Source organism: Streptococcus sp. 1643 (assembly GCF_006228325.1).
Taxonomy (GTDB): domain Bacteria; phylum Bacillota; class Bacilli; order Lactobacillales; family Streptococcaceae; genus Streptococcus.
The window spans coordinates 308,015-538,700 of the sequence record NZ_CP040231.1 but is presented as its reverse complement, the minus strand read 5'-3'; the positions used below and the strand labels follow the sequence as shown (position 1 = coordinate 538,700).

Sequence of the window (230,686 nt, the reverse complement as noted above, 5' to 3'; positions counted from 1 at the left end):
CTTTAAGAGCTGCGTCGTCGTTTGCTTCAACGTTAACGATGTGGTAAAGTCCTTCACGGAAATCTTGGATTTCGTATGCAAGACGACGTTTTTCCCATGATTTTGATTCAACAACAGTTGCACCGTTGTCAGTCAAGATAGAGTCAAAACGTGCTACCAAAGCGTTTTTCGCTTCTTCTTCAATGTTTGGACGAATGATATAAAGAATTTCGTATTTAGCCATTGATATGTTCCTCCTTTTGGTCTAATGACCCCTAGTCTTTGCAAGGGGTAAGTGAGGTTTGCTCACAATAAACTATTATACTAGAAAAACTGATAGATAGCAAGAGAAAAAGATAAAAATGAAAAATAACTCTATTGCTTAGAAATAACATTCTCTTTCAGTTCTAAAGCTCTGGCCATCTCTTTCAAAATGAAGAATAGTGAAAAGCCGACTATTACTAAAAAGAATCCTAAGTAAATAAAGGCTTCTACAAAACCTAGAGCATCAATCAGCCATCCCGTCAGAGGAAAAATAACAATCATACTCAGGCTGAACATCATGGAGTAGACACTTAGCATGGTTGCACGTACCTCACTTGGGAGTCGCTTTTGTAAATCGTTGTCAAAAATCGGTTGAAAGAGAGCATATAAGGCGTTACTAATCAAATAAATCAAAATATAAATCAGTGGCGTACCAAAGTAGGAAAGTAAGTAGGCCACCCCCGTCAAGAGTACAAGAATAGGAAAGAGCTTTAAGGCTGCATACTTCTTTCCAATCTTACTCGCTAGATAAACTGCCCAGATATTCAAAACACTGCCGATTAACATGACCATCGAAATCTGCCATCCTTCTAAGTCTGACAGTTGATTTTGATAGTAAAAATAAAACATGCACATCAGAGTTCCGATGATTTGGGACAGAATCATCCAGCCAAAAAGACTGGGATTTCTCTGCAACTCCTCTTTGACAGTCCAAATAATTTTTTTCATGGTCAGACGCTCAGACTTTTGCGCTTTAACACTAGGCTCTTTTAGCATCCAAGTTAAGAATACGGCAATTATAGAAGTAGCAATCATGATATAGTAGGTCAAGTGCAATTGACCATGGACAAAAAATCCCGCTAAAACGGTCCCCAAAGACCGAGTTCCTTCTGCTACTCCTGACATAAAACTTGAAATAGACAAGTAGCGCTCTTTTAATCCAGCCTCCACGGCCGAATCATAAACCATGGCTGCACTCGTCCCCGAATCAAAATTATAAGACAAGGCACTCACCACCATCGCGAGTGCGTAAATCCAAAAATTACCTTGCCCTAGTAACATGAGAATAGACGACGCAATCCCAGCAATCCGACTGAGATAAAGATTGGTTTTATAGGAATAGCGGTCAGCTAACATTCCAGAGGGAATTTCACAAATGACACTGGTGGCATGAAAAATACTTTCCAACAAACCAATCTGCCAAAGTGACATCCCATTTTGACTGAGAAATAGAATCCAAAAGCTAGTAATGCCCAAAAAGGCAAAAAATTCTACCCCAGCCATGAGACCGATATTCTTCCGATAATTTGGTATAAACATCATTTCTCCTTTAACAAGTGTATATATCCTTTTGTCTGTCACTTGTTAATCCTGACTTTACATGTTCCTCACCTTTTCCTTCAAGTATTATGGTGTTTTGAAAAAACGCCTATTGTGGCGTTTTAATCTTTTTATGGTTTGATACGGTGTAACATACGTGGGAATGGAATGGCTTCACGGATATGTTTTGTACCTGCTGCGAAAGTGACCATACGTTCAATACCGATACCAAATCCACCATGTGGTACTGTACCATATTTACGAAGGTCAAGGTAAAATTCATATTCTGTACGATCCATGCCCAGTTCTTCCATTTTAGCTACAAGAGCATCGTAGTCTTCCTCACGCATAGATCCACCGATGATTTCTCCGTAACCTTCTGGTGCCAGCAAGTCTGCACAAAGCACGCGCTCTGGATTTCCAGGAACTGGTTTCATGTAGAAGGCCTTGATAGCTGCTGGGTAGTTCATGACAAATGTTGGCACACCAAAGTGGTTTGAAATCCATGTTTCGTGTGGTGAACCAAAGTCATCGCCATGCTCAAGATGCTCGTAGTCAGCATCTTCATCATTTTCATGCTCTTGCAAAAGGTCAATGGCTTGATCGTAAGTGATGCGTTTGAACGGCTCTGCAATGTAGCGTTTCAAGAGATCTGTATCACGTTCCAAGGTTTCCAAGGCTTGAGGCGCACGATCAAGAACACCTTGAAGAAGGGCTTTAACATAAGCTTCTTGCAAGTCAAGTGACTCATCGTGTGTCAAGTAGGAGTACTCCGCATCCATCATCCAGAACTCAGTCAAGTGACGACGCGTTTTTGATTTTTCAGCACGGAATACTGGACCAAAGTCAAATACACGACCAAGAGCCATAGCCCCTGCTTCTAGGTAAAGCTGACCTGATTGGCTCAAGTAGGCCGGCGTCCCAAAGTAGTCTGTTTCAAAGAGTTCTGTTGAATCTTCAGCTGCGTTTCCTGAAAGAATTGGACTATCAAATTTCAAGAAGCCATTCTTGTCAAAGAACTCATAAGTTGCATAAATGATAGCGTTACGGATTTGCATCACAGCCACTTGCTTACGAGAACGGAGCCACAAGTGACGGTTGTCCATCAAGAAGTCTGTTCCGTGTTCTTTTGGTGTGATTGGGTAGTCTTGAGATTCACCAATCACTTCGATGTCTGTAATATCCAACTCATAGCCAAACTTAGAACGTTCGTCTTCTTTGACAATTCCTGTCACATAAACAGAAGTTTCTTGGCTCAATCGTTTGATGACATCAAACTTCTCAAGTCCCACTTCTTCACCGAACTTTTCAATAAAGTTTGGTTTAAAGGCTACACCTTGGAAGAAGGCCGTTCCATCACGCAATTGCAAGAAGGCAATTTTCCCTTTTCCTGATTTGTTGGCAACCCAGGCTCCGATGGTCACTTCTTGACCAACGTAGTCTTTTACATCGATAATTGTTACACGTTTTGTCATAATCTATCTTCCTTTTTTCGTTTAACTTGTCCGAAGACATCATTACCCACTATTTTACCATAAATAGACTGTGATAGCTAGGTTCTACTAGAGAAAAATCGCGAGATTTTCGTTACAAAAAATCTTCGCTAAAAAGGCGAAGATTCTAAGTTTTATTTTTCCATAAACTGGTGCAAACGACGAATAGCTTCTTTTAATGTATCCAAGTCTGTAGCATAGCTGAGACGAACATTTTCTGGTGCTCCAAATCCAGCTCCTGTAATCAAGGCCAGTCCGACTTCTTCGAGAATAGCCGTTGTAAACTCTGTCACATCAGTATAACCCTTCATCTCCATCGCTTTTTTAACATTTGGGAAGAGATAGAAGGCTCCTTGGGGCTTGACAACTTCAAATCCTGGCACTTGGCACAAGAGTGGATAAATGGTATTCAAACGTTCTTCAAAGGCTTGACGCATGGTTTCAACAGAGTCTTGCGGTCCAGTCAGGGCTTCAATGGTAGCATATTGTGATACAGCAGTTAGGTTTGAGGTTGTTTGTCCTGTTAGCTTGCTCATAGCAGCAATAATCTCTGGATTTCCTACTGCATAACCTACCCGCCAACCAGTCATGGCATATGCCTTAGATACACCGTTGATAACAATGGTTTGCTTACGAATCGCTTCTGACAGACTAGAGATTGGAACAAATTCGTTCCCGTTATAAACCAAACGACCATAAATATCATCTGCTAGGATGAGAATATCATGTTCCACAGCCCAATTTCCGATAGCCAAGAGCTCCTCACGAGTATAAATCATACCGGTCGGATTCGATGGCGAATTGAGAACCAAGACCTTGGTCTTATCTGTTCGGGCTGCTTCTAGCTGCTCTACCGTTACTTTAAAGTGATTGTCTTCCTTGGCCTGGACAAAGACTGGCACTCCTTCTGCCATTTTGACTTGATCTCCATAGCTGACCCAGTATGGTGTAGGGATAATGACCTCATCACCTGGATTGACCATAGCCATAAAGAAGGTGTAGAGAGAAAACTTGGCACCTGTGGCAAAGGTAACCTCATTAGCTGCTACGGAATAGCCATAGTAGCGTTCAAAATAGGTATTAACCGCAGCCTTTAAGTCTGGTAGACCTGAAGCAACTGTATAAAAGGAAGCGCGTCCATCTCGAATCGCTTCCACCGCCGCATCCTGAATGTTTTCAGGAGTATGAAAATCAGGCTGTCCCAAGGTTAAGAAAAGAACATCTTTTCCCTGAGCTTTTAATGCTTTGGCTCTTGCATCACTAGCTAGAGTGACGCTTTCTTCCATTTCTAGTACACGTTTGGATAGTTTCATATGCCCTCCTTATTGGATCACTGCTCCTGTTTCAAAGTCCACCAGATAGTAGTGGTTTCCTGACTTGACTTCCCAAATCGGCTTGTCCTGATAGCGACCAAAGGTGACTTTGTCAATATCGCTAGCTCCTTTTTCCCTCGAAATCGTCGCTGCCTTGTCTTGAGAAATCCCCTTATCAAGCTGGTAAACATAAATCTTGTGATCATTCTTTTCAATCAGTACTGCAATGGCCTCTTGCTTTTTATTATGTCCTAAAACGCTATAATAACCTTCTAGTCCATTATAAAAATCAACCTGATCTGCCTCTTCCAATTCTGCATACTGCTTGGCCAGCTTTTCTCCCTCAACCCTAGCATCTTGATAGGGTTTCATGCTGAGTGATATCAGATAAAGGAAGGAAGTCGTCATGACTAGCAGTACCAGAGAAATACCGATTCCATATTGTATAAGTAGCTTGTTTTTTGCTTTTTTCTGTCTTAGTTTCACTCGTCTATTTTACCATCTCTCTTCCTTTATTACAAGTGAATATAGGAACTTTCTGAGATAATTCCCCTATGAAATCCATGCCTCTTGTATTTCTATTTATTTATTGATAGAATACCCTTATGAAACAATATTTGAAAGAAAAAATTTCTCAAAATCAATTAGACCTGAAGACGGCTATCGTTATCAATAAAGCGATACGAAGTTTTAAACCTTATGAAACCAAGGCTGCCAAAGAACACGGACTAACCCCTACTCAATTTTCCGTTCTGGAAACTCTCTATAGCAAGGGAGAACTGCGCATTCAGGATTTGATTGAAAAAATGTTGGCCACTTCTGGAAACATGACTGTTGTGATTCGAAACATGGTTCGAGATGGGTGGATTTCTAGAACTTGTGATCCAAAAGACCGTCGTTCTTTTTTCCTGAAATTAACACCTGCAGGACGCAAAAAAATTGAAGAGGTTCTTCCTGACCATATCGATTCTATCGTAGAAGCACTCAGCATCTTGGAAGATAGCGAAAAGGAAGACTTAATCCACATTTTAAAAAAATTTAAAAATTTGTGAGCAAAATTATTGCTAATTAGTGTTATTTGTTGTAACATAGATGGTAACAAAAGAGTTCGCTCTTTGAATTTTAAACTAAAGGAGACATATCATGTCTAAAAAAGTATTATTTATCGTCGGTTCACTTCGCCAAGGTTCTTTCAACCACCAAATGGCCCTCAAAGCTGAAAAAGCACTTGCTGGAAAAGCGGAAGTTAGCTATCTTGATTACTCAGCTGTTCCTCTCTTCAGCCAAGATTTAGAAGTTCCAACTCATCCAGCTGTAGCTGCTGCTCGCGAGGCTGTCCTTGCTGCGGATGCTATCTGGATCTTCTCTCCAGTCTACAACTTCTCTATCCCTGGAACAGTTAAGAACTTGATTGACTGGCTCTCTCGTGCCCTTGACTTGACAGATACACGTGGTGCTTCTGCCCTCCAAGACAAGTTTGTTACTGTCTCATCTGTTGCCAATGCAGGTCACGAGCAACTCTTTACGATTTACAAAGACCTCTTGCCATTTATCCGTACACAAGTCGTTGGTAATTTCACTGCTGCACGTGTCAATGACTCTGCTTGGGCAGACGGAAAATTGGTGTTAGAAGAAGCAACTGCTTCATCACTTGCTAAACAGGCAAATGACCTTCTTGCAGCCATCAACTAATCCAGCAAAAACCAGCTCGAATGAGCTGGTTTTATGCTTGTTTCACAAAGACGAGTTCTAAATCACTTGATAAATCAGGTCGATAATCAAAACCTGCAAAACTGAGTTTGCGAGCTTGTTCGACTGTTTGAACTTGCCCTTCTATCAAGGCGGTCAAAAAGGCCCCACGCGCTTTCTTGGAAATGGTTGAGTGGATTTTTAACTGATCTGCCTTGTCCTCCATAAATTTGAAGGTCACCATCTTTTCTCTGATTTCTTTCGAAAATACGGTTTCAAACTCTGATGATAGGAGTGAGAATATCAAGTCCTCGTCCTGAAGTGCCTCATCATAGGCTGATTTCCAATGACTCTTTAGGGTTTTTCCAGCCACTTTTAACTTCATCAAGAAGTCCAAACGGTGTGGAGCCATAGGCGACAAGGCTGGGACAACACCGTATAAAGCCGAGGTAATCAGGACATGATTTTCAAGATAGGTTTGTTCAGCCTCGGTTAACCCATCTCGTTTGATGTGACGATACATGAGACCATCGAAAAGTTTCAAGGCTGGATAATGTTTAGCCCTGTGATCTTTTAAAGCTTGAATATGAGCGTACTCTTCTTCTGCTTTCTCGGCAGATACCTTATAAAAAGTCTCTAATTCACTAGCTGAGTAATGCACCAGTGAGTCAAGGACTGCCTGACTTTCTTCCCTCAAGGGGAGCGCTTCAATACAAGGATGGTCTGTGTTCATTTCTTTTGCTGTTGGGATTAAAATTTTCATATTGTTAGTGTAGCATATTTTTCAATCACGACCAAGAATTTCATCTTAAAAACCTCAGTATGAACCGAGGTTTCTCTGTTTATTTTGTCCATCCTAACCAGATAGCCACGAGAACAAGGGCTGTGCCAGCTAAGCTTGTTAAGATAGATAAGAATTTATCTTTTTTCTCCTTGAACTGAGAAAACCTATTTTTATACTCAATGAAAATCAAAGAGCAAACTAGGAAGCTAGCCGCAGGCTGTACTTGAGTACGGCAAGGCGACGCTGACGTAGTTTGAATTTGATTTTCGAAGAGTATTATTGTACTTTAAAGGTCTTGAGATAGTTATCTTTTCCAACTTGACCTTCGAAGGATTGGCCATTTTCGAGGTAAGGAAGGTCGTCTGACACTGAGGCCTTGACCTTATAAATCTTGCCATCAACTTTGAAGAAGTAGACGGTGTCACCCTTGATAACAGCTGATTTAAGGTCTGAAACCACTCCCTTGATGTTTTCTACCGTTTCATTATCCAGCTCTAGGTCGTTTTTATTGGCATATTTGCTGAGGAGTTCATCTACTGTAGCTGCTACGATGACGTTTTGGTACTCTACTGCATCAACCAAAGCATACTCCTTGACCAAACCTGCATTGTCCTTCAATCCCATGATGTAGAGCGGTTTGTCATTGAGATTGACAAGGATAGGGAAGGTCGCCTTATAGGCTTTTTCCTGCACTGCTCCTTCTGCGGAAGCACGGGCTGATTCTTCGGTTGCTGAAGCTAGATTGTACTTGGTGATTTCACCAGTGCGCATATTTTCAAGGATAAATCCTAGATTACTTTCGTCAGCGTTGGCTGAAGTCACCCCTGTGTAGAGATAAATGTCATTTCCGATAGAAAGATAGTTATAGCCTTCTGTCGTTTGGGTAACGTTTTTCTTAGAAATCAAGGCATTCCAGAAACCGTCTTTATACTTACCGTTGTAGTTGATTTGCTGGATGGTTTCTTCTGCTGGATAGACACGATCCACCCATTCTGGTACTTCATCCAAGCTGTATTCCTTGGTTTCTCCATTGGTGGCGTCTAAGATAATAACAGACGAAGGACGAGGGACTCCTAGACCAAACTGTTTTTGATAAACGGTTGCTACATAGTAAGGATTGCCTTCATCATCCACCTCAAAGGAAGGCGTTTTAAAAATCTTGGTTGGGTACTTGATCCGAAGATGACGTTTGACGTCTCGGTTAAAATACTCAGAGTCTGAATACTTCATTGGCGTTTTTAAATCCACCAATTCCGCATTTCCTGTCACCATATCAACCTTGATATACTCGCCAATTCCCTTGGACTGATTATTAAACCATTTGATCGGGTCGGCATACTCCAAAGGAGTTACCCGATAGGGCTTGCCATCAACCGTCAACTGGGTATAAGTATCTGCTGCTACGTACTGGGAGACCTTATCCGTCAGAGAGCCTAGATAACGGTCTCCAATCTTTTCGGCGGTACTCCGATCTAAAATCGGAACCTTACTGGTATCACTCTTAGGAAAATCTTTAAAGTCTTTTTCTGTGATAGACACCACATTAGCATAATTTTTTGCTTGGAAAAAGCTAGAGGTCACTAGACTTACCAGACCAGCAAGGGCAAAGATGAGTCCTGCAGCCAGAAATAATCCTCTACTAAGTTTGGTAAAAAGGAATCCTTCTAGATTGAGATCTTTGGCAGCCTTGCCATGACGTACATGAACAGTTTTGAGGAGATTGGTATCCTTGCGGAAACTAAACAAAATCCCCATCACCACCAAATGCCCACAGAGAAAGAAGATGAATTCCCAACTAGTCAGATTGAAGGGTGGTAAAAAGATATACCAAGTCGTTGCGATAAAAACAAGTTCAAATAGTATGCGTTTCATCTGAATTCCTCCTAAATAATCCGTCCTTCCAAATGATCCAGTTCATGTTGGCAGATCTGAGCTGGAAAACCTGTTAACGTAATGGTCTGTTCCTGCCACTTGCTATCACGATAGGAAACCGTAATCGTTTCATAACGAGTTGTTGGTCGCACCCCAGTCAAGGACAAACAACCTTCCTCTGTCTCGTAAGGTCCTTTGTAGGAAAGGAGAATGGGGTTAAACATGACCATAGGAACTAAGCCAAGATTAAAGATAATGACACACTTCTGCACCCCAATCATATTAGCCGCCAGACCGACACAGGTCTCTCGATTAGCCAGCAGAGTATCCTGCAAATCCTTAGCCAGATAAAGGTCTTCCTGACTTGCAGCTTTCGAGACCTGCGACAAGAATAAGACATCTCGGACAATTTTCTTTTCCATTCTCTTTCACTCCTTGCTATTTTACTTTATTATAGCACAAAAGAGGATAACTTCTAACCATTCTCCTCAAATGCAAAAAAAGCCATCCGAAGATGACTTTCTTTTTAAATCGCGTTCTTATCAAGACCAAGTTTACGTTGAACAAACTTAACGATTTCGACGATAAGAATCATTGAGAAGCTTCCAGCTAGAACAATAGCCCATTGTGACAAGTCTAGTTTGGTTACGTGGAAGATACCTTCAAGGGGTTCTACAACGATGGTCGCCATCAGAAGAATGAAGGATACCAAGATAGACCAGTTGAAGGTCTTAGACTTGAATGGTCCAACTGTCAAGATGGATTGGTAAACAGACTTAACGTTGTAGGCATGGAAGAGCTGAATCAAACCGAGTGTTGCAAAGGCCATTGTAAGGGCATCTGCGTGAATAGCTTGGTTGTCTCCTACATGGACTGGATAGGCAAGAGCTAGACCATAAACGGTCAAAACCAGTGCCCCTTGGAGTACACCTTGATAGATGATAGAACTCAAGACACCACCTGAGAAGAAGCTAGACTTACGTCCACGTGGTTTGTGGGTCATAACACCTGGCTCAGCAGGTTCAACACCAAGAGCAATAGCTGGGAAGGTATCGGTTACCAAGTTGATCCACAAAAGATGAACTGGTTGCAAAACATCCCATCCAAAGAGGGTCGCTAAGAAGATGGTCAAAACCTCAGCTGTATTGGCAGAAAGAAGATATTGAATAGTCTTTTGAATGTTTGAGAAAACCTTACGTCCTTCTTCAACTGCGACGATAATAGTCGCAAAGTTATCATCCGCAAGAATCATATCAGAAGCTCCCTTAGAAACCTCTGTACCAGTGATTCCCATACCGATACCGATATCAGCTGTTTTCAGAGCAGGTGCATCATTAACACCGTCACCTGTCATGGCAACGACCTTACCTTGGTTTTGCCAAGCTTTGACGATACGAACCTTGTGTTCTGGAGATACACGCGCATAAACAGAGTATTGACCAACTACTTTTTCAAATTCTTCATCAGAGAGTTCGTTGAGCTCAGCACCTGTCAAGACATGGTCTTCCGAGTCATTTTCATCAATGATTCCCAAACGTTTAGCAATGGCTTCCGCTGTGTCTTGGTGGTCACCAGTGATCATGATTGGACGGATTCCTGCTTCCTTAGCGACACGAACCGCTTCTGCCGCTTCGGCACGCTCAGGGTCAATCATCCCAATCAATCCAGTAAAGATCAAGTTGTTTTCCAGTTCTTCAGAAGTCAAGTTTTCTGGAATGCTATCAATAATCTTATAAGCACCTGCAAGAACACGCAAGGCTTGGTGAGCCATTTCCGAGTTGTTTGTGTGAATTATGTCATTGACTTGATTATCAATCGGAGCGACATCTCCAGCTTTATCCCGAGCAACACAACGTTTCAAGAGTTGGTCAGGAGCTCCCTTAACCGCCACAAGGAATGTACCATCTGGCAATGGGTGAACTGTTGACATGAGCTTACGATCTGAGTCAAATGGTAACTCAGCTACACGAGGATATTTCTCTAAGAACCCTTTAACATCGTAGCCCTTGTCCAAGGCATACTGGATGAAGGCTGTTTCCGTTGGATCCCCGATCAGGTTACCTTCTGCATCAATCTTAGTATCGTTAGCCAAGACAACTGAACGAAGAAGAGGCATTTCAAGACCTAGTTCAATGTCATCAGCTGAATCATGTAGGACTGCATCATAGAAGACTTTTTCGACTGTCATCTTGTTCATGGTAAGCGTACCAGTCTTATCAGAAGCGATGATCTCAGTTGAACCAAGTGTTTCTACTGCTGGCAACTTACGAACGATAGAGTTTCGTTTTGCCAAAACTTGAGTACCAAGGGCAAGAACGATGGTCACGATAGCAGGAAGTCCTTCTGGGATGGCTGCAACAGCAAGCGCAACAGAGGTCATCAACTCACCAAGTGGATTTTTACCTTGAATGAAGACTCCGACTACAAAAGTAACAAGGGCAATGACCAAAATTGCATAGGTCAAGACCTTAGAAAGGTTGTTCAAGTTTTGTTTGAGTGGTGTATCCGTCTCATCCGCATCTTGGAGCATGCCAGCGATATGACCAACTTCCGTGTACATACCTGTATTGACAACAACACCAAGACCACGACCATAAGTCACATTTGAGTTTTGGAAGGCCATATTGACACGGTCACCAATACCAGCATCTGCAGAGAGCTCGACAGTCAAGTCTTTTTCGACTGGAACAGACTCACCTGTTAGGGCTGCTTCTTCGATTTTAAGAGAGTTGGCTTCTAGCAAACGTAGGTCTGCTGGTACAACGTCACCTGCTTCAAGGGCAACGATATCTCCAGGCACCAATTCTTTGGAATCAATCTCAGCCATATGCCCATCACGAAGAACGCGCGCAGCTGGACTAGACATCGATTTGAGGGCTTCGATGGCTTCTTCCGCTTTTCCTTCTTGGTAAACACCAAAGGCTGCGTTGATGATAACAACGGCTAGAATAATGATGGCATCTGCAATATCTTCCCCACCAGAAGTTATGACAGACAAGATGGCTGCAGCAACCAAAATAATAATCATCAAATCCTTAAACTGTTCGATGAATTTAACCAAGAGAGATTTTTTCTCACCCTCTTCGAGTTCATTGCGCCCATATTCAGCTAGGCGTTTCTGCGCTTCGCTTGACGAAAGGCCTTGCTCAGTTGCTTCAACCGACTTCAAGACTTCTTCGGGACTTTGAGTATAAAACGCTTGGCGTTTTTGTTCTTTTGACATATGTCTCCTCCTTGACTTTGTGTGCAAAACAAGCTCTCTTTTGGTTTTATGACAAACAAAAAGAGACCTGTTAATCATAACAAGTCTCGCTGTTTAAGATAGCGCCGGAAAGAATACTTTGCAGTATAAAATTCGGAATGACGACACTATCACAGGTTTCTGCCAGCTACTCCCTTGAGTAGTACTATTATATCAAAATTTGAATAATTTTCAAGAATTAAAATCCGATGAAACAAGACTAAATTTGAATTTTCCTTTGAAAACCAGTATAATGTAAGAATACTATATGACTAGAAAGGAAGCCCGATGAAGCAATCCATGTCAAATCTCAAATTGGCAGAACGTGGAGCCATTATCAGCATTTCGACTTACCTCCTCTTGTCTACGGCAAAATTAGCGACTGGTCACCTCCTGCATTCTTCCAGTTTGGTGGCAGATGGTTTCAACAACGTATCCGATATTATCGGAAATGTTGCTCTTCTGATCGGTATTCGTATGGCACGTCAGCCTGCAGACCGTGATCATCGTTTCGGTCACTGGAAGATTGAAGATTTGGCTAGTTTGATTACTTCCATCATCATGTTCTACGTTGGCTTTGATGTTCTTCGGGACACCATTCAAAAAATTCTCAGTCGGGAACAGACGGTTATCGACCCTCTGGGTGCAACTCTCGGAGTCGTCTCTGCGTCAGTCATGTTCGCAGTTTATCTCTATAATACTCGCCTCAGTAAGAAATCCAAGTCCAAGGCGCTCAAGGCTGCCGCCAAGGACAATCTTTCCGATGCTGTTACCTCACTTGGGACTTCCATTGCCATCCTAGCCAGCAGTTTTAATTATCCAATCGTGGATAAATTGGTCGCTATCATCATCACCTTCTTTATCTTAAAGACAGCCTATGATATCTTTATCGAGTCTTCCTTTAGTCTTTCAGATGGTTTTGACGACCGTCTGCTGGAAGATTATCAGAAGGCCATCATGGAGATTCCAAAGATTAGTAAGGTTAAGTCCCAAAGAGGGCGCACCTACGGTAGCAATATCTACCTTGATATCACGCTGGAGATGAATCCCGATCTATCAGTCTATGAAAGTCATGAAATTGCGGACCAGGTTGAGTCTATGCTAGAAGAACGATTTGGTGTTTTTGATACTGATATCCACATCGAACCTGCTCCTATACCTGAGGACGAAATTTTGGACAATGTCTATAAAAAACTACTCATGCGCGAGCAATTGATTGACCAAGGCAATCAATTAGAAGAACTCCTTGCTGAGGACTTTATCTATATCCGTCAAGATGGAGAGCAGATGGATAAAGAGGCTTATAAGTCTGAAAAAGAACTTAATGCTGCGATTAAGGACATTCAGATTACCTCCATCAGTCAGAAAACCAAGCTCATTTGCTATGAGCTAGATGGCATCGTCCACACCAGTATCTGGCGTCGCCATGAAACTTGGCAAAATATCTTCCACCAGGAAACAAAAAAAGAGGACAAAGAGTAACCCTATCCAGTGGATAGGGCTTTTTTGATTATTCTACTTTAAGTAAAGACAGACTATGACGGTTTGGAAGATTTGCTTTTCGAAGCTTGTTTTGCCTCTTTTCTTGCTTGACGATTTTGTTCGATACGCCATTCTCTTTCATAGTACTTCATGGCCTCATAGACCCTTTCAGGAAGTCCTACATCTAATAGAAAGATCGGGATGATCAAATCTGCTGACGGATGAAAAGGGAGACACCTTCTCTTCAGTAGAGTTAGAAACGATGGTTTTTTCACATTTTCCTTGTTCTTAAAACAGACTTCAATCCGATAGGAATCCCGATACTTCCCTCGAATTCGCGAGAAGAAAAAGTCCTCTACATCAGCCCAAGCATAGAAATGACTGGGTTTCTTTGGATTCGGTTTGTAGTAAAAACCTTGAACAGTACATCTCAAATATTCCTTATCCGAGCTTAATAGTCTGTAAGTCTGATAAACTACTACTCCAGCACAAAAAAGTACAAACAGCATTAACAAAAGACTTATCGTATGAAGTCTGGTCCCCTTTTGCGAATACGAATGGAGATAATAGAGAGGTAACAAGAAGAAAAGCACTGAAGCGAGGCCAAACAAGGCATTCCAAATGATTTTCTTGGGACTACGTTTAATGACTTTTTCTTCCATCATGCCAACTCACTTAAATATTCATAGCGTTCGTATTTTTCAAGGAGTGCTTCGTTTTTCTCATCCAGTTCTTTTTGGAGAGTAGCCAGCTTACCAAAGTCGGAGCCATTTGCCTGCATCTCCTCTTCAATAGTAGCGATACGATTTTCCAAGTCTTCAATATCGCCTTCAATGCTTGCCCACTCCTGCTTTTCTTGATAGGTCATACGCTTCTTGTCTTCACGGACTTTGACCACTTTCTCTTTTTCGGCCTTTTGAACTTGACTTGCTGTTTCTGCTTCAAAGGCTTTTTCGTCAAGGTAATCAGTGTAATGGCCAAAGAAAGGACGAATCTTACCATTCTCAAAGGCGAGAATCTTGGTCGCTACCTTATCCAAGAAATAACGATCGTGGCTAACTGTCAAGACAGGACCTGCAAAGCCCTGCAAGAAATTTTCCAAGACTGTCAAGGTCGCAATATCCAAGTCATTGGTTGGCTCGTCCAAGAGGAGAACATTTGGTCTTTCCAAGAGCAATTTGAGGAGATAAAGACGTTTTTTCTCGCCACCAGACAATTTCTCAATCAAGGTTCCATGCGTCGAACGTGGAAAGAGGAACTGCTCTAGCAACTCAGCGATGGAAGTTGTAGAACCACCACTGGTCTTAACCTCTTCTGCTACTTCCTGCAGGTAATTGATAACCCGTTTGCTTTCATCCAAACCTTCAATTTGTTGAGAAAAATAGGCGATGCGAACCGTCTCACCGATGATCACTTGGCCTTTAGTCGGCTCAAGACTCCCTGCGATGAGATTAAGCAGAGTTGACTTCCCGACACCGTTGTCCCCAACGATTCCGATACGGTCTTTGGCTTGCACCAATAGATTAAAATCTTGCAAAATGGGCTTGTTTTCATAGGAGAAGGAAACATTCTGAAACTCGATGACTTTTTTCCCAATCCGACTGGTTTCAAAGTTCATGGTCAAGTCTGTATCAGCAACGCCATCTGAAACTTCTTTTTTCAAATCGTGGAAACGATTGATACGAGCTTGCTGCTTGGTCGCACGCGCCTGCGGTTGTCTGCGCATCCAGGCCAGTTCTTGCTTATAAAGTTGTTCTTTTTTGTGGAGAAGGGCAGCGTCACGCTCATCTTGTTCCGCTTTTAGGCGGACATAGTCCTGGTAATTTCCCTGATACTCGGTCAAGCCTGCTCGGTCCAACTCGAAAATCCGTGTTGACAAAGCGTCTAGGAAATAACGATCATGTGTGATAAAGAGAACGGTCTTCTTGGAATTTTTCAAAAAAAGGGTCAGCCACTCAATGGTCGCAATGTCCAGGTGGTTAGTCGGCTCGTCCAGAAGCAGGAGGTCGTGGTTTCCTAGGAGAACTTGCGCCAACTGAACCCGTCTTCTTAGACCACCTGACAATTCACCAACTGGAGTCGACAAGTTCTGAATACCTAGCTTGCTGAGGACCGTCTTGACCTGGCTTTCAATTTCCCAGGCTTGGAGAGAATCCATCTCTGCCATGACCCGTTCCAAACGAGCCTGCTTGTCCTCACTGTAGTTGAGCATGATTAACTCATACTCACGAATCAACTGGATTTCCTTGAGGTCGCTGGACAGAACCGTGTCCAAAACTGTCTTGCTATCATCAAAATCTGGATTCTGAGTCAAGTAGCCAATCTTATAGTCATTCTTAGCTGAAAAAGGACTGACATCCCCGTCATAGCCAGAAACACCTGATAAAACATCTAAAAGGGTGGTCTTACCCGTTCCATTGACACCAATCAGACCGATTCTGTCCAAATCATGGATGATAAAAGAAATATCCTTAAAAACGGTCTTGTCACCAACGGATTTACTTAGTTTTTCAACGATAAAATCACTCATTTTTTCTCCCTCAGGTAAGTATGAATGGCATCACGGTCATTCTCCAAGTCACCATCGACAATGGCAAACTCAATCTCAGTTAAAATATCTCCCAAATCTGGACCTGGCTGGTAACCATATTCCTTGATTAAAATACCACCGTTAATCTGGATTTCTTTCTTGTCATGAATGGTCAAACTCTGGTAAGTTTCTGTGATAAGTTGGGGGTTGACCTCTTTTCCTTGGGCTTGACGAAGACGTTCAGCTTGTAGAAGGGAATCCAAGTCAAAACGGTAACAATCACGCTTGCTCAACTCTCCTTCTTCTCGTAGAGCCAAAATAGTCAGCAAATCCTGAACCTGCTTTACAAATTGACGTGAGGTTTTCCAATGCTTCAAAAATGGCTGTGCATCCTTAATCTCCAAAGCCCACAAGAGGGTCGCCCAGGCTTGTTCAGAAGACTCAAAGGTGAAATTCGCCTCTAAATCAAACAATTTTTGGAGCTTTTCTCGACTGTCTGCCATATCAGGGAGGTAATCATAAGCTTGACTCTCAATCATGGAAGCTAAGCCCCTTCTCCAAAACGGAGCCAGCAAGAGTTTATCAAACTCAACGAAGGTACGCTCCACAGAAATTTTCTCCAAAAGTGGCGTTAAGGCCTTCATAGCTTTAAACGTTTCTGACTCAAGTTCAAAGCCAAGACTGGCCTGAAAACGGAAACCACGCATAATCCGCAAAGCATCTTCGTTGAAACGTTCACTAGCCACTCCAACTGCTCGCAAGACTTGATTTTCCAGATCTTTGAGACCATGGAACAAATCAATAATTTCGCCTGTCTCATCCAAGGCAAAGGCATTAACTGTGAAATCACGACGTTTGAGGTCCTCTTTTAGCGAACGCACAAAGGAAACCGCACTGGGTCTGCGATAGTCTACATAGACATCCTCTGTCCGAAAGGTGGTTACCTCATACTCCTCGTCACCATCTAAAACCAAGACAGTTCCGTGCTCGATTCCGATATCAGCTGTTCGCGGAAAAATCTGCTTGGTCTCTTCTGGATAGGATGAAGTCGCAATATCCACATCGTGGATAGGACGATTGAGGAGGGCATCTCTGACGGAGCCCCCAACAAAATAGGCTTCAAATCCTGCTTCTTTAATTTTTTCTAATACTGGTAAAGCCTTCTGAAATTCAGAAGGCATTTGCGTTAATCTCATAATAAGTGTTCTAATCCATAGACAAGCTCATGACGCTTGACAACTTCTTTGATTCCCAAATTGACCCCTGTCATGAAGGAGCTGCGATCATAGGAGTCATGACGAAGGGTCAATCCTTCTCCCTGATTGCCAAAGATAACTTCTTGATGAGCTACTAAGCCTGGCAAACGAACTGAGTGGATCCGCATGCCATCAAAATCAGCACCACGGGCACCTGCAATCAATTCTTCCTCATCAGGCGCACCTTGTTGGATAGACTCTCGAACTTCTGCCATCAACTCAGCTGTTTTAATGGCTGTTCCACTCGGAGCATCTTTTTTCTTGTCATGATGGAGCTCGATAATCTCCACATTTGGGAAATATTTGGCAGCCTGGGACGCAAATTGCATAAGCAAGACAGCGCCCAAGGCAAAGTTAGGGGCGATCAAGCCACCCAAATCTTGTTCACGGGAAAATGCTTTTAGTTCTGTAATTTCTTCACTAGTGAATCCTGTTGTTCCAACTACTGGAGCAAAGCCATTTTCAAGAGCAAAGCGTGTATTTTCGTAGGCAACGGCTGGTGTAGTAAAATCCACCCAGACATCCGCTTCAACACCAGCCAAGTCAGCCTTATCATTGAAGACAGGAATTCCCTGCCATTCTGACTCAGACTCAAAAGGATCCAAAACTGCGACCAAGTCCAAGTCTGGATCAGCCAAGACCATCTGACAAGCAGCCTGACCCATCTTTCCCTTAAAACCGGCAATAATTACTCGAATACTCATCTCTACTCCTGTCTAAGATACAAAGCCTGTAAGAACACAAAGTGAAAATAGGAGTTCTAATCAAGGAGTGTCTACTCCTTGGAAGAACTATCTTTTTCACACAGGGTTCCAGGCGTGTTCAATTATCAAGATACAAAGGACGTTAGCTGCCCATGAAAAATAGGGAATGGCACTGACTTTCCATGAAAGGTAAGACAGGCATCTTTTTTCAAGAGGCAGGTAGGCCGTGTTCAATTGCTAAGATACAAAGCCTGTAAGAACAATTTAGACGATTGGTGTATAGCTCAAGGCGATACTACCTTCTCCAAGGTGGGTCCCAATGACACTACCAAAGGTTTCAATTGGAATTTCAGCAGTCACACCACTCTCCATCAAAAGCTGACGTAAATCCGCTGCCTTTTGAGGAGCGTTCCCATGAATGACTGTTATACGGTAGTCCCCATCTTTTGTCAACTCCTTGATGATTTCCACCAAACGTTTGATTGCTTTCTTTTCTGTACGAACTTTTTCGTAAACTTCAATCACCCCTTGGTCATTAAAGTAAAGGATAGGCTTGATACTGAGGAGATTTCCTAAGATAGCTGCCCCATTTGACAGACGTCCTCCCTTAACCAAGTGATCAAGGTCATCTACTATGATAAAGGCTGAATTATCAGCGATTTGGATAGCCAATTTCTCCTGAATCTGAGTAAAATCATCGCCTTGTTCTGCCCATTCAAAGGCACTCTCCACCATAAATCCTAGAGGGGAACTTGTGATATGGGTATCTGGAAAGGCAATGGTCAAGCCATCATACTCATCCAACATGTATTGGATGTTCTGATAAAAGCCTGAAATTCCTGACGAAAGAAAGAGTCCTAAGACATGGGTATAGCCCTCATCTTTCAAGGAACTTAGAATCTCATCCAGTTTAGCAATACTTGGTTGACTAGTTTTAGGCAATTCTGCAGACTGAGCCATTTTTTGATAAAATTCCTCAGCAGTCAGATTGACACCTTCAACATACTCCTCCCCATCGATATTGACAGGAATATCCAAGATAAATAGATTCTCTCTTTGCAGCGTCTTCTCCTCTAAATAGGCTGAAGAATCTGTAATGACAGCTAATTTCATGGCTAAAACTCCAAATTGATTCCTGGAAGATCCAAGGCAATTTCTGTTACTTCATACGTCAAACGGTTGAGCATGTTCAAGCATGGACGTGCCAAGGTTTCGACTTCTTCTTGGTTAAATTCGCTTGGTTCGTTGACAATACGACCTTCCACGTGGTTCACTTGAGAAATCGTTCCACTGATGACAAATTTGTCAAAAACAATCATAAAGCTCAAGATAACAACTAGCGAAGTTACTTGGTTTTCTTGGTCGTGTTGGAGTAACTGAAAGTTAACGTCTACCTTGGTTTCAGGAGCTCCATTTTCATTTTCCCATTCAAAGTTACGAGCATCAAAGTGATACTGGCTAACAAATTCTTGTTCTCTTTTAAGATTCATTTTTCTCTCCCATTGCTACAATTTACTATGCAATTGTACCACATTTTTATCATTTCATCTAGTTTTCTAGGCTTTAGTCAATACCGATTTCATCTTTAACCACAGCAGCAATAGTATCGACATAGTAGTTGACTTCTTCTGTTGTTGGCGCTTCTGCCATGACACGCAAGAGGGGTTCTGTTCCACTTGGGCGGACAAGGATACGGCCATTGCCAGCCATCTCTTCTTCCATCTTTTCGATGATTGCTTTGATAGCTGGTACTTCCATGGCTTTTTCTTTCATGGCATTTTCCACTCGGATATTGACCAGTTTTTGTGGGTAAATCGCCACTTCTGATGCTAGTTGAGACAAGCTCTTGCCTGTTTCTTTCATGATCTTAGTCAATTGAACAGCTGATAATTGACCATCACCAGTTGTATTGTAATCCATCAAGATAACGTGACCTGATTGTTCACCACCAAGATTGTAGCCTGATTTTCTCATTTCTTCAACGACATAGCGGTCACCAACAGCAGTCACTGCCTTGTTAATACCAGCACTCTCCAAGGCCTTATGGAAGCCAAGATTAGACATGACGGTTGTTACGATGGTGTTTTGAGCTAACTGGCCTTTTTCAGAAAGGTATTTCCCGATGATATACATGATCTTATCACCATCGACGATATCACCATTTTCATCAACGGCAATCAATCGGTCACTGTCTCCGTCAAAGGCCAAACCGATAGCTGACTGGCTTTCTTTGACCACTTCTTGAAGAGCTTCTGGATGTGTAGAACCCACATTCAAGTTGATGTTAAGACCATCTGGTGTCTCACCAATAACAGTTATTTGAGCCCCAAGGTCTGCAAAGATTTGACGAGCACTCGTAGACGCTGCACCGTTTGCTGTGTCCAAGGCCACTTTCATTCCTTCAAGAGGCGTTCCAGTTGAAACAAGGTAACCTTCATACTTACGCAAGCCTTCTGGATAATCTACCAAAGTTCCCAATCCTTCGGCACTTGGACGAGGAAGGGTGTCTTCTGTAGCATCTAGCAAGGCTTCGATTTCTGCTTCTTTTTCATCATCAAGTTTGAAGCCATCCCCACCAAAGAATTTAATTCCATTATCAAGGGCTGGGTTGTGACTTGCGGAAATCATGACACCTGCACTGGCTCCCTCCGTTTTAACCAAGTAAGCTACTGCTGGTGTTGCAAGGACACCGAGTTTGTAGACGTGAATCCCTACAGAGAGAAGACCTGCCACTAGGGCTGATTCTAACATTTCTCCTGAGATACGTGTATCACGTCCTACAAAAACTTTAGGGGCTTCTGTTTCGTGTTGGCTAAGAACATAACCACCAAAACGTCCCAGTTTAAAGGCCAATTCTGGCGTCAATTCTACGTTTGCTTCTCCACGGACTCCATCGGTCCCAAAATATTTACCCATTTTATTTATCATCCTTTTCTACTATTTTATTTAGTCCTGTTTAGACGAGTCTGGTTTCGTTTCTGAACTCGTTGAAGACGAACTGCTGGTTGAAGAGCCCGTTGACGAGGTCGTTGACGAAGAACTCGAGCTAGACGATACTGTTTTGGTTGTAATTTTCATTGTAGTATCAAATGGCATAATGACGCTTGGCAAGACATTTCCATTTTTATCAACTGCTTGTAGTGGAACAGAGGCTGAATAGTTACCTGTTATCCGTTCACTAGTCGGTAAGATGGCAATGACACGATCTACTCTAGAGAGAGTCTCCTCGTCACTAATAACCGTTACTTTTTCATCTGACACAGTTACTTTGTCGATTTTGACCCGAGAATCTATCTGACTAGGGCCAATCTCCGGCACAACGATTACATTGTCTCGTTTTGCTTTTTTACCGACCTTGACTGTTATCTTTTGCGGAGTTGCAACAGCTGTCAAACCGCTAGGCAGATTTTCAATGGTTAGAGGAACTTCGATGGTTCCTACACTGGCATTGGTTAAGTCAGCTTTGACCTTGAATTTCCGAGTGCTTTCCTGCATTTCACTCGCTAAAGCAACTCTGTTTGACCCTGTCAGAAAGACAGTCACTTCAGATGTAAAACCACTGATAAAGTACTGGTCGCTGTCATACTGAATATCGATTGGAACATTAAGGACCGTATTGGTGTAGGTTTCTGTCCGCACTTGTCTGGCACTATTGCTATTTTGGTAGTTTGTAGAAGTCGCGTAGATAAAGAGGATGCAGGCGAAAAAGAAGGAAGAAATAATATAAAGACTATTTTTTCTCATGTTTCAATCCTCCTAGCAAACGCTCTTTCAGACCTTGTTTCTCCTCTGATGCTGGAAGTAAGATTCTTCTCAATTCAGCTTCAAACTCTTCTAAGGTCAAATCATGCTTAAAGACTCCATTATAGGTGATTGAGATTCCACCTGTTTCCTCAGAAACCACAAAGGTAAGAGCATCCGATACTTCCGACAAACCAATCGCAGCCCTGTGACGTGTCCCAAACTCCTTGGAAATTCCAGTATTTTCAGTCAGGGGTAGGTAGGCTGAAGTTACGGCAATCCGATCTTCTCTGACAATGACTGCTCCATCGTGTAAGGGAGTATTGGGGATAAAGATATTAATCAATAACTCAGAAGAAATCTTAGCATCTAGAGGAATCCCAGTTGAGATATATTCCTGCAAGGTTCTCACGCGCTGAACTGCTACCAGAGCACCAATCTTACGGGGGCTCATGTACTCGACTGATTTGACAAAGGCACGAACCATTTGCTCTTCCGCACTAATAGGGGCATTGTAGAAGAAATCAGTAGCTCGACCCAATCGTTCCAAACCAGTCCGAATCTCTGGTGAAAAGATAACTACCGCTGCGATAACCCCATATGTGATGATCTGATTGATCAACCAGGAAATGGTCGTCAAACCAATCATATTGGACAGAATCTGACCTAAAATAAAGACCAGAACTCCCCGCACCAAAATCATGATTTTGGTCCCTGCAATCGCTTTGGTAAAATGATATAAAATATAAGTCACAATGAGAATATCAATCAGATTAGTGACTATTGTCCAAGGGCTTGAAAACAAACTCGTCCAGTATTGCAAATTGGATAATGGTTGAAAATTCATCCCTGGCCTCCTCCCTGTCAAAACACTTTCCGTACTATTATACCATTTTCTGCTCATTTTTTCCCCATCCTACTTCATTTTAAATTAAGCAAAATTATGATACAATAAACTGACTAGAAAAAACGAAGGAGAAATCATGTCTCAACTCTATGATATTACCATTGTAGGGGGCGGTCCTGTCGGCCTCTTTGCTGCCTTTTACGCCCACCTACGCCAAGCTAAAGTCCAAATCATCGACTCCCTTCCCCAGCTCGGTGGTCAGCCTGCCATCCTCTACCCTGAAAAGCAAATCCTTGATGTGCCAGGTTTTCCAAACTTAACTGGGGAAGAGCTGACCAATCGCTTGCTTGAGCAGCTAGATGGCTTTGACACACCTGTTCACCTCAACGAAACGGTTCTTGAGATTGAGAAACAAGATGAAGGATTTAGCATCACAACCAACAAGGGAAATCACCTGACTAAAACCGTCATCATTGCTATGGGGGGTGGTGCCTTTAAACCACGTCCACTCGAATTAGACGGTGTTGAGGACTATGAAAATATCCACTACCACGTTTCCAATATCCAGCAATACGCTGGTAAGAAAGTGACCATCCTTGGTGGAGGAGACTCAGCAGTTGACTGGGCATTGGCTTTTGAAAAAATTGCCCCAACTACTCTCGTTCACCGTCGAGATAACTTCCGCGCTTTGGAACACAGTGTCCAAGCCCTACAAGAATCATCTGTGACCATCAAGACACCGTTCGTCCCTAGCCAACTCCTTGGAGATGGTAAAACACTCGACAAACTAGAAATCACCAAAGTCAAAGCAGATGAAACCGAAACTATCGAAGTAGACCACCTCTTTGTCAACTATGGTTTCAAATCATCTGTTGGCAATCTTAAAAATTGGGGGCTGGGCCTCAACCGTCACAAGATTATCGTCAATAGCAAGCAAGAATCCAGCCAAGAGGGTATCTACGCCATTGGGGACTGCTGCTACTATGAAGGTAAGATTGATTTGATTGCGACAGGACTGGGAGAAGCACCAACTGCTGTCAATAATGCCATTAACTACATTGACCCAGAACAAAAAGTGCAACCAAAACACTCGACCAGTTTATAAGAAAAGAACCACGAATCAACTGATTCGTGGTTTTATAGTTCTTCCGCTAATTTATTTATCTTTCTGAGTCTGTGGTTGACACCACTTTTGGTTAGGGGATTGCTCAGGCTATCTGCCAACTGCTGGATAGAGTAGTCTGGATGCTGAATCCGCAACTGAGCCACCTCTTGCAAATCCACGGGTAAATTTTCCAAACCCATTCTATCTTTGATTTTACTGATATTATTGATGGTCTTCATACTAGCAGAAACCGTTCGAGCGATATTGGCTGTTTCAGCGTTATTAGCCCGATTGAGATCATTACGAGTTTCACGCAAAATCTTGACACGATCAAAATTATCACGCGCCTGCATGGCCCCAATCACGATCAAGAAATCCATGATGTCCTCTGCACGTTGAAGATAGGTAACTGCACCTTTCTTGCGCTCAATAACCTTGGCGTCCAGCAAAAACTGCTGAAGGAGAGAGGCCAATCCTTGAGCATGGTCCAGATAAACAGAACTAATCTCCAACTGGTACTTGCCAGACTCAGGATCTCGGATGCTACCATTTGCCAGAAAGGCCCCACATAAGTAAGCACGTCCAGCCTCCTCATCTGCTAAAATATCGGGATCAATACCCGTCTCCAAACCAAAGAAGGAATCCGCAAGTCGCAAATCAGCTAAAAGCTCCTGCACCCTCTCATCGGTATAGACCGTATAGACACGATTCTTACGAAGATTGCTTCTCTGATGGTGACGAATCTCAGACTTAATCTCATAAAAATGGAGAAAGGACTCATAGAGATGCCGAGCTAACTTAGCATTTTCAGTCACAACAGACAGAGTCAAGCCTGAAGTAGAGAGACCGATACTGCCAGACATCTTGATGATGGCAGACAATTCATGACGACTGAGATGGTGTTGACCAAGAATTTCCTCTTTTACTGCAACTGTAAAACTCATTTTCTCACCTGTATAATGCGCATCAATTCATCTACAATCAAATCGCCATCATGGAAGGCTCCTCCATTTTCCAAACGAAGGAAGTTGGATGAAATCACACGAGGAACCTGTTGGCAAAGACCAGCAAAATCATGCTCTACCTGAACCAAATATTCATCAAAACGGTTGGTATCCATGTATTCTCTAGGAACCTTTTCAATATTGACCAAGACTGTATCAATAAAAGGCCGACCTAGATGGCGATGGAGGACTTCCACATGGTCACTGTCTGAAAAGTGCTCTGTTTCCCCACGCTGGGTCATGATATTGCAGACGTAAGCTATCTCCGCCTTGGTCTCCAAGAGAGCCTGCCCAATTTCCTCGATGACAATATTCGGCAAAATCGATGTAAAGAGGGAACCAGGCCCCAAGACAATCATGTCACTCTCGAGAATGGTATTGACTACTCGACGGCTGGCTTGCGGTGTTTCATCATCCAAGGTATTGGTCACATAGACATGGTCAATCATGCCTGGATGATCTGCAATGTGGCTCTCACCTGCCACCTCAGAACCGTCTCTAAAGACTGCATGCAGTGTCAAAGGCTGATCACTTGAGGGGTAGATTTTTCCTGTTGTGTGGAAAAAGAGACTTAGCAGCTGCATGGCATTATAAGTGGACCCTTGCATTTCAGAGAGCCCTGCTATGATGATATTCCCCAGTGGATGACCCGCAAAAGCTCCAGCGTCTTCTGAAAAGCGGTACTGAAAAACCTTCTCATAAAACTTAGGCATATCCGACATAGCCACCAGAACATTACGAAGATCACCTGGTGGTGTCAGCTGTTGGATATTCTTTCTTAGCTCACCAGAAGAGCCACCATCATCAGCTACCGTTACGATAGCAGCAATATCAACATCCTTTTCTCGCAAGCTTTTCAAAATGACGGGGATACCTGTTCCTCCACCAATCACCGTTATCTTTGGTTTTCTCATGAACGGTTTACCGTTTCCTTTCTTCTGTCTTTGTCACGATGGCTTTCATTGACAGGCCAGTTTTTAGCAAGGTCCTCAGCGATTCGTTTGGCAAAGGCAACACTACGGTGCTGTCCACCTGTACATCCTACTGCGATGGTTAAAACAGACTTGCCTTCTTTTTTGTAGCTTGGCAAAATCGGTTCAATCAAGGCGAGTAAGTGCTGATAGAAACTTTCAGACTCTTCATGATTCATCACATAGTCATAAACTGCTTGATCCTCACCTGTCTGATTACGAAGCTCCGGAAGGTAGTATGGATTTGGCAAGAAACGGACATCAAAGACCAAATCTGCATCGATAGGAATACCATACTTGAATCCAAAAGACATGACCTCGATACGGAAAGACTGGGCTTGTTCTTGGTCTGAAAATTGCTCAGCAATGGTTTTACGAAGTTCACGCGGAGTAAGTTCTGTCGTATCTACCACATTTTGGCTCATGTTTTTCAAAGGTGCCAAAAGTTCACGTTCCAGCTTAATACCATCTAAAATTCGACCATCTGCAGCAAGTGGGTGACTCCGTCTCGTTTCCTTATAGCGTGCCACCAATTCCTTATCTGCTGCGTCTAAAAAGAGGATTTTGAAGTCCAAATCATCTTGGTTTTCCAATTCATCCAAAACAGCCTGAATCTCTGAAAAGAAGGAACGACTACGCATATCGACTACCAAGGCCAGTTTGTGGTCATCGTCCTTGGTCTCTACCAACTGCAAAAACTTTGGCAAGAGGGCTGGCGGCATATTGTCAATGGTAAAATATCCCAAATCCTCAAAGGACTGAATGGCTACTGTTTTCCCTGCGCCACTCATCCCTGTCACAATAACCAGGTGAAGTTGTTTCTTTGTCATCTATCTCTCCTTATATCAAAAAAAGTTTGGCAGAGCCAAACTTCAACTAGCTTATCCAATCTCTGCGATCACTTCAATTTCGACTTTTACATCACGAGGAAGACGTGCAACCTCTATAGCTGAACGAGCTGGGAACTCCTCTTTAAAGGCAGTCTGGTAAACCTCGTTAAAAGGAACAAAGTCATTCATATCGCTCAAGAAGCAAGTTGTTTTGACAACATGGTCAAAGTCTGTTCCTGCTTCAGCCAAAATAGCACCAATATTTTTCAAGACTTGTTCTGTCTGTTCTTGGATTGTTTTTCCTACAATTTCTCCAGTTTCAGGAGATAGGGGAACTTGACCGCTAGCAAACAAAAGATTGCCAACGATTTTCCCTTGAACATATGGTCCGATTGCCTTTGGAGCTTTGTCTGTATGAATTGTTTTTGCCATTTCTTTCCCTCACAATTTTTCTAATATTGCATCCCAAGCCTGATCCATCCCTGCCTTGCTGACAGATGAAAATAGAATGAAGTCGTCACTTGGGTCAAAGTTTAATTTCTTTTTGATTGCTGATTCATGCTTGTTCCACTTACCACGGGGAATCTTGTCCGCCTTAGTCGCAACGATGATAACCGGAATCTCATAATACTTGAGAAATTCGTACATCTGCACATCATCTGCTGACGGGTCGTGGCGGAGATCCACCAAACTGACAACCGCACGGAGATTTTCCCTAGTCGTCAGGTACTCCTCAATCATGCGCCCCCACTTTTCACGCTCCTTTTTGGAAACGCGGGCATAGCCGTAACCTGGTACATCCACAAAACGCATCTTGTCATCAATGTTAAAGAAGTTGAGCAACTGAGTTTTACCAGGTTTTCCTGATGTACGAGCAAGATTTTTGCGGTTCAACATGGTGTTGATAAAGCTAGACTTGCCAACATTTGAACGCCCTGCAAGGGCAATCTCTGGCAGTTCATCCTGCGGATAGTGGGACTTGTTTGCCGCACTGAGCAGGATTTCAGCATTGTGTGTATTGATTTCCATAGTCACCTCTAGGCTGTTTCTAGGATTGGTTTTTCCGTTCCATCGACAGCTTCTTTCGTGATGCGGACCAATTTCACATTTTCCTGACTTGGCACTTCAAACATAACATCTAGCATGGTTTCTTCGATGATTGAGCGAAGACCACGCGCACCAGTTTTGCGTTCAATAGCCTTATTGGCAATTTCTTGAAGGGCTTCGTCGTCAAATTCCAACTCAACGTCATCATAAGAAAGTAAGGTTTGGTATTGTTTGACCAAGGCATTTCTTGGTTCTTTCAGGATACGAACCAAGTCATCGACCGTCAATTGCTCAAGAGCAGCAAAGACAGGCAAGCGTCCAATCAACTCAGGGATAATACCGAATTTTTGAATGTCTTCTGCGATGATTTCTTGCATGTAGGAGCTGTTTTCATCAATCGCCTTGTTATTTTGGCCAAATCCGATGACTTTTTCACCCAGACGTTGTTTAACGATTTCTTCGATACCATCAAAGGCACCACCCACGATGAAGAGGATATTTTTGGTATCTACTTGAATCATCTCTTGTTGTGGATGTTTACGTCCACCTTGAGGCGGCACGCTAGCAACGGTTCCCTCGATAATCTTGAGAAGGGCTTGTTGCACCCCTTCACCCGAAACGTCACGTGTGATAGACACATTCTCGCTCTTCTTGGCAATCTTGTCAATTTCATCTACGTAGATAATCCCACGTTCTGCACGTTCGATGTTAAAGTCAGCAGCCTGCAAGAGTTTGAGGAGGATATTTTCCACGTCCTCACCCACATACCCAGCCTCAGTCAGAGCTGTCGCATCTGCAATAGCAAAAGGCACGTTCAAGCTCTTAGCCAAAGTCTGGGCCAAGAAAGTTTTCCCAGAACCAGTTGGACCAATCATCAAGATGTTTGACTTCTGCAAATCCACATCTTCAGACTCTTCTCGCGTATCGTGGAAATTGATGCGTTTATAGTGATTGTATACAGCCACTGCCAAGGCACGTTTGGCACGATCCTGACCAATCACATAGTGGTTCAAGATATTGAGGAGTTCGATTGGTTTTGGTACTTCAGACAAGTCTGCCAAGATTTCCTCGGCCAACTCCTCCCGAATGATTTCCTGGGCCAACTCCACACATTCATTACAGATAAAGGCGTTGTTCCCAGCGATTATTTTCTTTACTTCTTCTTGGCTTTTGCCACAAAATGAGCAATAAACCATCATATCATTTTTCCTATTTGTAGGCATGATTTCCTTCCATTCTAATTTATCATTCTATCTAAAATAAGGTCATATAAAAAGCGTGGACACTGTTGACCAGATTGGTAAAAGCATTCAACCAGAGTAAGGCAGACAGTCCATAGCGCTTCTTACGAAAAGCCTGTGCTCCAGTCAAAATACAGATCACACACAAAAAAGCTGTAAAAAATCCAAATATACTGCGCTCCATTAGACTTCCTTTCTATCTCGGTATTCGATGGTAAAATCATAGTCGTTTTTCTCATCTCGGGTATAAGATTTGCTTGCAACTGTCTCAAAATGAGACAAGTCAAACTCCTCAGGAAAATAGGTATCTCCCTCCACCTGAGCATGAATCTGTGTCACAATGATTTCATCTAAATATGGCTCAAAAGCCTGAAAAATCTGTTTTCCGCCAATGATATAGAGATTTTTTTCCTGACTCTGATACCACGCTAAAACAGACTCCACATCTTGAAATACGAGCGCCCCATCTATGATTTCTTCGCTATTTCGCGTTAAAATCAGGGTTTGCCGTTTTGGAAGCAGACGACGTCCCATTCCATCAAAGGTCACTCGTCCCATCAGTATAGCATGATTTAAAGTTGTTTCCTTAAAATGTTGCAACTCTGCTGGCAAATGCCAAGGGAGACGATCTTCCTTCCCAATCACACCTTTTTCATCTTGGGCCCAAATGGCTATGATTTTCTTTGTCATGCTTCCATCCTTTTTATTGATACTACTATTTTATCAAAATTCTCCCAAAAAGGCTGTTTTGAAACGCGCGCAAAAGAGAGAAAAGGAGCAGGCTTCATTTAGCTTGCTCCTCTCGTCCCTAGGACATATATTTTTTTGCTTCTGATTCGATTTTTTCGACCACTTCTTGGATACTTAGTCCAGTTGTGTCAAGATAAACTGCATCCTCAGCCTGTTTGAGAGGTGAGGTTTCACGATGACTGTCCTTGTAGTCACGCGCAGCAATCTCTTCTTTCAACGTTTCCAAATCTGTCTCAATGCCTTTGGCAATATTTTCCTTGTAACGACGCTCTGCTCTTTCTTCAACAGAAGCCACTAAGAAAATCTTGAGTTCAGCTTGTGGTAAAACAACTGTCCCGATATCACGCCCATCCATAACGATACCACCTTGCTGAGCAATCTCTTGCTGGAGAGAAACCAGTTTTTCACGCACTTCAGGAATAGCAGCGATGCTTGAAACCTTGTTGGTCACTTCATTTTCACGAATCGGATGCGTAATATCAACATCTCCTACAAAAACAAGTTGCTCACCTGTTTCTGAACGACCAAAACTAATGGGGTGTTGGTTAAGAAGCTCAAGAAGTTGGTCTACATTTCCTGCATTCAACTGGTGTTTGAGCGCTATATAAGTCGCAGCACGGTACATAGCACCTGTATCGAGATAAGTATAACCAAAATCCTTAGCGACAATCTTTGCGACCGTACTCTTACCACTCGAAGCTGGACCATCGATAGCAATTTGAATTGTCTTCATGACCGACTCCTATCTTGTCTTAATCACATCACCTGGGTTGGCAAACCAAGATCCAGATGACATGTGAGAAGGATTTAGGGCTTCTAGCTGGGCAATGGAAATCCCTGCACGTTGAGCAAGAGCTGCTTCTCCCTCTCCAGGATGTACTGTAAGTGTTCCTTCACCTTCTGTATGTTCTTCCGAACTGCTCTCTGAAGGTGTTGATTCAGAAGAAGCTGTTTCCTCTACCTTGCTACTTGAAGATGATGATGCTTCTACTTTAGAACTTGAACTTGTAGAAGGAGACGATGCATCATAGAAGTCCTTCAAAGATGAAGTACGATTGCTTCCTCCGGTTGATAGGTAAATCAATACAACTACCATTGCTACAACGATTACAAAGAAGAGGCTAGCTAGAACCGTCAAGACACGATTCGCAACAACGCCTTTCCCTTTTTGTTTCCGGTGTCGACGCTCTGATCTTGTTTCTTCCTCATTGTTTTCGTAAATATCTTCTTGCCACGGTTCTTTTTCCATACCTTACTCCTTGTTTTTTTTACATTTTCTTATTACAATATAAATATGAAAGTCACACTTATACCCGAACGGTGCATCGCCTGCGGGCTTTGCCAAACCTACTCTGAACTCTTTGATTATCACGATAATGGAATCGTTCGCTTTTACGATGATCCAGTTGAATTACAAAGAGAAATCACTGAGACCAGCGATGTTCTGGAGGCCATCAAAAATTGTCCTACAAGAGCACTTCTAAAAGATCCATCGTAGGAAGCAGGGAATAAATATAATTGATTTTTTCTCATTTTTCCCACACCTACTAGTTTAGCATATTTCTAGGTAAAATTATAGTCTTTTTTGGTTATTTTTTCCTTCAATAATAGAAAGGTCACTTTTTTCTTTGACGAGATAGAGTGGTCTTTTTTTGGTCTCTAGATAAATCTTACTGATATACTTACCGAGAATCCCAATCGTCAGGAGTTGAATCCCTCCAAGAAAGAGGATGACAGCCATCAAAGACGTCCAACCAGATGTCGGATTTCCCAAGATAAGAGTCCGAAACACTACAAAAAATGTCATCACAAACGAAAGAAAACAAGATAGGAGTCCCGCTACAAAGGCTATACTCAAGGGGAAATCTGAAAAATTGAGAATCCCTTCAATTGAGTAGAAAAAGAGCTGTCTAAAACTCCAACTGGTCTTGCCAGCCTGTCTTTCGACATTTGGATAGTCCAGATAGTGCGTTCGAAAACCAACCCAGGCAAAGAGTCCTTTAGAAAAACGATTGGACTCGGTCAGGGTCAAAATAGCATCTACCACAGATCGTCTCATCATGCGAAAATCACGGACACCTGAGGGCAGAGCTACTGGGCTAATTTTTTGCATGAGGCGGTAAAAGAGGTCAGCACAGAGACTGCGAAAGAAGGGTTCTCCCTCCCGACTAGTTCTCCGTGTCCCAACACAGTCCAAGTCTGCATTCTGGTCTAGTAAGGCTTTCATCTCAAGTAGCATACTAGGAGGATCCTGAAGGTCTGCATCCATCACGACCACCAAGTCTCCAGTTGCATGCTGCAAACCTGCGTATAAGGCTGCCTCTTTCCCAAAATTTCGTGAGAATGAGACATAACGGACCGCAGGATTTTGCTCCCGATAGGTCTTCAAAAGCTCTAAGGTCCCATCGCTTGAGCCATCGTCTACAAAGACATATTCGACTTCTGCTCCCAAGTCAGGAAGCAGAGCTTCCACAGACTGATAAAAAAGAGGAAGTACTTCCTCTTCGTTTAGACAAGGGACGATGATTGAAATCATCATCTTAGTCTTCAAATCCATTTGGATGCTTGCTTTGCCAACGCCATGCGTCTTCACACATTTGAGTAATGTCGAGTTCTGCTTCCCATCCGAGTTCTGCTTTGGCTTTTGCTGGGTCTGAGTAGCAGGCAGCGATATCACCTGGGCGGCGTTCTACGATGCGGTAAGGAATAGGACGTCCCACTGTTTTTTCCATATTTTGGATAATTTCAAGAACGGAGTAACCTTTACCAGTTCCAAGGTTATAAATGTTTAGACCTGAACCTTTTTGGAGTTTTTTCAAAGCTGCAACGTGACCTTTAGCTAGGTCTACGACGTGGATATAGTCACGAACACCGGTTCCATCTTCTGTATCGTAATCATCTCCAAACACTTGTACTTGTTCTAGTTTGCCCACTGCTACTTGTGAAACATAAGGTAAGAGATTGTTTGGAATTCCATTTGGATTTTCTCCTAGGTCTCCACTTTCATGCGCTCCGATTGGGTTGAAGTAACGAAGCAAGACCACATTCCATTCTAAGTCTGCCTTGTAGATATCGGTCAAAATCTCCTCTAACATGAGCTTAGTACGGCCGTACGGGTTGGTCACTGAAAGTGGGAAATCTTCCAAGATTGGAACAGTGTGAGGATCTCCGTAAACTGTCGCCGAAGAACTGAAGATGATGTTCTTACAATTATTTTCTTCCATAGCTTTCAAAAGGCTGACAGTTCCTGCGATATTGTTATCATAGTAGGCAAGAGGGATACGGGTTGATTCGCCAACAGCCTTCAAACCAGCAAAGTGAATCACACCAGTCGGTTCTTCCTGCTTGAAAATATCTCTGAGAGTATCAGTATCACGGATATCTGCCTCATAAAAAGGAATCTCAACTCCTGTGATTCTTTCAACAACTTCTAAACTTTTACGATTGCTATTGACAAGATTATCCACCACAACCACTTGATGACCTGCTTGGATCAACTCAATAACAGTGTGGGTTCCGATAAATCCAGCACCACCAGTTACCAAAATCTTTTCTTGCATCTTTTTTCCTCGATTCTCGGATTCTTTTTTCTTATTTTATCATTTTTGATAGGGAATGTCATTTGACATCCTAAACTACCTGCTAAAATTTCAGTAAAATACTTATTCGCTTTTTACTCGTTTGACATAGTTTGCAATTGGATAGTTTACTGGGTCCAAGGTCAACTCCTTGTCTTGGACCAGCTGGGCTAGATGGTAACCGATAATCGGACCAGTTGTGAGGCCTGATGAACCTAGTCCACTAGCCGCATAGACACCTGCCAATCCTGGTACCTGCCCAAAGAAAGGGGAGAAATCACTGGTATAGGCACGAATTCCCACACGCTCACCCGATGATTTCGCTTCTGCCAAGGCTGGATAGTGAGGCAAGGCCGCCTCCTCCATTTGTTGGAGCAAGGTTTCATCTACCGTCAAATCAAATCCCATATCATTTTCATGAGTAGCGCCTAAGGACAATTTCCCACCTGCTAAAGGGATCAAATCCCACTCCCCCTCTGGCATGACAACAGGGTAAGATTCCATGTCTTGGATAAGTTGATAATCTCGGAGTTGCCCTTTCTGAGGACGAACATCCACATCATAACCCAAGGGTTCTAATATGTACCCCAGCCAAGCTCCCGTCACCAAAATAACCTGATCAAACACCTCTTCATCAATCTGGTAACCTGATGCTAAAGGTGTCAGACTCACTTTTTCTTTGACCAGCTTGACTTGACTGGCTTCTAGCAGACGAGTCACTAAGAGTTGGCCATCTACTCTCGCCCCACCAGAAGCATAGAGCAGGTGGTCGAATCCCTGCAAGCCAGGGAATAATTCATTCGCAGACGTTTGGTCTAAAATGGCTAACTGACCTATCAAGGGAGATTCTTCTCTGCGCTGGAGAGCTAGTTCATAGAGTTCTTCCAACTTGGATTCATCCTTTTTCAAGAGAAAAACTCCCGAACGCTGGTAAAAGTCTATTTCCTGACCTGACTTTTCTAAATCGTCCAATAAATCCACATAAAAGTCAGCCCCCAAGCGCGCCATCTTATACCAGGCTTTATTGCGACGTTTGGAAAACCAAGGACTGATAATTCCCGCTGCTGCCTTGGTTGCCTGACCTTGGCCATGGTCAAAAACAGTCACCTCTAAATCTGCTTCTTTGGAGAGGTAGTAGGCAGCTGTCGCCCCCACAATCCCTGCTCCGATAATGGCAACTTTTTTCATTGTCTTCACTTTCTAACTAGATATGGTGGAAAGGATTGGTCGATGCTTGGCTAGGTATGATATCAATGGTCCAATCCTTTTCTGCCTTCCATTGATTAAGGAGGTCAGCAATTTTTTCGACAAAAAGAATTTCGATATAGTGGCCCGGGTCCAGCGCCAACAAGCCATCAGACAGCATATCCTGAGCTGTGTGGTAATAGATATCGCCAGTGATATAGACATCTGCTCCCTTAGCTAAAGCATCCTTATAGAAAGATTGACCACTACCGCCACAGATAGCCACTATTGAAATGGGCTTCTGCAAATCACTCTCTTGATAATGAACCATTCGAAGACTATCTAGATCAAAGACTTGCTTGACATGCTGGGCCAATTCCCCAAAGGTCTGAGGCTGAATATTTCCAATACGACCAATCCCACGTTCTGGACCTGTCTCCTGCAGATAGATTGTTTCCTCAATACCTAGCATCTGGCAGAACCAGTCATTGAGACCATTCTCTACAATGTCGATATTAGTATGACTGACATAAACGGCAATGTCATGCTTGATCAGGTCGATGTAAATCTGATTTTGCGGACGGCTGGCTACCAAGTCCTTGATGGGACGAAAGATTGGCGCGTGCTTAACGATAATCAAATCCACACCCTTTTCAATAGACTCTGCCACCGTGTCTTCACGAATATCGAGGGCAACCATAACCCTTTGGATCTCCTTGTCTAGAGTACCGATTTGCAGGCCACGACTGTCACCCTCCATTGAAAATTCCTGAGGGCAAAAGGCTTCATAAGCCCTGATTACTTCACTTGCTAGCATGGAGCACCTCCTTGATGGCTTGAATTTTATCTACTAAAACTTGACGTTCCTCCAGATTTTTTTCTGGGATTTGGCTAAGAGCAAATTCTAGCTTAACCGCTTCTTTTTGCCATTTTTGGACAAAGATTGGGCTGACTTCTTTGGACAAGAAGGGGCCAAAGCGAACATCACTGGTTGATAGCTTCATTTGTCCCGCTTCCACCACCAATATCTCATAGAACTTACCAGCTTCTTCTAGAATGCTTTCTGCTACAATCTGAAAATCGTGGTCTTGCAACCAGATACGCAAGTCGTCTTCACGATTATTAGGCTGTAGGATTAAACGTTGCACATTGCCAAGCTTGTCCAAGCCTTCTTCTAGTATGGTCGCAATCAAACGGCCACCCATACCAGCAATGGTGATAATAGAGACTTGGTCAGCCTCTTCAAATGCCGCTAAGCCATTGGCTAAACGGACTTGGATTTTCTCCTTTAGACCGTGAGCCTCAACATTTTTAACCGCAGACTGGTAAGGACCTTCCACCACTTCCCCTGCAATGGCGCTTTTGATTTGGCCTCTCTCAACTAACTCGATGGGCAGATAAGCATGGTCACTTCCCACATCTAGTAAAACGGCCCCCTGTGGCACAAAGGACGCCACCAATTCTAATCTCTTTGAAATCATCTTCTCTCACTTTCCAAAACTCTATTACCTCTTATTATACCATATTTCAGCTAGCAATCTTGCACCTAAAAAGACCGCAATCCACAGATTGCAGCCTTTCTTTATTTTCTGGCTTGGTAACGACTGGTTAGAATGAAAATCACCGTAAAGACCAGTATCATGGCCCCATAAACAGGCAACGTTTGTCCTGTAAGTGTCGAAATTTCAAGCAGTTTCTGGATTCTTGGGAAGAGAGCTGTGGCTAGGAAACCACCTACTGACCAGACAATCAAGAGGACACGCCAGAGGGTAAATGGCATGCAGGCTCTAAATACAGATAAGAAACCGATAGACCCAAGGAGATAATAGAGGAGGGTTGAGATTTCTAACTCAGACCAACCTTGACTCGCTCCAAAAATTTTCACAAAGAGAACGCTGAACACGACCATGAGTGCGCTTGGTAGAGCGCGAAGCATGGATCTTCTGAGGAAGTTTGGCTCAACAGGTTTGATATTTCGCTCAAAAGTCAGAACGAATGGTGGGAACCCTTCCACGAATTGGTCGATCATGGTAATCTGGATCGGAATGAAGGGGAAAATCAAGATCCACTCAGACCGTCCTAGAAGAGCACTGGCGATACAGATGACTGCGAGCAGGAAGGAATAGATGGTCTTTATCAAGAAAATCGGTGCAATATGGGCAATGTTATTGACCACACGACGACCTTCAAAGAGAATCTCAGGAACATCATTAAAGTCTGAGTTCAAGAGAACCAAATTGGCAATCTGACGCGTCGCCGGATCTCCCTCAGCCATCACGATAGAACAATCCGCCTCACGAAGGGCCAGGATATCATTGACTCCGTCCCCTGTCATCGCTGTTGTATGACCCGCTTTTTTCAGGGTTTGAATCAGTAGTTTCTTTTGATGAGGAGAAACACGTCCGAAAATCGCAGTCTCCTCCGCCATGGCAACCAATTCCTCATCTGTGATTTTTGAGCAATCAACATAGCTTTGATAGTCTGCAAATCCAGCTTTCTGGGCAATGCTGGATACAGTGACCGGATTATCCCCAGAAATGATTTTGAGCCCCACTTCCTGAGAACGGAGATAGTCTAGCGTCTCTGCTGCTCCCTCTCGAATCGGATCCAAGATCTCCAGCAGTGCCAAGGCTTGAATATCAGATGGTTTTTGTGGCTTGTGATGATTTAGTTTTTCATGACTGAGTGCCAAGACCAAGACACGTGACCCTCTCTCTAGAGCCTCTCTGGCTTCTGGTACTTCAGAGTCCAACAACATCTCAGGCGCCCCTAAGAAAACTGTCCCTAGCCCTTCCAACTCCATAGCTCCCCACTTGCGGTCGCTAGAGAAAGGAAGATTCGAAAGCATAGGGTAGGCAACCTTTCCTTGGAAACGCTGGCGAATAGCCTGGGCTGTTGGATTTTTATCCTCACTGTGAGCTATGTAGCTGGTCAAAATGCCGGCAATAGCCTCTTCACCATAAGTTTCCGTCAGAGGAAGAACAGCCTCCACCTGCATCTTTCCTTGGGTGATGGTGCCCGTCTTGTCCAGACAGAGCATATCCACGCGCGCCAAGGTCTCAACAGAGTACATCTCCTGCACTAAAACCTTTTTCAAGCCCAGCTTAATCACCGCAGTCAAGAGCGAAGTAATGGTCAAAAGGGCAATTCCCTTGGGCAACATACCCAAAAGGGCTGTCGACGAATTTACAACGGATGACTTGAGGGGCAAACCTTTTAACATCAAGGCTTCTAGCAAGAGAGCAAGACCAAAGGGAATGATAATCTTCCCCGTAAAACCAGCTAGCTTGTCTAGCGATTTCATGATACGGGAATTGATCGGTTTCACAGTCTTAGCTTCCAGCATGAGTTTGGCAGAATAGTTTTCTGCCCCGACATGGTGAACTTGAGCCAAAACTGCGCCACTGGCTAGGAAACTCCCTGATAAAAGCAAGGCATCCACTTCCTTTTGTACTAAATCACTCTCCCCCGTCAACATGGCTTCATTGACTTCCGCAAATCCTTCTAAAACCCGCGCATCACTAGGAATCTGCTCTCCAGCAGACAAACGAATGACATCTCCTAGGACCAATTCTTCCGGATCGAGAGCAACTTCTTGACCATCACGAATGGTTTTGACCTTTTCCTTAGTCATGAGATTGAGCTTGTCCACCATGTGTTTGGCCCGTAGCTCAGTCACAATCCCAGAAAAAGCGTTAAAGCAGATAACGGCAAAGAAAACCAGATTGCTCCAAGCCTGCACAAAGGCCAGCGCTAGGGCAATAACAAAGTTTAATGCGTTAAAAAGTGTAAAAACATTTCGTTTGATGATTTGCCAAGTACTGGTACTGGCTGAAGCGGTAAAGTCATTGACCAAACCTTGAGCCTGTCTTTCCTTGACTTCTCTTTGGGTTAATCCCATAATCTTATTTTTATCCATAAATTCTATCATATCATTTTTTTTAAAAGAATTCTAATCCCATCTAAAACTGTTGGCTGATAACTGAAAAAGTTTGCCAGCAGTCTTTTGATAAGGTATAATAATAAAAGCAATACAATCGAAGGAGATCTCATGTTTTATACTTATTTGCGTGGACTAGTCATGCTGATCTTGTGGTCCATCAATGGCAATGCCCACTATCACAATACTGATAAAATCCCTAGCCGAGACGAAAACTATATCCTCGTCGCACCTCACCGTACCTGGTGGGATCCTGTTTACATGGCCTTTGCGACCAAGCCAAAACAGTTCATCTTTATGGCCAAAAAAGAGCTGTTTAACAACCGTATCTTTGGCTGGTGGATCCGTATGTGTGGCGCCTTTCCTATCGACCGAGAAAAACCTAATGCCTCTGCCATCAAGTACCCTATCAACGTCCTCAAAAAAAGCGACCGCTCTCTCATCATGTTTCCAAGTGGGAGCCGTCACTCAAATGATGTCAAGGGTGGAGTAGCCTTGATTGCTAAAATGGCTAAGGTTCGTATCATGCCGGTTACCTACACCGGTCCCATGACCTTGAAAGGCTTGATTAGCCGTGAACGTGTGGATATGAACTTTGGAAATCCTATCGATATCTCAGACATTAAGAAAATGAATGATGAAGGGATTGAAATGGTTGCAGACCGTATCCAAGCAGAATTCCAACGTTTGGACGAAGAAACCAAGCAATGGCACAATGATCAAAAACCAAACCCACTCTGGTGGTTTGTCCGCATCCCTGCCCTTATCCTTGCAGTGTTTGTTGGTATCCTAACGATTATCTTTAGCTTTATCGCAAGCTTTATCTGGAATCCAGATAAGAAGAGAGAGACTCTTGGTTAAAAAATACAATTATCCCTTAGCTTTTGCCAAGGGATATTTCTTTTATTCGATTTTCCATTTTTGGGACAACCAGTTGGAAAAGGCTAGAAATCGCTCAGCCACTTGCTCATGATGCCCATAAGGATCAAAAACAAACTGCCCAGTCAGATAACGTTTCTGAAGACTGGTATGGATCTGCTCAGCATAGGCTGGTGCTTGACCCAAGCGATTGGTATGATGGGCTCCTTCTGTTTGGCCATTCTGTAAATACAGCAAACAATCTAAATTTTTCACCTTTTCTTCCCTGCAATAAGTCGTAAAATCAGGGTACCAAAAGGAACCACAGATAGAGAAGATACAGGAGACCTTATCAAAATGGAAAAGACTGTATACAGCCGCCAAACCACCTAGTGAGTAACCCCCATAAGCAAGGCGATTTTTGTCCAGACGATAAAGCGACTGCAGCTTGTCTAAAAGACTACCAAATAAATGATCATGATAGGCATTTGCCTGACCCCCAAAATCCAGAGCCCCATCTCTCAGAGCAGATGCCTTCCATGGAGTGTAGTCATCTAGGCGATTTTTAGAGGTCAAGCCCACTAAAATCACAGATTCTGAAAGGGAAGATAGAAAATCCAAGTTTCCATCATTCAAGAGAACAGCTGGATAGGTTTGGTTGGGATCATAAGTCGAAGGAAGGCTGACCTTGACTTGGATCCCTTCCCAGTCAAACTCATTATTTATTGATAAAGTCATTGATTTTCTCAAGGGAATCAATCACTGCTGGACCATAGTCCATTAACTCATCGTAAGAAATGGTCATGATTTTTTGATTCTTAATAGCAGGAACATTTTCCAAAACTTCATTTGCCTTCATCAACTCTACTGCGTTAGCATCCAATTTTTTATTGCGGTCGCTGGTTACATAGATAATCAACTCAGGATCCATTGACACGAGATTTTCCAAGGTCAAACCTGATGTTCCCGTTGCAACGTTGGTATAACCAAGTTGATTTAGAAGGCTCTCTTGCAAAGCAGACTTGTAAGCACCGAAGGTTTCGTCATTATAAGCAACCATAATCAAAGCCTTTTTCTTTTCACCTTGGCTTGTTGGATTTGCTTTCTTAACAGCGTCAATTTTAGCTTGTAATTGGGCTGCGTATTCATTGGCCTTGTCCTGAACATTGAAAATCATTCCAAGATTTTTGACATCTTCTACGATATTTCCTAAATCTTGCTGAATCGTTGAGAGAGAAGCTTTTTGCGTATAGACTGGGATTTTGTTTTCATTCCAAGTGCTAACTGTTCCCAAGGATTTTTCTGAAAACATCATGTTTCGACCCATCACCGCATCTGGCTCATAAGAAAGGACTGTCTCTTGAGAGACTGTTTTTTTATCACCGATTTGAGGAATGGTCGCAATCGCGTCCTTGTATTTGTCTGTTACAGCATTGTCAGGGTTGAGCATGCCAGCAATTTTATCCTTCAAGCCTAACTCCAATAAGATTTCAGTTGTTGAAAGATTGTTGGTGATAACTTTTTCAGGTGCCTTGTCAAAGACTTGTTCGACTTCATTTCCCTTAACATCATAGGTTTTAACCGTTAACGGATAAGTCGTCTCTGTGCTGGCCTTTTGACTTGTTTCTGTGCTAGACTGTGTGGTAGCTTTTTCTGTAGTAGTATTGCCACAAGCTGCCATAGTTAGGGTAGCTACTGTTACGAGTAAAATGCTTAGTGTTTTTTTCATCTTGTTTTCCTTTTCATTCTTATAAATAGTGAATCATAGCTTGCTGATCCTCGGTCCAAGTAACCTGACTTTGAACTCCGTATACAGTTTGCAATGACTCAGGGGTGATGGTCTCCTTTGGAGTTCCTTGGTAAAGGATTTCTCCCTCTTTCATCAGATAGAGATAATCCGAATAGCGACAAGCAAGTTGAATATCATGTAGGACAGCTAGAACATTGACCTTGAGATTCTTCACAATGGCCAACAAGTCTAACTGGTACTTGATATCCAGGTGATTGGTAGGTTCATCCAGGAGCAAGAGAGTCGGTTCTTGCGCCAAGGCGCGTGCTAATAAGACTCGCTGTTTCTCCCCACCTGAAAGAGACGAATAGAGACGAGTTTTCTTCTCAAGCATATCCACCTTGACGAGAGCATCTTGAACGAGGGCATAATCCCTTTCCTTTTCCTTCTGTAAAAAAGAGAGGTGGGGAGTTCTTCCCAGCAAGACGATTTCCTCAACTGTACAATCAAACTGCAATTGATTAAACTGGGTAACAACTGCCATCTGCTTAGCCGTTTCTTTGAGTGACCAATGCTCCAGTGGCTTTCCATCTAGTCTTATCAAACCTTTGTCCGCCTTTTCCTGACGATAGAGGAGTTTAAGCAGACTGGTTTTCCCACTTCCATTTGGCCCTAATATCGTGTGAAATTGATGCCCCTCAACCTTAAGAGAAACTCCTTTGAGGATTTTTTTCTCTCCTAGTCCAAAGTGGACATCCTGACAAATCAAGTCCATATCAGGCCCTCACCTCCCTTCGCCTTCCTCCAACAATGTAGATAAAGAAGGGAGCACCTACTAAGGCTGTGAAAATGCCAATCGGCAACTCAGCGTTTGGAATGATGATACGAGAGAGTACATCTGCCCAGATGACAAAGAGGGCACCCAGTAAGGTCGCAACGGGAAAAAGCCTCTTGTAATTCGTTCCTACTAACCCTCGAGCTAAATGTGGAGTAATCAGACCGACAAATCCAATAATCCCACAGGTTGCCACTAAGACAGCTGTCAGCACAGCCACCATTGTTACATAAAGATACCAATAAAAGCGTAAAGGAATCCCTAAAGTTAAAGCAGTCTCATCTCCCATCATCATCGCATTAAAAACACGATACTGGGTAGCGAAAAATAGAAAGGCCATTCCTACTACTATAGTTGGCAAGACTAAGTCAGACCAGGAAGTCCCAGCAAGCGAGCCCATGGTCCAAAACTTAATGGTCATCACACTGTCCGCATTAGCGCCAACTGAGATAATAAAGTTGGAAAATGCCAGAAAGAGAGCATTGACCACCGTTCCTGATAAGATCAGACTAGAAGTCGTCATCCTGCCCTGCATAGAGGCAATGATAAGGACAGCAATTGTTGCCAAGATAGCTCCAAGAAAAGCTCCAAGGCTAATCACCACTTTTAAACCAAGAATGATGCTCAAAGTTGCACCCAAAGTTGCACCCGCAGAGATTCCTAAGACATAAGGCTCTGCGATGGGGTTGTTCACTGTGGACTGCATCACGCTACCACACATAGAAAGACCAGCCCCTACTATCAGACCTAACAATACTCGGGGGAATCTCATGTTCCATACAATGGCAAGAGTGGACTTGGAAACCTCTCCTATCTCAAGAGGAAAACCCAACCTGCTCAAAATAATCCGATAGGTATCTCCTAGATCAATCGCAACGGATCCCATAGAAACTGCTAGAAAAAGGGAAATCCCTAAAACAGCTAGCAAAATACCTAAAAGTAACACAAATTGCAGGTCCCATCGGCTTCCAGAAAATTTGGAAAGCATGAAAACCTCCTTAGACAAAATTAAAAATTTAGAAAATTCTCATAAAAAGTATACCATATTTCTATTAAATGAACAAGGATAGGGACATATATAGAAAAATCCCTCTGATAACAGAGAGCTGATTTGAACTAGAGCCAGAATCCTAGTGAAAAAGATGAAACTCCTTGTGTTCATCGAACACTGTTTCCTTTCCCTATTTTCATACGGATTTTTAACGCCCTTAGCATCATGATTCTTGCCGGATAAACCGTTTATAGACTAGGCGATGAGCCGAAGATTGTATAAAAATTTTAGTGAAACAAAAAATCTCCCCGAAGGGAGATGATTTGGTTTATTTTACCTTACAGTGCTAGGAACCGTAACCGAAGATAATACTTGAGTATATCGAGGTAAGGTGACAAAAGTAAAAAAGCTACCCAATTTAGAGTAGCTTCATTATCAAGATATGCTCAATTGAACACGGCCTAAGCACTTGGCAAAAAAGATAAAATCTCCTAGAAACTGAAGTTTCTTCGTCAATTTTCCTATTTTTGCTTTGTGCTTTTGACGGCCTTTGTATCTTGAATTAGCGACGAAGTCCTAGAGAGTTGATTAACTCACGGTAACGGTTAACGTCGTTTTTACGCAAGTATGCAAGCAAGTTACGACGGCGACCGATTTTCTTCATCAATCCACGGTAAGTAGCGTGGTCTTTTTTGTGTTGTTTGATGTGTTCGTTAAGGTGGTTGATTTCCCAAGTAAGGACAGCAACTTGAACCTCTACTGAACCTGTATCACCTTCGTGACGTGCATATTGTGCGATGATTTCATTTTTTTTCTCTTTTGAGATTGCCATGATGTTTCTCCTTTTTATTTGGCTTCATCCGAGTGACAGGTTGGCATGCCTGTAACCAAGAAGAAGTTATTTGTCTTTACGACAGTTCTTATTCTACCAAGAAGCAGAGACTTTGTCAACTGATTTACTGTTTAAAACCTTGAATTACTCTACTGATTTCAGGGCTTCGAGCATATCTACTTTTCTTACAATCAAGTCACTCTTTACTATCATTATAAGGCTTTTTCAACTAGTTGAGAACTAGAAGCAAAAAACAAAAAAGCCTAGGAATTCCTAGGCTTTCTGTTTATAAATTATTTTCCAAGGTAGTATTCAGAAACTACGTTCAATTTTTCGTCGAATTCGAATACCAATGGTGGGAAGTTAGGGATTTCCACGTCCATGATTTCGTCATCTGACAAGCGTTTGATGTGTTTTACAAGGGCACGGATTGAGTTACCGTGAGCTCCTACGAATACGTTTTTACCATCTTTAAGTGCTGGAGCGATTTTGTCTTCCCAGAATGGAAGGGCACGTTCCAAAGTCACTTTCAAGTTTTCAGCATCTGGGATAACTGAGTCGTCAAGTGAAGCGTAACGACGGTCAGTGTGTGCTGAATGCTCATCATCACGATCCATGTTTGGAGGCAATACATCGTATGAACGACGCCAGATGTGAACTTGCTCATCACCAAATTGTTCCGCAGCTTCAGCCTTGTTTTTACCAGTCAAACCACCGTAGTGACGTTCGTTCAAGCGCCATGATTTTTCAACTGGAACCCACAATTGGTCAGAAGCTTCAAGAGCTAAGTTTGTTGTTTTGATCGCACGTTTCAATACTGAAGTGTAAGCTTGGTCAAATTCGATACCAGCTTCTTTGATCAATTTACCAGCGTCAATCGCTTGTTGTGTACCTTTTTCAGACAAATCAACATCAGCCCAACCAGTGAAAAGGTTAGCTTTGTTCCATTCAGACTCACCGTGGCGAGCAAAAACCAATTTTACCATTAGATGGATTCTCCTTTTATTTTTCGAGGTTTCCCTCGTTTATCTATTCTATTTTACACAATTTTTCATAAAAAAGCTAGTTAAAATCAACTAAAAAGAGAGAACAGTGTCCTCTCATCTAGTTATTATTATTTCGCGATATTCAATCAAGAAACAATTGCAATTATTTGTTATTTTAAGCATCAATTAAACGATTAGTATTCTTAGTTACATCATGTTTTCTTATAAAAAAAAGTATTTCTCTAACATATTCTTTCGCCAGATAATTCTTTAAATGAAAAAAACAACCCTCCAACGGATTGTTTCACTAAATTATCAGACAAGGCCACGGACTTCTTTTAAAAATTTAGAAAAAGTAACAGCACCTTTAATGATTAGAAATCCTCCTATCCACTCGGTCGCTGAAAGAAAGCCCAGCACGCCACCAATGATAAATAAAATAGATGGCAGCATTCGAAGTTGTTGGTCTTCTTCGAAATAGATTAACATAAAGGTACCTAATGCAATCATCAAAATCTTAAAAAATGTCAGGAGCAGGGAAAAGGCAACCGTGACAACCAGCATTTTTGAAGGATCTTTATAGATGATGGCCCCAGTATAGGATAGCAAAAATCGTAGAACAGGTCCCAAAAGCAAGGTTATACCTGCCAGCATGCCCAGTCTCCAATTGAGTCGAACCAATCTATCTCTCTCCATAAAAACCTCCTTCTCTCGTAGCTATCATTCTACCATATTTGCTCCAGAAACAAAAGACCTTCTCCGTCACAAACAAATCGCCTACCAGCTTTCAGACAGCCGAACATAAAAAGAGAAGATCTGTCGATCCTCCCTTTTCATTTTCCAACCCTTATTTCTTAAAAATAGAGGTTCTGAAGTCGTTTGTTTGGTCAAGATAAGCTTTAAAGATTGCTCTCTTCAACTTATGAACGGCACTGTCATACTCTGGATTATAGTTGCTCCAACGAGGACTTACAGCATCCTTGAGAACAGCTTGATCCATGAGGGCTTGCAATTCACTCACTTGATTGATGGTCTCTGTCGTATAGCTTGGCCATGGTTTTGTCGGATCTTTAAAGGTCACTTGTTTCAAGTTTTCAAACTGATCCACACGTTCTTTATACATGGCTTTCTTAAAGGCAGCCCAAGATGTATACTTGCCTTCAAACACCTTATTCAATACAAGATCATCTGTCACCAATCCGCGTTCTTTACCATAGAGATTGATGGTTTTACCTTTTTGTTTGGCAACTTCTTCGTATTGGTTGGAGATATAAGGTACCATTCCATCCTTAAAGCCTTTGGCAGCCAAAAGTTCGTAAGCGATCCGGCGTCCCATAAGGTCCCCTGGCGTGCCTTTCTCACTGCTGAGAGCAGAAAAGATTGGGGCAAAGAGTTTGATCGTATAGTATCCATTTCGTTCATAGTCACCAGACTGGTACTCACGAGATGACAAGATGTTATGGTCAATCAAACTTTCAAAACTATTCAGGTTTCGAGCCTCTGCTTCTGTCAATTCTTTGACTACGTTAGTGGCATAAACCTCATTTCCATCTGCTGGATCTTTCACATACTTGTTCTCAATCTTTCTGAGAGCCGCCATTTTCTGGTAAACATTCAGTTTGTTAACAATTGACTGCCCTTCGAGATATTCCAGCATGTAGATGAGGTCAAACATGTTATGGACATAGTTCTGAAGATCTGCTGCGTTTTGGAATCTTTCTGTCGGATCCAAGACTTGCAAACGGGAACCACCTGCACTATCTGATTTTGAGTGTCTCAAGATAGAATTGATGGTAAGGGTTGCGTCACTCGGTTGGTCAGGCGCTTGCAATAAGCCTTTTGCAAAGAACTCTGGTCCCAAGCCGCTTCTTCGACCATAGCCGCCAAGGTAAATATCCTGATCCGAATCATGGGTCATCTCATGGGTATATGTAACGGCTCCATCCTTGTCCAGCATACGGTAAGACATATAGTAGACGCCATCCCCTGTAGCGTAGGCTCCATGCTGGTTGTGTACTACCTTATTGCCAACTGGGCCAAAGAAGTTCTTCATGGCTGGATTGGAACTATCAAACTTAGCCTCCACTGTAGCTTTTCCAGAGGTTGTGTCATCGCCAAACTTATAAGCATCATAAAGCAAGATGGTACGATAGAGTTTTTCACGTGACTGTTCATCTAAAATGCGATACCAATAATCGTAGTGATCTCGCTGACGTTTGGCTGTTTCACGCGCATTTTCTTCAACAAAATCATTGAGAGCCTTGCCCGCTTGATACTCGCTATTGCGGTAGCGATCATAAGCTCCAAATCCTAGACTAGACATAGTTGAGATGACAAAGACTGATTTCTCTGGCAAGGTTAAGAGAGGCAAGACCATATTGCGGTATTTCCATGTGGCACTAGTAATGCGGTCATAAACACCGATAGAATACTTGGTGCCAGCTTGTCCTTGCTTCGTTTTCACCTCTTCGATAGTGGATTTTTCTTCGACAATGTAAGCCTTGGTCTCTGATTTAAACCAGTCATTGTTACTTGTATTTGGTAAAAAGACTTTTCGGTAATTTTCTAGCGTGCTAAACAAATCTGTCGTTCCATGATTGTTGGCAAGACTGATGCCATAAGTATCAACATTATTCTTAGCTAGAAGGTTGTTAAAGCCAGATTTACCTAACTCAATCAGAGTATCTAGTGGTGAAGCATTTCCCTTACCAAAGAAGTCCAGGTGGTACAAGACCAAGTCTTTAATATTCACCTGACCATAGCTGAAGTTGTACCAACGCTCCAGATATGTCAAACCAAGTAGCAAGGCTTCTTTGTTGCGCTTGATTTTATCTACAAGATAGCCTATGGTAACTGGGTTGTCACCAGCCAGTCCGGCATCTGCTGACAAGAGTTTCTTCAAACTGTCTTCCAGATGTTGTTTTGTTTTGGCGAACTGGTCTTCTAGATAGAGCTCAGTCTGCTTGACGTTTGGAGAAATACCAAGTGTCTTTCTAATTCCTTCTGAGTGGTAATCAACATTTTGTAAGTCAGGTAAGACTTGCTTGATGATAGAGCTTTGGTCATACAAGAATTGGTTTGGCGTATAGAGAAGACCCGTATTGCCTAAACTATATTCTGCTAATTTGGCAAAATCAGCCTGGTACTTGAGATCGATTTTCTCAGATGAATGGTCCTTGTAGTGAAGCAAGAGTTTGTTTGCAGTCTGTTTGTTTGAAACAATGTCTGTGATGACTTGGTTATCCTTCATCATAACTGCTGACAAGAGTTCTTTTTGATATAAGCTACTGCTTTCTTTTACTAGATTTCCATATTTGACGATGGTTGCCTTATTGTAGAAAGGTAACAATTTTTCAATGTTCTTATAAGCCAAAGCTCGCTTAGCTTGATAATGGGCCACCTTAGAAAAGTCACTGTCTTTTTTGCCACTTGTTGAGAGGGGCTCCACTGTTGGTAGAGTGAGAGGATTGATGGCTGCTTTCTTGCTTTCAATCTGGGAAGCATCTAGCATTGTTCCTCTTTCTTCAAAGGATTCCTTGTTGACGACCTCATCCTTGACTAAGGTGACATTGTAGACTCTGTTTGCCTTGCTGCTGAATGTGTCCTTCACCTTCATTCCATTATAGTGGTAACCGGTAATGGCATTTCCGTTGGTTACATTGACATCGCTGAGAACATTGGTCAAGCTTCCAGCATGCTTTTCTAGATTAGAAGTTCGGTCCCACAAATAGCCTGCTACTCCCGCGACTCTACCAAAGTGCTTGGCATTGTTAATATCGCCTTCAACATAGCTATCTTGGATTTGTGCATCCTGATCTACTAGACCTGCAAGACCCCCCACAGTCTGATCTGAACTATTTGTGTTGGATGAAATGACTACTGTCGCTTTTGACTTGGTAAGTAAAGCCTTGTTTCCTGTAAAATGTCCGACCAGACCACCGATATTGTAGGCAGCAGTCGTTTCATAAGTGTTGATAATTCTTCCCTTGAAACTGCTCTCTGTGATGCTTGATTGCTCAGCCTTTGCCAGCAAACCACCGATACCACGTTCACCGGCGAGAACACCATCAACGTGAACTTGTTTAATCTTTGTGCCATTCTGAGCTTTATATGCTAGTGAACCGATATCATCTTTCCCTGAAATAGAGACATTTTTCAGACTCAATTTTTCTACTGTGGCACTACTCAAGGTTTCGAACAGAGGCTTTTTCAAGTTGTAAATAGCATACTGCTTGCCATCTTTTTCACCGATCAACTGACCAGTAAAGGTGCCCTTGATGTAGGACTTTTCATCAGGACCCAACTCCACTTCGTTGGCGTTCAAGCTAGCTGCTAAATGATAGATTCCAGAAAGATTCTGGTTGATAGCTTTGACGAGGTTGCTAAAGGAAGTAAAGGTTGTCGTTTCCTCTGTAGCCTTCTTAGCTAGGTAGAAGCTGAAATTATCGACATATTTATTTTCTAGCTCTTGCTGGAGTTTCTCAGCCTTGGCTGTGATTTTATAAACTGGCTGCCCATCTTTCGTTTCAGCCGTTATTGAAGCGACTGGTAGATAGACATCTTTAAACAACGAAGATTTAACCTTGACAAAGTAAGTGTCTGGATTACTTGGAACACCGTCTAAAGAAATGTGTTGTTTGTAAGTGCCATTGGTCTGACTATACAACTCCAGATCCGAAACATTTCTTAATTCAAGTGTTTTTTCTGGATCTTTTTCTTTTGGTTTTTCTGTCGGAGCTTCCGGTTTTACTTGCCCGGTATTGCCAGTATATTCTGGAAGAGGAGCGACTTGTTCCGGTTCCACAATGGCTCCTGCTTGAGTGCCTGTATAGGCTGGTGTTTCAGTTGTCTCTGGGGCTACTATTGCACCTGATTGAGTGCCTGTATACTCTGGTTTTTCAGTTGTTTCAGGAGCTACAATCGCTCCTGCTTGAGTTCCTGTATATTCTGGTGTTGGTGGCACCTGTTCAGGCTCTACGATTGCTCCAGACTGCTCGCCTGTATAGGCTGGTTTCTCAGCTGTTTCTGGTTCCACCAAAGCTCCTGACTGGACACCCCCAACCTCTGGCTCAACTTGTTCCGGTTCAACGATGGCACCAGCTTGGGTTCCCTGATACTCAGGTAGCGGAGCGACTTGCTCGGGTTCAACAACTGCTCCTGCTTGGGTGCCTGTATATTCTGGTCTTTCAGCTGTCTCTGGGGCTACAACCGCTCCCGCTTGCTCTCCTGTATATTCTGGTAATGTAGCCTGAGTCTCAGGCTCTCCTTTTTTTGCAGGCTGAGGTGCTTCACTTGCAGCAACTGCCTTCTTAGTCCCTTTCTCTACTATACGTGGCAAGGCTTCTTCTACTTTAGTTGATAGAACTTCCCTAGAAATTTCTTGGTTTTCAACCGTGAAAATGCGAACAAGCTCAATCTTCTTCCCAGCACGACCTTCTTGTTTGACACGAATGGTTCCCTCTGTTAGTTCTGAATTTTCTTGAACCACTTCTGAAAAGCCTAGTTTGGTTACAATTTCTTGGTCCTTGTATAGGAGTTCTGGTTTATTCACGCGACCAGCCAAGACTTCATCCTGAGGATCCACACTAACAAGACCAGACGGTTTTAGATCGGATGAATCTTGAGAAGGGATTGTAGGAGACGGAGCTTTCTGCTCATCTCCTGCCCTTTGTCCACCTTCGTTGGCTTGGAAATGAGGTTGAACCGTGTAGTCAAGTTTCTGATCCCTAGCAGCAGTTTCTTGCTGATTAATCTCTTTGTCTTGCTTAATATAGCCTAGATAAGTATAACCTGATAAGGCACGTGGCAAAGGCAGACTATCTCCTTGGGATAATTGGTATTCCTGATTGTACTGGAGCAAAAGTTGATTTTCAATAGCCTGAACTGAAGAAGCCAAACCACTGCCCATCCCTGTTATCAAGACAACTTTCAAGATAGCTTTCTTTTTGCCTTTCTTTTTCGATACGACAAAAATAAGGAAACCAATCGAAGCCAGAACTCCACCTGATAAAACGCTAGTAAGGCTATTCTGCCCACCTGTATTGGGCAACTGACCCAGCTGGGCTTTCTCATCCATACGGTAGACTAGATAATAGGTGCTCTCACTATCTTCCGCAATTTTAGGAATATCCTTGACAATCAAGTCTTTTTCTTGCCCACTCAGCTCCGTATCCGTCACATATTTGTAGTGAACAGCTACATTTTCTTGGGCAAATACGGTTCCACTACTCGCAATGGACACAAAAAATAGACTTGAAATCGAAGCTGACACAAGTCCAATTGCTAATTTTCGTAAGGAGAAACGATGCTGTTTCTCTCCAAAAAACTTTTTCATTCTATATCCTCTCAACTTTTCAACCTCTATCAAGAAAATAACTAGCATTATATTTTGATATAGGTATTTTACATCCACCATTATACTATAAAAATACTTCCTTGTCTCAAATAAATGCTTTAGATTTTACGAATGTAAAAGCTTATTTATCCTGTAAAATTTATCTGTCGTTGATGACAAAAAGAAGGCTAAGCGCCTTCTCTTATTTGAAAATATTTCTAACAAAAAGTCATTATTCTTGAATCTCGAATTTTTTCAAAAGTCCAAAATAGAGGGATCCACCAATGATTGTCAGAATTCCTCCTACCCATCCCAAGAATGGGATCAATCCAACAGAACCACCTACGATAAACAAAACAGACGGTGCTGGCGTCACACGTTCATCGTCCTTGTAATAGACAATAGACACAATTCCTAAAACCAAGACAGCAATTTTTACCAATGCCAAAATGATTGAAAAAATCGTCAATATACCAACTGTTGCATCAGAGTCCTCCGTCGCCGCAGCAGCCCCAACAGCTATCATAAACATAACAAGAGGTGCCAACAGCAAGACGATACCTGAAATAAGACCAAAAATCGCATTTACGCGAGCAAGTGCTTTTGTTTTCATCCGAATCTCCTTAAAAAAATTTTACAACTATCATTTTATCATATTTTCATGAAAAACAAAAGAAATTTCAAAATGAGGATACTAGATGGTGAATGATTTCAAATTTCTCTCCAGACATTTAGAGTAAGAATTCTGTCATGTATCAATTTATTTGTAGGTTCATTCGTTTTTTGTACTGAGCAAGACGTTTCCCTAAAAAAAGAAGATCACTTGGATCTTCCTTTTTCGTGTCTATCTTTCAAAGATAGACTGTCTGAAGTCGTCTGTGGCACGTAGATAAGCATTGAAAATACGATACTTGAGTTGGGCGACACTGCTCTTAGAGCTGTCTGATAAGGCACGATCAATGTTCTTAGCTGAGGCATCCGCTAGTACTGCTAAGTACATATAATCTTGTAATTCCTCATAAGAAGAAATCGTAATTTGTCGTTTGCTATCTAGTTTTCCTGCTTCAAACTCGATGGTGATAGGGCGAAGGAAGTTTTGAGCCTTGTTGTATCGCTCATTCAACATAGCTTTCTTCAAATCCTTCCATGATTCATACTGACTACCGTAGAGGTTTCTAAGGATTAGATCATCTCCAATTACACCGACATCTCCTCTGTTCCAGATTGAGTAGGTCTTATTACCTTCTTTAAGCGCTTGGCCGGAGTATTGGCCAGATACATATGGGACAAATCCTTGTTGGTAGCCCTTGTCTCCGAGCAATTCATAGGCTCTACGACGGAACATAAGTCCACCAGGTGCACCAGTTGGATTGTCCAGAGCTGCATAGAAGGAAGCAAACATATTGACGATGTAGTAGCCATTTCGTCCAAAGCTAGCGGTATCCCAACCGTCCCGACGTCCAATGATATTATGATCAACCAGAGCATCGACAGATTTTAGTTTGGCTGCTTCTTCAGCTGTTATTGGAACAATGCGATCATCAGCATGGGCTTTCTTACCATAAGACGTATTCTCAAATTTATAATTTTCAGCCTTACGGTACCATTTCATTTTCTGTTGATCAGTTAGGACACCAGTAACAATATCCCCTTCTACATAATCCAGAAGGTTTAGCACATCAAAGACTCCATGCATGTATTCCCGCAAAGCATCTGCTGAGGAGAATCGAGCAACAGGATCATAGGTATGGTAACGAGAGGTCGAATCTTTATCTCCTTGATAGAAACTATTGAGAACGAGACCTTTTTCGCTAACATTGGTTACAGACTCTAACATTCCTGTAGCAAAGCTCTCAGGTCCTTCACCCTCACGACGACCATGTCCTTCAAAATAGATAGAACCATCCGAGTTGTGGGTCATTTCATGGGTATAGACCATGGTTCCAGAAGCTCCCAGCATCTGGTCATAGACGTAGAAGACTTCATAACCATTAGCAAAGGCCCCTAGTCCATTGTCTCCGTGATACTTCCCAGCAGGACCAAAGAAATTGTACATAGCAACAGAGGTCTTATCATTACGCGGAGCCCAATATTGATGGCCTTTATCATTGTAAACAAAGAAACCATCTGTAACGATCACCCGTCTGAATAGAGTGTCTTTCCTGTTTGGACTTAGAATGTTGTACCACATATCATAGTGGTTTCGTTGCCATTCAGCTGATTGATCCACAAGTTTTTCAACATGTCGATGGAGTTCCTCGCCTGAGAGAACTCTGCCACCTTCTTTCCTGTAGCTTCCAAAGCTACCAAAGGCAATGGTCGACATATTGCTGATGATAAAGACATCTCTTTCAGGTAAGGTCAGAAGTTGGAGGACCATTTGCTTGAAGCCCCAATCTCCCTGAGTCAGTCTGTCGTAGACCTTGATTGTATACTTACTCTTACGATCTGCATTGTCCTGCTTAGCCTGAATTTCTGACAGGCTTGAACGAGCCTCTACGATATAAGCCTTGGTATTTTCCTTAAACCATTCACTATTGGTTTTGTGTGGCAAGAAGAGTTCACGCAGACTTTCTAGGTAAGCAAAGAGATCCCCTTTGCCTTTTTCCTTGGCTAGAGATTGTCGGTAAGTATTGAAGTTATTTTGTGCTCGAAGATTGCCCATTCCAGAGTTACCGAGAGCAATGATGGTATCAAGTGTCGAAGCTGCTTGATTGCCGAAGAAATCAAACTTATAGGCATTAAGGTCCTTGGTGTTGAAAGTTCCATAGTTGACATTGTACCAACGATTGAGATAGGTCAGACCAAGCATAAAGGCCTCTTTGTTCTTCAGAATCTTTTGGCTAATCGCATCCGCTACAGCAGGGCCTAGGGTGTTGATCGACTTGTCAACTGAAAGCACCTTGAGGAGTTCCTGACCTAGTTCAGCCTTGGTTTGTTCAAAGGCTTTTTCCAGATAAAGATCATCCAAGGAAGCTGTTTCACCAATTCCAAGGACCTTACGAACAGTAGCTGAGTCATAGGTCACAGCTTTGAGTTCATCCAAGACACTCTCTTTAATGGATTGGTAGTCAGATAGGAAGGCTTCTGGTGTATAGAGTAAATTCTTATCAGCGATGCTATATTCAGCAATCTGGCCATTGGCAAAATCACCCTTGTAGGTCAGATCAAGATAAGCAATGGTCTTATCTGCATAATGCAGCATCAGTCTATTGATTTCACCCTTATGGCTGTTGACATCCGTTATCAGTGTCCCATCTTTCATCGGAACCACATCTAACAGGGCTACTTTGTTGAGTTTATCATCTTCAGCTAATTGGTTGGCTGTATGAACGATGAAGTCTTTGTTGTAGAATGGTAATAGTTTTTCTACATTTTCATAGGCTTGCTTTCTGGACTCCTGAGCTCCCCTCACTCGACTATAGTCTGTCTGATGCTGGTAAGCTTGCTGCAATGGCTCCTGGTCCGTCAAGTTTGAAGTGATTCCAAAGGACTGACGTTTGGCTTGCGCATCGGCCTCTGAAATAGAACGGACAAAACGTTCATCTTTTCGATTTGCTGTAGTTCCTTCAAGAACATAAGAGTCCCGAACAGAAGCCTCAGGATAAGGATCTCCTGTCATGGCATGCCCATTTTGAACTTTGACACCTGTCAAGACATTTCGGACCTGTCCATTGTTCCAAGTAGACCCGATCGCTCCACCGACTTGGCCAGAATGGCCTGAATTTTGGATAGAACCAGACACATAAGAAGTTTCTAATCTAGCTCCATTCTGCAAACGACCGATCAATCCTCCAACACGCTGGTCTCCATTTCGACCCGTTACTTGGATAGATACATCCGCCTGACTCTTCTGCGCCAGTGATTGGTTGCCATGGAAATTACCGACCAGGCCACCAATATTGTACTCCTGCCCCCCATCTTGGGTGCTGGTGATGGACCCTTTAAAGGCAACATTGGTTAGTTTTGTGTTTTGGGCAACTCCTACGAGTCCACCGATATGCTTGTTCCCAGATAGACTACCACTTACAGAAACATCCGTAATCGTTGCATTTTGAGCATTGCTAGCCAAGGACCCTATAGAATCCTTGCCTGTAACTGCAGCCGATTTCAAGGTCAGTTGCTGGATGGTGGCATTTTTCAAGGTTGCAAAGAGTGGTTTTTCCAAGTTGTAGATGGTATAATCTTTTCCATCCACTCGGCTAGTTAGGCTACCTGAAAATTCTTCTGGTACATAGCTTGTCGCAGACTGTTCCAACTGAATCTCATCTGCTGAAACATTCGCTCCTAGTTTGAAGTTTCCAGTCGGGTTTGACTTCATAGCCTCTATGAGCGTTTTGAAGGACGTATAGACTCCTTCTTGACTAAGAGGCGTTTTCGGCAGTTCAAAAGAGTAATCTGGACGATAACGGTCCCCTTCTCCCTCGACGAGTTGATTGGCTGATACTGTTACGGAGTAGGCATTGCCCTTGTCTGTAATCTTAGAAACAGGTAAGAGCATGTCCTTGAACTTGTCTGACTGAATGCGGACATAGTAGTTGTCCAAATCAGACGGCACTTCCGACAGAGATAGGTAACGTCGGTAGTGACTGCCATCTTTACCGTACAGCTCGATGCGATCGATGTCTTTGATTTCAACCTTCTTATAATCTAGCTGAACTGGGCGTTGATCCTCTATACTAGTTTGTTCCCCTTGACCCAGGTCATATTTCATGACAGTTTTGAGGGTATAAGGAGTATAGTAGTCCAAGTCACCAAGTGTCAATTTTTGAGCGAGGTCCACAAGGTCGACTTCCTTAATTAACGTTTCACCCTTGTATAGCTGCACTTTGGCTGATTGATAGCTAGCTGTAGCATCCGTCAAGTGATAGCTAAGAGAAACTTGGCGTTTGTCTTCTCCCTTCTCGACACGGACTAGAGAGAGGGTTGGTTTTCTCTTGACTCCATCCAGAGCTTGACGAGCTGCCTCGAGATCCGTCCGAACTTGATCGACCAAGGCTTGATTGGCGAAAGGATTGTCCAAAACGAGCTTGGCCTGATCTAGAGCACGACGATAGCGGAGTTTGGCTTGTTCATCAGCATACTGGTAAGCAACTGTAGACTGAGTCACATCCTTCATGTCAAATTCAACACCAAGAGTTTTCTTATCAACAGGTTGACCGTCTAGATTATTCTTAGCAGTTTCAAGGGCATTTTTCAAGGAATCAACCTGTTCTTGACTGGCATGAGATGCCTCAAAGAGAGCTTGGGCATTTGCGACTGCCTGTTTATAAGACTCTTGATCTGCAGTGGTATCATTGAAATACTGATGCGTTTTCTGGATGCTATCGGCCTCTTCCACTAATTGGTGCAAGGGTTCGAGGTCGAGGGTTCCTTTTTCTGGTTCCACAGGAGCGTGATCCGCATTTGTAGAAATTGGTTTTGTACCGACTTTGATAATCTGAGGAACTGCTTCTTTTGTGATAGTGTTAGAGATTTCCTCTGTATTTTCGACTTTTCCATCTACTAAATACTGACGAGTCACAATCGTACGCACGCCATCTTGACCAGCTTGGCTAACTTCCCTTTGTCCCAAAGGCAGGTCTGCACTTTCCACTTCCTTAGTTGGATAGGGTTCGGCCACTGTTGTGGTAACGTCCTTTTCTTCAACGTTTAAGCTTGGAACTTCATTTATTGGAGCGTCTGTTGGTTTCTCGCTAACAGGACCTGTTCCAACTGTTACGATTTCTGATACTGCAGGAGTTGTCACTTCGTTAGAGATTTCCTGGCTTCTCTCTACTTTTCCATCTACCATGTACTGACGGGTGACGATTGTACGCACTCCATCTTGACCAGCTTGGGTTATCTTGGTCTGGCCAACTGGCAAGCTATCACTCTCTACTCGTTCTCGAGTGTAGGGTTCTGCTACCGTCGTAGTAACGTCCTTTTCTTCAACGTTTAAGCTTGGAACTTCATTTATTGGAGCGTCTGTTGGTTTCTCGCTAACAGGACCTGTTCCAACTGTTACGATTTCTGATACTGCAGGAGTTGTCACTTCGTTAGAGATTTCCTGGCTTCTCTCTACTTTTCCATCTACCATGTACTGACGGGTGACGATTGTACGCACTCCATCTTGACCAGCTTGGGTTATCTTGGTCTGGCCAACTGGCAAGCTATCACTCTCTACTCGTTCTCGAGTGTAGGGTTCTGCTACCGTCGTGGTAACATCTTTTTCTTCAACTTTTAAGCTTGGAACTTCATTTACAGGAGCATCTGTTGGTTTTTCACTAACGGACTCCTCTGGGCTTGGTTTTGTAGGAGAAAGGACCTTGCTTCCGACTTTTCTAATCTCAGAAGTAGGCTCAGTCGTTACCTGATTGGAAACCTCCTCTGTATGGATCACCTGACCATTTAAAATGTAGCTGCGGGTCACAATGGTACGACTACCATTTTTCCCTGCCTGAATCACCTCAGTTTGACCTTGTGGCAAATCAGCTGCTTCTACTTCCTCTACTTGGAAAGGAATGATCTCTGTACGACTCGTATCTTTACTCTCAACCTTTAACTCTGGTTGTTCAAAGACAGGAGCTTCACTTGGTTTCTGAGCACGATACTCTTCCTGCGCTTGACTTCCGTTTGAAGTTTGAACTGGAGTATCAATAGGAGCCGAATGATTCAACTCTTTCTTGCCATCAAGTGGAGAGTTTACTTCTTTTTGAGATTTCAAATACCCTACATATTGGTAGCCTTCAATCGTAAGTGGGGATTGCAATGTTTCCCCGACCTGTACAGTCAATTCCTGATTATAGTCTGCCAGCATTTGATTTGTCAAAGCCAAGGAAGTTGGCGCGATCAGCTGACTTCCTAGACTGGTCAAGAGCATGAAAGAAGCTAGCTTTTTGCGATCATCTCTGCCCAGTTTAATCGCTACGACCAGTAGTACAATACCTGCCCCCGCTGCAATTGAGCTAATGAGTTGGCTGTGACCAGTTGCAGGTAACTGTCTCGTCGGACGATAAATCAAATAGTAAGTATCATCTGTTTCCTCAGCAAACTGTGGCAATTCTTTGACTACCAATTGCTTCTCTTGGTCCGTGAGCTCACTTTCTGTCACGTACTTATAGTGGATCTGTTTTGTGACGGATGGTGTCTGTTCACTAGCTGCTACATTTGCAAGAGAACCTCCTCCACTAAAAAGGTAGAAAACCCCTACCAGAGCAGAAACTAGACCAACCGAAACTTTTCTCAATGAAAAACGCTGGTGCTTTTCTCCTAAATAACTTCTTTTCATTTCTAATCTTTCCTTCATCATGATTTGAATCCCCTCTATTCTACCGAAATTTACTAGATTATTCAATTTATTTGCTATAAATAATAGCCACAAAAAACTGCTAATCTTTTCAGTTCATTTGCGCTTTCAAAATCCTTATCTTATCAGATCTAGAATGCACAAACAAGATCATGGAGAAACCAAAGAAAAAATTCCTAGGTAGCCTTAAACCTAGGAATTTTTCAAATTTTAATCAAACAAAATCGTTTCCTTATTTCTTGAAAATAGACTGTCTGAAGTCGTCTGTCTCACGAAGATAAGCATTGTAAATCTTCTTCTTGAGCAGGTTGACCCAGCTAGCTTCGACACGGCTAGTAGCATTGGTAATGTTGCGTACATCCTCTGCCACGGCTGCGTCCATCAACTGCTGCATCTCTGCATAAGAACGAATGGTTACTTTCTTGGTACTGTTTGGATTTTTAAGCTCGTACTCAATGGTAATTGGCTTCAGCTTGGTCAGCTGATCAATCCGCTCTTGGTACATAGCTTTCTTGAAGGCTACCCAGGAATCATATTCGCCTTTGAATACATTTTCCAAGACTTTCTGATCCGTCACTAGACCAACATCTCTTCCAGACCATCCGTCCCACGTTTTCTTCCCTTCATCGAAAGCTTCCTGAGAGTACTGACCAGAAACATAAGGGACAAATCCGTCATGATAGCCCTTGGCTGCCAGTAATTCATAGGCTGTGCGACGGAACATAACGTCACCTGGTGCTCCATTTGGATTGCTCAAGGCTGAGTAAATTGGTGAGAAGAGGCTGAGACTGAGGTAGCCATTTCGACCATATTTCCCACTTTCCTTATTCTCCCGACGAGTGATCACATCATTTTCAATCAGGGAGTCAAAGGTATTCAGCTGCTTGATTTCCTCAGCTGTGAAGCTTCGCGTCTGGTTACCTGCGTGGGTCTCCTTACCATACTTATCTGTAATATAGTAATTCTCCATCTTCCTGAACCACTGTAACTTGGCAGCATCACTCTGCTTCAACATAGAAGTACCTTCTAGATAGTCCAAGGTGTAGATCATGTCAAACATACCATGGACATAGTGTTGCAGGTCTGCTTCATTTTGAACACGTTCCTTGAAATTATAGGTATGCATACGTGTCTTCGAATCCTTGTCCACCTTGAAGAGAGTATTGAGCGTAATAGTTGGTTCATCTGCGCTCGGCGAAGATTGCAAGAGTCCGCGAGCATAGAGTTCCGCACCTAGTCCCTCACGACGACCATAACCTTCAAAGTAAATTGCACCGTCAGAGTTATGGGTCATTTCATGGGTGTAGACAGAGTTTCCATAGTCTTCCAACAATTTAGCAGCATCAAAGTGAGTTACACTACCCGTAGCATAGGCATTATATCCCTTGCTTGGATACCACTTGCCAGCTGGTCCAAAGAATTCCTGCATAGCCTGTGATTTTTTGTCATTAGCTGGAGCCCAGTATCTTTGACCATTCTTGTCAACCAATGAGAATCCATCATACACCAGAACCGAACGGAAGAGCTTGTCCTTGCTTTCTGGACTGAGAATCTTATACCAGAAATCATAGTGGTCGCGCTGGTATTCAGCTGTTTTTCTCACTCTGTCTTCGACATATTCAACTAGTTCTACGTCTGTGCGCACTCTGTTATTGGCATCCAGGCGGTAGCGATCATAAGCTCCCATAGAGAGGGTAGACATATTAGAGATAGCATAGACACCTTTCTCCGTCATGGTCAAGAGTGGCAGGAGCATGCCCTTGTGTTCCCAATTATCTGCTGTAATCTTGTCATAAACACCGACAGAGTACTTGCTCTTGCCCTCGGCTGCGTCCTGAAGCTGTCTCGCTTCTGCTACATCGGATTTAGCCTCAACGATGTAGGCTTTTGTATTGGTCTTGAGCCATTCATTATTGGTCTTGTATGGCAGGAAGAGCTGACGGTAGCCTTCAAGGTAATTGAAGAGTCCTCGCTTGCCAGTTGCTTCAGAGAGCGAATTATCATACGCTGTATAGTTGTTCTTAGCCTTGAGATTCTCAAGTCCTGATTTCCCTAAAGCAATGATTGTATCAAGAACCGAAACGTCATTCTTACCATAGAAATCCATCTTGTAAGCCGACAAGTCCTTAACATTAAAGTTGTCATAGTTGATATTGTACCAACGGTTAAGGTAAGTCAAACCCAATAGGAAAGCTTCTTTATCAGCAAGAATCTTCTTAACAAGATAATCCTTAACTACTTCACCTTCAGTATTGATAGCCTTATCCATAGCCAGCACTTTGCGAAGCTCACCTGATAGCTTACTTTTCACCTGCGTAAATGCGGTGTCTAAGTATAGTTCATTCAAAGAAGTATCTGCGGCTACTCCGAGAGCTGTTCGCATAGCTGGCGAATCAAGAACGACTTTGTTCAGCTCTGGCAACACTTGATTTAGAATACTTGTATAATCTGATACGAAGGCTTCTGGAGTATAAAGAAGGTCTAACCCCTTGATACTATACTCAGCAATGCCTCGATTTACGAAATCTCCCTGATAAGATATTTCTAGATAGTCAATGGTATTGTCCATGTAGTGAAGCATCAAACGATTGATTGCTGTTTTATTGCTATGGATATCAGTGATAATCTGGTCACCCTTCATCGGAACAACATCCAGTAGGTACTCTTTGTTCAACTTATGCTCTTTCGGAATCTTGTTCGCAAACGAAACAATGGTTTCTTTATTGTAGAAAGGAAGCAGTTTCTCCATATTTGCGTAAGAATATCCGCGGTCAAATTGAGCATTGTTTACTTCACCATAGTCGACAAAACTCATATTTAGATTCGTGTCATCTAGGCTAGTCGTGATGTCCATAGCAGTCAGTTTTTCTTCCATTTCTTCTTGAGTAATTGTAGAAGTAACAAACTGATCGTTCTTCAAGGTTTCACTTTTAGCAACTTTATATGCTTGCGTAATGCGGTCGTTTTTGTAGCCCTGATCCCCAGAAATACTGTAAACATTTGTACCGCTAACATTACTGATAACATTATCAACTAAACCATTAAAGTAGTTCGAGCCGACCACTCCACCGATTTGACCGTTAGTGGTTGAATTATATAATTTTCCTGTCACATACGATTTGGTAATTCGAGCGTTGTTTTCTAGACGTCCAACCAAACCACCGATACGTTGTTCATTTGATCGAGCACCACTAATAATCGTTACGTCTGCTTTACTTTGGCTAAGAAGAGATTCTCCTCCTTTAAGGTTTGCAACCAAACCACCTACGTTATAAGCTTTGATGTGTTGACTGTTAGATAGGATAGTCCCCGCAAAGGAACTATTTGTAATTTTCGTATTGGTTCCATTAACTACAAGACCTGCTACGTTAGAGGCGTTGCCTACTACCGATACTCTCCCCTGAACAGAAACATCTGTGATTCGCGCATTCTCCGCATTGCGTGCCAGCGCAGCCGAGTCATAGGTACCCACGATATTCACATCTTTAAAGTCAATATTTGAAATGGCAGACCCACTCTTCAGGTTTTCAAATAAAGGCTTGGCTAGATTGTAGATAGCGTATTGCTTGCCATTTTGACTACCTGTCAGACTACCTGTGAAGTTCCCTTTGAGATAGACATAATCCGCAGGAGCTAGGTTGACCTCACTCGCATCCAAATCAGCACCCAACACATAGTTTCCTGCCATATTTCGCTTCATAGCGTCTACTAATCCAGCAAAGCTGGTGTAGACATTTTGCTGACTAGGGACTGCCTTACTGATGTAGAAGTCGTGCCCAGACTTGTAGCCCGCTTCACTTTCTTGGACGAGCTCAGGAAGGGTTACATTAACCTTATAGACTGCCTTGCCATCTTTCTCTGCTTCAGAAATGCTGTGAACTGGTAGAAGAATTTCCTTGGATTCGCTTGATTTGATCTTGACGAAGTAAGTAGACAGATCCGTAGGCATAGAGCTCATCGACACAAAGCGCTTGTATTGGTCGTTTTCTTTATGATAAAACTCAACGGAATCAATATCACGGAAGGCAATCTTCTTGTATTCTAACTCAAAGTTACGACTGTCTGTTTCAAACTCAGTAAAGCTGCCATTATCCAGTTCATAAGTCAACTTGGTTTTTAGAGTGTAGCCTGTGTAGTAGTCTAGGTCGCCAATTTTTAAGCTGCCAGCAAAGTTGGTAATTGGAAGAGTGCGAATCAGCTGGTCTCCCTGGTACAATTCTGCAGTCGCTGAACGGAAGGACTGGGTCTGGTCTTCCAATCTATATTGGACCGTCACCGACTTATCATCAGCATTCTCAGTCAGACTTAGAATGGAAACAGTCGGCTTGACTTTAGGCACTCCATTTAGAGATTCTTTGGCTGCTGTCAGGCTAGCAAGAACTTGGTTGACCTGTACTTGTGTAGCAGTCTGATTGTTCAAAACTTTGTCTGCCTTGGTCAATTCGTCAGTATAAGCTGTCTGCTTTTCTGAATCCGCATTCTTATATTTAACCGAAGTTTTAACTCTTGGATTTAAATCGTACTCAGTCTGAAGAGCTGTTTTAACTACTTCAAGACCACTTAATTGAGCCTTGGCTTGATTGATTTGTTCCACCAGTTGGTTGACTTCTGCTTGGCTGACTTGGGATTGGCTCAGAATCGCTTGACCAGCCGTCAAAGCAGCATCATAGTTAGCTTGATGACTCTGACTATCGTTGAAATAACGGGCCTGAGCTTTAATCTGATCCGCTTCTGCCAAGAGATTATGCAGTGAAATTAAATCGAACTCCTCTAAAGCATCTGCTTTCGGTGCATCATTTGGTACCATGCTTGGTTTAGCAGTTCCGACTTTGACTACTTGCGTTACAGGAGCTAGAGTTTCCTCATTGGATAATTCTTGGCGGTCAACCTCTTGACTGTTAGAACTGTAGACACGAGTCTTAATCGTGCGCTCACCCTCAACACCTGGTGTTGTGATTTGACGAGCATCTCGAACAAGCTCATCGGTTTCTTCTTCACGAATGCTAAAGTTAATTTTCTCAACCCGAGTTTCGTCAGTATAAGTGAGTGGATACTCTGGCAAAGCGTCTGCTTTTGGCGCATCGCTTGGTACCATGTTTGGCTTAGCTGTGCCGACTTTGACAATTTGTGTTACAGGAGCCAAAGTTTCTTCATTAGACAACTCTTGGCGGTCGATTTCCTGACCGTTAGAACTGTAGACGCGAGTCTTAATGATGCGTTCGCCTTGAACACCCGGGGTTGTGATTTGACGAGCATCTTGAACAAGCTCATCCGTTTCTTCTTCACGAATGCTAAAGTTGATTTTTTCAACGCGCGTTTCGTCAGTATAAGTCAGCGGATACTCTGGCAAAGCGTCTGCTTTTGGCGCATCGCTTGGTACCATGTTTGGCTTAGCTGTGCCGACTTTGACAATTTGTGTTACAGGAGCCAAGGTTTCTTCATTCGAAAGTTCTTGACGGTCGATTTCCTGACCGTTAGAACTGTAAATGCGAGTCTTGATAGTTCGTTCACCTTGGACTCCCGGAGTTGTGATTTGGCGGGCATCTCGAACAAGATCATCCGTTTCTTCTTCACGAATTGTGAAATTAATTTTCTCAACCCGAGTTTCGTCGGTATAAGTGAGTGGATACTCTGGCAAAGCGACTGCTTTTGGCGCATCGCTTGGTACCATGTTTGGCTTAGTTGTGCCGACTTTGACAATTTGCGTTACAGGAGCCAAGGTTTCTTCATTAGACAATTCTTGACGGTCAACAACTTGATCGTTAGAACTGTAGACACGAGTCTTAATGGTCCGCTCACCCTCAACACCCGGAGTTGTGATTTGACGAGCATCTCGAACCAATTCATCGGTATATTGCTCCTCAATGTTGAAGGCTATTTTCTCAACGCGAGTTTCATCGGTATAAGTCAGTGGATATTCTGGCAGAGCATCTGCTTTCGGTGCTTCGTTCGGTACCATGGTTGGTTTAGCAGTTCCGACTTTGACGATTTGTGTTACTGGAGACAAGGTTTCTTCATTCGAAAGTTCTTGACGGTCAACAACTTGACCGTTGGAACTGTAGATTCGGGTCTTAATCGTACGCTCACCTTGAACTCCTGGAGTTGTGATTTGGCGGGCATCACGAACCAATTCATCGGTATATTGCTCCTCGATATTGAACGCAATCTTCTCAATGCGGGTTTCATCCGTATATGTCAACGGATACTCTGGAAGAGCGTCTGCTTTCGGAGCTTCATTCGGTACCATAGTTGGCTTAGCCGTGCCGACTTTGACAATTTGCGTTACGGGAGCCAAGGTTTCTTCATTCGAAAGTTCTTGACGGTCGATTTCCTGACCGTTAGAACTGTAGACACGAGTCTTAATCGTGCGCTCACCCTCAACACCCGGAGTTGTGATTTGACGAGCATCTCGAACAAGCTCATCCGTATATTGCTCCTCGATGTTAAAGGCTATTTTCTCTACGAGGGTTTCATCCGTATATGTCAACGGATACTCTGGAAGAGCGTCTGCTTTCGGAGCTTCATTCGGTACCATAGTTGGCTTAGCCGTTCCAACTTTGACCACTTGCGTTACGGGAGCTAGAGTTTCCTCATTAGACAACTCTTGGCGATCGATTTCCTGACCGTTGGAACTGTAGACACGGGTCTTGATAGTCCGTTCACCTTGGACTCCTGGAGTGGCGATTTGACGAGCATCTTGAACTAGCTCATCCGTATATTGCTCCTCGATATTGAAGGCTATTTTCTCTACGCGCGTTTCGTCGGTATAAGTCAACGGATACTCTGGCAGTGCGTCTGCTTTCGGTGGATCGTTCGGTACCATGTTTGGCTTAGCCGTGCCGACCTTGACGATTTGTGTTACGGGAGCTAGTGTTTCCTCGTTGGACAACTCTTGGCGGTCAACCTCTTGACCGTTAGAACTGTAGACACGAGTCTTGATGGTTCGTTTACCTTGGACTCCCGGAGTTGTGATTTGACGACTTCCTTCTGGAATCTCATCTGTATATTGCTCGTCAATAGAAAAATCAATCTTTTCTATTCTAACCTCATCATTTGTAGTCAATTCCAACTCAGAGTTCTCTTGAACAGGCGCTGTTTCTGGAGTTGTGCCATATTCCGTCAGTTCTGGAATCTCTTGAACTGGTGATGTCTCGGGACTGGTGCCATATTCTGTCAATTCTGGAACTTCGTGAACTGGAGATGTTTCAGGACTTGTGCCATATTCTGTCAGTTCTGGAGTCTCACGAACCGGAGACGTATCAGGACTAGTTCCGTATTCTGTCAATTCTGGTGCTTCATGAACAGGCGCTGTTTCAGGAGTTGTACCGTATTCCGTCAGTTCTGGAACTTTGTGAACTGGCGCTGTCTCAGGAGTTGTGCCATATTCTTCCAATTCTGGAACTTCATGAACTGGAGTTTCTTTGGGTATCGAGTTAGTTGGAGCTGTTCCAACTAAAATAATTTCAGAAACAGGTTCAAGCGTCACTTGATCAGAAATCATTTCGCTTTTCACGATTTCTTGATCCTTACGAAAATGACGAGTCACTACTGTACGTTGACCTCGAACACCTGATTGTATAACTTTTGATTGGCCTTGAGCCAATTCATCAGAATACTGGTATTTTGTCTGATAAGGAAGTTCTTGAACTGACTCCTGCTCGCTAATTTTTAGTTCTGGCAAGTCATAAACGGTGCTTAGACGAGCAGACTCTCTCTCCTTGGCAGCTATAGCTTCTCTTTCTTCCTCAGTTAAAGCATCCCCCTTATCTGAAACAATCTCTTTCATATCAAGATTTGTTTCACTCGGTTTAAGTTCACTTCCCTTCTCTTTCTCCCAGTCAAGTGTCGGATTTTCCTTCAGAGCAGAATGAGCTAAATGACTATCATTTTGTTCTTCATTCTTTAGATAACCGATATAGTCGTAACCGTCAATTTTCAATGGCGCTGGAAGTGCATCTCCAAGACCCAAGTTAAGACTTTGATTATATGCCGCAAGTTCGATATTCGTCACTGCTAAGACTGTTGGAGATAGCAGTATGGATCCCATTCCAGTTACCAACAAGATAGAAGATAAATACCTCTTCCCGTTCCTGCCTCTAACAACTACAAGCACTAGTAATGCAAGACCCATCGCTGTAAAAGTTGATTCCCAAAGACCGGAATGACCTGTCTTAGGGAATACTCCAGATGAATCCCCTTGAGTAGTCGGACGATAAACTAAGTAATAGGTCTCTGAAGCATCCTCAACATGCTTTGGAATCTCCCTGATCAAGGCACTCTTCTCTGCCTCCGTCAATTCAGACTCCACTACGTAGTGGTATTTGACCTGAGCAGACTGCTGACTTTGAATTTCTGCTGCCTTCACATAGGTCAAGTCCCCAGCTATTTGGCCACTCAAAAAGAAGCTTCCAATAGTCGCCGAAACGAGCCCAACGGACAACTTCCGGAAAGAAAAGCGCTGTCGTTTTTCTCCATAAAACTGATGTGTCATTCTAAAGATTTCCTTTTCAATATATTATTCAATCCTTTCTATTCTACCTGATTTCACTTGATTATTCAAATTATTTGTCGCGATTTTTAGAAGCAACACATGCTTTTTAAAATTACCGAAAAACGACTCCTCTTTTTAAAAAATCTCAAAAAATCAACTTAAAACTCTCCCTAAAAATGTTGAATTTCTATATCTTTGTCCTAAGCTTTTACCAGCAAAAAAAAAGAGAGAAATGACTTTCTCTCTTTTACCTTTCCTCTCATCTTAAACTATGAGAAGACATATTTCTAATCTGATTATTTCGCTTCAAATCCTTCTGCAACTGCATCCGCAAAGTTTTCTTCTACGATGCTTGCACAGTGGTCACAGATGACTGCATGGTAGCTACGTTCTGCAGTAGTTGGATCGATACGACGGCAACGGTCACATACTTCACCTGTAGCGCGTTCAACTGTGAAGGCGACATCTTCGAAGCTAACTGCACCTTCTGGAGCTGTACCTTCAGCGATGGTCAATTCTGACACGATCAAGAGTTGAGCCACATTGCTATCCACCGCTCCAAGAAGAGTTTTCACCACTTCATTTGGGTAAACTGTCAAGTGAGCCTCAAGTGATTTACCGATAACTTTTGCATTACGAGCTTCTTCCAAGGCTTTTTGAGCCTGTCCACGGAATTCCATGAAAGCTGCCCATGTATCCAAGATTTCTTCTTGGTTGGCAAAAGTTTGAGCCTCTGGCAATTCTGACAATTGAACGAATTCTTCAGCTTCAAACTCAAGATAGGACCAGATTTCCTCTGCTGTGTGAGGAAGGATTGGTGTCAAGAGTTTGGTGATTTTCACAAGAATGTCATAGAAGACAGTCTGCATTTGACGGCGTTCCAATGATTTGGCACCCTCGATGTAAACAACGTCTTTGGCAAAGTCAAGGTAGAAGGCTGACAAATCAACGTTGATAAAGTTCACCAAGGCCTTGTAAATTGTCAAGAATTCAAAGTTGGCATAGGCATCACGAATGGTCTTCACAAGCTGGTTAAAGCGAATGGTCATGTACTTGTCAACAGAACGAAGCTCATCGTAAGCTACTGCGTCTTGAGCTGGATTAAAGTCAGATGTGTTGGCAATCAAGAAACGAAGAGTGTTACGGATCTTACGGTAAGTTTCAGAGACTTGGCTCAAGATATCCATAGAGATACGCACGTCATTGCTTGAGTCCACACTTGTTACCCAGAGACGCAAGATTTCCGCACCAAATTGTTTTTCAACATCACTTGGAGCAATGGTATTTCCAAGAGATTTAGACATCTTCTCACCTTTACCATCAAGGGCAAATCCTTGTGACAAGATTTGTTTGTAAGGAGCAACGCCATGATTAGCAACAGATGTGATAAGTGATGAGTTGAACCAACCACGGTACTGGTCAGAACCTTCAAGGTAAAGATCTGCTGGGTATTTGAGTTCTGGACGGTTGACCACTACTCCATTCCATGATGAACCTGAGTCAAACCATACGTCCATGATATCTGTTTCTTTCTTGAACTCGCCATTTGGTGAACCTGGATGAGTAAATCCTTCTGGCAAGAGGTCCTTAGCATCACGTTCCCACCAGATGATAGAACCGTGTTCCTCAAAGAGTTGAGCCACGTGCTCAATCGTTTCAGCTGTCATGATTGGCGTTCCGTCTTCAGCATAGAAGATAGGAAGGGGAACTCCCCAAGCACGTTGACGAGAGATAACCCAGTCGCCACGGTCACGAATCATATTGTAGAGACGAACTTTCCCCCATTCTGAGTGGAACTTCACTTTTTCAATTTCATCCAAGATTTCTTGGCGGAATTTAGATACAGAAGCAAACCACTGTGGAACAGCACGCCAGATGATCGGTTTTTTCGTACGCCAGTCAAATGGGTATGAGTGAGAAATTTCTTCTTGAGCAAGGAGCAAATCACCCAGTTTTTCGATAACAGTCGGCACAACCTTGTCATAGAACTGACCCGCAAATTCAGGACCAGCATTTTCCATCATAATACCGCGTTCGTTAACTGTTACAGCAACTTCAAGGCCGTTGGCAACACCGACATTGTAGTCGTCCTCACCAAAACCAGGGGCTGTATGGACAATACCAGTACCAGAGTCAGTCGTAACGTGGTCACCAAGGATTACCAACTCATCTACAGCCGTATCCCATGGGTGGACTGTTACGATGTGATTCAATTCTTGACCACGGTAGGTCGCCAAGACTTGAACATCAGCCCAGCCGAATTTCTCAGACAGACTATTCAACAATTCTGAAGCAACTACAAACTTACGAGATTCACCAGCTGGTTGAACGACTACGTAGTCAATATCAGCTCCAACTGTCAAACCACGAGAAGCTGTGATAGTAAATGGAGTAGTTGTCCAAACTACGATGTAAGTGTCTGTATCTAGGACACCTTTTCCGTCTTTGACGCGGTTAGCATAGTAAAGGGAAGTTGAAAGCAAGTCATGGTATTCAATTTCTGCTTCTGCAAGGGCTGACTCAGATGACCATGACCAGTAAACTGGCTTGGCACCACGGTAGATGTAGCCTTTCTTAGCCATTTCTCCGAAGACACGGATCTGAGCCGCTTCATAGTCCGGAGTCAAAGTCACATAAGGATTTTCCCAGTCACCAGAAACACCCAATCGTTTAAAGTCTTCACGTTGTTTATCTACTTGAGAAAGAGCGTACTCGCGGCAAAGTTTCAAGTACTCAACCAAGTCCATTTCTTTGCGTTTAACGCCCTGTTTTGCCAAGACTTGCTCGATTGGCAATCCATGTGTATCCCAACCTGGAATATAAGGGGCGTAAAATCCTGACATAGACTTAGAACGAACAATAATATCTTTAGAAATCTTGTTCATGGAATGTCCAACGTGGATATTTCCGTTTGCATACGGAGGTCCATCATGCAAGGTGAAATGTGGTTTCCCTTGGTTCAATTCTTGACGACGTTGGTAAAGTTTTGCTTCTTCCCATTCTTTTTGCCAAACTGGTTCTTTGGTTGGAAGACCAGCACGCATAGGAAAGTCTGTTTTCCCTAGATTGAGGGTTTCTTTAAGTTTCATTGTTACTCCTTTAATTTAAAATGACAAAATAAAAACCACGATTCGCAAAAAGGACGAAAATCGTGGTACCACCTTTGTTCGAAAAAAGACAGCGTCTCTTTTCCTCTTTTCCCGTAACGTGGGGGACGTCCAGTCTTACTGCTTTCAGACTGGATTGCTTGAGAGGATAATCTAACCACTAGGGATTGCAGGACTCTCACCATCTCCCGCTCGCTGAAAATATAGTTGGTTGGATCTTGTTCTCACATTTTTTATAGGATAAGAACAGATTCTTTATTTGCATCGTTCTCAGTTGCCGCAGTAGCTTCTACTTCAACTGACTCTTCATGCTGGTCACTTTCTTCTGTCTGTTGATTTTGTTGAGCTTCAAACTCAGCTAATTCTTTGTTACCAGCCTCGATACGAGCTTGTAATTCAGCAACCTCTTCTGGTGTGAATTGACGAGTCATATCAATTGGTTCTTCCTCTGGTTGTAAAGATACGGATTCACCAAGAACTTCACCAACCACTTCTTTAAAGGCTTCATCACTTGTCTGAAGGTAAGTAGCTGTTGGGCGAAGAATATCTTCCCAATCAGATGATTCAACAATTGCTAACTGACTTTCAATCGTAGACTTGAGGCGTTGATGGAATACACGGCTCTTGTTCTTCAACTCTTCTGTCTCAACAGCCACTCTCTTCGCATTATCTGTAGCCTGACGGAGAATTTCATTTGCCTTGTATTTCGCTTCTTCAAGCAAACGCTGAGCATCTTGTTCAGCTTGTTGAATAATATTGTTTGAACGTTCTTGAGCAGCTTGTTTGACACGCTCAGCTGTATCTTGAGCAATCAAAACTGACTGACTCAAGGAATCCTTCATCTCATCAAAGTAAGACAAACGTTCTTCCAAACTTTTGATGTGTGTCTCTTTATCGTGATTACTACGAACCAAGTCTTCATAATCACGAACAACGATATCAAGAAACTCGTCTACTTCTTCTGGGTCAAAACCTCTAAATCTTGTGCCAAAGGTTTTATCTTTAATTTCTAACGATGTAATTGGCATACTTTTCCTCACTTACTTAATAAAAAATAGAATCATTAATTGCTTCTGGTTCTTGCTCGCTTGTTACTGTTCTCTTAGGAATATCATTCGTATAATAGGAAAGACGTTCTTCTAGTTTTTTGATATAGAGTTCAGTTTCATCTTTGTATCGAATCATCTCCTCTAATTCAAAGTAAATCTTATCAAGAAAGAGGTCAACTTCTTCCTGATTGTAGCCTCTGAATGTTCTTGAGAAAGCTTTATCACTTATTTCTTGTGGTGTAATCGACATATTTCTTCTCACTTGCTTAAAAGTAGCCGGACTGTTAGTTTTTTCTTATCCTTTTTGGTCTGACCATTGTCTTTGACAACTTTCAAACGACCAAACTTTCTCACACTGATCAAATCTCCAACTGTAACCTGGTAATCACTTTTTTCAACCACATGATAGTTTACCTGGACAGATTTTTTCTCTATCAGTTGACTAGCTTGGTTTCTAGATAATTTCAAGGCACTTGATAAGAGGGCATCCAATCGAAAACTCGAAACTAAAATTTCTCGTTCTCTATAATCAATTTTAGACAAAATCCTATCGGTAAAAGGACGTTCCTCCAGCGATACAGGAAGTCTGCCAATCTTTCTTATTCCATCCTGAAAAAGAGGAATGAAATCACGATTGACAAAAATCTGTGCTCTCTTTTCATCTACCAAGATATCACCAAATAATTTACGGTCAATTCCTAGCTGGTTGATGATTGTTCCCAATATTTTTCCATGACTCAGTTGTTCAAACTTACTCGGATAGCAGATTTCCAACAAGGCCATTTCAAAGTCTGATATCTCTGGTTCAAAGTAATCTGGATAGAGAAGAACTCGAACCGACTCTGTCGAAAGAAAATCACCACTACTTTGGCAACCCAGTCCATATGTCCCAGCTAACACCCTCAAGATCTGTTCCTGATGGGGATTGATAAATGGAGTAAGCACCGGTGCATATGTATCTTCTACCCGCTTGATCCACTCTAATCCCTTATCAATAAAAGGAATATCATCTTGGGAAAAATGCTGATAAATGGCTCGATTTACTGTCATAGTAATAGGACTAGTCGTGTTAAGATATTTCCAACAAACTGAATCAAAATCAGCGCCGCCCAAACCGTAAAATCAAGACCAGCAAATTGTAGATTGAGCTTACGAAGAGGCTCAATAACTGGGCGAGCAAGTCTGATAACTAAGCGACCTAGCTGGCTTTCATAGGCATTTGGAAACCATGAAAGAAGAGCAAATGCAACGAGAATGATCGAGTAAATGCTAACCGCATTTTGGATTAAACGAATTAAGAAAATCATTATCTTGCTCTATTTCGTTTAATATCAAAACCAAACTCAGCGCTTTGTGATTCATCTGGAAGTTTGATATCTTCAATATTCACGATAACGTTGACAGGAGTCAATAGATACATCGTACTCGCAACTTTTTTCATATTTCCAGCCAAGACATGACGGGCTCCGTCCAAGTAATCAAGGCAACGACGGGCTTGTACTTCTGTCATGTATTGGAAATCAATCAAAATACTTTCATTTCCAGCCAACAAATCTACAATTTCAGTTGCATCTTCATATTTTCTTGGATAGCGAACGTCAATTGTCACTTTCTCATCTGAACGATGGCTTTGCATTGCCAATTCTTGCTGACGCGCATGAAGACGAGTAATATTTGCATCTTTTGCTGATCCTGACTGAGCAGGTGCTGGTAATTCTTTAGAAGATGAGATGGCTGGGCTAACTGTTTCCTCTTGTTGAGTCTGGTAGTTAGTCGTTTCTTCTCCGTCTTCTGTAAAATAATCTATAAATTTATCGAATCTATCTTTTAAAGACATAGCTCTCTCCTATTTAAAAAATGCTGTACCGATTCGAACAAAGGTTGAGCCGAACTGAATCGCTTCTTTAAAATCACGACTCATTCCCATGCTTAGCTCCGTCATCGGCATATTAGGGATTTGTTTTTCTCTAATTTCTGCTTGCAGAGCCTGCGTATCCTTGAAAATTTCTTTCAATTCATCACTGTCTGCCTCAAAAGGAGCCATGGTCATTAAACCAACATACTCAATCTGATCTAACTTAGCCAATTCTGGCAAAAGTTCTAGCAATTCTTCTTTTGAAAATCCATGCTTGCTTTCTTCCCCAGAAATATTGACCTGCAAGAAACACTTGATAACATGATCTGTTCTCTTTTGAATTTCCTGGGCTAACTTTAGGGAGTCTAAAGCATGAAAGTAATCCACAAATGGGATTACTTCTTTCACTTTCCGTCTCTGTAGTGTTCCTATTAAATGCCAAGTAACTGGGTAATCTTTCAAGGCCTGATATTTTTCTAAAAATTTATCAACTCGATTTTCACCTATATGACGGACACCAAGCGGAAGCAAGGCTTCCGCTGTTTGTACATCTACATACTTTGTCACTGCGATTACTGAAACAGCATCTAGAGCACGGTTGGCTTCTTGACTAGCATCAGCTATTTGCTGAAAAACTAATTCAGTATTTTTTTTCAAATTCATTGATTAACGATTTTTGAAGAATGGAGGTGTATCCAATTCATCTTCATCTTGTGAAACTGGTGTTTCGAAGCGTTCTACTGGTGAAACAACGGGATCTGTTTGGCGAACAATAGACTCACGACGCAAGTCCCAGTCTCCAAAAGCAGACGCTTGGTTTGTTTCAAAACGACGTGGGCTTGATTTAGGCAATTCTGCTGTCTCTTCCAAGTCGAATTGACGGTCAAATGTGTGTGCTTGTGGCGCTTTAGTTGATGGACGTCCAACTGGTTGGTTGTTACGAGCTCCAACTACTTTTTCCACGCGCTCTTGACGAACACCTGTCGCTACAACTGTAACACGGATTTCATCCTTCATGCTTTCGTCAATTGATGTTCCAAGCCAGATGTTTACACCTTGGCCAGCTGCTTGGTTGACGATTTCTGAAGCTTCTTCTGCTTCAATCAAGGTCAAGTCAAGACCACCAGTAACGTTGACGATGACATCCTCTGCTCCATCGATAGTTGTTTCAAGAAGCGGAGAGTAAATTGCTTTACGAGCCGCTTCAACAACGCGTTCTTCACCACTACCGATACCGATACCCATAAGAGCATTTCCTTTATTTGCCATTACAGTTTTCACGTCAGCAAAGTCAAGGTTAATCAATCCTGGGTTCGTGATCAAGTCAGTGATCCCTTGAACACCTTGGCGAAGAACGTTATCTGCTTCGCTAAGAGCTTCAAGAAGTGGCGTTTTCTTATCAACAATTTCAAGCAAGTTGTTATTAGAGATAATCAACAAAGTATCAACATGCTCGCGAAGTTCGTTGATTCCTTCTACAGCGTACTGGCCACGTTTACTTCCTTCAAATCCGAAAGGACGTGTCACGACACCAACTGTAAGAGCACCAAGATCTTTAGCGATACGTGCAATAACAGGAGCTGCACCTGTACCAGATCCGCCACCCATACCAGCAGTGATAAAGACCATGTCTGCTCCAGTGATAGCTTCCGTCAAAGCTTCTTCACTTTCTTCTGCAGCTTTACGTCCTACTTCTGGACGACCTCCAGCACCCAAACCACGAGTCAATTTAGGACCAAGTTGGATAACTGTTTCTGCTTTCGTACTGCTAAGGGCTTGTACATCAGTGTTGGCTGCGATAAATTCTACACCAGCAACACCTTCGTCAACCATGCGGTTAATGGCATTACCACCACCACCACCGACACCAATTACCTTAATAACTGCGCCTTGAGCTGCTGCTGTATCAAATGAAAATGTCATAATTTCTTATCCTCTTTTATTCATCAAACATGCTTCCGATCAAACCACGGAAACGTTCTGTTAGCTTCGGTTTACTTTGAGAACTTGCTTGGAATTCTTCCTTGGGAGCAACTGGAGCTTCCTGCACAGTTTCAGCTGGAGCTGCTTGTGCTGGACTTGGTTGCGCTACTGGATTCAAACGTTGATTTGGAATGCCAAAGTTGATTGGTTTTTGACGAAGGAATTCATCTCCTTTAACTGCTTTTTGTGCAAGAAGATTGACTTCAGTCAATTTACCAGCAAACTCAGACAAGCTAATCACATGCGCAAATGCAGGGTTGCGAATTCCAACTTGATTTGGTACATAGAGTTTTACTCGAACACCAAATACTTCTTGGGCTAATTCAACAATTCCTGGCAAAATTGCATTTCCACCGATAAGGACAATACCTCCAGGCAAATCTAACAAGTGTCTTCTTTCCAACTCTTGTTTGATTTGGTCAAAGATATGTTTGATGCGTGCTGAGATAATTTCTGCCAAATAGCTTTCTGTTACTTCAACAGGTTCTACTTCACCAATTACTTCAACTTGGAAAGTTTCGTTACTTGCAAGTGGAACGTAAGCTTCACCATAGTTCAGTTTCAAACTTTCTGCAATTTTTTGAGATGTTTTCAAGACTTTAGAAATGTCTTTTGTAACGTAATCTCCACCTTCTTGGTAGATATTAGTGAACTGCAATTCCTGGTTACGGATAGTCGCTACAGTAGTCTGACCTCCACCCATATCGATGACAGTCGCACCAAATTCGCGTTCGCCTTCGTTGAGAACGGAGTTCACGATTGCCAAAGGTGAAATAATCACATTATCAACATGAATACCTACACGCTCAACTGTCTTACGAAGATTGTGTAGAATCGTACGAGGACCTGTGTAAAGCAGACCACGCATTTCCAAGCGAACACCCATCATACCACGAGGGTCACGAATTCCTTGGAAACCATCCACGATGAATTCTTCTGGAATAAAGGTAATCACTTCACGGTCAGGAGTCATGCTCTTTGTCAAAGCTGATTTGACAACATTTTCAACATCTTGATCTGTGATCTCTTTAGTATCTGATGTTACAGGAATCATTCCTTGTGTTGGTTCAACCTGCAAGAGGTTTGCTGGAAGGCCAACGTTAACAGACTTAATAGAAATACCCGCTTTCTCTTCTGCCTGTGTGATTGCAGATTTGATTGCTGAAGCAGCTGCTTCAATATCAACAATAATTCCGTCTTTTACACCTTTACTTTTGGCATTGCTAACACCAATTACATTTACTTCGCCATCTCTATGCTCAGCTACTAGCACTTTAATCGAGCTAGTTCCGATATCTAAGCCTGTAAAAAAACCATCTCTAGTCATTACATCGCATCCTCTCTGTCTTCCAAGTTTCTCACTTCTATTTAATAACTATGTTTGGGCATAGCTATTCAAAGAATATTATAACACAAAAAATCCAATCGTGCTTAGTTTTTGATAAAATTCCTAGTCATTTTTCACTTTTTATTTCTATTTTTTTATCTTAACAGCCTTACTTTAAAAAAGTATCGTTTTTTACAAAAAAAGAAAGCTTATACCTAAGCTTTCTTCACAAGTATTTTTTCTGCTTTCTGCTCTAAAAAAACTTCTAATACTTTCTTGGTCAAACTAATAGCTGTAGCTAATACCAACGACACAATCAGATAATTAGCAACTAAGCCATGATCACCAACCAATGGTGGCTTTGTCAAGAATCCATAATCTCCTCCAGTCACTAAATTAACCACAAAAATCAGAGCATTAAGTGAGAAGGTTAATAAAACAATCCGCTTAACATCCAATAATCTAGAGTCATACTGTCTAAATAAGTAAACCAAAGAATTTCCTAGAAGAGCTAGGTGACCAAAAATGAAAGACAGGATGGCTATGTGGGGAAAAGGATAGGCATCTGGTACTGGATAAACAAAAGCTGCCAGCGTTCCAAAAATTCCAAGTAGAGAAAAATATTGCTTGTATTTTGACTTACCAGGAAGTAATAGCACTACAAACATCGCCATACGACAATGATAAAATGGTAAACTTTCTGACAGCGGCATGTGATTTCCCCAGTACCAACTATAGAGAAGAATCAACTGGACAGCTTGTAAAATTTGGAAAAAACGTTGATAGACTTTTTTATCGTAATAGCGATAAGAAGCATAGAAGGTCAAAGCTAATAAAGTAAATAAACTTACATACCAGACAAGATCAAATTGGGGTGGTTCTGTGGCTTTCGTCGTAAAGAAAATATCCCATAAATTCATTTAATATTCCTCATTATTTCAAAATCTTCTCACATATTATACCATGTCAATCGAAAAAAATGAATTCAGAAATACGATAATAATCTTCTCAGTCAAGATATTGGTCTCTTTGTCCTTTATAAACCTGCCAAAGAATCTCCATTTGCTCCTTGGTGATGCGTTTTTCAGATAAGGCTGGCAATTGGTCAATGGCAAAAAATTGAAGGTCAGCAATTTCTTGATTTTCTTGAAATTGTCCGTCAAGAAGTTGGCATTCAAAGACAAACTTAGCATATTGTTTGCTCTGTAGTTGGAAACGATTGGTATCAAAAACTGCAAGTAACCTTTCAGTTTTTGCTGTAAAACCGGTTTCTTCTTCAATTTCTTTGAGAATATTTTCGGTTGGAGAGTAGCCGACTTCACCAAATCCACCTGGCAAAGCCCAACTATCCTCCCCTTTTCCTCTAACTAAACAGACTTTTTCATCCTCAACAATCCAAGCACGGACGTCCATCAGAGGAGTTGCATAAGCGGACGTTGGTTTCAAGACTTCTGCCACTTCTTCTGCATCGAGGTCTGATACCTGATTCAACATTTCAGATAACAGGATTCGCAAGTCCTCGTAGCGCTCACGGTCGAAAGGATCTTTTGTAAAGGTTAATCCAGTATCCGTAATAGCTAACATTCTTTGCAGATACTTGGTAAAATCATTTGCATTCATTTTCTAAACTTTCTACCAACTTGGCTAGATTCATGGAGTTCGAGCCTTTGAGCAGAATTTGGTCATTGGCTCCAAGGCTTTCCTTAACCTGCTTGACAAGGTCTTCAAATTGGTCCTCGTCAGCTGTTTTCTTGAAGTAGAAAACGTGACCGATTGGGAACATTTGACTGGCAAGTTGAGCCAATTCTGCAATATCTTCTCCATAGAAAATCACGGTATCCAGCACATCTGGCGATAGGCTCAAAATCATCTGGTTATGGAGTTGGACAGACTGGTCTCCGAGTTCCTTCATGTCTGCCAAGACAGCGATTTTCTTGCCTCCTTCGTTGGCTGGGATAGCAGAAAACGTCTCCAAAATCAACTTCATAGCAGTTGGATTGGCATTGTATACGTCAGACAGAATATCTGCTCCATTGGCTGCCTTCTTCCACTCAGTACGATTGCGGGTCAATTCTAGGTTCTGAAAGGCCTGATGAATTTGCTCCTCTGAAACTCCTTCTTGTAGAGCCACATAAGCAGCAATCATAGCATTGGTGGCATTGTACTTACCTGTCACTGGTAAATCGAGGGCTTGTACCAAGAAATTCGCCTTAAAGGTCAGACTATCCTTGCGCTCTACCAAGTCTGTGATTTCTAACTCAGCTCCTTGCCCAAAACGGACCACTTTTTTATCTGTAGGCAAGTAGTTCTCTACAATCGGGTCAGCTGGTGCCAAAAGCAAAGAACCTGGTGCCATACCATCAGCAATTTGCATCTTTCCTTTAGCGATTTCCGAACGGTCTTTGAAAAAGGCCAAATGAGCCTCTCCAACCAAGGTCACGATGGCTGTCTTAGGATGAGCCAATTCAGACAAGAGATGGATATCCCCCAAGTGATCCTGCCCCATCTCCAAGACCAACTTTTCTGTTCCTTCAGGCATGTGGAGAACTGTGTAAGGAAGGCCAATCTCGTTATTGTAATTGCCCTGAGTTTTGTAGGTCTTGTAGGTTGTTGACAGTAAATTCGCCAACATATCCTTGGTCGTCGTCTTGCCATTTGAACCCGTAACGGCAAAGACATCAACAGCCGTTTTCTCAAGATAGTAGGCTGCGAGGGTTTGAAAGGCAGTCAACACGTCGTCTACTAGAATGTAGGGATGATTTGCAACCTCTTTCTCAGACAAGGTTACTGCTGCACCATTTTCAAAAGCTGTTTCGATAAAGTCATGACCATCACGCGCACCTTTAAGTGGCACAAACAAATCACCTGTCCCAATCAAACGACTGTCAAACTCAGCCTTTTCTAACTGAACGTCCGCAAAAAGACTAACGTCATTTTTAGCTCCTACAACTTGGGCCACTTCATGGATTGTTAATTTCATTTCTACTCCTTTAAAAAGGGTTGAAGTCCAAGAACTCTAGTCACCATGCAGTGATCGTTCTGACTTCTACCCCTTCTTTCATTTTTATAGCAAATGCGCTTCGCGCTTGTCAAAACTTTGTTTAGCAAGGTCAACCAAATGCTCGATTAGTTCTGGGTAGCTGATTCCCATATTGTCCCAAAGTAGTGGATACATAGACCACTGGGTAAAACCTGGCATGGTATTAAGCTCGTTTAGGAAAATCTCGCCCTTATCTGTATAGAAGAAATCACAACGAGACAGACCGAGGCCACCGATCGCACGGAAGGCAGTTTCTGCATTATGACGCATGACAGCTACTACATCATCACTAATCTTGGCTGGGATGTCCATGGTAATCTTGTTGTCAATATACTTGGCATCATAGTCATAAAAGGCAACATCCTTGACCACTTCACCAGGAAGCGTGCTCTTCACATCGTAGTTGCCCAAGAGACCAACCTCGATTTCACGGGCATTCACCCCTTGCTCTACCAAGACACGGCTGTCATATTGGAAGGCAAGTTCCAAAGCTTGACGGAGTTCCTCTTGGTTTTCAGACTTAGAAATACCGACACTTGAACCCATGTTTGACGGCTTCGTGAAGACTGGATAAGTCAGTTTTTCTTCAACTTCAGCTATTTTAGCAGTCACATCATCACCTTCGACGATAGCCACATAAGGTACTTGGGCAATCCCAGCAGACTCCAAGACACGCTTGGTCGTGATTTTATCCATGGCAAGGCTGGATGACAAGATATTGCAGCCGACATAGGGCATTTTCAAAACTTCAAGGAATCCTTGAACAGAGCCATCTTCTCCCATCGGACCATGAAGAACTGGAAAGACCACTGCGCCTTCTTCGTAGATGGCACTTGGCGCTATTTTCTTATCCCAGTCAATAGTCGCATTGGTCATGAGACGATCTTCTTGACCTGGAGTCTGGCTAAATTCTTGCGTTTTAATAAAGTCACCTGACTGGCTGATGAAGAAAGTCTTGACTGTGAAACGGTCGTAGTTGACCGCACGCATAACACTTTCAGCTGAAAGGACAGAGACTTCACGCTCTGCACTACGCCCACCGTATAAAAGAATAATCGTTTGTTTCATATTGCTTGTCCTAATTCTAATAGAATACTCGTTCTTTAGTATATCATATTTGCTTCTTTTTTGAAACTTGAACATGGTACTAGAATTCAAGAAACATAAAAGAGACCTATAACATCAAAGTCGGTCTCCTTAATTTTCTTATGAATAAATTTAGTTCGTAAATTTGTCTACTCCTACAACTCTGTCCGATTTTCAATGGCTCGTAAGAGTGTGACCTCATCCGCATACTCGATATCTGCTCCCACGGCTAGTCCTCGTGCTAGGCGAGTGACCTTGATGCCAGCTGGCTTGAGGAGACGAGAGAGATACATAGATGTCGCTTCTCCATCCGCTGTCGCATTGGTTGCTACGATCACCTCTGAAACCTCACTATCCATGAGACGGGTCATGAGACTCTTGAGGTTGATATCGTCTGGGCTGATGCCATTCATCGGAGAAATAAGGCCATGCAAGACATGATAGAGTCCGTGGTATTCTTGGATATTTTCCATAGCAGCCACATCGCGACTATCCTCTAGCACCAAGATGGTTGTCTGGTCTCGAGTCGGATCCGTACAGATAGAGCAGGGGTCATCATCAGTCAAGCGACCACAGATGGAACAATAGGTCAATTCCCGTTTAGCAGACAGGAGATTTTTGGCAAATTCATTGACATCGTCATCAGACATTCCAATGGTATAGAAGGCTAGGCGGGTAGCCGTTTTGATTCCGATACCTGGTAACTTTGAATAGCTATCAATCAGCTTGGCAATAGGTGTTGGATACAGCATAAGTTCCTTTCTAATTCATTGGATGGTGTTGGTGATAAAGATTGATAATGTCGCGTGCAATAGAAGGTCCGACACCGTTTGTAAGATTGGTGTTATGAGGAAAGACGACTGCGACCGCGATTTGGGGATTTTCGGTCGGTGCGTAGGCGACTGCGTTGGTATTATTGGCTTCTTGACCGCCATTAACGTAACTTTCGGCAGTACCCGTTTTCCCACTGATGGAAACGGCTGCGCCATTTGAAAAGGCACGACCAGTTGTCAGAGCACTCGTTCCATGCGAAACTTGATAGAAACCTTGCTGCAAGATAGCCATATCTGATTCTGAAATATTGACCTTGTTTAGTTCCTTAGTGGCTGTTTCTTGAACCAGACTACCTAAGCCACCTTGGTCATTGTTTCCATAAACCCCTTCAACGATGTGAGGAGCCAAACGTACGCCATTGTTTGCAATGGTTGCGACATACTGGGCTAGCTGCATCGGTGTGTAGTTGTCAAACTGACCAAAGGAATTATTGATATAGTTCCCCAAATCAAATTCTTTTGGCGTAAATCCTGTAGATTCATCTGGGAGGTCAATCCCTGTTGAAGCTCCGAGTCCATATTCCCCAAAGGTTGATCGCAATTTGCCCATTGCAGTCTCTAACTGTCCCGTTGCGACTGTCATATTTGGTGTGTAGGTTTGTCCCATGATTCCTAGCGCAGTTTGAACCATGTAAGCATTAGAAGAGTATTCCAAAGCCTCAACTGCTGTGATAGGGAAAGAGCCATAGGACAAGGTATACCATGAATTGATAGGGGCCGAACCTTGGAAAACAATCGGCTGGTCTGTCAAGGTTTGATTGCCTGACAAGACTCCGTTTTCCCAACCAGAGCTGATGGTCGCCGCCTTAACAACAGATCCTGGTACAAAGACATTGGTTATCGTTCCAAGCGAATCTGAACTTAATTTCCCGGATTCGACATCATGCTTGACACCCGACATGGCCAGAACTGCACCGGTTTTAGGATTGAGGGCTACAGCGTAGACTCCTTCAGAATATTTGGCTCCACCGTTACCCAACTCTGAGTTGAAGTAGCTCTTGAGTAGGTCGTCCACACCATTCTGGAAAGCTAGGTCAACTGTTAACTTGATATTGTTTCCTTTGCTCCCTTCTTCGACATTTTCCACACTTTCCATATTTCCATGTTTGTCGAGGTGGATTTCCTTGACGGAACGTTTGCCTTGAAGAACATCTTCATATTGCTTTTCAAGATAGGAAGTCCCCACTCGGTCATTGAGAGAATAGCCTTTTTTGAGATAAGCATCAACTTCCTCTGCTGGAAGTCCTGACTTCTCATTTGAAACGCTACCGACAATTGTTGATAAAGAAGTGTCCAGTACTTTACGATCCCATGAGGTTGAAATACTGATACCTGGTAATTCCTTGGACGCTGATGCAACGAGAGCAACTTGGGTATCATCTAAAGCATCTGTAGAAATAGTGCCCGTCGCAAAATTTTCAACGGCATTGAGCTGACTAAAGAGATAGATTTCCTTTTTCTGGTCATCTGTATAATTGAGCTGACTCACGTCAATACTTTCAACCGCATTATTGTAGAGAGTCGCTTCAGATAGGCGATTCCCATCTGAATCCAGGCGTTTATCGCTTGGCAAGGATTCGACTGTTTTTTTGTAAACGTCCTGGTCCGCCAAGTAGTAGTCTGCAATCTGTCGATCTGTCAGATCAGGGGAAGTTACATTTACATATGTGAGGAGTTTCTTGGCTGTCTCCTTCAATTCAGCCGCCGTCATTTTATTGTTTCGTGTGAAAGAAACAACCTGCTTGACAGTATTTTCTACCAAGGGTTTCCCTGTTGCATCATAGATCTGTCCACGAGCTGAACTGGTTGTTACCCTTGTTTGGCTGGCTGAGGCCAATTTTGTTTCATAGAAATCTTTATTGAGCACCTGCATGTATAACAAACGACCAATAATGGCCATAAAAAGCAGGATGACAATCGCAAATAGTAAATTAAGCCGAATCGGAATCGAATGGCTATTAAATTTTCTCATACAACTAAGACTCTTTTCTAGAAAAATTCCCGATTTCCACCTTTATTTCCCCTAAAATAATAGAGCAAACAGGTAACGCTCAGTACATTTCATTGTACCATATTTTACGGAGAAACTCTTGGAAAAGTCGAAGCATTTTTTGACTTTTAACTGAAAATGCCTTTTTATTTGGTTATCCTATTTTCTATGATATAATGATAGTAATAGTTAGGAAAGCGTTAACTTTTAAGACTTTGACTCATAAAAAGGAGCCTCATGAACAAGCCAGATATTGCAACCATAATCGACCTCCATTTTGAAGAATTAACCGAGCTCGAGCAAGAAATCGCTCGCTATTTTTTGCAAGCTGAAACGATCCAAGATGATCTCTCTTCTCAGCAAGTTACCCAGAAATTACATATCTCCCAAGCAGCCTTGACCCGCTTTGCCAAAAAGTGTGGTTTTACAGGCTACCGAGAGTTCGTCTTTCAATACCAGCATCAGGCTAGTAAAACGGACACTCATTCGCACAAACACAGTCCTTTGACCAAACGTGTTTTACGAAGCTACAGTATCATGAGAGAACAAACACAGGATTTGATCGACGAAGAACAACTGGAACGTGTCGCCCAATTAATCGATGACGCTGAACGTGTTTACTTTTTTGGGACGGGAAGTTCTGGTCTGATTGCCCGTGAGATGAAACTGCGCTTTATGCGTCTAGGTGTTGTCTGTGAAGCTTTGACCGATCGGGATGGCTTTGCTTGGACGACCAGTATCATGGATGAAAACTGTTTGGTACTTGGCTTTTCTCTATCAGGCACTACCCAATCCGTCCTCGATAGTTTGTTGGATGCCAAGGAAATGGGGGCCAAGACCATTCTCTTTACCAGCGCTCCAAACAAAAACAGTCAGGCCTATACCGAAACAGTCCTTGTCGCAAGCCATAGTCAATCTTCTTACATCCAACGTATTTCCGCTCAACTTCCTATGCTCTTTTTAACAGATTTGATTTATGCCTACTTTTTAGAAATCAATCGTGAGAGCAAGGAAAAAATCTTTAATAGTTATTGGGAAAACAAAAAGCTCAACGGCTATCGTAGACAAAAACGCGCTAGAAAATCCTAGTTTGGTTGAACCAAACTAGGATTGTTTTGTTTTGAAATGATAATAGGCACATAGGTGGTCTTTCCCATCTTTCTCTTTGTGCTAATCCCTTTTTTATCTGCGTTTTTCAGTCCTTCCATAAATTCCCCTTTCCGTTTTTGAATTTTTGACAACAAAAAGGAAGTATCGGCTATCCGCTTTTACTTCCTCTCTATAATTTTATTTAGTTGCTTTACTTCGACAAACTGGGATTTAGATTTTAACCCTTACGGAAAATAAAACGGGCTATTCTCCTGAAGTATGTTCCATAACATTATAGTTTAATGCAAAGTGTAGCGATGTAGTCATTTCCATAACGTGATAATCGATGTCTTTTATCACATGATTCATAAAAATCGATCATAGCGAGACCGTTTTTTAGTTGTCCTCTAATCTGATTTTCTAAGGTATGGCTAAATTCATATCCATATTCTGGATTGATGGTTATCTTGCCTTCCTCTTCAAGCTCTCTTGAATTAAAAGGGATGGAGAATTTTAACAGTAATTCCTCATCGGGTTGATCCCATACAACGTCAGCATCATACATGTAGATCCAAGGATTCATAAATCCGACCATTAAGAGTCCACCCTTTTTCAATACGCGAGAGGCTTCTTTATACATGTTTTCTAAATCTTCTATATATACATTTGAAACTGGATTAAAAATAATATCAAAAGTTTCATTTTCAAATGGAAATGGTTTTGTCATATCGCTTTGAACCGTATTGATTTTTAAGCCTTCTCTTTTAGCAACCAACTCATCTCTTTCTAATTGTGATTTAGAAAAATCCATAATGGTGACATCATAACCTTTTGCAGCAAAAACGGGACCCTGCTGTCCACCACCACAAGCTAACCCTAATATCTTTTTCCCGTTTGCTTTTTCAAACCATTCTATCGGAACTTTTTTCCCAACAGTTAAGGCAACAGAAATTGGATGCTTTCTAACTTCTTCTAATTCTTCCTGTGTCAATGGCTCAGTATAGTCATTTTTTACATTATTCCATCTATCTTCATTTAATTTTATATAATTGTTCATCTTACAATCTCCTCGTAATTTTATATGATTTCGATTTCAGGTGAATCAGTTGCCATTACATTTTCTCACCTCTAGAAATTCTAATTTGTCAATTTTTCATCCATCTCATTATATCATTTTTCCACATTTTCCCATTTACTCAAGCTAAATATCAATTCAATGGATGATAGAATTGCTCTCGCCTTGTAGTTCTTTATCTCGGCCTAACCTTTCATTCAAGGTGGTTATTTTCTCCTAGTTTCTCACGATTACCTCCTTTGGCTTAAATTTTTCAATAAAAAAAGAATTAAGCAAAACAGTTTTCACTCGAGTAGTGATTCAGTGTTTTTCTTAATTCTATAGCTCCAAACTAGGATTGTTTTGTTTTGAAATGATAATAGGCTCCCAACATCCCTGCTGTGTTTTGGTGATGGGCAAATTCTAATCTCGTTTTTTCAGCTAGGCTTGGCACCAAGGCCGCCTTCAAGGCTGTGCGGATCTTCGGTTTGAGGATAGCCTCTTGCCCCATGATCCCGCCACCGAGAATGACCACTTCTGGATTGGCAACGTAGCAAATATTTGCCAGACCTTTTCCTAAATAGTCTACCATGCGGTCAATACCAGCCATACAGATCTTGTTTCCTTCAGTAGCTTCCTTGAAAATGCGTCGGCCATTCCACTGATCAACTGAGTCACCATGAGCTGCTGCTACATATTCTACCAGGGCTGTCGTAGAAGCAAGATCCTGAAAAGCTCCATCCTGCATGTGCATATAACCAACTTCGCAGGCTGAATTACTAAATCCATGGAAGACCTTCCCACCCATAATCAAGCAACCACCGATACCGGTTCCAATGGTCAAGCAAAGAGTGACACTCGCTCCCGTGCCTGAACCAGATACTGCCTCAGCCAGACCTGCACAATTGACGTCATTCTCAATCTCGCAAGGAATATTAAAACTCGTCTCGATTTCCTTCTTGAACTGGGTTCCTGCATAGTTGGGAATCTGAGGACCAGCGTAGAAAATTTCCCCCTTATCAGGATCCACCATTCCTGCAGAAGAAATGGCAACACCTGCTACTGGGCCTTTTTCTAAATAGCTGGCTACGATATCTTTTGTCTTTTGTAAGATATGAGGTCCACCCTTATGCGCCTCGGTTGGCATTTCATGCGATTCAACAAGTTGGCCTTCTTGGTCAATCAAACCATATTTGATGTTGGTTCCACCGATATCAATTGCAACGTAGTGTGTCATAAATACCTCCTTATGGATTAGAGGAAGCGCTCCTTGGTTTCACGAATCAAGGCTGCAGCTGCTTCTACAACTGGACGATCTTCTTCCGTCACTGGCGTCAATGGTGAACGAACTGATCCAATGTTAAGTCCTTCATTGATCTTCAAGACTTCTTTGATCACACCGTACATATTTCCATGTGCAGCAGTCAATTTACCAATGATCGCATTGATAGCGTACTGCAATTCACGCGCTGTTTCCAAATCTTTTTCAGCAATCAACTGATTGAGTTTCAAGAAGAGTTCTGGCATTGCACCATAAGTACCACCAATACCAGCTTTGGCACCCATGAGGCGACCACCTAGGAATTGTTCATCTGGGCCATTGAATACGATGTGGTCTTCTCCACCAAGGCTGACAAAGGTTTGGATATCTTGAACTGGCATAGAAGAGTTCTTAACACCGATAACACGAGGATTCTTCAACATTTCAGTGTAAAGGCTTGGAGTCAAAGCAACACCTGCTAATTGAGGAATGTTGTAGATAACATAGTCTGTGTTTGGAGCTGCAGAACTGATATCGTTCCAGTATTTAGCAACTGAGTATTCTGGCAAACGGAAGTAAATCGGTGGAATCGTTGCAATGGCATCTACACCCAAACTTTCTGCGTGGCGAGCAAGTTCCATACTATCTTTGGTATTGTTGCAGGCAACATGGGCGATGATAGTCAATTTTCCTTTGGCAACTGCCATGACTTCTTCCAAAATCAATTTGCGATCTGCCACACTTTGGTAGATACATTCACCAGAAGAACCATTGACATAAAGACCTTGAACTCCTTTATCAATGAAGTATTGAACCAAAGCACGTGTGCGCTCTGGGCTTACTTCTCCTTGATCATCGTAACATGCGTAGAAGGCTGGAATGACACCTTCGTATTTTTTCAAATCTGACATAGATTTTCTCCTAAGATTTCTTTTTTCTGCTGAGAGCAGTTCTATTTTTTACAAGTTTAGTATACACCTTGTGAAAATCGCTTTCAATATCTTGTATACACTTAGATTTTAGTTTCTACTTGTATTTTAGAAACTATAACGATTGAAAGTAGTTTCAGAAAGATCTCATCCTACTGGTATTTTGCGAAAATTTTCTCCATCAATCCTACTTGGAGAAAGACTAGCAAACCAAAACCAAAGAGGATAAAAGCTGACCCACCCAAAAGGAGAGTGAAGGCGGATAGATAAAGAACCATCACAATAAGAAAGAGAATGGCTAACATGAGGAAGAACCATGGAAAGTTAAAACTTGCCAAGATAAGCCCTTTTTGCAGCACTTCTTTCCAAGACAAATCATAGCGCGCAGCGATGGGATAGCTAGCCAGCATCACGAGAGTGAGGAAGATGAGAATCCCCAAACAAATTGCTTTCACAATCTGGAAAGGCAAAGCAGTCTGTCCCCAGAAGAGATAGAGGTCTAGAAGGCTTAATGACACAATGCCCAACTCTAACAGACCCAACTGAAGCCCCAGTTTCAGATTTTGCTTGAAGGCCCTTATATAAGTTCTAAAGACTGGTACCCGTCTGCTTCTCTTAATCTCGAACATAGTCTCATAGAGGCTGATTTTCGCCACTCCAATCGTCACGATGGGCAAACAAGAGACGACAAAAAGAAGATTGACTGCCACAATATCCAAGACCTTCTCACTGAAACGCATGAGAAAATTATCTGTATCAAATGCTGCCTTGATAAGGCTTACTCCTTTTTGTGCCATGTTTGCTCCTCCTGATTCTTTTAATCAATCAAAATTTTAAAGAGATACTTGCGAACCTTTTCTTCCATCCCTGCGTAGCCATTTGGCTGGTGTGGTTCTCCGGGGAAGAAAATCGCAAAATTGTGATAGCCCAACAAGATTGGGTAGCGTTCATGACAATGGACAAAACCAATGTCGCTCACTTCGTCGAATGCTACTGCCTCGTCTTTGATACGTGAACCGTAGCTCGAATATTCATGTCCTTCTACCAGCAAATGCAAGTCTGCATAGTTCTTATGGTGCTCAAATTGATCATTTTCAGCTTGATTGAGGACATTTTCCTGAACAACTAGAAAGACCTTGTCCCCGTCAATCTCATACTTACCGAGTTCGAAAGAATCCTTACGGTGCTGATAGAGATAGTCGATAGCCTTGTCTAGATTGGGATGGATTCCTTTATAAAAGGCGATGTTTTTCAAATCGTCAAAAATCATACTGTTTCCTTCGTTTCTGATAGTTACTATTTTTCAGTTTCGAATTATCCTTTCTCTATTTCCCTGTAATAGTGCGGACGGAAGCAAATTCCTTCGGAATTTCATTCCTAATTTTTGAGCCTTTCACTCCTTCATCGTCAGTCTCAAAAATTCCGTCTAAGATAAGCGTTAATTGCTTATCTTAGATACCACTAAAGCGGGAAATAGTTACCCTAAAACGAACCTACTCTAACTAGTATCATGAAAAGAGTTCATTTTTAAGTTTATAAGTGTCTGACAAAACTTCACGAAGTAACTGCATACTCTCCATTTTGTAGACACTTATAACTCTATATTTCCATGGCATGTCAAGACCACTTCTGCAATCTTGATACACTAATTTACTTTTCTTAACCTTTGACCGCTCCCATAGTGATCCCTTGAGTGAAGGATTTTTGGAAGACAAGGAAGACGGTTACGATTGGCACTGCTGCAAGAGCTGCACCTGCCATGATCAAACCATAGTTGGTTGCCATTTCGGCCTGCATGGTCGCAACCCCGAGTGAGATAGTCAAGTTTTGACGTGAAGTCAACATAACCAACTGCATGAAGTAGTCGTTCCAAGTATTGATGAAGGTAAAGATTGCAAGGGCTGCAAATCCTGGCTTCACGATAGGGAAGGCTACGCTCCAGAAGGTACGAATCTCACCACAACCGTCGATTTTAGCTGATTCAAGCAATTCTGTTGGGATGTTTTCGCTGAACTGTTTCATAAGGAATACCCCAAATGGCCATCCGATCAAAGGCAAGATAACTGCCCAAAGTGTATCGTGAATTCCCATGAAGTTGACGATACGTACCAATGGTACAAGGACAACTTGTTTTGGAAGCGCCATGGCAGCGATAAAGACTGCAAAGAGAATGCGCTGACCATAGAAACGTTTCTTAGCCAAGACATAACCTGCTAGAGAAGAGGTTGCACAGACTAGGAACATGGTTACTAGCGAGATAAATACAGAGTTCCACATCCACTGCATAGCAGGGTTTTGCACCATGAGTTGTTGGAAGTTTTCCATGGTTGGCATTTTAGGGAACCATTGTGGTGGAATCATAATGGTATCAGGCTGTGATTTGAAGGCCCCTGTCAAAATCCAGTAGAATGGAAAGATGAACAGCACGGTCAACAAGAGCAAGATAATCGTTGAAATAACAGTAAAAGCTGTTAAGGGTTTCTTTTGTGTAGGTTGCATAACTGTCTCCTTTCTTTAGTATTCTACGTCGTTTCCGAGGATCTTGAATTGAGCAAAGCTGACAATGGCAATCATCACTGCCAAGAAGACACCGATGGTATTTGCATAGCCGTATTCTGTCAATTGGAAGGCTTTTTCGTAAAGGTAGTACATCAAGGTACTTGTTGAATAGTTTGGACCACCAGAAGTCAACAACTGAATCAAGGCGAAACATTGGAAAGAGTTGATGGTTGTAATAATCGCGATGTAAAGAGTTGTTGGAAGAAGGCTAGGCCATTTGATCTTCCAGAAGACTTGAAACTCAGTCGCACCGTCTACACGCGCTGCTTCAACAAGTGAATTGTCAATATTCCCCATGGCAGCGATATAAAGGATAATCGGTTGACCAACAGATGTTGTCAAAAGGATGATCATAATCGCTAGCAAAGCCCAGTTTTTGTCACCCAGCCAAGAAATGTTTTGACTGATGATATGGCTTGACTTAAGGACAAAGTTTAGAATCCCTGATAGAGGGTCATAGATCCATTTCCATACAACCGTTACGGCAACACTACCTGTAACTACAGGAAGGAAGAAGACGAAACGATAGAAAGAACGGGCAATGGCATTTTGATGATAGGTTTGAGATGCTACAAAGAGCGAGAAGAGAACCACAATCGGAACAGATCCAATAACCAGAATAACGGTATTGATCAAAGACTTCATAAAGACAGGGTCTTTAAACATGCGAATGTAGTTGTCCAAGCCCACAAACTCAAATTTAGTCATGGAGTAGTTAAAGAAACTTGTAATGAATCCCATAATCATAGGAGCCAAGACAAAGATGACAAAGAAGAATAACACTGGTGCTAGGAAAGCGTAGGAAATCACTGTTTCCCGCATACGAATTTTATTGACTTTCACAGTCGGCACCTCTCTTTCAAATAGAATAGTTTTTGATTTTCTTGAACTGTTTTAAAACCAAAATGAAATTTTTTAAGATTCGCTTATGTAAGAACTTCATTTTAATTTCGTGACAGTTCCTACCATTTCAAACAAAAGTCCCCCTTTTCTTACACCATAGTGCACAGGGAAAAGGGGGGAATCAATCTGACTTAGTGCTTATTGTTTTGTAGCTTTTTTGATTGTTTCGTTAGCTTTTTCAGTGAAGGCTTTCAAAGCATCCGCTGGTTTTTCGTCACCATTTGATACAGATTGCAACATTGGGAACCAAAGTGTTCTCATTTCAGCAAATCCATCGATAGTATTGTAGTATGGTGAGTAGTATTTAGTCCAGCCACTGATTGTTTCCATACGTTTGTCTTCATAAAGTTTGCCAAATGAAGTACGAACTGGGAAGGCACCTGTACGAACTACGTCTTTAGGACCCCATTCTTTGTCATCTGCGATGAATTGAACGAATTTCTTAGCAGCTGCGACTTTCTTATCGTCTTTGTTGTTAAATACTGCAAATCCGTTTACAAGGTATTCAAGAGATGGTTTACCAGAATCTGATGGGAATGGTACTTCTACCACATCTACCTTACTTGCTTCCAAGAGTTTAGCTTGGATACCGTTTTGAGCTGGTGCCCAAAGGATTGTGTATGAAGTTTGACCGTTCGCAAAGTTTTGGATGTCTGCTCCACCGTCAAATTGTGAACCATTGTTCAACAAACCATCTTTGATCCAGCTAGCCGCTTTTTCAAGACCTTTGACGAATTTAGGATCGTCAGTTGTATATTTAGTTACATCTTTATCTGTTACAGAACCACCGTAAAGGTTTGCAATGAAGGCACGTGTTCCTTGGTCTCCCCCTTGACCAGCACTGAACAATGAACCTGGAGTGTAGCCTTTATCTTTAAGGGCTTTCAAAACTTTTTCAAAGTCATCAGTTGTCCAACCTTCTTTTACAAGGTTTGCAACTCCAGCATCTTCCAACATTTTCTTGTTCATAGCCATGTAGAATGGAGCTGAACTGATTGGATACATGTAAGCTTTGTCGCCAGCCTTACTTGCTTGTACGATGTTTTCGTTGTTAACATCTTTGACGAATTCGTCTGTGAAGAGGTCGTTCAACTCAGCCAATTTACCATTTTTACCGTATTGGATGATACGTCCTGGTGCGTCAAAGAGTACGTCTGGCGCTGTTCCAGCTTCGATAGCTGTTGTGATCTTTTCTGGACCTGACTTGAAGTCGATGGTTTCCAATTTCACTTTTACATCTGGATTTGCTTTTTCAAAAGCTTCGATGATCGATTTTTCATAAGTTCCAACACCGTCACCAGTTTTTTCTTGTGTGAAGACTGGGAATGCCCACCAAGTGATTTCTGTTTTTCCGCTATCGCTACCAGAATTTGCAGCATCTTTGCTTCCACCAGAGTTACCACAAGCAGCAAGGCCAAGAATTGCAGCACCCGCAAGTACTGTACAAGCTAGTTTTCTAAATTTCATTTGTATTCTCCTAATTGATAAGCGTATCCATATTGGATAATGAGCAAGTTTACATTTGTATACGTTTTCATTTTGTCCGACGCATCAACCACTCTCCTCTGTTTTGAGATTGTGTTATTTAAGACCGGCAACAAAGCGTTCCGTGATCTCTTTTGGTCTAGTAATCGCTCCACCAACAACGATGCCTCGAACCCCATATTCAAGGATTTGTTTGGCTTGTTCTGGTGTATGAATTTTCCCTTCAGCGATGACATCCACTCCTGCTTCACAAAGTTTTTTGATTAGTTCAAAGTCTGGACCATCCACTTTCGGACTATAAGAAGTGTAACCTGATAGGGTTGTTCCAACAAAATCAATTCCGGCTTCAACTGCTGCTATACCCTCTTCAAAAGTACTGGTATCAGCCATTAAGAGTTGATGCGGATATTTTTCTTTGACTTGTCGGATAAAGTCTTGGATTTCCAAACCGTCATATCGTTCACGTTTGGTACAATCCAGAGCAATGACCTCGATGTCTAGTTCAGCCAGTTCATCGACTTCTCTCATAGTAGCTGTAATGAATGGCTCCTGTGGCGGATAGTCACGTTTGATAATCCCGATAATCGGGAGTTTCGTAACCTCCTTAATCTCCTTGATATCGCGAACACTGTTTGCTCGGATACCGACTGCTCCACCTTGCTCAGCCGCTTTGACTAGCAAGGGAATGACTCCTCCCGCTTCTGTATAAAGCGGTTCGTGAGGAAGTGCCTGGCAAGAGACAATGATTCCATCTTTGATCTGTTCAATCAAGGCTTCTTTGCTGATCTGTGGCATCCTCTTTCCTCCCTTTCTTGTTCTTATGGGCTTATTATATATCATTTGTTAAGCGCTTTCAATAGCTTGTAGTAGAATAGATTTCAGTTTCAAAACTATTTTATAGAACAGACTATCCTGAAAGTAGTTTCAGACCTCTTACGATTTTGATTTTTTTGTAAAACGATTTAAGTGTTTTATATTTCCTTACAAAAATTATCCCAATTACAAATAGGTTACTCACTATTTTTAAATCAGATTTAATAAAAATTAAAAAAAAGATTTTATATTATTTCCAATAATCTAATATAAAAAGAGAGCTACTGCCCTCTCTCATTCATTATCTTACGTACTTAAAAGGAATCTCACTGCCACAGAGCCAGTTGTAGACTTGGTCATTGACAAAAACATTCATGGCTTCGTGAGCATACTCAGGCATGATGCGATAGGCCTTGTCGCAAGTTAGACGGTTGTAAATCGCAAACTGGGTAATAGGATAGCAGACATCGTCATCCAAGCCTGTAATCATCTTGACCTCACCTTGAATGCGATGGGCAAGATTTTTCACATCGATATAAGCAAGGGTCGCCATGATTTCCTCCTCTGTTTCATGGAAGGGATCATGGAACTTGAAATATCGGAAGAGTTCATCATAGGCTTCACTGGTATTGCCAATCTCAAGCACTCGTCTAAAGTCTGACAAGAAAGGATAGATGGCAACTGTTCGCTGAATCCGAGGATTGAGCGCTGCTGCAACCAAGGCTAAAGCACCGCCTTGTGAGGCACCATAGCTAGAAAGTCTTTCCTCATCTACCTGTGGCAGACTAGCAACAATTTCGATCAACTGGTAAATATCCAGATAGACATCCTTATAAAAGAGCTGGTCTCGACCTTCAACAGCACCACGGATGATATGTCCCTTAACGGTATTTCCCAAAGGAGAGCGCAAGCCATCTTGCGAATAACCTGACTGGCCTCGGACATCCATAGAAACAACACCGTAACCAGCCACAGTATAGGCTAGCATGTCAGCCCAATCCCAACCACGGCCCATGTACCCATGGAAATGGAAGATTAGCGGAACCTTCTCCTCAGTCTTTGGAAGGACGATTCGTGCATAGACCTTGCCTTCATTAGTTCCTTCAAAGGTCAGTTCATAACACTTGACTTGAGGAATATGAAAATCCCTTTCCTCCAACTGGTAGGCAGGAAGGACTGAAACTTTTTTGACCTCTTCATCCCAGAAAGCATCAAAGTCTTCTGGAATCTCATCCCGTCCTAGATAGGTCTTGATTTCTTCTAACAAAGCTGGATTTTTCATAGCATGCTCCTTTAGTTTTGTAATCGCTATCATAACTCTAGCATATCTAGGAAGGCAATGCAAGAAAGAATGCTAAATAGAAAGTGATTTTAGATTCTCTTTCCTCAAACCTATCGTCTGAAAGTAGTTTTAAAAATAAAAAGAGCGTTTCCGCTCTCTGTGTATCAATAGGTGCTAGCTCCTTTCTCTAGTTTGACGGTTTGGAATTTCTTTTGGTAGGTTACTTTAATAGTCATGTGAGAGCCCTCGTTTCTTTTTGATGACTCTAGTATAAGACCCAAACCTAAAAGCTAGCTTAAGTTTTCCTTAGAGAAAGCTTATACTCAATGAAAATCAAAGAGCAAACTAGGAAACTAGCCGCAGGTTGCTCAAAGCACTGCTTTGAGGTTGTAGATAAGACTGACGAAGTCAGTTACATATATAATCCAAGGCGACGTTGACGTGGTTTGAATTTGATTTTCGAAGAGTATTAATCCAGATGTTCTTTCTTTTCCAGATGGAGAGCAATCATGCGCCATTCTGGATCCTCTTGCCAACCTTCTATCGAACTAATGTAGCTGGCAACCTTTCTGGCTTCTTCTAAAATCGGAAAATCTTCGATAATATCAGCCACTTGAAACTCTGGAAGTCCTGACTGTCTGGTTCCAAAAATCTCACCAGAACCACGCATTTTCAAATCTTCCTCCGCAAGGACAAATCCATTGGTCGTCTCTGTCATGATACGCATGCGATCTTTCCCGGAATCCGTCTTGGGATTAGCTACGAGAACAGCATAAGACTGCTTGTCCCCCCGACCGACACGGCCTCTGAGCTGGTGAAGCTGGCTGAGACCGAACCGATCGGCATCCATGATAATCATGACGGTCGCATTGGGAACATTGACCCCAACCTCGATAACCGTTGTAGATACTAGAATATCTGTTTTTCTCTCTTTGAAATCCTGCATGATCTGGTCTTTTTCGTCACTCTTCATCTTACCATGTAGCAGAGCAACCTCAGCCTTGCCAGCAAAATGAGCTGTCAACTCCTCTGATAAGGCAATGGCATTTTTCAAATCCAGAGCTTCAGATTCTTCAATCAAGGGAGAGATGACATAGGCTTGCGAACCTTTTTGAATTTCTCCCTCTAACCAAGTCAAAACCTGAGGCAGCTGCTCATGTTTAATCCAGCGCGTCACAATCGGCTTCCGTCCTGCTGGCATCTGGTCGATAATGGAAACATCCATATCCCCAAAGGCTGTGATAGCCAGTGTTCGCGGAATGGGCGTCGCTGTCATCATGAGAACGTCAGGATTGTCCCCTTTTTCCCGTAAAATACGCCTTTGCCCCACACCAAAACGGTGCTGCTCATCAATGATAATCAAGCCAAGACGAGCATAATCCACCCCATCTTGTATCAGAGCGTGGGTTCCGATAATAAAGTCGGCCTCACCCTTTGCTATGGTCTCCAAGACTTCTCTTTTTTCTGCAGCTTTTAAGGATCCTGTCAAGAGAGCGAGTTTCAAGTCTGGAAAAAGGTTCTGTAAACTCTCAAAGTGTTGCTCTGCTAGGATTTCTGTCGGTACCATGAGAGCTGCCTGATAGCCAGCCGTCACTGCAGCAAACATGGCTAAGCCAGCAACCACTGTTTTTCCGCTCCCTACATCTCCTTGCAGGAGACGATTCATGTGGTGGTCCGACTTCATGTCTGTCAAAATTTCCTGCAAACTCTTTTCCTGAGCTGAGGTCAGAGCAAAAGGAAGATTTTCCTTAACAGCTGTCACCTTTTCCTTGGACCAATTCAGAACCAGACCGCTTCCCTGAACTCTATTTTCAGATTTGAGCGTCTGCAACTGCATTTGAAAATAAAAGAGTTCCTCAAACTTGATACGGCGAAGGGCCTGCTTGTATTCTGCCAAATCCTTTGGAAAATGCATAGCACGAACTGCATGACAACGGGACATGAGTTTGTATTTATCAAGTAAAGACTGGGGAAGATTTTCCTCTATCAAGAGGTCCAACCCCTGATCAAAGGCTGTCTTAATGACCTTAACCAGCCCTGCCTGACTGATTCCTTGAGCCAGACGATAGACAGGTTGGAGGTCATCTTCCACCTGAGCCAGAACCTTCATCCCAGTCAGACTAGCCTTGGCGCGGTCCCATTTTCCAAAGACAGCAAGTGTTGCTCCCAACTCTATCTTATCAGCCAGATAGGGCTGGTTAAAGAAGTTCACGGCAAAAACGACTTCTCCCTGCTTGAGGCTAAAACGCAGGCGATTACGCTTGAAACCATAATACTGGACACTAGCAGGAGTCACGACTTGACCAGACAGAACAGCCTTTTCGCCATCTTCCAACTCTAGCACCTGCTTGGTCTTGAAATCTTCATAACGGAAAGGAAAGTAGAGCAAGAGGTCTTGCAAGTTTTCAATTCCTAGTTTGGCGTATTTCTCTGCTGACTTTGGCCCCACACCAGGCAAGACATGCAAGGGTTGGTGTAGATTCATGCTCCACTCCTTTCATTTTAATAATATTCTCTCGGAATGCGGTCGCTGAGGAGGCAAACCACCTCATAGTTAATAGTTCCACGATAGGTCGCTACCTGAGTAGCTGTGATTTCCTTGCCACCGTTTGTGCCGATCAGGGTTACTTTTGTTCCTAGCGGATAAATCTTAGGCAGACGAATGGTGATTTGGTCCATAGATACTCGTCCGACGATTGGGCAAGCTTGACCATCTACCAAGACAGAGAAATTCTGCATGTCTCGTGTCCAACCATCCGCATAACCGATTGGCACCGTCGCAATGACTTGCTCACTATCCGCTTGATAGGTGGCTCCATAGCCCATGCAAGCTCCAGCTGGAACTGTCTTGACATGAACCAGGGCAGACTCCAAACTCAAGGCTGGTGTCAAATCATAGGGTAAGTCCAAGACCTCTCCACTTGGATTGAGACCATACATGGCATCTCCCATACGGACTGCATTGCAAATAGTCTCTGCATGCCAGAGGGTCGTTGCCGAGTTACTGGCATGAACCAGTTCTGGAACTTTCTTCATACTTGCCAAAATAGCTTTAAAGCATTCTAACTGAGCATTAAAATACTCATCTGATTCTTCATCTGCAGTAGCAAAGTGGGTAAAAATTCCCTCAATGCGAGCACCATGTTGCTTGAGCAAGGCTTGAGCCTGCTCTGCCTCACTGGAATCTCGGAAACCAATCCGTCCCATTCCTGAATCAATCTTGAGGTGAACCGTTAAGCCAGATAAATCTGTCTCCCTAGCTAACAGCGCTTGAATCCACTCCAGTCCAGCCACTGTCAATGTGATGTCGTATTCTTTAGCAAGAGAAACAGCTTCTAGCTCAGAAACTCCTAAAATGAGGATTTTCTTGCTAAGTCCAGCCAGACGAAGTTCAATAGCTTCATCAATATTGGAAACACAAAATCCATCAACATCATCTTGAATAGCTGTGGCAACAGCTACTGCCCCATGACCATAGGCATTGGCCTTGACCACTGCCCACTTGAGCGTTCTTTCAGGGATATGAGCCTCCATTTGCTGAATATTTTGTCGAATAGCTCCCAGATATATCAGAGCCTTGGTTGGTCTATGTGGACTAGCTTTCATGATTTTCCTCCAAAATGACACTGGCTGTCACAAACTGATCTGTATGGCTGATAGATAGCCAAATCTTTCCTGAAAATGGTGCCTGACTAAAATAGGGAGCCCCCCGTTCATTGTTCAAAACTTCCAAATCCTGAAAGGTCAGTTTGCCAATACCAGTTCCCATAGCCTTGGAAAAGGCCTCCTTAGCTGACCAGCGACCTGCCAAGTATTCGATCTGTCTGCGCCCTTTGAGACTGGTAAAGCGCTCCATTTCTTTAGGGGTCAGCACGCGCTTAGCAAAGCCTTCACGTCGTGTAACTGCGTTTTCTATCGAAGCCAATTCTTCGATGTCAATTCCGTGTCCAACTATCATACTCATAAAAGGAGCTGAGATTCCCCCAACTCCATCCTTTTCACTTATTTTGTTAAGGTAGTATAAATTTCTTCTACCAAAGCTACTGTATTTTCCCAACCTAGACAAGGGTCAGTTATGGAGCAACCAAAGACCTCTGGTTGATTCTGGCGCCCATCTGCTAGGTAAGATTCGATCATAAAGCCTCGAACCGTCTTTTTAATCTTTTCATTCCAGTCACGATTCAGCAAGGCTTGACGAACAATGCGAACTTGTTCCATATACTGCTTGCCTGAATTGTCATGATTGGTATCGATGATAATGAAGGGATTTTCAAGCCCCATGGTCTCATAACGATTGATGGCATTTAAGAGGGTTTCATAGTAGAAGTTGGGTTCATTTTTGCCGTATTCGTTCATGGCACCACGAAGGATAACGTGGGCCAAGGGATTTCCTGAAGTTTCCACTTCTTGACCGTGGTAAAGGAAGGTTTGCTTGTTTTGAGCCGCATAGATGGCATTAAACATGACCCCAAGATTTCCAGATGTTGGATTTTTCATCCCAACCGGAGCATCAATCCCAGAGGCTACAAAGCGGTGTTCCTGGTCTTCCACTGAACGAGCCCCTACAGCATGGTAGCTGACCAGATCATCAACCAAAACGAGATTTGACGGATAAAGCATCTCATCAGCTGTCGTCAAGCCCGTCTCGGTAATCACTCGGTAGTGTAGCTGACGAACAGCCTGCAAACCATTGATGAGACTAGGCGCTTCGCTGGTATTTGGTTGATGAATCATTCCCTTATAGCCATCTCCATTGGTACGAGGTTTAGCCGTATAGACACGCATCACGATAAAGATTTTATCCGCAACTTTTTTCTGCAAGTCTGCTAAGCGACGAGCATATTCGAGTACTGCTTCTTCATTGTCAGAAGAGCAAGGCCCCATCACCAAAAGGATTCGATCATCCTCACCCGAGATGATAGCTGCTAACTCTCTATCGCGGGCTTCTTTCTTTCGCAAGGCTTCAGGTGACAACTGGGTCACAGCCTTGATTGCTTCAATATCAATTTCTTGACCTTTTTCGATAAATGCCATCTTACTCTCCTAGCGTTTGGTAAATTTCGCGAACAAGTGCTTCTGTGTTGTCCCATCCTAGACAAGGATCCGTGATAGACTTGCCAAAAACTTCTGGCTCATTTTGACGTCCATCTTCCAGATAGGACTCAATCATAAAACCACGAACGTATTTCTTGATTTTCTCATTCCAGTCACGGTTAATCAAGGTCTGACGAACGATACGGATTTGATCCATGTACTGCTTGCCTGAATTGTCATGATTGGTATCGATGATGATAAATGGATTTTCCAAGCCCATCTTTTCATACTGATCAATGGTATCCATCAAATTGTCATAGTAGTAGTTGGGAATATTTTTCCCGTATTCATTCAAGGCACCGCGAAGAATGGCGTGGGATAATGGATTCCCTGTTGTTTCCACCTCTTTTCCGAGGAAAAGGAAACTCTGTTTATTTTGCGCTGCGTAAATCCCGTTAAACATAACATTGAGATTTCCAGATGTTGGATTTTTAAATCCTGTTGAAAAATCTGCCCCACTCGCTACAAAACGGTGCTGTTGATCCTCTACAGAACGAGCTCCAACAGCCATATAAGAAATCAAATCATCCACCAACGGAAGATTTTCAGGATAAAGCATCTCATCCGCTGTTGTCATACCCGTCTCGGTAATCACGCGGTAGTGGAGCTGGCGAACAGCCTTGATCCCATTGATCAGGCTAGGAGCTTCTGTCGCATTTGGTTGATGAATCAAGCCCTTATAGCCATCTCCATTGGTACGAGGTTTAGCTGTATAGACACGCATGACCATAAAAATACGGTCTTTGACCTCTTCTTGCAAAGCAGATAGACGCTTGGCATACTCGAGAACCGCCTCTTCATTATCAGATGAACATGGTCCAATCACCAAGAGAATACGCTGGTCTTCCCCACGGATGATGGCTTCCAATTCCTGATCACGTTGATTTTTTCTCGCAAGAGCCGCTCCCTCTAATTTAGACAAGGCGCGAACTTCTTCAATGTTAATTTTAGGACTTTTAGCTTTAAATACCATGATTCATCTCCTTATAAAGCAAACGGACACCAAGCAAAAAATGATTTTTACCAGGTATCCGCCTGTATCTTATCTCATATTATTGTCTCTTACCATGACAGTTCTTGAATTTCTTACCTGACCCACATGGGCATTGGTCGTTTCGTCCGATTTGGCTCAAGTCCAAATCTTCTGGAAGGCTTGCCTGCTGCGCTGCGATATTACGAGTCGCAGTTGTACTGATATTGTGTTCAGTTTGCGGACGTTCTTGTTCATGGATTTGTGCTTTCATCATCAAGCGGGTCACATCGAATTCAATCGATCCAATCATGTCGTTAAACATGCGGAAACCTTCTGCTTGATATTCTACAACAGGGTTGTTTTGAGCATATCCACGAAGACCAACAGCATTTCGCAACTGGTCAAGAGCATCGATATGGTCTGTCCACTTGTTGTCTACAACACGTAGAATCAAGACTTTTTGGAATTCTTTCACTGCATCTTCGTCACGAAGCTTAGCAACTTGGCTGTCATAGACTTTCAAGGCACGTTGGAAAAGTTCATCTTTGATAGCTTGGTCTGACAGACCTGCAAGGTCTGAACGGCTAATTGAATCTTCTGGAAGCAAGTTATACTTAGCAAAGTTCAAGATTGCTTCCAATTTTTCATCTTCCTTAGAACGTGCATGTGCATCCACGATACGTCCAATGGTACGACGAATCATAGCATGGATTTCTGGTGCCAAGTCACGATCTGCAGTAATGACATCATAACGTTGTGCATAGATGATTTCACGTTGTTCACGCATAACATCATCGTATTGAAGGACTTGTTTACGAGTGTCGTAGTTGTTTCCTTCGACACGTTTTTGAGCTGCTTCAACTTGACGCGTTAACATGCGAGATTCGATGGCTTCATCAGACATGTTGAGTCGTTCAAAGACACCTTTCAAACGTTCTGAACCGAAACGTTTCATCAAATCATCTTCAAGAGACAAGTAGAATTGTGACTCACCTGGGTCTCCTTGACGCCCTGAACGTCCACGAAGCTGATTATCAATACGTCGACTTTCGTGACGCTCTGTACCAATAACGCAAAGACCACCAAGTTCACGAACCCCTTCACCAAGCTTGATGTCGGTACCACGACCGGCCATGTTGGTTGCGATGGTAACGGCACCACGTTGACCAGCGTTCATGATGATTTGCGCTTCTCTATAGTGGTTCTTCGCATTCAAGACTTCGTGAGGAACACCTGCTGCTACCAATTTCTTAGAAAGAAAATCACTCGTTTCAACGGCAACTGTACCTACCAAGACCGGCTGACCTTTTTGGTAACGAGCTTTTACATCTTCAACAACAGCCTTAAATTTCGCATCAAGACTTGCATAGAGAAGGTCTGAGTGGTCGATACGTTGAATTGGACGGTTGGTTGGGATTGGAATAACACGAATGTTGTAAATTTCGCGGAATTCTTCTTCTTCTGTTTTACCAGTACCTGTCATCCCTGCCAATTTCTTATACATACGGAAGAGGTTTTGGTAGGTAATAGAAGCTGAAGTCTTTGTCTCGTCTTGGATTGGTACACCTTCTTTTGCTTCAATCGCTTGGTGCAAACCATCAGAGTAACGACGACCTTCCATGGTACGACCTGTAAATTGGTCGACGATCAAGATTTCCTGCTCTTCACTAACCACATAGTCGATATCGAGAATCATGATATAGTTGGCACGGAGGGCATTGTCGATAAAGTGAGTAAGAGCTACATTTTCAATGTCGTAGAGATTTTCTAGTTTGAAGTAGCTTTCAGCCTTGTCAATACCAGAATCTGACAAACCGATCGTCTTAGACTGAACGTCAATGATATAGTCGTCCTTGTCCAAAGATTTCACGAAGTGGTCCGCCATATGGTAGAGTTGGCTTGTTTCAACTGCATTGGCACCTGAAACGATCAATGGTGTACGAGCTTCGTCGATCAAAATTGAGTCAACCTCATCGACCAAGGCATAATTGAGTGGACGTTGCACCATGTTTTCTGCACGAACGACCATGTTATCACGCAAGTAGTCGAAACCAATCTCTGAGTTGGTTGAGTAGGTAATATCACAAAGGTAAGCCTCTTTTTTCTCCATTGGAGATTTAGCTGCCAAGTTGATCCCTACTGACAAACCGAGCCATGAGTACAACTCACCCATTTCAGTCGCGTCACGTTCTGTTAGGTATTCATTGACTGTAACTACGTGAACCCCTTTACCTGCAAGGGCATTGAGGTACACTGGCATAGTCGCTGTCAAGGTCTTCCCTTCACCGGTACGCATCTCTGGAACGTCACCATGGTGAAGAACAATCCCACCCATGACCTGAACCTTATAAGGGAAAAGCCCAAGGACACGTTTTGCAGCTTCACGAACTACCGCAAAAGCCTCATAGAGCAATGAATCAAGTGATTCACCCTTGTTGTATCGTTCTTTAAATTCGTCAGTTTTTGCTTTTAGTTCTTCGTCTGACATTGCAGCCATTTGGCTCTCATAGTTAAGAACCTTATCAGCCATCTTTTCCAGACGACGAAGTTCTCCTTTATCATTTTCAATAATCGTTTTTAAAATATTAGCCATGATTTTCCTTACTTTTTATTCTGAATATTTTAGAATGTTCTTTTAATTTTAGCATATTTACCATTATTTTTCAAGAAAGAATCCTTAATTTACAACGGAAAAGGCCAGCTGAAATTCAGCTTTTTTTGCATAAATCTTCTGCGGCTCTTTTTTTGTTTTTTGTTCGAGATGCATGCTTGATGATCCAAGCACAACTTGGACTTAGCTCCTCCTTTTGCCAAGTTTGAAGAATCCTTTCAAACTTATCAGGATCTTCCTTGTACAAATCATTTAGATTATTGGCTACACTTTTTTGAATAGACTTATCTCTATCATCCTTTAGATTGGTCAAAATAGTGGTGAAATCCTCAAGATAATCCAATACCACGGTTTGTCTCTTAGCCCAAGGCAGACGGATACGCATGCACTCGCTGGCAAGTCTACGAACGCGCAAGTTTTCATCCTGACTCCATTCTAACAGCAAAGTCATTGTAGCCTTAGGATAGCGAGCCAGCAAAGGTCTCATAGAAAATTCTCCAGTAAATCGCTTGGTTAGTTCCTTACTAAAGGCCGCGCTCAATTCAAATTCCTTATCCCCATATAGCTCTACATATTTTCCGATTGGCCAAAGCCAATATCCTTCTGAGAACATACCTAAACCACCCTCTAACTCGGGACCCAAAATTTTCTCAAAAACCTTGAGAGAGTCCTGATAAGATAGGGGAAGACAATCTTTGATACTTTTAGCCAAGAGTTCTTGACGCTGGCTAAACTCCAACTCTTCCAAGTCTTTTTCTAACAACAACCTAAACTTTCGCTCATCAAATGCAGGGGACGCTTCTTTCAACCGTCGACTCAAATCCCTAGCATAAGCCAAGTCATAATAATCTTTTACTTTTTTAGCCATTTTCAAATCCCTTAATCTTCTTTTTACGGGACTTATTATATCATACAGACAGCCCGTCAACAAAATTATTTTCATATCTCCAACTATTTTAACAAGAAAGAAAAAAGGACTAGAAGCTAGTCTAGTCCTTCATTTTTTAATGTTTAATTTCCCAAGAATATAGGCAATATCCCAAAATACCAAAAGAGATTGATCCAGAAGGCCAAGCAAAAGATGATGCCAAAGATGAGAAGACTGATTTTTTTAATCAGCACGGAGTATAGGATGGATAAAACTCCAAAAACCACAAAGAGTTTTTTCATAACGAAATAATATACTGAAACTCCTCCTATTTGCCAATCCCAAGGAAGGAAAAACATGAGGAACCAGAGAAGGCAAATCGTAAGAATATATCTCTTGTAGTGCGCTTCAAGAAAGGCTTTTGTTTTCTCCATAGCAAACCTCCATTTGAGTCACTGTCTCTTCCCTTTTATTATACCAAAAAAACCTGGAAAAAGCTTTCCAGGTTCGGGTTTGAAATCACTAGTCCTACTAGAGAAATTCCTTTATTCATAGGCTGATTCACTTTATTGACTTGATGAAGATGTTCCAAAATCGACCTTAGGAACTGTCTTGGCTTCTTCTGTTTCTTTAAAGGTTTCAGCTTCTTTGAAGTTCATCATATTCGCAAAAAGCACGGTTGGAAAACTTCTCAACTTTTGATTGTACTCAGCTGCAACCTTATTATAGTCCTTGCGTGCTACAAAAATACGATTTTCACTGCCTGAAAGTTCGACCATTAGTTGCTCAACATTTTGATTGCTCTTGAGTTCTGGATAATTCTCCGTTAAGGAAATCAAGCGGGAAAGAGCTGAGCTCAACTCTCCCTGAGCCTTTTGGTTTTCTTCCGAAGTTACTGAGCTACTACCGATTTTAGCTCTAGCATCCGCAATCTTGGTAAAGACTTCGGTTTCATGATTCATTTGTCCTTTAACGGACTCCACCAAGTTACCAATCAAGTCCGAACGACGTTGGAGGGCTGTCGAGACATCAGCCTGAGCCTGCTCCACCTTAGTCTGTTCACCAACCAGACCATTATAGGTCGTCACCGCGGAACAACTTCCCAGTACTAGTAGTCCAAAGAAAATCGCTACTATTGAGAGAATTACTTTATTTTGTTTCATATCAAAACCTTAACACTTTCTTTTATCAACTTTTCTGAGAAAATACTCAGACTTTAAATCAATTTCCCAAACTTTGCTTTTATTTTTAATTAAGGAGTGAACTCTTGCAAAGGAGTCACCTTACTGTATGGAAAAATCGGTTTGAGCAATATATGATTACTCACCAGTCATCAGACGAACCGCCACCATCGAAGCCACCGCCGTCCCAGCCTCCAGATGAGTCGGAGCCTGAGTCAGACCAAGAGGAGCCCGAATCAGACCAAGAGGAACCTGAGTCTGATGAGTCACCGCCCCACCAGCCACCGCCAGAACCATCTCCACGTGAACCACGACCACCAAATAGAAATCCGATAATCATCACGATGAAGTAAATGAGAACTCCAAATACGATAACTCCGTCGCTCGAACTGCTTTTTCGATGACGTCTCGAAGAACTACTCTCACCAGCATACCTTTCAAGTTCCCTTAAGCGACTAGAGTTGGTAGTATAGTCGTAACTACTTTTAGAACTTGAAGCAGTCGTACTCGATCCACTATAGAACATGTAGTTGAGATTGTTTGCTATAGAAAGAACTCCATTGCTGTAGTCTCCCTTTTGAAAGTAAGGTCGTGCTGTTTTCAAAAATCTATTGGTCTGATAGTCAGTGATCTTACTGGCCACATTATTACTGGTTTCAATCCGTGATTTTCTATCCTCAACAGCGACCACAATCAAGGCGCCGTTGTTGTCTCCCGAGTAGCCAATCTTCCAAGCTCTAGCTGTTTCGTTGGCGACAGTCTCGATTGTTTCTCCATCTAGGCTTTTCACAACGTAAACGCCCATCTGGAATTTTTCTGATTTTTTACTATTGACATTGTTCAATCCCCGAATCTGACTTATAGTCTCATCCGTTAGATAGTGATCCGGGTCATAGATCCCGTACTCAGGTTTTTCAGGTGCTGTGAATGCTGACAAGAAGAGAAAGACCATCAGCAACCCAAGCAAGCGAACCAACAAACTATGTTTAAATAATCTGCTTTTTTTCATAATATCCTCCCTGATAAAGGAAAATTGATTTAAGGAATTATAGCATTTTGATTTTTACAAAGAAAGTGCATTTTCATTACAAATAGATTACAAAATCTAGGAAAATGATTGAATTTTGATGACAGATTCTCCTCCAATTTGACAGCTTCTTTTATCCCCTCTTAGATAGAAAAAAAGAAGACTATGAAGTCTTCTTTCAATTTATTTTTATAGGAAAACAAGCAAGACTTACTTGCGTTTTCTCGCGATCAGGTGAATCGGTGTTCCCTCAAAAACAAAGGCTTTTCGGATTTGATTTTCGAAGAGTATAAATCAATGCCTTCCCGTTTTAGACTTCCCTAGTTCCCGTCTCAAGCGAAACATTTTTTTGAAAAAGATGTAGTCTAGCCAGTCACTGCCTAGAGATATGACTATCAACAGCAACCAAACACCGCAAACACTCGTATCTGATACATGTTTGAGAACAATAGGGAAAAATAAGAATGAAAAAATTGTCAGATTCAGGCTAAACAGAGCTAAAATAGAAAAATAAATCCAGTAGAAATAGTAGATGATGGAGAAAAACCTACTGTTTCTGTCAGCATTGTCTATCCAATAGAAAAAGCAAACGCAAGGAAATAAGACTATCAATTGGTTAAACGACAGTTTCATTATCGACACCTCTCTTTGACAGCGTTTTCTTCACCTTCATTCTATCAAAAAAATCTGGAAATGTCATTCCAGATTCTACTTTTTTATTTACGTTTTCTTGCAATGAGATGGATCGGTGTTCCCTCAAAGACAAAGGCCTTGCGGATTTGATTTTCCAAGAAACGCAAGTAAGAGAAATGCATGAGTTCTTCTTCATTGACAAAAATGACAAAGGTTGGTGGCTTGGTTGCCACTTGGGTAGCGTAGAAAATCTTGAGGCGTTTTCCTTTGTCTGTCGGTGTTGGGTTGATAGCAATGGCATCCATAATGACATCATTCAAGACAGCTGATGGAATCCGTGTGTTTTGACTCTCGCTAATTTGCTTGATCATCTCAGGCAGTTTATGGAGACGTTGCTTGGTCAAAGCGGATACAAAGACAATCGGTGCATAAGGCAGGTATTGGAACTGCTCACGGATGTCTTCTTCCCAGTTCTTCATGGTATGGTTGTCTTTCTCAAGAGTATCCCACTTGTTGACCACGATGATCATTCCTTTACCCGCTTCGTGGGCAAATCCTGCGATACGCTTATCGTACTCACGAATACCTTCCTCAGCATTGAGGACCATCAAGACCACGTCAGAACGGTCAATAGCACGCATAGCGCGCATGACAGAATATTTCTCCGTATTTTCATAGACTTTACCAGACTTACGCATACCAGCTGTATCAATCATGGTAAATTCTTGTCCATCCGTATCTGTAAAGTGGGTATCAATGGCGTCACGCGTTGTTCCAGCTACTGGACTAGCAATCACGCGGTCTTCTCCCAAAATGGCGTTGATCAAACTTGATTTTCCAACGTTAGGACGACCAATCAAGCTAAATTTAATCACGTCTGGATTTTCTTCTTCGACTTCGTGTGGTAGATTCTCCACAATGGCATCCAGCACATCACCCGTACCGATACCGTGGACAGACGAAATTGGCAACGGTTCGCCCAATCCTAGTGCATAGAAATCAAAGATATCATTTCGCATCTCAGGATTGTCAACCTTATTTACAGCAAGGATAACAGGTTTATGGGTTTTATAGAGTTTACGGGCTACGTACTCATCCGCATCCGTAATTCCTTCTTTCCCAGACACCACAAAGACGATGACATCGGCTTCTTCCATTGCAATTTCTGCCTGGTGCTTGATTTGCTCCATGAATGGAGCATCGACGTCGTCAATCCCTCCAGTATCAATCATACTAAAGGAACGATTGAGCCACTCACCCGTCGCATAGATACGGTCACGTGTCACACCCTCGACATCTTCTACGATTGAGATCCGCTCACCAGCGATTCGATTAAATAGGGTTGATTTCCCAACATTGGGACGTCCCACAATGGCAATAGTTGGTAAGGCCATGTTTTCTCACTTTCTACAATAACTTTTTCTGTTCTAGATTCTTCCGAGTTGAACGAGGTTCGGCTTGACCAAACTGCTCTGCCAAACGTTGACTCCAAGAGGTCGACGCACGCGCACCAGCATAGTCTGCCTGTACTTTGTCATAGTCCAAAATCGCCGCTACTGGCTGTTCTTGGTATTCTTCTTCAAATACCACTTGGTTCAAAGGCAGTCTTGGTTTGACCTCGTGTTGTTGATCTGGCACGCCAAGGGCAATCCCAAAAACAGGGTAGGTATAGTCAGGCAGGTTAAAAAGCGCTGCCACTTCTTCTGACTTGTAACGGACTAAACCGATGATAACACCACCATATCCCAGACTCTCCGCTGCAAGCAAGGTATTTTGACCAGCAAGCGCAGCGTCCACAGACGTGATAAGGAGACCTTCCACTCCTTGAGGTTGAAAAGTGTCCGTATGAAGGCTTGCTCCCTTTTCAGCTCGATTCAAGTCACCAACAAAGAGCAAAAAGGCTGCTGACTGGCGAATGGCTTCCTGGGGAACCAGTTCATAAAGAGCATCTTTCTTCTCTTGACTGCGCACAAGAATCACAGAGTAGGATTGGAAATTTTTCCAAGACGACGCCATTTGTCCAGCAGTCAAAATCTCTTCCAAGTCTGCCTGAGGAATCTCTTGCTCCTTAAAGCGACGAACTGAAGTATGAGCTTTCATCAGTTTAATGGTTTCTGTCATCGGCGATTTTCTCCTTCTAGTCTTGTCTCCTCAGCCAAATAACGGATTCGTTCCATAACCCGTCTAGCTTCCCAAGTCTCATCATTTCCATTCTTTCCTTTGGCAAAATGTTTTTCCAAATCTTGGAAATTAAAGTTGGAAGTAAAGAAGGTTGGCAAATCTTCCTGCATGCGGTACTGAAGAATGACTTGGAGAATCTCATCACGCACCCAAGGAGTCGACTGCTCTGCACCAATATCATCCAAGACCAGAACTTCTGCTAACTTGATGTCATCCACCAAGGTCTTCACAGAGCCTTCACCGATGGCATTTTTCACATCAATGACAAAACTTGGATAATGGAGAATAGTTGTTGATGCCCCACGTTTTTCAGATAGGTCATGAGCTAAGGCTGCCATCATGAAACTCTTTCCAACACCAAAATCTCCGTAAAGATAGAGGCCTTTTCGGATACTTGGGTAAAGGTCAACAAAGGAATAGAGTCTCTCAAAAATCGGCAAGCGTCCTAGATCATCCAGGTCAATCTGAGCCAATTTCGCTTTCTTGAGACTGGCTGGTAGATTGATCAACTTAAGACGATTCTTAATTGCAGCCTCTTTTTCTGCTGCGATTAGTTCTGGTGTTTCTTCATAAGACACATCCGCATAGCCGTGATTCATAACCAAGATAGGCTTGTAGCCACGCGCTATATAGTCCGCATCCCCACGAAGAAACTTATCCCGTTCTGTGATATATTGGTTGAACTTGGAGATGCTACGATTCAACTCCTCTGGACTGAGGGATTCTTTCTGGATAAAAGCCGCTACATCGGGGTCCTTCATGATCTGCTGGACCAAGTCCTGATACTGAAAACGACTTGTCTGACGTTTGATTACATCACCAACGCTTTCCATCTAGTCTCCTCCTTCTTCTAATCGGGCTAACATTTCTTGTTTTTTACGTTCTAGTTCCAGACGAGTTTCCTCACTGGTTTGATTCTTGTATTCGGGATTGCTCCACTTGGGAACATTTGTCTTAGTCGAGCTAGTTTTCGATTTTTGGTCTTCTTGGCCTTTTTGCTGACGTTCTCGAATCCGAAGCACAGCTTCTTCTGCTGTTCGAATTTTTTGATAAGCATAGTCATTTGCGACCTTCATGGCATATTTTTCATTGACATTAGCCGAATCAACCTTGTTAAAGGTTAGAAGCAAGACGATATTGATGACTTCGTCCAACAAGCCTAAAGACGCCATCTGGTGAAGGAGTTCTCTTTCACTTTGGGTGATGTTTCCCTTACGTGTTTGCTTGATTTCGGCTAAAAATTCTAGAGGAGTTTTATTTTTGGCTTCCCTGATAATGGTCATTTCTTTGGAGCTAAAGTCAGAAGATGCTGGTTTTTGTGCTATCTTTTCACGCATGCGTTTGACTGAAATAACCTGAGCCACCGCTGTCGCCTTAGCTAATTGATAGGTTTCAAACCAGGTCCATTTTTTTTCGTCTGCGATGGCAAACAATTCCAAAACATCTGCCTGCTCGTCTTCAAAACGCAAGCCATCTCGAGCCATCAGCCGCTGGAAATGTTCCAAATCAAAATCGTTTTTTAACTTGCTTTTAGACTCGCTTGGTGTCACTTCTTCAGTCAGGGTTGGAAATACTTGACTCAAAGAAACAGAGAAAGCTTCCCCCTCACTTGGAGCCTGCTTCATAGCAGAAACAGCTGTATCCCCAATCTTTTTCTCCAATAATCTACTATAGACAGAATGACTTAAAAAATCCTGACTGGAGAGGGGAGAATGAAGCTGCAATTCATAAGTTTCCCCCTTTTGATAAAGGGTCAATAAATCCAAAGCAGATAAGATTTTAAAGGATTGGAGCAAGGTCGGCATGCCAAAGTTTAAGTGGTTGAGGATGTGGGAAAAGAGGTGTTCCTTTTGTCCACCATCCCAAAAGGTAATGGCATATAGATAGAGGCTCAGTGCCTCCTGACCGATAATCGGGAGGTAGCACTGCACCAGAGAAGAGGTATCTTGCGACACCCGATTATTCTTTAGAAAAGAAAAACGGTCATTTGGCTTCATTTATTTTTCCTTTTTCTTTTTTGAGGACTGGGTGATTTGCTGGAGCAGACTCTCCAACTCACTCACATCCTTAAAGCTACGGTAAACACTGGCAAAACGAACATAGGTAATCTCATCAAGCTCTGCCAATTCTTCCATGACTAAAGACCCAATGTATTCGCTTTGGATCTCATTCTCACTGCGACTACGGAGTTTTTGCTCGATGCGATTGACCACCATGCCGATTTCATCACTCGAAACAGGGCGTTTCTGGGCTGAGCGAATAATCCCATTAAAGATTTTATCTCTCGAAAACTGCTCTCGTGTACCGTCTTTTTTGACGACAACCAGCGTTCTTTCTTCTACTCGTTCATAGGTTGTAAAACGATGCTGACACTCGTCGCACTCACGTCTTCGACGGATGGTATTTCCTTCTTCGGCTTGTCGACTATCAACAACACTAGACTTGGTAGCCCCACATTTTGGACAACGCATGCATTTCCCTCCTTGTCGTTTTCTTTTCATTATACCATTTTTTGAGCAATTCCCAAAACAATTCTTATTTTTACTTGACAAGTTTTTTGTTTTATTGTATTATTTAATTAGAACAAAGAAGACAAAGAAAGGAGACTATGATGTCCTGGTCATTTGATAATACAAAACCGATTTATTTACAGATTATGGAAAAAATCAAATTACAGATTGTTTCCCATGAACTGGAACCTAACCAACAGCTCCCAACCGTGAGAGATTTGGCGAGTGAGGCTGGGGTCAATCCCAATACCATTCAGCGCGCCTTGTCTGACCTCGAACGTGAAGGATTTGTATACAGCAAGCGGACAACTGGTCGATTTGTCACCGAGGATTTAGACCTCATCCTTCAGTCCCGCAAACAACTTTCCGAGGAGCAACTGCAACAATTCGTCTCTTGCATGCTTCAATTTGGCTACAAAAAAGAAGAACTGCCAAATGTATTAAGCGACTATATTAAAGGAGTTTAAGACTATGACACTACTAGCACTTGAAAATGTAACAAAATCATATGGAGCAACCGCGGCACTTGACAATATCTCACTAGAAATCTCAGCCGGAAAGATTGTCGGGCTCCTTGGACCAAACGGATCCGGGAAAACAACCCTAATCAAACTAATCAATGGCCTCCTTCAACCAAATAAAGGACGTGTCCTCATTAACGGACAGGATCCAAGTCCTGCTACCAAAGCGATCGTTTCCTATCTGCCAGACACAACCTACCTCAATGAAGAGATGAAGGTTAAGGATGCTCTAACCTATTTTAAAACCTTCTATCAGGATTTCAATCTCGAAAGAGCCCAACACCTTTTAGCCGATCTCGGTATTGATGAAAACAGTCGCCTCAAGAAACTATCAAAAGGAAACAAGGAAAAGGTCCAACTCATCTTGGTTATGAGCCGTGAAGCCCGCCTCTACGTTCTGGACGAACCAATCGGAGGCGTGGATCCGGCGGCCCGTGATTATATCCTCAATACCATCATCAATAACTACTCACCAACTTCTACGGTGCTGATTTCAACCCACTTGATTTCAGATATTGAGCCAATCTTGGATGAGATCATCTTCCTCAAAGACGGGAAAGTCGTCCGCCAAGGAAATGTTGATGATATTCGTTACGAGTCAGGTGAATCAATTGACCAGCTCTTCCGCCAGGAATTTAAAGCCTAAGCAAAGGAGATTATTATGTTTTGGAATCTAGTTCGTTATGAATTTAAAAATGTCAATAAATGGTATCTGGCACTATACGGTGCTGTACTTGCAATTTCAGTTTTGATTGGAGCTTTTATTAGCAGTCTTAGCCAGAGTTACAATCCTAACAATGCTGCTTATTTCATCTTCTTTTTAGTACTAGTTTTTGGAGGACTCAGCGTCACTCTTTGGATTGCAACAATCTTTTTAATCATCCGAAGATTCAAGGGTAGTGTTTATGACCGCCAAGGGTATTTAACCCTGACCTTGCCTGTCTCTGAGCACCAAATCATCATCGCAAAACTTTTAGGTGGTCTTGTCTGGTCTATCTTAAGTTATATTGTTTTTATCTTGAGTATATTGATTATCTTCTTCTTAACACCTATAGAAAAAGACTTCACTGCCCTCTATAACTTCATTTCCCCTTATCTCAGCTACGGCTGGCTGTATGCCCTATCACTGTTTGTCGGTTCAATCGCATGGATTTTATCCATTTACCTCTCCATTTCTATCGGGCAACTCTTTAACGAGTATCGAACAGCCATGGGAATTCTAGCCTATATCGTCATTGCCATCGTCATTGGTTATGTTTCTCTCTTCTTCAGAATTGAAAATGACTTTAACGTGATGGCTGGTACAGAAATCTTGCGCGATCTCTTTTTATCGGCTATCTACTATCTCGGAACCTACTATATCTTGAAAAACAAGGTTAATTTGCAATAAAAAATGCCCAGCTAGAAAGCTGGGTTTTTCTTTAACTCAATATCAAACTGGCTACGATGGGGCTGACAAAGACGTAGAGAATACCAGTGACACCGATAGCCAAGCCACCCATGGCTCCTGCTACCGATCCGTATCGAAAGGCGGTTCCCGTTCCGACAGCATGACCTGTTCCTCCAAGAGAAAGTCCCACAGCCACTGGGTCATCGATCTTCAACCATTTCAAAAGGGTTGGTCCGATTACACTAGTTAGAATCCCAGTTGCCACTACGACGACCAAGGTTACAGTTGTTAATCCTTGCAATTTTTCTGTGATTCCCACTGCCATGGCGGTTGTCACTGACTTGGGAAAGAGAGAAATGGCTAGGAAAAAGTCCATGCCAAATATTTTCGCTACTATGGCAGTGAAACAAGTATTGACAACTACTGCTAACAGACTACCAAAGAGAATACTCCGAGCATGATGCTTCATCAGGTGAAAACTCTTATAAAGCGGAATCCCTAAAGCCACGGTCGATGGGACAATCAAGTTGTTCAGATAAACCCCACCTTGGTAATAATCTTGATAAGAAATACCCGTCGCCTTAAGGAAAATAATGATAAAAATGGCTGACAAAAGCAGGGGCGTTGTCAATGGATGGGGAAAACGTCTGTAAATCAGCATTCCTACTAGATAGGCTAGGATAGATAATGCAATCCCAAATAGAGGATTGGAAACAAATTCGCTCATTTGGCATCTCCTTTCTCATAATCTCCCTCAAATCGTCTCTTGATAAACTGAACCACTAGAGCGATGAGGATAATATTGATGACAGCCGCAAAAAAGACAATCAAGACGATAGGCAAAAGATAAGGAGCAATCACATCAAACTTTTCCATGATACCCACTGCTGGTGGCAAAAAGAGAATGGTCATATTGGCCAGCAAGAAATTCCCGACCATATTGACATGTCTGGTTCTCAGCCACTTGAACTGTAAGGCTAGAAAGAGAATAATCAAGCCGATAATACTGCCTGGGATGGGCAGATGAAAGAAACTAGAAATTCCCTCTCCGATAAGAGAAATCACAAAGAGAATCATTAATTGAACATATAATTTCATCCTAAACTCCACGAAATAGACTTCTTGCATACCAGTTTACTCTTTTTTCAGAAAATTTCAAGGAAATATTGAAATTCTTCTCTCTTGCAAGGATTAGTTAAAAGTAGTATAATCATTGCATGCGCAATCATCTTGTATTGTAGAGACAATCAGTAATGACTTTGTGACTTTACTTTGAAAAGAAAGGAGAAAGCAATGACCTATTTGGAAAAGTGGTTTGACTACAACCGCCGTCAAAAGGAAATGGAAGCCTTGTTGGAAGAAACTATTGCCCAGCAGAGCGAACAAAGGTTGACCTTGAAAGAGTTTTACCTACTCTACTATCTGGACCTAGCCGATGAAAAATCTTTACGACAGATTGACCTGCCCGATAAACTCCATCTCAGTCCGAGCGCTGTTTCTCGAATGGTGGCTCGCCTGGAAGAGAAAAACTGTGGTTTGCTTAGTCGCAGATGTTGCGATCAGGATAGACGGGCTAGCTTTATCTGCCTGACTGACGAGGGACAGACAACCTTAGCTTACCTGCAAAAGGCTGTCGAAGAAAGACTGGAGACGAGTCTTGATTTCATTTCATAATCAGATTTTTTAAAAAAGTTGCGTGCGCAATCATTTTTCTTGACATTCCTCTTTTCAAGGAGTACAATAAAGTCAAGATCGAACAAAGGAGTTTTATATGATCGAAATTACTTATCTAGACGCCAGCAAGCAAGAGAGGACCATGACTTTCGAGTCTTACCAAGACTTTGAACGTTCTCAACATGCCTGCCTCATCGGCGTCGCAGACTACTACCCTGTCCAAAAATTAACTTACAACGGTCATGATTTGGACTACCATGGGACTTATGGAGATGTCTTCTTCTATCTCATGAAACAAGATTTAAGCCAATATAACTAAAAAAGGAGAAATACAATGGCAAAAGCAATTACAGATGCAACATTCGAACAAGAAACAAAAGACGGTTTGGTCTTGGTAGACTTCTGGGCAACTTGGTGTGGTCCATGTCGTATGCAAGGTCCAATCTTGGATAAATTGTCTGAAGAACTTTCAGAAGATGTCTTGAAAATTGTTAAAATGGATGTTGATGAAAATCCAAACACAGCTCGTGCCTTTGGAATCATGTCTATCCCAACCCTTCTCTTCAAAAAAGACGGCCAAGTGGTGAAACAAGTTGCAGGTGTTCATACTGCAGAACAAATCAAGGCCATCGTTGCTGAATTGAGCTAATCACGAAACACTCCCATTCCAAAAGGGAGTGCTTTTTTGTTTGCATAGAAAAAGCCCTGTTCCTCAAACTGAGAACAGGACTCTTTTTTCGTTTCTTATTCTTCTGTTCCAAGGAAGTTTTTCGCAACAAGAGCTGCAAGAACACCACCAACGATTGGAGCAAGGATGAAAATCCATACTTGTTGAAGGGCTGCGCCACCTACCAAGACAGCAGGTGCCAAGCTACGAGCTGGGTTTACTGAAAGGCCAGTAATGTTCAATCCCACAAGGATCATCGCCATCAATGACAAGCCGATTACCAAACCAGCGATTGCGCCATTTCCTTTGCTTGCTGATGTTACAGTCATGATAACCAAGACAAACAAGAAAGTTGCGATAACTTCAAACAAGAAACCTCCAAAGACAGTGACACCGTTTGCCAAGGCGTTTTCACCAAGGCTAGCAGTTGACATGCCTGAGTTAGACAAGAGGAAGAATACTGCAGCTGACGCAAGGAAAGCTCCAACTACTTGTCCAAGGATGTAGTTTACAAGTTCTGAAGATGACAAACGTTTGTTTACAAACATAGCGATCGAAACCGCTGGGTTCAAGTGAGCACCTGAAACAGTTCCGATTGAGAAAGCTGCAACCACAATTGCTAAACCAAAGGCAAAAGCAATTCCAAGGTGTCCAAGGCCATTAAGACCATTTCCAAAAACAACAGCTCCTGTTCCAATGAACACAAGCATAAATGTACCGATTAATTCAGCAACAAATTTTTTCATGATAAGTCTCCTTTTTTCAAACTATGTATTAGTCTATCAAAAGAAGGAAAGGGTTTCAAGAAAATTGACTGGAAAGTTCTTTGAAAATCATAAAACGACTCGCTTATCCTTAGTACTGAAAGGATTGAATGGCTTCTTTCAAGGCATCTTGTAAACTATTTTTCTGGTCAAGTTGGATATAGACTTCCAATAGACAGGATCTGAAGTTGGAAAATTTATGGAAATCATTTACTTCTTTCAAGGGAAATTCGACTGTTTGCAGCCAAGCAGTGAGGAGAGAAGGTTCGATTTTCCCTCGTAAGATTGGTTCATAAAACGCTCTGGCTAACCGCCAATCTTCATCATTTGTAAAACGAATCTCAACACGTTTAAAGATTTTCCCAATGATTTCAAATGCTTCGGCTATATCTGACTTTGGAAAGCTAGGGTGGCATATAACTTCCGTCAAGAGATCAGCTCCATGCGCAAAAGCGTGAACCCAACCATACTGACTTGAAAAACCTGTCGTATCCTTTTCTTTTTTTAGGTAATACAAACCTTGAGACAGCATAGCATTTCTTATATCAGCTTTTAAACCTTTATAGAAAAGAGAGTGCTCGTTACCATCTGCAGACAAAAGATTGGCATAAATAAGCGCCCTAAAAGAACGTTTAAGAGCCGAAACTCCTCTACTATCAATCTCTTTGTATAGACCTTCATCAGAGGAGACCTCTTCTGAGATAAACTGAAACTGCTCAAGGGAAAACAACTCTTCTTGAATCCCTCTAGCCAAACTCGTAAAAACAAGTTCGTCTCGAATTTCTGGAGAGGGATCTCCCAAATGCTCGATCAACCACTGAATTTCTTCTCGGCTATAGCTTGGTTTTTCTTCTGTCACTTTTCTTTGTAATTTTTTACGCATCTCAAGTACCTCTACATTTCTAGCAACTGTTCAAAAAACCAGCCCAAGATAACTTTCTGTCTTATTCTCTTTTAGATGGACGTTTTCCTGCTGCAATCGCATCTGCTTCTGTCATCTCAACAACGTTAGCTTTATTCGTTTTTGAAGGCATTCTATCCTTACTATACCAATAAACTTTTGATTTCCCATGGTCTGCAACATAGACAATTCTATCTTGCTGTTGAGCTTTGGTTTCAGCTTCACGCGCAGCTCTTTTTTCTTCTTCTTTTTGAGAAATTAACGACTCAACTGCACCTATTCTATCAAGCAACTCTGTCTTTTTATCATTATTTTCAATCTGATTAACTGTTTCTTTAGCAGACTTCACTTGACTCGCATCTTGACTGTCTTCCAATTGTTTGACTAAGGTTTCACCTTTTTCTTGCAACTCCTTTGCAGCTTTTTCTTTGGCAATTCTCTCTTCTTCTGCTTTTTCTTTAGCTTTTTTCTCTTCTTCGATTCGTTTTGCTTCCTCTATACTAGATGAAGTATCCGTGGTTGAAGCTGTCGAAGTAGTAGATGTCGCAGTCTGCATAGTTTCTGATTGAGAGGATGAAATTTTCTTTGTGACTGTTGGAGTTTGAAGAGCAACTGCAACAAAACTGACAATGAAAATCCCGATCATTAGATTTCTTTTTCGAATATCTGGTGCTTTCTTTACAAAATACCAAATACCAACTCCGCTCAAAACAAGATAGAGAGTAGGTAGAGCAATCAACAAAATGATTCCCAACAAAACTAGACCAATTTTGATAAAATGCATTCTTTGGGGATCTTGCTCTAGCCATTCTTTGATTCTATTCATATTATTCTCCTAAAATTTGCCCATTTCCCTACTCTCCCAACTGGGCACTGTAGGTCATAATCTGGTCAACTGTGTCAGACAGGAATTGGATGGTATCACGGAGTGGTTTGTCTGTTGAGATATCCGCTCCGATAATCATGGCTGATTCAAGTGGTGTCTTGCTACCACCTGACTTAAGAAGATTGAGCCAATCTTCAGCTCCAGTTTCTGAATGTTTCAAATGAAGGTAACCCGCAGTCGAGATAACAAGACCAGCAGAGTAAGTGTAACTATACAAGCCCATGTAGTAGTGGGCTTGTCGCATCCAAGTCAAGGCCGCATCGTCGTCAATTTCAATAGCATCTCCCCAGAAATCTGTCAAAACTTCCTTCATAATGCTGTTGAGCTTGCTTGCTCCAAAGGTTTCTCCCTCTTCAATCAATGTATAAACCTTACGCTGGAAGGCTGCTTCCAAGAGGTGAGTAATGAAGTTATGGAAGTAGGTATCTGTCAAGCGGTGAGCAAGGGCAAATCGTTTTTGACGTGGGTCATCAGACTGGTGCTCCAAATAATCACTTAAAAGCAATTCATTGAAGGTTGATGGAGCTTCGACATAGTAGGTCGACATGTGGGCGTTGAAATAGCTCTGGTGGTTGTCTGAAAAGATAAATTGACCAGAATGCCCGATTTCATGAATCAAGGTATAGACATCGCTCAAACGGCCTGTCCAGCTCATGAAGACATAAGGGTGCACGCGATATGGATCCGCCGCATAACCGCCAGAATCCTTGCCACTATTGGCAGCGAAGTCCACCCAACGTTCTTCTTGATAGCGAGCAACTTCCTGACAATATTCTTGTCCCAAAGGTTCTACTGAATTCATGACCAAATCATAGGCATCATCAATAGTCACTTCAGGATTAAGGGCGCTGTCCAAGTCCAATTTCCAGTCTGCAAAAGTCATCTTTTCAAGACCATTGACCTTGGCAACATGCTTGAGGTATCTCTGAGCGACTGGCGCAAAATCCTTCATGATAAGGTCAATCTGGCGGTCAAACATGGCACGATCTACTTCCTGCTCAGCTAGGAGATAATCAAAGACTGAGTCGTAGCCCTTCATATCTGCCAAGAGTTTTTCAGACTTGACTTGGGCTAAATAGGCTGCTGCTGCCGTATTTTGGTGCTTACGAAGTCCCTCTGAGAAGGAACGGAAGGATTTCTCACGAACCTCAGCGTCCTCGTGGTTTTGGTAGAAATTCTCATAAGTCACAAAGCTGTTTTTGTAGGTCTTACCATGGGCTTCAAAGTCAGCCATTTCGAAATCCCCAGCTCGCATCTTAGTATAGATGTCCTGTGGACTATAGAAAACTTCACCGAGATTGGTCAAGACCTTCTCAACATCTGCCCCGAGATAGTGGGCTTTTTTGATTTTAGCTTGACGAATGGCAGCTGTCAAATGTGGCAATTCACCCAAACGGTCCAAGACTTCCTCATCTGCAGCGACTAAGGCATCGTCAAAGAAGGTCAAGGCTACACTGGCATCTGTTTCAAATTCCATCCCAGCTTGGGCGATATTAGCGAACTCTTCATTGCTATAGTCTGTCGTCTGAGGCATAAAGGCATAATTGCCGATATGGCTCATCTGGATATAGATTTGTTCCAATTCTGCAAAGGCCTTTTCAAAATCCTCAAAAGTGTGAAGATTGCCCTTGTAGTCACGGCTAAATTGGTTAATATCTTCGCGAGCTTTCTCGATTGCACGCAAGAAATCCTCACGGTCTTGGTATAGGGCAGTTAAATCCCAAAGTTCCTTCTCTTGGAATTCTGAACGGTTTTTTTGTTCCATTTTCTTCCTCTTATTTCTCTAATTCTAATAAAACACTAAGAGCTGATAAAGCATAAAGTGGTGCTGTTTCTGCTCGCAAGATGCGAGGTCCTAGGCCTGCCAAGACGGCTCCTTTAGATTCAAAACTTTCAATTTCTGCAGGTGAGAGACCGCCTTCTGGGCCAAAGATAAAGAGCAATTTGGCTCCTTTTTCAAGACCAGTGACTGCTTGTAAGAGCGCAGCGGCTTCTCCCTCTTTTGCTGATTCTTCATAGGCCACTACAATAGAGTCAAACTGGTCCAGCTGGGCTAGAAAATCTGCTTTTTTCTCAAAAAGCTGAATACTTGGAACGATATTACGTTTACTTTGTTCTGCTGCTCCAAGGGCGATTTTTTCTAGTTTTTCAACCTTTTTGCCCAATTTCTTACCATCCCACTTGGCAACGGACCAGTCTGCAGGAAAGGCCCAGATTTGACTGGCTCCCAGTTCCGTCACTTTTTGAGTGATGAACTCTAGCTTGTCTCCCTTGGGAAATCCAGATGCAATGGTCACTTGGACTGGCAGTTCTACATTGTCAGCTAATTCTTCGAGCAATTCAAACTGACGGGCTTCCACATTTAGCACGCGCGCCAAACGCTTAATGCCATCCTCAAAGACCAAAATAACCTCATCATCTTCTTTCAAGCGCATGACCTGAAACATGTGCTTGCTGGTTTCCTTGTCCTCGATGGTGACTGGCGAGGTAGCATTACCCTTGACAAAATACTGCTGCATGCTAGCCTCCAATCACACCTGAAATATCCTTGGTCTTCTTAAAGACGCAGGCATTCCATTCCCCTTGAATCATGTGGGTTTCAAGGAAAAATCCAGCCGACTCAGCCGATTCGCGCACCATGTCCCACTTGTCCTTGATAATGCCACTCATGATGAGATAGCCTTCGTCCTTGACCAAGCGATAAGCATCATCCGTCAGATGAATGAGAATATCCGCCAAGATATTAGCTACGATGACATCTGCCTCGATCTCTACCCCCTTGAGCAAATCACCTGCCGCTACATGGATATTTTCCATGCCAGGGTTGAGCTCAATATTTTCCTGAGCCACACGAACCGCTACATCATCCAGGTCGTAGGCGAAGATTTCCTTGGCACCTAGAAGTGAGCTAGCAATGGAAAGTACTCCTGAACCAGAACCCACATCTAGCACCGTTTCGCCACCACGAAGGACCTGCTCCAAGGCAAAGAGGCTCATCTTGGTCGTTGGATGGGTTCCAGTCCCAAAGGCCATACCAGGATCCAGCTTGATAATCTTTTCTCCCGCAGTCGCCTCATAGTCCGTCCAAGACGGCACGATGGTCAAGTCATGAGTAATGCGAGCTGGTTCATAATATTTCTTCCAGTTGTCTGCCCAGTCTTCCTCAGCCAAGTCAGTCGTGCCCATCTTGACCTCTCCTAGATCCATAAAGTCTGTCAATTCTGCCAGGCGAGCCTGCAAGTCTGCCTCAACCACTGCCACATCAACCGTATCTGGATAGTAGGCTGTCACTATGATTTCTTCTTGTTGCTCAACCTCTGGGAAAATCTCACCAAAACGGTCGACATTCCCCACATAGTCCATACTGTCTTCAATCGCAACACCTTGCGCTCCCAGCTCAATCAAGAGATTAGAGACCAGCTCCTCTCCCTCACGCTTCACTGTAACTTTTAACTCTTGCCATGTTTCCATCATTAAGATACCAAGCCCGTAAAACACAAAGCCAAAATAGGAAACTCTCTGAAGACGCTTGTGTCTAAGAGAAGTTTATCTTTTTGGCACAGTGTTTAGGGCGGGTTCAGTTTAGAAATGTAACCGAACCATCCTTTCTATTTGTCAATCAATTTTTTCATGTAAACCATATCCATACCTTCTTTTTCAGGCTCGATATGGGTTTGACGGTAGCCATTTTTCTCATAAAAGGCGACCATGCCCGCATCCTGTAATACCGTACACAAATCCCACTGTTTAATCGTTGGAAATTCCTTTTCCAGTAATCTCAATCCCCCAGAACCATAACCTTTTCCTTGATACTGGGGCAAAATCGCTGCCGTTCCCAACCAAGCCTCCGTCAATTCCTCATTGGTCTGAACTCGTAAAAATCCGATATTTTCGTCCTTTTCTTTCACAAAGTAGTAATAGCTATTGGGACGCTCAACCAATTTCCACTTGATTCGTTCACGATTCTCTAGGTAGGGATCATACTCATCTTGATATTTCTCATAGACAGCCTTAAAGCTAGCTCTTTGAATTGCAATTACGGTTTCTAAATCCTCTGCTCCTGCTCGGATAATCTGAATCATACTAATACCTCCAAATTCACTCTCTCAACTCGCTTCCTACGCTCTTCCACACGCTGTTTTACTGACCCTTAAATTCCTCAATCACATCTGTATAGTGTTCTTTCATTGCGCTATGAATCTGCTGTTTAAAAATACCAAACGTAAGATAATAAACAAATAGAACAATTCCTGCAAGCAGTATCAAAAATAAAAAATATACTGAAAATGAAAGTGGTTGAGTATTCTCAACTTGTAAAGACAGAACATACAGTAACCCCCAGATAACAGCCATAGAAATTCCTGCTACTTTAATGCCACCTTCCCTTTGTTTTTTTAACTTTAAATATTCCATATAGATGAATGTAGCTTCTTCTCTAGAATATTGTCCAGTTTTTAGTTTGCGTTTAACTTCCTTGTTTAACGTCGTTGTTGCAATTGCAAAAATCATTTTACTTCCTCCAAATATTCCCTCAATCTTCCTTGCAACTGAGGTACTGCCTGTTTAGAATTTAGAAATTCCTCAATGCTCATCAGTTTATAGCCTTGTCCTTCATCACCAAAGACGATACTATCAAACTGTTCCTGCCTTAACTTGCCAACTAGAAAGACGGATTCTTTTCCCTCAAAAAGCATACTTGGGTAAACCTTACTCCAAAGCAGACAATCCTCAGTCAGATGAATTCCTAGTTCTTCGTAAACTTCACGCGCCGCGCACTCAAAAGGACTTTCATTCCCCTCACGGCCACCACCTGGTAACTCCCACATATTGGGCCAAGGAATGCTGGGCTTGTCATCGCGTAAGATAGTTAAAATCCTATCCTCACAAAAGAGGGCAATTTTGCAACCTGTGAAATCAGAAATTTCTATTTCCATATCAAACTCCTTCGGATAATTCTTTCTCCAACTCTGCTAACCAGCTTTCATAATAACGTTTCTCATCCCGCACCAAACGGCTGGTCACCTTGTTTTTTCTAGCAATTTTTATAGCCTTGTCAGTCTGTTCCATATCTTTCTTTACCAGAAATTGATACCAGGCTTGCATTATCTGCGTATCTGTCATTTTTAGAGACAAAAAGGATTTAACGCTTCGAATACTTGCATATTGCTCCGCTTTCTCATGATCTCCTTCAAGCAAGGCAATTTGAAGAAGGTATAATTGAGAAAGAGTTTTAGACATTGGATTATCAGTTCTATCTAATAAAGACTGAAAGTGTTTTTTGGCAGTCTCTATCTGACTATCGAATATGAAAACTAGTCCCTGAAAAATCTGAATGCTTTCTGCAAAACTCCCTTTCGCATCCTCAGCAACAGGCATGATAAAGTCTTTCAAATCATATTCTTGAGGAGCTAGCAAGGTCTGGGCAGAATGCCTCAACACCGAGTAGGCGTATTTGGTATTTTCAGGCTGTTGTAGCAATTCCCAAATTTTCGCTCCATCGGTAATCCCAACTGGCTTTGCATTGATGAGAAGAAAAGATAGATTTAGACAAATCCAAGTAGCTGCAAAATACCAGTTAGCTGTCAAAAATCCATACAATATCGCCAATAAAATCAAGCTAAGATGAACTATCAAGCCGCCTGCAAGCATCAGGATGATTCTTTGGTCGCTTTCATCTTCTTTCAATCCAATATACTGAGCGCCAACATTTTTCAGAACAGCTGTTCGGCTAAGAGAAAACTTGCCTAACTTTTTGGTCAAAAGAAAATTCCCTAATCCAAAAGCCACCAGTCGATAGCCTGTCAGGTAACCGCAAAATGCATGTCCCAGCTCATGAAGGATAAATATCAGATAGATGCTGAAAAAAGTAAATAGGTAGCCTGGAACAAAGACAAACGAAAAATCTAACTCTTTAAAGGCAATTGTCCCAAAAGCAAATCCTAGCATCAAAAAAACAAAGGACAGACCAGAGATAAAAGACAAACCTATTTTCTTCATATACTTCCTCGCTAGTTTCTAATACCTCGGATAAGGATAAAATTCTCCTTCTTCCAAGCCAACCTTTCCTTCTTCAAAGACTTCTTGGTTCCATTCCATGACAAACTCCTCTGCTTCTGGGTCTTCCAAAAAGTCCATGAGGGCATCCAGCCCAACCTCTGCAGTATCTTTGAGAAATAGCGCAAAATAAGCTAAAAATTCGCGAGAAAAACCTTTTTTAGGCAGGTAAGGAATAACAGTCAGATAGTCTTCCGCATTGACGGTTGACTTAGCAGGGTTGTAGAAAAGGACTGCTTCCTCGAAGAGAATGTCATCCGAAGAAACCTCTCCGTCTTCATCCACCATCTCCACACCTGCAGCATTTTGTGCTTCCAAGAGAAAACTCACTTCAACCGCGTGATTGCGCTTGTCCCAGCTAATCTCATAGTCAAATGGAAAGTTCTTGTCCAACTCTTCCTCTAAAACATCTAAAAATCCGTATGTTGCCATTTTGTCCTCTTTCTATGCGACTCTTAAATCGCCCCGATTACTCGGAATTATGCTAAAATAGATACTACCATCTTACCACATATACATCAGAAAATCCATGTTAGAAAGGACTGCTATGCCTGACAATCTCGCACTTCGCATGCGCCCTAAAACCATCGACCAGGTCATCGGTCAGGAACATCTGGTCGGACCAGGAAAAATCATCCGTCGCATGGTGGAGGCCAACCGCCTGTCCTCCATGATTCTCTACGGACCTCCAGGAATCGGCAAGACCAGTATCGCTTCAGCCATCGCTGGAACGACCAAGTATGCCTTTCGGACCTTTAACGCGACAGTGGATAGTAAAAAGCGACTCCAAGAAATCGCCGAAGAAGCTAAATTCTCTGGTGGATTGGTCCTACTACTGGATGAGATCCACCGTCTTGATAAGACCAAGCAAGACTTTCTTCTGCCACTTTTGGAAAGTGGTCTGGTTATCATGATTGGCGCAACGACTGAAAATCCCTTCTTTTCTGTCACTCCTGCCATTCGTAGCCGTGTTCAGATTTTTGAATTGGAACCCTTGTCCAATCAAGATGTTAAAAAAGCTCTTCAAACAGCTCTCAGCGAACCTGAGCGTGGTTTTGATTTCCCAGTAGAGCTAGATGAGGATGCGCTGGATTTCATCGCAACCTCTACAAACGGAGACCTACGTTCTGCCTTTAATTCACTAGATTTGGCTGTTCTCTCTACTCCTGAGAATGACAAGGGCACCCGCCATATCACTCTTGATATCATGGAAAATAGCCTGCAACGAAGCTACATCACTATGGACAAGGATGGGGACGGTCACTACGATGTCCTCTCAGCCCTGCAAAAATCTATCCGCGGCTCGGATGTGGATGCCAGTCTTCATTACGCTGCTCGCTTGATTGAAGCTGGGGATTTGCCTAGTCTAGCTCGTCGCTTGACTGTAATTGCCTATGAGGATATTGGTTTGGCCAATCCTGAGGCTCAAATTCATACCGTAACTGCTCTAGAGGCTGCACAAAGGATTGGTTTCCCAGAAGCCCGCATCCTCATTGGTAATGTCGTCATTGATCTGGCTCTTTCACCCAAGTCCAACTCAGCCTATGTGGCGATGGATAAGGCCCTTGCTGATCTCAAAACATCAGGGCATTTGCCTATCCCTCGGCACCTGCGTGATGGTCATTACAGTGGAAGCAAGGAACTAGGGAACGCCCAAGATTATCTCTATCCCCATAACTATTCTGGACACTGGGTCAAACAAGACTATTTGCCAGAAAAAATACGTGATCAGCACTACTTCACTCCGGAAGATACTGGCAAGTACGAACGGGCCTTGGCGCAACGCAAGGAAACCATTGATAAATTAAGGGACTTGTGAAATCCTTTTCAAATAATTGCATTTTCCTCTTGATTTTTTTTGAAAAAGTGGTATTATATAAACATAGAAACGCTGTGGTGTACGACTTCACACTTAAGTGTTGACCGACTATTTTTTGTATTATTAGGGAAACAAAAGTCTTCTAACAGCATGTAGGCCGTCTCACACGGAAACAGCTTCAGTTAGAGCGAGTTGCCCACCTGCTTAATTGCGCGGGTTCAATACAAACCGTGAAGTTTCGGCACCAATACAGCTTTTTTCTTTGCCTCCTTAGCTCAGCTGGCAGAGCAGCGGACTCTTAATCCGTGGGTCACAGGTTCGATCCCTGTAGGGGGCATCTAAATACAACAGGAAAAAGCCTTGTAAATCAAGGCTTTTTTTGCTTGTCTATAACTGATTTACCCCATCATTTGTCCCACATTTTAAATCTATCTTTTCTTTTTGAATCAAATTACATCTTTACAAATAGTGTAAAGCCAGTTACTTTTGCTTTGATTCCATACAATATTTTCATGTAGAGAAGACAAATTTTATCTTCTCTTTTTATTTTCAAAATAATAAAAACTGATTTTCTTTTCATAAATCAGACTGAAACTTCCAAATTTTCCATTTTGTTTATTGATATTTCCTCTAAAAAGGTGTATAATATTTTTATTATCAAACTATACTATATAACAGGATGGTATTGAAATGAAATTTTCTAATCGTTTATCGCTATTCCTTGCAGGAGTTATTTTTGTCCTTTTAGCACTCTTTCTATTTACAGACCCAGTAGCTAATCTTGTTGCTTACAGCTGGTGGATTGCATTTGGTTTACTGGTTGCTTCTATAGCAGCTATTTTAGGCTATTTCTCTGTACCAAAAGTGCTTCGCTCACCAGCTCATCTTTTCCAAGGGATTGTTAATCTTCTCTTAGCTCTTTACCTCGTTGCCTATGGCTTTGTGACGCTGCCAGTTGTCATTCCAACTATTTTAGGAATTTGGTTAATTGTAGAAGCCATTATAGCTTTCTTTAAAGGCAATCGTCTGGGATTGATTTTCCCTATTATTGGCAACCATATCATGTGGATAGCGTTGCTTGCATTTTTACTAGGTCTAGTGATTTTGTTCAATCCAGTAGCTACAAGTGTCTTTGTCGTTTATGTCGTTGCCTTTGCATTTTTAATTGTTGGTTTCACCTATATCCTTGATGCCTTTCGTAAATAATCTAGCTGCCATTTTGGGCATATTAAAATAGCTGGGAAGTTACATTCTCAGCTTTTTCTGTTGCCTCCTTAGCTCAGTTGGTAGAGCAGTAGACTCTTAAGCTATGGGGCGCAGGTTCGAGCCCTGCAGGGGGCACATCTAAATCAACAGAAATAAGCCTTGAAACCAAGGCTTTTTTTAACGTCTAATAGCTTTTTGTAGAAAAGTATTTAAAAATAAAAGAGAAGAGAATCTCTCACTCTCTTCTCAGTATATCTTATTAAATTTAGTTTTTCTTAATCTAGCTGATTTTCCTTTGCAACGACAAATTCCTTAACCAATCGATAGATAACAGCAAATATCGGTGTAAAGAATATCATCCCAAGTAAGCCAAAGAGATTGCCTCCAATACTAGCAGCCGCAAGCGTGAAAATAGCTGGCAAACCAATAGACTGACCTACAACTCTAGGATAAATAAGGTTTCCTTCAATCAGCTGTATAACTTGATATAGAAGAAGAGAAAGTAAGGCTTGAGTAGGACTCACTGTGAAGATAAAAATCGCTCCCACAACACAAGCAATCATAGGCCCTACATAAGGAATGAACGATAGCACTCCTGCAAAGATACCTGTCATTACTCCATAGGGTATCCCAAACACGCTGTAACCAACCGCTATCATAACTCCTATGATAACTGCTTCAATCAGCTGAATCATCAAAAATTGGTCATAAGTCTCTAGTGCTACTTGTCCAATGTAAGTCAACTTTATCACCACCTTCTCTGGAAGAAAAACTTTTAGAAGTCGACTCGTCATCGCTGCCAGATGTTCCTTACTGGATAAAAATGAAAAGGTGAAGACTATAATCAAAAAGGCATTCATCAAACTTGAAAAAATATTGCCGATATTACTAGTCAGACCTGATAAAAAACCTATCAAAGCTTGGCTAATAGAACTAGATTGTCCCTGTATGCCTGATACGATAGTTGACAACATGTCTTTGGTTACAAATTCCGAGCTGCCTAGCAATTTCCCAAGTTGAGTAAGGACTGTTGAAAGGACTGTTCCCAGCTGACTAATAGTCTGGGCTAGGGTTGGCAGCACCAAAACCAAAAGAGCAATCACGATTAAGATAAGAGCTAGGAAAACAAGTACCATGGCAATCGGACGACGCAACTCTGCCTTTACCTTCAATTTAACTAAGTACTGTTCAATTTTTTTCATAGGAACATTAAGCACAAAAGCAATAACAGCACCATAAATCAAGGTTGATATTACATCAAAGAGAGAGATTGCTCCTGATATAAAGCTCGATGCATTCAGAATTACAAGAGCAACCAGCCCTATAAAAAGTATTAACGGGGTGTATTTTTTTACTAAGTTCATAAATTCTCCTTAATAAACATGTTTAGATACGACTATACTATTTGGTTTTTCAAACTCTCGATTAAGGTAGGCTTGGTAAGTTCCTGGAGCGATAAATCCTTTGGGTGAGAGGATATCGGTGCCAGCCTGACCGACTATGGTATCAGCCAAGAGCACACAGTTTGTAGATAAGACAAAGTAGGATTTAAACTTAGATTTGATAAATTTATAAAGTTCCCCATCTGTCTCATGTCTGATTTTATAAGCGTAGGTGTAGTCTTCCTTACCATCACCTGTCATGATTTTATCTGCACTTGGCTCCCATGGAATCGTCAGTTGTTTCAATTCAGCCAACTTTTTCTGAACTGCTTTTTCCATTTCAGGCGTCAAATCTATCCCATAACCAAAAAGCGTTTTTTGACTCTCACGTTTACATAGGTCAATGTACTTGTCACGATCACAGAAATATAAGACACCATCTCCTACCATGCCAAATAAGGTCTCAGAAGACGGATCATAGTTGCCATAAGAAATAACACGGCCTTGATAGCAGATATCCACATGACCAATTGCCGAAAACAGAGAGGTCTCAGCTGTATGAACAAAAATTTCAAGCTCCGCTGTCTTACCAGACTTCACTATTCCAAGATGGATATCTTCTTCCTCATCAGCATTTTCCAGCATAAATTTGTTAACTTTTGCTAAAGTTCTTGCAGGGATGAGAGCGGCTAGGACAATAGGTAAGCTAATTCTAATACGACGTTTGAGATGGTTTTTCCCAATTTCCTCCTCAAACAAGAAACCATCACGGATATTGGACACACCATAAAGGAAAAAAAAAGCCCCTAATACAAAGAGTTGAAAGACAGAATTTCCTGTAGAGGACAAAAGACTAGTCCCACCAAGAAAAACTAGTACGAGTCCATCTAGTAAGAGACGAAAACGAGGTCGAATTTTGTTTTTGCGGTAGAGAACATAGGTGACAAGGTTAATACTAGCATGAAAAATCTGATAAACTCCAATCACAAGAGCCAAAATATAAATCGGCACATCCGTCGCAAGATTGGAGCCAAGCAAATATCCCAGCACTAACAATTTAACCAGTGCAACTCCCAAGGTGTCCGTTGACTGACTTTTTTTGAAAATACGTAATACTAAATCTAAGACCGTTGCTATCCAAGCTAAAAACAGAACCAGTCGAATAACCTTTACTGGCAACCAAGTCCCCGTGACCATCAAGATGAGACCTAGCAGAACAAACAAGAACCCCTGAGCAAGTAATTTCTTACCTGTCAGACCTAAAGATAGAATTTTCGCCATATAAAAACCTTTCAACAATAAAAATTAAACACTCCGATTAAACTGACTAGTAAATAGCCAACACTACAAACAGCCTGTGCCAGCAACATATGGTGACTAGAAATGACTGTAGTAATGTCACCATCTTGTCTTATGCACTTCTAAAATTTGTTATATTGATTAGAAACCAGAGCTTATAAAAACTAGCTAAACTCGAGAGATAGACACAATTGCGACGAAAAAATGTATAACCAATTCAACTTGTTAAGGTAAGAAAGCATTATTTCCAATCTATTAATTATTCATCTATTACCTATTATGACACAATATTCCCTATAGTTCAACTTTTTACTTGTTTTTATATTACACGGACTAAAAAGTTTTCAACAGTTGATTGCATTTGTTTTAATAAGTTTTAACCTTTCTTGGTTAGATAAAAAAAGAACCATACAGTTTAGAATCTGTATGGTTTTTGCCCCACTTTTGTCCCATTTTTAAATCATGACATTGAAAATACCTAAAATCACTTATATTTCAATATTTTTAATTGCTCTCAATATGAAAGTCCTTTCCAAATCCCTGTAGGGGGCATCTAAATACAACAGGAAAAAGCCTTGATTTACTAGGCTTTTTTGTGTATCTGTTCTACTTTTGGTCAACTAATGGATATCAACGGTATAATTTTATGAACACCCTTCCCAGACAGCTCTAATCTGATTGCACTCAAAATTTTTTAAAATTTAAAACAAAAGACTTGCTTTTCTTTTAATTTATGTTATACTTGTTCTTGTATCTTATACAAGTTTATTAAGAGAGGGATTCATATGGATACAAAATTCTCAGTTGCTTTGCATATCTTAACAATGATTAGTGAAAGCAAGGAAACCTTAAGTTCTCAAGCACTAGCTATTAGTGTTGGGACTAACGCTAGTTACATTCGAAAAGTGATTGCCTTATTGAAAAATGCAGATTTGATTCATTCCCAGCAAGGAAAAACAGGTTATCAACTCAGTAAGTCTCCAAAGAAAATGACTTTACTAGAGATCTACTATGCTACTCAAGAAATCAATCACATTAGTTTATTCCCTGTTCATCAAAATAGCAATCCTGATTGCCCTGTTGGAAAACATATCCAAGGAGCAGTTTCACCGCTTTTCGCTAGTGCCGAATCTCAATTAGAGAAGGAATTAGCAAATCAAACTTTAGAAGATGTCATTGACAATCTATATAAACAAGCTAAACAAGTCCGAAACTGATTTGATAACAAGTCAGTTTTTACTGGAAATAACATATACTTGTATCAGATACAGGTATAAAATCATATAGAAAAAGAAAAGAGAAATCACATGAAAGCCGCACAACACACTACTTATAACAAAAACAATATCACACTGAACATCACAGAAATCGCTAAACCAAGTATTACAGACAAACAAGTCTTGGTGAAAGTCACCGCAGCCGGTGTTAATCCTCTCGATAACATGATCTCTCGTGGTGAGGTCAAGATGATTGTTCCTTACAAACTTCCTCAAACTGCAGGTAACGAGGTCGGTGGGATCGTTGAAAGCATTGGCAAGCAAGTTGACAACTTTCAGATAGGAGACCGTGTCTTTGGCCGTCTGCCACTTGATCATATCGGCGCCTTTGCAGAATACGTAGCTGTCGATAGCCAAGCCTTAGCCAAGGTTCCAGACTATCTATCAGACGAGGAAGCCGCTGCTGTTCCTCTTACTGCCTTGACTATCATGCAGGCTCTTGACCTCATGGGCGCTCAAGCAGGCAAGACTATCTTTATCTCTGGTGGTACAGGCGGTGTCGGCGGTATGGCCATTCCGATTGCCAAGGCTAAAGGTTTGACAGTCATCACTAATGGGGCTGGAGATAGTGCTGAGCGTGTATTGAACCTAGGAGCAGACCGCTTTATCGATTACAAAACAGAGGATTATACAAAAACTGTTAGCCAGGTTGATTATGTCCTCGATACTCTTGGTGGCGCTGAAACTGAAAAACAAATGTCTATTATGAAAAAAGGTGGTCACCTTGTGTCCCTTCGTGCCATGCCAAACGGTGCCTTTGCCAAACGCATGAATCTACCAAAATGGAAACAGATGATTCTTGGCTTAGCAGGTCGCAAATTTGATAAGATGGCGGAAAAATATGGTGTCCACTACCATTTTATCTTTGTAGAAAGCAACGGCGCTCAATTACAAGAGGTAGCTGACCTCTTTAGTAAATTAGAAATCAAACCCTCTATCGATACAGTTTATCCATTTGAAGAAGTGAATAGCGCCTTAGACAAGGTCGCTAATGGTCGCTCGCGTGGAAAAACAGTCCTCAGCTTTAAGAAATAAAAAGGAAAACACAATGTCATATCTTACAACTAAAAATCAATACATCACTGTCCAAGGAAATCAAATTGCCTATCGCGAACTCAGTAAAGGCAAATCAAAACTACCTCTTCTGATGCTGGTCCATTTGGCAGCAACTCTAGATAACTGGGATCCAAGACTATTAGACTTGATTGCTGAAAAACATCATGTCATTGTAGTCGATCTTCCTGGTGTTGGAGCCAGTCAAGGCAAAGTTGCTTCGACGATTCCTGGAATGGCTGAGCAGACGATTTCCTTTATAGAAGCTCTTGGTTACGATAAAATCAACCTCCTCGGTCTTTCTATGGGGGGTATGATTGCCCAAGAAATGGTCAGAAGTAAGCCTGATTTGGTCAACCGTCTCATCTTGGCAGGAACAGGACCTCGAGGTGGAAAAGAGGTCGATAAGGTAACAGGGAAAACCTTTAACTATATGTTTAAAGCGAGACTCGAGCGCATCGATCCTAAACGCTATATCTTCTATAATCATGATGAACAAGGGAAAATCGAAGCTTTGAAAGTCCTAGGACGAATGGGTATGAGAACAAAGGAATTTGCGGATAAAGACATGAACCTAGCAGGATTCCTAACTCAACTCAAAGCTATTAAACGTTTGGGGAAAGCTCCTCAAGACGACCTAAGCTTTATCACTCAACCAACCTTAATCGTCAACGGGGACAAGGATATGCAAGTTCCAACGGAAAATTCCTATGACATGCATGAGAAAATCGAAAATAGTAAGCTGATTATCTATCCAAATGCTGGTCACGGTTCGATCTTCCAATATGCAGACGAATTTTCAAAAGAACTCATTGCTTTCTTGGAGGACTAATATGGTCAAAACGATTCTGATTACAGGTGCTACTGATGGTATCGGTAAGCATTTGGCAAAGAAACTGGCCAGCCAAGGGCATCAGGTCATCCTTCATGGTCGCAATCCTCAAAAACTTGAGCTGGCGCTTCAAGAGGTTCGAACAGTTTCCTTGAGAGGCAGAGTTTCTAGCTACCTTGCAGAGTTTTCAAAATTAGACGATGTTTATCGTTTTGCGGAGGTAATCAAGCAAGACTTTCAAAGTATCGATGTCTTATTTAACAATGCAGGACTTTATGGAGTAAAAGAACGGAAAGCAAGTGCTGAAAATATCGAATTGACTTTTATGTTATCCGTTCTCATTCCCTATATGTTAACAACTGAGCTAAGCCCCTTGTTAGAAAAAGCGCCTGACGGTCGTATCATTAATACCTCCTCCTATATGCATCATTTTGCCAAGGTCAAGGATTTGGACTTTGGATTTGAGAACAATTATAATCCCGGATTGGCCTATAATAATTCTAAACTTTACACTATTTGGATGACACGCTATCTAGCCAGAGAGTTCTTCTTAAGTGGTTCAAACATCACCATCAATTCTTACCATCCAGGTTTGATTTCAACCAATTTGGGGAACGATTCCAGTGATGAAAAAACGAAAAAGTCTCTCTTTGGCCGCTTGATGAAGTCTCTTTCAAAAGATCTAGACGAGGGAATCGAAACAGGCTACTATCTCACATTGTCAGAAGAGATTAGGGGATTGACTGGCTACTATTTTGATGAAAAGAAAGTGAAGTCAGCTTCTGAAAAAGGATATACTTTTGAGAAAGCACAAGCTTTAATAGCTTACTGTGACGATAAAATCAAATTGTTTCAAACCAAACGGTGAGTAGCCTGACTCTATTTTCCTTTAATGACTAAGTAAAGGTACTTCAAAACTAGTTGATTCTCAATGTAAAAGTTCGTGTAAGGAAAGAAACATCAACAGAAAAAGCCTTGGAATCAAGGCTTTTTTATTATTCTTAGTTACTCGTCTAATCGAATAAACATCATTGCGTTAAGCAAAGAGATGAGAGCGACTGTATTGACATTATTGGAATAGATCAGTCTCTTATTTTCAATCGGCGGAATAATAAAATTAGAAATAATGATGTCGTAAGGTGATTCTTTTAGAGCATCAAGGGATAACTCTAATTCACTCCAAACTTCCAGTTCAAAATTGTTACTGCAATAGTAAGCAAGTGTCTCAGCTACTGATTTTGCATGATACTGATCAAAATTACTCATGACCAAAACCTTTAATTTCGGTTGATTTTGTAAAAGATTTAGCACCAAGTGTTTGCTGTGAGTGATAAACGTATAGGTCAAATGATTGACCTTCATTGAATTACGATCCATATCCAAAGTCTCTAGATAATGTTCAATCCCTTCCTTCACCTCTGAAACGAATCGAGGGAAAATATTTTGAAAGTTCTTGATTGTATTGCCTTTTTGATCAAATAGGATAAACTCTGTCGATAATTCCTGGCGATGCAGATGTGCCGTATTATGCAGATGCCAAATCAGGTTGTCTCTATTGTCTACTTGAAGATTATACTCTCTTGATACCTGGTCTACTAGATCTCCCAATAACTGATACGATTTTTTTACATAGCTGTCTGTTTTTGCATGGTTCAGAAATACTTCTTCATCTATGAAGAACATTTTTTGAAAATAGGATACAAACAGTTGACCGATCACTTCTTTATTCAGAGAGATATGATATTCAGAGTCAAAGCTCGTTACAATCTCGTTGATTCCTTCTGCCTGCATGAAAGATTCTAACAATTGATTGTTAAAAGAGTCTCTCTCAACTTCCAAGAAATGACCAAACTTTATTCGGTATAAATTTGTTACGAGGAGTAACTTTAACATTCGTTGAGTGGCGAAATTGACTGGAAATGCAGTTTCTTTATAGACCCGTGCCAACAGCTTACACAAAGGTTCTACAGAAAAATCTTCAAAGGGCCATTCAAGGAAATAATATTTCTCTGAAAAATACTGGGCAAAAAAGTAACGGATATCGATTTCATTTCCAGTGATTCGAACTGGATTGAGGCTAATTTCAAAACGATATTGCTTCTTAATAATTTTATTAATATGACTGATGATACGGTAAAGAGAGGAAGAACTGATATAAAACTCTTTGCAAATATTCTCTTTATCACATCCTTCATTGAAGAAGAGAAATTCTAATATTGAAAAGTGAGTTGAATGCTTAAAAAAATGATGATAGACCATTTCAATATCACTATCGTCAGTATTTATGATACGGATACCATTTGTTGAGGAATGAAATAGCAAGTCAGGAAAAGAAGATCTAACATGGGACAAGTCATCTTTTACAGAACGTTCTGCACAGTGCAATAATTCTGCTAGTTCTGAAATATGAAACCAGCGCTTGTTTTCAAACAGTAATTCTAATAATTCTAATTGTCTGTGACTTTTTTTCGATAATAAATCTCTCATGAATAGCTTTTCTCTCTTTATAATAAACTAAAGGATTGTCTTTCAATCTTCATGCAATTATACCACATGGAGTGCATTTATCCTCTTACAACGACTTTTGCTTGTCATCAAAAGACTAGTCTAATCCCTTAGAAACCCAGTAGCATCAAGATTTTCTTATTTATTTGTACCTGTGGTGTGTTTTTATAATACGTAGTTTGAGACAAATTATTACCCTTCCATATTTAAATATTATATAATTAATTCAATCAAAGAAATTGGTTTTCTGAAATTGATTCTTTGATTTAGAAATAGAAAAGGAGGATACACTATGTTGTGGTCCATTATTGTAGGAGGTCTTATTGGTCTCATCGCAGGTGCAATCACTAAAAAAGGTGGTTCAATGGGATTGATTGCAAATATCTTTGCAGGTCTTATCGGTTCGTCTGTAGGGCAATCACTTCTAGGAAGCTGGGGACCTTCATTGGCTGGAATGGCTATTATTCCGTCAATCGTAGGTGCAGTGATTGTTGTTGCAGTCGTTTCATTTCTATTTGGTAAAAAATAAGCATTACCTAATAAGAAATTAAAAGTGATAAGCCATAATTTTGAATACTGTAGACGGGTAAAATTATGGTTTAAAGCTTTTCATTTGAAAGGATTTAATATGTCAAAATCAAAGAAAATATTGTTACTTATTTTCTGTATCTTAATCTTGACTATTTTCCTTCCTATTCTCATAGATTATCATCAGGTCAGTGATTTAGGAATCCACTTATTCAGTTGGAGAGAACTCTACGCTGAATTCCTGATTGCTAGATATGTCTTTTGGGGGACACTTGTCCTATCTGTTTTAGTTTTAATTTCAATATTAGTGATACTCTTTTATCCTAAACGATATCTAGAGATTCAATTAGAAACTCAAGAAGATACATTAAAACTAAAAAATTCAGCTATCGAAGGCTTTGTTCGATGTTTGGTCATTGATCATCAGTTGATGAAAGAACCAACGGTCCATGTAAATAGCCGCAAAAATAAATGTTTCGTTACTGTAGAAGGGAAAATTCTTCCTTCAGACAACATCTCAAATCGATGTCTAGTCATTCAGAATGAAATAACTCATGGATTAAAGCAGTTCTTTGGTATTGAACGTGAGGTAAAACTTGAAGTTAAAGTTAAAGAAGTTGAACCTCGAAAAACGACCAAAAAGACTGTTAGTCGTGTAAAGTAAGGAAGTAAAAATGGAATGGTTTAAAAAATATCAGTATCCAATTATTGCAGGTTTAGTAGGTGTCATTCTCGCTTGCTTTATCTTATCCTTTGGCTTTTTCAAAACACTATTTGTACTAATTTGTGGAGCCTTAGGAGCATTTGCTGGATACTATGTTAAGGAAAAATATTTAAATAAATAAAGGAGTCTCGTATGTCAAACGTAGATAAAAATGTAGAAAAAAAAGATGTTGCTGTTGTTTCTCAAGATGTTAAAGGGGAACTCACTTATGAAGACAAAGTCATCCAAAAAATCATTGGTCTTTCACTTGAAAAAGTACCTGGACTTTTGGATGTGGATGGAGGATTCTTCTCTAATCTAACAGAAAAAATTATCAATACAGATAATGTCACTCATGGTGTCAATGTTGAAGTTGGGAAAGAACAAGTTGCAGTTGACTTGAACATTGTTGTTGAATACCAAAAGAATGTCCCTGCTTTGTACAAAGAAATCAAAGATGTTGTGGTATCACAAGTTACAAAAATGACTGATCTAGAAGTTGTTGAAGTCAATGTGAATGTTGTTGATATCAAAACGAAGGAACAGCATGAAGCAGATTCAGTTAGCCTTCAAGACCGAGTAACTGACGTGGCTTCTTCAACAGGAGAATTTGCTTCAGAACAATTTGAAAAAGTGAAATCTGGTATCGGTTCAGGTGTTGCTGCTGTTCAAGAAAAAGTAGGCGAAGGTGTTGAAGCCGTTAAGGGCGAAGCAAAGGAAAATGCTCGCGTACACTAATTCATCTGGTCTAAATCAATCAATTTAAAGGAGGCAGAATCATGTCAACAGAAGAAAAATTAAATCAAGCAAAAGGTTCCATTAAAGAAGGTGTCGGCAAAATGATCGGCGATGAAAAAATGGAAAAAGAAGGAACAGCTGAAAAAGTTGTTTCTAAAGTAAAAGAAGTTGCTGAAGATGCTAAAGATGCTGTCGAAGGCGCTATTGAAGGTGTTAAAAACATGCTTCACAAAGACGAAAAATAAGACTAAACATTAATTGACCTTTTTATATATAGTAGTCAAAAAGAGGACCGCAAATGTCCTCTTTTTTTGTAGATCGGATTCTAAACACGTTTCCCAATTTTCGTTAAAAGGAATTGTCAACAGGAAGAGCCTTGGAATCAAGGCTTTTTGCTTGTTTAAAATAATATCTCCCTTTTTAAAGAAAGAAAATTTAAAAGCTTGCACACCACTAGACTGGCTTATTTATCCACCACCTGAGCCTCAAATTGGGCTGGTTGATTGTCTACGTTGGTAATGGTTATCGTGTAGGGTTTGTTATTGGTGGCATCAAACACTTTTTCACCTTGATAACTTACAACAACTCCATCTTTTTCTAAATAAATATCTGGTTGCTTGTTTGGAAGTTTTTCGTCCTCCTCGTCCAAACCATGGCTTTTTATAATTTTTTGTTCCTCTACTTCATAGTAAACATCGCTGTTTCTTTCACTCCAAACACCAGAGCCAGTTAATTTAATTCTGCTTGAATCGTTTTTCTTCAAGATGAAGATTGAATAGTATTCCAAATCTTGTGTTCTGGGATTTACTCTTAAGTTGACGGATTGACCTGGTTGAAGAGTGTATTTGCCATAGTTCAAAACTGAAATGACAAACCAGACTAGCAGCAAACTATACAAGACTCCTATAATCATTCGTGAGCGCCTACTTTTAAAAAAAACGTAAAAGTAAGACAAAAGAGACGATAAAAAGCAATTCTGTAAACTTTTTATCTCCCCTTTCTTGTCATCGTTGACATCCTGAACAAGGTCTCGTGTTCATTTCTCACTAGTAACCTCAACCATACAAAGTCTGATACATCTTATCTAGAAAAGCTTTCAACTCTTTTCGAACAATCTTTAACAGGCGTTCTTCTTCGGCTTGAGAGATGTTCACACTTTCTTTTTTTTGATTCCTAATATGAGAATAGTAACTACGTTTTAGTGTTAATTGATTGTCTAAAATATAGTAGACATTTATTTTTTCCTCATTTACCATTGTTTCAAATAAAACCGAGACTTCATCCCTACTAGGATTCAACATTTTCAAATCGATGTCTCCTTTTATCCCTATGGAGTCAATTCCTCCATCCAAGCGGATAGCACCGTCGGGAGGAACAATATAGCCTGCTTTCCGCATGTCAGACGCATATTTTCCTGACGTCGTTAAATGTTTTAAGACGGCTATAGTGTCCTTTTCTTCAAAGGAAGTCTTTAATTGGAACCGTTCTTGGTAGCTTTGATACTGAAAATAAAGAGTGATACCAACAACTAAGGCAAGTACAGAAGCGAGCAAGATTCGTATTTTTCTAGGTCTCGACATTTTTATCTCCTCTATCTAAGAAATCATAGAAGTCTTGTTTCTAACTTTGAAAGAGAACTTCCTTTTCCTTAAAAATCCTTGGGACTCTAGCCCCACCTGACTGTTATCTGCCCTTTTTCATGATGTATTTTCGTATAGGTACTTCAACCATTTGAACGGTTTCAAATCCTTCTTTTTGGTAAAGCTTGTAAGCTGTTTGATTTGCCTCGTAGACATTTAGAGAAATAGTGTCTATGTCTTCATTTTCAAAGGCCAAACTAACAAATTTCCTTAAAGCCTGGCTACCTAAGCCCTGCCCCTGTTTCTGGGGGTTGATAAAAAATCTCCCGATATGAAGATTCCTATCTTCTAGCCTGATTTTCTGGATAAGGCCAACAAACTCTCGCCCATCAAAGATTGAAAAGATTCCTTCCAAATCTTGCAAGACTTGATTTGTCAAGGGAAAAGGAATCATTGTTCCCATCCATTGTTCTTGAAAGGATTTGCCAAGGGAGTTGGACCATTGGCATACGAGCTGAGCGTTTTCTATGCTCACATTTTCTTCAAAACGAATCATCATCTTGACCTCACCACCTTATCTATGTTTCTCCATTATACTACTTCTCCTATTTTTTACGAATAGATAAGTATGATTGATCTTTATTTTTTTCTTGTTGGGAGCATTCTCGCTTCCTTTCTAGGTTTGGTCATTGACCGTTTTCCTGAGCAATCCATTATTCGACCGGCTAGTCACTGTGATTCCTGTCAGACTCGCTTGCGTCCCTCAGATTTGATTCCTATTCTCTCGCAGGTCTTCAATCGCTTTCGCTGTCGCTACTGCAAGATTCGCTATCCATTCTGGTATGCCCTTTTTGAATTCGGCTTAGGACTCATCTTTCTGACTTGGTCTTGGGGCTTTCTTTCCTTGGGGCAAGTCGTCCTTATCACTGCTGGTTTGACCTTGGGCATCTACGACTTTCGCCATCAGGAATATCCCTTACTAGTCTGGCTGACGTTCCACCTAATCCTCATGGCCTGCTCTGGCTGGAATCTGGTTATGATTTTCTTCCTTGTCCTCGGAATCATGGCCCATTTTATCGATATCCGCATGGGAGCAGGAGATTTTCTATTTCTGGCTTCTTGTGCGCTCGTTTTTAGTGTGACAGAATTACTCATCTTGATTCAGTTCTCTTCGGCAGCAGGGATTTTAGCCTTTCTTTCGCAAAAGAAAAAGAAAAGACTTCCTTTTGTACCTTTCCTCTTACTTGCTACTTGTGTGATTATTTTTGGTAAGCTACTGCTTGTTTGATAAAGTCCTCAATCGGCTCTCCTTGGTGGAGAGCTTTTACAATTTTCGAACCGACGATAACGCCATCTGACACCGCATTGAAGCGTTCCACATCATCCTGACTAGATACGCCAAAACCTGTCAAAACTGGGATATCGGCCACTTGATGCAATTGTGCCAAGTGCTTGTCCAAGTCTGCACGGTAATTGCCTGATTTTCCTGTCACCCCATTGATGGCAACGGCATAGACAAAGCCTTCCGCTCCCTTGATCAACTCTTTCTGACGCTCAATCCCTGTCGTCAAACTAACTAGGGGAATTAAAGCGATATCTGTGTCTGCCAAAAAAGGCTCCACAAAGTTGGCATGTTCATGAGGCAGGTCTGGGATAATCAATCCCTTAACGGCTGTATCTGTCAGATCTTTGACAAATTTCTCCACACCGTACTGAAAGAGGGGGTTAAAGTAGGTCATGATGACAAGTGGCACCTCAGTCTGAATGGTTTTCAAGGTTTCAACCAAAGTCTGGGTAGAAGTCCCGCGAGCTAGACTGCGCAAGCCTGCTTCTTCGATCACAGGTCCATCTGCAACTGGGTCTGAAAAGGGAATGCCCACTTCGATGGCAGAAACACCCAAATCTTCTAAAAAGTGGATTGTTTCTCCTAGACCATCCAAACCTTTCTCGTGGTCTCCAGCCATGATATAGGGAACGAAAATTCCTTTTCCAGCTGCTTTGATAGCATTCAATTTTTCTGTTAGAGTCTTAGGCATGACCTTCTCCCTTCTTTGCTGCATCAGCTTCCAAGCGGTCTTTGACTTGAACTACATCCTTGTCCCCACGACCAGATAGGCAGACAATCATGGACCTGTCTGGTCCGAGTTCTTTGGCCAATTTCACTGCAAAAGCGATAGCATGGCTAGATTCCAAGGCTGGGATAATCCCTTCCACACGAGACAAGAGTTGGAATCCTTCCAAGGCTTCCTCGTCTGTCACAGGGACATAACTGGCACGTTTGATATCGTGATAGTGAGAATGTTCTGGACCGATACCAGGATAGTCCAAACCTGCTGAGATAGAGAAGGCTTCAAGAATTTGACCATGAGCATCTTGGAGAACATCCATGAGGGAACCGTGAAGGACACCTGGACGACCCTTGGTCAAGGTAGCTGCGTGGTACTCTGTGTCCACACCAAGTCCTGCTGCTTCAGCCCCATACATAGCTACTGACTCATCTTCCACAAATGGATGGAAGAGTCCAATAGCATTAGAACCACCACCAACACAGGCTACTAGGGCATCTGGTAGATTTTCACCTGTCAAGTCGCGGTACTGTTGTTTGGCTTCTCGACCAATGACACTTTGGAAGTCACGAACGATTTCTGGGAAAGGATGTGGTCCCAAGGCAGAACCAAGGATATAGTGGGTATCATCGATGTTAGCTACCCATGAACGAAGGGCTGCATTAACTGCATCCTTGAGCACGCGCGAACCATCTGTCACGGCCTCAACCTTAGCTCCCAAAAGCTCCATACGGAAGACATTAAGGGCTTGGCGTTTGACATCTTCCTCACCCATGTAGATGGTACATTCCATGTTGAAGAGGGCTGCAGCTGTTGCAGTTGCCACACCGTGCTGACCAGCACCTGTCTCAGCAATAATTTTCTTTTTACCCATACGTTTAGCCAGAAGAACTTGTCCTAAGGCATTGTTAATCTTGTGGGCACCTGTGTGGTTGAGGTCTTCCCGTTTGAGGTAAATCTTGGCTCCACCGATATGCTGGGTCAGGTTTTTTGCATAGTAAAGAGGCGTTTCACGTCCTACATACTGGCGCAAGAGCTGGTTTAATTCCTCTTGGAAACTGGAGTCTGCCTGACTTTCACGGTAGGCTTTTTCCAATTCCAAAACTGCTGTCATCAATGTTTCTGGGACGAAACGTCCGCCGAATTTTCCGTAAAATCCATCTTTATTTGGTTCTTGATATGCCATGCTTTACACTCTCTATAAATCTTCTAATCTTTTCATGATCTTTTTGTCCATCTGTCTCCACTCCGCTTGATACATCTACTGCATAGGGAGTAAAGTGTTGAATTGCTTTTACTACATTATCTTCATTAAGCCCACCTGCGATAAAGAAGGGCTGAGCTAGTCCTGTCGTATCCAGTTGGCCCCAGTCAAAGATCTGGCCACTCCCAGCAACAGGGGCATCAAAGAGTAGATAATCTGCCTGAGAATTTGGCACATGACCATTTCTATCCACTTGCACCGCCTGAATGCTGGCACAAGGCAAATCCTCAAACAAATCATCTGCCACCTGACCATGAACTTGAATCAAGTCCAAGCCAACTTTGTCAATCGCTTTTAGCAGTTGAGCTCGACTTGGTGAAACAAATACACCAACCTTTTTAACGTTGACAGGAATGAGCTTTGCCAGCTCAGCAGCCTGTTCCAAGGTCACCTGCCTTTTACTAGGTGCGAAGACAAAACCGATGTAGTCTGCCCCTGCTGACACGGCTGTTTTCACCGCTTCTTTGGTCGATAGCCCACAAATCTTAACCTTTGTCAATCTGTAACTCCTTGATTCTCTGGGCCACATCTTCCGCCTGCATGAGAGCTGTCCCAACTAAAATTCCGTTAAAGTACGGTGCTACTCGTTCCGCATCCTGCCCTGTGAAAATAGCAGATTCAGATATGTACAAGCAATCATCTTTGAAGTGTTTAGCCAAGTCTACACTGGTCTGCAAGTCGACTTCAAAGGTGGTCAAATTGCGGTTATTAACCCCAATAATCTCAGCACCAAGTCTGTGGGCTACTTCTAGTTCAGCTAGATTGTGGGTTTCCACCAAGACTTCCAGTCCAAGCTCTGTCGCGTAGTCGTAAAGTTCCTTGAGACGTTCTTCTGACAAGGCAGCCACAATGAGCAAAATAACTGTCGCCCCTGCATTACGAGCGCGGATAATTTGCTTTTCATCGATGATAAAGTCCTTGTTTAGCGTCGGAATCTGCACCTGACTGGAAATCTCCCGTAGATAATCCAAATGTCCTTTAAAGAAAATCTCATCTGTCAAAACCGAAATCATCACTGCTCCATTTGCTTCATAAGTCTGGGCCTGTTGCACAATATCCACGTCTAGATTGATATCTCCCAGACTAGGGCTAGCTTTCTTGACCTCAGCGATTACCTGTAAACGGTCACGGTGATTCTTCAAAAATTCTGCCAAGCGATAGGTCTGGCGCAAGGGCTGGATTTCCTCCAACTCCATCTGCTCGACCTCACGCGCCTTCTGCTCTAAGATTCGTGCTAAAAATTCCTGACTCATTTTTGGTACTCCTGTAACAGTCTAAGTTTTTCAAGGGCCTTGCCACTAGCAATCACTTGACGGGCCAAGGCAACACCTTCTTTAATACTATCAACCTTACCATTAGCATAGAAACCAAGACCAGCATTCAAGACTGTCGTTTCCAAGAATGGACTTGGTTGGTTTTTGAGAACGCTGAGCAAAATTTCTGCATTTTCATGAGCATTTCCACCACGAATGTCTTCAATAGCAATGCGTTCCATTCCCAAATCCTCTGGAGTAAAGCTTGATAAGGTGATTTCGCCATTTTCAAGAAGAGCAATGTTAGTTGTTCCATTCAAGCCGGCTTCATCCAATCCTTCTGGCCCAGCAACCACGATGGCGCGTTTGCGACCCATATTTTTCAATACCTGAGCTGTACTTTCTAGCAGCTCTGGACGACTAATGCCAAGCAACTGTGTTTCCAAGGCCATTGGATGAATCAGTGGACCAGTCAAGTTCATGATCGTTGGAATTCCTAGTTCCAAACGAGCGGGCATGATGTACTTCATAGCTGGGTGCATATTTTTAGCAAAGAGAAAGACGATGCCAGTTTTATCAAAGACCTTACCTAGTTCAGCTGGTTTGAGGTCAAGATTGATGCCCAATGCTTGAAGGACATCTGCCGAACCCGATTTAGAAGAAATCGAACGGTTACCGTGCTTGGCCATATGAATGCCGCCGCCAGCCAAGACAAAGGCTGCAGTTGTTGAAATGTTAAAGCTGAAGGACTTGTCTCCACCTGTACCACAGTTGTCCATAGCATCATGGATTTCAGTTGGAATATGTTGGGCATGCCCTCTCATAACTTGTGCAATGGCTGTGCGTTCTTCCGGTGTTTCCCCCTTCATCTTAAGGGCCAAGAGGAGAGAAGCAATCTGCGCTTCGGTTACACGCCCAGTTACGATACGCTCGATGACATCCGTCATTTCCACACCTGATAAATGTTCAAATTTTGCTAATTTTTCAATAATCTCTTTCATCCTAGTTTCCTCACTTTACAACATTCTCGATAAAATTCCGAATAGAAGACAAGCCATCTGGCGTTCCGATACTCTCTGGATGGTACTGGAATCCATAAATTGGAAGGTTTTTGTGTTGAATTCCCATAATAGCTTGGTCATCAGTCGAACGAGCTGTCACTTCAAAGCCTTCTGGCATTTCTTCAATCAAAATGCTGTGATAACGCATGACTGGACGACCATCCTCAATGCCTTGATAGAGAACAGATGGCGCTTCAAAGCTGATATGGCTCTGTTTCCCATGCATGACTTTTGGAGCCAAGCCTAGCTTCCCACCAAAGACTTCTGCGATAGCTTGGTGACCCAAACAAATCCCTAGAATTGGCTTCTTACCTGCAAAATCACGAATCATGTCTTCCATCTTTCCAGCATCAATTGGCCATCCAGGACCAGGAGAAAAGACCAGGCCATCTGCTTTTTCAGCTTCTTCATACAGCTTGGGATCATCATTTCTCAATACCTGTACTTCTGCGAAATTCCCAATGTATTGAGCCAAGTTATAAGTAAAAGAATCATAGTTGTCAATCAATAAAATCATGGTCTTAGTTCTCCAATTCTAGTCATAGATTTTGCTTTGTTAATGGTTTCTTGGTATTCGTTTTGGGCGATGGAATCGTAGACAATCCCTGCTCCAGCCTGCACGTAGGCTGTTTGATTTTTAAGAATCATAGTTCGGATGGCAATGGCCAAATCCATATCACCCGTCGCAGACAAGTAGCCAATTGCTCCTGCGTATACGCCCCGTTTTTCTGTTTCCAGTTCATAGATACGTCTCATAGCTCGAATCTTTGGTGCTCCTGAAACTGTTCCAGCTGGAAGTGTTGATTTCAAAGCATCCATGGCAGTGAGTTCTGGAAGCAAACGCCCTTTCACCACGCTGGTCAAATGCATGACATAGCGGAAGAGCTCCACTTCCATATACTTGGTGACTTGAACACTTGCCGTTTCAGAGATGCGGCCAATATCGTTACGTCCCAAGTCTACTAACATTCGATGTTCTGCTGTTTCCTTCTCATCAGACAGGAGGTCTGTCGCCAAGGCCTTGTCCTCTTCATCCGTAGCTCCTCTTGGTCGCGTACCTGCAATCGGATTGGTAGTTACGATGCCATTTTTGACAGAAACCAAACTTTCTGGACTAGCACCGATGATTTGATAATCCCCAAAATCATAGAAATAAAGGTAATTAGATGGATTGGTCACGCGGAGATTTCTGTAGAAGTCAAATGGATTTCCAGTAACTTCTGCTGAGAAACGCTGGCTAAGCACGCATTGGAACATATCACCATTACGAATCAAGTCGCGAGCGGTTTCCACCATTTGCTCAAACTTCTGAGGAGCGATATGCGGTTTGAAGTTCAGCGGAGATAGATCCAAATCTTCAAATTCATTTGGAGCAGGAATTCGTAATTCCTCAAGCACTTGGTTCAAGGATTCTTCCAAATCTTCTTGACTGCGATCACTATAGAGAGCATCCTCGATGACATGGATTTTTTCCTTCTTATGGTCAAAGACCATGTAACTCTCATAGACAAAGAAATGCATGTCTGGCGTCCCAATGGTATCCTCAGGGATTTGGCAAATTTCTTCATAAAGAGAAATCATATCGTAACCAACAAAGCCAATAGCTCCCCCACCAAAGGGGAGGTCTGAATGGTGCTGGCTCTTATGCGTCACTTCATAAAGAAAATCCAAGGGATCCCGATCAATCACTTGCCCATTTTGATAGAGGACTCCATTTTCAAACTGAATCTCAAAAACTGGATTATAGGCTAGGATAGAAAAACGAGCTGTTTCCTTTTCTCGCGGAATACTCTCTAAGATTACCTTGTGTTGTCCCTTTAGGCGCATATAAGCCAAGATTGGTGATAAGACATCTCCATGAATGATTCGTTCCATTGTAATTTCCCTTTCAGTTCCTTATTTTTATTTTTTTATCTTTTTCTATTTCCCTTAAATAGTGCGGACGGGAGGTAAAATTATCCAGTGGATGATTTTAGAAATCCATGAAATGAAAGACCTAATTTTTGAGCTCCTCGCTCATTCATTTCTAGGCTCAGGCTAAAATAGTTCCCCAAACTATTTTACTCTCAAAAATTCCGTTCTAGAGAAGCATCTTTGCTTCTCTAGGATACCACTATGGCGGGAAACATCTTTTAGAAACTCACTTCGTTCGTAAATATTTTATAGAATTCTATCTATTGATGAAGCATAATTTAAAACTGATGACCATATCTACGATAAATATATAAAAATCCCCACGCAAAATAACTTGCGTGAGGACGAAATTCGCGGTGCCACCTCAATTATAGGATTTCTCCTATCTCTCATTCCTGTCTCAGAACTTTCCTATAACAGGCTGTGCGATAAAGGGCACTCCCTTGAGAATTATGTTTTCTTCTCTCGTTTCAGATGGACCCAACCTTACAGCTTTCTCTGCTTGTTTCCAGCAACCACAAGCTCTCTGGGAAAGAAAAGACTATAATTTTTCCATCTCTTATTTTTTAGCTTCTAGGTAGTCTGCAATAGCAGCTACGTCCTTGTCTCCACGACCAGAGACATTGATGATGATAATCTCATCTTTACTTAGTTTCGGTGCACGTTTAACTGCTTCTGCGATGGCATGCGAACTTTCAATCGCTGGGATAATCCCTTCTGTCTTACTAAGAAGGAGCATGGCTTGAACAGCTTCTTCATCTGTCGCTGCCACGTATTCTACGCGGCCAGAATCTTTAAAGTAGGCGTGTTCTGGACCAACCCCTGGATAGTCCAAACCAGCTGAGATAGAGTAAACTGGAGCCAGCTCTCCATCTTCCTTAAAGACTGCATAAGTCTTCATACCATCGACAATTCCGACACTACCTTTTGTCATAGTGGCTGCGTGCTTGTCTGTGTCAAGTCCGTGACCGGCAGCTTCGACCCCAACCAATTTGACTTCTTCATCAGCCACATACTGTGAAAAAGCACCGATGGCATTAGAACCACCACCTACACAGGCAATAACGTAGTCTGGTAAACGGTCTTCTTTTTCCAAGATTTGACGACGAGATTCCTCACTGATGACCTTTTGGAATTCATGAACAATGGTAGGATAAGGGTGAGGACCCACAGCAGATCCCAAAACGTAGAAGGCTTCAAGATCATTCATCCATGCTCCAAAGGCTGCATCAACCGCATCCTTGAGAGTTCGTGTCCCCGTTTCAACTGCGTGAACAGTCGCTCCCATCATCTCCATACGGAAGACATTGAGACGTTGACGCTCCACATCTTCTGCACCCATGTAGACATCACAAGCCATACCAAACTTGGCTGCAGCTGCTGCTGTCGCAACACCGTGCTGACCAGCTCCTGTTTCTGCGATCACTCGTTTTTTGCCCATACGTTTGGCAAGAAGAATTTGTCCTAAAACATTGTTAAGCTTGTGAGAACCAAGGTGGTTAAGGTCTTCACGTTTAAGATAAATCTTAGCTCCACCTAGGTGGTCTGTTAAACTTTCCGCAAAATAAAGCGGTGTTTCGCGACCAGAATAATCCTTCAAGTAATGGCGAAATTCTGCCAAAAATTCTGGATCATCCTTGTACTTGTCAAATGTCACTTCCAACTCATCCAACAAAGCCTGAATCGGCTCCGGTACAAAACTACCACCAAATTGTCCAAAATAACCTTTAGTTGTCATAAATTTTTCCTCTTTCAATATTTATTTCAAGATATGAAAAAACCCACACACAGAAAACAATCTGTGTGAGGGCGTTGGTAACGCGGTGCCACCTCAATTATAAAGGGACTATTCCCCTTTACATCTCTGCCTTGTCTAACAACAAGTTGCACTGTAAGGTGTGCGCACCGAATTTTCATTGTTTCAAATTCATTTTTAAAATCAGCCCACTTTCACTACTTCCAACCACCTGTTCACAATCACCACAGGCTCCCTGAAGATCAAAAATAGTTACTTTTCTGATTTGTTGAGAATATTATATGCTATTGTCCGCTTTTTGTCAAGATTTTTTATTATTTTTTTCCAGAACCGAGGATTTCTTCAGAAATTCTCACCAAAGTCTGAACGATGTAATCAACTTCTTCATCGCTTAATTTTGTATGAAGAGGAAGCGTAATTTCATTTTCAAAGAAGGCATAGGCTCTTGGATAATCTGCCATATCGAAACCAAGATTCTTATAGGCTGTCAGGAGAGGAAGCGGTTTATAGTGTACATTACTTGCAATTCCTGCTTTGGCCAATTCTTGGATGATGTGGTTGCGTTCTTCTAAACTTGCTCCTTCTACATGGGTGATGTAGAGGTGGCGTGAAGATTCGACACTATCAGTCTTGTGTGCCAATGGACGGATGCGAGAACCTGCAAAACCACGATCATAGCGGTCCACGATGTCCTTACGACGTTGTAGCAACCCAGAGTAACGGTCCAATTGTACCAAACCAATCGAAGCCATGATATCGGTCATATTGCACTTGTAGGCTGGTGTGACGATATCGTACTCCCATGAACCCAATTGCATCTTGGCAAGAGCATCCTTTGTTTGACCGTGAAGGGAAAGGATTTGGAACTCCTTGTACATCTCTTCGTCATCAATCGCTGGATTGGCTTTCCAAGTCGCACTTCCTCCCTCAGCCGTTGTAAAGTTCTTAACGGCGTGGAATGAGAAGGAAGTAAAGTCAGCGATAGATCCAGCTGGTTGTCCTTTATAAGTAGATCCCAAAGCATGGGCACTATCTGAGACAATTACGATACGGTTAAAGGCTTTTTGCCACTTGCTAGCAGCTGTAAAGAGGTCCCGTTTCTTCTCCACCACTTGGAGCAAACGATCATAGTCGCAAACAATCCCTGCAAGCTCAACCGGAATAATCACCTTAGTCTTTTCAGTGATGGCTTGCTCAAGCAAGTCATAGTCCATCTCAAACGTATCTGCTTGAATATCCACCATGACAGGTGTCGCTCCTACGTGAGTGATGACACTACATGAAGCTGTATAAGTCATAGCTGGAACGATAACTTCATCACCTGGTCCCACTTCCAAAACACGCAAAATCAACTCAAGAGCGGCTGTCGCAGAGTTGAGGCAGACAGTCTTAGGTGTCTGTGTGTATTGAGACAAGCGGCGCTCCAGTTCTTTTGTCTTCGGACCTGTTGTGATCCAACCAGAACGAAGGGTATCCGCTACTTCAGCAATTTCAGCTTCGGTAATATCGGGAGGTGAAAATGGAATATTGTAATTTGGCATTGATTTGCTCCTTTTATCTGTACTCATTTTCTCATGACTACTTTATTTTAGTACTTCAAACACGGTTTGAAACATGATTTTGATGTCTCCAAGGAAACTAAACTCTCGGAGATAGGCGAGATTATAGCGCATCTTTTCAGGAAGGACATGTTCGACATAGGCCTGGTCAACCGACAGACCTTTCTCTGTCATCTGACTGATGATGGTGTCCTCATCCTTGTAGTTGATACTGGCTGGAGAGGTGATTCCTGCTGGCAAGAGCAAGGTCGCCATCATTTCAGGACTATACTGCTCTGTGTAACGTGGCACTTCAGGACGGGTCCCTACAAAGGACATTTCGCCTTTAAGGACATTGACCAGCTGAGGTAGTTCGTCCAAACGCACACGGCGGATGAAATTTCCAACCTTGGTAATGCGACTATCGTTAGCAGAAGTCACCAGACTTCCTTTTTTATCCGCATCCGTCACCATAGTACGGAACTTCCAAATCTTGAACGGACGGTTGTACTGGGTCACGCGCTCTTGCTTGTAAATGACAGGTCCCTTGCTATCCAACTTGATCCAAATGCTCAAGATAAGAAAGACGGGAGAAGTCAAAAGTAGCAAGACCATGGCCAAAACCCAATCCAGGCAACGCTTGAAAATCAGCGAACCCTTCCTTTTAGAGACAAGCTGGTAGTAAGACTCAACCTCGCTTGATTGCATTTCCACGGGCAAGTCTTCCCATTTCAGCATGCTGTTTCTCCTTTGTTTTTATTATACTATTTGTCAACATTTTTCATTATACCACAAAATGGAAAAGGCGGTGCAAGAAATCTGTAATTTAAAGGAATTCTTCTTTAGGTAAGAGCCCCTGCCTGCAAGCTATACATCTTGTGATAGGTTCCTCCCAAGGCCAAGAGTTCCTCATGGGTTCCACTCTCGATGATGCGCCCCTTGTCCAAGACGTAGATGCAGTTAGCATCCTGGATGGTCGAAAGGCGATGAGCAATAGCAATGGTCGTCCGCCCCTGTCTCATCTTGGCTAGGGAATCTTGAACCAAACTTTCTGTTTCCGAGTCAATATTAGCTGTCGCTTCATCCAAAATCAAGATTTTAGGCTGACTAGCAACTGTTCTAGCAAAGGCAAGAAGCTGACGCTGACCAGTAGAAAAGCTCGAACCACGCTCGGAAACAGGGGCATCATAACCCAGCGGAAGGTCCTGAATAAAGGAATCTGCATCGACAAAGGCAGCTGCAGCCTGAACCTCTTCATCACTAAGTTCTTGATACATGGCAATATTGGACTTGATAGTCCCGTGATAGAGGAAGGGATCTTGCAAGACTAATCCGATATTCTTTCTCAGCTCTTCCTGACTGTAGTCTCTAATATCCACACCATCCAAGAGAACGCGGCCTGACTGAAATTCATAAAAACGCATGAGAACATTGATAATGGAAGATTTCCCAGAACCTGTATGTCCTACAAAGGCAATGGTTTCACCCTTCTTAACCGAAAAGGAAATATCATCCAGAATCTGATGTTTACCGTCATATGAGAAACACACATGTTCAAAACGGATATTGCCTTCTTTGACTTTAGCTTGCCCATCTTCTTGAAGAGGCTCATAGGTCGTCTCATCAATCAAGGCAAAGACACGGCCTGCAGATACCATGGATGTTTGAAGGGTTGAAAAGTTTTGCGTCACCTCAATCAGGGGATCAAAAAGGCGATTGATGTACTGGATAAAGGCATACATGGTTCCGGCCGTTATCCCGATAGAAAGACCACGGTAGCCAAAGTAGGCCATCAAGACGGCGTAGCCTAGGAGTTTCAGCAAACTCATGGCAGGACGCAAAAAGAGGGCGTCCAAGGCTACAGAACGGTTGGCATAGACCAAGTGTTCTTGGTTGATTTCATCAAATTCTGCTTGCAGGCGCTTCTCTTGATTAAAGGCCTGGATAATTCTGATTCCCTCGATATTCTCTGCCAGCTTACTATTGATATCTGACAAGAGACTTCTGGTTTTTTCGATAATCTTGACTGACTTTTTCCGATAGAGATTGACCAAAAGGAAAATCAAGGGTAGAAAGAGCAGGACTAAAGCTGTCAAACGAAAATCCAACACCAACATGGTATAGAGAGTTGTCAGAAAGATGAAAACTGCTGAAATAAAGCTGGATAAAATCCCTGAAAACATATCACTGATGGTCTCGGTATCATTGGTCAAACGAGAAACGATGGATCCTGCTGGCGTCTTGTCAAAATAAGACATACCCAGCTTCTCCATATTTGCAAAGGCATCGCGACGAATATCCCTAACAATACTGTAGGACACCCGCGCAAAGAGAAGATTCCCGACATACTGAACTAGAGTTTGTAGGAGATAAAGGCCATAGTAGGCCAGCAAAACGGTCACGGCCAGTTGATTAAGATTGCTGAGGTACTGGTCGATAAAGTGGGAAGCCACAAGGGGAATGACACTTTTAATGACCGTCGTCGCAAGGAGAAAACTGAGTGCCAAAAAGGTCAGGAGGCCATAGGGCTTGAGATAAGACATCAAGCGCTTCAATATAGCCCATTGTTCTTGCTTATTCTGCATCTTCTTCTCCTTTCATTTCCAACTGCTGAGACTGGTAGGTTTGTGCATACCAGCCATCCAGGGCTAGCAGTTCTTCGTGCGTGCCCCGTTCGATAATTTGACCATTTTGCAGAACCAAAATCAGATCTGCATGGACAACTGCACTGAGGCGATGTGCTGTAATAATAGTTGTCTTGTCCTTCCGCGTCTCCTTGAGATTGTCGATGATGGCATACTCTGTCTTGGCATCCACGGCGGACAAGGAATCATCTAAAATCAAAATATCAGGGTCTAAAATCATAGCCCTACTCATAGCCAGACGTTGCTTTTGACCACCAGATAGACTGACCCCTTTTTCACCGATAACTGTATCAAATCCTTGATGCATGTCTACAATATCTTGGTAAACTTGAGCTAGTTTAGTCGCTTCCTCGACCGCTAAAAGGGGCAAATTAGGTTTGCCGAAGCGGATATTGTCTAAGATAGAGGTCGCAAAGAGGAACTGGTCCTGAGGGACATAGCCCATGAGACCACGAAGGTCTGTCAGACGATAATCCCGAATATCGTGACCGTTTAGATAAATAGCTCCCTTATCCACATCGTATTCACGCAAGAGGAGCTTAATCAAGGACGTTTTCCCAGAGCCTGTCTGACCGACCAAGCCCAGAGTTTGCCCTTTTTCTAAACTAAAGTGAATATCCGTCAGTGTTTCCTCATTTTCAAAGGCAAAGATGTCAATGGCATACTCCAAACATCCATTTTCAATACCGTCCAGAGGAAACTCAGGGTCTTGTACAGGTGATTCCTGAGACAAAAGATCCTCAATCCGTTGGTAAGAAACCTTGCCTCGCTGAGTGATATTAAAGAGGAAACCGATAGCCATAAGAGGCCAGACCAGCATATCCAAATAGCTGATAAAAGTGACCAGATTCCCAACCGTGATTTGCCTCTCCTGCACCATCAAGGAACCGACCAAAAGGGTTAAAACATAAGATGAACCAACAAACAAGAGAACCATGGGGTCAAAGAGACTATCATATTTCATGGTTTGGAGGTTCTTCTGGAAGGTCAATTCATTGACTGCTTGAAAGGACTTCAACTCGTCCGCCTGATAACCGAAAGACTTGGTCACCTTAATACCTGATACAGACTCCTGCACCTTGTTATTGAGTTCGGAAAAGGCTGCCTGTGACTCGCCAAAGGCCTTGTGGGTCTTTCTCCCTAGACGACTAGTCGCATAAGCCATGAAAGGCAAGGGAAGAATGGCAACCAAGGTCATCTGCCAAGAAATGCTAAAGAGCATGGTCAGCAAAGTCACCAAAGCCGTGATAGAGGCATCCACTGCTGACATGACTCCACCACCCGCTAAACGGGTCAAGGCATTGATATCATTGGTGGCGTGTGCCATCAAGTCCCCCGTCCGATAGGTCTGATAAAAGGCTGGCGACATTTTTGTGAAATGCTCAAACAAGCGAGACCGCATAATCTGCCCCAAACGATAGGAAGTTCCAAGAATATACATGCGCCAAACATAGCGCAGATAGTACATCCCAAAGGCTGCCAGCAGTAGATAAAATAGATTAAGAAGGAGGGCCTGCTGGGTTAGTTGCCCCGACGTAATGGCGTCAATCACCCGCCCCATAACCATGGGAGGAATGAGATTGAGGACGGAAACCAAGACCAAGGCCACAATCCCGACTAGATAACGGCGTCTTTCTAACTTGAAAAACCACCAGAGTTTTTGAATAATGGACATAAAATCCCTTTCTGATTGCAAATGGAAACCTGAGGCCAAGACTCAATGAAAATCAAAGAGCAAACTAGGAAACTAGCCGCAGGCTGCTCAAAACACTGTTTTGAGGTTGTATATAGGACTGACGAAGTCAGTCACATATATACGGCAAGGCGACGTTGACGCAGTTTGAATTTGATTTTTGAAGAGTACAAGACCCCAGGTTTTTCTTATTCATAAGTTACGACTGAGACGACACCCTTGTCATACTCAGCGATAAAGATATTGGCCACATTGTCATACCCTTGTTTACTAAGGTTATCAAGCAGCCATTCTTCGCTCCGACCAATGGTCTCCAAAATTTCAACTTGGATCACACCGTCTGTGACAACAGGATACTTGGGATTCTCATCTCCCATTTGGACTACGATGAGTTGACCGTTTTGCTCCTGCATAGCTCGTTTGACTTGTTTCATTTGGAAAATTCCCTGACTACGGAGCTTAAGAGCTACGTCCGCTGCTGATAAACCAACCGAACGGCAGGCTTCTGGATCAATCTTCCCATTTTTGATAAGCAGGGTTGGCTTCCCATCAATCAAACGTTTCACAAAGTGAACATTATTATTGAGCCATTTGAGAGTCAAGACCAGAATGGTCCACATGATCAAGATGACTGCATACTGAAGGATACTGATGGCGCTATTGTAAATCACCCCACCGATGATCCCCCCGAGTACATAGTTCTGAATTTGATCTATCGCTGAGTTAGGCGCTAGATTGCCCTTTCCTGTCACATTAATTACGAAAACCAGAGAAAAGAGACCCAAGGCTAGTTTGATTAAAATTTCGATATAATTAAGTGTCATTTGTTCACCTCCACCAATTCGATCGCATCTGTTTTATACAATTCCACTTTCTCTAGCAGGTACTTGTCTGGCTCACTACCGTTCAGGGCACGGTAATAGTGATCACCTACCTTGATAAGTGCGCCATCCGTGTCCGCAGAAGTATTAACATAGACCTCTGACTTGTCTACTCCCAATTCTTTGGAAACAAGCTCGATGAAATGAAGTGAAGCTTGAAATTTATTATTAGAAACTTGATTGTTTTGATAAGTCGTGATGCTGACTAAAAGGAGAGCTAATAAGGTCAAAGCTGAAATCATGACCAACTCACGAAATTTAGTCCCCTTTTTATCATGATAAGCCTTGAAAGCTAAAAATCCTGTCACAGCTAATAAAACAATCCCTAAACCAATCATGATGCCATTTTGCTGACCGATTTGGCTGAGTACATAGTCATAAGAATAGAATTTCATGTATTTTCACTCCCTTTCATAAAATCATTCTTAATTATAAACGAAAGAGGGTGATTTTTCAAACCATACGTTGGGGAAATGCGCCTTTTTTTGGTATAATATAGTCTGTAATCTGAATGAAAAAGGTAACATTATGAAACTCATCTCATGGAATATCGATTCCCTCAATGCAGCCCTAACGAGCGACTCAGCTCGTGCAAAATTGTCCCAAGAAGTCCTACAAACCTTGGTAGCCGAAAATGCTGATATTATCGCTATTCAGGAAACCAAGCTTTCTGCAAAAGGGCCTACAAAAAAACACTTGGAAATTTTAGAAGAACTCTTCCCAGGTTATGAAAACACTTGGCGTTCTTCCCAAGAACCTGCTCGTAAAGGATATGCTGGAACCATGTTCCTTTATAAGAAAGAACTCACACCAACGATCAGCTTCCCAGAAATCGGTGCTCCTTCTACCATGGACTTGGAAGGCCGCATCATCACCTTGGAATTTGATACATTTTTCGTGACCCAAGTTTACACTCCAAACGCTGGCGATGGTCTCAAACGCTTGGAAGAGCGTCAAGTCTGGGACGTCAAATACGCTGAGTATTTGGCTCAACTAGACAAAGAAAAACCAGTCCTTGCAACCGGTGACTACAACGTAGCCCACAAGGAAATCGACCTTGCAAACCCTGCCAGCAACCGCCGTTCACCTGGATTTACCGACGAAGAACGTGCTGGCTTTACCAGCCTCTTAGCAACTGGATTTACTGACACCTTCCGCCACATTCATGGCGATGTCCCAGAGCGTTATACTTGGTGGGCGCAACGCAGCAAGACTTCTAAAATCAACAATACAGGATGGAGAATCGACTACTGGCTCACTAGCAACCGCGTGGCTGACAAGGTGACCAAGTCTGACATGATTGACTCGGGTGCGCGTCAAGACCATACGCCGATTGTATTGGAAATTGAACTCTAAGGAGAAAGCTAATGGACTATCAAGCTGTCATTCCTGAATTTGTAGTATCTGACCTCGAAAAGTCACGCCACTTCTACTGCGATTTGCTGGGATTTTCTGTCGAATACGAGCGTCCAGAGGAGAAATTTCTCTTCCTCTCGCTTGAAGACTGCCAACTTATGCTAGAAGAAGGCAGCACAGAAGAATTAGCCCAACTAACCTATCCTTTCGGGCGCGGTGTCAATATTTCCTTTGGTATTGAAGATGTCCCTCAGCTCCACCAAAAACTGCTGGAGGCCAACTATCCTATTTATCGTCCTTTGACTAAGAGAACATTTCGTGTTGGGGATCACTACATCTATCCTCACGAATTTGCAGTCTTGGATCCAGATGGCTATTTTTTAAGATTTAGCGAATAGAATAATAGAACCCTACAATACTGTATCTCGTTGTAGGTTTCTTTTTTTGTTCGTTTTTTTCATTAAAACACTAACAAAACATTTGATTTATAAAGTTATTTAGTGTAAAATAATGACATTAACGCTATTGCGTTTGATAATAGTACCATTTTACTTGTTTATGTCGTGAATTGGCACGACGTTTCTACAAGGTGCCGGAACACCTAACAATGAGTAAGTCTGTTGAGGGTATGTTTTTAGACATACCTATTTTGAGGGCTTGCTTATCTGTTAAGTAGGTCCTTTTTTAGTATTTTGCTAAGGCTAGCCTTCAAGGTTAAATATAATATTTTTAATATTTCCCTTATTTAGTGCGGACGGGAGGTGAAATTACCCTGTGAGTAATTTCAGGAATCCAGGGAATTTCATCCCTAATTTTTGAGCCCAAAGTCTCAAAAATCCCGTCATAGACAATAACAAGATTATTGTCTATGATACCACTACAGCGGGAAATATCTAGTAAAACTCGCTTCGCTGGCACTAGTATTATACATATACATTATTAGTAAACTAAATCACTATAGAAACATTTAAACAAGCAAATGAAGTATCTTTTAGACTTTAGGAGGTCTTATGAAATTATTAGAAGAGCGCATCCTCGAGGATGGGCATATCTTGGGGGACAACATCCTCAAGGTAGATTCCTTTTTAACCCACCAGGTTGACTATCGTTTGATGCGGGAGATTGGTAAAGTTTTTGCGGAAAAATTCGCATCTGCTGGCATTACCAAGGTTGTAACCATTGAAGCTTCAGGCATTGCCCCAGCTGTTTTTACAGCTGAAGCCTTAGACGTTCCCATGATTTTCGCCAAGAAAGCTAAAAACATCACCATGAACGAAGGCATCTTAACTGCAGAAGTCTACTCCTTTACCAAGCAGGTGACCAGCACCGTTTCCATCGCTGGAAAATTCCTCTCACCAGAGGACAAGGTCGTGATTATTGACGATTTCCTTGCTAATGGACAAGCTGCCAAAGGCTTGATCCAAATCATCGAACAAGCCGGAGCAAAAGTTGAAGCGATAGGTATCGTGATTGAAAAATCTTTCCAAGATGGTCGTGATTTGCTTGAAAAAGCAGGGTATCCAGTCCTATCACTGGCTCGCTTGGATCGTTTCGAAAATGGTCAGGTCGTATTTAAGGAGGCAGATTTCTAATGCAAAAACAAGAAAAACATTCACAAGCAGCCGTTCTTGGCTTGCAACACTTACTAGCCATGTACTCAGGTTCTATCCTGGTTCCTATCATGATTGCGACAGCTCTTGGCTATTCAGCTGAGCAGTTGACCTACCTGATCTCCACAGATATCTTCATGTGTGGGGTGGCCACCTTCCTCCAACTCCAACTCAACAAATACTTTGGGATTGGACTACCAGTCGTTCTCGGAGTTGCCTTCCAATCCGTCGCTCCCTTGATTATGATTGGGCAAAGTCACGGTAGCGGTGCTATGTTTGGTGCCCTTATCGTTTCAGGGATTTATGTAGTTCTGATTTCAGGAATTTTTTCAAAAGTAGCTAATCTTTTCCCTTCTATCGTAACAGGCTCTGTCATTACCACGATTGGATTGACCCTGATTCCTGTCGCTATTGGAAATATGGGAAATAACGTCCCAGAACCAACTGGTCAAAGTCTCTTGCTTGCTGCTATCACTGTTCTGATTATCCTCTTGATCAACATCTTTACCAAAGGATTTATCAAGTCTATCTCCATTTTGATTGGACTGGTTGTCGGAACTGCCATTGCTGCCACTATGGGCTTGGTTGACTTCTCTCCTGTGGCTGCAGCACCGCTTGTTCATGTCCCAACTCCACTCTACTTTGGAATGCCAACCTTTGAAATCTCATCTATTGTCATGATGTGTATCATCGCAACGGTTTCTATGGTTGAGTCCACTGGTGTTTACCTAGCCTTGTCTGATATCACCAATGACCCAATCGACAGCACGCGCCTGCGCAACGGTTATCGTGCAGAAGGTCTGGCCGTACTTCTCGGAGGAATTTTTAACACCTTCCCTTACACAGGATTTTCACAAAACGTTGGTTTGGTTAAATTATCAGGTATCAAAACCCGTCTACCAATCTACTACGCAGCTGGTTTCCTAGTCCTCCTTGGACTCCTTCCTAAGTTTGGCGCCCTCGCCCAAATCATTCCGAGCCCTGTTCTTGGAGGGGCCATGCTGGTGATGTTTGGTTTTGTTTCCCTTCAAGGGATGCAAATCCTCGCTCGCGTTGATTTTGCTAACAATGAACACAACTTCCTTATTGCAGCTGTCTCCATCGCTGCAGGTGTCGGACTCAACAATAGTAATCTCTTTGTCAGCATGCCGACAGCCTTCCAAATGTTCTTCTCAAACGGAATCGTCGTAGCCAGCCTACTGGCCATTGTCCTCAATGCAGTATTAAACCGGAAAAAGAAATAAGAAAAAGAGGTGTGAGCCTCTTTTTTGTTTATTTATATCCTCACCTGTCTGTCTTCTGACCGCTGGCCTGTCACAAACATGGTAAAGGTTGCCTTGCAGACATTTCTGCCTTCTTGATTGGTGATATCGACATCCACGACACAGGTTGTGCGACCTTGATGGACACATTCTCCTTTAATGGTCAGCACATCGTCGAGTTTTCCTGCCTTAAGGTAGTTGATAGAGGACTGGAGCGTCACTCCATCAAGCCCTAGCGAGATAACCACCAAACCACTAATCTGGTCACAAAGGGTGAAGAGATAGCCACCATGGGCATTGCCATAGTAGTTGAGTGACGAGTCCACCACTTTGGTCGTCACTACAACCTGACCATCTCTCATTTTTTCTATTTCGTAATTTTCAAAGGCAGATATAGCGTCAAAATGAAAATCTTTCATCGTTTCCTCCTGATAGTTCAAACGACACTATGATACTACTTTTTATAGGACTGCGCAAGGAGAAAGCTCCTAGTCTGGCAAAATTCCGACCTGTTCTACAAAGCGCATAAAGGCTACCTGTCCCTGCTCAGTCTGCTTGTAAACCCCTGCGTCCTCCAAAACACGCGCAAAAATAGTGCCCACAGAGTCCTTGACGATTTCAAGGGCTTTTTCTTTATCTGCTAGATCCGGATGTTGGGCTTTGAGCTGGTCTGCCCATTCCTGATGATAGTCGGCAACTATATCATCATCTCCCACGAGGTAGCTAGCAACCTGCTCCACTTCCGCTTTCAGACGAGGTGGTAAGATAGCCAAGCCCATGACCTCAATCAAGCCGATATTTTCCTTCTTGATATGTTGAACATCCTTGTGGGGATGATAGATACCATCAGGATGCTCTGGCGATGTCTGATTATCCCGCAAGACCAAGTCCAATTCAAACTGACCATCTCGTTTACGGGCAATGGGTGTAATGGTGTGATGCGGTGTCCCGTCTGTCCCTGCTAAAATCTGCACTGCAGGATCTGAATACTGGCGCCATTCTTGCAAAATCTTGTCAGCCAAGTTGATCAAATACTCTTTTGAATCCGAGGTCAAACGTAGCACTGACATAGGCCACTTGACAATCCCAGCCTTGACCTGCTCAAAACCAGCAAAACAGAAAGTCTTTTGTAAAGGAGCTAATTCCATAGGGAAAACATGTCGGCCTCCCTGATAGTGATCATGAGTCAGAATAGAGCCTCCCACGATTGGCAGGTCGGCATTAGAGCCCGCAAAATAGCCCGGAAACTGCTCTACGATAGCCAGCAGACGCTCAAAACTCTGACGACTAATAGCCATGGGACGATGCTGACCATCTAAGAAAATACAGTGCTCATTAAAATAAGCATAGGGCGAATACTGGAAGCCCCACTCCTGGCCCGCCATTTCGAAACGGATAATGCGGTGATTGCTGCGAGCTGGGTGGTTAACCCGACCATGGTAGCCTTCGTTCTCTAGACAGAGTTGACACTGTGGGTAATTGCTAGCTTGAACCAACTTAGCTGCCGCAATCTCTTTTGGATCCTTTTCAGGTTTAGACAGATTGATGGTAATCTCAAGTTCTCCGTAGTCAGATGGTACACGATAAGCAATATTCTTAGCAATGGCCTTGAGCTTGATGTAGTCATTTTTCTGGCTAAGTTGGTAGAAGTCCGCAATTGCCTGCTCGGGAGATTGGGCATAGGTTTTCCAAAAGTCACGATTGACCTGACTTGGACAAGGTGTCACCAAGTCCATCAATTCAGCACCGAGGATTTCACGCGCAGTCTGACTATCCTCAATCGTCTCTAATCGAACCGCCTCCTCAACCAACTGGTCCTTGAGGTCAATCAATTTATCCAGATCAGTCTCAACCTCCAAAACACCATCTCCCACTCGTGCCAAGACACGATTGGTTAGGTAGATTCGATCCATTTCCTCAAAAGCACTTTCAGCAATAACTTCCGTGATAAATGCATCTAGAACTCCTTGACTCATTGATTCTCCTTCTTACTTTCTAAATAGTCTCTGACAGCATCTAAATCCTGAAAAACTTGTTCTGTTTTATTTAAGAAAGACTGTGCTGGCATTTTCAAGTCTGGAATACAAATAACTGGTATCCCAGCTCTATACGCTGCTTCAATCCCTGCTTCACTATCCTCTAATACTAAGCAATTCTCTGGTAAAACATTCAAATCACTACAGGCCTTTAAAAATATATCAGGGTAAGGTTTGCTTCTCTTTACATCTTTTGCAAAAACTAGATGGTCAAATAAGGACAGTATACCATTGCTATCCAAAATCATTCTAGCTCTAGATTCAACACTTGAAGTTGCTAAAGCGATTGGAATACCTTCTCTTTGCAAAAAAGCAAGCAAATTTTTAGCACCTTTTTTTAAATTTACACCTTTGGCTAATATTCGAGCTTCCAGTTCATAAACTTTTTCCAAGGTTTGGTCAAAGTTCCAAGGTAAATCATAGGTATCTAAAAATCGTTGAACATTCTCCTCTTCCCTATGTCCACTGTATTCTCTAGAATATGTTTCTTCTGTGAAAGGAATTCCAAAATCTTTAAGCAATTCTTGATAAACTTTTAGAGAAATGATCTCAGTATCAGCTAATAAGCCATCTAAATCAAATATTACAGCGTCCATTTACTTCTCTCCTAGTCTAAAACGCGAGTGCCACCTGCAACTTCAGCGATATAGAAGCTTGGAGCATATCCAACGACTTCCTCGTAGTGCTTGCCTACAGCTTCCTTAAAGGCCTCAACAGCGTCTTTTTGAACCAAGGCAATGGCACATCCGCCAAATCCTGCCCCTGTCATACGAGCACCAAGAACACCTTCTTGGGCCCAAGCTGTGTGAACAAGGGTATCCAATTCCAAGCCAGTCACTTCATAGTCATGTTCTAGAGAAACGTGTGACGCATTCATCAAGCGACCAAATGTTTCCAAATCACCTGCTTGAAGTGCTGCTTGAGCTTTAAGAGTACGTTGGTTTTCAAGCACAGCATGGCGAGCACGTTTTAAGCGATTTTCATCTTTAATCAGATAGCTGTATTGGTCAAAGGCCCACTCATCCAATTCACCCAAGGTCTGAATATCCAAGGCAACTTGCAATTCTTCCACAGCTTTTTCACACTCAGCACGGCGTTCATTGTATTTAGAATCTGCCAATTCACGACGTTTGTTGGTGTTCATGATAACAACGACATTGTCCTTCAAATCAAGCGGCACCAAGTCGTATTCTAACGTATTGGTATCTAGGTAAATGGCACGTTGGTCAGCACCCATACCGATGGCAAACTGGTCCATGATACCAGAGTTTACTCCGATAAAGTTGTTTTCTGTTTGTTTTCCGATTTTAACCAAATCCAAACGATCTAGTTTTAAATCAAAGAGATGCTCTGCCACAACACCAGTCAAGAGTTCCAAAGATGCTGATGATGACAAGCCAGCTCCATTTGGGATATTCCCATAAACATAAAAATCAAACCCTTTGTCAATCACGTGTCCAGCTTCTTGCAAGAAATGAAGAACCCCTTTTGGATAGTTGGTCCAGCTGTGCTCTTTTTCAAATTTGAGGTCAGCAAGAGGCACTTCGATGATACCCTTGTCCTCAAAGTTGGCTGAGTAGAAACGCAAAACTTGGTCGTCACGTTTTCGAGCCGCCCCATAAGTTCCCAAGGAAATCGCAGCAGGAAAAACGTGACCGCCATTGTAGTCCGTGTGTTCACCAATTAAATTGATGCGGCCAGGTGAAAAGAAGGTTTGGTCTGCTTCTTGACCAAAAACGGCAAGAAAGTCTTTGCGAAGGGCTTGAGCAGTAAGATCTTGTGTCATATAAATTCTCCTTTGACTGTCCGTTAAGTCACCTTAACGTGTAATCGTTTTCTTCTATTGTATCCAAGGAATTTACCAAGGTCAATCCTTTTTACTAAACTTTTACTAAACTATCAGTAAAAAGCAGAAAAATATGATATACTAACCTAAAAGGAGGAGGATTTATGGCTACCTTAAAAGATATCGCACAGCTAGCCTCTGTCTCTATCGCGACCGTATCTCGTGTCCTCAATCGCGACCAGAGTCTATCTGTTACAGAAGAAACCAGACACCGTATTTTAACTGTCGCTGAAGAGCTGGGCTACACCAAGCATCTCAAGACAGGCGAATCCCACAAGCCCAAGCAAAAGATTGCCATTATCCAATGGGTCAGCGAACAAGGGGAGTTGGACGACCTCTACTATTATCAGATTCGTCTAGGTATTGAAAAAAGAGCCCAAGAGTTGGACTATGACATCTTGCGCTATTTTAATGACCATCCTTTTACACTGAGCGAGGAAGTGATTGGCATTCTCTGCATCGGAAAGTTCAGCCGAGCTCAGATTGCTGCCTTTGAAGAATACCAAAAACCTTTAGTCTTTATAGACAGCGATACCCTCTCACTAGGTCATACCTGTATTATTACTGACTTTTACACTGCTGTGAAACAAGTTGTAGACCATTTCCTCAGCCAAGGGATGAACCGTATCGGAATTCTCACAGGCCTTGAGGAAACAACCGACCAGGAAGAAATAATCCAGGATAAGCGACTAGAAAATTTCAAAGACATTACCCAAGCAAAGGGAATCTACCATGAAGAACTGGTCTTTCAGGGAAGCTTTACTGCCCAGTCTGGCTATGACTTGATGAAAGAGGCCATTCACAAGCTAGGAGAACAACTCCCACCAGCCTTTTTCGCAGCCAGCGATAGTTTAGCCATCGGTGCCCTTCGTGCCCTTCAAGAAGCTGGAATCAGCCTACCAGACCGTGTCAGTCTCATTTCTTTTAACGACACTAGCCTGACCAAGCAGGTCTATCCTCCCCTCTCCAGTATCACTGTCTATACCGAAGAAATGGGCCGAGCAGGCATGGATATTCTTAATAAGGAAGTTCTACACGGTCGCAAAATCCCCAGCTTGACTATGCTGGGAACCAGACTGACTTTGAGAGAAAGTACGAGGAATGAATAGGATAACAAAACGACCTCTAGCGAGATCGTTTTTCTAATGATGATGCCCATGCTTCTGCTCTAACTTTCTCACCCTCCGCTTATGTTGTGCATGATTGCTTTTACTGCTATCCACTTCAATAGTGATATTCAGCACGCCTCTTTCTTCTAAAAATTGACGCACCACTTCTTTGGTCTCCATCATCTGCTCCCAGTCCTCGATACAGATGTGGACAATAGCATTGTTCTCTAAACCGTCCATGGACCAAATGCTAAGTTGATTGACACTTTTGACATTGGGTAGAGCCTCTAAATCCTTCTCCAAATCATATGTCTCGACCCCTTCTGGCACAGAATCTAGGAAAATTTTCAGTGCGCTCCAAAAGCGAGGAATGGCTTTCGACAGAATAAAGATAGAAATAACCAGCGATAAAAGCGGATCAAGGATATACCAATCTGTAAATCGGAGGATAATCGCCATTAGGATGACAGCCAACCAACCAAGAGTGTCTTCCAAAAAATGCAGGCTAAGAATTGACTCGTTCTTTGTCTTTCCTTTACGGACTACTAGACTAGCTAGCACATTAATAGCCACTGCAATGATTCCCAGCCAGAGGATACCATTTTCATTAACGGGTTGCGGGTGAACGATCTTTGTGATATTTTCCAAGATCACTAGGACAGACCCTATCATAAGAATCACAGCCGTTAGCATGGCCCCTAAAAGGCTAAAACGTTTGTAACCCAAGGTGTACTGTCTATCTTCTTCACGGTTTGAAATTGTTTCTAGAAGGGCTGATATACCAATGGCTATAGCATCCCCCAGGTCATGAACAGAATCAGCAAGAACTGCACTCGAACCAAAGATTCCTCCTGCGATAAACTCAACAATCGCATAGCTTAAATTTAAGAAAAAAGCTAACCAGATAGATGTTTTAGAACTCATTTCTCTCCCTCCTTTGGTATAATGGGTATATACATACTTCTTTCATTTGTATTATCTAATAAAATCCAAAGAAAGGATAGAAGCAAACTGTCAGTCCTGTTCAGTTCTGAACAGTTTGTCTCAAGTGTCTATATGCAAAAAAGAGACCGTCGAGTCAGTAAGACGAAAAAAGCCATCTATCAAGCTTTTTTACAACTTTTGAACGACAAAGGCTATGATGCCACTACTGTTCAGGATATCATTGACCTAGCAGATATTGGACGTTCTACTTTTTACTGTCATTACGAAAGTAAGGAACTCCTTTTAGATGAGCTCTGTCGCTACCTCTTTCACCATCTCTTTGAAAGGGAAGAACACTTGACTACCGAGGACTACCTCGCACATATCTTTTTACATTTTCAGAAAAACCAGGACCATGTCACCAGTCTCCTTTTTTCCAAAAACGACTACTTCCTCCGCCAACTACACAAGGAACTCGAACACCACGTTTATCCCATGGTGGCGGATGACTTGCAAGAGGCCTATCCAAACATTCCGGACTCCTACCTCCAGCATTTTGTTGTGACGAACTTTATTGAGACCCTAACTTGGTGGCTAAAAAAAGGAAAATCCTATACCGAAGACCAAGTGGTGAGATTTTACCTTGATGTAATTGAGATAAACTCTACAACTCCACTTGATAACTAAGCCTGTAAATCAGAAAGGAACCAACTATGTTAACTTCGATGATTCTAGGAATACTAACAATTGTACTAGCTCTCGCCTTCTCATTGCTTCACCTTGCTGCTGCTTTTTCAGCTATGAAACAAAAGAACTACAGTCTAGGAAATAAGTGCATCTTGGTCGGCAGTTGCCTCACTTCTCTGGCTCTAGCCATCTTTTACTTCGTTCCAGTTGCAACCATTCTTCTATGGATTGTGGGTGCGAGTATTGTCTGCTATGGAGCCTACTGGAACGGCCAACAGACAGAAAGTCAACATATATCGCACCACATCATTCGTATAACGAGCGCTATCGTTATTACAGTGTTACTCATTTTGCTCTAACACAAAAAAAGGATCATCTGATCCTTTTTTACTTTTTAAACACTCTTTGCGGCCTTGCTCCACTGATACCACCCAACTAGACTATTGATCAAGTAAATCAGGTATTTCCCTTGGATTTGCAGGCTTTCTCCCCACCAGAGATAGATAAAAAAGACATTGGTAGCTGCCCAGAATATCCATTGCTCACGGTAAACAGCTGTCATGAGGATTTGCCCAACCCCATTGGTCGCATCAGTGATAGAATCACGATAAGGACGATTAGCTCCGATAGACTGATAAATAAACCCAAAGGCCAACCACCAAAGAACACTAATAGAAAGATACTTTGTCCAACCCTTGCCGTCTAGTTTACGTGCGATAAACTCTTGTTGTTCTTTCTTAAACTGGGCTTGATAAATCCAAACCAAGAGACCAATTGGCTGCATAATTGTAAAATAGAGAGTTGTTAAAACCTCACCATAGAAGCCTTTTTGAAGGGCAAGCACCAGATAAATGATGGAATTAATCAAATTAAATAGGTAGTTACTAGCACGACCTTCAGCTTCTCAAAGAGCAGAAAAAAGGTTAGTAAGGCTTGAGAGATGAATCATTTTAAAAGCAAACAATTCCAACAAGACGTCATCATTGTCGCTGTTGGTTATTACCTACGTTACAATCTGAGCTATCGTGAAGTTCAGGAATTGCTTTATGACCGTGGAATAAATGTTTGTCACACTACGATTTATCGGTGGGTTCAAGAATACAGTAAAATCCTCTATCATCTCTGGAAAAAGAAAAATAAACAGTCCTTCTATTCGTGGAAAATGGATGAAACCTATATCAAAATTAAGGGGCGTTGGCATTATCTCTATCGAGCGATTGATGCGGACGGTTTAACATTGGATATCTGGTTACGAAAGAAACGTCGAGCAGACGATAACAGCTATAAGTTAGAAGATACCGCCTATCAAGAAGATAAAGCACGCAAAGCAGAAACCGAAGATAAGCTAGCTATTGAAGCAAGTACACCACGCTATTGCTAGAAAATATGTTGCTAAGTCCGTTTGAAATGCAAGATACAAAAATCATGGCAGGATTGCAAGTCCATGTTTACCCCCTCTATGACGAACTGAAAGAATTAAGAGGGCTAAATAGTCTTAAAGACCACTTGTCTTATGTTGCCAGCAGACGTGAAGAATATTCTAAACATAATATCGCACGCTACCTCAAAAAAGCCATTGAACAATATCTACCAACGGTTAAAAGGCAGGACTTAAACCATGAGTGAAGACTTAAAAACGATCAAAGAGCTGGCGGATGAGTTGAGTGTTACAAAACAAAATATTCAATATCACTACCAAAGGTTACCAAAAGAATTACAGCTTAAAAGTTCCAATGGGTCTAATCTAATAAATTCTAAAGCAGAAAAAATAATTTTAGGTAAAGTAGAAAGTAGTAGCAAATCAAATACCAAAGACCAACAAATAAGTAGCAAAGACCAACAAATAGAAAAACTAACTAATTTGTTAGACCAGTAACAACGATTAGCCTTGCAAGATAAAAAGTTGCTAGAAGCATACAAGGCGGAAATGATAACTTAAAAGCCCTCAAAATGCCCTCACAGGAAACAGAATTCAAACACTTAGACAATCAATATAAAGATGAAGTGAACGCTCTTAAAGAGAAGTTGGAAAATTTACAGGAACAAATCAAAGATCAAAAAAGGATAGAAGAACAAGAAAAACCAATAAAATGGTGGGGACTATGGCGAAAATAGATGATTCAGTTAAAAAGAAAGTTCCAGAATTGCGATTTAAAGGATTCACGGATGAATGGGAACAGCGTAAGTTGGGAGACGAAGTTCGAATAGTGATGGGACAGTCTCCTAATTCAGAAAATTATACTGATGATCCTAATGGGCGCTAAAAATGCGAAGACCTATGAAGACCTATTTTGTATTAGTCAAACAAAAAATCCAAAAGAAATGGTATATGATTATGACCATGAAACAAAGTAAAATCAAACCGAGTGATCTGAGGAAGCACCCGATGATCATGAAACGTTATTAAACACAAAAGTCACCCATGTGAGTTCTTGCCAGAAGCTGAAGTTAATCCTTCAACCTGGAAAACCCGCAGAGGTGACTTTTTCTATACATCTCGATTTTTCTGGCAATAATCATTAACCGATAAATATGTCTGTGAATCACCCAGCGACTCCGCTATGTCCATAATCCGCGGTGGTAGTAATCCCACTCGCTGGACAAGTTCGTGATTGCTGAACAATTCCCGTGGACTGCCGGCGAAGCCAAACTTCCCGCGTTCCATAACATACACCGACTCAAACTCCGCGGCGACCCAATCCATGTCATGGGTGATGGTCACAACTTGGTGGCCCGAATCAGCCAACTGATGGAAAATTGCGGTCAACTTGCGCCGGCTTTCCCAATCAAGCGACATCATCGGCTCATCAAATAAATAAATCGCCGGATCCACTGCCAAAACTGTGGCAACGCTTAACAGCTTGCGTTCCGACAATGACAGGTCATATGGACTTTCAGCTGTTTTATCATCCAAGCCAACTCTTTTTAGAGCCGCTAAAGCCCGCCTCGTAATCGTGTCGTGGTCATCTATGACCTGCGCGACATTCCACTCCACCTCTCGTTGAACGGTCGGGTTGAAAAGCTGATCGTCAGGATTCTGAAAAGTAATCCCAACCTTCAGTAACTTTTCGACTGGTTTAAGATCATTAAAATTTTCTCCATCGATCTTAATCACACCGGTTTGTGGTGTCAGCAAACCCGTCAACAATTTGAAGAGCGTTGATTTGCCGGCACCATTTTGGCCGACAATCGCCACCATCGGATCGGCGAAGTGTTTGTCTTCAACATCCAAGCTAAAGGACCGTTCCGGATAAGTGAACGTCAGGTGGCTCAGTTCAATTGTGGACATAACGAACCTCCTTCAGATCAGCGTAATTCACCGGATACCGGCCATCAGCCAAGTGCCAATCCATTTTTTGAGCAAGTTGCTGGATTGTCGGGGCTGGAATCTGCCAGTCAGCTGCCAAATGATTAAACACCTCACCCGGCCTGCCCTGGGCTACCATTTGACCCTCGTGCAGCACCCACACAACGTCGGCGACTTCGCACAAATCGTCAATTTCACTGGTGACAATGAAGACAGTCGTCTCTTTGACTTGGGCCAGCCATTGGAAAAATTGCCGACGGCCAAGGGGATCCATCTCACTGGTCGGATCATCCATAATCAAAACAGCCGGATTAGCCACAATCGCCGTGGCAATTGCCAACCGCTGGATCTGACCACCGGAAAGGCTCTCGGGACGCAAATTCAGCTGTTCAATCAGCCCCATTTGCGTGGCAACTTCTTCGACCCGTTTTTGAATCAGTCCTTCAGCCATTCCCTGATTAATCAAGTCAAAGGCGATTTCATCGGCAACCGTGTCTGCCAACCCGCTTAGTTGGCCAGCTGGATTTTGCAGTACAACTCCATTCATGGCATTATAAACGGGCCAATTGTCAGACACTCGCTGGCCAAACATGTGCCAATCGCCCTCAATCTCAGCAGACACAATTTTGGGAATGACCCCTGCCAGCACACGGCACAAAGTCGATTTGCCGGAGTGGCTATTCCCGATAATCCCAACCACCTGGCCGGTATGAACCTCCGCGTTAATCTGACGCAGTTGTGGTTGCTCAGTACCCGGATAACGGGTGGTCAAATTTTCAATTACAATCCGTTTATCTTCGTCCATATCTTCCACCCAATCAATAAAATTGCCAATCCAGTCAGACCAATGTGCAGCGTCCGCGACAGGCGATACACGCGCTGGGAGGTTCTGACAGTCCGGTTGAGATTATCAAAACCTCTCAGTTGGAGAGAAATCGACCGCGTCATCGATTGATCCAAGGTCTTAATCACCAATGGAATTAGAACCGGCAGGACTGACTTTAATTTCTGAATCAACGTTTTTTGCGGATTGGTTCCGCGAACTTTTTGTGCCTGCTGGATTTTCCGCATATTGCGCATCATTTCCGGCAAAATATAACACACCGACATCAGAACGTAGACGGTTTTATAAGACAATCCGGACAGTTCCAAATAGGCCGCGTTTTCTGAAATACTCGTGGTCACTATAAAAAAGCCACTGGTCAAAATAATCACCAATACTCGACAACCCAGAGTGGTGGCGTAAATCAGGCCTTCTTTGTAGAACGACACCCCAAGCACAGAAAACAGCACAGTTTGATTCCGACTGTAAAATAACCCTTGGATGATCAGCATGGTGCAAATCAGAAACAGGCTGAATCCCAGCGCCTTAAAGGTGGTAGAACTCAATTTGGAAAATAACAATAGCAGTGTTGCGACAAGAATTAATCCGGCCTGAAGCAATAAATTCATACTGGCAAAGCTCAACAACGTCATGTCCAAGATGAACAAGAGCTTAGTAATCGGATCGATCACCTGGTACCACTTGAGCTTGACCCGTGACGCTCCAGAAATCAATGTTTTATCAGTCATCATTTATCATCGCTAAAGAAGTGCACCATCCGCTTCGGCAGCTGACGATAGATGAAGAATGCCAGGTAGGCCACGCAGACTTTATCCAAAATATCCAAGACAAACTCATCGGTAAATGAGGCCAGCCACACTGGTACATGATTGGCGACCATTACCGCAAACAATGAGTCACCCCAAGCGATACCGGTCTGACCACCCCAAAAGATGACGTTGAGTGGCGTTGAAATGACAGCTGAAACGATGGCAATAATAATAGCAGAAACAAATACTCGTCGCGCTGACGAGAACCACCCATTGGCGTGCAAAACTCCGACAGCAATCCCAATTCCGATGCTGGTAATCGCATACACGGTTGAAATTGGCGATAAGGTCAGCCCATAGATCACGTTGTTGATGAAACCACTAATGGCACCGGCAACCGGCCCAGCCAACATGCTGGTAAGAAAGGTTCCCAAAGACCCCAGCCAAACGGGCAACTTTAACCCCTCCGCCAAGGCTTTGGCAACATAGTTAATCCCCACGGCAGCGGGAATCAAAGTCATGGTGGCAGCACTTAACTTAAATTTCCACATACTGGTACGATGAATCGGTTCTGTTTTCATAATCTTCTCCTTTTGTTTTTAAAGAGCCGTGTCTGGATAGACTTTCGGACGCAACGCTCTATTATATATCTACTGAACTGTCTATACACAAGATTTCCATCCTCAGTCGACATGAGCTGGAAATCTTTATTTGTTAAGTAGTTCACAACACATTATACACCTATTTTGTGAATAGTCAAGTGTATTTACAGTAAAATTTTAGAAAATCCTAAAAATTTCCTCTTATTTTCCATTTAAAAATGATAATCATTAATTCTGACACCAAAAAAGCCCAGACAAGATTGTCTGAGCATTTTTCTATATGGTCGTTTAAGCAAGTTGAGTTTAGCATTTTCAAACTATTTCTTCAACAAACCTTGTTCTTGTAAAAACTCCTTGGCTACTTGTTCTGCTGACTTGCCTTCAACACCGACTTGATAGTTGAGCTGGCTCATCTGGCTTTCAGTAATTTTACCAGCTAGTTTATTGAGAACTGTCTCCAACTCAGGATGTTTCTTGAGAAGAGCTTCTTTCATGAGTGGCGCTCCTTGATAAGGTGGGAAGAGTTGCTTGTCATCTTCCAAGACCTGTAAATCATAACGTGCCAACTCTGCATCTGTCGAGTAGGCATCCGTGATTTGAATATCGCCTGACTGAATTGCCTGATAGCGAAGGGCTGGCTCCATGGTCGCTACATTGAGATTGAGACCATACATTGATTGCAAGCCCTTATTGCCATCTTCACGGTCATTAAATTCGAGTGTAAAACCTGCCTTCAGCTGCCCTTCCACTTTTTTCAAGTCCGAAATGGTCTTCAAGCCATATTCTTGAGCAATCTTTTTCGGAACAGCTACAGCGTAAGTATTTTGATAAGACATGGGTTTGAGATAGGCTAGATGATCCTGTTTGGCAATGCCATCACGCGCCACTTGATAAACCTGATCTGGCTCATGACCCACTTTAGGTGATGGCTGAAGCAAACTTTCAGTCACCGTACCGGTAAATTCAGGATAGATATCAATATCCCCTTTTTTCAGAGCTTCATAGAGGAAGCTTGTTTTCCCAAAATTCGGCTTCACAGTCGCAGTCATACTGGTATTTTCTTCAATCAGCAACTTATACATATTGGCCAAGATTTCTGGTTCAGGCCCCAATTTCCCAGCAATTACCAAGTTTTCTTTCTCTTTTTGAGCTAAGAGGGCTGGACTATAAGACAGACCCAGCAATATGGTCACCAAGGCAAAACCAGAGAAAATCGTTCTCAATTTTGCTTTTTCCATCACTTTTAGTAGGAAGTTAAAGGCAATGGCCAGCACTGCAGAAGAAAGTGCCCCAATCAAAATCAGACTGGTATTATTGCGGTCAATTCCCAAAAGGATAAAGGAACCCAGCCCCCCTGCCCCAATCAAGGCTGCCAAGGTTGCCGTACCGATAATCAAGACCGCTGCCGTCCGAATACCAGACATTATGACAGGCATGGCAAGTGGAATTTCAAACTTCTTGAGACGCTCCCACCTGGTCATCCCAAAGGCAATCCCAGCCTCTTGTAGACTTGGATCAATTCCCTTTAGCCCAGTGATGGTATTTTGCAAAATTGGGAAAATCGCATAAATCACCAGAGCAGTCAAAGCAGGCAAGGTCCCAATTCCCATCAAGGGAATAAAGAGTCCTAACAAGGCCAGAGACGGGATGGTCTGGAAAATTCCTGCAATCTGCAAGACCCAGTCCGCCAACTTCTCATGATAGCGAAGATAAACAGCCAAGGGAATCGCAATAAAAACAGCTAGTAATAAGGTCAAAAGCGACAACTGCAAATGTTGAGATAGAGCTGTTACCCAGTCACCAAAACGATCCTGAAAAGTTGATATCAAATTAGTCATGAACACTACCTCCAAACAAGTCTGCTACAAAGTCCGTTGCAGGGGCCTTTAAAATCGTCTCAGGATTCGCCACCTGACGAATCTCTCCATCCTGCAAAACAGCAATACGGTCACCTAATTTCAAAGCTTCATCCGTATCATGGGTCACAAAAATCGTTGTCATCCCAAATTCTTTATGCAATTCTTTCGTCAGAACCTGTAGCTGTTTTCTCGAAATAGCATCCAAGGCTGAAAAAGGCTCATCCATGAGGAGAATCTTAGGCTGACCAATCATGGCACGAACAATACCAACCCGTTGCTGTTCTCCACCAGATAATTCATTAGGTAAACGGTGCCCATAGTCAGCTACCGGTAAACCAACCTTAGCCAAAAGCTCTTCTGTTTTCGTCGCTATTTCTTCCTTACTCCACCCCTTCATCTCAGGAATGAGAGCAATATTTTCTGCCACTGTTAGATTGGGAAACAGAGCAATGGCCTGTAAAACATAACCAGTAGAAAGACGAAGTTCCCGCTCGTCATAGTCTTTGATGCGCTTGCCATCCATATAAATATTTCCATCAGTTGGTTCCAAGAGACGATTAATGATCTTAATCATGGTCGTCTTACCGGACCCAGAAGGTCCAACTAAAACCATAAATTCCCCATTCTCAATCCGTAAATTGACATCTCTCAAAACATCTTTTTCTGTATAGCGTAGCGCTACATTTTTATATTCAATCATTCTTTGTCCTCTATTTAAAACTTTCCTCGATTAGTCAAGTCTTCTACCTTAGGCATAACTTCCTTATTATCCCAATGCTCCACAATCAAGCCATTCTCCAAACGGAAAATATCGTACTGAGCATAGGCAACGCCATCAATCTGAGTCTGACCATAGCTAACTACGTAGTTTCCTTGTCCTAAGAGTTGGAAAACAAAGTCGAAAGTGACACCATGTTCAGCCACATAGTTTTTATATGCCTGACTTCCTTGGCCAATCTCATGATTATGCTGAATCAAATCTTCTGCCACAAAGTCACTCCACTGCTCCAGTTCCCCATTTTGGAAAATTTCTGTCAAGAAACGGCGAACTAACTTTTTATTTTCTGCTGTCTTATCCAAATCTGTGATTTCAAAATCACCAAAAATCTGATCTAATTGGCCGTTTTCAGGTGTTCGATAGTAGTCAATAACATCCCAATGTTCTACGATACGACCATTCTCATCCGCACGGAAAGTATCTGTCGTCACCCATTGAGCTTCCCCGCCATTGAGATATTGATGAACATGAACAAAGACAAGATTGCCATCCTCAATAGTACGGACAATCTTCATCTCACGCTCGGGATGGCGCTCAAAGAAATTTGCAAAGAAAACCGCAAACCCTTCTTTCCCATCTGGCACTCCTGTCGAGTGTTGAATGTAGGTATCTCCTACAGACTGGGCCTGAGCCTCAGCAACTCGTCCATCTTGAATAGCATGAATGTATAGGTTGTGAGCATTTTCAACTTGTTTTGACATGATTTATGCCTCATTTTCTTTTAAATTTTCTAAGATGCGTTCTTGATAACTTTCAAATTGACGAATTTCTTCCTCAGTGAATCCTTTATAAAAAATTGCATCCAATTTTTGACTGACACGCTGGCCAATTTCTTTCTGGGACAAACCTTGCTCCGTTAGCTTGACATACTTCTTTCTCTTATCTATTCCACATGGGCTAATGATGACCAGGTTTTGCTCCTCAAGTTTCTTTATCATGGTTGTGAGCGTATTGTTGGCTAGACCAGTCGCAAGCGCAATATCTGTGGCTGTAGCGCAACCTGTCTCACTATTCCATAAAACCGCTAAAATCTTGCCCTGTTCACTCCGATAAAGAGCCTCAGGATCCTGACTCAGTAACTTTTGAAAAATCCGCCCATTTAACAAACGAATATGATGGGCAACTAAATGACTATCTTTCATGATCTCTCCAATTTATTTCTATATCGAATTGTTTTTATTGTAACACCCGCCATTCCATCTGTCAACTATTTCGATTTAGAAATAGTTTTCACCAACAAAAAAGACCTCCTATCTAGAGTAGAAGATCTTCACTATTTATTAACTTAATCTGTCATTTCGGACACCAAGGTTCGATGTTCCAGTGGTAAACTGCACATAACCAGCAAGAAGATGAATCCTGACTGTACCCAGAAGAGAGCCAAGTCAAAAATTCCATGTACAGCGACTACTGTAAGGAAGGAGAGATAAAGACCGATAATTGGTCGTTTACCAGACTCCTGACTCATATCCATCATCATGTGAACCGGGATTACCGATGAAATGGATAGGAGAATGGTTCCAATCAAACCATAACTCAAAATAGTATCGATGTAAAGACTATGCGCGTGTTCGTGGTAAGGTGCATGGATTCTCGGGAAAGAATTCATATAGGTCAGTGGACCCTCACCCCAAATCGGATTTTGCTTGAACAAAGTCATACCCGCATTCCAGATTGAAACACGCTCCTCCATTGAAGAATCTAGCGTTCCCATACGGACACCCAAATCGCTTGAGAAGAGGAAACAAAGGCCAATCCCGAAAACTCCAATACTGAGCCAGAAGGCGCGCCAGTTTTTAATGGTTGTAAAGAGATAAATGATGGCACCAGCAATGATGGCAGGAAAGGCTGTTCTATTTTGCGTAAAATTCAAACCAAATAGATTCACAAAACCTGCTAGCACACAAAAGACTTTCAACCATCTTAACTTCGTCGTTGTAAAGAGGTAAAAGGCAATCATGATACAGAAGCAACAAATGATCCCATAGTAGTTAGGATTAAAGAAGGTGACCTCTGCACGGTTTTGGTGCCATACTTGCATATTAGGTGAAAGAAAGGCGTAGTTAAATTTCTTTACAATTTGGAAATGCTCCAAGGTAGCGAAAGCCGCAGAGAGCACACTACCAAACAAGATTGTCTGCAGTATCAGTCGAAAGAAAGCATGTGTCAGACGTTTCTGGTAAAAACTAAAGAAAATGAGGAAGAGAAACATCAGTAAAGATGCAACCAATCCAAGCCAGTTCTTTGCGACGATAGAGATAATACTACTGTAGGCAATAAAAAAGAGAAGCACAGGATGTTTGGCCAATCCTTTGATAATTCCCTTCATCTCCCCAGTAACAAGTAAACCTATCAAATATAAAGCAAAGAGGGCTAAGAACAAATAAAAAGGTAAAAAGATACTTATGATCATCAAATACAAAAAGAAATCTTTTTTCGAAAGCCCTCTTATCTTATCCAGTAATCCAATTGATTTCAAAACGGATCCTTTCTGTTCTGGATTTCTCCAGAAGATAAATGCTAAACTATCTTTATATTCTACCATTTTTTCCGTCATTTGGGAACAGTGAACACGCTACCAAAAAGAAAAAATCAGTGAATATTTAGAAAAATTTTTAAGGAGAGAAATTTTACAAAGCAATTATTGCTCCCCTACAACTATTCATTTCCCTAAATTAAAGAAAGCTGTGGTAGAATAAAAGAAAGCTATAAAAATCACTATAGAACAAATCTGTATAAAGGAAAATCAATGAAATCACACCAACTAGTCTACCAAATATTAGCTAGAGAAAACGATTATGTTAGCGGAGAAAAAATCGGAGAAGAACTGAATTTAAGCCGTACATCTATATGGAAAGCGATCCAACGTCTTCAACAAGAAGGCCTAGAAATTGACAGTATCAAAAATAGAGGCTACAAGCTTATTCAAGGCGATCTGATATTGCCTGATTTGATTCAAGAGAACACCAACTTAACCATTCGCTACAAACCTGAGACAAAATCAACACAAACAGATGCAAAAGAAGGGATTGAGGTTGGAAACCAAGGAAATACACTCTATCTTTCAACCTGTCAGACGGCAGGTCGTGGCCGCTTTCAGCGCCCCTACTATTCTCCATCTCAGGGGGGCATCTATATGTCTCTGCATATTCAACCAAACCTTCCCTATGAAAAACTCCCATCCTATACTCTTCTTGTGGCAGCTGCAGTCTGCAAAGCCATTAAAAATCTAACTATGATAGAAGTAGATATCAAATGGGTAAATGACATCTACTTTAAAAATAAAAAAATAGCAGGTATCCTCACTGAAGCGATGACATCAGTTGAGACAGGCTCGGTTACAAACGTCATTATCGGACTTGGTATAAATTTTTCTATAGCAGACTTCCCAGATGACCTAAAAGAAAAAGCAGGCAGCCTATTTATGCCACCTGCACCAATTAGTCGCAATAAGCTCATCAGCGAAATATGGAATTGTTTCTACAATACGGTTTCAGATGAGCTACTTTATATCTATAAAGAAAGATCAATAGTTCTTGGAAAAGAAGTTACCTTCCAGCTAGATGGAAAATTGCAAAAAGGTCTTGCAAAAGAAATCTCAGAATCCGGCCAACTTCAAGTCGAACTTGAAGATAAACATACTATCTGGCTAAATAGCGGAGAAATATCACTAACAAATTGGTAATAAACAAATCCCCCTTTTAACGATTTAGAAGGGGGATTTGCTTACAAAAAAAGAGCCCAACAGCTCTCTTAACGTACGGAGAATGGGGGATTCGAACCCCCGCGCCGGTTACCCGACCTAACGATTTAGCAAACCGTCCTCTTCAGCCTCTTGAGTAATTCTCCTATTAATGGGCACGAGTGGACTCGAACCACCGACCTCACGCTTATCAGGCGTGCGCTCTAACCACCTGAGCTACGCGCCCAAGTTTAAAAAACTTGGTAATTGAACAAAGTTCAAAGCGGGTGACGAGAATCGAACTCGCGACAACAGCTTGGAAGGCTGTAGTTTTACCACTAAACTACACCCGCTTAATAAAAGAAATATGGCGCGAGACGGAATCGAACCGCCGACACATGGAGCTTCAATCCATTGCTCTACCAACTGAGCTACCGAGCCAAATTGCGGGAGCAGGATTTGAACCTACGACCTTCGGGTTATGAGCCCGACGAGCTACCGAGCTGCTCCATCCCGCGTTAATATAAAAAGGAGGATGTGGGATTCGAACCCACGCACGCTTTTACACGCCTGACGGTTTTCAAGACCGTTCCCTTCAGCCGGACTTGGGTAATCCTCCATTATTTACAATGGACCTTGTAGGACTTGAACCTACGACCACTCGGTTATGAGCCGAGAGCTCTAACCAGCTGAGCTAAAGGTCCAACAAGATCAATATAGCGGCGAAGGGGATCGAACCCCCGACCTCCCGGGTATGAACCGGACGCTCTAGCCAGCTGAGCTACACCGCCATGAATCGGGAAGACAGGATTCGAACCTGCGACACCTTGGTCCCAAACCAAGTACTCTACCAAGCTGAGCTACTTCCCGCGTTAAATAAAAAAATGCACCCTAGAGGAGTCGAACCTCTAACCGCCTGATTCGTAGTCAGGTACTCTATCCAGTTGAGCTAAGGGTGCTCATCATTATATGCCGAGGACCGGAATCGAACCGGTACGATCGTTACCAATCGCAGGATTTTAAGTCCTGTGCGTCTGCCAGTTCCGCCACCCCGGCCTCTCTAAGCGAACGACGGGATTCGAACCCGCGACCCCCACCTTGGCAAGGTGGTGTTCTACCACTGAACTACGTTCGCATCGACCTCTTATTCTATATAAAAAAATGCCGGCTACATGACTTGAACACGCGACCCTCTGATTACAAATCAGATGCTCTACCAACTGAGCTAAGCCGGCTGATTTCTATTATGCGGGTTAAGGGACTTGAACCCCCACGCCGTTAAGCGCCAGATCCTAAATCTGGTGCGTCTGCCAATTCCGCCAAACCCGCAAATATGACCCGTACTGGGCTCGAACCAGTGACCCATTGATTAAAAGTCAATTGCTCTACCAACTGAGCTAACGAGTCTAAAATAACTTCCGTTATCTTAAACGGTCCCGACGGGAATCGAACCCGCGATCTTCGCCGTGACAGGGCGACGTGATAACCGCTACACTACGGGACCTATGGGAGTTAACGGGATCGAACCGCTGACCCTCTGCTTGTAAGGCAGATGCTCTCCCAGCTGAGCTAAACTCCCTCGAGCTAAGCGACTTCCATATCTCACAGGGGGCAACCCCCAACTACTTCCGGCGTTCTAGGGCTTAACTACTGTGTTCGGCATGGGTACAGGTGTATCTCCTAGGCTATCGTCACTTAACTCTGAGTAATACCTACTCAAAATTGAATATCTATCAAATACCAAGAAAACCTCACACTTCGTATTCTCAGTTACTTTGGATAAGTCCTCGAGCTATTAGTATTAGTCCGCTACATGTGTCGCCACACTTCCACTTCTAACCTATCTACCTGATCATCTCTCAGGGCTCTTACTGATATAAAATCATGGGAAATCTCATCTTGAGGTGGGTTTCACACTTAGATGCTTTCAGCGTTTATCCCTTCCCTACATAGCTACCCAGCGATGCCTTTGGCAAGACAACTGGTACACCAGCGGTAAGTCCACTCTGGTCCTCTCGTACTAGGAGCAGATCCTCTCAAATTTCCTACGCCCGCGACGGATAGGGACCGAACTGTCTCACGACGTTCTGAACCCAGCTCGCGTGCCGCTTTAATGGGCGAACAGCCCAACCCTTGGGACCGACTACAGCCCCAGGATGCGACGAGCCGACATCGAGGTGCCAAACCTCCCCGTCGATGTGAACTCTTGGGGGAGATAAGCCTGTTATCCCCAGGGTAGCTTTTATCCGTTGAGCGATGGCCCTTCCATACGGAACCACCGGATCACTAAGCCCGACTTTCGTCCCTGCTCGAGTTGTAGCTCTCGCAGTCAAGCTCCCTTATACCTTTACACTCTGCGAATGATTTCCAACCATTCTGAGGGAACCTTTGGGCGCCTCCGTTACCTTTTAGGAGGCGACCGCCCCAGTCAAACTGCCCGTCAGACACTGTCTCCGATAGGGATAACCTATCCGGGTTAGAGTGGCCATAACACAAGGGTAGTATCCCAACAACGTCTCCTTCGAAACTGGCGTCCCGATCTCATAGACTCCTACCTATCCTGTACATGTGGTACAGACACTCAATATCAAACTGCAGTAAAGCTCCATGGGGTCTTTCCGTCCTGTCGCGGGTAACCTGCATCTTCACAGGTACTAAAATTTCACCGAGTCTCTCGTTGAGACAGTGCCCAAATCATTACGCCTTTCGTGCGGGTCGGAACTTACCCGACAAGGAATTTCGCTACCTTAGGACCGTTATAGTTACGGCCGCCGTTTACTGGGGCTTCAATTCATACCTTCGGATTACTCCTAAGCACTCCTCTTAACCTTCCAGCACCGGGCAGGCGTCACCCCCTATACATCATCTTACGATTTAGCAGAGAGCTGTGTTTTTGATAAACAGTTGCTTGGGCCTATTCACTGCGGCTGACCTAAAGTCAGCACCCCTTCTCCCGAAGTTACGGGGTCATTTTGCCGAGTTCCTTAACGAGAGTTCTCTCGCTCACCTGAGGCTACTCGCCTCGACTACCTGTGTCGGTTTGCGGTACGGGTAGAGTATGTTTAAACGCTAGAAGCTTTTCTTGGCAGTGTGACGTCACTAACTTCGCTACTAAACTTCGCTCCCCATCACAGCTCAATGTTATAGATATAAGCATTTGACTCATATCACACCTCACTGCTTAGACAGACACTTCCATTCGTCTGCTTTAGTTAGCCTACTGCGTCCCTCCATCACTACATACTCTAGTACAGGAATATCAACCTGTTGTCCATCGGATACACCTTTCGGTCTCTCCTTAGGTCCCGACTAACCCAGGGCGGACGAGCCTTCCCCTGGAAACCTTAGTCTTACGGTGGACAGGATTCTCACCTGTCTTTCGCTACTCATACCGGCATTCTCACTTCTATGCGTTCCAGCACTCCTCACGGTATACCTTCATCACACATAGAACGCTCTCCTACCATACCTATAAAGGTATCCACAGCTTCGGTAAATTGTTTTAGCCCCGGTACATTTTCGGCGCAGGGTCACTCGACTAGTGAGCTATTACGCACTCTTTGAATGAATAGCTGCTTCTAAGCTAACATCCTAGTTGTCTGTGCAACCCCACATCCTTTTCCACTTAACAATTATTTTGGGACCTTAGCTGGTGGTCTGGGCTGTTTCCCTTTCGACTACGGATCTTAGCACTCGCAGTCTGACTGCCGACCATAATTCATTGGCATTCGGAGTTTATCTGAGATTGGTAATCCGGGATGGACCCCTCACCCAAACAGTGCTCTACCTCCAAGAATCTCTAATGTCGACGCTAGCCCTAAAGCTATTTCGGAGAGAACCAGCTATCTCCAAGTTCGTTTGGAATTTCTCCGCTACCCACAAGTCATCCAAGCACTTTTCAACGTGCCCTGGTTCGGTCCTCCAGTGCGTCTTACCGCACCTTCAACCTGCTCATGGGTAGGTCACATGGTTTCGGGTCTACGACATGATACTAATGCGCCCTATTCAGACTCGGTTTCCCTGCGGCTCCGTCTCTTCAACTTAACCTCGCATCATATCGTAACTCGCCGGTTCATTCTACAAAAGGCACGCTCTCACCCATTAACGGGCTCGAACTTGTTGTAGGCACACGGTTTCAGGTTCTATTTCACTCCCCTCCCGGGGTGCTTTTCACCTTTCCCTCACGGTACTGGTTCACTATCGGTCACTAGGGAGTATTTAGGGTTGGGAGATGGTCCTCCCAGATTCCGACGGGATTTCACGTGTCCCGCCGTACTCAGGATACTGCTAGGTACAAAGACTATTTTAAATACGAGGCTATTACTCTCTTTGGCTGATCTTCCCAAATCATTCTTCTATAATCTTTGAGTCCACATTGCAGTCCTACAACCCCGAAGAGTAAACTCTTCGGTTTGCCCTCCTGCCGTTTCGCTCGCCGCTACTAAGGCAATCGCTTTTGCTTTCTCTTCCTGCAGCTACTTAGATGTTTCAGTTCACTGCGTCTTCCTCCTCACATCCTTAACAGATGCGGGTAACAGGTAGTACCTGTTGGGTTCCCCCATTCGGAAATCCCTGGATCATCGCTTACTTACAGCTACCCAAGGCATATCGTCGTTTGTCACGTCCTTCTTCGGCTCCTAGTGCCAAGGCATCCACCGTGCGCCCTTATTAACTTAACCTTATTTTTTGACCTTTCAGTCATAAACTCTTTTAATACTACAGCGTTTCGGTTTATTTTCTTGTTACTATTTGATATAGATATTCAATTTTCAATGTGCATTACTTGGTGATCTCTCACCAATGGAGCCTAGCGGGATCGAACCGCTGACCTCCTGCGTGCAAAGCAGGCGCTCTCCCAGCTGAGCTAAGGCCCCACAAGACCTCTCAAGACTAAACAAGACCAATGTGCAGTTCCTTATCCTTAGAAAGGAGGTGATCCAGCCGCACCTTCCGATACGGCTACCTTGTTACGACTTCACCCCAATCATCTATCCCACCTTAGGCGGCTGGCTCCTAAAAGGTTACCTCACCGACTTCGGGTGTTACAAACTCTCGTGGTGTGACGGGCGGTGTGTACAAGGCCCGGGAACGTATTCACCGCGGCGTGCTGATCCGCGATTACTAGCGATTCCGACTTCATGTAGGCGAGTTGCAGCCTACAATCCGAACTGAGACTGGCTTTAAGAGATTAGCTTGCCGTCACCGGCTTGCGACTCGTTGTACCAGCCATTGTAGCACGTGTGTAGCCCAGGTCATAAGGGGCATGATGATTTGACGTCATCCCCACCTTCCTCCGGTTTATTACCGGCAGTCTCGCTAGAGTGCCCAACTGAATGATGGCAACTAACAATAGGGGTTGCGCTCGTTGCGGGACTTAACCCAACATCTCACGACACGAGCTGACGACAACCATGCACCACCTGTCACCTCTGTCCCGAAGGAAAACTCTATCTCTAGAGCGGTCAGAGGGATGTCAAGACCTGGTAAGGTTCTTCGCGTTGCTTCGAATTAAACCACATGCTCCACCGCTTGTGCGGGCCCCCGTCAATTCCTTTGAGTTTCAACCTTGCGGTCGTACTCCCCAGGCGGAGTGCTTAATGCGTTAGCTGCGGCACTAAACCCCGGAAAGGGTCTAACACCTAGCACTCATCGTTTACGGCGTGGACTACCAGGGTATCTAATCCTGTTTGCTCCCCACGCTTTCGAGCCTCAGCGTCAGTTACAAGCCAGAGAGCCGCTTTCGCCACCGGTGTTCCTCCATATATCTACGCATTTCACCGCTACACATGGAATTCCACTCTCCCCTCTTGCACTCAAGTTAAACAGTTTCCAAAGCGTACTATGGTTAAGCCACAGCCTTTAACTTCAGACTTATCTAACCGCCTGCGCTCGCTTTACGCCCAATAAATCCGGACAACGCTCGGGACCTACGTATTACCGCGGCTGCTGGCACGTAGTTAGCCGTCCCTTTCTGGTAAGATACCGTCACAGTGTGAACTTTCCACTCTCACACTCGTTCTTCTCTTACAACAGAGCTTTACGATCCGAAAACCTTCTTCACTCACGCGGCGTTGCTCGGTCAGACTTCCGTCCATTGCCGAAGATTCCCTACTGCTGCCTCCCGTAGGAGTCTGGGCCGTGTCTCAGTCCCAGTGTGGCCGATCACCCTCTCAGGTCGGCTATGTATCGTCGCCTTGGTGAGCCGTTACCTCACCAACTAGCTAATACAACGCAGGTCCATCTGGTAGTGATGCAATTGCACCTTTTAAGCAAATGTCATGCAACATCTACTCTTATGCGGTATTAGCTATCGTTTCCAATAGTTATCCCCCGCTACCAGGCAGGTTACCTACGCGTTACTCACCCGTTCGCAACTCATCCAGAGAAGCAAGCTCCTCCTTCAGCGTTCTACTTGCATGTATTAGGCACGCCGCCAGCGTTCGTCCTGAGCCAGGATCAAACTCTCATTAAAAGTTTGAGTTCTCACTCATTTCTGTCACTGACAGATTTATTGTTTTTTTCATTGTTCAGTACTATAACTTCAGTTATAGTGCCCTGCACATTGGTTCGTCTTGTTCAGTTTTCAAAGGTCTTTGTCACTCATTCTCTCTCGAGCGACAACTATATTAGTATATCACAGCTACCTGCCTCTGTCAACAGATTTTTTAAACTTTTTTCAAGTTTTTTTAGCCGCAATACACCATAGTCCGTACGGGATTCGAACCCGTGTTACCGCCGTGAAAAGGCGGTGTCTTAACCCCTTGACCAACGGACCTTGAGCTTTTCAACTCTTTCTATTATACCTACTTTTTTACCTTTGTCAAGAACTTTTTTCAGTGAAGTTGATTTTTTCTTTTCTTCACTAATTTAACCACTGCTTCTGTTCGTGCAGTGTGGGGAAACATATCAACTGACTGGATATACTGGAGGTCATAGACTTTTACTAGTTTAACCAAATCTCGCGCTAAGGTCGAAACATTGCAGGATACATAGACCATTTTTTCTGGAACATAGGTCAGAATGGTATCCAGTAGCTTATCATCTAAACCTGTACGAGGAGGGTCAACTATCAAGGCATCTGCTCGGTAGCCTTCTTTATACCAGCGTGGAATAATCTCTTCTGCTGTTCCCGCTTCGTAATGGGTATTGTCAAACCCCATTCTCTGAGCATTTCGCTTGGCATCTTCAATGGCTTCTGGAATAATATCCATTCCTCTGAGACTCTTGACCTTATTTGCGAAGGCAAATCCAATCGTCCCAACACCGCAATAGGCATCGATCAGATGATCCTCTTTGCTGACATCCAGAGCCTTAACTGCTTCACTATAGAGAATTTCTGTCTGCTCAGGATTAAGCTGATAAAAAGCTCGAGGGGAGAGAGAAAACTCATAGTCGAGTACTCCTTCTTGAATACTCTCTTGGCCCCAGATAATTTCCGTCTTTTCACCATAGATTTCACTTATTTTCGCTGTATTTGTATTGACTGCAACTGTGACGACTTCTGGAAAATCTTTAACTAAGTCTTTTACTAGCTGGGTTAAATTAAGCTGGCGATTTGTGACAATGATAATCTGGACTTGTCCCGTTTTTCTTGCTCGACGTACCATGATAGTACGAACGCCTAACGTTTTTCTCTCATCTGTAATTGGAATTTGGTGGTAAGTAAGAAGTTCAGCTAGGCGATTCGCAATCACTTGGGTTTCCTTATCTTGCACCAAACAGTCTTTCAACTCTACGAGATAATGAGAGTTTTGCGCATACAAACCTGCCTTGACCTGATTTTTAAATTTCCGAGTCTGAAATTGAAGCTTAGCACGGTAGTACTTTGGTTCCTGCATTCCGATAGTTGGACGGATTTCATAGTTTTCATATCCTGCAGGAGCAAATTTTTTCAGGGCTTGGTGGAGCAGATCCGTTTTGAACTCCAACTGTTTATCGTAGTGAAGGTGCATGATTTGGCAACCACCACATTCATTATAAATCGTACAAGCTGGTACGACTCGAAATTTAGACTTCTTATTAACCTTTAGTAATTTGGCTTCAACAAAGTTACGTTTAATAGAAGTAATCTGACAATAGATATCTTCTCCTTTGAGGGCGCCTGGTACAAAAACGAGGGTTTTCTGGTAGAAACCGATTCCCTCACCATTGATACCCATCCGCTTGATTTTTAAAGGTATTTTTTGTTTGACTTTCAGATTCATACCCCTATCTTATCACATTTTAGGGTATAATAGAACTATGAAAATCACAAAACTTGAAAAGAAAAAACGCCTCTACTTAATGGAACTAGATGGACAGCAAACCTCTTATATCACGGAAGATACCATTGTCCGTTTTATGTTGTCTAAAGATAAGGTGGTTAGCAAGGAAGAATTAATCGAGATACAGGGCTTTGCTCAGTTTTCTTATGGTAAGAATCTCGCCCTCTACCATCTATCATTTAAAGCTCGAACCGAAAAGGAAGTTCGTGAGTATCTGAAAAAGTATGATCTTGATGAAAAAATCACTAGTCAAGTTATTGCTAACCTTAAAGAAGATAACTGGATTAATGATCGTCAGTATGCCTACTCTATCATCAATGCCAATCAACTTTCTGGAGATAAGGGACCTTATGTGCTAGCTCAAAAACTGTCTCAAAAAGGGATTGCCAAATCAACTATTGAAGAGGTTTTAAAGGATTTTGACTATACAGAAGTTGCTCAACGTGTAGCTGAGAAACTGCTTAAAAAATACACCGGAAAGCTTCCTGCTCGCGCTTTGCAAGATAAGATTATCCAAAACTTGACTAACAAGGGCTTCTCCTATCCCGATGCTAAAAGTGCCTTTGATGACTTGGACAGTCAAGTCGACCAAGAAACGACTCAAGAACTCATTTTTAAAGAGCTAGACAAACAATATGCTAAGTATGCTCGAAAGTATGAAGGTTACGAACTAAAGCAACGTTTAACTCAAGTCCTAGCTAGAAAAGGCTATGATTTTTCGGATATAGCAAACGCTCTCAGAGAATATCTTTAACATTTTCATGTAAAATTCAAAAAGATTAGACCAATTTATGATATAATAGTAGACGATAAACTTATAAATTGTAGAAAGTTGGTTAGTTATGAAACTTCCAAAAGAAGGCGACTTTATTACAATTCAAAGTTATAAGCATGATGGGAGTCTTCACCGTACTTGGCGAGACACCATGGTACTAAAAACAACAGAGAACGCTATTATCGGCGTCAACGACCACACACTTGTTACCGAAAGTGACGGTCGTCGTTGGGTGACTCGAGAACCGGCTATTGTTTACTTTCACAAAAAATATTGGTTTAATATCATTGCCATGATTCGTGATAATGGGATTTCCTACTATTGCAATATGGCCAGCCCCTACTATCTAGATGAGGAAGCCCTGAAATACATTGATTATGATTTGGATGTCAAGGTTTTCACTGATGGTGAAAAGCGTCTCTTGGACGTTGAAGAGTACGAGCGCCATAAACGCAAAATGAAGTATTCTGATGATTTAGACTATATTTTGAAAGAGCATGTTAAAATCCTTGTTGATTGGATTAACAATGGACGCGGTCCTTTCTCAGAGGCCTATGTCAACATTTGGTACAAACGCTACATAGAACTAAAGAATCGGTAAAGTTGTCAAGCTGGGGTGAAAGCCCCGGTTTTTTTATTTGAAAAACTCAGCTTTTCAGCTGGGTTAATTGCTATATATCTAATTTAGTGACAGTAAACTTGATATGAGAATAGTCTTTTTCAACATCCTTATCCAGCAAAAAAGCTGTGGCATCCTTCTTAACCTGAACAAGATCAATGTTCTGAGCTTGAGCTGCATAGACGCATCCACAATAACATTGACGATAGATATCATACTCCTCGCACATCTCTACCGAGCGCTTGTAGCCTTGATTTTTCTTGAAATCACTTGGAAGATAGTGGGTGGTATAAATCTTTTGCACATCGATTCCGATGCTGTTGATGGTTTGAGAATTCTTATGAGGACTGATGGTCAAGGCTGAACCAAAGTAGTCAAAGCCCAAGTCCATAGCTACCTGTGCTGTTTTGTCCAAACGGTAGTCAAAACAAACCTTGCAACGGTCGCCACCTTCGGGTTCTTCTTCTAGTCCTCTAACTAACTTCCGGTATTCATTGGGTTCATATGGGGCTTCTAAATACTGGACCGTATTTCCTGTTCGCTCATTGAAATCACTGACAAATTTCTTGGTGACGTAAGCCCGCTTGTGGTATTCTGCCTTGGGATGGATATTGGAATTGGCAAAATAGATAGTCACATCAGCGTATTTTGTCAGGTATTCTAGGGTGTAGGTACTACAAGGAGCACAGCAAACATGCATGAGAATAGTTGGACGTTGCTCATTTTTCTCCCAAACCTGTACCATTTTCTGCATAACACGGTCATAATTAATCTTCTGATTGGGATTCATCTTGCTCAGAATTTCTTCTACATCGATCATGTTCTTCTCCTTTTTCTAGTTTTATTTTATCATATAAGTTAGGAGAGCTCAAATCTATTTAGAAGAGAAAACCTTAAAAGGAGGGATTGTGTTCCCTCCTTTTGTGTTTTTTATAAGTTGCTTTTACATCATCCCGCCCATCATGCTTGGATCCATTGCTGGAGCTGGGGCTACTGGTTCTGGTTTATTGGCTACGACTGCTTCTGTTGTTAAAATCAAGCTAGCTACAGAGGCTGCATTTTGAAGGGCAGAACGGCTCACTTTAACTGGGTCAATGATTCCTTCTTCAATCATGTTGACCCACTCGCCAGTCGCTGCGTTGAATCCTGTACCAACTTCAGCATTTTTCAAACGATCGATAACGATAGAACCTTCGAATCCTGCATTGTGGGCAATTTGACGAACAGGTTCTTCCAAGGCACGGAGAACAATATTGCGTCCTGTTGCTTCATCTCCTGTCAATTCCAAATCAGCTACGGCTGGGATGACATTTACAAGAGCTGTTCCACCACCTGCAACGATTCCTTCTTCAACGGCTGCACGAGTAGCGTTGAGGGCATCTTCAATGCGGAGTTTCATTTCTTTCAACTCAGTTTCAGTTGCAGCACCGACTTTGATCACCGCGACACCTCCTGACAATTTGGCCAAGCGTTCTTGCAATTTTTCACGGTCAAATTCAGAAGTTGTAGTTTCGATTTGAGACTTGATAACCGCAACACGGTGAGAAATAGCTTCAGGATTTCCAGCACCTTCTACGATAACAGTGCTGTCTTTGTCCACAGTTACTCTCGCTGCTTGACCAAGCGCTTCAATAGTAGCGTCTTTCAACTCAAGACCAAGATCTTCTGTGATGACTGTTCCGCCTGTCAAGATAGCGATATCTTCAAGCATCGCTTTACGACGATCACCAAAGCCAGGTGCCTTAACTGCTACAACGTTGAAGGTTCCACGAATCTTATTCAATACTAGAGTCGGAAGAGCTTCGCCATCTACATCATCCGCGATAATCAAGAGTGGACGATTGCTTTGAAGAATACTTTCTAGAAGCGGCAAGATTTCTTGGATATTGGAAATCTTCTTGTCAGTAATCAAAATGTATGGATTTTCAAGATCAGCCACCATTTTTTCGCTATCCGTCACCATGTACTGTGATAGATAACCGCGGTCAAACTGCATTCCTTCAACAACTTCAAGTTCTGTTTCCATACCACGTGATTCTTCAATAGTGATGACTCCATCTTTGCCAACTTTTTCCATGGCTTCAGAAATGTATTCACCGACTTTCTCAGAACGAGAAGATACGGCAGCAACCTGAGCGATGGCTTCTTTATTGGCAACTGGAATGGCATTGTTTTTCAAGGCTTCTACAGCTGCGGCAACTGCTGCTTCAATCCCACGACGAATACCGATTGGGTTGGCACCTGCAGTGACGTTTTTGATTCCTTCACGGACGATAGCTTGGGTCAAGACAGTTGCAGTTGTCGTTCCGTCACCTGCGATATCATTGGTTTTTGAAGCTACTTCTGATACCAATTTGGCACCCATATTTTCAAAATGGTCTTCCAACTCGATTTCTTTGGCAATGGTCACCCCGTCATTGGTGATGAGTGGTGAGCCAAATGATTTTTCCAACACAACGTTACGACCTTTTGGTCCCAAGGTTACTTTAACAGTATCTGCAAGGATATCGACACCGCGGACCATAGCTGAACGAGCATCAGATGAAAATTTAATTTCTTTTGACATACTTACTTTCTCCTTCTATTCTTCAACGATTGCCAAAATGTTAGCTTCGCCAACGATGATGTACTTTTCATCGCCATCTTTGACATCAATACCTGCATGGGCTTCAACTAAGACACGGTCTCCAGACTTAACGCTTGGAGCAACCAAGTCACCATTCAAGGTACGAACCCCTTGTCCTGTAGCCACTACAGTAGCTGTTTTCGTTCCTTCTTGGGCTGATTTTGCGAGGACAAAGCCTCCAACAGTTTGTTCTTTTTCTTCAATTTTCAAGACCACACGGTCTCCTAATGGTTTCAACATTTGTCTTCCTCCATGATAAACTACATATTATTAGCACTCTTTATATATGAGTGCTAATTCATAGTTCTATTGTATCACTTGGTCAGAAATAGTCAAGAAAAAAGTCTGACTTTGGCAAGATAAAAAGTCTGAGACCAACTCAGACTTTTCAATGTTTATACTCAATGAAAATCAAAGAGCAAACTAGGAAACTAGCCGCAGGTTGCTCAAAGCACTGCTTTGAGGTTGTAGATAAGACTGACCAAGTCAGTTACCTATACCAGCTGACGTGGTTTGAAGAGATTTTCGAAGAGTATTAAAATGGCAATTCCTCCTCTTCCAAAACCAAGTCTGCCAAATCCTGTCCTGCGTTATTTTCACGCATGGCACGTTGGGCACGGCTTTCTAAAAGTTGGAATCCTGTGGCAAGAACTTCAGTCACATAGTTCATCTGGCCATTTTTCTCAAAGCGACGGGTACGAAGTTCTCCATCCACAGAGATAAGACTACCTTTAGTTGCATAGCTTGCCAAGGTTTCAGCCAATTTGCCCCAAAGAACCAAATTGACAAAGTCAGCTTCACGTTCCCCGTTTTGGTCTTTGTAACGACGGTTCACAGCGATAGTTGCTCGCGCTACCGACTTGTCATTGTTGGTTTTGTGCAATTCTGGTGTAGACGTCAAGCGCCCGATCAAAATAACTTTATTATACATATTTTCTTCCTCCTACTTATCTATTCGCAAGGAATAAAAAAAGTTACAAAAATTTGTAACTTTTCGAGAAAATTTTTTATTTTTTATGAACCATGAAACCTGTCGCCTGTTGATTGGCCATAATAGTCATATCTGTAATCTGCACACGACGGGGTTGACTGGTCACATAGACAACAGTGTCTGCGATGTCTTGTGCCTGCAAGGCTTCGATCCCCTGATAAACCGTCGCAGCACGCTCTTTGTCACCGTGGAAACGTACCGCAGAAAAATCTGTTTCGACAATTCCTGGCTGAATAGTAGTTACCTTGATGTCCGTTGCGATCGTATCAATTCGCAAACCATCTGAAAAAGTCTTGACAGCAGCCTTGGTGGCTGAGTAAACAGCTGCCCCAGCATAGGCATAGATTCCTGCGGTTGACCCCATATTGATAATATGACCCTGATTCGCTTTTACCATTGCTGGCAAGAAACAGCGAGTAACTGCCATCAAACCCTTGACATTGGTATCCAACATGGTCAGCATATCCAACTCTTCGTAGTCTTGATAGGGAGCCAAGCCAAGAGCTAGTCCGGCATTATTGACCAAGATATCAATCTGCCCTATCGTTTCCAAAATATCGGAGCAGACAGTCTTGACCATGGTCATATCTGTGACATCCAGTGGAAAGGTCCAAACGGTTTGATTAGGAAAAATTTCTGCAAACTCTGACTTGAGGGCCTCTAGTCTGTCTGTCCGTCGCCCTGTTAGAACGACATTCTCCCCCTGCTCCAGATAAGCACGCGCAATCGCTTCACCGATTCCTGAAGTCGCTCCTGTAATCATTACATTTTTCGCCATCTTATCCCCCTCTATCTGGTCTATCAAATACCGACAATTTCCTAGGCAGTCCAGTGTTTGGCTGGGTCAAATGGAGTTCCGACAACTTGGTCTTCTGATAATTCAATAACCCCACGTTTTTGCGGAGCATTTGGCAGCTGCAATTCACGAGGGCTGCACATCATGCCAAAACTCTTTTCACCACGAAGTTCGCCTGGGAAAATGAGATTGCCTTTGGGCATCATCGCTCCAGGAAGAGCTACAATGGTTTTCAACCCAACACGCGCATTGGGAGCCCCTGCAACGATTTGCACTGCCTTGTCACTTGCGACGGCCACTTGACAGATGTTGAGGTGGTCACTATCAGGATGGGCTACCATCTCGACAATTTCACCGACAACAAACTTGGGGTCTTTGTCGTTGATAATCTCTTCCGTAAAGCCTTCCGCCTGTAATTCTTGGTTCAAACGAGCGACTTGCTCATCTGTCAAAAAGACTTGACCGCGCTCTACAATTTCAAACAAACTTGAAACTTCAAAAATATTCCAAGCTACTGTTTCTCCATTTTCTTTGAGAAAAACACGGGCTACCTTGCCTTTGCGCTCCACGTCCAACTTGGCATCGCCGCTATTTTTCACGATGACCATAAGGACATCGCCGACATGCTCTTTGTTATATGTAAAAATCATTCTTTTCTCCTATTTCAGTCCTACTAAAAAGTCGTTAATTTCTTCCTTGCTTTTACGGTCACGATTGACAAAACGACCGATTTCCTTGTCCTTTTCTAAAACAACAAGACTAGGAATGCCGTACACATCCCAGAGTTTGGCTAGATCCATGTACTGGTCACGGTCCACTCGAATAAAGGTGAACTCTGGATTTGTCTCCTCAATCTCTGGCAAGGCAGGATAGATATAACGACAATCGCCACACCAGTCCGCCACAAAAAGAAAGACCTTCTTGCCATCTTGCTCGACAAAACCTGCTAGTTCTTCTATACTATCGGGAGTAATCATAAGACTTCCTCCTCATAGACTAGGTCTTCATTCTCATAGACAAAGGTATAGTGACGACCATCCTCGAAAATGACTCCTCCGACAAGTCGCTCTAGGCTACTTTCGTAGACTTGAACATAGAGAGTCGCAATCTCACCCATATCTGAGAAAAGTTCGCGCACGATAGCGGTCAACTCTTCCTGAGTCTTCATGAGCTTGTGATTATCTGCTGCTTTTTTAGCCCCCAAAGCAAGGGCACTTAGACCAGCCACAGTCAAGCCAGTCATCCATAATTTCTTAGCTTTCATACCATTCATTGTAACACAAAAAGGGCTCTAGGACAAATAGGGAAGCCGTATAGGAGCAAGGCAATTAAAAAACCTCTGAGATTATTCTCAGAGGTTAGAAGATAACTAGTTACTATTTTCAACTGCTGCAGTCACAAAGGCAGTGTAGAGTTCTTCTGGACGGTTCGGACGACTTGAAAGTTCAGGGTGATACTGACAAGCCACAAAGAATTTATTTTCAGGAATTTCCACAATTTCTACCAAACGATTGTCTGGAGAAACTCCTGAAAAGACAAAACCTGCTGCCTCAAACTGTTCACGAAAGACGTTGTTAAACTCATATCGGTGACGGTGACGGCGTTGCACCACTTCTTGATTATGATAAGCAGCCGCTGCTTTAGAGCCACGTTTCAACTTAGATGGATAAAGTCCCAAACGAAGGGTGCCACCCATATCCTCAACATCAACCTGATCACGCATGATATCAATGATAGGATATTTTGTATCTGGTGCAAGTTCTGCAGAATTGGCACCTTCAAGACCTAAAACGTGACGAGCAAACTCGATACAAGTCAACTGCATTCCCAAGCAGACTCCCAACATTGGAACATCATTTTCACGCGCATAGCGAATGGCTTGGATTTTCCCTTCCGTACCACGTTGACCAAAACCTCCTGGTACGATGATTCCGTCCGCATCAGACAAGAGATCTGCTACATTCTCTGCTGTCACATCATTGGCATTGATCCAATTAATCTTCACTTCTGCGTCGTTGGCATACCCAGAGTGTTTCAAAGCTTCAACCACAGAGATGTAGGCATCTTGCAACTCCACATACTTACCAACGAGGGAGATCTTGACTTGTTTTTTCAGGTTCATGACCTTGTCCACCATGGCTGACCACTCTGTCATATCCGCTGCTGGTGCATCTAATTTCAAATGATCACAAACAATTTGGTCCATGCCTTGCGCCTGCAAGTTCAATGGAATTTGGTAAAGGTGTTCAACATCCAAAGATTCAATAACAGCTTCTGGTGCCACATCACAGAACTGAGCTAGTTTATTTTTAATGCCCTGACCAGCTGGTTTTTCTGTACGAATGACCAACATATTTGGCTGGATTCCCAAACCACGCAATTCTTTTACAGAATGCTGAGTTGGTTTGGTCTTCATCTCACCAGCAGCCTTGAGGTAAGGAAGCAAGGTTGTATGGATGTACATGACGTTATCTGCCCCCACATCTGCCTTCATCTGACGAAGGGCCTCTAGGAATGGCAAGGACTCGATATCTCCAACAGTTCCACCAACCTCTGTGATAATGACATCCGAGTCTGTCGTTACAGCAGCACGCTTGATTTTCTCTTTCAAAGCATCTGTGATATGAGGAATGACTTGGACAGTTGCCCCAAGGTATTCGCCACGGCGTTCCTTACGAAGAACTTCACTGTAGATTTTACCAGTTGTCACGTTGGAATATTTGTTGAGATTGATATCGATGAAACGTTCATAGTGGCCCAAGTCCAAATCGGTCTCAGCCCCATCATCTGTCACAAAGACTTCCCCGTGCTGGTAAGGACTCATAGTTCCCGGGTCGATATTGATATAAGGGTCAAACTTCTGAATAGTTACTTTGAGACCACGATTTTTCAAGAGGCGGCCCAGACTTGCTGCGACAATCCCTTTCCCAATAGACGATACCACACCACCAGTTACAAAAATATATTTCGTTGACATAGATTCCTCTTTCTAAAATGCTCAAGGTCTTGTTAACTACAAGGGGAGATAGAGAACAAGACCTTTATGGATAACGACTTTTCAAGAAAAACTTCCTGAAAAAACAAAAATAGCTCCCTAGTAACTAGAGAGCCCGACCTCTAAAAGAGGTGCCCGAACAATATAATACCTCAAAGCAGAACATTTGTCAATCCGAATCGGTAAAACCTGAAAATAAGAAGATTGCTTTCAGAAAACGAACTAAAGATCCACATCCAAACGGATGTATCACTCAACTACTTTGCCCAAGCGACAAAAAAGGAGATCAGGCGATCTCCTCTGTGAAGTCTTTTACTCTTCTTCACTCGTTTCAGCATCATCGTCAGAAAACTCGTCGTCTTCTTCGTTGAGATCCACGTCTTCGCCCAAGTCATCAGGAGCGATTTCGTTGATTTCTGCATCGTAAGCTTCCACTTCATTTTTCTCATCATCTGGATTTTCATCATCGTATGAAAGAGCTGGGTCTGCTTCGTACGCATCTTCGTCTTCTGGATCATCCGCATTGTAGTCAATAGCATCTGAATCGCCATCCATGAAGGCATTGACACGTTTTTTCTTAGCTTTTGGAGCTACTTCATCGTCGTCACTTTCTTCAAGAGCGATGATTTCTTCGTCAATTTCGTCTACACCATACCATGAACGAAGACCCCATTTGTTGTCTCCAAGAGAGATGAAGCTACCGTCAAAGTTCAACTCTGTGTAGAACAAAGGCAAAGCTTCGCGGATATCGCTGTTTGATGTTCCAAGGTAGTTTTGAATTTCATTTACAAGATCGCTAAAATGCATCTCATGATCGCGACCACGAAGTTCCAAGATAGCACGCGCTACCTCAATCATAGATAGTTCACTTTTTTCTTGCCCAGCAAATACTTCTAATTCCAAAGCGTTTCTCCTCATTTTTACTACTATCGCCAGAGCGAACAGACTCCGACCTCATTTTATCATGTACTCTTTATTGTACGATAATTTTGCGGAATAGTCAAAGGTTAAGGAAAAATAAAGGTGAAATATTTCAGCTAATTGAAAGACCTGTGTAACATGACCACAGGTATATTGATTTATTTATAACTCAAGGCTGCAACTCTAATACCAACCACAAACTGCAAGAGGATTCCTACAAAGATAAAGGATTATTTGTTGCATCAAATCAAGTAAAAAGATCATTTCAGGTCCTGCCAGTAACTTCGTTTTCTTTCCTTTATTTCATTTTCCCTAGAATAGTGAAAAATCCTTCTCTTGTTAATGAGTTTCATAAGAAAAAGGCTGGAGAATCCAACCTTCTCTATTTATTCAGCTAAGAGTACTTCTTTGATGGTTTGCTTTTGGAGTTTTCTGTTGGATAGATAAAAGAGGCTTTCATAAACCACAGCAAAACCGATCAAAGTCCAGAAGCAAACATTCCCATCAAAGTGATGCTCAATCTTTTCAGGAATCGTATCTTTGATCACACCAATCAAGATTTCCATGATAGTGTACTGATAAGCCGTCCCAAGAACAAATCCTAGATAGGCCCAGAAACGATAGGGAGATAGGATATGATCTTGGTATTCACGATCTGTGTAGCCAAAAGCCTTCATAAGAGCCAGGGTTTCGCGGCTTTCTGAGACGACAATCCCTAGTGACAAAAAGAGAATAGAGAAAGAAAGGATCAAGCCAATCATGATCATCATGGTTTGGATGATGTCATCTGTGTAGTCCCTTAGACCAAAGGACAATTGAACCATGGCCGCAAAACACATAGAGCCAAAGACTACAAAAAACAGGATCGATTTTCTCCCCCAAATCAGCGACGAAGACAGCTCTTTTTGGAAGGATTTTTCTTTCTTAGGAGCACTTTTTTTCCTTTTGGCCTTAATCGGTGTTGGGGATTTTTTCAATAGGCGAAGGGCCGGCGTTTGTAGTTGTCTTCTAGCATAGCCAATCGCAAGAACCATAAAGAAAGTCGTTGGCAGTATCACTAAAGCGATCAAGAGCTGCCAGTGAAAATGAATGGTAATTTCTGGCAAAATCCCCTTCTCATTGCGAAAGTCATAAAAATGTCCCATCATTAGAAAAGAAGCTAAATAGCCAAGAAGCGCTCCAGCTCCAAAACTGAGCCCAAAGGCCCAAAACCGTTTAGCTAACTGGCCATTGCTGTATCCCAAAGCCTTTAAAATTCCTAATTGTTCCTTGTGGTCATCGACAAATTGTTTGATATAAAAACACATGAGAAGGACCGACGTCAAGGACAAGACAACCCCACTGACCATGGCCACCATCCAGGAAAGCGAAACCTGGGCATCATAGTAGGTCTGCATCATGGGATTGATTTTAGAAATCTCCAACTGCTCGATATCCAGGTAAAAATTCAAGAAGAGATTGGCCACAAAGACCGCACAAGCCCCAATGATACTGACGACAACTAATTTACGAATATCTTTTACTGAAAACATGGCTTACCATCCAATCTCATAAGCAGTCTGAGGTTGATCATTGGTCTCAACTTCTGTAATCTTGCCACTATTGACACGGATAATAGTTCTGGCCATATCCGCAATATTTTGATTGTGTGTCACCATAATCAAGGTAAAGCCCAGCTTTTCCTTCAATTTCCAGATATAGTCGAGAATCTTTCGCCCTGTTTCTTCATCCAGGGCGCCCGTCGGCTCATCTAAGAAAAGAATCTCTGGCTTTTTGGCCAAGGCCCGAGCAATGGAGACTCTCTGCTGTTCCCCACCAGACAATTCACTCGGATATTTGTCCAGCTTATCTCCAAGGCCCAAATCCTCAATGATCTGCAAAAAATCATGATTGTTTGCTAGGTCTGCCCCCATCTTTACATTTTGTCTAACCGTTAGATTCGGTAATAAATAATACTGCTGAAAAATAAAGGCTATCTTCTCACGTCTAAAGGCTGTCAATTGAGCATCTGTGAGTTGCGATAAATCCTGCCCTTGAATGAGGATATGCCCCTCGTCTACCTTTTCTAATCCTGATAACACATTTAAGAGAGTTGACTTGCCCGATCCAGAAGGACCTAGGATAACTACATCATCCTGATCTTGAATCTGCAAATCAATCCCTTTTAAAACCTTGGTTTGGCCATAGCCTTTGTAAACATTTTTTAGTTGAATCATTTCTTTTCTACCATTTCTTTGATGAGAGATTGACAAACTTCTGTCAATAAACCAATCACTTCTTCCATGCTGAATTGATAAATACCAGAAGCAACCATAGAGGCCATGCCGTGTGAGTAGATAAATAAATGCTGGTACAGGCGACTAGCCTCCTCTAACGTCAATGGATAGTCTGCTACAATCGATTCCAGAACCAATTGGTAACTATGATCCTTCATGGGAAGAAAATCTTGAAAGCGACGAATCGGATCTTTGCTAGGATTTTGGAAAAGCAATTGAAAAAGTTGGGGCTCTTTTGAGGCGAACAGGATATAAGCAACCCCGACAGATCGAAATGGCTTCTCATCTTCTAAAGCCTTTCGTATATACTCCACTACGACCATCTCTGCAGCAACAATAACCTCTGCTTGTAACTCGGCCATATTGGCAAATTGCCCAAAAATGACTCTTGGTGTGGCTCCCAGTTGCTCCGCTAATGCTCGAGCCGTCAAACTAGCCATGCCCTCTTCTCTCACCAATTGTAAAGCTGTCCCAATGATAGTCTCTTTACTAAATTTAACCTTTGGTGGCATAAGACTCCTTTCGCGCAACATTTGTTGCGCAACATTTGTTGCATAAAAGAATACCATAAAAAAGAAAGACTTGTCAAGAAAAAACTGTAAAACACCAAAAAAAACAGCGGACTTTTTATTTCTTTGCTACCCAGCCGATAGCATCGCTAGGTGGATTTTCGGTATCAAGCCAGATGAATTCAATCCCGATTTCCCCATTTTTAAACTTGGTTAAGCCAATACCATTGATTTCTAGTTCGTTGAGTCGTTGTCCTGTCAAAACCTCTCGTTCCTTCAGCTGGAAAAGTTAAGGGGAACTAATATAAATCTTCAAGACTTCTGTATTCTATAACTTCATTCTTTATGATACTCTTTTTAAATTCAAAATGATTCAATGGATTATCGATTAATACTAACTTTGGAATATCATCCAGGTTGGTAACCAAGGATAAAATAAAATCTGATTTAAACTCTTTGGCTTTTTCATATTCTCTGGAAGTCAATCGAATGCGACCCTTAGGTTTTCGAATTCCTTTAACTTCGGCAAGATAAGAATGTTCTTGAACATCTACTTGGAAATCATATCCATCACCATAAAGACGGGCATCGGTTAATTGTCCACCTTGAAATTTTTCTTCTTTATCAAAATGGAGTATAAAGTAATTTTCTGCTTTCATTCCAGTTTCTTGTAGACGTTTGAATTTAGTTCTAATTATTGGTTTTTCAACGATGGTTATGCCTGTTTTCTCCACTTCACTTGCAAGCAACATTTTAACGATTTCTGCATAACTGTGAACATCTTCATTCCCAAACATCATATCAATTAAATCTTTACGAAAACGGTAAACTTCGGCTTTTTGCCACCAACCTTTCCGATTGTTCTCAAAATAGGGGTCAAATAAATCCATTCTATTTTTAACTACACCTGTCGTTTCTGCGAAACCCAAAGAAACTATATAACGATAAAACTCAGATTTACTAGAGCATTGAAACTCTTTTATAAACAACTTATCAAATTTGGCAAGACCATAGCCAATTAAATTTAACAATTCATAATGAGGGTGTTTGGACATAACTTTCTCCATCAATAGATATTGATTTCATTATACAAAAAAACACGGCTTACCACCGTGTTTCTATGTTTATTTCACCAACTTCTTCATCTCATCAATACGTGCGACGGTCGCATCGTATTTGGCTTGGTAGTCGGCTTGTTTGTCGCGTTCTTTTTGGACGACTTCTGGTTTGGCGTTGGCTACGAAGCGTTCGTTAGAGAGCTTCTTACCAACCATATCCAGTTCTTTTTGCCATTTAGCCAGTTCCTTGTCGAGACGAGCTAATTCTTCTTCGATATTGAGGAGGTCTGCGAGTGGCAAGTAGATTTCTGCTCCTGTGATGACGCTTGACATAGCGAGTTCAGGTGCAGGGATGTTTGATGCGATTTCCAAGTGTTCTGGATTTGTGAAGCGTTTGATGTAGTTGACATTGCTGTTAAAGAAAGCTTCCAAGTCGCTATCGCTTGTCTTGACAAGGATGGTGATAGGCTTGCTTGGTGCTACGTTTACTTCCGCACGCGCATTCCGAACAGCACGGATCAAGTCTTTGAGACTCTCCACACCTGTGTGGGCAGCAAGGTCTTCAAAGGCTGGATTGACAGTTGGGTATGCTGCTGTAACGATAGAAGCTTCTGAGATTTGTCCAAAGATTTCCTCTGTCACGAATGGCATGATTGGGTGAAGGAGACGAAGGATCTTGTCCAAAGTATAAAGGAGAACAGAACGTGTGATGACTTTCTCTTCTTCATTATCGCTATAAAGGACTTCCTTGGTCAACTCAACGTACCAGTCCGCAAACTCATCCCAGATGAAGTTGTAGAGGATGTGTCCAGCAACACCAAACTCAAATTTATCAAAGTTTTCAGTGACTTTTCCGATCGTTTCATTGAGGTTGTGGAGGATCCAGCGGTCTGTGACGTTTCCAGCTTCCTTGTTGGTAACTTTTTCGACATTGGCAGTTGCTTGCTCGAGAGTCAAGCCTTCATTGTTCATGAGGATATAGCGAGAGATGTTCCAGATCTTGTTAATGAAGTTCCATGAAGCATCCATTTTCTCGTAAGAGAAGCGCACGTCTTGCCCTGGTGCAGAACCGTTTGAAAGGAACCAACGAAGGGCATCGGCACCGTATTTCTCGATAACATCCATCGGGTCAATCCCGTTACCGAGAGATTTAGACATCTTGCGTCCTTGCTCGTCACGGATGAGACCGTGAATAAGGACGTTTTGGAATGGCTGACGACCTGTGAATTCCAGAGATTGGAAGATCATACGAGACACCCAGAAGAAGATGATGTCGTAACCTGTTACCAAGGTTGAAGTTGGGAAGTAACGTTTGAAGTCTTCTGAGTCGACATCAGGCCAGCCCATGGTTGAGAATGGCCAGAGGGCAGAACTGAACCAAGTATCCAAGACATCTTCGTCCTGAGTCCATCCGTCGCCTTCTGGAGCTTCTTCGCCAACGTACATTTCACCCTCAGCATTGTACCAAGCAGGGATTTGGTGACCCCACCAGAGCTGACGAGAGATTACCCAATCATGGACATTTTCCATCCATTGAAGGAAGGTATCGTTGAAACGAGGTGGGTAGAATTCTACCTTGTCTTCTGTATCTTGGTTGGCAATGGCATTTTTAGCCAATTGATCCATCTTGACGAACCATTGAGTAGACAAGCGTGGTTCAACCACAACACCTGTACGTTCTGAGTGACCAACACTGTGAACACGTTTTTCAATTTTAACGAGGGCACCGATTTCTTCCAACTTAGCAACGACTGCCTTACGAGCTTCAAAACGGTCCATACCTGCAAATTCGAAGGCCAAGTCATTCATGGTTCCGTCGTCGTTCATGACGTTAACTTGTGGCAAGTTATGACGTTGACCAACCAAGAAGTCGTTTGGATCATGGGCAGGTGTGATTTTCACGACACCAGTACCAAACTCAGGGTCAGCGTGTTCATCCCCAACGATTGGAATTAGTTTATTAGCGATTGGAAGGATGACGTTTTTACCAATCAATTCCTTGTAGCGTGGGTCTTCTGGATTGACCGCAACCGCAACGTCCCCAAACATGGTCTCTGGACGAGTTGTCGCAACTTCAAGGGCGCGTGAACCGTCTTCTAGCATGTAGTTCATGTGGTAGAAGGCACCTTCGACATCCTTGTGAATCACTTCGATATCAGAAAGGGCTGTGCGAGCTGCTGGATCCCAGTTGATGATAAACTCACCACGGTAGATCCAGCCTTTCTTGTAAAGGTCCACAAAGACCTTGCGAACGGCTTTCGACAAACCTTCGTCAAGGGTGAAACGCTCACGAGAGTAGTCTACAGAGAGACCCATCTTGCCCCATTGTTCCTTGATGGTAGTAGCATATTCGTCTTTCCATTCCCAGACTTTTTCCAAGAATTTTTCACGACCGAGGTCATAACGCGTAATGCCCTCACCACGCAAGCGCTCCTCAACCTTAGCCTGAGTAGCAATCCCCGCGTGGTCCATACCAGGAAGCCAAAGCGTATCAAAACCTTGCATACGTTTTTGTCGGATGATAATATCCTGCAAAGTCGTGTCCCAAGCGTGACCAAGGTGGAGTTTCCCAGTTACGTTTGGTGGTGGAATGACGATAGAATATGGCTTAGCCTTTTGATCGCCTGAAGGCTTGAAAACATCGGCATCAAGCCATTTTTGGTAACGACCAGCCTCAACTTCGGCTGGATTGTATTTAGGTGAAAGTTCTTTAGACATGTGTTTGTCCTTTCTCTATTGTATTCATTTTATCTTGAATCTGCTTGGCAACTTCGGCTCCAGACAGATTCGTATTATTTATTTTAAGGTAGTGGTACAACTCATTCGGTTGATGTTGGGAATTTAATTGAAGTGTTTCAGCAGTATCCAAAATTTCTCTTTCAGATATCTCAACATGCCGTTTTAAGGGTTTGTGCTTTAATCGATTCTCCGTTCGATTTCGATGTAAGCGCTCCTCAAGTGTCGTTTCCAACTCAACAAACAGAATCTCTTGATGATAATCATCCAACAAATCCTGAATTTGCTTCAAATACAGCAGCTGGTACTGATTTGAAAAATCAATTACGTCTGTTAAAATCACAGATCGCTGATTCCTAGCACTTGCTCCAAGGAAAGAAAAGGTAATTCCACGAACAAATTCCCACATTTCCTTTGTATAGTCCTGATAGATTTCTAGCGCAAAATCGATGGCTTGATGGTTATAAAAGAGGGTAGCATTCGTCAGTCGAGATAACTCTTGACCAATCGTCATTTTCCCAGAAGCTGGAGCCCCAATGATGAAAAGATGCATCAAATCACCTCCCACTCACTCTTCAGCAAGCCGTATCTCAAATCATCACAGCGATTTCCTTGGGCATCTTTGCGGTCTCTTATGCGAGCTTCGAGGGTGAAGCCAAGTTTCTCTGCGACTCGTTGACTTTTGATATTGTTGCCAAAACAAGTCAGTTCAATCTTATGCAGATTCAATTCTTTAAAAGCTAGGTCAATCAAGGCACGTGCCGCCTCTAGAACATAACCTAGACCCCAATGGTCTGGATGTAAGATATAGCCAATCTCCAAGACATCATCCTCGCGACGACGAGGGAAATCAACAGAGCCGATGACCTTATCGGTTCCTTTAACGACAATCCCGTATCCCGCTGGTAGATTTTCCTTTTGATTACGCTCAGGAAGGATATGCTCCAGATAATAAATCTCATCTTCCAAGGTCTTGACGGGAGGAAAGCCTGCTGGGTAGGAAACTTCTGGCCTACTGGCATAGTCAAAGATATCCACAACATCAGCCACGGTACGGACTCGTAAAACAAGCCGTTCAGTTTCTAAATGTTCTGGCAACTCTGCTCTTGTCATCCTTCTACCTCGCTTTCTACAAAAAAATCGTCCCTGCCATCTACATGACAGGGACGAATATGCTTATCCGCGGTACCACCCAATTTCGGGCAAGGCCCGCATCTTTGTTTATTTCAATTTTTCATCCATCAGCAACCAGTTTTGACACATTTGTGGACTTCTCAGCTCCGCCACTTTCTGTAAAATGTGGGATTCAAAACACCTCTGATGGCTTTATTGTAGCAAGTTTTTCTCGGAAATGCAAGGGACAAGAAAAATTACTTGAAGCTGATTCCGTGTTCTTTTAATTTCTTAATCGTAGCTGGGCCGATTCCTTTCAAGGCAAGGAGTTCTTTTTCTGTCCAGTTTTTGAAGTCAGAAGCTGACTTGATACCTTCATCATAGAAAGTCTTAGCACGATCTACTGAGAGGCCACCCAAAGTCGCTGCAAAATCTTCTACTGAATTCGCTACTTTTTGAGCTTGTTCCTTAGTCGCTTCTACTGCTTGTTCCACTTTTTTAGAGACAACTTTTCCTGCTTCGCTGGCAGATTTTTCTGCGTGTTTCACAACTTTCTTGGTCTCTTCGACAACTTTGGTCACCGTACTTGAAAAGGCACCTGAGCGACGAAGGCTATTTCGCAATTGTTTTTTACGTTGGAGTTTCTTTGACATGATAAAATCCTTTCAATAAAAAATCCCTGCTCTGACAAGGATTTAATAAAGATATTCTATCAAGATTTTGGGAAAAAATCAAGAAAGTATCTGTATTTTAATAGTTTCGCTCACCAAACAATCCTTCTGGCAAATCATGAAATCCCTTGCCTGCTTTGAAGTTTTCAAACTTACCAAGCAAGAACTGATAAGCATCCAAGCGACTTTCGTAGCGAATCATGGCATCTTTGGCACGTTCGTCTTGGTCTTCTTCGTAGACCTTTTGACTTTCCTTGTGCGCCATATCGTTAATCATGATCTGGGTATTGACCCAGGTTTCAAATTCCTTCATAAATTCTTGTTCGTAACTCATTGATTCTCCTTATTCTAATCCACGGAAATAGTCCGTATCAATCTCTCGGTAGGGTTGGATATCCTGAACATACTCTAGCACGCCTTGGAATTCTCCGTTTTCATCGTGTACTGCGGCATAGGTGATGTGGACAAACTTGCCTCGCGACTCTGACTTGAACCACATTTCATACTTGTCCTTGACCCCTTCACGAAGACCTTTCATAACGGCCTTCACCTTTTCTAGATACTTGGGCGGATGGCAGAGTTCAACATTGCGCCCGACTTGGGATGGCGTCCGTTTGAAAATCATCTCATCAGCTGGCGTATTGTCATTGTAATACTGAAAAATGTCGTCTTTATTGACAAAAGTGATCTCCATAGGGAGGTGATTGAGGATGAGGTTGGCCTGATCGACGGAGAGATAGCCATTGCCAAAAGCCTGTTGACAATGACGGTCCAGCACTGCTTCCTTTTCCTTAGGGGTAAAGGTAATGGTGAACTGGCCTTCTGGTGTATCGATAACTTGCTGAACTTGACCTTCTGCCGTGTCTAGTTGTACTGACTCCTCTGCACTCTTTTCCTCAACAAAGCTCTGTCGTTCTGGCACCCATTTCTCTGACGGACGGATGATGGCATAACCATAGGCATCACTCTCCTCCGCAATCTGAAGCCAGTCATCCTGAGTGAAAGACTCAAGGAGAATCATGAGGAGGATGGACTCTTCCTTGAAAATCATACTTTCAAACTCTGTCGCAAAAGCTTCAAAGGCCTCCTTTACAGTGGAAATCGCCACTTCTGGTAGTGCCTTAGCCGTCGCTAGAGCTGTCTGAAAGAGTTCTCTGATCTGATCATCCACTCCCCACATAACTTTTGGAGGTGAATCGTGACCATAGCGCTCCATGATGGGAAAAAAGAGCTCTTCCTTGCGCTGATAGTGGATGTCAAATTGCCCCAACAGCCCCATTTGACGGACCAAGCCCTTGCGCATCTCTGCCAGCATTTCCTCATCTTCCATAGACTCATAGGTATCCAACAGTCTCCGAATGCGAATCAAAGCTGCACGGAGAGCCAGATTTTCATCCTTGAAGACGCGAACTGGATGACCAGGATGCTCGGTATCTTCCACTTCAACACCCTTAACAGCATTTTTAAAAAGATTGGCATGGACATCACAAAGTTCCATGACATCTTCAAAGGTGACACCTGAGTCTGAGTTCATCAGCTCGTGCTCCATGAGGGAAATCTCGATGGCTGACACACCTGTAAAGGTCGCATCAAAACGCTCCTGAACTGACTCAGGAGAGGCGCCATTGTGCAATTCTAACAAAATATCCCGTAGGATATGAATCCGTTCATCTGCCATTAGTCTAATCCAATCACTTCATAGCCGTTCGCTTCTAGCGTGCGGACAATCTTGTCCATAGGAGTTCCTTCAAGTTTAGAACCCTGCTTCAGCGATACTTTGCGACCGACTGTGTTGCGCATCAAGGGATTAGCAAGTGGTTTAAAACCGAGCTCCACTAGGATTTCCAAAACTTCTGGGTGCTTGTCTACCACTTCTGCAACGGGTATTGACACATCGATGATATTGTCCATGACGACCTCCATGTATGTTCTAATACTCAATGAAAATCAAAGAGCAAACTAGGAAGCTAGCCGCAGGCTGTACTTAAGTACGGCAAGGTGAAGCTGACGTGGTTTGAAGAGATTTTCGAAGAGTATAAAATGATTTTACTGCTTATATTATACCATATGGGAAGAGATTAAAAAACTAGCAGTGGAATTCCTGCTAGTTTCTTTCATTTCAAGTTATTCCTTATCATCTGGTTTTGCGAGCCACTGGGCTACATCCATCAGCTTGTCAGCAAGCAGTACTTTCCCGAAACCTACTAGAGCATTGTCATCTTTTTTCATGTTCTTCAGGACTTTGACGCTTTGCATCACGAAAAAGTAATTCCCGTAAGTCTTGGCTAGAATTTTAATGAATCCCATATTACTCTCCTTCGATGATTTCGACCTCTTTTCGGATAGTATCAACGTCTCTTTGATATTGCACTTCATTGTAGTTGACTAGCTTGGACAATTCCTGTTGCAATCTTTCTCCCATCGGTTTCATGGTCGCAAAGGTTAAGCCACCAGAAATGACTCCACCTAGGATAGGAATCACTTTCCCCATCCCTTTAGCTAGGCCTCCTTTTGTCAGATTGACACCAAAAATTTTCAAAACTTTTTCTAAAATTGGATACCAAAGAGTTTTTGTCAAGGCTTTCTTGTTCACTACTTTTATGACTTGCTTGGCTACTGTCACACCGCCTGATCGAAGCAGGGCACCTGCGCCATTTACTCCCAGCATCACACCGAGATACAGTAGAAGTGTGTTTTTAGCTTCCTCGCTTAACTCATTGCGCGATGCCCAAAGATCATCAAATCCGTAAATATACCCTAGTTCTTGAGCTAATTTCAATGAAAAAGCATAAAACTGGGCTACGTCTGTCGGGATAGTGATCGCCATGACAATCCCTCCAGGTAGACCTGCCAAAACCGAAGTTCCACTGGCTAACAGGACATTGTCTTTAATACAGGCCTTGGCCACTCTATCCAAGCTTTCTTGAGGCAACAAAGAAGTCGGTCCTTGTTCAATCAAAGTTGGAATATCCTTACGGTCTAATTCCTTTGAAAACTTTTCTACCAAAAATCTTTCTCGATCGACCTTGACTACGGGAAGTTTCACCACTTGTTGCAGTACTTGCATAGCTATATCTTGTTTAGCCATATATCTCTCCGTTTTTCATTTATATCAAGCTTTATCATATCATACTATTCGAAATATACAAATTTTTTAAACCGATTTTTATCAGATGGATACATCGTCAAATAGCAATGATCATGCTCTGGCAACAAAAAAGAGGGGCACCCCTCTTTTTTAGTTCTTATCCAGATTGCGTAGCATCTCGTCAATCTTGTTTCCATATTCGATGGACTCATCTTTGACGAAGGTTAAATCTGGGATTTTGTACAATTTCAAATTGCGACCAAGTTCACGTTTGATGGTACCAGTTGCTTTTTCAAGCCCGATTTGAGCTTTTTGATTATCTGAAGCAAGGTTACTCAAAATGGTGTAGTAAACCTTGGCAACAGACAAGTCACCCAGCATCTGAACATCTGTAATGGTCACACCTTGGACACGCGGATCACGGACTTTCTTTTGCAAAATCTCATTGACTTCACGCTTGATTTCCATGCCCACACGATCCGTACGGAAATGATTTGCCATGATATTCCTTTCTCTACTTTGAACCAAAAGCTAGGCCAGCAGACCTAGCTATTTTTAATAGATAGAGGAACTAGAGCCATTTGAATCTAGGAAACAAGCCTTTGATAGAACTAAAGTTCATCAAGGCGCTGTTGACAACGAGTCAAATGAGCTATCGTTTCTCTATTATCGTTTGATTTCTTCCATGACATATGCCTCAATCACATCATCAGTCTTGATATCATTGTAGCCATCGATCATGAGACCACCTTCACGACCGTTTGTAACTTCTTTAACGTCGTCTTTGTAGTGTTTCAAGCTTGCGAGTTCGCCATCATAGATTACGACACCGTCACGGATAACACGGACTTTAGAATCACGGGTAACCTTACCGTTGATAACCATGAATCCACCGATAGTTCCGACTTTAGATACCTTAAAGGTTTCACGGATAACTGCTTCACCGATAACTTTTTCTTCAAATTCTGGGTCAAGCATCCCTTTCATGGCTTCTTCCATCTCTTCGATAACCTTATAGATAATGCTGTGAAGACGGATTTCAACATCGTCAGCTTCGGCTTGTTGGCGCGCTTGTGGTGTAGGGCGTACGTTGAAACCAATGATAAAGGCATTTGAAGCTTCCGCAAGGGTCACATCAGATTCGTTGATAGCACCGACTGCCGAGTGGACAATGGTGACTTTGACACCTTCTACATCGATCTTTTGAAGTGAGGCAGAAAGGGCTTCAACAGAACCTTGTACGTCGGCCTTGATGATAACATTAACTGACTTAAGCTCACCAGCTTTAAGCGTATCAAAGAGGTTTTCAAGGCTGACACGTTGGGTAGCTTGGCGTTGTTTCATGAGGGCACGTTTTGCACGTTCTTCACCGGCCGCACGCGCAGATTTTTCATCTTCGTAAACGGCAAAGTGGTCACCCGCCATTGGCGCTTCGTTCAAACCTGTGATAGAAACTGGTGTTGATGGACCTGCAACCTTAACACGACGACCAAGGTCATTGGTCATGGCACGGACACGACCGAAGGTATTTCCGACAACGATTGGGTCTTGGACATTCAAGGTACCTTGTTGAACAAGAAGGGTTGCGACCGCACCTTTTCCTTTGTCCAAGCGAGCCTCGATAACAGTACCGATCGCACGAACTGTTGGGTCTGCTTTGAGTTCTTGGATTTCAGCTACAAGAAGGACTGTTTCCAAGAGTTCTTCGATATTTTGGTTGAATTTAGCTGAGATTTCAACAAATTCAGAATCTCCACCCCAAGCAGTTGACATGACACCGTGTTCAGCCAATTCACCGATAACACGTTCTGGGTTGGCACCTGGTTTATCAATCTTATTGATGGCTACGATAATTGGAACGTTTGCCGCTTTTGAGTGGTTGATGGCTTCGATAGTCTGAGGCATAACCCCGTCGTCGGCCGCTACAACCAAGATAGTAATATCGGTAACAGATGCACCACGCGCACGCATAGAGGTAAAGGCCGCGTGTCCTGGTGTATCAAGGAAGGTAATCTTCTTGCCATTTTCCACGATTTGGTAGGCACCGATATGCTGCGTGATACCACCTGCTTCACCTGTCGCAACACGAGAGTTACGAAGGGTATCCAAGAGGGTTGTTTTACCATGGTCAACGTGTCCCATGATGGTTACAACTGGTGGACGCTCAACCAATTCATCTTCGTTAAGATAGCCATCTTCTACAAAGAAACGTTCGATGTCGGCATTATCCACTTCAACCTTTTGTTTGGCTTCGATACCGTAATCCACCATGAGGAGTTCGATGGTTTCTCCATCTAAGGATTGGTTTTGTGTGGCCATCACACCCATCATAAAGAGTTTCTTAACGATTTCAGCTGGTTCACGTTTGATACGTTTTGCGATTTCCGCAACAGTCATACCATCTGTATACTCAAATTCTGTTGGCAATTCGTGGAACTTACGCTCTGTAACAGGTTTTGGAGTCTGGTTACGGTTGTTTTGCTTGTTCCCTTTTTTATTTTTCTTGTTGTTATTCCAGTTACTATTTCTTTGATTTCTCACTTGATTCTGACTACTTCGATTCTTTTGTTGTTTTCTAGGACCATCTTCTTCGTGATCATAATCGTCACGTTCTTTGTCTGGTCGAGCTTGTTTTTTACGACGTGTATCCACTGGCGCTTCTTTCGCTACAGGAGCTACTGTTACGGCTGGCTGCGTTTGTTCAGCTAGTTTAGCAGCTTCTTCAAAGATTTCCTCTGGCTCCTTGCGTTTGTTAGCTTGAGCCAAGGCTTCTTTGGCAGCTTGCGATTGTTTGAAGCGCTCCTCGCTTGAGCGTGCGTATTCTGCATTTTGCTCTGCTTTTAGGGCTGCTGCACGGGCTTTAAAGTCAACACGTGGTCCAGCTTGTTTTGGCTGGAAGTCTTGTTGCTGACGGCGATCATTGCCACGATTCCCTTGACCTTGTGGTTTTTTCCCTTGGTCGTTGAAACGGCGATTGTCGCGGTTTCCTTGACCAGGTTTGCCACCATTACGACCATCGTTTTTCTGACGGTTACCATTTTGTTGTTGGTCACGGTTGTTGCCCTTATTTTGTTTGCGTCGTTCTGCCTGCTCTTTGGCACGCGCCTCACGCTCCGCCTTGAAGTTTCGACTCTGTGGTCTTGCGGCCACTACTTTTTCTGCCTTAGGAGCTGCAGGTGCAGCTGGTTTACTTTCTTCCTTAGCGGCTACTGGTTTAGCTGATACAGGCTTTTCTGCTTTCTTTTCTACACTTGCTTTTGGTGCTGCAGGTTTTGCTTCTGCCTTAGGAGCAGGTGCCGATTTAAAGCTGGCAGCAATTTGCTCAGCAGCAGCAGCTTCCACGCTCGATGAGTGGCTTTTCACATCCAAGCCCAACTCTTTTGCACGCGCTACAACTTCTTTACTTTCTTTTCCAAGTTCTTTTGCGATTTCGTACAATCTTTTCTTAGACAAATCATGTCCTCCTCTTCTATTCCATAAGAGACCTCATTTTCTTTGTAAATCCAGCATCTGTCACAGCCAAAACCTTTCGCGATTTTCCGACTGCTATGCTTAATTCCAGTGTTGAAAACACGGTTATAACTTCTACTTGATAATAGTCACTTTTATCTTGAATCTTCTTGGTCAGATTGGGACCAGCATCATGAGCTAGAAAGACTAGCTTGGCTTTCTGGTCTTGGATGGCTTTAACCACCAATTCCTCACCTGATATGATCCGGCCTGCTCGTTGAGCAAGTCCCAAGAGATTGCTTATCTTTTGCTTATTCAAGTCCTAACTCTCTTCTTTTCACTTTGTGATCCACATAAGCGATCAACTCGTCATAAAAGCTTTCTTCCACTTCCATGTTAAAGCTGCGGTTAAAGACTTTCTTCTTTTTTGCCTCTAGGGCTTCTGCATTGTCTAGCTTGATATAAGCGCCACGGCCATTGGCCTTGCCTGTCGGATCGATAAAGACCTGTCCTTCTTTGTTCTTGACAATGCGGAGCAAATCACGCTTATCAATCACTTCATTGGATACAACAGACTTGCGCAAAGGGATTTTTCTTGTTTTCATCTTTCCCTCCTCTAGCAGCTTTTATTCTTCCGTCAATTCGTCCGCAGCTGCGTAATCCACTTGACCTGCTTCTTCCATAGCTTCAAACTCACTGGCAGACTTGATATCAATACGGTAACCCGTCAAGTGAGCCGCCAAGCGAACGTTTTGTCCACGACGACCGATGGCAAGAGAAAGCTTGTTATCAGGTACAACGACCAAGGCACGTTTGCTGTCGTTTTCATCAAAGATAACTTGGTCAACCTCAGCAGGAGCGATAGCATTGTAGATAAATTCAGCTGGATCTGCTACCCACTCGATAACGTCGATGTTTTCTTCGACAGGAATCATACGATCACTCTTGGCATCGTAGCGAGCTGGGTGGAATTTGCTGGTGATTTTCTTGATATTGGCACCACCACGTCCAACGATTGTCCCGATAGCATCCACGTTTGGATTGTGGCTACGAACGGCAACTTTCGTACGGTCACCAGCTTCGCGGGCTACGCTCATGATTTCAACAGTTCCATCGTAGACTTCTGGGATTTCTTGTTCCATCAAGCGTTTGATCATTTCAGGATGGCTACGGCTAACAAAGACGTTGACACCACGAGGATTATCTTCAACCTTGTAAACGTAGACTTCGATACGGTCGTGGGAAGCAAAAACTTCTCCAGGGATTTGGTCTTGTTTGGACAATTGGGCTTCGATGCTGCCAAGATTGACATAAATAAAGCGGTTGTCAAAACGTTCTACCGTACCAGACATGATTTCTTGTTCATGTTCTTTATAAGTATTGTAAGTGATGGCACGTGTTTGCTTGCGCATTTTTTCCATGATGGTTTGTTTAGCAGATTGGGCTGCTACACGACCAAACTCAGCAGGTGCTTCTTCAAACTTGATCTTGTCACCAAGCTCATAGGCTGAATTAATGGCAAGGGCATCTTTCAAGCTGATTTCCAAACGGCTATCAAATACTTCATCAACAACTTCACGGACAGTATAAACTGTAAAGTCACCTGTTTTTTCATTGAAGTCAATGGCTACGCTATCAGATTGACCATAGCGTCTGCGATAAGCGGAACGAAGCGACTCTACTACTGCGTCGATGATGTCTTCTTTTTTGATTCCCTTGTCTTCTTCCAAAATGCGGAAGGCCTCTAGCATTTCTTTACTCATGTTTTCTTCACTTTTGAATCCTCAAAAGCTATCCTTTCTTTTCTATAATTTTACTGCTAAACGTGCTTTTGATACTAAACTGTATGGAATTTGGACAGTTTTCTTACGTGTCTTGTCCATATATTCCATGGTCAACTCGTCCTCTTCAAAGGACAGTAAGGTTCCTTCAAAGACTTTTTGCTTATCGATGGCTTGGTAGAGCCCGACATGGATGTATTTCCCAACCGCTCCAGCGACAGCATCCTTGGTTTTCAAAGGACGTTCCAAGCCTGGACTGGTGATTTCTAGGAAATATTGTTCTGGGAAGGGATCAGGCTTGATGGTGTCTAGGACAGGACTGATGATTTCTGTCAGGTCTGCCGTGTCGTTCAAGGTAATTCCTTCAGGTTTGTCTACAAAAATACTGAGAATCATGTCACTGCCAATCTTTCCATACTCGATATCCACGAGTTCGAAAGGTGCTTGGATGACAGGTTCTACAACTTCTCTGACTAATTCTACGATTGTTGCGATTGCGTCCACCTCCTCATAAGCAAGAGGCGAAGATATTTCCCCGCCTCTCTTTCTCATATTCTTACTATCAGTATAGCACGTTTGTCAATTTATGTAAAGCATTAGCACTCAACCAGCTGGTTTTCAAGCTATTTCTTAAAATTCTGCTTCAACTCGGTAGATCACTTGACCTTTGCTTGAGAATTTTTGCTCATACTCTGTCATGACATTGCCTTCAAAATCACTGGCATGCAAGTCCAGCCAGACACCATTGAGTTTCATCCCATACTGAGAAAAGCTCACTAGACTATACTCAAATAAGCCACGATTGTCTGTCTTGAAATGGATTTCCCCATTCTCAGGCAAGATGCGCTTGAAGGTATCCAGGAAACTCTTGTAAGTCAAACGACGTTTTTCATGGCGTTTTTTAGGCCAGGGATCTGAAAAGTTTAGGTAGAGACGATCAATTTCACCGTCTTCAAAGTAGTCGGTCAGATCTGAACCATCTACCCACAGCAACTTGATGTTGGGCACTCCAACTTCAAGCACCTTGTCCAAGGCATAACTCAATACCGACTTTTGGATATCAATCCCGATGTAGTTGATGTCAGGATTTTGCTTGGCCATTCCTGATACGAAGGCCCCTTTCCCACTTCCAACCTCTACATGAATAGGATGATCATTTCCAAACAAGTCTCGCCATTTCCCTTTAGCTTCCAAGGGATTAAGGACCACATACTGGGGATTAGCCTCTAGTAATTCTGTCGCCCCTTTACGATTTCTAACTCTCATCTCTTCTTTCCATACTTGTCACGGAAGACGCGCAAGGCGTAAATCTCCCGGTTTACATTGTCTAAATCTTGATTTTCACAGTATTTGGCAATCTGGTTCAAGTAAGAATACTGACCATACCAATACAATTTATCTAACACTGTCTGATTGTACTTATAGCCATAGTCTCTCAACCATTGGCGCCACTGATGATCTGGAATGTAGTGGCATAGCAAATGCGCTACATCAAACATACGATCCGTCAGACGAACCGAATCCCAATCCACTAGATAAACGAGTCCACTCTCTGTCTCAATCCAATTACTATGACGAAGATCACCATGCACAATCGTTGCATGGTCTTCCCTAAAACCTGGAACCGTCTTACCTAGCTCAGCAATCACACTGTTCAAATAGTGGTTCTGCTTCAAGATTTCTGGAACTCCTTGCTGCCAAGAACGTAGCAAATCAACTGGTGTTTCCATGGTGTATCCCAAACGGCTCAACTGCTTCATCAAAGGACGCGAGCGGTGAAGGCGGTTCAAGATATTGATAATCTGCTTGCGATTCATATCGTAAGGGGTCAAGATTTTGCCCGTCAGCCATTCCTGAGCACACATATCACGGCCATCTGGCAAACGACGAGTCCATAGTAATTGAGGAGCGATTTGTTCTCTGGCTAGGCCAGGTAGGATTGGAGAGGTGTTCATTTTTACAAAGACGCGCTTCCCATCAGGGTAGCTTCCCATATAAGCTTTGCCGCTCTTCCCAGGGATAGGGGTCAGCGTTAGCTCATTATCACCCAAGTCCATTTCTTTCCTCCGTATAAAGTTTCCTTACTATTCTACTAGTTTTTGGTCTATTCGTCAACCAATCTTTTTAGTTGGTAAGGCAAATAAAACAATTGTAGGAAGAGACTAGCCCCTACAAGAGCCAACAAGGCTATTTTTTCTTGAAAAACCACTGCTCCGACCAGCAATTCCAGCAAAAGAACTGCACTTCCCACACCAAGCACAATCTGTTTCAATCCCTTCTCTTTCTCCCCTTTTTCTAGTGGAAAGAGCTGAGTCAAGTACTGGTAGTCAAAGGCATGATAGAGGGCCAGTAACTGAAAGAGCAAGAGGTAGTTAAACAGCACTACCACTGCTGTCGCGATCCAAGCTTGCTCGATAAAGATCACAGCTAACAAGGATAGGAAGAGGAGGCGGAGACTGAGGGCAAAGAGGTCTCCATTTCGCAAGTAAGAACGAAGATAGAGATTTTGCCAAATCTTGCTCGGCACCTTCTGAACTGCTTTAAGGATGAAATCCAGATAAGCGCGACGTTTGACACTATTTGAAACGCCCTTAACCTGAGTAAAGAGAGCAAAGAAACGAAGCAAAGCTTGCTTGCGCTTGCTTTCTTGGGCGATCACATAGTCCCAGTCAATTCCGTTCTCAGTAAAAAATTTACTGGCTTTTTGACGAAAGAGGAGATATTTCCCAGCTCCCAATAAAAGCACATAGATGAGAAAAACTGGCAAGCCATAACCCATGGCTAAAAATAAGGGCGCAAATAAAAGCAAGAAAAGGGTTTGGACCAAGAGCCAAAAGACCAGTGAGCGCACTGTCTGCCCTTTGAGGTGGGACTTAACCTCCTCTTCACTGACTAAGAGAAAGAGCTTGTCAGGCCCTTCCATGTAGGTTGCGATTCCTCCCCAAGCTAAAAGCAAGGCAGATACAATCCCTAAAAACAAGAGGATAGGCCAATGATTTTCAGGAAAATGTTGCAGGAGTTGGCTGTACTGGTAAGCTAGAAAACCGATAAGAACTAGCAGGAACAAGACAAAGTGATCATTGAGAACATAACGCAGATAACCGACACACTCCTTACGAAAAGCCTGCTCTCGCTTTAAAAACAAGTCTTTCATAGCTCCTCCTCTTTGGTCAGAGCCAAGTAAATATCATTCAAACTCGCTTCAGGCATGTCAAAGGCTTCGCGGAGTTGCTGGAGGTTCCCCTGAGCTCGCACCTCCCCCTTGTGGAGGATGACAAAGGCATCACACATCTTCTCCGCTGAATCCAGCACGTGGGTACTCATGAGAATGGACTTGCCTTTTTGCTTTTCTACTTCCAAAAGCTGAATCAAGTCGGCAATCGCCAGCGGATCGAGCCCAAGAAAAGGCTCATCAACGATGAAAAGACTCGGATCTACCACAAATGCACAGATAATCATGACCTTCTGCTTCATCCCTTTGGAAAAATGCACTGGGAACCAGTCCAATTTTTGGTCCAGACGGAACATTTTTAACAAAGATTCTACTCGCTCAAAAGCCACTTTTTGCTCAATACCATAGGCCATGGCAACCGTCTCAATATGCTCCCTGAGGGTCAATTCCTCATACAGACTAGGCGTTTCTGGGATATACCCAATCTGCTTGCGATAGCTGGTCGCATCTTCTCGCAGGGTGAGACCGTTAATCTTGATTTCCCCACTGTAAGGTGTCAACAGACCAATAATCTCATTGATTGTCGTTGATTTCCCAGCACCGTTGAGCCCAATCAAACCGACCAACTGCCCACTTTCAACGGTAAAGGACACATCTTTCAAGACAGGGACATGAACATAGCCTCCTGTCAGGTTTTTAATTTCTAACATATTTTCTCCGAATCTGGTATAATGTAGCTATATTATATCAAAATTCAATACAGTAGAGGTGGATTTTATGTCAGATTGCATTTTTTGTAAGATTATCGCAGGGGAGATTCCTGCTTCAAAAGTATACGAGGATGAGCAGGTTCTTGCCTTTCTTGATATCTCTCAAGTAACGCCTGGACACACCCTCATTGTACCCAAAGAGCACTATCGCAATCTTTTGGAGATGGATGCTGCGAGTGCTAGCCAACTCTTTGCCCAAGTGCCAACAGTGGCTCAAAAAGTCATGAAGGCTACCAAAGCTGTCGGCATGAATATCATTGCCAACTGCGAGGAAATTGCTGGTCAAACGGTCTTTCATACTCACGTGCACCTCGTTCCTCGCTACAGTGCAGAAGATGACCTTAAGATTGACTTTATCGCCCACGAACCTGACTTTGACAAACTTGCCCAAGTCGCTGAAACCATTAAAAACGCTTAAGGAGTTGCCATGAAACTATCCAATCTATTGCTATTTGCAGGAGCTGCAGCCGGAAGTTATTTTGTCGTGAAAAATCGCCAAGCCATTCAGGATGAAGTGCTAGATACAACTGACCGCGTCGAAGCTATCAAGGATGATTTGGATATCATCCAAAACAGCCTACAAATCATCGACCAACAAAAAGCCCTTATCAAGGAATACCAAAAAGATTTGACCTACAAGTTCAAAGTCTTGGAAAAAGATTTCCAAACTAGACTAACTGTGGTAAAAGAAACACAGGAGCTTGAGGATAAGTAAAAAGAGCCCGATGGCTCTTTTTAGTTTATAGATTTTTTAAGACTTTCCTTAAGTAATGACGGACGGTAGCGACCTTCTTCGAAGCTCCATACCTAAACTTTGAGCCTAGGCCTCAAAGTGTCCGGACACCTGAAATCAATCGGTTTCAGGTGTTTTCATTACAGCGAAAAGTCTGGGAAAGTATTTGATTTATACTCAATGAAAATCAAAGAGCAAACTAAGAAACTAGCCGCAGGTTGCTCAAAACACTGTTTTGAGGTTGTAGATAAGACTGACGAAGTCAGTTACATATATATACGCAAGGCGACGTTGACGCGGTTTGAAGAGATTTTCGAAGAGTATTAGTTATGAAACGGTGAATGAGTTGTCTCAATTGTGGTGTATAGTTGATGGGATATAGCTGGTTTACGCTTTAAAAAGAGCCACTCGGCTCTTTTTAGTTTATTCTCCTTCAAAGGCATCTTTTATATGATCAAAGAAGCCTTTTTTCTTTGGATTGACTTTCAAGTCACCTGCAGCTGCGAATTCTTTAAGCGCTGCTTTTTGGCGGTCGTTCAAACCTGTCGGAGTCACGACATTGACAGTAACGTATTGGTCACCAACGGCACCGCCACGAAGGCTAGGTGCTCCCTTACCACGTAGACGGAATTTCTTGCCAGTCTGTGTTCCTTCTGGGATAACCAATTCAACATCTCCATGCACGGTTGGAATTTCCACAGTATCTCCAAGAGTAGCTTGGACAATATTAAGATTTAACTTGTAGAAAATAGTTGTTCCTTCACGTTCAAACTTATCGCTAGCTTCTACTGAAACCACTACATACAAATCTCCGTAAGGCCCACCGTTAAAGCCTGCTTCACCTTGACCAGCTAGGCGAATTTGTTGACCAGTTTCCACACCAGCAGGAATTTTCACATGTACGCTATGAGCTTGTTTTTCATGACCTGTTCCATGACAAGTTGTACATGGATCCTTGATTTCTTTTCCGCGACCATGACAGACATCACAAGTTACTTGACGTCGCATCATACCAAGCGGAGTCTGCGTATCGACATTAATGACACCAGCGCCATGACAGCGTCCACAAGTGACTGGACTTGTCCCTGGCTTAGCACCAGATCCATTACAGGTACGACAGCTTGCTTCACGGTTGTACTTAACTTCTTTTTCAGCTCCGAAGATGGCTTCTTCAAAGGTCAAGTTCACACGGTACTGGAGGTCATCCCCTTGACGAGGAGCGTTTGGATTGCGTGAAGCTCCGCCTCCCCCGAAAAAACTTGAAAAGATATCTTCAAAACCACCGAAGCCACCTGCTCCGTCAAAGCCACCAAAACCGCCAGCACCACCAAAGCCACCGTTGGCACCTGCAGCACCATATTGGTCGTAGGCTGCACGTTTTTGGTCGTCACTCAAAGTCTCATAGGCTTCTTGAACTTCCTTGTATTTTTCCTCAGCACCAGGCTCCTTGTTGATATCTGGGTGGTATTTTTTTGAAAGCTTACGATAAGCCTTTTTGATCTCGTCTGCCGAAGCGTTTTTTGACACCCCCAGACGATCATAAAATTCAGTATTGTTCATACAAGATACTAAGAGCGAACAGAAAGCGACTGAAATTTAGGAAACCGACAAGAAATCCTGATTTCTTAGGAGGTTTATCTAATTTCCAAGCTTTCCGCTCGAGTTCAATTACGAACACCCTTATTCCTTTCTATAGTTTATAAGTAAATCATTAGAGTGTATTTTCTATACTCTGCTTCACTTCATCAAACTCTTTATCCGATAGAGTAAAAATCAAGTCCTCTTCTGAATATTCGTTCTGTTCTTTAAAATAGTTGTCAGTATTTTCTGCCAAACCTAGACCAAGTATCACTTTTCTTGCAAACTCTTGATGTGCAAAGCCAATAGCCGTAATGATATTTTTATCTTGCACAACCAGTTTAGGTTGGAAATTCTCACGTGGAAGAAATTCAAAATAGTCAAAGAAGTTTTGCCAAATCCCACCAGTAAATTTCGTATCATTCAACAAGCCAGCTTTCGCTAACAAAATGGGCGCAGAAGAAATTGCTGTAATTAAGATATCCTGCTCACCGAGTTCTCTCAAAAATGAGGCTAATTTTTCATCCTGTAGAGCAGGCCCTATATTTACCATTCCTGGTAAAATGATACAAGAATACTCTTCTAGACGTATTTGATTCAACGTCTTCGTCGGTTGGCAGGGCAAACCATCTTCAGAGACAATCATCGAATGATTTGAAGCGACATAATCAATCGTGATGTCAAAAGACAGAGCTAAAGTACTTGTTAAAGCAGTTATCTCATAAAGAGAAAAATTAGGATAAATGATACAAAGTACTTTTTTCATACGCAACATCCTCTATTTTACCGAAAAACAGAGGCTGGGTTGCAACCTCTGGATTTCTTCCTATCATTATTACATTTAGACAATGAACCTTAGTAATTCGTCATTCTTAACGAGTTAGGCTTAACTGAGTTTCGGCTAAAAACTTCGGGAAAAATAGGAAGCCATCTTTTGTGCATCGCACAAGGCGATGGCTTCCTATTTTTCTTTCGTTTTCTTAACGCCTCAACATCTTACCGAATTGAGCACGCCCTAACCTCTTGGTGAAAAAGAGACGTAGCTGTTTTCGCTTTAGCGAACTACAGATATGGCTACCTTTAGGTGCAAATCTTCCTAGAAACTAAAGTTTCTGCGTCAGATTTCCTATTTTCACTGTGAGGTTTTAACGGGCTTTGCATCTTACTTTTCAGTAAACTCTCCGTCTACGACGTCATCGCCTGCGTTTCCTGTTGCTTGTGCGCCTTCTGCTCCTGCTTGAGCTTGTTGGGCTGCTGCGGCTTGTTCGTAAAGTTTAACAGCAAGGCCTTGAGCTTTTTCGTTCAACGCTTCAAGTTTTGCTTTCATTTCATCCAAGTTGTTGTCTTCTTGCGCTTTCTTAAGGTCATCAAGAGCAGCTTGGGCAGCATCACGTTCTGCATCGAAGCCTTTTCCTTCAGTTTCCTTGATTGTCTTTTCAGTCGCAAAGATTGCTTGGTCTACTTCGTTACGAAGGTCTACTTCTTCTTTACGTTTCTTATCTGCTTCAGCGTTAGCTTCTGCATCTTTCATCATGCGGTCAATTTCTTCGTCTGTCAAACCTGAGTTTGATTGGATGACAATAGTTTGTTCTTTTTGAGTTCCAAGGTCTTTAGCCTTAACAGATACGATACCGTTCTTGTCAATGTCAAATGTTACTTCGATTTGAGGAATTCCACGAGGTGCAGCTGGGATATCTGTCAATTGGAAACGTCCAAGAGTCTTGTTATCTGCTGCCATTGGGCGTTCACCTTGAAGAACGTGAATATCAACGGCTGGTTGGTTGTCTGCTGCTGTTGAGAAGACTTGTGATTTAGAAGTTGGGATTGTAGTGTTGCGATCGATAAGTTTTGTGAAGACACCACCCATTGTTTCGATACCAAGTGACAATGGCGTTACATCAAGAAGAACAACGTCTTTCACATCACCAGTGATCACACCACCTTGGATAGCAGCACCCATAGCAACTACTTCGTCAGGGTTTACTGATTTGTTTGGTTCTTTACCAGTTTCAGCCTTCACAGCTTCTACAACGGCTGGGATACGAGTTGAACCACCAACAAGGATAACTTCGTCGATTTCTGACAAGCTCAATCCTGCATCTGAAAGGGCTTGACGAACTGGAACTTTTGTACGTTCTACAAGGTCACGAGTCAAATCATCAAATTTCGCACGAGTCAAAGTCATTTCCAAGTGAAGAGGTCCAGCTTCACCAGCAGTGATGAATGGCAAGCTGATTTGAGTTGAAGTTACACCAGAAAGGTCTTTCTTCGCTTTTTCAGCTGCATCTTTCAAACGTTGCATTGCCATCTTGTCATTAGACAAGTCAATACCGTTTTCTTTCTTGAATTCTGCTACCAAGTGGTCGATGATTTTTTGGTCAAAGTCGTCACCACCAAGTTTGTTGTCCCCTGCAGTTGACAATACATCGAAGACACCGTCACCGAGTTCAAGGATAGAGACGTCAAATGTACCTCCACCAAGGTCGAATACCAAGATTTTTTCTTCTTTGTCAGTCTTGTCCAAACCGTAAGCAAGAGCTGCTGCAGTTGGTTCGTTAACGATACGTTCTACTTCAAGACCAGCGATTTTACCAGCATCTTTTGTTGCTTGACGTTGAGCATCGTTAAAGTAAGCTGGAACTGTGACAACTGCTTTAGTTACTTTTTCACCAAGGTAATCTTCAGCGTAACCTTTCAAGTATTGAAGAATCATAGCTGAGATTTCTTGTGGAGTGTACTCTTTGCCGTTAGCAGAAACTTTTTCAGAAGTACCCATCTTAGATTTGATAGAGATAACTGTATCTGGGTTTGTAACTGCTTGACGTTTTGCGGCATCACCAACGATGATTTCGCCGTTTTTGAATGATACTACAGATGGAGTTGTACGGTTACCTTCTGGGTTTGCGATGATTTTGCTTTCAGTTCCTTCAAGAACTGCAACTGCTGAGTTTGTTGTACCTAAGTCAATACCGATAATTTTAGACATGTGTTTTTCTCCTTAAATTTTATATTATTTCTTTTTGATTCTCTTCTTAAGTGGCGGCGCCGTCAGAGCTTGACTAATCAATCTCTTTGACTAAACTTTGAGCCTAAGGTCTCAAAGTTTGCGCAAATAGCGCCACGGCGAAGAGTATCGTCTTTGGTTCGCTTCGCTCACTATTGCAAAGCCGAACTACTTTTTTATCTTTCTTCATAGTTTATTGTCATTTCGGACAAGTTTTTAAGTTCTCTAGCCTAGTTATAGACCACTACCATGGCTGGGCGTAGGATGCGGTCATGGAGTTTGTAGCCTTTTTGGAAGACTTGTGCGATGGTATCTGCTGGGTGTTCATCGTCTGCTGGGAGAGTTTGGATGGCCATGTGATAGTTATGGTCAAATCCGCCGTCAGCCGCGATTTCTTCGATTCCTTCTTCTTTCAAGGAATGTACCAAGCTCTCTTGCACCATCTCCAATCCTTTTTTGACATCGTCTGTCAAACCTTCAACTGCTAGTGCACGTTCTAAGTTGTCAAGCGATGGTAAGATTGCTTTTGCCAGATCTTGGCTACGATAACGTTGCAAGTTTTGACGTTCTTCATTGGCACGGCGTTGAATATTTTGCATTTCTGCATGAGCGCGAAGGTATTTGTTTTCGAACTCATCCGCACGTTCATTTGCCAATTCCAACTCAGACTTCTCAGGAGTTGTTTCTTCTGTTGTTTCCACAACTTCCTCTTCTTTTATTTCTTCATTTTTCTTATCTTGGGCCATTTTCGCCTCCTTTAATGATTTCAATCTTAATTTACTTCGTAATGATTACTGCTGAGATAGCGGTAAAAATCTGTCAACTTCATGGTCAAAACACGATTGACAACATTGACTTGGTTGACCAATTGCTGGTAATCCAGATTAACCGGACCGATAATCGCTAGAATTCCAAAACCCCGATAAGGAATGAGGAATTTACTGCTAATCACCGCTAGGTCTGCTAGACAAGACTCTTGACTGTCCGCAACACGGACATTTTGCATCTGATCTTCATGCAGACCCTCACGAATCTCCAGAGCCACCTTTTGCGGTTGGTCAAAGAACTGATAGGCTGCTAGATTGGCAAAATTCAAAAGATTGACCTTGCCAGATACTACAATGTTTTCGTTGAACATTTCTTTAAAAATATGTTCAAAGAGATCCATGACATTGTCCGTTGTTGTAAAGTAACGCTGGATAATCTGCGGAATCTCCGTCCGAATCTTGTAGTGAATATCTAGAACAGTGTGTCCTAAGAAACGTTCCTGAATGATGCTCTTCAGTTTCAGCAAATCTTCCTGCAAGAAGTTCCTTGGAATCAAAAACTGACTGGTAACCGTTCGGGACTCATCTAGGGTAAATACTGCCAAAGCTGTATGTTGTCCCAGAACAACGATATCAAAGGCTGTCAACCGTTGCCTGCTCGGTTCAACATCTAGCGCTACTACCGTACAGCCACTCAGGTCTGTCAGTAGATTAGCAGCCTCTTGCAGAATATCCTCCAGTTTGAAGAACTCCTGATCAAAGGCTTTGACAATCTCGTATACCTCATTTTCAGCCAGTCTGTCAAAAGCCAGCGAGTGTTTCACATAGTACTGAAAACCAGCAACACTTGGCATCCGACCGCTTGAGGTATGAGCCTTCTCAAGCAAGCCCTGCTTCTCTAGAGCTGCCATGTCATTACGAATGGTAGCACTACTAGAATTGATAGACTCTTGTAGCGCCTTAGATCCGACAGGTTCGTGCGTTTTGGTAAAGATGTCAATAATCAGATTTAAAATATCCTGCTGACGCTCTGTAACCATCTCATCACTCCTCTCTGTCCGATCGCTTAGCACTCCATACATCCGAGTGCTAACTCATGATTCTATTATACACCCTTAGAAGAGAATGTCAAGACAAAAACTCAAAAAATTAGCACTCTTTTGCCAAGAGTGCTAAAAATCAGTCTGAAGACCTAGAATCTTACTTCTCATCTACTTGGTATTTCCTTTTAAGTCTGAAAAAACCATAGATTAGATAAGAAATCAAGCAAGCGTATAAAACGAAAATAATAAAGAAAGACTGAGACAAGTTTTCTCGATACAAACTCATGCAAACAACAAGACCACCTGAGAAAGCGGCTATACAGGAACGAAGTCTAGACCGCGTAACTTCCCATCTAAGACCCTTACTCATATAGACTTGATCCTCTGAAAGTATATCAGAAGTTGGTTTACGAAGAATTGAACAAAAACCTGTTTCTATCAATTCCCAACCGCTATTTCTAAAATCTTGTAGTTCATGCTTATACTTTTTAAGAAATCTAGAATCATAGATATGATAGATGACATCATCTGGTTGGCATTGCTCAAAATAGAAAAAGCCAAAACGATTAGTTCTATATCTCCAACCTTTCAAGTGCATCTCATGTAAATATTCTTCTTCCTTGTCCAAATCAACTATTGTAAAAAGCCGAAATTGTACTTCACTATTCATTGTCTTACCTCCAGATTAGAAAACAGGTATTGCTTTATTTATCAGATAATTCTTTCCATTTTTGAAACAATCTCCAAAAAATATAAGAAATCTGAACCGCAAAAACTAGCAATAAAACACAATCTATTATGACAATCAAAAACATTCCCCAACTGAAAGAACTAGCTCCACTGACAAACTTTGAGAAAACCGGTAGTAGAGCTAAAAATAGAATCAAAATAGGAAGCATCCGCATTATTAAAATCCGTTTGATTATTGCTAACTTCCCTGTAGCGTCATTATAGATTTCAAACTCAGTATTCGATTCAATTTCAGAATGTGCTTTTCTAAAATAGGAAAAACTATTCAAGTCTGTAATATGCTCCCAGCCACAGTCTTTAAATAGTTGTAAATAGGAGGCTCTCTCTGATTTTTTCTTGGGATAAAAGTCCAACTGATAAGACACCTGCTCCGGTTGGCACTTTTCAAAAGTATACTTAACCGCAACTACTAAGTTAGAGTAGCTTACTTCCGTAAGTTTCCAGCCCTTGACATGCATTTCTCTAAAGTATAGAGCCTCCCTATCATAATCCGCAATGGTAGCAATTCTATAAATAACCTTCTTTTCCATCATCCTTCCTCCAGACTGTTTCTATAGAGTCGTTCAATACGTTTCAATTCAATATCTAAGACTTTGCGTCCCAAGTCTGTAATCTGATAGATTTTACGTTTTTCCTCCTCTCGGACAAAGAAAATCAAGCCATCCTTTTCCATCTTTGACAAGGTTCCATACATAGTTCCAGGACTAATCAAAACTTGTGAATCTGTCATCTCCTTGACCTTTTGTGTGATACCATATCCATGGTTCTCCTTCTGTAAACAGAACAAGATATAAAAACCCGTTTCAGTCATGGGAAGGTAAACACGCCTAATCTTATCTGTTAATTCCATTTAACCACACCTCCTATTTAGTTCGATACATCGCGCTTCGTTATATAAAATATATCACAGCTCGATATAAAATGCAAAAAAAGATCACCCTAAGGCAATCTTTCTTCTATATTAGTAAAGATCTAAATAATTATCAACTTCCCATTGTGAAACAAAGGTCGCATAGCTAGCCCACTCGATACGCTTCGCTTCAAGGAAGCTAGTGTAGATGTGTTCACCTAGGGCTGCCTTGACCACTTCATCTTCTGTCAAAGCTTTCAAGGCGTTATGAAGAGTTGATGGAAGATCAGTAATTCCAGCTTCCTTACGCTCTTCTGCTGTCATGATGTAGATATTTTCTTCGATAGGAGCTGGTGCTTCGATTTTGTTTTCAATACCATGCAAACCAACTTCCAAAAGAACAGCCATAGCGATGTATGGGTTTGCCATTGGGTCCACCGAACGCAACTCGAGACGAGTTCCCATACCACGTGAAGCTGGTACGCGCACAAGTGGCGAACGATTACGACCAGCCCAAGCAATGTAAACAGGCGCTTCATAACCTGGAACCAAACGTTTGTATGAGTTAACTGTTGGGTTCATGATGGCAGTATAGTTGTAAGCATGCTTGATCAAACCACCAAGGAAATGGTAGGCTGTTTCAGACAACTGCATTCCTTTTGGATCATTTGGATCAAAGAAGGCATTGTTTCCTTCTGCATCAAACAAGGACATATTACAGTGCATACCTGATCCAGCGATACCAAATTTTGGTTTCGCCATAAAGGTTGCGTAAAGACCGTGTTTGCGAGCAATGGTTTTAACAACGAGTTTAAAGATTTGAATCTTGTCACAGGCACGGAGGACTTCATCATACTTGAAGTCAATTTCATGTTGTCCAACCGCAACCTCGTGGTGACTCGCTTCTACTTCAAATCCCATTTTGGTCAAGACATTCACAATTTCACGACGTGTATTGTCCGCAAGGTCAGTAGGCGCCAAATCAAAGTAGCCACCCTTGTCATTTACTTCAAGTGTTGGATCCCCATTTTCATCCAACTTAAATAGGAAGAATTCTGGTTCTGGACCAAGGTTGAAAGATTTGAATCCTACTTCTTCCATATGACGAAGTGCACGCTTCAGATTACCACGAGGGTCACCTGCAAAGGGTTCGCCTTCTGTTGTATAGACATCACAGATCAAACCTGCAACACTTCCATTTTCATCTCCCCAAGGGAAGACTGTCCATGTATCCAAGTCTGGGTACAAGTACATATCTGACTCATTGATACGTACAAAACCTTCAATAGAAGAGCCATCAAACATGGCTTTGTTTGACAAGACCTTATCTAACTGTTCATCTGTAGCAGGAATTTCGACGTTTTTCATGGTTCCCAGAATATCTGAAAACATGAGACGGATAAAGGTAACATTTTTTTCCTTGACTTCACGACGAATATCTGCAGCTGTGATTGGCATGGGTTTTCTCCTTAATATATATGACTACTTGCGATTGCCTAACCGCGACCAAAGGGTGACCGTACTGAAGCAAAGCGCCCCTGCTGGAGGAGTTCATTGTGAAGTGCACGACGCACTTCCGTCTGACTCACGGCTTTCTTGGACTTCGCCTCGCGTTCAGCATATTTTTTCTTAATCGCAGCAATATTATGACCTTCAGAGATATAATCTTTGATTTCAAGTAGACGATCCATGTCATTCAAGGAATACATGCGACGGTTTCCTTCGTTTCGATCAGGCTTTATCAACTCTTGATCTTCATAATAACGAATCTGACGCGCCGAGAGATCAGTCAATTTCATAACACTGCCGATAGGAAAAACAGCCATATTTCGGCGAAATTCTCTTTCCTTCATTTACAATTTCCTTCTTCCTGTCTATTATAGTCTAAAAAAAGACATACGTCAACGAATAATGTCACAAAATGTAACATTATTTTCTTTTTTTCTCCCAAAAGAGTTTCAGTTGCTCAATATCATAATTTACAAGGATTGCGACAAAAACTCCCATAAATGTTTCAAATACGCGCGCAAACACGTACAAAAATGTTTCTCCGCTTGGTATTGATAGGGTAATAATCAACATAGCCGCTACACCACCGATAACTCCTGCCTTGTTGTTCATGGCAACATTTGTCATAATGGTTAACATGGTGCAAATTGGAACAACTAGTAAGGTTACCCAAAAGGCTCCATGAAATAAAGTGTTTAAGAGGAAAAAGACAAGGGCGTAAAAACCGCCAATGCTATTTCCTAAGATACGCGAAGTTCCAAAATGGACGCTCTTATCAAAGCTCTCTCGTAAACTAAAGACCGCTGTCAATGCTCCGATTTGAAGCCCCTTCCAGCCAAAAAAACCAAAAATCAAGAGAACTATAAATACGGCAATCCCCGTTTTGAAAGTTCGCATACCAAGCTTGAACTGTGACTTATCAAATTTATATTTTTTAAAATAACTCATAATCTCAACTTTCTACTACCATTTTAACATAAATTAGTTGATTTTATGAGTGAAAATCAATAGGAAGCGTTTTTAATTTCGGGCTATAAAAAAGAGGAAACAGAGTTCCTCTTTTCTATGATTTAATCTAAGAAAGCTTATTTTTCTGTAAGTGCTGCCAATCCTGGAAGAACTTTACCTTCAAGAAGCTCCATTGAAGCTCCACCACCAGTAGAGATCCATGAGAACTTGTCTGCACGGCCAAGGTTGATGGCTGCAGCAGCTGAGTCACCACCACCGATGATTGATTTCACACCTGGTTGTTTCACGATAGCATCCATGACACCGATTGTACCAGCTTGGAAGTCAGGGTTTTCAAACACACCCATAGGTCCGTTCCATACAACTGTTTTCGCACCAGTCAAAGCTTCGTCAAATTTAGCGATAGATTTTGGACCGATATCCAAACCAAGGAAACCTGGGTCTACTGCTTCACCTTCAGTGTCTTTCACTTCAGTATAGTCAGCAAATGCGTTTGCTTCTTTTGAGTCAACTGGCAAGATCAATTTGCCGTTTGCTTTTTCAAGAAGAGCTTTTGCAACATCCAATTTGTCTTCTTCTACAAGTGAGTTACCGATTTCGATACCTTGAGCTTTGTAGAATGTGTAAGTCATCCCACCACCGATAAGCACTTTATCAGCTTTTTCAAGCAAGTTTTCGATAACACCAATCTTGTCTGAAACTTTTGAACCACCAAGAATCGCTACGAATGGACGTTCTGGAGCTTCAACTGCTTCTTGGATGTAAGCAATCTCGTTTTCAAGAAGGAATCCAGCAACTGCTTTTTCAACGTTTGCTGAGATACCAACGTTAGATGCGTGTGCACGGTGAGCTGTACCAAATGCATCGTTTACGAAGATACCGTCTCCAAGTGATGCCCAGTATTTACCAAGCTCAGGGTCATTTTTAGATTCTTTCTTGCCGTCAACATCTTCGAAACGAGTGTTTTCAACCAAGAGAACTTGTCCATCTTCAAGAGCGTTAACAGCGGCTTCCAATTCAGCACCACGTGTAACACCTGGGATAAATTTAACTTCTTGTCCCAATTTAGTAGCCAAGTCAGCAGCTACAGGAGCAAGTGATTTACCTTCTTTGTCTGCTTCTTCTTTTACACGTCCAAGGTGAGAGAAGAGGATTGCACGTCCACCTTGTTCAAGGATGTACTTGATAGTTGGAAGAGCTGCAGTGATACGGTTGTCATTGGTAATCACGCCATCTTTAACAGGTACGTTGAAGTCAACACGAACGAGAACTTTTTTCCCTTTCAAGTCAACGTCTTTAACAGTCAATTTTGCCATTAGATATGACTCCTTCTTTTTTTATACGTGTTAATTATATCACAAAATCCGCAAAAGAGATAGAAAAACCCTAAACTTTTCTTGTTCTTTCTTATAATTGAAACTAGCATTTTTTAAAATAAAATCTACAAAAAACTTGCCAAATAACTAATTAACGAAAGAAAAACTAATTAAAACAAGGCCTGACCAATCTACAGTCAAACCTTGTTTTTTATTTTTATGAGAAAATCCAAGATTCGTAAATCCGATTAGTCTTCTCTCTTCTTCCTAACATATAAGCGCTTTACTTTTTGATAAAAAGTAACTGTTCTCAGTGCACACCACCAGAACAGGATCATCTTCATTTTATCCTATATGAAAGCGGTGTCAATCTATTTAACATAAAAACTATAACTAGGATAATAATCAGTAAAATTTGGACACAATCCTATAAATCATCTATCTTAAAGGGAATCTATCTTTCATTTTAAAAGAAAGTTCTTGTTTCTTATGAAAATTTCAGCTAAACACTTGTGAGATTTACTTTTATCCTTTAAAATAGAATAGGAGAAATTCCGTTATTATTTTTCGGAGGAAAAAGAAATGTCCATTAATTGGCAGGAAATTTTATTTCACTTTTTAGGAGGTCTAGGACTGTTTTTATACAGTATCAAGACCATGGGAGACGGTTTGCAACAAGCTGCTGGAGATCGCCTTCGTTTTTACATTGACAAGTACACTAGCAATCCCTTTTTAGGCGTTCTAGTCGGGATTGTCGTGACCGCCCTGATTCAGTCAAGTACAGGGGTTACAGTTATCACGGTTGGGCTGGTCAGCGCTAGTCTTCTCACTCTTAGACAGGCTATTGGAATTATCATGGGAGCCAACATCGGAACCACCGTTACTTCCTTTATCATCGGTTTCAAACTAGGCGAGTATGCTTTACCCTTGATTTTCCTTGGAACCATGTTCCTCTTCTTTACAAAAAACAGAACAGCAAACAATATCGGGCGCATCCTGTTTGGTGTTGGGGGAATCTTCTACGCCCTTAACCTCATCAGTGCCGGTATGAGTCCGCTTAAAGATTTACCACAATTCAAGGAATATATGGTAACCTTGGGACAAAATCCTATTTTAGGAGTAGTGGCTGGTGCAGTGATTACCGTCCTCATCCAGGCTTCCTCGGCTACAATCGGGATTTTGCAAGGTCTCTATGCAGGTGGGTTCCTTGATCTTAAAGGTTCACTACCAGTTCTCTTCGGGGATAATATCGGGACAACCTTAACCGTTATCATCGCGGCAGCTGGAGCCAATGTCTCTGCAAAGCGCGTTGCGGCAACCCACGTTACCTTTAACGTTTTAGGAACTATTCTTTGCTTAATCCTATTAGGCCCCTTTACTGCTATGATCGAGTACTTCCAGGCACTCCTTCACCTCTCACCTGAGATGACCATCGCCTTCTCTCACGGTGCCTTTAACGTAAGTAACACCATTGTACAATTTCCATTCATCGGAGCCTTGGCCTACTTTGTAACCAAGCTCATCCCTGGTGAAGACGAGGTTGTCAAGTACGAGCCCCTTTATCTCGACGAGCAACTTATCCAGCAATCTCCTTCTATCGCTCTAGGAAATGCTAAAAAAGAACTTTTGCACTTAGGGAACTATGCAGCCAAAGCTTTTGACCTTTCTTATACCTATATCATCAGTTTGGATGAAAAGGTAGCTGAAAAAGGGCACAAGACAGAGGAAGCCATCAACACCATCGATGAAAAACTCACTCGTTACCTCATCAGACTCTCAAGCGAATCCTTGAGTCAAAAGGAAAGCGAAGTCTTGACCAACA

222 protein-coding genes, 21 tRNA genes, 3 rRNA genes, 4 pseudogenes and 1 riboswitch (2 of these 251 cut by a window edge) are annotated in these 230,686 nt (G+C 42.4%); of the genes and pseudogenes, 45 read left to right on the top strand and 205 right to left on the bottom strand.

Annotated elements, in window-relative coordinates:
• From rpsF to FD735_RS02965, 5 genes are all read right to left on the bottom strand, one after another.
• Positions 1–223, bottom strand: the 5' portion of a protein-coding gene (gene rpsF / locus FD735_RS02985) for a 30S ribosomal protein S6 (RefSeq protein ID WP_001151782.1). It extends 68 nt beyond the left edge of the window; the window shows 223 of its 291 coding nt (coding positions 1–223); it begins with the start codon at positions 221–223; the stop codon falls past the left edge of the window.
• Positions 224–354: 131 nt separating this feature from the next.
• Positions 355–1,563 carry an MFS transporter gene (locus FD735_RS02980; protein ID WP_139658431.1) on the bottom strand — a complete coding sequence of 403 codons (1,209 nt, stop codon included), beginning with the start codon at positions 1,561–1,563 and terminating at the stop codon, positions 355–357.
• A 131-nt stretch (positions 1,564–1,694) separates the two neighbouring features.
• Positions 1,695–3,041, bottom strand: coding sequence for an asparagine--tRNA ligase (gene asnS, locus FD735_RS02975; protein ID WP_176553073.1), 1,347 nt, complete (start codon positions 3,039–3,041; stop codon positions 1,695–1,697).
• Positions 3,042–3,190: 149 nt separating this feature from the next.
• Positions 3,191–4,369 carry a pyridoxal phosphate-dependent aminotransferase gene (locus tag FD735_RS02970; RefSeq protein ID WP_139658429.1) on the bottom strand — a complete coding sequence of 393 codons (1,179 nt, stop codon included), beginning with the start codon at positions 4,367–4,369 and terminating at the stop codon, positions 3,191–3,193.
• 9 nt (positions 4,370–4,378) lie between these two features.
• Positions 4,379–4,855: a DUF5590 domain-containing protein gene (locus FD735_RS02965; RefSeq protein WP_139658428.1), complete on the bottom strand. Its 477-nt coding sequence runs from the start codon at positions 4,853–4,855 to the stop codon at positions 4,379–4,381.
• A gap of 119 nt (positions 4,856–4,974) precedes the next feature.
• Between FD735_RS02965 and FD735_RS02960 the strand changes: the two genes are divergently transcribed.
• On the top strand, positions 4,975–5,421 hold the full coding sequence (locus FD735_RS02960) for a MarR family winged helix-turn-helix transcriptional regulator (RefSeq protein ID WP_139658427.1): 447 nt from the start codon (positions 4,975–4,977) through the stop codon (positions 5,419–5,421).
• A gap of 91 nt (positions 5,422–5,512) precedes the next feature.
• On the top strand, positions 5,513–6,061 hold the full coding sequence (locus FD735_RS02955; protein WP_139658426.1) for an NADPH-dependent FMN reductase: 549 nt from the start codon (positions 5,513–5,515) through the stop codon (positions 6,059–6,061).
• A 31-nt stretch (positions 6,062–6,092) separates the two neighbouring features.
• Here FD735_RS02955 and yaaA read toward each other — a convergent pair whose 3' ends face one another.
• From yaaA to FD735_RS02925, 5 genes are all read right to left on the bottom strand, one after another.
• Positions 6,093–6,821, bottom strand: coding sequence for a peroxide stress protein YaaA (gene yaaA, locus FD735_RS02950; RefSeq protein WP_139658425.1), 729 nt, complete (start codon positions 6,819–6,821; stop codon positions 6,093–6,095).
• Between the two features lie 79 nt (positions 6,822–6,900).
• Complete coding sequence (locus tag FD735_RS02945; RefSeq protein WP_139658424.1) at positions 6,901–7,032, bottom strand: DUF3953 domain-containing protein; 132 nt, start codon at positions 7,030–7,032, stop codon at positions 6,901–6,903.
• Positions 7,033–7,118: 86 nt separating this feature from the next.
• Complete coding sequence (locus FD735_RS02935; RefSeq protein ID WP_139658423.1) at positions 7,119–8,714, bottom strand: hypothetical protein; 1,596 nt, start codon at positions 8,712–8,714, stop codon at positions 7,119–7,121.
• An 11-nt stretch (positions 8,715–8,725) separates the two neighbouring features.
• Positions 8,726–9,136 (bottom strand): peptide deformylase, encoded by a 411-nt coding sequence (locus FD735_RS02930; RefSeq protein WP_139658422.1) that lies wholly within the window; start codon positions 9,134–9,136, stop codon positions 8,726–8,728.
• Positions 9,137–9,240: 104 nt separating this feature from the next.
• Positions 9,241–11,937: a cation-translocating P-type ATPase gene (locus FD735_RS02925; protein WP_139658421.1), complete on the bottom strand. Its 2,697-nt coding sequence runs from the start codon at positions 11,935–11,937 to the stop codon at positions 9,241–9,243.
• Between the two features lie 306 nt (positions 11,938–12,243).
• Here FD735_RS02925 and mntE point away from each other — a divergent pair, with 306 nt between their 5' ends.
• Positions 12,244–13,437: a CDF family manganese efflux transporter MntE gene (gene mntE / locus FD735_RS02920; RefSeq protein WP_139658420.1), complete on the top strand. Its 1,194-nt coding sequence runs from the start codon at positions 12,244–12,246 to the stop codon at positions 13,435–13,437.
• 53 nt (positions 13,438–13,490) lie between these two features.
• On the opposite strand, the gene FD735_RS02915 is transcribed toward mntE, so the two are convergent.
• The 9 genes from FD735_RS02915 to cdaA form a co-directional block, all read right to left on the bottom strand.
• Entirely contained in the window at positions 13,491–14,102 is a 612-nt protein-coding gene (locus FD735_RS02915; protein WP_139658419.1) for a hypothetical protein, read from the bottom strand.
• Complete coding sequence (locus FD735_RS02910) at positions 14,099–15,967, bottom strand: ABC-F family ATP-binding cassette domain-containing protein (RefSeq protein ID WP_139658418.1); 1,869 nt, start codon at positions 15,965–15,967, stop codon at positions 14,099–14,101. Before FD735_RS02910 ends, FD735_RS02915 begins: the two co-directional genes overlap by 4 nt.
• A complete protein-coding gene (locus FD735_RS02905) occupies positions 15,964–17,163 on the bottom strand; it encodes a CCA tRNA nucleotidyltransferase (protein WP_139658417.1) in 1,200 nt (399 codons plus the stop codon). Before FD735_RS02905 ends, FD735_RS02910 begins: the two co-directional genes overlap by 4 nt.
• Entirely contained in the window at positions 17,160–17,927 is a 768-nt protein-coding gene (dapB, locus tag FD735_RS02900; RefSeq protein ID WP_084971137.1) for a 4-hydroxy-tetrahydrodipicolinate reductase, read from the bottom strand. The genes FD735_RS02905 and dapB overlap by 4 nt, the downstream gene beginning before the upstream one ends.
• 264 nt (positions 17,928–18,191) lie before the next feature.
• Entirely contained in the window at positions 18,192–19,040 is an 849-nt protein-coding gene (locus tag FD735_RS02895; protein ID WP_139658416.1) for a DegV family protein, read from the bottom strand.
• A 2-nt stretch (positions 19,041–19,042) separates the two neighbouring features.
• The gene (locus tag FD735_RS02890; RefSeq protein WP_001050092.1) at positions 19,043–19,417 is read right to left on the bottom strand and encodes a DUF1149 family protein; all 375 of its coding nucleotides are present in this window, start codon (positions 19,415–19,417) and stop codon (positions 19,043–19,045) included.
• A 73-nt stretch (positions 19,418–19,490) separates the two neighbouring features.
• Positions 19,491–20,843: a phosphoglucosamine mutase gene (gene glmM / locus FD735_RS02885; RefSeq protein WP_139659095.1), complete on the bottom strand. Its 1,353-nt coding sequence runs from the start codon at positions 20,841–20,843 to the stop codon at positions 19,491–19,493.
• A gap of 30 nt (positions 20,844–20,873) precedes the next feature.
• Positions 20,874–21,671 carry a YbbR-like domain-containing protein gene (locus tag FD735_RS02880; RefSeq protein WP_139658415.1) on the bottom strand — a complete coding sequence of 266 codons (798 nt, stop codon included), beginning with the start codon at positions 21,669–21,671 and terminating at the stop codon, positions 20,874–20,876.
• Positions 21,658–22,515 (bottom strand): diadenylate cyclase CdaA, encoded by an 858-nt coding sequence (gene cdaA, locus FD735_RS02875; RefSeq protein WP_125397867.1) that lies wholly within the window; start codon positions 22,513–22,515, stop codon positions 21,658–21,660. Before cdaA ends, FD735_RS02880 begins: the two co-directional genes overlap by 14 nt.
• Positions 22,516–22,651: 136 nt before the next feature.
• On the opposite strand from cdaA, the gene FD735_RS02870 reads away from it, so the two are divergent.
• On the top strand, positions 22,652–23,620 hold the full coding sequence (locus FD735_RS02870; RefSeq protein ID WP_139658414.1) for an NAD(P)/FAD-dependent oxidoreductase: 969 nt from the start codon (positions 22,652–22,654) through the stop codon (positions 23,618–23,620).
• Between the two features lie 32 nt (positions 23,621–23,652).
• Here FD735_RS02870 and whiA read toward each other — a convergent pair whose 3' ends face one another.
• The 10 genes from whiA to FD735_RS02820 all read right to left on the bottom strand — a co-directional run bounded on the left by whiA (position 23,653) and on the right by FD735_RS02820 (position 30,712).
• Complete coding sequence (gene whiA / locus FD735_RS02865) at positions 23,653–24,564, bottom strand: DNA-binding protein WhiA (RefSeq protein ID WP_139658413.1); 912 nt, start codon at positions 24,562–24,564, stop codon at positions 23,653–23,655.
• Positions 24,561–25,538, bottom strand: a complete 978-nt coding sequence (locus FD735_RS02860; RefSeq protein WP_139658412.1) for a YvcK family protein — start codon at positions 25,536–25,538, stop codon at positions 24,561–24,563. The genes whiA and FD735_RS02860 overlap by 4 nt, the downstream gene beginning before the upstream one ends.
• The gene (gene rapZ / locus FD735_RS02855) at positions 25,535–26,425 is read right to left on the bottom strand and encodes an RNase adapter RapZ (RefSeq protein ID WP_000163039.1); all 891 of its coding nucleotides are present in this window, start codon (positions 26,423–26,425) and stop codon (positions 25,535–25,537) included. The genes FD735_RS02860 and rapZ overlap by 4 nt, the downstream gene beginning before the upstream one ends.
• A gap of 51 nt (positions 26,426–26,476) precedes the next feature.
• The gene (locus FD735_RS02850) at positions 26,477–26,857 is read right to left on the bottom strand and encodes a RidA family protein (RefSeq protein ID WP_061427825.1); all 381 of its coding nucleotides are present in this window, start codon (positions 26,855–26,857) and stop codon (positions 26,477–26,479) included.
• A 9-nt stretch (positions 26,858–26,866) separates the two neighbouring features.
• Complete coding sequence (gene yihA / locus FD735_RS02845) at positions 26,867–27,454, bottom strand: ribosome biogenesis GTP-binding protein YihA/YsxC (RefSeq protein WP_000405203.1); 588 nt, start codon at positions 27,452–27,454, stop codon at positions 26,867–26,869.
• 8 nt (positions 27,455–27,462) lie between these two features.
• The gene (gene clpX, locus FD735_RS02840; RefSeq protein ID WP_139658411.1) at positions 27,463–28,695 is read right to left on the bottom strand and encodes an ATP-dependent Clp protease ATP-binding subunit ClpX; all 1,233 of its coding nucleotides are present in this window, start codon (positions 28,693–28,695) and stop codon (positions 27,463–27,465) included.
• Between the two features lie 31 nt (positions 28,696–28,726).
• Positions 28,727–28,897 (bottom strand): hypothetical protein, encoded by a 171-nt coding sequence (locus tag FD735_RS02835; RefSeq protein ID WP_000442252.1) that lies wholly within the window; start codon positions 28,895–28,897, stop codon positions 28,727–28,729.
• Entirely contained in the window at positions 28,897–29,403 is a 507-nt protein-coding gene (locus FD735_RS02830; protein ID WP_139658410.1) for a dihydrofolate reductase, read from the bottom strand. Before FD735_RS02830 ends, FD735_RS02835 begins: the two co-directional genes overlap by 1 nt.
• A 118-nt stretch (positions 29,404–29,521) precedes the next feature.
• Positions 29,522–30,196, bottom strand: a complete 675-nt coding sequence (gene cmk, locus FD735_RS02825) for a (d)CMP kinase (protein ID WP_000849413.1) — start codon at positions 30,194–30,196, stop codon at positions 29,522–29,524.
• Between the two features lie 9 nt (positions 30,197–30,205).
• The gene (locus FD735_RS02820; protein WP_049549902.1) at positions 30,206–30,712 is read right to left on the bottom strand and encodes an SAG1386/EF1546 family surface-associated protein; all 507 of its coding nucleotides are present in this window, start codon (positions 30,710–30,712) and stop codon (positions 30,206–30,208) included.
• Between the two features lie 45 nt (positions 30,713–30,757).
• Between FD735_RS02820 and FD735_RS02815 the strand changes: the two genes are divergently transcribed.
• On the top strand, positions 30,758–30,961 hold the full coding sequence (locus tag FD735_RS02815) for a ferredoxin (protein ID WP_161802764.1): 204 nt from the start codon (positions 30,758–30,760) through the stop codon (positions 30,959–30,961).
• 75 nt (positions 30,962–31,036) lie between these two features.
• Here the strand turns inward: FD735_RS02815 and FD735_RS02810 are convergent, their stop codons facing one another.
• The 6 genes from FD735_RS02810 to FD735_RS02785 all read right to left on the bottom strand — a co-directional run bounded on the left by FD735_RS02810 (position 31,037) and on the right by FD735_RS02785 (position 38,145).
• On the bottom strand, positions 31,037–32,020 hold the full coding sequence (locus FD735_RS02810) for a glycosyltransferase family 2 protein (RefSeq protein ID WP_255296292.1): 984 nt from the start codon (positions 32,018–32,020) through the stop codon (positions 31,037–31,039).
• Positions 32,004–33,023, bottom strand: coding sequence for a UDP-glucose 4-epimerase GalE (gene galE, locus FD735_RS02805; RefSeq protein ID WP_139658409.1), 1,020 nt, complete (start codon positions 33,021–33,023; stop codon positions 32,004–32,006). The genes FD735_RS02810 and galE overlap by 17 nt, the downstream gene beginning before the upstream one ends.
• A 102-nt stretch (positions 33,024–33,125) precedes the next feature.
• The gene (locus tag FD735_RS02800) at positions 33,126–34,229 is read right to left on the bottom strand and encodes an FAD-binding oxidoreductase (RefSeq protein WP_176553051.1); all 1,104 of its coding nucleotides are present in this window, start codon (positions 34,227–34,229) and stop codon (positions 33,126–33,128) included.
• 16 nt (positions 34,230–34,245) lie between these two features.
• Positions 34,246–35,043: a Nif3-like dinuclear metal center hexameric protein gene (locus tag FD735_RS02795; RefSeq protein ID WP_125422211.1), complete on the bottom strand. Its 798-nt coding sequence runs from the start codon at positions 35,041–35,043 to the stop codon at positions 34,246–34,248.
• A complete protein-coding gene (locus tag FD735_RS02790; RefSeq protein WP_139658407.1) occupies positions 35,030–35,707 on the bottom strand; it encodes a tRNA (adenine(22)-N(1))-methyltransferase TrmK in 678 nt (225 codons plus the stop codon). The genes FD735_RS02795 and FD735_RS02790 overlap by 14 nt, the downstream gene beginning before the upstream one ends.
• Before the next feature lie 101 nt (positions 35,708–35,808).
• Positions 35,809–38,145, bottom strand: coding sequence for a cation-translocating P-type ATPase (locus FD735_RS02785; RefSeq protein ID WP_139658406.1), 2,337 nt, complete (start codon positions 38,143–38,145; stop codon positions 35,809–35,811).
• 132 nt (positions 38,146–38,277) lie between these two features.
• On the opposite strand from FD735_RS02785, the gene FD735_RS02780 reads away from it, so the two are divergent.
• Positions 38,278–39,027: a 1-acyl-sn-glycerol-3-phosphate acyltransferase gene (locus FD735_RS02780; RefSeq protein WP_000500178.1), complete on the top strand. Its 750-nt coding sequence runs from the start codon at positions 38,278–38,280 to the stop codon at positions 39,025–39,027.
• A 42-nt stretch (positions 39,028–39,069) separates the two neighbouring features.
• On the opposite strand, the gene FD735_RS02775 is transcribed toward FD735_RS02780, so the two are convergent.
• From FD735_RS02775 to pbp2b, 26 genes are all read right to left on the bottom strand, one after another.
• The gene (locus tag FD735_RS02775; protein WP_000175783.1) at positions 39,070–39,762 is read right to left on the bottom strand and encodes an alpha/beta hydrolase-fold protein; all 693 of its coding nucleotides are present in this window, start codon (positions 39,760–39,762) and stop codon (positions 39,070–39,072) included.
• A complete protein-coding gene (locus FD735_RS02770; RefSeq protein WP_000753262.1) occupies positions 39,743–40,753 on the bottom strand; it encodes an ABC transporter substrate-binding protein in 1,011 nt (336 codons plus the stop codon). Before FD735_RS02770 ends, FD735_RS02775 begins: the two co-directional genes overlap by 20 nt.
• A 19-nt stretch (positions 40,754–40,772) precedes the next feature.
• On the bottom strand, positions 40,773–41,528 hold the full coding sequence (locus FD735_RS02765) for an ABC transporter ATP-binding protein (protein WP_000364117.1): 756 nt from the start codon (positions 41,526–41,528) through the stop codon (positions 40,773–40,775).
• 1 nt (position 41,529) lies between these two features.
• Positions 41,530–42,576 carry an iron ABC transporter permease gene (locus tag FD735_RS02760; RefSeq protein ID WP_139658405.1) on the bottom strand — a complete coding sequence of 349 codons (1,047 nt, stop codon included), beginning with the start codon at positions 42,574–42,576 and terminating at the stop codon, positions 41,530–41,532.
• Positions 42,577–43,141: 565 nt separating this feature from the next.
• On the bottom strand, positions 43,142–43,411 hold the full coding sequence (gene rpsO / locus FD735_RS02755) for a 30S ribosomal protein S15 (protein ID WP_001018251.1): 270 nt from the start codon (positions 43,409–43,411) through the stop codon (positions 43,142–43,144).
• 293 nt (positions 43,412–43,704) lie between these two features.
• Positions 43,705–44,397 carry a phosphoglycerate mutase gene (locus FD735_RS02750; RefSeq protein ID WP_000240130.1) on the bottom strand — a complete coding sequence of 231 codons (693 nt, stop codon included), beginning with the start codon at positions 44,395–44,397 and terminating at the stop codon, positions 43,705–43,707.
• 315 nt (positions 44,398–44,712) lie between these two features.
• The gene (locus FD735_RS02745) at positions 44,713–45,093 is read right to left on the bottom strand and encodes a hypothetical protein (RefSeq protein WP_044020432.1); all 381 of its coding nucleotides are present in this window, start codon (positions 45,091–45,093) and stop codon (positions 44,713–44,715) included.
• Positions 45,094–45,244: 151 nt separating this feature from the next.
• Entirely contained in the window at positions 45,245–50,731 is a 5,487-nt protein-coding gene (locus tag FD735_RS02740; RefSeq protein WP_139658404.1) for a ZmpA/ZmpB/ZmpC family metallo-endopeptidase, read from the bottom strand.
• Positions 50,732–50,963: 232 nt separating this feature from the next.
• A complete protein-coding gene (locus FD735_RS02735; RefSeq protein ID WP_000849881.1) occupies positions 50,964–51,344 on the bottom strand; it encodes a hypothetical protein in 381 nt (126 codons plus the stop codon).
• A 231-nt stretch (positions 51,345–51,575) separates the two neighbouring features.
• Positions 51,576–58,001, bottom strand: a complete 6,426-nt coding sequence (locus FD735_RS02730; RefSeq protein ID WP_255296291.1) for a ZmpA/ZmpB/ZmpC family metallo-endopeptidase — start codon at positions 57,999–58,001, stop codon at positions 51,576–51,578.
• Positions 58,002–58,251: 250 nt separating this feature from the next.
• Positions 58,252–66,510 carry a ZmpA/ZmpB/ZmpC family metallo-endopeptidase gene (locus FD735_RS02725; protein ID WP_139658402.1) on the bottom strand — a complete coding sequence of 2,753 codons (8,259 nt, stop codon included), beginning with the start codon at positions 66,508–66,510 and terminating at the stop codon, positions 58,252–58,254.
• A 296-nt stretch (positions 66,511–66,806) separates the two neighbouring features.
• Positions 66,807–69,599, bottom strand: a complete 2,793-nt coding sequence (ileS, locus tag FD735_RS02720) for an isoleucine--tRNA ligase (RefSeq protein WP_139658401.1) — start codon at positions 69,597–69,599, stop codon at positions 66,807–66,809.
• A gap of 251 nt (positions 69,600–69,850) precedes the next feature.
• Positions 69,851–70,645 carry a DivIVA domain-containing protein gene (locus FD735_RS02715; protein WP_001123189.1) on the bottom strand — a complete coding sequence of 265 codons (795 nt, stop codon included), beginning with the start codon at positions 70,643–70,645 and terminating at the stop codon, positions 69,851–69,853.
• A 16-nt stretch (positions 70,646–70,661) separates the two neighbouring features.
• Positions 70,662–70,916, bottom strand: a complete 255-nt coding sequence (locus tag FD735_RS02710; RefSeq protein WP_000028988.1) for a DivIVA domain-containing protein — start codon at positions 70,914–70,916, stop codon at positions 70,662–70,664.
• Between the two features lie 8 nt (positions 70,917–70,924).
• On the bottom strand, positions 70,925–71,716 hold the full coding sequence (locus tag FD735_RS02705; RefSeq protein ID WP_125422164.1) for an RNA-binding protein: 792 nt from the start codon (positions 71,714–71,716) through the stop codon (positions 70,925–70,927).
• A complete protein-coding gene (locus tag FD735_RS02700; protein WP_000576500.1) occupies positions 71,713–71,973 on the bottom strand; it encodes a YggT family protein in 261 nt (86 codons plus the stop codon). Before FD735_RS02700 ends, FD735_RS02705 begins: the two co-directional genes overlap by 4 nt.
• Entirely contained in the window at positions 71,973–72,503 is a 531-nt protein-coding gene (locus FD735_RS02695) for a cell division protein SepF (RefSeq protein WP_000053366.1), read from the bottom strand. Before FD735_RS02695 ends, FD735_RS02700 begins: the two co-directional genes overlap by 1 nt.
• Before the next feature lie 9 nt (positions 72,504–72,512).
• The gene (locus tag FD735_RS02690) at positions 72,513–73,184 is read right to left on the bottom strand and encodes a YggS family pyridoxal phosphate-dependent enzyme (protein WP_049505659.1); all 672 of its coding nucleotides are present in this window, start codon (positions 73,182–73,184) and stop codon (positions 72,513–72,515) included.
• Between the two features lie 3 nt (positions 73,185–73,187).
• Positions 73,188–74,444 (bottom strand): cell division protein FtsZ, encoded by a 1,257-nt coding sequence (ftsZ, locus tag FD735_RS02685; RefSeq protein ID WP_000144261.1) that lies wholly within the window; start codon positions 74,442–74,444, stop codon positions 73,188–73,190.
• Positions 74,445–74,460: 16 nt separating this feature from the next.
• The gene (gene ftsA, locus FD735_RS02680) at positions 74,461–75,831 is read right to left on the bottom strand and encodes a cell division protein FtsA (protein ID WP_000196345.1); all 1,371 of its coding nucleotides are present in this window, start codon (positions 75,829–75,831) and stop codon (positions 74,461–74,463) included.
• A 215-nt stretch (positions 75,832–76,046) separates the two neighbouring features.
• Positions 76,047–76,751, bottom strand: coding sequence for a TIGR02206 family membrane protein (locus tag FD735_RS02675; protein WP_042768581.1), 705 nt, complete (start codon positions 76,749–76,751; stop codon positions 76,047–76,049).
• An 88-nt stretch (positions 76,752–76,839) separates the two neighbouring features.
• Complete coding sequence (locus FD735_RS02670; protein ID WP_125391363.1) at positions 76,840–77,451, bottom strand: NUDIX hydrolase; 612 nt, start codon at positions 77,449–77,451, stop codon at positions 76,840–76,842.
• Positions 77,438–78,811 carry a UDP-N-acetylmuramoyl-tripeptide--D-alanyl-D-alanine ligase gene (gene murF / locus FD735_RS02665; protein WP_125391364.1) on the bottom strand — a complete coding sequence of 458 codons (1,374 nt, stop codon included), beginning with the start codon at positions 78,809–78,811 and terminating at the stop codon, positions 77,438–77,440. The genes FD735_RS02670 and murF overlap by 14 nt, the downstream gene beginning before the upstream one ends.
• 84 nt (positions 78,812–78,895) lie before the next feature.
• Positions 78,896–79,939 (bottom strand): D-alanine--D-alanine ligase, encoded by a 1,044-nt coding sequence (locus tag FD735_RS02660; RefSeq protein ID WP_125391365.1) that lies wholly within the window; start codon positions 79,937–79,939, stop codon positions 78,896–78,898.
• A 173-nt stretch (positions 79,940–80,112) separates the two neighbouring features.
• A complete protein-coding gene (gene recR / locus FD735_RS02655) occupies positions 80,113–80,709 on the bottom strand; it encodes a recombination mediator RecR (RefSeq protein ID WP_000966754.1) in 597 nt (198 codons plus the stop codon).
• 10 nt (positions 80,710–80,719) lie between these two features.
• Positions 80,720–82,762 (bottom strand): penicillin-binding protein PBP2B, encoded by a 2,043-nt coding sequence (gene pbp2b / locus FD735_RS02650; RefSeq protein ID WP_139658400.1) that lies wholly within the window; start codon positions 82,760–82,762, stop codon positions 80,720–80,722.
• Between the two features lie 255 nt (positions 82,763–83,017).
• Between pbp2b and FD735_RS02645 the strand changes: the two genes are divergently transcribed.
• Positions 83,018–83,869, top strand: coding sequence for a MurR/RpiR family transcriptional regulator (locus tag FD735_RS02645; RefSeq protein WP_139658399.1), 852 nt, complete (start codon positions 83,018–83,020; stop codon positions 83,867–83,869).
• On the opposite strand, the gene FD735_RS09900 is transcribed toward FD735_RS02645, so the two are convergent.
• The 27 genes from FD735_RS09900 to nrdR all read right to left on the bottom strand — a co-directional run bounded on the left by FD735_RS09900 (position 83,866) and on the right by nrdR (position 111,194).
• Positions 83,866–83,988, bottom strand: a complete 123-nt coding sequence (locus tag FD735_RS09900; protein ID WP_255296290.1) for a hypothetical protein — start codon at positions 83,986–83,988, stop codon at positions 83,866–83,868. The two genes, FD735_RS02645 and FD735_RS09900, sit on opposite strands and share 4 nt — an antisense overlap.
• A gap of 173 nt (positions 83,989–84,161) precedes the next feature.
• On the bottom strand, positions 84,162–84,926 hold the full coding sequence (locus FD735_RS02640; RefSeq protein WP_139658398.1) for a class I SAM-dependent methyltransferase: 765 nt from the start codon (positions 84,924–84,926) through the stop codon (positions 84,162–84,164).
• A gap of 349 nt (positions 84,927–85,275) precedes the next feature.
• The gene (locus FD735_RS02635; RefSeq protein ID WP_070568363.1) at positions 85,276–86,160 is read right to left on the bottom strand and encodes an ROK family protein; all 885 of its coding nucleotides are present in this window, start codon (positions 86,158–86,160) and stop codon (positions 85,276–85,278) included.
• A gap of 17 nt (positions 86,161–86,177) precedes the next feature.
• Positions 86,178–87,095, bottom strand: coding sequence for a dihydrodipicolinate synthase family protein (locus FD735_RS02630; protein ID WP_070568360.1), 918 nt, complete (start codon positions 87,093–87,095; stop codon positions 86,178–86,180).
• Positions 87,096–87,265: 170 nt separating this feature from the next.
• A complete protein-coding gene (locus FD735_RS02625) occupies positions 87,266–87,910 on the bottom strand; it encodes a YesL family protein (RefSeq protein ID WP_070568357.1) in 645 nt (214 codons plus the stop codon).
• A gap of 20 nt (positions 87,911–87,930) precedes the next feature.
• A complete protein-coding gene (locus tag FD735_RS02620) occupies positions 87,931–88,383 on the bottom strand; it encodes a YhcH/YjgK/YiaL family protein (protein ID WP_070568354.1) in 453 nt (150 codons plus the stop codon).
• A 389-nt stretch (positions 88,384–88,772) separates the two neighbouring features.
• Positions 88,773–89,612 carry a carbohydrate ABC transporter permease gene (locus tag FD735_RS02615; RefSeq protein ID WP_001183243.1) on the bottom strand — a complete coding sequence of 280 codons (840 nt, stop codon included), beginning with the start codon at positions 89,610–89,612 and terminating at the stop codon, positions 88,773–88,775.
• Positions 89,613–89,627: 15 nt separating this feature from the next.
• A complete protein-coding gene (locus FD735_RS02610; protein WP_161800156.1) occupies positions 89,628–90,494 on the bottom strand; it encodes a carbohydrate ABC transporter permease in 867 nt (288 codons plus the stop codon).
• Between the two features lie 219 nt (positions 90,495–90,713).
• Positions 90,714–92,042: an ABC transporter substrate-binding protein gene (locus FD735_RS02605; RefSeq protein ID WP_042768568.1), complete on the bottom strand. Its 1,329-nt coding sequence runs from the start codon at positions 92,040–92,042 to the stop codon at positions 90,714–90,716.
• Between the two features lie 114 nt (positions 92,043–92,156).
• On the bottom strand, positions 92,157–92,855 hold the full coding sequence (locus FD735_RS02600) for an N-acetylmannosamine-6-phosphate 2-epimerase (RefSeq protein WP_001135658.1): 699 nt from the start codon (positions 92,853–92,855) through the stop codon (positions 92,157–92,159).
• A gap of 319 nt (positions 92,856–93,174) precedes the next feature.
• Positions 93,175–94,155 carry an acetylxylan esterase gene (locus FD735_RS02595; RefSeq protein ID WP_061427883.1) on the bottom strand — a complete coding sequence of 327 codons (981 nt, stop codon included), beginning with the start codon at positions 94,153–94,155 and terminating at the stop codon, positions 93,175–93,177.
• 469 nt (positions 94,156–94,624) lie between these two features.
• Positions 94,625–96,640 (bottom strand): ATP-dependent DNA helicase RecG, encoded by a 2,016-nt coding sequence (gene recG, locus FD735_RS02585; RefSeq protein WP_061427885.1) that lies wholly within the window; start codon positions 96,638–96,640, stop codon positions 94,625–94,627.
• 17 nt (positions 96,641–96,657) lie between these two features.
• On the bottom strand, positions 96,658–97,761 hold the full coding sequence (gene alr, locus FD735_RS02580) for an alanine racemase (RefSeq protein WP_061427887.1): 1,104 nt from the start codon (positions 97,759–97,761) through the stop codon (positions 96,658–96,660).
• A complete protein-coding gene (acpS, locus tag FD735_RS02575; RefSeq protein WP_008278293.1) occupies positions 97,751–98,113 on the bottom strand; it encodes a holo-ACP synthase in 363 nt (120 codons plus the stop codon). Before acpS ends, alr begins: the two co-directional genes overlap by 11 nt.
• Before the next feature lie 44 nt (positions 98,114–98,157).
• Positions 98,158–99,189, bottom strand: coding sequence for a 3-deoxy-7-phosphoheptulonate synthase (locus FD735_RS02570; RefSeq protein ID WP_139658397.1), 1,032 nt, complete (start codon positions 99,187–99,189; stop codon positions 98,158–98,160).
• A 1-nt stretch (position 99,190) separates the two neighbouring features.
• Positions 99,191–100,222, bottom strand: a complete 1,032-nt coding sequence (locus FD735_RS02565; RefSeq protein WP_000231307.1) for a 3-deoxy-7-phosphoheptulonate synthase — start codon at positions 100,220–100,222, stop codon at positions 99,191–99,193.
• Between the two features lie 79 nt (positions 100,223–100,301).
• A complete protein-coding gene (secA, locus tag FD735_RS02560) occupies positions 100,302–102,815 on the bottom strand; it encodes a preprotein translocase subunit SecA (RefSeq protein WP_001284115.1) in 2,514 nt (837 codons plus the stop codon).
• Between the two features lie 115 nt (positions 102,816–102,930).
• On the bottom strand, positions 102,931–103,701 hold the full coding sequence (locus FD735_RS02555; protein WP_139658396.1) for a DNA alkylation repair protein: 771 nt from the start codon (positions 103,699–103,701) through the stop codon (positions 102,931–102,933).
• A gap of 143 nt (positions 103,702–103,844) precedes the next feature.
• Positions 103,845–104,135: a hypothetical protein gene (locus FD735_RS02550; protein WP_000415957.1), complete on the bottom strand. Its 291-nt coding sequence runs from the start codon at positions 104,133–104,135 to the stop codon at positions 103,845–103,847.
• A gap of 132 nt (positions 104,136–104,267) precedes the next feature.
• Entirely contained in the window at positions 104,268–104,864 is a 597-nt protein-coding gene (locus tag FD735_RS02545; RefSeq protein WP_000812473.1) for a LemA family protein, read from the bottom strand.
• Between the two features lie 160 nt (positions 104,865–105,024).
• Positions 105,025–105,891 (bottom strand): YgcG family protein, encoded by an 867-nt coding sequence (locus FD735_RS02540; RefSeq protein WP_139658395.1) that lies wholly within the window; start codon positions 105,889–105,891, stop codon positions 105,025–105,027.
• A 312-nt stretch (positions 105,892–106,203) separates the two neighbouring features.
• Positions 106,204–106,542, bottom strand: a complete 339-nt coding sequence (locus FD735_RS09895) for a hypothetical protein (protein WP_139658394.1) — start codon at positions 106,540–106,542, stop codon at positions 106,204–106,206.
• 83 nt (positions 106,543–106,625) lie between these two features.
• Positions 106,626–107,936: a ribosome biogenesis GTPase Der gene (gene der, locus FD735_RS02530; protein WP_061586732.1), complete on the bottom strand. Its 1,311-nt coding sequence runs from the start codon at positions 107,934–107,936 to the stop codon at positions 106,626–106,628.
• A 13-nt stretch (positions 107,937–107,949) separates the two neighbouring features.
• Positions 107,950–108,663: an NADPH-dependent oxidoreductase gene (locus FD735_RS02525; protein ID WP_084856138.1), complete on the bottom strand. Its 714-nt coding sequence runs from the start codon at positions 108,661–108,663 to the stop codon at positions 107,950–107,952.
• Complete coding sequence (dnaI, locus tag FD735_RS02520) at positions 108,660–109,556, bottom strand: primosomal protein DnaI (RefSeq protein WP_000446487.1); 897 nt, start codon at positions 109,554–109,556, stop codon at positions 108,660–108,662. The genes FD735_RS02525 and dnaI overlap by 4 nt, the downstream gene beginning before the upstream one ends.
• A complete protein-coding gene (locus tag FD735_RS02515) occupies positions 109,557–110,720 on the bottom strand; it encodes a DnaD domain protein (RefSeq protein WP_139658393.1) in 1,164 nt (387 codons plus the stop codon).
• Complete coding sequence (gene nrdR / locus FD735_RS02510) at positions 110,721–111,194, bottom strand: transcriptional regulator NrdR (protein WP_001203676.1); 474 nt, start codon at positions 111,192–111,194, stop codon at positions 110,721–110,723.
• A 140-nt stretch (positions 111,195–111,334) separates the two neighbouring features.
• Between nrdR and FD735_RS02505 the strand changes: the two genes are divergently transcribed.
• From FD735_RS02505 to FD735_RS02495, 3 genes are read left to right on the top strand one after another with little or no spacing between them, the layout of a single operon-like run.
• Positions 111,335–111,700 carry a GntR family transcriptional regulator gene (locus tag FD735_RS02505; RefSeq protein WP_000119117.1) on the top strand — a complete coding sequence of 122 codons (366 nt, stop codon included), beginning with the start codon at positions 111,335–111,337 and terminating at the stop codon, positions 111,698–111,700.
• Positions 111,701–111,704: 4 nt separating this feature from the next.
• The gene (locus tag FD735_RS02500) at positions 111,705–112,400 is read left to right on the top strand and encodes an ABC transporter ATP-binding protein (protein ID WP_000173188.1); all 696 of its coding nucleotides are present in this window, start codon (positions 111,705–111,707) and stop codon (positions 112,398–112,400) included.
• Between the two features lie 15 nt (positions 112,401–112,415).
• Positions 112,416–113,144 carry a hypothetical protein gene (locus tag FD735_RS02495; protein WP_139658392.1) on the top strand — a complete coding sequence of 243 codons (729 nt, stop codon included), beginning with the start codon at positions 112,416–112,418 and terminating at the stop codon, positions 113,142–113,144.
• A 31-nt stretch (positions 113,145–113,175) separates the two neighbouring features.
• On the opposite strand, the gene FD735_RS02490 is transcribed toward FD735_RS02495, so the two are convergent.
• The gene (locus tag FD735_RS02490; RefSeq protein ID WP_042902664.1) at positions 113,176–113,871 is read right to left on the bottom strand and encodes an LrgB family protein; all 696 of its coding nucleotides are present in this window, start codon (positions 113,869–113,871) and stop codon (positions 113,176–113,178) included.
• Positions 113,868–114,242: a CidA/LrgA family protein gene (locus FD735_RS02485; protein ID WP_000781325.1), complete on the bottom strand. Its 375-nt coding sequence runs from the start codon at positions 114,240–114,242 to the stop codon at positions 113,868–113,870. Before FD735_RS02485 ends, FD735_RS02490 begins: the two co-directional genes overlap by 4 nt.
• Before the next feature lie 195 nt (positions 114,243–114,437).
• On the opposite strand from FD735_RS02485, the gene FD735_RS02480 reads away from it, so the two are divergent.
• The 3 genes from FD735_RS02480 to trxA all read left to right on the top strand — a co-directional run bounded on the left by FD735_RS02480 (position 114,438) and on the right by trxA (position 115,467).
• A complete protein-coding gene (locus FD735_RS02480) occupies positions 114,438–114,818 on the top strand; it encodes a MarR family winged helix-turn-helix transcriptional regulator (RefSeq protein ID WP_042768552.1) in 381 nt (126 codons plus the stop codon).
• A 97-nt stretch (positions 114,819–114,915) separates the two neighbouring features.
• Positions 114,916–115,137: a DUF4649 family protein gene (locus FD735_RS02475; RefSeq protein WP_000570262.1), complete on the top strand. Its 222-nt coding sequence runs from the start codon at positions 114,916–114,918 to the stop codon at positions 115,135–115,137.
• A 15-nt stretch (positions 115,138–115,152) separates the two neighbouring features.
• Positions 115,153–115,467 (top strand): thioredoxin, encoded by a 315-nt coding sequence (gene trxA, locus FD735_RS02470; protein WP_001029581.1) that lies wholly within the window; start codon positions 115,153–115,155, stop codon positions 115,465–115,467.
• A gap of 95 nt (positions 115,468–115,562) precedes the next feature.
• Here the strand turns inward: trxA and FD735_RS02465 are convergent, their stop codons facing one another.
• The 11 genes from FD735_RS02465 to FD735_RS02410 all read right to left on the bottom strand — a co-directional run bounded on the left by FD735_RS02465 (position 115,563) and on the right by FD735_RS02410 (position 124,522).
• A complete protein-coding gene (locus FD735_RS02465) occupies positions 115,563–116,231 on the bottom strand; it encodes an MIP/aquaporin family protein (RefSeq protein WP_000714825.1) in 669 nt (222 codons plus the stop codon).
• Between the two features lie 109 nt (positions 116,232–116,340).
• A complete protein-coding gene (locus FD735_RS02455; RefSeq protein WP_033630107.1) occupies positions 116,341–117,132 on the bottom strand; it encodes a DUF2785 domain-containing protein in 792 nt (263 codons plus the stop codon).
• Between the two features lie 61 nt (positions 117,133–117,193).
• A complete protein-coding gene (locus FD735_RS02450; protein ID WP_139658391.1) occupies positions 117,194–117,976 on the bottom strand; it encodes a deoxyribonuclease in 783 nt (260 codons plus the stop codon).
• A gap of 28 nt (positions 117,977–118,004) precedes the next feature.
• The gene (pepF, locus tag FD735_RS02445; RefSeq protein WP_139658390.1) at positions 118,005–119,801 is read right to left on the bottom strand and encodes an oligoendopeptidase F; all 1,797 of its coding nucleotides are present in this window, start codon (positions 119,799–119,801) and stop codon (positions 118,005–118,007) included.
• A 10-nt stretch (positions 119,802–119,811) separates the two neighbouring features.
• Positions 119,812–120,555, bottom strand: coding sequence for a 16S rRNA (uracil(1498)-N(3))-methyltransferase (locus FD735_RS02440; protein WP_139658389.1), 744 nt, complete (start codon positions 120,553–120,555; stop codon positions 119,812–119,814).
• A 1-nt stretch (position 120,556) separates the two neighbouring features.
• Complete coding sequence (prmA, locus tag FD735_RS02435; protein ID WP_139659093.1) at positions 120,557–121,507, bottom strand: 50S ribosomal protein L11 methyltransferase; 951 nt, start codon at positions 121,505–121,507, stop codon at positions 120,557–120,559.
• A gap of 137 nt (positions 121,508–121,644) precedes the next feature.
• Positions 121,645–122,118: a GNAT family N-acetyltransferase gene (locus FD735_RS02430; RefSeq protein WP_000614682.1), complete on the bottom strand. Its 474-nt coding sequence runs from the start codon at positions 122,116–122,118 to the stop codon at positions 121,645–121,647.
• A gap of 58 nt (positions 122,119–122,176) precedes the next feature.
• Positions 122,177–122,545 carry a hypothetical protein gene (locus tag FD735_RS02425; RefSeq protein ID WP_000575303.1) on the bottom strand — a complete coding sequence of 123 codons (369 nt, stop codon included), beginning with the start codon at positions 122,543–122,545 and terminating at the stop codon, positions 122,177–122,179.
• The gene (locus FD735_RS02420) at positions 122,542–122,970 is read right to left on the bottom strand and encodes an NUDIX hydrolase (RefSeq protein ID WP_000401982.1); all 429 of its coding nucleotides are present in this window, start codon (positions 122,968–122,970) and stop codon (positions 122,542–122,544) included. Before FD735_RS02420 ends, FD735_RS02425 begins: the two co-directional genes overlap by 4 nt.
• 1 nt (position 122,971) lies before the next feature.
• Positions 122,972–124,033, bottom strand: a complete 1,062-nt coding sequence (locus tag FD735_RS02415; protein ID WP_000719509.1) for a site-2 protease family protein — start codon at positions 124,031–124,033, stop codon at positions 122,972–122,974.
• A gap of 18 nt (positions 124,034–124,051) precedes the next feature.
• On the bottom strand, positions 124,052–124,522 hold the full coding sequence (locus FD735_RS02410; protein ID WP_000257115.1) for a DUF3013 family protein: 471 nt from the start codon (positions 124,520–124,522) through the stop codon (positions 124,052–124,054).
• A gap of 115 nt (positions 124,523–124,637) precedes the next feature.
• On the opposite strand from FD735_RS02410, the gene FD735_RS02405 reads away from it, so the two are divergent.
• The 4 genes from FD735_RS02405 (at position 124,638) to FD735_RS02390 (ending at position 127,250) form a co-directional block, all read left to right on the top strand.
• Positions 124,638–125,909, top strand: a complete 1,272-nt coding sequence (locus tag FD735_RS02405; protein ID WP_139658388.1) for a replication-associated recombination protein A — start codon at positions 124,638–124,640, stop codon at positions 125,907–125,909.
• 264 nt (positions 125,910–126,173) lie between these two features.
• Positions 126,174–126,246, top strand: a tRNA-Lys gene (locus FD735_RS02400).
• Between the two features lie 353 nt (positions 126,247–126,599).
• Positions 126,600–127,115 (top strand): DUF308 domain-containing protein, encoded by a 516-nt coding sequence (locus FD735_RS02395; protein WP_000672743.1) that lies wholly within the window; start codon positions 126,600–126,602, stop codon positions 127,113–127,115.
• Between the two features lie 62 nt (positions 127,116–127,177).
• Positions 127,178–127,250, top strand: a tRNA-Lys gene (locus tag FD735_RS02390).
• A 140-nt stretch (positions 127,251–127,390) separates the two neighbouring features.
• Here the strand turns inward: FD735_RS02390 and FD735_RS02385 are convergent.
• Together FD735_RS02385 and FD735_RS02380 are read right to left on the bottom strand one after the other, a co-directional pair.
• Positions 127,391–128,479: an AI-2E family transporter gene (locus FD735_RS02385; protein ID WP_001055020.1), complete on the bottom strand. Its 1,089-nt coding sequence runs from the start codon at positions 128,477–128,479 to the stop codon at positions 127,391–127,393.
• A 9-nt stretch (positions 128,480–128,488) separates the two neighbouring features.
• Positions 128,489–129,778, bottom strand: a complete 1,290-nt coding sequence (locus FD735_RS02380; protein WP_139658387.1) for a DUF308 domain-containing protein — start codon at positions 129,776–129,778, stop codon at positions 128,489–128,491.
• Between the two features lie 803 nt (positions 129,779–130,581).
• On the opposite strand from FD735_RS02380, the gene FD735_RS02375 reads away from it, so the two are divergent.
• From FD735_RS02375 to FD735_RS02360, 4 genes are all read left to right on the top strand, one after another.
• Entirely contained in the window at positions 130,582–131,013 is a 432-nt protein-coding gene (locus tag FD735_RS02375; protein WP_000379854.1) for an Rrf2 family transcriptional regulator, read from the top strand.
• A 90-nt stretch (positions 131,014–131,103) separates the two neighbouring features.
• Complete coding sequence (locus tag FD735_RS02370) at positions 131,104–132,108, top strand: NADP-dependent oxidoreductase (RefSeq protein WP_139658386.1); 1,005 nt, start codon at positions 131,104–131,106, stop codon at positions 132,106–132,108.
• Positions 132,109–132,121: 13 nt separating this feature from the next.
• Positions 132,122–132,958 (top strand): alpha/beta fold hydrolase, encoded by an 837-nt coding sequence (locus tag FD735_RS02365; RefSeq protein ID WP_139658385.1) that lies wholly within the window; start codon positions 132,122–132,124, stop codon positions 132,956–132,958.
• A 1-nt stretch (position 132,959) separates the two neighbouring features.
• Positions 132,960–133,826, top strand: coding sequence for an SDR family NAD(P)-dependent oxidoreductase (locus FD735_RS02360; RefSeq protein WP_000241139.1), 867 nt, complete (start codon positions 132,960–132,962; stop codon positions 133,824–133,826).
• A 137-nt stretch (positions 133,827–133,963) separates the two neighbouring features.
• On the opposite strand, the gene FD735_RS02355 is transcribed toward FD735_RS02360, so the two are convergent.
• Positions 133,964–135,445, bottom strand: coding sequence for a M protein trans-acting positive regulator PRD domain-containing protein (locus FD735_RS02355; protein WP_139658384.1), 1,482 nt, complete (start codon positions 135,443–135,445; stop codon positions 133,964–133,966).
• A 310-nt stretch (positions 135,446–135,755) separates the two neighbouring features.
• Here FD735_RS02355 and FD735_RS02350 point away from each other — a divergent pair, with 310 nt between their 5' ends.
• The 5 genes from FD735_RS02350 to FD735_RS02330 all read left to right on the top strand — a co-directional run bounded on the left by FD735_RS02350 (position 135,756) and on the right by FD735_RS02330 (position 137,677).
• Positions 135,756–135,992 (top strand): GlsB/YeaQ/YmgE family stress response membrane protein, encoded by a 237-nt coding sequence (locus FD735_RS02350; RefSeq protein ID WP_000964741.1) that lies wholly within the window; start codon positions 135,756–135,758, stop codon positions 135,990–135,992.
• A gap of 99 nt (positions 135,993–136,091) precedes the next feature.
• The gene (amaP, locus tag FD735_RS02345) at positions 136,092–136,655 is read left to right on the top strand and encodes an alkaline shock response membrane anchor protein AmaP (RefSeq protein WP_139658383.1); all 564 of its coding nucleotides are present in this window, start codon (positions 136,092–136,094) and stop codon (positions 136,653–136,655) included.
• A 10-nt stretch (positions 136,656–136,665) separates the two neighbouring features.
• A complete protein-coding gene (locus tag FD735_RS02340) occupies positions 136,666–136,836 on the top strand; it encodes a DUF2273 domain-containing protein (RefSeq protein ID WP_000454669.1) in 171 nt (56 codons plus the stop codon).
• Positions 136,837–136,847: 11 nt separating this feature from the next.
• Complete coding sequence (locus tag FD735_RS02335) at positions 136,848–137,432, top strand: Asp23/Gls24 family envelope stress response protein (protein ID WP_000072931.1); 585 nt, start codon at positions 136,848–136,850, stop codon at positions 137,430–137,432.
• A 41-nt stretch (positions 137,433–137,473) separates the two neighbouring features.
• Positions 137,474–137,677 (top strand): CsbD family protein, encoded by a 204-nt coding sequence (locus tag FD735_RS02330; protein ID WP_000102421.1) that lies wholly within the window; start codon positions 137,474–137,476, stop codon positions 137,675–137,677.
• Positions 137,678–137,895: 218 nt separating this feature from the next.
• On the opposite strand, the gene FD735_RS02325 is transcribed toward FD735_RS02330, so the two are convergent.
• From FD735_RS02325 to FD735_RS02315, 3 genes are all read right to left on the bottom strand, one after another.
• Complete coding sequence (locus FD735_RS02325; protein ID WP_139658382.1) at positions 137,896–138,345, bottom strand: hypothetical protein; 450 nt, start codon at positions 138,343–138,345, stop codon at positions 137,896–137,898.
• 142 nt (positions 138,346–138,487) lie between these two features.
• Positions 138,488–139,012 (bottom strand): thiol-disulfide isomerase, encoded by a 525-nt coding sequence (locus FD735_RS02320; RefSeq protein WP_139658381.1) that lies wholly within the window; start codon positions 139,010–139,012, stop codon positions 138,488–138,490.
• A 103-nt stretch (positions 139,013–139,115) separates the two neighbouring features.
• Positions 139,116–139,571: a GNAT family N-acetyltransferase gene (locus tag FD735_RS02315; protein WP_139658380.1), complete on the bottom strand. Its 456-nt coding sequence runs from the start codon at positions 139,569–139,571 to the stop codon at positions 139,116–139,118.
• Between the two features lie 69 nt (positions 139,572–139,640).
• Between FD735_RS02315 and FD735_RS02310 the strand changes: the two genes are divergently transcribed.
• Entirely contained in the window at positions 139,641–140,300 is a 660-nt protein-coding gene (locus tag FD735_RS02310; protein ID WP_139658379.1) for an A24 family peptidase, read from the top strand.
• Here FD735_RS02310 and trpA read toward each other — a convergent pair.
• From trpA to FD735_RS02240, 14 genes are all read right to left on the bottom strand, one after another.
• Positions 140,272–141,048, bottom strand: a complete 777-nt coding sequence (gene trpA / locus FD735_RS02305; RefSeq protein ID WP_042902641.1) for a tryptophan synthase subunit alpha — start codon at positions 141,046–141,048, stop codon at positions 140,272–140,274. The two genes, FD735_RS02310 and trpA, sit on opposite strands and share 29 nt — an antisense overlap.
• On the bottom strand, positions 141,041–142,264 hold the full coding sequence (trpB, locus tag FD735_RS02300) for a tryptophan synthase subunit beta (RefSeq protein WP_042902640.1): 1,224 nt from the start codon (positions 142,262–142,264) through the stop codon (positions 141,041–141,043). The genes trpA and trpB (FD735_RS02300) overlap by 8 nt, the downstream gene beginning before the upstream one ends.
• Entirely contained in the window at positions 142,242–142,841 is a 600-nt protein-coding gene (locus tag FD735_RS02295) for a phosphoribosylanthranilate isomerase (protein WP_042902639.1), read from the bottom strand. The genes trpB (FD735_RS02300) and FD735_RS02295 overlap by 23 nt, the downstream gene beginning before the upstream one ends.
• On the bottom strand, positions 142,828–143,595 hold the full coding sequence (gene trpC, locus FD735_RS02290) for an indole-3-glycerol phosphate synthase TrpC (protein WP_042902638.1): 768 nt from the start codon (positions 143,593–143,595) through the stop codon (positions 142,828–142,830). The genes FD735_RS02295 and trpC overlap by 14 nt, the downstream gene beginning before the upstream one ends.
• The gene (gene trpD, locus FD735_RS02285; RefSeq protein ID WP_042902637.1) at positions 143,592–144,596 is read right to left on the bottom strand and encodes an anthranilate phosphoribosyltransferase; all 1,005 of its coding nucleotides are present in this window, start codon (positions 144,594–144,596) and stop codon (positions 143,592–143,594) included. The genes trpC and trpD overlap by 4 nt, the downstream gene beginning before the upstream one ends.
• Positions 144,597–144,606: 10 nt before the next feature.
• On the bottom strand, positions 144,607–145,173 hold the full coding sequence (locus FD735_RS02280; protein ID WP_139658378.1) for an aminodeoxychorismate/anthranilate synthase component II: 567 nt from the start codon (positions 145,171–145,173) through the stop codon (positions 144,607–144,609).
• Positions 145,170–146,531 (bottom strand): anthranilate synthase component I, encoded by a 1,362-nt coding sequence (trpE, locus tag FD735_RS02275; protein ID WP_139658377.1) that lies wholly within the window; start codon positions 146,529–146,531, stop codon positions 145,170–145,172. Before trpE ends, FD735_RS02280 begins: the two co-directional genes overlap by 4 nt.
• Before the next feature lie 598 nt (positions 146,532–147,129).
• Positions 147,130–148,308, bottom strand: a complete 1,179-nt coding sequence (gene trpB / locus FD735_RS02270; RefSeq protein WP_139658376.1) for a tryptophan synthase subunit beta — start codon at positions 148,306–148,308, stop codon at positions 147,130–147,132.
• Positions 148,309–148,640: 332 nt separating this feature from the next.
• Complete coding sequence (locus tag FD735_RS02265; protein ID WP_176553049.1) at positions 148,641–149,867, bottom strand: DegT/DnrJ/EryC1/StrS aminotransferase family protein; 1,227 nt, start codon at positions 149,865–149,867, stop codon at positions 148,641–148,643.
• Between the two features lie 42 nt (positions 149,868–149,909).
• Entirely contained in the window at positions 149,910–150,602 is a 693-nt protein-coding gene (locus FD735_RS02260) for a sugar transferase (RefSeq protein WP_139658374.1), read from the bottom strand.
• 104 nt (positions 150,603–150,706) lie between these two features.
• The gene (locus FD735_RS02255) at positions 150,707–152,449 is read right to left on the bottom strand and encodes an ABC transporter ATP-binding protein (RefSeq protein WP_139658373.1); all 1,743 of its coding nucleotides are present in this window, start codon (positions 152,447–152,449) and stop codon (positions 150,707–150,709) included.
• Positions 152,439–154,184: an ABC transporter ATP-binding protein gene (locus FD735_RS02250; RefSeq protein ID WP_139658372.1), complete on the bottom strand. Its 1,746-nt coding sequence runs from the start codon at positions 154,182–154,184 to the stop codon at positions 152,439–152,441. The genes FD735_RS02255 and FD735_RS02250 overlap by 11 nt, the downstream gene beginning before the upstream one ends.
• A gap of 206 nt (positions 154,185–154,390) precedes the next feature.
• Entirely contained in the window at positions 154,391–155,026 is a 636-nt protein-coding gene (locus FD735_RS02245; RefSeq protein ID WP_000174434.1) for a DUF421 domain-containing protein, read from the bottom strand.
• Complete coding sequence (locus FD735_RS02240; protein ID WP_139658371.1) at positions 155,023–155,478, bottom strand: DUF3290 family protein; 456 nt, start codon at positions 155,476–155,478, stop codon at positions 155,023–155,025. Before FD735_RS02240 ends, FD735_RS02245 begins: the two co-directional genes overlap by 4 nt.
• A gap of 133 nt (positions 155,479–155,611) precedes the next feature.
• Here FD735_RS02240 and FD735_RS02235 point away from each other — a divergent pair, with 133 nt between their 5' ends.
• The 4 genes from FD735_RS02235 (at position 155,612) to FD735_RS02220 (ending at position 159,293) form a co-directional block, all read left to right on the top strand.
• Entirely contained in the window at positions 155,612–156,439 is an 828-nt protein-coding gene (locus FD735_RS02235) for an exodeoxyribonuclease III (protein ID WP_139658370.1), read from the top strand.
• 11 nt (positions 156,440–156,450) lie between these two features.
• Positions 156,451–156,837 carry a VOC family protein gene (locus FD735_RS02230; protein WP_000386238.1) on the top strand — a complete coding sequence of 129 codons (387 nt, stop codon included), beginning with the start codon at positions 156,451–156,453 and terminating at the stop codon, positions 156,835–156,837.
• 134 nt (positions 156,838–156,971) lie between these two features.
• Positions 156,972–157,067: riboswitch (purine riboswitch) on the top strand.
• Positions 157,068–157,449: 382 nt separating this feature from the next.
• Positions 157,450–158,031 (top strand): xanthine phosphoribosyltransferase, encoded by a 582-nt coding sequence (locus FD735_RS02225; RefSeq protein WP_139658369.1) that lies wholly within the window; start codon positions 157,450–157,452, stop codon positions 158,029–158,031.
• Positions 158,031–159,293, top strand: coding sequence for a nucleobase:cation symporter-2 family protein (locus FD735_RS02220; RefSeq protein WP_001171650.1), 1,263 nt, complete (start codon positions 158,031–158,033; stop codon positions 159,291–159,293). Before FD735_RS02225 ends, FD735_RS02220 begins: the two co-directional genes overlap by 1 nt.
• A 32-nt stretch (positions 159,294–159,325) precedes the next feature.
• Here the strand turns inward: FD735_RS02220 and FD735_RS02215 are convergent, their stop codons facing one another.
• From FD735_RS02215 to FD735_RS02200, 4 genes are all read right to left on the bottom strand, one after another.
• The gene (locus FD735_RS02215; RefSeq protein ID WP_139658368.1) at positions 159,326–159,730 is read right to left on the bottom strand and encodes a PaaI family thioesterase; all 405 of its coding nucleotides are present in this window, start codon (positions 159,728–159,730) and stop codon (positions 159,326–159,328) included.
• A gap of 69 nt (positions 159,731–159,799) precedes the next feature.
• Positions 159,800–161,287 carry a UDP-glucose--hexose-1-phosphate uridylyltransferase gene (locus FD735_RS02210; protein WP_049505598.1) on the bottom strand — a complete coding sequence of 496 codons (1,488 nt, stop codon included), beginning with the start codon at positions 161,285–161,287 and terminating at the stop codon, positions 159,800–159,802.
• Positions 161,284–161,943: an HAD family phosphatase gene (locus FD735_RS02205; RefSeq protein WP_000340244.1), complete on the bottom strand. Its 660-nt coding sequence runs from the start codon at positions 161,941–161,943 to the stop codon at positions 161,284–161,286. Before FD735_RS02205 ends, FD735_RS02210 begins: the two co-directional genes overlap by 4 nt.
• An 11-nt stretch (positions 161,944–161,954) precedes the next feature.
• Positions 161,955–163,133: a galactokinase gene (locus tag FD735_RS02200; RefSeq protein ID WP_049505597.1), complete on the bottom strand. Its 1,179-nt coding sequence runs from the start codon at positions 163,131–163,133 to the stop codon at positions 161,955–161,957.
• 164 nt (positions 163,134–163,297) lie between these two features.
• On the opposite strand from FD735_RS02200, the gene galR reads away from it, so the two are divergent.
• Positions 163,298–164,302, top strand: coding sequence for a DNA-binding transcriptional regulator GalR (gene galR, locus FD735_RS02195; protein WP_076984765.1), 1,005 nt, complete (start codon positions 163,298–163,300; stop codon positions 164,300–164,302).
• 33 nt (positions 164,303–164,335) lie between these two features.
• On the opposite strand, the gene FD735_RS02190 is transcribed toward galR, so the two are convergent.
• Complete coding sequence (locus FD735_RS02190) at positions 164,336–165,226, bottom strand: cation diffusion facilitator family transporter (protein ID WP_076984766.1); 891 nt, start codon at positions 165,224–165,226, stop codon at positions 164,336–164,338.
• A gap of 132 nt (positions 165,227–165,358) precedes the next feature.
• On the opposite strand from FD735_RS02190, the gene FD735_RS02185 reads away from it, so the two are divergent.
• Together FD735_RS02185 and FD735_RS02180 are read left to right on the top strand one after the other, a co-directional pair.
• Complete coding sequence (locus FD735_RS02185; protein WP_049505594.1) at positions 165,359–165,913, top strand: TetR/AcrR family transcriptional regulator; 555 nt, start codon at positions 165,359–165,361, stop codon at positions 165,911–165,913.
• A 26-nt stretch (positions 165,914–165,939) separates the two neighbouring features.
• Entirely contained in the window at positions 165,940–166,272 is a 333-nt protein-coding gene (locus FD735_RS02180) for a hypothetical protein (protein WP_049505593.1), read from the top strand.
• A 35-nt stretch (positions 166,273–166,307) separates the two neighbouring features.
• On the opposite strand, the pseudogene pnuC reads toward FD735_RS02180, so the two are convergent.
• Positions 166,308–166,814: pseudogene (gene pnuC, locus FD735_RS02175) on the bottom strand (nicotinamide riboside transporter PnuC); the annotation flags it as partial.
• Between the two features lie 39 nt (positions 166,815–166,853).
• On the opposite strand from pnuC, the pseudogene FD735_RS09805 reads away from it, so the two are divergent.
• The 5 genes and pseudogenes from FD735_RS09805 to FD735_RS02160 form a co-directional block, all read left to right on the top strand.
• A pseudogene (locus FD735_RS09805) lies at positions 166,854–167,177 on the top strand (IS6 family transposase); the annotation flags it as partial.
• A pseudogene (locus FD735_RS02170) lies at positions 167,163–167,539 on the top strand (DNA replication protein); the annotation flags it as partial. The pseudogenes FD735_RS09805 and FD735_RS02170, both read left to right, overlap by 15 nt.
• Positions 167,532–167,789, top strand: coding sequence for a plasmid replication protein (locus tag FD735_RS02165; protein ID WP_001287840.1), 258 nt, complete (start codon positions 167,532–167,534; stop codon positions 167,787–167,789). The pseudogene FD735_RS02170 and the gene FD735_RS02165, both read left to right, overlap by 8 nt.
• Positions 167,790–167,801: 12 nt before the next feature.
• Positions 167,802–168,028, top strand: a pseudogene (locus FD735_RS09890) (DNA-binding protein).
• Complete coding sequence (locus FD735_RS02160) at positions 168,016–168,177, top strand: hypothetical protein (protein ID WP_001062367.1); 162 nt, start codon at positions 168,016–168,018, stop codon at positions 168,175–168,177. The pseudogene FD735_RS09890 and the gene FD735_RS02160 overlap by 13 nt, the downstream one beginning before the upstream one ends.
• Before the next feature lie 224 nt (positions 168,178–168,401).
• Here FD735_RS02160 and FD735_RS02155 read toward each other — a convergent pair whose 3' ends face one another.
• The 9 genes from FD735_RS02155 to FD735_RS02115 form a co-directional block, all read right to left on the bottom strand.
• Positions 168,402–169,202 carry an energy-coupling factor ABC transporter ATP-binding protein gene (locus FD735_RS02155; RefSeq protein ID WP_125389181.1) on the bottom strand — a complete coding sequence of 267 codons (801 nt, stop codon included), beginning with the start codon at positions 169,200–169,202 and terminating at the stop codon, positions 168,402–168,404.
• On the bottom strand, positions 169,189–170,025 hold the full coding sequence (locus FD735_RS02150) for an ABC transporter ATP-binding protein (protein ID WP_000343048.1): 837 nt from the start codon (positions 170,023–170,025) through the stop codon (positions 169,189–169,191). The genes FD735_RS02155 and FD735_RS02150 overlap by 14 nt, the downstream gene beginning before the upstream one ends.
• The gene (locus FD735_RS02145) at positions 170,001–170,792 is read right to left on the bottom strand and encodes an energy-coupling factor transporter transmembrane component T (protein WP_176553048.1); all 792 of its coding nucleotides are present in this window, start codon (positions 170,790–170,792) and stop codon (positions 170,001–170,003) included. The genes FD735_RS02150 and FD735_RS02145 overlap by 25 nt, the downstream gene beginning before the upstream one ends.
• Positions 170,792–171,394 carry a hypothetical protein gene (locus FD735_RS02140; protein ID WP_042768773.1) on the bottom strand — a complete coding sequence of 201 codons (603 nt, stop codon included), beginning with the start codon at positions 171,392–171,394 and terminating at the stop codon, positions 170,792–170,794. The genes FD735_RS02145 and FD735_RS02140 overlap by 1 nt, the downstream gene beginning before the upstream one ends.
• 338 nt (positions 171,395–171,732) lie before the next feature.
• Positions 171,733–173,253: an ABC transporter permease/substrate-binding protein gene (locus FD735_RS02135; RefSeq protein WP_125399086.1), complete on the bottom strand. Its 1,521-nt coding sequence runs from the start codon at positions 173,251–173,253 to the stop codon at positions 171,733–171,735.
• Positions 173,246–173,974 carry an ABC transporter ATP-binding protein gene (locus FD735_RS02130; RefSeq protein ID WP_139658366.1) on the bottom strand — a complete coding sequence of 243 codons (729 nt, stop codon included), beginning with the start codon at positions 173,972–173,974 and terminating at the stop codon, positions 173,246–173,248. Before FD735_RS02130 ends, FD735_RS02135 begins: the two co-directional genes overlap by 8 nt.
• A 14-nt stretch (positions 173,975–173,988) precedes the next feature.
• Positions 173,989–174,753: a nuclear transport factor 2 family protein gene (locus FD735_RS02125; RefSeq protein WP_139658365.1), complete on the bottom strand. Its 765-nt coding sequence runs from the start codon at positions 174,751–174,753 to the stop codon at positions 173,989–173,991.
• A gap of 3 nt (positions 174,754–174,756) precedes the next feature.
• Positions 174,757–175,194: a MarR family winged helix-turn-helix transcriptional regulator gene (locus FD735_RS02120; RefSeq protein WP_042902612.1), complete on the bottom strand. Its 438-nt coding sequence runs from the start codon at positions 175,192–175,194 to the stop codon at positions 174,757–174,759.
• A 143-nt stretch (positions 175,195–175,337) separates the two neighbouring features.
• Positions 175,338–176,531: an O-antigen ligase gene (locus FD735_RS02115; RefSeq protein ID WP_033630218.1), complete on the bottom strand. Its 1,194-nt coding sequence runs from the start codon at positions 176,529–176,531 to the stop codon at positions 175,338–175,340.
• A gap of 270 nt (positions 176,532–176,801) precedes the next feature.
• Here FD735_RS02115 and birA point away from each other — a divergent pair, with 270 nt between their 5' ends.
• Positions 176,802–177,737 (top strand): bifunctional biotin--[acetyl-CoA-carboxylase] ligase/biotin operon repressor BirA, encoded by a 936-nt coding sequence (birA, locus tag FD735_RS02110; RefSeq protein ID WP_139658364.1) that lies wholly within the window; start codon positions 176,802–176,804, stop codon positions 177,735–177,737.
• A gap of 76 nt (positions 177,738–177,813) precedes the next feature.
• On the opposite strand, the gene FD735_RS02105 is transcribed toward birA, so the two are convergent.
• The 23 genes from FD735_RS02105 to rlmD form a co-directional block, all read right to left on the bottom strand.
• Positions 177,814–177,901 (bottom strand) — tRNA-Ser (locus FD735_RS02105).
• Between the two features lie 6 nt (positions 177,902–177,907).
• Positions 177,908–177,981 (bottom strand) — tRNA-Ile (locus FD735_RS02100).
• A 35-nt stretch (positions 177,982–178,016) separates the two neighbouring features.
• A tRNA-Gly gene (locus FD735_RS02095) sits at positions 178,017–178,087 on the bottom strand.
• A 15-nt stretch (positions 178,088–178,102) separates the two neighbouring features.
• Positions 178,103–178,175: transfer RNA gene (locus FD735_RS02090), tRNA-Phe, on the bottom strand.
• 3 nt (positions 178,176–178,178) lie between these two features.
• Positions 178,179–178,252: transfer RNA gene (locus tag FD735_RS02085), tRNA-Met, on the bottom strand.
• Between the two features lie 11 nt (positions 178,253–178,263).
• Positions 178,264–178,353: transfer RNA gene (locus FD735_RS02080), tRNA-Ser, on the bottom strand.
• 11 nt (positions 178,354–178,364) lie between these two features.
• A tRNA-Ile gene (locus FD735_RS02075) sits at positions 178,365–178,438 on the bottom strand.
• Positions 178,439–178,451: 13 nt separating this feature from the next.
• Positions 178,452–178,525 (bottom strand) — tRNA-Met (locus tag FD735_RS02070).
• 5 nt (positions 178,526–178,530) lie between these two features.
• A tRNA-Pro gene (locus tag FD735_RS02065) sits at positions 178,531–178,604 on the bottom strand.
• 15 nt (positions 178,605–178,619) lie between these two features.
• Positions 178,620–178,693 (bottom strand) — tRNA-Arg (locus tag FD735_RS02060).
• Positions 178,694–178,704: 11 nt separating this feature from the next.
• Positions 178,705–178,790 (bottom strand) — tRNA-Leu (locus FD735_RS02055).
• Positions 178,791–178,797: 7 nt separating this feature from the next.
• A tRNA-Gly gene (locus FD735_RS02050) sits at positions 178,798–178,869 on the bottom strand.
• A 27-nt stretch (positions 178,870–178,896) separates the two neighbouring features.
• Positions 178,897–178,969, bottom strand: a tRNA-Thr gene (locus FD735_RS02045).
• Positions 178,970–178,981: 12 nt separating this feature from the next.
• A tRNA-Leu gene (locus tag FD735_RS02040) sits at positions 178,982–179,063 on the bottom strand.
• A 5-nt stretch (positions 179,064–179,068) separates the two neighbouring features.
• Positions 179,069–179,141 (bottom strand) — tRNA-Lys (locus FD735_RS02035).
• 24 nt (positions 179,142–179,165) lie between these two features.
• Positions 179,166–179,238, bottom strand: a tRNA-Asp gene (locus FD735_RS02030).
• 2 nt (positions 179,239–179,240) lie between these two features.
• Positions 179,241–179,313: transfer RNA gene (locus FD735_RS02025), tRNA-Val, on the bottom strand.
• Positions 179,314–179,317: 4 nt separating this feature from the next.
• Positions 179,318–179,433: ribosomal RNA gene (rrf, locus tag FD735_RS02020) — 5S ribosomal RNA — on the bottom strand.
• A gap of 76 nt (positions 179,434–179,509) precedes the next feature.
• Positions 179,510–182,413 (bottom strand): 23S ribosomal RNA (locus FD735_RS02015).
• A 122-nt stretch (positions 182,414–182,535) separates the two neighbouring features.
• Positions 182,536–182,608: transfer RNA gene (locus FD735_RS02010), tRNA-Ala, on the bottom strand.
• A 51-nt stretch (positions 182,609–182,659) separates the two neighbouring features.
• Positions 182,660–184,206 (bottom strand): 16S ribosomal RNA (locus FD735_RS02005).
• Together the 16S, 23S and 5S rRNA genes with 19 tRNA genes alongside form the textbook arrangement of a ribosomal RNA operon.
• Positions 184,207–184,437: 231 nt before the next feature.
• Positions 184,438–184,509: transfer RNA gene (locus FD735_RS01995), tRNA-Glu, on the bottom strand.
• Between the two features lie 58 nt (positions 184,510–184,567).
• Positions 184,568–185,938 carry a 23S rRNA (uracil(1939)-C(5))-methyltransferase RlmD gene (rlmD, locus tag FD735_RS01990; protein WP_139658363.1) on the bottom strand — a complete coding sequence of 457 codons (1,371 nt, stop codon included), beginning with the start codon at positions 185,936–185,938 and terminating at the stop codon, positions 184,568–184,570.
• 37 nt (positions 185,939–185,975) lie between these two features.
• Between rlmD and recX the strand changes: the two genes are divergently transcribed.
• Positions 185,976–186,752: a recombination regulator RecX gene (recX, locus tag FD735_RS01985; protein WP_000705065.1), complete on the top strand. Its 777-nt coding sequence runs from the start codon at positions 185,976–185,978 to the stop codon at positions 186,750–186,752.
• Between the two features lie 88 nt (positions 186,753–186,840).
• Complete coding sequence (locus FD735_RS01980) at positions 186,841–187,374, top strand: DUF402 domain-containing protein (RefSeq protein ID WP_000775318.1); 534 nt, start codon at positions 186,841–186,843, stop codon at positions 187,372–187,374.
• A gap of 70 nt (positions 187,375–187,444) precedes the next feature.
• On the opposite strand, the gene FD735_RS01975 is transcribed toward FD735_RS01980, so the two are convergent.
• The 34 genes from FD735_RS01975 to FD735_RS01810 all read right to left on the bottom strand — a co-directional run bounded on the left by FD735_RS01975 (position 187,445) and on the right by FD735_RS01810 (position 216,285).
• Positions 187,445–188,212 (bottom strand): epoxyqueuosine reductase QueH, encoded by a 768-nt coding sequence (locus FD735_RS01975; protein WP_000567567.1) that lies wholly within the window; start codon positions 188,210–188,212, stop codon positions 187,445–187,447.
• 123 nt (positions 188,213–188,335) lie between these two features.
• Complete coding sequence (gene groL, locus FD735_RS01970; RefSeq protein WP_000031560.1) at positions 188,336–189,958, bottom strand: chaperonin GroEL; 1,623 nt, start codon at positions 189,956–189,958, stop codon at positions 188,336–188,338.
• Positions 189,959–189,973: 15 nt separating this feature from the next.
• Complete coding sequence (groES, locus tag FD735_RS01965; RefSeq protein WP_125422694.1) at positions 189,974–190,258, bottom strand: co-chaperone GroES; 285 nt, start codon at positions 190,256–190,258, stop codon at positions 189,974–189,976.
• A 295-nt stretch (positions 190,259–190,553) separates the two neighbouring features.
• Positions 190,554–190,949 (bottom strand): single-stranded DNA-binding protein, encoded by a 396-nt coding sequence (locus FD735_RS01960; RefSeq protein WP_000282436.1) that lies wholly within the window; start codon positions 190,947–190,949, stop codon positions 190,554–190,556.
• Between the two features lie 76 nt (positions 190,950–191,025).
• On the bottom strand, positions 191,026–191,787 hold the full coding sequence (locus tag FD735_RS01955; protein ID WP_139658362.1) for an SDR family NAD(P)-dependent oxidoreductase: 762 nt from the start codon (positions 191,785–191,787) through the stop codon (positions 191,026–191,028).
• Positions 191,788–191,828: 41 nt separating this feature from the next.
• Positions 191,829–192,455 carry a YtpR family tRNA-binding protein gene (gene ytpR, locus FD735_RS01950; RefSeq protein WP_084880105.1) on the bottom strand — a complete coding sequence of 209 codons (627 nt, stop codon included), beginning with the start codon at positions 192,453–192,455 and terminating at the stop codon, positions 191,829–191,831.
• A 9-nt stretch (positions 192,456–192,464) separates the two neighbouring features.
• Positions 192,465–192,782: a thioredoxin family protein gene (locus tag FD735_RS01945; RefSeq protein ID WP_139658361.1), complete on the bottom strand. Its 318-nt coding sequence runs from the start codon at positions 192,780–192,782 to the stop codon at positions 192,465–192,467.
• Positions 192,779–193,078, bottom strand: coding sequence for a DUF4651 domain-containing protein (locus FD735_RS01940; protein ID WP_002875970.1), 300 nt, complete (start codon positions 193,076–193,078; stop codon positions 192,779–192,781). Before FD735_RS01940 ends, FD735_RS01945 begins: the two co-directional genes overlap by 4 nt.
• Positions 193,079–193,174: 96 nt before the next feature.
• Positions 193,175–194,782, bottom strand: coding sequence for a CTP synthase (locus FD735_RS01935; protein WP_139658360.1), 1,608 nt, complete (start codon positions 194,780–194,782; stop codon positions 193,175–193,177).
• Positions 194,783–195,112: 330 nt separating this feature from the next.
• Entirely contained in the window at positions 195,113–195,703 is a 591-nt protein-coding gene (gene rpoE / locus FD735_RS01930) for a DNA-directed RNA polymerase subunit delta (protein WP_000418415.1), read from the bottom strand.
• 404 nt (positions 195,704–196,107) lie between these two features.
• Positions 196,108–197,253, bottom strand: a complete 1,146-nt coding sequence (locus tag FD735_RS01925; protein WP_139658359.1) for an FtsX-like permease family protein — start codon at positions 197,251–197,253, stop codon at positions 196,108–196,110.
• A gap of 3 nt (positions 197,254–197,256) precedes the next feature.
• Entirely contained in the window at positions 197,257–197,937 is a 681-nt protein-coding gene (locus FD735_RS01920) for an ABC transporter ATP-binding protein (protein WP_139658358.1), read from the bottom strand.
• Positions 197,934–198,509, bottom strand: coding sequence for a TetR/AcrR family transcriptional regulator (locus FD735_RS01915; RefSeq protein ID WP_139658357.1), 576 nt, complete (start codon positions 198,507–198,509; stop codon positions 197,934–197,936). Before FD735_RS01915 ends, FD735_RS01920 begins: the two co-directional genes overlap by 4 nt.
• A 115-nt stretch (positions 198,510–198,624) precedes the next feature.
• The gene (locus FD735_RS01910; protein WP_176553047.1) at positions 198,625–198,768 is read right to left on the bottom strand and encodes a hypothetical protein; all 144 of its coding nucleotides are present in this window, start codon (positions 198,766–198,768) and stop codon (positions 198,625–198,627) included.
• A gap of 37 nt (positions 198,769–198,805) precedes the next feature.
• Positions 198,806–199,561, bottom strand: a complete 756-nt coding sequence (locus FD735_RS01905) for a DUF3883 domain-containing protein (protein WP_176553046.1) — start codon at positions 199,559–199,561, stop codon at positions 198,806–198,808.
• 69 nt (positions 199,562–199,630) lie between these two features.
• A complete protein-coding gene (locus FD735_RS01900; RefSeq protein ID WP_139658354.1) occupies positions 199,631–202,282 on the bottom strand; it encodes a valine--tRNA ligase in 2,652 nt (883 codons plus the stop codon).
• Positions 202,275–202,853: an AAA family ATPase gene (locus tag FD735_RS01895; protein WP_125422726.1), complete on the bottom strand. Its 579-nt coding sequence runs from the start codon at positions 202,851–202,853 to the stop codon at positions 202,275–202,277. The genes FD735_RS01900 and FD735_RS01895 overlap by 8 nt, the downstream gene beginning before the upstream one ends.
• The gene (locus tag FD735_RS01890) at positions 202,853–203,413 is read right to left on the bottom strand and encodes a GNAT family N-acetyltransferase (protein WP_139658353.1); all 561 of its coding nucleotides are present in this window, start codon (positions 203,411–203,413) and stop codon (positions 202,853–202,855) included. Before FD735_RS01890 ends, FD735_RS01895 begins: the two co-directional genes overlap by 1 nt.
• 257 nt (positions 203,414–203,670) lie before the next feature.
• A complete protein-coding gene (locus tag FD735_RS01885) occupies positions 203,671–204,066 on the bottom strand; it encodes a helix-hairpin-helix domain-containing protein (RefSeq protein WP_000038700.1) in 396 nt (131 codons plus the stop codon).
• A gap of 97 nt (positions 204,067–204,163) precedes the next feature.
• A complete protein-coding gene (locus tag FD735_RS01880) occupies positions 204,164–204,418 on the bottom strand; it encodes a DUF1912 family protein (RefSeq protein ID WP_000119718.1) in 255 nt (84 codons plus the stop codon).
• A gap of 9 nt (positions 204,419–204,427) precedes the next feature.
• A complete protein-coding gene (locus FD735_RS01875) occupies positions 204,428–205,762 on the bottom strand; it encodes a DUF438 domain-containing protein (protein ID WP_139658352.1) in 1,335 nt (444 codons plus the stop codon).
• Entirely contained in the window at positions 205,762–205,995 is a 234-nt protein-coding gene (locus FD735_RS01870) for a DUF1858 domain-containing protein (protein WP_000368739.1), read from the bottom strand. Before FD735_RS01870 ends, FD735_RS01875 begins: the two co-directional genes overlap by 1 nt.
• Positions 205,996–206,208: 213 nt before the next feature.
• Positions 206,209–206,391, bottom strand: a complete 183-nt coding sequence (locus FD735_RS01865) for a hypothetical protein (RefSeq protein WP_000505781.1) — start codon at positions 206,389–206,391, stop codon at positions 206,209–206,211.
• A 1-nt stretch (position 206,392) separates the two neighbouring features.
• A complete protein-coding gene (locus FD735_RS01860; RefSeq protein WP_001118427.1) occupies positions 206,393–207,172 on the bottom strand; it encodes a hypothetical protein in 780 nt (259 codons plus the stop codon).
• Positions 207,173–207,322: 150 nt separating this feature from the next.
• A complete protein-coding gene (gene rbfA / locus FD735_RS01855) occupies positions 207,323–207,673 on the bottom strand; it encodes a 30S ribosome-binding factor RbfA (protein WP_001273601.1) in 351 nt (116 codons plus the stop codon).
• Between the two features lie 165 nt (positions 207,674–207,838).
• Positions 207,839–210,625, bottom strand: a complete 2,787-nt coding sequence (infB, locus tag FD735_RS01850; RefSeq protein WP_139658351.1) for a translation initiation factor IF-2 — start codon at positions 210,623–210,625, stop codon at positions 207,839–207,841.
• A gap of 16 nt (positions 210,626–210,641) precedes the next feature.
• Positions 210,642–210,941, bottom strand: a complete 300-nt coding sequence (locus FD735_RS01845; RefSeq protein ID WP_001041396.1) for a YlxQ-related RNA-binding protein — start codon at positions 210,939–210,941, stop codon at positions 210,642–210,644.
• Positions 210,934–211,227: an RNase P modulator RnpM gene (rnpM, locus tag FD735_RS01840; RefSeq protein ID WP_000857560.1), complete on the bottom strand. Its 294-nt coding sequence runs from the start codon at positions 211,225–211,227 to the stop codon at positions 210,934–210,936. Before rnpM ends, FD735_RS01845 begins: the two co-directional genes overlap by 8 nt.
• Positions 211,228–211,248: 21 nt before the next feature.
• The gene (nusA, locus tag FD735_RS01835) at positions 211,249–212,385 is read right to left on the bottom strand and encodes a transcription termination factor NusA (protein ID WP_000032278.1); all 1,137 of its coding nucleotides are present in this window, start codon (positions 212,383–212,385) and stop codon (positions 211,249–211,251) included.
• 42 nt (positions 212,386–212,427) lie between these two features.
• Positions 212,428–212,907: a ribosome maturation factor RimP gene (rimP, locus tag FD735_RS01830; protein ID WP_000338692.1), complete on the bottom strand. Its 480-nt coding sequence runs from the start codon at positions 212,905–212,907 to the stop codon at positions 212,428–212,430.
• A 126-nt stretch (positions 212,908–213,033) separates the two neighbouring features.
• Complete coding sequence (gene trmB, locus FD735_RS01825) at positions 213,034–213,669, bottom strand: tRNA (guanosine(46)-N7)-methyltransferase TrmB (RefSeq protein WP_001266088.1); 636 nt, start codon at positions 213,667–213,669, stop codon at positions 213,034–213,036.
• The gene (ccrZ, locus tag FD735_RS01820; protein WP_000363019.1) at positions 213,666–214,460 is read right to left on the bottom strand and encodes a cell cycle regulator CcrZ; all 795 of its coding nucleotides are present in this window, start codon (positions 214,458–214,460) and stop codon (positions 213,666–213,668) included. The genes trmB and ccrZ overlap by 4 nt, the downstream gene beginning before the upstream one ends.
• Positions 214,461–214,507: 47 nt before the next feature.
• Entirely contained in the window at positions 214,508–215,557 is a 1,050-nt protein-coding gene (locus FD735_RS01815) for an ABC transporter permease (RefSeq protein ID WP_139658350.1), read from the bottom strand.
• Complete coding sequence (locus FD735_RS01810) at positions 215,554–216,285, bottom strand: ABC transporter ATP-binding protein (protein ID WP_061587523.1); 732 nt, start codon at positions 216,283–216,285, stop codon at positions 215,554–215,556. Before FD735_RS01810 ends, FD735_RS01815 begins: the two co-directional genes overlap by 4 nt.
• 67 nt (positions 216,286–216,352) lie before the next feature.
• Between FD735_RS01810 and FD735_RS01805 the strand changes: the two genes are divergently transcribed.
• Together FD735_RS01805 and FD735_RS01800 are read left to right on the top strand one after the other, a co-directional pair.
• The gene (locus tag FD735_RS01805; RefSeq protein ID WP_001278307.1) at positions 216,353–216,763 is read left to right on the top strand and encodes an HIT family protein; all 411 of its coding nucleotides are present in this window, start codon (positions 216,353–216,355) and stop codon (positions 216,761–216,763) included.
• Positions 216,764–216,772: 9 nt separating this feature from the next.
• Entirely contained in the window at positions 216,773–217,060 is a 288-nt protein-coding gene (locus FD735_RS01800) for a hypothetical protein (RefSeq protein ID WP_044020273.1), read from the top strand.
• A 441-nt stretch (positions 217,061–217,501) separates the two neighbouring features.
• Here FD735_RS01800 and dnaJ read toward each other — a convergent pair whose 3' ends face one another.
• The 12 genes from dnaJ to pgk all read right to left on the bottom strand — a co-directional run bounded on the left by dnaJ (position 217,502) and on the right by pgk (position 228,864).
• Positions 217,502–218,638, bottom strand: a complete 1,137-nt coding sequence (dnaJ, locus tag FD735_RS01795) for a molecular chaperone DnaJ (protein WP_001066307.1) — start codon at positions 218,636–218,638, stop codon at positions 217,502–217,504.
• Positions 218,639–218,789: 151 nt separating this feature from the next.
• Positions 218,790–219,422: a DJ-1/PfpI family protein gene (locus FD735_RS01790; protein WP_139658349.1), complete on the bottom strand. Its 633-nt coding sequence runs from the start codon at positions 219,420–219,422 to the stop codon at positions 218,790–218,792.
• Positions 219,423–219,818: 396 nt separating this feature from the next.
• Entirely contained in the window at positions 219,819–221,642 is a 1,824-nt protein-coding gene (dnaK, locus tag FD735_RS01785; protein WP_139658348.1) for a molecular chaperone DnaK, read from the bottom strand.
• 248 nt (positions 221,643–221,890) lie between these two features.
• Positions 221,891–222,406 (bottom strand): nucleotide exchange factor GrpE, encoded by a 516-nt coding sequence (grpE, locus tag FD735_RS01780; RefSeq protein ID WP_139658347.1) that lies wholly within the window; start codon positions 222,404–222,406, stop codon positions 221,891–221,893.
• A gap of 26 nt (positions 222,407–222,432) precedes the next feature.
• Positions 222,433–223,467 carry a heat-inducible transcriptional repressor HrcA gene (gene hrcA / locus FD735_RS01775; protein ID WP_045591862.1) on the bottom strand — a complete coding sequence of 345 codons (1,035 nt, stop codon included), beginning with the start codon at positions 223,465–223,467 and terminating at the stop codon, positions 222,433–222,435.
• 160 nt (positions 223,468–223,627) lie between these two features.
• The gene (locus FD735_RS01770) at positions 223,628–224,140 is read right to left on the bottom strand and encodes a DUF2812 domain-containing protein (RefSeq protein WP_139658346.1); all 513 of its coding nucleotides are present in this window, start codon (positions 224,138–224,140) and stop codon (positions 223,628–223,630) included.
• Between the two features lie 34 nt (positions 224,141–224,174).
• On the bottom strand, positions 224,175–224,750 hold the full coding sequence (locus FD735_RS01765; RefSeq protein WP_139659091.1) for a DUF2812 domain-containing protein: 576 nt from the start codon (positions 224,748–224,750) through the stop codon (positions 224,175–224,177).
• Entirely contained in the window at positions 224,750–225,070 is a 321-nt protein-coding gene (locus FD735_RS01760) for a PadR family transcriptional regulator (protein WP_129313773.1), read from the bottom strand. Before FD735_RS01760 ends, FD735_RS01765 begins: the two co-directional genes overlap by 1 nt.
• A gap of 111 nt (positions 225,071–225,181) precedes the next feature.
• Positions 225,182–226,528 carry a type I glutamate--ammonia ligase gene (gene glnA / locus FD735_RS01755; RefSeq protein WP_001122885.1) on the bottom strand — a complete coding sequence of 449 codons (1,347 nt, stop codon included), beginning with the start codon at positions 226,526–226,528 and terminating at the stop codon, positions 225,182–225,184.
• A 38-nt stretch (positions 226,529–226,566) separates the two neighbouring features.
• Positions 226,567–226,923 carry a transcriptional repressor GlnR gene (gene glnR, locus FD735_RS01750; protein ID WP_000664333.1) on the bottom strand — a complete coding sequence of 119 codons (357 nt, stop codon included), beginning with the start codon at positions 226,921–226,923 and terminating at the stop codon, positions 226,567–226,569.
• 76 nt (positions 226,924–226,999) lie between these two features.
• A complete protein-coding gene (locus FD735_RS01745) occupies positions 227,000–227,527 on the bottom strand; it encodes an aromatic acid exporter family protein (protein WP_000119887.1) in 528 nt (175 codons plus the stop codon).
• 137 nt (positions 227,528–227,664) lie between these two features.
• A complete protein-coding gene (gene pgk / locus FD735_RS01740) occupies positions 227,665–228,864 on the bottom strand; it encodes a phosphoglycerate kinase (protein ID WP_001096776.1) in 1,200 nt (399 codons plus the stop codon).
• Positions 228,865–229,446: 582 nt separating this feature from the next.
• On the opposite strand from pgk, the gene FD735_RS01730 reads away from it, so the two are divergent.
• Positions 229,447–230,686, top strand: the 5' portion of a protein-coding gene (locus tag FD735_RS01730) for a Na/Pi cotransporter family protein (RefSeq protein ID WP_139658345.1). Its footprint extends 392 nt past the window's final position; only the first 1,240 of its 1,632 coding nucleotides appear in the window; the start codon lies at positions 229,447–229,449; its stop codon lies beyond the right edge, outside the window.

What these genes read in the sequence shown, in the direction of transcription:
- FD735_RS02980 (WP_139658431.1), bottom strand. Translation starts at nt 1,563, where the DNA reads ATGTTTATACCAAATTATCGGAAGAATATCGGTCTCATGGCTGGGGTA.
- FD735_RS02970 (WP_139658429.1), bottom strand. Translation starts at nt 4,369, where the DNA reads ATGAAACTATCCAAACGTGTACTAGAAATGGAAGAAAGCGTCACTCTA.
- FD735_RS02960 (WP_139658427.1), top strand. Translation starts at nt 4,975, where the DNA reads ATGAAACAATATTTGAAAGAAAAAATTTCTCAAAATCAATTAGACCTG.
- FD735_RS02955 (WP_139658426.1), top strand. Translation starts at nt 5,513, where the DNA reads ATGTCTAAAAAAGTATTATTTATCGTCGGTTCACTTCGCCAAGGTTCT.
- yaaA (WP_139658425.1), bottom strand. Translation starts at nt 6,821, where the DNA reads ATGAAAATTTTAATCCCAACAGCAAAAGAAATGAACACAGACCATCCT.
- FD735_RS02935 (WP_139658423.1), bottom strand. Translation starts at nt 8,714, where the DNA reads ATGAAACGCATACTATTTGAACTTGTTTTTATCGCAACGACTTGGTAT.
- FD735_RS02930 (WP_139658422.1), bottom strand. Translation starts at nt 9,136, where the DNA reads ATGGAAAAGAAAATTGTCCGAGATGTCTTATTCTTGTCGCAGGTCTCG.
- FD735_RS02925 (WP_139658421.1), bottom strand. Translation starts at nt 11,937, where the DNA reads ATGTCAAAAGAACAAAAACGCCAAGCGTTTTATACTCAAAGTCCCGAA.
- mntE (WP_139658420.1), top strand. Translation starts at nt 12,244, where the DNA reads ATGAAGCAATCCATGTCAAATCTCAAATTGGCAGAACGTGGAGCCATT.
- FD735_RS02915 (WP_139658419.1), bottom strand. Translation starts at nt 14,102, where the DNA reads ATGATGGAAGAAAAAGTCATTAAACGTAGTCCCAAGAAAATCATTTGG.
- FD735_RS02910 (WP_139658418.1), bottom strand. Translation starts at nt 15,967, where the DNA reads ATGAGTGATTTTATCGTTGAAAAACTAAGTAAATCCGTTGGTGACAAG.
- FD735_RS02905 (WP_139658417.1), bottom strand. Translation starts at nt 17,163, where the DNA reads ATGAGATTAACGCAAATGCCTTCTGAATTTCAGAAGGCTTTACCAGTA.
- dapB (WP_084971137.1), bottom strand. Translation starts at nt 17,927, where the DNA reads ATGAGTATTCGAGTAATTATTGCCGGTTTTAAGGGAAAGATGGGTCAG.
- FD735_RS02895 (WP_139658416.1), bottom strand. Translation starts at nt 19,040, where the DNA reads ATGAAATTAGCTGTCATTACAGATTCTTCAGCCTATTTAGAGGAGAAG.
- FD735_RS02890 (WP_001050092.1), bottom strand. Translation starts at nt 19,417, where the DNA reads ATGAATCTTAAAAGAGAACAAGAATTTGTTAGCCAGTATCACTTTGAT.
- glmM (WP_139659095.1), bottom strand. Translation starts at nt 20,843, where the DNA reads ATGGGTAAATATTTTGGGACCGATGGAGTCCGTGGAGAAGCAAACGTA.
- FD735_RS02880 (WP_139658415.1), bottom strand. Translation starts at nt 21,671, where the DNA reads ATGAGAAAAAATAGTCTTTATATTATTTCTTCCTTCTTTTTCGCCTGC.
- cdaA (WP_125397867.1), bottom strand. Translation starts at nt 22,515, where the DNA reads ATGAATTTTCAACCATTATCCAATTTGCAATACTGGACGAGTTTGTTT.
- FD735_RS02870 (WP_139658414.1), top strand. Translation starts at nt 22,652, where the DNA reads ATGTCTCAACTCTATGATATTACCATTGTAGGGGGCGGTCCTGTCGGC.
- whiA (WP_139658413.1), bottom strand. Translation starts at nt 24,564, where the DNA reads ATGAGTTTTACAGTTGCAGTAAAAGAGGAAATTCTTGGTCAACACCAT.
- FD735_RS02860 (WP_139658412.1), bottom strand. Translation starts at nt 25,538, where the DNA reads ATGAGAAAACCAAAGATAACGGTGATTGGTGGAGGAACAGGTATCCCC.
- rapZ (WP_000163039.1), bottom strand. Translation starts at nt 26,425, where the DNA reads ATGACAAAGAAACAACTTCACCTGGTTATTGTGACAGGGATGAGTGGC.
- FD735_RS02850 (WP_061427825.1), bottom strand. Translation starts at nt 26,857, where the DNA reads ATGGCAAAAACAATTCATACAGACAAAGCTCCAAAGGCAATCGGACCA.
- yihA (WP_000405203.1), bottom strand. Translation starts at nt 27,454, where the DNA reads ATGGAAATCAATACACACAATGCTGAAATCCTGCTCAGTGCGGCAAAC.
- clpX (WP_139658411.1), bottom strand. Translation starts at nt 28,695, where the DNA reads ATGCCTACAAATAGGAAAAATGATATGATGGTTTATTGCTCATTTTGT.
- FD735_RS02835 (WP_000442252.1), bottom strand. Translation starts at nt 28,897, where the DNA reads ATGGAGCGCAGTATATTTGGATTTTTTACAGCTTTTTTGTGTGTGATC.
- FD735_RS02830 (WP_139658410.1), bottom strand. Translation starts at nt 29,403, where the DNA reads ATGACAAAGAAAATCATAGCCATTTGGGCCCAAGATGAAAAAGGTGTG.
- cmk (WP_000849413.1), bottom strand. Translation starts at nt 30,196, where the DNA reads ATGAAGACAATTCAAATTGCTATCGATGGTCCAGCTTCGAGTGGTAAG.
- FD735_RS02820 (WP_049549902.1), bottom strand. Translation starts at nt 30,712, where the DNA reads ATGGAAAAAGAACCGTGGCAAGAAGATATTTACGAAAACAATGAGGAA.
- FD735_RS02815 (WP_161802764.1), top strand. Translation starts at nt 30,758, where the DNA reads ATGAAAGTCACACTTATACCCGAACGGTGCATCGCCTGCGGGCTTTGC.
- FD735_RS02810 (WP_255296292.1), bottom strand. Translation starts at nt 32,020, where the DNA reads ATGGATTTGAAGACTAAGATGATGATTTCAATCATCGTCCCTTGTCTA.
- galE (WP_139658409.1), bottom strand. Translation starts at nt 33,023, where the DNA reads ATGCAAGAAAAGATTTTGGTAACTGGTGGTGCTGGATTTATCGGAACC.
- FD735_RS02800 (WP_176553051.1), bottom strand. Translation starts at nt 34,229, where the DNA reads ATGAAAAAAGTTGCCATTATCGGAGCAGGGATTGTGGGGGCGACAGCT.
- FD735_RS02795 (WP_125422211.1), bottom strand. Translation starts at nt 35,043, where the DNA reads ATGCTAGCAAGTGAAGTAATCAGGGCTTATGAAGCCTTTTGCCCTCAG.
- FD735_RS02790 (WP_139658407.1), bottom strand. Translation starts at nt 35,707, where the DNA reads ATGATTTCAAAGAGATTAGAATTGGTGGCGTCCTTTGTGCCACAGGGG.
- FD735_RS02785 (WP_139658406.1), bottom strand. Translation starts at nt 38,145, where the DNA reads ATGGATAAAAATAAGATTATGGGATTAACCCAAAGAGAAGTCAAGGAA.
- FD735_RS02780 (WP_000500178.1), top strand. Translation starts at nt 38,278, where the DNA reads ATGTTTTATACTTATTTGCGTGGACTAGTCATGCTGATCTTGTGGTCC.
- FD735_RS02775 (WP_000175783.1), bottom strand. Translation starts at nt 39,762, where the DNA reads ATGACTTTATCAATAAATAATGAGTTTGACTGGGAAGGGATCCAAGTC.
- FD735_RS02770 (WP_000753262.1), bottom strand. Translation starts at nt 40,753, where the DNA reads ATGAAAAAAACACTAAGCATTTTACTCGTAACAGTAGCTACCCTAACT.
- FD735_RS02765 (WP_000364117.1), bottom strand. Translation starts at nt 41,528, where the DNA reads ATGGACTTGATTTGTCAGGATGTCCACTTTGGACTAGGAGAGAAAAAA.
- FD735_RS02760 (WP_139658405.1), bottom strand. Translation starts at nt 42,576, where the DNA reads ATGCTTTCCAAATTTTCTGGAAGCCGATGGGACCTGCAATTTGTGTTA.
- rpsO (WP_001018251.1), bottom strand. Translation starts at nt 43,411, where the DNA reads ATGGCAATCTCAAAAGAGAAAAAAAATGAAATCATCGCACAATATGCA.
- FD735_RS02750 (WP_000240130.1), bottom strand. Translation starts at nt 44,397, where the DNA reads ATGGTAAAATTGGTTTTTGCTCGCCACGGTGAGTCTGAATGGAACAAA.
- FD735_RS02745 (WP_044020432.1), bottom strand. Translation starts at nt 45,093, where the DNA reads ATGGAGAGAGATAGATTGGTTCGACTCAATTGGAGACTGGGCATGCTG.
- FD735_RS02740 (WP_139658404.1), bottom strand. Translation starts at nt 50,731, where the DNA reads ATGAAAAAGTTTTTTGGAGAGAAACAGCATCGTTTCTCCTTACGAAAA.
- FD735_RS02735 (WP_000849881.1), bottom strand. Translation starts at nt 51,344, where the DNA reads ATGAAAACAAAAGCACTTGCTCGCGTAAATGCGATTTTTGGTCTTATT.
- FD735_RS02730 (WP_255296291.1), bottom strand. Translation starts at nt 58,001, where the DNA reads ATGAAAAGAAGTTATTTAGGAGAAAAGCACCAGCGTTTTTCATTGAGA.
- FD735_RS02725 (WP_139658402.1), bottom strand. Translation starts at nt 66,510, where the DNA reads ATGACACATCAGTTTTATGGAGAAAAACGACAGCGCTTTTCTTTCCGG.
- ileS (WP_139658401.1), bottom strand. Translation starts at nt 69,599, where the DNA reads ATGAAACTTAAAGAAACCCTCAATCTAGGGAAAACAGACTTTCCTATG.
- FD735_RS02715 (WP_001123189.1), bottom strand. Translation starts at nt 70,645, where the DNA reads ATGCCAATTACATCGTTAGAAATTAAAGATAAAACCTTTGGCACAAGA.
- FD735_RS02710 (WP_000028988.1), bottom strand. Translation starts at nt 70,916, where the DNA reads ATGTCGATTACACCACAAGAAATAAGTGATAAAGCTTTCTCAAGAACA.
- FD735_RS02705 (WP_125422164.1), bottom strand. Translation starts at nt 71,716, where the DNA reads ATGACAGTAAATCGAGCCATTTATCAGCATTTTTCCCAAGATGATATT.
- FD735_RS02700 (WP_000576500.1), bottom strand. Translation starts at nt 71,973, where the DNA reads ATGATTTTCTTAATTCGTTTAATCCAAAATGCGGTTAGCATTTACTCG.
- FD735_RS02695 (WP_000053366.1), bottom strand. Translation starts at nt 72,503, where the DNA reads ATGTCTTTAAAAGATAGATTCGATAAATTTATAGATTATTTTACAGAA.
- FD735_RS02690 (WP_049505659.1), bottom strand. Translation starts at nt 73,184, where the DNA reads ATGAATTTGAAAAAAAATACTGAATTAGTTTTTCAGCAAATAGCTGAT.
- ftsZ (WP_000144261.1), bottom strand. Translation starts at nt 74,444, where the DNA reads ATGACATTTTCATTTGATACAGCAGCAGCTCAAGGCGCAGTTATTAAG.
- ftsA (WP_000196345.1), bottom strand. Translation starts at nt 75,831, where the DNA reads ATGACTAGAGATGGTTTTTTTACAGGCTTAGATATCGGAACTAGCTCG.
- FD735_RS02675 (WP_042768581.1), bottom strand. Translation starts at nt 76,751, where the DNA reads ATGAATTTATGGGATATTTTCTTTACGACGAAAGCCACAGAACCACCC.
- FD735_RS02670 (WP_125391363.1), bottom strand. Translation starts at nt 77,451, where the DNA reads ATGAATGCAAATGATTTTACCAAGTATCTGCAAAGAATGTTAGCTATT.
- murF (WP_125391364.1), bottom strand. Translation starts at nt 78,811, where the DNA reads ATGAAATTAACAATCCATGAAGTGGCCCAAGTTGTAGGAGCTAAAAAT.
- FD735_RS02660 (WP_125391365.1), bottom strand. Translation starts at nt 79,939, where the DNA reads ATGAAACAAACGATTATTCTTTTATACGGTGGGCGTAGTGCAGAGCGT.
- recR (WP_000966754.1), bottom strand. Translation starts at nt 80,709, where the DNA reads ATGCTGTATCCAACACCTATTGCCAAGCTGATTGATAGCTATTCAAAG.
- pbp2b (WP_139658400.1), bottom strand. Translation starts at nt 82,762, where the DNA reads ATGAGAAAATTTAATAGCCATTCGATTCCGATTCGGCTTAATTTACTA.
- FD735_RS02645 (WP_139658399.1), top strand. Translation starts at nt 83,018, where the DNA reads ATGAACAAGCCAGATATTGCAACCATAATCGACCTCCATTTTGAAGAA.
- FD735_RS09900 (WP_255296290.1), bottom strand. Translation starts at nt 83,988, where the DNA reads ATGGAAGGACTGAAAAACGCAGATAAAAAAGGGATTAGCACAAAGAGA.
- FD735_RS02640 (WP_139658398.1), bottom strand. Translation starts at nt 84,926, where the DNA reads ATGAACAATTATATAAAATTAAATGAAGATAGATGGAATAATGTAAAA.
- FD735_RS02635 (WP_070568363.1), bottom strand. Translation starts at nt 86,160, where the DNA reads ATGACACACTACGTTGCAATTGATATCGGTGGAACCAACATCAAATAT.
- FD735_RS02630 (WP_070568360.1), bottom strand. Translation starts at nt 87,095, where the DNA reads ATGTCAGATTTGAAAAAATACGAAGGTGTCATTCCAGCCTTCTACGCA.
- FD735_RS02625 (WP_070568357.1), bottom strand. Translation starts at nt 87,910, where the DNA reads ATGGCACAAAAAGGAGTAAGCCTTATCAAGGCAGCATTTGATACAGAT.
- FD735_RS02620 (WP_070568354.1), bottom strand. Translation starts at nt 88,383, where the DNA reads ATGATTTTTGACGATTTGAAAAACATCGCCTTTTATAAAGGAATCCAT.
- FD735_RS02615 (WP_001183243.1), bottom strand. Translation starts at nt 89,612, where the DNA reads ATGCAACCTACACAAAAGAAACCCTTAACAGCTTTTACTGTTATTTCA.
- FD735_RS02610 (WP_161800156.1), bottom strand. Translation starts at nt 90,494, where the DNA reads ATGCGGGAAACAGTGATTTCCTACGCTTTCCTAGCACCAGTGTTATTC.
- FD735_RS02605 (WP_042768568.1), bottom strand. Translation starts at nt 92,042, where the DNA reads ATGAAATTTAGAAAACTAGCTTGTACAGTACTTGCGGGTGCTGCAATT.
- FD735_RS02600 (WP_001135658.1), bottom strand. Translation starts at nt 92,855, where the DNA reads ATGCCACAGATCAGCAAAGAAGCCTTGATTGAACAGATCAAAGATGGA.
- FD735_RS02595 (WP_061427883.1), bottom strand. Translation starts at nt 94,155, where the DNA reads ATGAAAAATCCAGCTTTGTTAGAAGAAATCAAGACCTATCTAGGACGG.
- recG (WP_061427885.1), bottom strand. Translation starts at nt 96,640, where the DNA reads ATGAATCTACACCAACCCTTGCATGTCTTGCCTGGTGTGGGGCCAAAG.
- alr (WP_061427887.1), bottom strand. Translation starts at nt 97,761, where the DNA reads ATGAAAGCTAGTCCACATAGACCAACCAAGGCTCTGATATATCTGGGA.
- acpS (WP_008278293.1), bottom strand. Translation starts at nt 98,113, where the DNA reads ATGATAGTTGGACACGGAATTGACATCGAAGAATTGGCTTCGATAGAA.
- FD735_RS02570 (WP_139658397.1), bottom strand. Translation starts at nt 99,189, where the DNA reads ATGGCATTTATCGAAAAAGGTCAAGAAATTGATATTGAAGCAATCAAG.
- FD735_RS02565 (WP_000231307.1), bottom strand. Translation starts at nt 100,222, where the DNA reads ATGGTATTTAAAGCTAAAAGTCCTAAAATTAACATTGAAGAAGTTCGC.
- secA (WP_001284115.1), bottom strand. Translation starts at nt 102,815, where the DNA reads ATGGCTAATATTTTAAAAACGATTATTGAAAATGATAAAGGAGAACTT.
- FD735_RS02555 (WP_139658396.1), bottom strand. Translation starts at nt 103,701, where the DNA reads ATGGCTAAAAAAGTAAAAGATTATTATGACTTGGCTTATGCTAGGGAT.
- FD735_RS02550 (WP_000415957.1), bottom strand. Translation starts at nt 104,135, where the DNA reads ATGGAGAAAACAAAAGCCTTTCTTGAAGCGCACTACAAGAGATATATT.
- FD735_RS02545 (WP_000812473.1), bottom strand. Translation starts at nt 104,864, where the DNA reads ATGAAACAAAATAAAGTAATTCTCTCAATAGTAGCGATTTTCTTTGGA.
- FD735_RS02540 (WP_139658395.1), bottom strand. Translation starts at nt 105,891, where the DNA reads ATGAAAAAAAGCAGATTATTTAAACATAGTTTGTTGGTTCGCTTGCTT.
- FD735_RS09895 (WP_139658394.1), bottom strand. Translation starts at nt 106,542, where the DNA reads ATGAAACTGTCGTTTAACCAATTGATAGTCTTATTTCCTTGCGTTTGC.
- der (WP_061586732.1), bottom strand. Translation starts at nt 107,936, where the DNA reads ATGGCCTTACCAACTATTGCCATTGTGGGACGTCCCAATGTTGGGAAA.
- FD735_RS02525 (WP_084856138.1), bottom strand. Translation starts at nt 108,663, where the DNA reads ATGACAGAAACCATTAAACTGATGAAAGCTCATACTTCAGTTCGTCGC.
- dnaI (WP_000446487.1), bottom strand. Translation starts at nt 109,556, where the DNA reads ATGGAAAGCGTTGGTGATGTAATCAAACGTCAGACAAGTCGTTTTCAG.
- FD735_RS02515 (WP_139658393.1), bottom strand. Translation starts at nt 110,720, where the DNA reads ATGAAGCCAAATGACCGTTTTTCTTTTCTAAAGAATAATCGGGTGTCG.
- nrdR (WP_001203676.1), bottom strand. Translation starts at nt 111,194, where the DNA reads ATGCGTTGTCCAAAATGTGGGGCTACCAAGTCTAGTGTTGTTGATAGT.
- FD735_RS02505 (WP_000119117.1), top strand. Translation starts at nt 111,335, where the DNA reads ATGTCCTGGTCATTTGATAATACAAAACCGATTTATTTACAGATTATG.
- FD735_RS02500 (WP_000173188.1), top strand. Translation starts at nt 111,705, where the DNA reads ATGACACTACTAGCACTTGAAAATGTAACAAAATCATATGGAGCAACC.
- FD735_RS02495 (WP_139658392.1), top strand. Translation starts at nt 112,416, where the DNA reads ATGTTTTGGAATCTAGTTCGTTATGAATTTAAAAATGTCAATAAATGG.
- FD735_RS02490 (WP_042902664.1), bottom strand. Translation starts at nt 113,871, where the DNA reads ATGAGCGAATTTGTTTCCAATCCTCTATTTGGGATTGCATTATCTATC.
- FD735_RS02485 (WP_000781325.1), bottom strand. Translation starts at nt 114,242, where the DNA reads ATGAAATTATATGTTCAATTAATGATTCTCTTTGTGATTTCTCTTATC.
- FD735_RS02480 (WP_042768552.1), top strand. Translation starts at nt 114,438, where the DNA reads ATGACCTATTTGGAAAAGTGGTTTGACTACAACCGCCGTCAAAAGGAA.
- FD735_RS02475 (WP_000570262.1), top strand. Translation starts at nt 114,916, where the DNA reads ATGATCGAAATTACTTATCTAGACGCCAGCAAGCAAGAGAGGACCATG.
- trxA (WP_001029581.1), top strand. Translation starts at nt 115,153, where the DNA reads ATGGCAAAAGCAATTACAGATGCAACATTCGAACAAGAAACAAAAGAC.
- FD735_RS02465 (WP_000714825.1), bottom strand. Translation starts at nt 116,231, where the DNA reads ATGAAAAAATTTGTTGCTGAATTAATCGGTACATTTATGCTTGTGTTC.
- FD735_RS02455 (WP_033630107.1), bottom strand. Translation starts at nt 117,132, where the DNA reads ATGCGTAAAAAATTACAAAGAAAAGTGACAGAAGAAAAACCAAGCTAT.
- FD735_RS02450 (WP_139658391.1), bottom strand. Translation starts at nt 117,976, where the DNA reads ATGAATAGAATCAAAGAATGGCTAGAGCAAGATCCCCAAAGAATGCAT.
- pepF (WP_139658390.1), bottom strand. Translation starts at nt 119,801, where the DNA reads ATGGAACAAAAAAACCGTTCAGAATTCCAAGAGAAGGAACTTTGGGAT.
- FD735_RS02440 (WP_139658389.1), bottom strand. Translation starts at nt 120,555, where the DNA reads ATGCAGCAGTATTTTGTCAAGGGTAATGCTACCTCGCCAGTCACCATC.
- prmA (WP_139659093.1), bottom strand. Translation starts at nt 121,507, where the DNA reads ATGGAAACATGGCAAGAGTTAAAAGTTACAGTGAAGCGTGAGGGAGAG.
- FD735_RS02430 (WP_000614682.1), bottom strand. Translation starts at nt 122,118, where the DNA reads ATGATTCAGATTATCCGAGCAGGAGCAGAGGATTTAGAAACCGTAATT.
- FD735_RS02425 (WP_000575303.1), bottom strand. Translation starts at nt 122,545, where the DNA reads ATGATTTTTGCAATTGCAACAACGACGTTAAACAAGGAAGTTAAACGC.
- FD735_RS02420 (WP_000401982.1), bottom strand. Translation starts at nt 122,970, where the DNA reads ATGGAAATAGAAATTTCTGATTTCACAGGTTGCAAAATTGCCCTCTTT.
- FD735_RS02415 (WP_000719509.1), bottom strand. Translation starts at nt 124,033, where the DNA reads ATGAAGAAAATAGGTTTGTCTTTTATCTCTGGTCTGTCCTTTGTTTTT.
- FD735_RS02410 (WP_000257115.1), bottom strand. Translation starts at nt 124,522, where the DNA reads ATGGCAACATACGGATTTTTAGATGTTTTAGAGGAAGAGTTGGACAAG.
- FD735_RS02405 (WP_139658388.1), top strand. Translation starts at nt 124,638, where the DNA reads ATGCCTGACAATCTCGCACTTCGCATGCGCCCTAAAACCATCGACCAG.
- FD735_RS02395 (WP_000672743.1), top strand. Translation starts at nt 126,600, where the DNA reads ATGAAATTTTCTAATCGTTTATCGCTATTCCTTGCAGGAGTTATTTTT.
- FD735_RS02385 (WP_001055020.1), bottom strand. Translation starts at nt 128,479, where the DNA reads ATGAACTTAGTAAAAAAATACACCCCGTTAATACTTTTTATAGGGCTG.
- FD735_RS02380 (WP_139658387.1), bottom strand. Translation starts at nt 129,778, where the DNA reads ATGGCGAAAATTCTATCTTTAGGTCTGACAGGTAAGAAATTACTTGCT.
- FD735_RS02375 (WP_000379854.1), top strand. Translation starts at nt 130,582, where the DNA reads ATGGATACAAAATTCTCAGTTGCTTTGCATATCTTAACAATGATTAGT.
- FD735_RS02370 (WP_139658386.1), top strand. Translation starts at nt 131,104, where the DNA reads ATGAAAGCCGCACAACACACTACTTATAACAAAAACAATATCACACTG.
- FD735_RS02365 (WP_139658385.1), top strand. Translation starts at nt 132,122, where the DNA reads ATGTCATATCTTACAACTAAAAATCAATACATCACTGTCCAAGGAAAT.
- FD735_RS02360 (WP_000241139.1), top strand. Translation starts at nt 132,960, where the DNA reads ATGGTCAAAACGATTCTGATTACAGGTGCTACTGATGGTATCGGTAAG.
- FD735_RS02355 (WP_139658384.1), bottom strand. Translation starts at nt 135,445, where the DNA reads ATGAGAGATTTATTATCGAAAAAAAGTCACAGACAATTAGAATTATTA.
- FD735_RS02350 (WP_000964741.1), top strand. Translation starts at nt 135,756, where the DNA reads ATGTTGTGGTCCATTATTGTAGGAGGTCTTATTGGTCTCATCGCAGGT.
- amaP (WP_139658383.1), top strand. Translation starts at nt 136,092, where the DNA reads ATGTCAAAATCAAAGAAAATATTGTTACTTATTTTCTGTATCTTAATC.
- FD735_RS02340 (WP_000454669.1), top strand. Translation starts at nt 136,666, where the DNA reads ATGGAATGGTTTAAAAAATATCAGTATCCAATTATTGCAGGTTTAGTA.
- FD735_RS02335 (WP_000072931.1), top strand. Translation starts at nt 136,848, where the DNA reads ATGTCAAACGTAGATAAAAATGTAGAAAAAAAAGATGTTGCTGTTGTT.
- FD735_RS02330 (WP_000102421.1), top strand. Translation starts at nt 137,474, where the DNA reads ATGTCAACAGAAGAAAAATTAAATCAAGCAAAAGGTTCCATTAAAGAA.
- FD735_RS02325 (WP_139658382.1), bottom strand. Translation starts at nt 138,345, where the DNA reads ATGATTATAGGAGTCTTGTATAGTTTGCTGCTAGTCTGGTTTGTCATT.
- FD735_RS02320 (WP_139658381.1), bottom strand. Translation starts at nt 139,012, where the DNA reads ATGTCGAGACCTAGAAAAATACGAATCTTGCTCGCTTCTGTACTTGCC.
- FD735_RS02315 (WP_139658380.1), bottom strand. Translation starts at nt 139,571, where the DNA reads ATGATGATTCGTTTTGAAGAAAATGTGAGCATAGAAAACGCTCAGCTC.
- FD735_RS02310 (WP_139658379.1), top strand. Translation starts at nt 139,641, where the DNA reads ATGATTGATCTTTATTTTTTTCTTGTTGGGAGCATTCTCGCTTCCTTT.
- trpA (WP_042902641.1), bottom strand. Translation starts at nt 141,048, where the DNA reads ATGCCTAAGACTCTAACAGAAAAATTGAATGCTATCAAAGCAGCTGGA.
- trpB (WP_042902640.1), bottom strand. Translation starts at nt 142,264, where the DNA reads ATGGCATATCAAGAACCAAATAAAGATGGATTTTACGGAAAATTCGGC.
- trpC (WP_042902638.1), bottom strand. Translation starts at nt 143,595, where the DNA reads ATGAGTCAGGAATTTTTAGCACGAATCTTAGAGCAGAAGGCGCGTGAG.
- trpD (WP_042902637.1), bottom strand. Translation starts at nt 144,596, where the DNA reads ATGAAAGAGATTATTGAAAAATTAGCAAAATTTGAACATTTATCAGGT.
- FD735_RS02280 (WP_139658378.1), bottom strand. Translation starts at nt 145,173, where the DNA reads ATGATTTTATTGATTGACAACTATGATTCTTTTACTTATAACTTGGCT.
- trpE (WP_139658377.1), bottom strand. Translation starts at nt 146,531, where the DNA reads ATGGAACGAATCATTCATGGAGATGTCTTATCACCAATCTTGGCTTAT.
- trpB (WP_139658376.1), bottom strand. Translation starts at nt 148,308, where the DNA reads ATGACAACTAAAGGTTATTTTGGACAATTTGGTGGTAGTTTTGTACCG.
- FD735_RS02265 (WP_176553049.1), bottom strand. Translation starts at nt 149,867, where the DNA reads ATGCCAAATTACAATATTCCATTTTCACCTCCCGATATTACCGAAGCT.
- FD735_RS02260 (WP_139658374.1), bottom strand. Translation starts at nt 150,602, where the DNA reads ATGCTGAAATGGGAAGACTTGCCCGTGGAAATGCAATCAAGCGAGGTT.
- FD735_RS02255 (WP_139658373.1), bottom strand. Translation starts at nt 152,449, where the DNA reads ATGCAGAATAAGCAAGAACAATGGGCTATATTGAAGCGCTTGATGTCT.
- FD735_RS02250 (WP_139658372.1), bottom strand. Translation starts at nt 154,184, where the DNA reads ATGTCCATTATTCAAAAACTCTGGTGGTTTTTCAAGTTAGAAAGACGC.
- FD735_RS02245 (WP_000174434.1), bottom strand. Translation starts at nt 155,026, where the DNA reads ATGACACTTAATTATATCGAAATTTTAATCAAACTAGCCTTGGGTCTC.
- FD735_RS02240 (WP_139658371.1), bottom strand. Translation starts at nt 155,478, where the DNA reads ATGAAATTCTATTCTTATGACTATGTACTCAGCCAAATCGGTCAGCAA.
- FD735_RS02235 (WP_139658370.1), top strand. Translation starts at nt 155,612, where the DNA reads ATGAAACTCATCTCATGGAATATCGATTCCCTCAATGCAGCCCTAACG.
- FD735_RS02230 (WP_000386238.1), top strand. Translation starts at nt 156,451, where the DNA reads ATGGACTATCAAGCTGTCATTCCTGAATTTGTAGTATCTGACCTCGAA.
- FD735_RS02225 (WP_139658369.1), top strand. Translation starts at nt 157,450, where the DNA reads ATGAAATTATTAGAAGAGCGCATCCTCGAGGATGGGCATATCTTGGGG.
- FD735_RS02220 (WP_001171650.1), top strand. Translation starts at nt 158,031, where the DNA reads ATGCAAAAACAAGAAAAACATTCACAAGCAGCCGTTCTTGGCTTGCAA.
- FD735_RS02215 (WP_139658368.1), bottom strand. Translation starts at nt 159,730, where the DNA reads ATGAAAGATTTTCATTTTGACGCTATATCTGCCTTTGAAAATTACGAA.
- FD735_RS02210 (WP_049505598.1), bottom strand. Translation starts at nt 161,287, where the DNA reads ATGAGTCAAGGAGTTCTAGATGCATTTATCACGGAAGTTATTGCTGAA.
- FD735_RS02205 (WP_000340244.1), bottom strand. Translation starts at nt 161,943, where the DNA reads ATGGACGCTGTAATATTTGATTTAGATGGCTTATTAGCTGATACTGAG.
- FD735_RS02200 (WP_049505597.1), bottom strand. Translation starts at nt 163,133, where the DNA reads ATGACACAAGATCTTACTGCTCAAGCCCTTCGCAAAGACTTTCTTGCC.
- galR (WP_076984765.1), top strand. Translation starts at nt 163,298, where the DNA reads ATGGCTACCTTAAAAGATATCGCACAGCTAGCCTCTGTCTCTATCGCG.
- FD735_RS02190 (WP_076984766.1), bottom strand. Translation starts at nt 165,226, where the DNA reads ATGAGTTCTAAAACATCTATCTGGTTAGCTTTTTTCTTAAATTTAAGC.
- FD735_RS02185 (WP_049505594.1), top strand. Translation starts at nt 165,359, where the DNA reads ATGCAAAAAAGAGACCGTCGAGTCAGTAAGACGAAAAAAGCCATCTAT.
- FD735_RS02180 (WP_049505593.1), top strand. Translation starts at nt 165,940, where the DNA reads ATGTTAACTTCGATGATTCTAGGAATACTAACAATTGTACTAGCTCTC.
- FD735_RS02165 (WP_001287840.1), top strand. Translation starts at nt 167,532, where the DNA reads ATGAGTGAAGACTTAAAAACGATCAAAGAGCTGGCGGATGAGTTGAGT.
- FD735_RS02160 (WP_001062367.1), top strand. Translation starts at nt 168,016, where the DNA reads ATGGCGAAAATAGATGATTCAGTTAAAAAGAAAGTTCCAGAATTGCGA.
- FD735_RS02155 (WP_125389181.1), bottom strand. Translation starts at nt 169,202, where the DNA reads ATGTCCACAATTGAACTGAGCCACCTGACGTTCACTTATCCGGAACGG.
- FD735_RS02150 (WP_000343048.1), bottom strand. Translation starts at nt 170,025, where the DNA reads ATGGACGAAGATAAACGGATTGTAATTGAAAATTTGACCACCCGTTAT.
- FD735_RS02145 (WP_176553048.1), bottom strand. Translation starts at nt 170,792, where the DNA reads ATGACTGATAAAACATTGATTTCTGGAGCGTCACGGGTCAAGCTCAAG.
- FD735_RS02140 (WP_042768773.1), bottom strand. Translation starts at nt 171,394, where the DNA reads ATGAAAACAGAACCGATTCATCGTACCAGTATGTGGAAATTTAAGTTA.
- FD735_RS02135 (WP_125399086.1), bottom strand. Translation starts at nt 173,253, where the DNA reads ATGACTAATTTGATATCAACTTTTCAGGATCGTTTTGGTGACTGGGTA.
- FD735_RS02130 (WP_139658366.1), bottom strand. Translation starts at nt 173,974, where the DNA reads ATGATTGAATATAAAAATGTAGCGCTACGCTATACAGAAAAAGATGTT.
- FD735_RS02125 (WP_139658365.1), bottom strand. Translation starts at nt 174,753, where the DNA reads ATGTCAAAACAAGTTGAAAATGCTCACAACCTATACATTCATGCTATT.
- FD735_RS02120 (WP_042902612.1), bottom strand. Translation starts at nt 175,194, where the DNA reads ATGAAAGATAGTCATTTAGTTGCCCATCATATTCGTTTGTTAAATGGG.
- birA (WP_139658364.1), top strand. Translation starts at nt 176,802, where the DNA reads ATGAAATCACACCAACTAGTCTACCAAATATTAGCTAGAGAAAACGAT.
- rlmD (WP_139658363.1), bottom strand. Translation starts at nt 185,938, where the DNA reads ATGAATCTGAAAGTCAAACAAAAAATACCTTTAAAAATCAAGCGGATG.
- recX (WP_000705065.1), top strand. Translation starts at nt 185,976, where the DNA reads ATGAAAATCACAAAACTTGAAAAGAAAAAACGCCTCTACTTAATGGAA.
- FD735_RS01980 (WP_000775318.1), top strand. Translation starts at nt 186,841, where the DNA reads ATGAAACTTCCAAAAGAAGGCGACTTTATTACAATTCAAAGTTATAAG.
- FD735_RS01975 (WP_000567567.1), bottom strand. Translation starts at nt 188,212, where the DNA reads ATGATCGATGTAGAAGAAATTCTGAGCAAGATGAATCCCAATCAGAAG.
- groL (WP_000031560.1), bottom strand. Translation starts at nt 189,958, where the DNA reads ATGTCAAAAGAAATTAAATTTTCATCTGATGCTCGTTCAGCTATGGTC.
- groES (WP_125422694.1), bottom strand. Translation starts at nt 190,258, where the DNA reads ATGTTGAAACCATTAGGAGACCGTGTGGTCTTGAAAATTGAAGAAAAA.
- FD735_RS01960 (WP_000282436.1), bottom strand. Translation starts at nt 190,949, where the DNA reads ATGTATAATAAAGTTATTTTGATCGGGCGCTTGACGTCTACACCAGAA.
- FD735_RS01955 (WP_139658362.1), bottom strand. Translation starts at nt 191,787, where the DNA reads ATGGCGAAAAATGTAATGATTACAGGAGCGACTTCAGGAATCGGTGAA.
- ytpR (WP_084880105.1), bottom strand. Translation starts at nt 192,455, where the DNA reads ATGATTTTTACATATAACAAAGAGCATGTCGGCGATGTCCTTATGGTC.
- FD735_RS01945 (WP_139658361.1), bottom strand. Translation starts at nt 192,782, where the DNA reads ATGATTACTCCCGATAGTATAGAAGAACTAGCAGGTTTTGTCGAGCAA.
- FD735_RS01940 (WP_002875970.1), bottom strand. Translation starts at nt 193,078, where the DNA reads ATGAATGGTATGAAAGCTAAGAAATTATGGATGACTGGCTTGACTGTG.
- FD735_RS01935 (WP_139658360.1), bottom strand. Translation starts at nt 194,782, where the DNA reads ATGTCAACGAAATATATTTTTGTAACTGGTGGTGTGGTATCGTCTATT.
- FD735_RS01925 (WP_139658359.1), bottom strand. Translation starts at nt 197,253, where the DNA reads ATGTTTTCAGTAAAAGATATTCGTAAATTAGTTGTCGTCAGTATCATT.
- FD735_RS01920 (WP_139658358.1), bottom strand. Translation starts at nt 197,937, where the DNA reads ATGATTCAACTAAAAAATGTTTACAAAGGCTATGGCCAAACCAAGGTT.
- FD735_RS01915 (WP_139658357.1), bottom strand. Translation starts at nt 198,509, where the DNA reads ATGCCACCAAAGGTTAAATTTAGTAAAGAGACTATCATTGGGACAGCT.
- FD735_RS01905 (WP_176553046.1), bottom strand. Translation starts at nt 199,561, where the DNA reads ATGTCCAAACACCCTCATTATGAATTGTTAAATTTAATTGGCTATGGT.
- FD735_RS01900 (WP_139658354.1), bottom strand. Translation starts at nt 202,282, where the DNA reads ATGTCTAAAGAACTTTCACCTAAATACAATCCAGCCGAAGTTGAGGCT.
- FD735_RS01895 (WP_125422726.1), bottom strand. Translation starts at nt 202,853, where the DNA reads ATGCATCTTTTCATCATTGGGGCTCCAGCTTCTGGGAAAATGACGATT.
- FD735_RS01890 (WP_139658353.1), bottom strand. Translation starts at nt 203,413, where the DNA reads ATGACAAGAGCAGAGTTGCCAGAACATTTAGAAACTGAACGGCTTGTT.
- FD735_RS01885 (WP_000038700.1), bottom strand. Translation starts at nt 204,066, where the DNA reads ATGTCAAAGAAACTCCAACGTAAAAAACAATTGCGAAATAGCCTTCGT.
- FD735_RS01880 (WP_000119718.1), bottom strand. Translation starts at nt 204,418, where the DNA reads ATGAGTTACGAACAAGAATTTATGAAGGAATTTGAAACCTGGGTCAAT.
- FD735_RS01875 (WP_139658352.1), bottom strand. Translation starts at nt 205,762, where the DNA reads ATGGCAGATGAACGGATTCATATCCTACGGGATATTTTGTTAGAATTG.
- FD735_RS01870 (WP_000368739.1), bottom strand. Translation starts at nt 205,995, where the DNA reads ATGGACAATATCATCGATGTGTCAATACCCGTTGCAGAAGTGGTAGAC.
- FD735_RS01865 (WP_000505781.1), bottom strand. Translation starts at nt 206,391, where the DNA reads ATGGGATTCATTAAAATTCTAGCCAAGACTTACGGGAATTACTTTTTC.
- FD735_RS01860 (WP_001118427.1), bottom strand. Translation starts at nt 207,172, where the DNA reads ATGGCTAAACAAGATATAGCTATGCAAGTACTGCAACAAGTGGTGAAA.
- rbfA (WP_001273601.1), bottom strand. Translation starts at nt 207,673, where the DNA reads ATGGCAAATCATTTCCGTACGGATCGTGTGGGCATGGAAATCAAGCGT.
- rnpM (WP_000857560.1), bottom strand. Translation starts at nt 211,227, where the DNA reads ATGAAAACAAGAAAAATCCCTTTGCGCAAGTCTGTTGTATCCAATGAA.
- nusA (WP_000032278.1), bottom strand. Translation starts at nt 212,385, where the DNA reads ATGAGTAAAGAAATGCTAGAGGCCTTCCGCATTTTGGAAGAAGACAAG.
- trmB (WP_001266088.1), bottom strand. Translation starts at nt 213,669, where the DNA reads ATGAGAGTTAGAAATCGTAAAGGGGCGACAGAATTACTAGAGGCTAAT.
- ccrZ (WP_000363019.1), bottom strand. Translation starts at nt 214,460, where the DNA reads ATGGACTTGGGTGATAATGAGCTAACGCTGACCCCTATCCCTGGGAAG.
- FD735_RS01815 (WP_139658350.1), bottom strand. Translation starts at nt 215,557, where the DNA reads ATGAAAGACTTGTTTTTAAAGCGAGAGCAGGCTTTTCGTAAGGAGTGT.
- FD735_RS01810 (WP_061587523.1), bottom strand. Translation starts at nt 216,285, where the DNA reads ATGTTAGAAATTAAAAACCTGACAGGAGGCTATGTTCATGTCCCTGTC.
- FD735_RS01805 (WP_001278307.1), top strand. Translation starts at nt 216,353, where the DNA reads ATGTCAGATTGCATTTTTTGTAAGATTATCGCAGGGGAGATTCCTGCT.
- FD735_RS01800 (WP_044020273.1), top strand. Translation starts at nt 216,773, where the DNA reads ATGAAACTATCCAATCTATTGCTATTTGCAGGAGCTGCAGCCGGAAGT.
- dnaJ (WP_001066307.1), bottom strand. Translation starts at nt 218,638, where the DNA reads ATGAACAATACTGAATTTTATGATCGTCTGGGGGTGTCAAAAAACGCT.
- FD735_RS01790 (WP_139658349.1), bottom strand. Translation starts at nt 219,422, where the DNA reads ATGAAAAAAGTACTTTGTATCATTTATCCTAATTTTTCTCTTTATGAG.
- dnaK (WP_139658348.1), bottom strand. Translation starts at nt 221,642, where the DNA reads ATGTCTAAAATTATCGGTATTGACTTAGGTACAACAAACTCAGCAGTT.
- grpE (WP_139658347.1), bottom strand. Translation starts at nt 222,406, where the DNA reads ATGGCCCAAGATAAGAAAAATGAAGAAATAAAAGAAGAGGAAGTTGTG.
- hrcA (WP_045591862.1), bottom strand. Translation starts at nt 223,467, where the DNA reads ATGGTTACAGAGCGTCAGCAGGATATTTTAAATCTGATTATTGACATC.
- FD735_RS01770 (WP_139658346.1), bottom strand. Translation starts at nt 224,140, where the DNA reads ATGAATAGTGAAGTACAATTTCGGCTTTTTACAATAGTTGATTTGGAC.
- FD735_RS01765 (WP_139659091.1), bottom strand. Translation starts at nt 224,750, where the DNA reads ATGGAAAAGAAGGTTATTTATAGAATTGCTACCATTGCGGATTATGAT.
- FD735_RS01760 (WP_129313773.1), bottom strand. Translation starts at nt 225,070, where the DNA reads ATGGAATTAACAGATAAGATTAGGCGTGTTTACCTTCCCATGACTGAA.
- glnA (WP_001122885.1), bottom strand. Translation starts at nt 226,528, where the DNA reads ATGCCAATCACAGCTGCAGATATTCGTCGTGAAGTCAAGGAAAAAAAT.
- glnR (WP_000664333.1), bottom strand. Translation starts at nt 226,923, where the DNA reads ATGAAGGAAAGAGAATTTCGCCGAAATATGGCTGTTTTTCCTATCGGC.
- FD735_RS01745 (WP_000119887.1), bottom strand. Translation starts at nt 227,527, where the DNA reads ATGAGTTATTTTAAAAAATATAAATTTGATAAGTCACAGTTCAAGCTT.
- pgk (WP_001096776.1), bottom strand. Translation starts at nt 228,864, where the DNA reads ATGGCAAAATTGACTGTTAAAGACGTTGACTTGAAAGGGAAAAAAGTT.